We start from the raw sequence: 228,623 nt of genomic DNA on the forward strand, positions 1-228,623 counted from the left end.
GATCGGCGGCGCTACCACCTCGAAGGTCCATACCGCGCTGCGCATCGCGCCCGCTTATGACGGGCCGGTCGTGCATGTGCTCGACGCGAGCCGCGCGGTCGGGGTCGCCTCGACGCTCGTCAGCGACACGATCCGCGACGATTTCGTCCAGAAGACCGCCGACGAATATGAAGCGGTGCGGATCGCGCGCGCCAATAAGGGGCAGAGCGAGTTGATCCCGATCGAGGCGGCGCGCGCCAATGCGTTCCCGGCCGACATGGCGCTCAAGCCCGAAGCACCAAAGCAGCCGGGCGTGCATGTGTTCGAGGATTGGGATCTCGCCGATCTGCGCGAGCTGATCGACTGGACGCCGTTCTTCCGCGCGTGGGAGCTGGCGGGGAATTACCCGGCGATCCTGACCGATGCGGTGGTTGGGGAGAGTGCGACGTCGCTGTTCGCCGATGCGCAGAAGATGCTCGACCAGATCATCGCCGAGAAATGGCTGACCGCCAAGGGTGTCGCCGGCTTGTGGCCGTGCCACCGCGATGGCGATGACGTCTTCATCTATACCAGCCATGCCGACGCGCAGCGCAGCCCCGACGGCGCGACCTTCCCGGCCGACCTCCACACGCCCAACCTGGATCGCACGCACGAGGCGAGCGTCCGCATACCCTTCCTGCGCCAGCAGATCGCCAAGCGCGAGGGGCGCGCCAATATGTGCCTCGCCGATTTCATCGATCCGGCAGGCGACTGGATCGGCGGCTTCGCGGTCACGGCCGGGCACGGCATCGATGCGCACCTCGCGCGCTTCAAGGCCGATAATGACGACTATTCCGACATCCTACTGAAGGCGCTTGCCGACCGTCTTGCCGAGGCGTTCGCCGAGCGGCTTCACCAGCATGTCCGCACCGAATTGTGGGGCTATGCCGAGGGCGAGCAACTCACCAACGAGGCGCTGATCCGCGAGCAGTATCGCGGCATCCGCCCGGCGCCGGGCTATCCGGCCTGTCCCGATCACAGCGAGAAGCCGATGCTGTTCGAGCTGCTCGGCGCAACCGACGCGACGGGCATCACGCTGACCGAGAGCTTTGCGATGTTGCCGACCGCGGCGGTCTCCGGTTTCTACTTCGGCCATCCGCAGGCAGAATATTTTGGCGTAGCGCGCGTCGGGCCCGACCAGCTCGAGGAATATGCGACGCGTCGCGGGGTCGATCTCGCGACCGCGACACGCTGGTTGCGTCCCAATCTGGACTGACGAGCGCGGAGGGTTAACCCTCAATTAGCCTTCCCCCCTGGCCTTTGCGCGGGCATCGTGCTGCGCAAAGGAGCCAGCCCAATGCGTCGCATTCTACCCCTGCTCGCCATCGCGATCGCCGCCCCTGCCGCCGCGCAGCAGCGCGCGCCCTTCACCATTGAGGGCACGGGCCAAGGCTTTCAGACGATCGACGAGGCGGTCCAGTCGATCCGCATGCGGACCGCGACGATCCTGATCGCGCCCGGCGTCTACCACCAGTGCACGATCCAGTCGGGCGGTCACATCACCTTTAAGGCGGTAACGCCGGGCACCGCGATCTTCGAGGGCACGGCGTGCGAGGACAAGGCGGCATTCGTCCTGCGCGGGCAAAGCTCGGTGGTCGATGGCATCGTCTTCCGCAAGATCGCGGTCGGCGACGGCAATGGTGCGGGGATTCGTAGCGAGGTCGGCGATCTCGTCGTGCGCAATTCGATGTTCATCGACAATCAGGAGGGCATCCTGGGAGGTCAGCTCAACGGCCAGAAAATCACGATCGACCATTCGACCTTTGCCGGGCTCGGCCAGTGCGACATCACGCCGAGCTGCTCGCACAGCATCTATCTCGCCAATCTCGGATCGGTGACGGTGACCAATTCGCGCTTCGAGCGCGGCACCGGCGGGCATTACGTCAAGCTGCGCACGCCGCACGTGACGATCACCGACAACAGCTTCGACGACACCAAGGGTAGCAAGACCAACTATATGATCGACCTGTCGCAGGGCGCCACCGGGCTGATCGCGCGCAACACCTTCGTGCAAGGGGCGCACAAGGAGAACCATAGCGGGCTGATCGTCGTTTCGGCCGAAGCCAAGACCTACAGCGCTGCCGGCCTGCGGATCGAGGATAACGATGCGAGCCTGGCGCCCGGCGCGCCGACCAATCCGGCGTTCGTCGCCAATATGAGCGGCGACCAGCTCGCGATCGGCGCCAACCGGCTGGGACCGGGTATCCGGTCGTACGAGGTGCGCTAGGCGCGGTTCGAGATCTGGATGCGGTTGCCGTCCGGGTCCGCCCCGTCGCAAAGCTGCAGTGCGCCGTCGCTGCCGAGCGCCTTCATGGGGACCCCGCGCGCGAGCAAAGCGGCGCGGGCAGCCGCTACGTCGGCGGCAAAGAACACCAGCTTGTGCGGCGCGTTGGCGCCCGCGCCGGTCTTGCCCGGCGTACCGGCGGCGTGAAGCGCGATGTTGCACCCACCGGCGGCGAAATCGACCCAGCCCTCGTCTTCCTCGAGGATGGTCAAGCCGATTACGTCGCGATAGAAATCGCGCATCACCGCGATGTTGTGCGTGAACAGGATCACGCGACGCAGCGCGAGGTTTAGCGACATGGCGCGCCGGCCTGCGTCAGATCGAGACACCGCCCATCCACCTTCGGCGCGGTCAGCGGCAGGCCGATCTGGTGCGCGAGCGTGGGCGCGATATCGACCGTCTCGACGCCGCCTGTATGTTCGAACCCGCTCATCCCCTTGCGCCAGAACAGGATCGGGACGCGGCGATCATAGTCATACGGGCTGCCGTGCGTCGCGATATAGCCGCTCGCCGCGCTCGGGATCGGGGTCACGCGCGGCTGGAGAAAGACGAGCAGGTCGCCCGAACGCCCGGTACGGAATGAGGCACGCGCGCGCTCGAGCATGGTCCATTTCTCCGGCGGTCCCTTGGGGCTCGGCGTCGCGCGGATTTGGGCAGCGGTGAACACATCGGCGACTTGCGGCGCCGCCTTGTAATAAGCGATTGCCGCAGCCTCGACCGCCTTGTGCTGGGCGGGCGTCAGGTCCTTGGCGATATAGACGTCGCCATTGGGGATGTCGCCGAACAGCACGGGCTTGGCGATGCCGAGCTTGGTCGCGATCTCTTTACCAGCGATCGCGGGGGCGAGCGTTATCTTGGCGCGCTGCGCCGCAGGGAGCCCGGCATCGACTTCGCGTTCGGGAATGTCGTTGCCGCCATGATCGGCGGTGAGGACGACCTCATAATCGACGCCGGTCGAATCGAGCACCTGGAAGAACGAGCCGAGCGTCGCGTCGAGTTGCTGGAGCTGGATGCACATCTCGGCACCCTCGGTGCCATAAGTGTGGCCGATATAATCGGTCGCCGAGGCGCCGACGTCGATGATGTCGGTGGTCGGCCCTTGCCCGAGCTTCATATCCTGGACGAGCCCCGCGGCCAGCGCGACGATCGCGCCGTCGAAGGCGGGCGAGGCGCGGAAGCCCGTGGCGCTGCCCGCGGCGCGCTCGAAATGCCCTGCGCCGACCGTCTTGCCGCCACCGAGTTGCACGGCGCGGTCGTGCGGCTTGCAGACCTCGGGCACGTCGAGCGCGGCTTGCGGCGCGGCGATGTTCGCGGCGGTCGCGGCATTGGCGCGCGCGACGACGGCGGGGGTGGCGCGGCCGGCATAGCTGACGAACGCCTTGCCGTTCCACCACCAGAGCTCGTCGACGTTATGGCCGCCCATCATCACCGCGGCGCGATCCTTGCCTGCGACCGAGACGACGCGGATCGCCGGATTGGCGGCCTTCATCCGCTCGCCGAGCGTGGGGACGAGGAGGTGCTTGTCGGACACGGTGTACTGGCCGTCATGGGTGGTGCCGGGGACGGTCTCGTCCTCGGCGCAATAGACCACCTTGTCGGCGCGGGCGACGCCGAGGTCGGTCCAGTTGTTGGCGATGATGCCGGTATGTTCGGGGCGGAAGCCGGTCAGGATCGTCGAATGACCGGGGCAGGTCTCGGTCGCGGCGTGGCTCTGATAGCCGCTCGGGAAGACGCCGCCCTGCTGCAGCCGTGCGAACCCGCCGGTGAAGCTCTTGCGATATTCGGCGAACAGATCGGCGGAGAATTGGTCGACCGAGATGACGACGATCAGTTTCGGCGCGGTCGCGGGCGGGGTGAACGGCGCAGCCTCTTTCGCCGAAAGCGGGGCCGACAGCAGCGCGAGCGCCATCGCCAAGAGGGAAGCCTGTCGTTTCATCGGTGATCTCCGCGCCATATACTTGACCCCGCGCGAGCTATGCCCTTGGTGCGCGCGACCTACAAGGATGTGCGGATGCGCTGGTTTCATTTCGGCTTGATGACGGTTCTGGCGTTGCTGACGGCAAGCGTCGTGCAAGCTGACGGTGGCCCGATCGGCGCGCCGGGCGCGCATCACCTGGCGATCACGCTGGTGGCGGAGAGCACGACGCCGGCGGCCGGGTCGACCGTCACGGTCGCGCTGGCGACGGTGCCCGAGGCGGGCTGGCACGGCTATTGGGAGAACCCGGGTGACGCGGGCTTCTCGGCCAAGCTCGAATGGAAACTGCCCAAGGGCGTGACCGCGAGCGAGCCGGTCTATCCGGTGCCGGGGCGGCTCGTCGTCGCCGATCTGATGAACTATGTGTTCGAAAAGCCCTATGCGCCGCTCGTCACGCTCAAGGTGCCGGCGGGTCTTGCTGCCGGGACCGCGCTGCCGATCACACTGCATACGACCTATCTCGTCTGCTCCGCGACGGTGTGCGTGCCCGAAGCGGCCGATCTGTCGCTTACGCTGACCGTTGGCGACGGCGCGATCGCGCCCGACACGCAGGCGCGTTTCGACGCATGGCGCCGCGCGGTGCCCAAGCCGCTTGATGCGAATGGCACCTTCCAGGCGAGCAACGGCCGAATCCGGATCGCGATTCCCTATCCGGCCGGCGCCGTGCCCAGGGATGCCTATTTCTACCCGGTCACCACCGGTTTGCTTGATTATAACGCGCCGCAGAGCGTGACGCAGGATGGCGATCGGCTGATCGTCGAGACCAAGGCCGGCGCGGCCGGCGGGGCAGGGCCGCTCGTCGGCGTGCTGCAGATCGGCGCGCAGCAGGGGCTGCGCGTGACCGCCAATGCCGGCACCGTCGCCGCGACGGTGGCCACGTCGACCGGGCCCGCCGGCGGCGTATTGACGGCAACGCTGATTGCCTTTGCTGGTGCGATGCTTGGCGGGTTGATCCTCAACATCATGCCGTGCGTCTTCCCGATTCTCAGCCTCAAGGCGCTGAGCCTCGCGCGCGGCCATCTCGACGAGGGCGCGGCGCGCCGCGAGGCGCTGGCCTACACCGGCGGCGTCGTCGCGGTGTGCGTCGGGCTTGGCGCGGCGATCCTTGCTTTGCGCGCTGGCGGCACCGCGGTCGGCTGGGCATTCCAGCTACAGGATCCGCGCGCGATCGTCGTGCTGCTGCTGCTGACGGTGGCGCTGTCGCTCAACCTTGGCGGGCTGTTCGAGATCCCGACGCCGCAATTCGTCAACCGCTCGGGCGGGGCGGGCGGCGCGTTCGCGACCGGTGCGCTCGCGGCGTTCATCGCGACGCCGTGCACCGGGCCGTTCATGGGCGCAGCGCTGGGGGCCGCACTGGTGCTGCCATGGCCGGCGGCGCTCGCGGTGTTCGCGGGGCTGGGGCTCGGGCTTGCGATCCCGTTCCTCGCGCTCGGCTTCGTGCCGGCGTTGCGCAAGCGGCTGCCCAAGCCCGGTGCGTGGATGGAGACCTTCCGCCACATCCTGTCGGTGCCGATGTGGCTGACCGCGCTTGCGCTCGCGTGGGTGCTCGGGCGGCAGGCGGGGGTCAACGGCCTGATACTCGGGCTCGGCGCGGCGCTGTTTGCAGGCTTTGCGCTGTGGATCGGCGGGCGGCGCCAGGCACGCGGGCTGGCGTTCGGCTGGGGCGCGTTGCTCGCGCTGCTGATCGTGACGGTCGGCGGCGCGGCGCTCGTGTCGCGCGCGCCGGCGCAGGCGGCGGTGGCGGAAGCCGGCAGCGAGCCCTTCACCGAAGCGCGGCTCGAGGCGTTGCGCAAGGCGGGTCGGCCGGTGTTCGTCTATTTCACTGCCGACTGGTGCCTGACGTGCAAGGTCAACGAAAAGGCCGCGATCGAGACCGATGCGACGCGCAAAAGCTTCGCCGATCACAAGGTCGCGGTGCTGCTCGGCGACTGGACCAATGGCGATGCGACGATGGGCCGCTTCATCGAGGCACATAACCGTGCGGGGGTGCCGCTGTACCTCTATTACGCGCCGGGCGCGGCCGAACCGCGCGTCTTGCCGCAGGTGCTGACATCGGGGATGCTGGCGGCACTATGATCGCGCGCTTGCTCGCCTGCCTGGCGGTCCTGCTGTTCGGGAGCGGGGCGGCGCTTGCGCAGTCGCCGCCCGATTGGTCGCAAGCGACCCCACCGTTCCATATTGCCGGGCCGGTCTGGTATGTCGGAACGAAGGGGCTCGGCGTCTATGCGATCGTTACGCGCGACGGCACGATCCTGGTGAGCGGGCCGCTGGCGCAGAGCGCCGGGCTGGTCGAACGCAATCTCGCGACGATCGGCGTGCGGCCGCAGCAGATCCGATGGATCCTCAATTCGCATGCACATTTCGACCATGCCGCGGCGTTTGCTGAACTGCGCCGCTGGAGCGGCGCCAAGCTCGTCGCCTCGGCTGGAGATGCGCCAGCGCTGCGCCGCGGCCGGCACGAGGCCGACAATGAGAACGGCCATACCCGCTTCGCACCGGTCCCGGTCGACCGGATCGTGCGCGATGGCGAACAGGTCCGCGTCGGTCGCGTGGCGCTCACCGCGGTGCTGACACCGGGGCATACGCCGGGCTGCACGACCTGGACGATGCCGGTGGTCGAGCGCGGACGGCGGTTGACCGTGGTGTTCCCGTGCAGCGTGACGGTCGCGGGCAATCGCCTGATCGGCAATCGCGCCTATCCCGGCATCGTCGGCGATTATCGCCGCAGCCTGGATCGGCTGGCGGCGCTGCCCGCCGACATCGTCCTGCCGATGCACCCCGACCAGGTCGGTTTGCTCGGCCAGGCCAGGCGTCGGGATGCGGGGGCGGCGGACGCGTTCGTCGATCCAGCGATGCTCCCGCATCTGGTGGCGGAGGCGCGGCGCGCCTTTGCCAGCGCGTTGGCGCGGGACCGCACGCGCTAGACAGCAGATTTCTTTTCAGCGGCGCTTGTGCGGCGCAACAATCCATCGCAGCATGGAACCCAAGAGGTATTTGGGGGCTTTACCGTTCGATGGGGACACGACCGGCGTTTGACGAGATTATGGGGCAGGCGGGCTCGACCACGCCGCGCGATGAGCTCGCCGCGCTGGGCGCGTGGATCGAAGGCACGCCCGACGCCGAGCTGCGCCGCCGGCAACAGTCGGCAGAGGCGACCTTCCGGCAGCTCGGCATCACTTTTGCGGTCTATGGCGACAGCGATGCGAGCGAGCGGATCATTCCCTTCGACATCGTCCCGCGCATCTTCCTGGCGGACGAGTGGGAACGGCTGTCGGCCGGTCTCGTCCAACGCGTCGAGGCGATCAACGCCTTCCTCCACGACATTTACGGCGAACGTCGAATCCTCGCCGAAGGCGTGCTGCCGCCCGACCTGATCTTCGGCAATCCGCAGTTCCGCCCCGAGATCGCCGGCATCCGCCCGCCGCACGACATCTGGGCGCATATCTGCGGCATCGATCTGGTGCGCACCGGGCCCGACGATTTCTTCGTGCTCGAGGACAATGCGCGCACGCCCTCGGGGGTGAGCTACATGCTCGAAAATCGCGAGGCGATGCTGCGGCTGTGTCCCGAACTGTTCCGCGATTTCCGCGTCGCGGCGGTCGACAGCTATCCCGATCGCCTGCTCGAGACGATGAAATCGGTCGCGCCGGTAGGGGTCGCCGCCCCGGTCTGCGTCGTGCTGACGCCGGGTCATTTCAATTCGGCTTATTACGAACACAGTTTCCTTGCCGATTCGATGGGAATCGAGCTGGTCGAGGCGGCCGATCTCGTCGTCGACGACGATATTGTGTGGATGCGGACGATCGCCGGTCGCGTGAAGGTCGACGTGATCTACCGCCGGATCGACGACGATTATCTCGACCCCCTGGTGTTCCGGGCGGATTCGATGCTCGGCGTTCCCGGGCTTATCGCGGCCTATGCGGCGGGGAATGTCGCGCTGATCAACGCGCCGGGTAATGGCATCGCCGACGACAAGGCGATCTATTCCTACATGCCCGAGATCGTGAAATTCTATTCGGGCGGCGAGGCCAAGTTGCCAAACGTCGAGACGTGGCGCTGCCGTGAACCGCAGGCGCTGAAGTATGTGCTCGACAATCTCGCGGACGTCGTCGTCAAGCTGGTCGACGGGTCGGGCGGGTACGGAATGCTGGTCGGGCCGACCGCGACCAAGGCCGAGATCGAAACCTTCCGCGCCGCGCTGATCGCCGAGCCACACCGCTACATCGCGCAGCCGACGCTCGCGCTGTCCACGGTGCCGACGCTGGCCAATACCGGGCTGGCGCCGCGCCATGTCGATTTCCGGCCGTTCGTCCTCACCGGATCGAAGGGTGTGCAGGTCGTTCCCGGCGGATTGACGCGCGTGGCACTCAAGGAGGGATCGCTGGTGGTGAATTCCTCGCAGGGGGGCGGGACGAAGGACAGCTTCGTGCTGATGGACAATGGTGCTGGCGGCGGCGAGGCACCGCTCCGGTCGCAGACCCAGACGCAGGAGCAGGGGGCGTGAGCGCCGCTCTTAGATCCTCCCCTGCACGGGGGGCGGAACCATTTTGCCTCTTTCGGGAAAATGGAGGAGGGGGCGTCCCGCAAACGTTCCCCCTGCGGCGGTCCCCCTCCACCACCAGCCTGAAGAAGGCTGGCGGTCCCCCTCCCCGTGCCGGGGAGGATTTTGGATGCTGAGCCGTACTGCTTCCTCGCTCTATTGGCTCGGCCGCTATGTAGAGCGGACCGACTTCATTGCGCGGCTGGTCGAGGCCACCGTGAGGCTCGACGTGCTCTCGCCGCGCCCGGCGGGCGAGGCGGCGTGGGCGTCGGCGCTCGCCGTGACCGAAACCGACAAGGCCTTCGCCGCGACCGGCCAGAGCATCTCGCAAGGCCCGGTCGCGCGCTTCCTGACGGTCGATTCGAGCCATGCCGGGTCGATCGTGCGGTCGCTCGACATGGCGCGCAACAATGCGCGTGCGGTCCGCACCGCGCTGACCAAAGAGGCCTGGACCGGGATCAATCGCGCCTGGCTGATCTTCGACAATCGCGCGAGCCCGGGCGGCGCGATGGCGACACTCAACCTGGTCGAGCAGGTCAAGGCCGAGACACGCGGCTTCGAAGGCGCGATCCACCGCATGCTGCGCAACCAGACGACCTGGTTCATCCGGCTGGGGCAGGCGATCGAACGCGCGGACAACACCGCGCGGCTGCTCGACGTCAAATATCATATCCTGCTGCCCAAGGGCGAGTCGGTCGGCGGCGTTGTCGATCGCGACCAGTGGACGACGATCCTCCAGACCGTGTCGGCCGTCACGGCCTATCGCTGGCTCTATTCCGAAGGATTGAAGCCCGCCAACGTGATCGACTTGCTGATCGCGCGGTCGGAGCTGCCGCGCAGCCTCGCGGCGTCGGTCGAGGAAGCGGTCGACATTCTCAACCTGCTTGCCAAGCGCACCGGGCTGCACGGCGAGGCTGACCGCATGGCGCGCAATCGCCACCAGCGGCTGGCGCGGACGCGCTCGGGCGAGGTGATCGCGCGTGGCCTGCACCAATATCTGCAGAGTTTCATCGCCGAAAATGATAATCTGCACATGGCGGTCGGTCGCCAGTTCAAGTTTACCTGATGGACGGGGCCTGAGCATGAGATTGGCGGTCGATCATCGCACGACGTATCGCTTCACCAGCCCGCAGGCGCGGCTGACCCAATTGCTCCGATTGACGCCCGAAGACACGCACGACCAATCGGTCGCGACGTGGAACCTTCACGTCGATTGCGACGCGCGGCTGCGCGTCGGGCGCGACGGCTTCGGCAATCGCACGACGATGCTGTATGTCGAAGGACCGATCGAAAGCATCGAGATCGCGGTGTCAGGCGAGGTGCTGACCAACCGTTCGAACGGGATCGTCCACGGTGGCCACGAACCGCTGCCGCCGGCGCTGTTTCTGCGCACGACACCGTTGACGACCGCGGATGCCGAGATCACCGACTTCGCGCAGGCGCTGAGCGAGATCGATCCGGTCGCGCGGCTGCATGCGCTCAACGGCGCATTGCACCGCCGCTTCAAGCTCGATCGCGGGCGCCCGGTTGCCGGGCGGACTGCGATCGAGGCGTTTGCGGAAGGTTCGGTCAGTTCGCGCGACCTGGCGCAATTGTTCGTCGCCGCCGCGCGCGCGATCGCGGTGCCGGCGCGCTACGTCTCCGGCTACAGCCCGGCCTGCATCGATGTCGAGGACGGACGCCCCGCGCCGCATGGCTGGGCCGAGGCGCATGTGTCCGGTCTTGGCTGGGTGGCCTTCGATCCGTGCACCGGCCTGTGTGCCGACGAGGCGTATGTGCGGGTAGCGGTGGCGCTCGATTCGGCCGGGGCGGCGCCGGTGGCGGGATCACGGCTCGGCGAGGGCGAGGAGTTGCTCGACGTCGACCTCCACGTCGATCGGGCGAATGGCCAATAGCGGCGGGCAATAGCCGCAGGCACTAGAGCTCAGGGTGTGGCGACCAGCTGTTCAGCCATGATCGCATATTTCTCCGCCGGTGGCGCATAGACCGCATCCTCGTCGATCAGCACGCTCCAGCCCCGCGGGCCGAGCACCTCGATCGGGCGGTAGCGGATCTTGTAGGCCATGCGGGGCGATCCCTTCACCCAGTACCCGAGATAGACGTAGGGTAGGCCGGCGGCGCGCGCGCGCAGGATATGATCCATGATGATCAGGTTGCCGAGGCCGGGGCGATCGACGGCGTCGGCGTCGAAGAAGCTGTAGATCATCGACAGGCCATCGGCCTGCTGGTCGGTCAGGCAGGCGCCGATCAGCTTGCCGCGTTCGCCATGCAGCGACGGCTCGCGATATTCTACGATGAAGCTGTTGACCGGCGAATGCTCGACCATGTCGGCATAATCGCCCTCGTCCATCTCGGCCATCCCGCCGCCGGGGTGGCGCGACGCGAGGTAGCGCCGCAGCAGCTGGAACTGTTCGTCGGTCGCCCACGGACGGCACGCCGAAACCTCGACATCGGCATTTTTGCGGATCTGCTTGCGTTGCGTCGCATTGGGCTCGAACTCGGACGCAACGACGCGGACAGAAACGCAGGCGGTGCAGCCCGAGCAGCTCGGGCGATAGGCAACCGACTGGCTGCGGCGAAAGCCGATGCGGCCAAGGGCATCGTTGAGATCGCCCGCTTGCTCGCCACGCAACTCGGTGAACACCTTACGTTCCTGGCGACCGGGCAAATAGGGGCAGGGGGACGGGCTGGTGACGAAAAATCTCGGAAATCGGAATGGCGCAGTCACCGCGATATCGTCCCTATTGATCGTTTTCGCCGTGATCGCCGCGGCCGCGCGCCGCCGTTATGAATCGTCCGAAACGTGATGAAAAGCGGATTTACCAACAAAGGTGGTTAACACGTAACCGACCGCCAGCTTTTGCGCTGTGGACGTCAAAATGCACCTATAAGGGTCCCCGCGCTAGAGTCGCGGGACTCGGCCTGCCGCACGCCAGATTCGCTTCGTCACGCGAGTTCGACGGTGCTCACGACATAGCCGGCGACGCCGAGCGCCTCGATCAGGCGATCGAGATGCGCGCGATCGCGCGTTTCGCACTCGACGTCGAGAAACAGCCCCTTCGCCGGCAATTTAGTGAAGATGCGCTGGTGCGACAGTTCGAGGATGTTGACGCGCTGCGCATCGAAGATCCGCGCGACGTTGAACAACGCGCCGGGCTGGTCCTGCAACCGGATCCGCAACCGTGCGAGCCGCCCCGAACGCGCAAGATCGCGCAGCAGCACGTTGGCGAGCAGCCGCGTGTCGATGTTGCCGCCGCACAGCACGATGCCGACGGTCTTGCCCGAAAAGCGCTCGGGATGCTGCAGCAGCGCGGCGAGCCCGGCGGCACCGGCACCCTCGACCACGGTCTTCTCGATCTGCAGCAGCAGGCTGACCGCGCGCTCGAGATTGCGTTCGCTGACCAAAACGATGTCGTCGACCAGCGCCTTGACCAGCACCGCGGTGATCGCCCCCGGCTCCTTGACGGCGATGCCCTCGGCCAGCGTATCGCCCGCGCACGGCATGTCGGTGCCGTTGAGGCGGTTGTACATCGAGGGGTAGAGCTCGGCCTCGACGCCGATCACTTCGATCGGATGATCGGCCGCTGCCGCCACCACCGACATGCCCGAGATGAGGCCGCCGCCGCCGATCGGGGTGAGGAAGGTGTCGATGCTCGGCACGTCCTGCAGCATCTCGATCGCGACGGTGCCTTGCCCGGCGATGACGCGGACGTCGTCGAACGGGTGGACGAAGGTCAGCCCGCACTCGGCCTCGAGCTCGCGCGCATGCGCGTAGGCGGCGTCGAACGTGTCGCCGTGCAGCACGACGGTGGCGCCATGCCCCTCGGTCTGCGTGACCTTCACGATCGGCGTGTTGGTCGGCATCACGATCGTCGCAGGGATGCCGAGCCGATTCGCGTGATACGCCAGGCCCTGCGCATGGTTGCCGGCCGAGGCGGCGATCACGCCGGTGGTACCCGCGGGCAGCTGCAGCAGCGTGTTGAGCGCGCCGCGCTCCTTATACGCCGCGGTGAACTGGAGGTTTTCGAACTTCAGATAGACCGTCGCGCCGGTCAGCTCGGACAGCGTCTTGGAAATGAAGGTCGGCGTCCGCACGATCTGATCGGCAATGCGGCCGTGCGCCGCCTGGACGTCGGCAAGCGTGACGGAAAGGGTGTCGGGCGCGGAGCGGAGATGGGTAGCCATAGCGTGGTCGCCTAGACCATCTGGCGCGGCGAAGGAACATTGCTTATCGCGAGGAGCAAATCTGGGACGTTCGATGCCATGACCGTAGCTTACCTTCTTCGTCGCGCCGGAATTTCGGCGGCCGTGCTGCTCTCCGTGGGGCTGAGCGCACCCGCGGCGCACGCCGATGCGCTGATCGACAACGTCAACGGCGTCACGCTCGACAAGGATGGCAAGGTCGTGCGCTTCACCGGCCTGCTGATCACGCCCGACGGCAAGGTGGCGAGACTGCTCTCCGACAGCGACAAGCGCCCCGCCAAGCTCGACTGGCGCGCCGACGAGAAGGGCAAGGTGCTGCTGCCGGGCTTCATCGATGCGCACGGCCATGTGATGGAACTGGGCTTCCGCGCGATCGAGCTCGATCTGTCGGGCGCGAAGTCGCTCGACGAGGCGAAGGCGCGGATCGCGGCCTATGCCGCGGCCAACCCCGAGAAGAAGTGGATCGTCGGCGGCGGCTGGAACCAGGAAGTGTGGGGGCTCGGCCGCTTCCCGACCGCGGCTGATCTCGACGGCGTGGTGAGCGATCGGCCGGTCTGGCTGTCGCGCGCCGACGGCCATGCCAGCTGGGGCAACAGCGCCGCGCTCAAGGCCGCTGGCATCACCGCCAAATCGGTGTCGCCGGCGGGCGGGCGGATCGAGAAGACCGGCGTGCAGCCGAGCGGGGTGTTCGTCGATGCGGCGCAGGCGCTGGTCGCCAAGGTCGTGCCGCAACCGCTCCCCAAGGAGCGCGACTTCGCCTTCCTCAAGGCGCAGGAGATCCTGCTCAGCTACGGCATCACCGCGACCGCCGACATGGGCACCGAGATGGACGACTGGCTGTCGTTCCGTCGCACCGGCGACGTCGGCAATCTGCGCGTGCGGATCATGAGCTATGCGATGGGCGTCGATACCGCGGTGCGGATCGGCGGCGCCGGGCCGACGCCGTGGCTGTACGACGACAAGCTGCGGATGGGCGGGGTCAAGCTCTATGCCGACGGCGCGCTCGGGTCGCGCGGCGCGTGGCTCAAGAAGCCGTATAGCGATGCGCCGGGCCAGTCGGGCGCGGGCTTCCTGTCGGACGACGTGATCCGCAACTATATGAGCCGCGCCGCGCTCGACCATTATCAGGTCGCCGTGCATGCGATCGGCGACCGCGCCAATGCCGAGGTGCTCGATGCGATCGACGACATGAGCGGTACCTACAAGGGCGATCGGCGCTGGCGGATCGAACATGCGCAGATCGTCGACCCCGCCGACCTGCCGCGGTTCGGCAAGAATGGCGTCATCGCCTCGATGCAGCCGATGCACCAGACCAGCGACCGTGCGATGGCCGAGGCGCGATTGGGCACCGACCGGCTCGCCGGCGCCTATGCCTGGGCGTCGATGCTGCGCAATGGCGCGACGCTGGCGTTCGGGTCGGATTATCCGGTCGAGAAGCCCGATCCATTCGCCGGCTGGGCAGCGGCGTTCACGCGGCAGGATGCCGACGGGCAGCCGTTCGGCGGCTGGCGCCCGGACGAGCGCGTCTCGCGCGAACAGGCGTGGTGGGCGTACACGGGGGCTGCGGCCTATGCCGGTTTTGCCGAGGACAAATTCGGGCGGCTGGGCGTGGGCCAGCGCGCCGACTTCATCCTCGTCGACCGCGACCCGCTGCTCGCCAGCCCGACCGAATTGCGCGCGACCAAGGTCGAGCAGACCTGGGTCGGTGGTGCGCGGGTGTGGAGCCGGAAGTAACTGACAGTAAAAGGGCCGCGACACCCCCCGATGTCGCGGCCCGGACCCCGGCGCGCCGGGGTAGGGAAACGGAGTGGATCAGGCGACTTCGGCGATAGCCGTGCCAACTTCGTCGGATTCGCGCAAAACATAGCCGCGGCCCCAGACGGTCTCGATATAATTTTCACCGTTACATGCCATCGACAGCTTCTTGCGCAGCTTGCAGATGAACACGTCGATGATCTTGAGCTCGGGCTCGTCCATCCCGCCGTAGAGGTGGTTGAGGAACATTTCCTTGGTCAGTGTGGTGCCCTTGCGCAGCGAGAGCAGCTCGAGCATCGCATATTCCTTGCCGGTCAGATGCACGCGCGCGCCATCGACTTCGACCGTCTTGGCGTCGAGATTGACCGCAAGCTTGCCGGTGCGGATGACCGACTGGCTGTGCCCCTTCGAGCGGCGGACGACGGCGTGGATGCGCGCGGTGAGCTCTTCGCGGTGGAACGGCTTGGTGACGTAATCGTCAGCGCCGAAGCCGAAGCTGCGGACCTTGCTGTCCATCTCGTTGATGCCCGACAGGATCAGCACCGGTGTCTGGACGCGCGCGACGCGCAATTTCTTGAGCACGTCATAGCCGTGCATGTCGGGCAAATTGAGGTCGAGCAGGATGATGTCGTAATCGTACAGCTTGCCCAGATCGAGGCCTTCTTCGCCGAGATCGGTCTTGTAGACGTTGAACCCTTCGGTCGTCAGCATGAGCTCGATCGCCTTCGCGGTCGTCGGCTCGTCCTCGATCAGCAATACGCGCATCTGGGCGGTCCCCGTTTTTCGTCAGCCGATCGGTGCTCCCTGCGGCCCGACTTGCCTGACATAAACCATTAACCTGATCAGTGATGAAGGCAAAAGGTTAATTTCATATTAAGCGGCCTGTATCCGCGAGTCGCGTACTATGGCAGCGGAGACTCCGGATCGCTCAGGTCTTCGCCCAGGACGTCGCGGAGATAGAGGCTGCGCACCAGCGTGTAGATCACGACCAGCAAGGCGGCCGAGAAGAACAGGCCGAACAGCCCGAAGACGAAGCCGATCGCGATGATCGCAAACACGGTGATTGCCGGCGGGATGTCGGTCACCCGGCTTTGCACGACCGGCGTGATGAAGTTGGTCTGGATCATCCGCACCACCGCATAGGTGACCAGCGTGCCGATCAGCGGCCCGGTCCCCGCGGTCGCGGCGATGCCGAGCGCCGGGAGCATCGCCGCGGTCGGCCCGACATAGGGCACGAACTCGCTCAAACCGGCGAGCAGGCCGAGCGCAGCGGCCGAGGGCACGCCCGCGATCCACAGCCCGCCGCCGACCAGCACGCCCATCGAGGTCATTCCGATCAACTCGGCGCGCAGCCACAGCCGAAGCGTGGTGCCGACGTCGTCGAGCGCATCGGCAAAGGCGGGGCGGACCGAGGGCGGCACCAGCAGCAAGGCGCCGCGACGATAGACGGCGGGATCTGCGGCGAAGAACAGCGCGCCGACCAGCAACAGGATGCAGTTGAGCACCAGCTCGGCACCGCCGCTGAGTAACCCGCCGATGTCGCGCGCGACGCGCGACCCGGCGAAGGCGGCCTTGACCGCCTCGACGATCTTCGCGCCGACCGGCGACTGCGACAGCCAGGCCGAGAGCTGCTAGAGCAGATCGGGCAGTTGCGTGACGAGCGCGTTGATCTGCTGTGCGAACTGCACGCCGAACAGCCAGCCGAGAAAGCCGATCACCGCCAGCACGGTGAACACCGCGAGCGGCATCGCGGCGCGCTTGGTCACGCGCGTGCCGTACAGATCGGCCAGCGCGCGGATCGCGACTGCGCCGAGCATCGAGCCGAAGGCGAGGATCAGCAGGTCGCTCGCGCGCCAGACCGCAGCGGCGATCGCCGCGATGACGATGACGATCAGGACTCGGCGGATGAAGCGGGCGTCGTCGGCGTCGGGAGCGAGCCGCTTCACGCCGCAGCCGCGCAGAGCGGTCGCAGCCGTTCGGTCAGGAAGTCCATCAACGCTTCGACCCGCGCCGGCCGCAGCGGGCTCGGCGGCGTCATCAGGTGCAGCGCGACGGGCGGACCGTGCCAGTCGGTCAGCACCGCCTCGAGCGTGCCCGCGGCAAGATCGGCGCCGACGATGAAATCGGGCAGCAAGGCAATGCCGAGCCCCGCGCGCAGCGCCGGCAGCAGTGCGTCGCCGTTGTTCGACGATAGCGGTCCCTGCGGACGCAGCGCCGCTTCGGCGCCATCGGGACCAAAGAAACGCCATGGCGCATTGACGTTGGTGTAGCCGAAACAGGGATGCTCGCCGAGCTGCGCGGGGTGCGTCGGGCGGCCGGCGCGGTCGAAATAGGCGGGCGAGGCGACGACATGAACGGAGATCGGGCCGAGCCGGCGCGCGCGCAGCGAGCTGTCGGGCAGCGCGGCGATCCGCAAGGCGATGTCGAAGCCCTCGGCAACGATGTCGACCTTGGCGTCGGACAGGTTGAGCTCGATCTCGAGCCCCGGGTTGCTCGCCAGGAACTCGGCGACGAGCGGTGCGATCCACGCTAGCCCCAGCGTCATCGGCGCGCTGAGCTTGACCAGCCCGGTCGGCGCGGTGGCGGCATCGTGCGCGGCTTCCTCGGCCGCGACCGCTTCGGCGAGGATGCGCGCGGCATGCTCGGCGAGGCCCTTGCCATTCTCGGTAAGCGTCAGCCGGCGCGAGGTGCGGTGGAACAGCGATTGGCCGAGATGCGCCTCGAGCCGGGTCACCGCCTTGGAGACGGTCGCCTTCGAAACGCCGATCGCGTCGGCCGCCCCGCTGAACGAACGGTGTTCGACGACGCTGGCGAAAATCGCCCAGGCTTCGAGATCGGGCAGACGCATGCCGGCTTCCTCACGGAAATGCGGTGGCGCTGTCAACGGAAACCGCACGGGTGCGCGCGCTGCTGCGCTGCTTATCCGGTGGTTTCGAAACGATCCGTTTCAGCTGTTTCCATTTACCGCGTGACGCACCGGCTTATCTAGGGAGCCAACAGATCGCCGGAGACACGTGATGATCGAGAAACGCCCGTTCGAAAGTCTTGGCCATGCCGAGCATGGCTGGCTGAATGCCCGCCACCATTTTTCGTTTGCCAATTATTACGAGCCCGCCCGCATGGGGTGGGGTGCGATCCGCGTGTGGAACGACGACGAGATCGCCGCCAACAGCGGCTTCCCGCCGCATCCGCACCGCGACATGGAGATCGTCACCTATGTCCGCGAGGGTGCGATCACGCACAAGGATTCGCTGGGCAACGAAGGCCGCACCGAGGCCGGCGACGTGCAGGTGATGAGCGCCGGCAGCGGCGTGCGGCATGCCGAATATAATCTCGAAGCGCAGAAGACGACGATCTTCCAGATCTGGATCGAACCGAGCCGCAAGGGCGGCGCGCCGAGCTGGGGCGCCAAGCCTTTCCCGAAGGACGATCGCTCGGGTCAGTTCGTGACGTTGGCGAGCGGCTTTGCCGAGGATGGCGACGCGCTGCCGATCCGCGCCGAGGCGCGCGTGCTCGCCGCGATGGTGCGCGCCGGCGAGACGATCACGCACGAGGTCGGTGTCGGGCGGCATGCCTATCTGGTGCCGGCGACCGGATCGATCGAGATTGGCGGCGAGACGTTCAAGGCACGCGACGGCGCGGCGATGGACGGCGGCCAGACGGTAACCATTACCGCGCTCGAGGATTCCGAACTGGTGCTGGTCGACAGCCAGTAACGGCGTTTCGCCCTCCCGCTTGCGGGAGGGGTTAGGGGAGGGGCGTGCAGCGAGCGCTACCCTCTCCTTTAGAGTTCCCTCCCCCAGCCCCTCCCGCAGGCGGGAGGGGAGCAAGCAGAAGCCCAACCCCTCCCGGAAGCGGGAGGGGAGTCAGAAGAAGAAGGACCATGACTATGACCAAAGTTCTCGTGCTCTATTACTCGTCCTACGGCCATATCGAGCAGATGGCCGATGCCGTCGCCGAAGGCGCGCGCTCGGCCGGTGCCGAAGTCGACATCCGCCGCGTCGCCGAAACCGCGCCGCAAGAGGTCATCGAGGCCGCGCATTTCAAGACCGATACCAAGCATGAGCTGATTTCGGGCCCGGATGCGCTTGCCGATTACGACGCGATCATCGTCGGTGCTCCGACCCGCTTCGGCCGCATGCCGAGCCAGATGGCATCGTTCTGGGACACCACCGGCGGTCTGTGGTTCACCGGCAAGCTGATCGGCAAGGTTGGCGGCGCGTTCACCGCGACCGCGAGCCAGCATGGCGGGCAGGAGACGACGTTGTTCTCGATCCTCACCAACCTGCTGCATCACGGCATGACGATCGTCGGGCTCGACTACGGCTTCCAGGACCAGATGGGCGTCGACAAGATCCGCGGCGGCTCGCCCTACGGCGCGACGACGATCGCGGGTGGCGACGGCAGCCGCCAGCCTGAGGAAGAAGAACTGGCCGGCGCCCGCTACCAGGGCAAGCGGATCGCCGAGACTGCCGCCAAGCTCAGCGCCTGACCTTGCGCCCCCGCCGGCTCGCCGGATCGATCAGCGGCGGGGGCCGCAACACCGGTGCGATGAAGACCGGCGTCGGTGCATAGGCGGTCAGCCAGGCGTCGGACACGTCGCCAATCGACGGGGCGGCCGGGAAGGTGGTGCGCGCGCGGGCGAAGGTGAGCCGCGCGCGCGCCGCGCCAATCCCGTTGATCGACGCGCCGACCCAGCGCCAATGCCAAGGCTCCCACGTCACGCCCTGCGCATTGCCGAGCGGGAACGACATTTCGAAACCATATTCGGGCGCGTGGGCGATCAGCCAGCGCCCGGCCGGCACGCTGGCGATGCAGGCATCGACATCGGCACAGCCGGACGACGGGCGGACGCCGAAGTCGATCGCATAGCCGGTGGCGTGCTCGCTATAGCCCGGCGGGGCGACGTAGCGCGACCGCTCGACCGGATCGCCGCATGTCCCGGGCCGGGCGCTGCGGCAGAACACCGCGCGTTGATGCGCGATCGCGCGGAAGCAGGACACGCCGCGCAGCGTCGTGCCGACGCCGGGCATACGGCCGGCCGCGACGAGCATGCGCGCGAGATCGGCCGCCATGTCGCGGTGGACGAGGCATGGCTGGCCTTGCGCGAACCCCAACGGAGCGCTCGTCAGGTCGCTGCGGGACACTTCGGCATAGGGCAGGTGCCCGATCATGCGGCCATCGGCCATCGGCGCGGGCAGATCGCCCGGAAAGACGCCCGACGGCAGCGGGGTGCGCACGGGGGCGTTGCGCACGGGGCCTTGCAGCGGCGGCGCAGCCGCGGCGGCCGGCTCGGACGGAGCCAGCCCGGCAAGCATCATCGCGATCCCGATCGCCGATCTTGTGCTGCCCATCACGGCGCGCGCTCTGGCATGTCGGCGCTTGCGGTGGCAAGGGGACACGATGCTGGCAAATCATGTTCTCTTTCTCGACGGCGAGGCGCTCGTCATCGACAAGCCCGCCGGGCTCCCGGTCGACCGTCCGCGTGACGGATCGCTGTCCCTGGAAAACCATCTCGACGGGCTGACCTTCGCGTTCAAGCGTTGGCCGGTGCCGGTGCACCGGCTCGACCGCGACACGTCGGGCTGCCTGCTGCTGTCGCGCAACCCCAAGGCGCACGCGCGGCTGCAACAGGCGTTCGAGCAGGGGCTGGTGCGCAAGCGCTATCTCGCGGTGCTCGACGGTGTGGTCGAGGGTGAGAGCGGCCTTATCGACTTGGCGCTCGCCAAGGTCAGCACCGCGGAGGACGGCTGGCGGATGGTCGGCGATCCGCTCGGGGCCAAGGGCAGCAAGGCGTCGCGCACCGCGTGGCGCGTGCTCGAGATCAAGGACGGGCGCAGCTTCGTCGAGTTCATCCCCGAGACCGGTCGCACGCACCAGATCCGCGTCCACGCCGCCGAGGCGCTCGGCGCAGCGGTGGTCGGCGACCCGATCTACGGCAACGGCACCAAAGCGAACGGCAGTGCGACGTTGCTCCACGCCGCCGAACTGACCGTGCCGCGCGCGGGCAAGGAGCCGATCATCGCCAAGGCGCCCTTGCCCGAGCGCTTCATCGCGGCGGGGTTCAGCGAGGGCTGATCGGGCGCGAATGGCGCTCGGCGCGACGCCGACACCAGGTTGAGGCCGCTGTCCTCAGTCGGTGACCTTGCCGCGCAGCGATTTCACGGTCGAGCGCTTGGTCTTGCCCTCCATCCGCTTCGCCTTGGCGGCCTTCGACGGCTTGGTCGGGCGGCGGCGCTTGGGGACGACGGTGGCTTCGCGGATCATTTCGACCAGCCGTTCGCGCACTTCGGCGCGGTTGAGCAATTGCGAGCGGGCGCCTTCGCTGCGCAGCACCAGCACGCCCTCGCGCGTCAGCCGCGATCCCGCCAGCACGGCGAGGCGGTTCTTCACCGCGAGCGGCAGCGATGGCGAGTTGCCGACGTCGAAGCGCAGCAGCACCGCGCTGTCGGTGGTGTTGACGTGCTGCCCGCCCGGCCCGCCGGCGCGGGTGAACGATTCCTGCAGTTCGTCGCTGTCGATGCTGATCGAGCGGGTGACGGGGATGGCGGCCATCGCCGCTCCTTAAAACATGTCCGCCGCCGGGTCGATTGCGGCGACGGGGTTTCGCGCGCGGCGCCGAGCCGATAGGGAAGCGCGATGTACGACTTCACGATCGACCAAGGGTCGAAAGCCACCCTCTACCGCGACGTGCTGGCAGCGCTCGACGCGCTGACCGCCGGCGAGAGCGACGCCGTCGCCAACATGGCAAACAGCGCGGCATTGCTGTGGCAATATCTGCCCGATCTCAATTGGGCGGGATTCTACCGGATGGTGGCGGGCGAGCTGGTCGTCGGGCCGTTCCTCGGCAAGCCGGCGTGCATCCGCATCAAGGTCGGCGACGGCGTGTGCGGAGCGGCGGCGGCGACGCGCGAGACGCAGCTGGTCGAGGACGTCCATGCCTTCCCCGGCCACATCGCCTGCGACGCGGCGAGCCGATCCGAACTGGTCGTGCCGATCGTCCATGACGGGCGGCTGCTCGGCGTGCTCGATCTCGACAGCCCGCTGCCGGCGCGCTTCGACGCGGTCGATGCCGCCGGGTGCGAGGCGCTGGTCGCGCTGCTGGCGCCGCGGATCGCGGGCTGATCCGTTTCGGGACTCATCGCGATATGGCGAAAAACCGGGGGAAATGGTAGCTGCGGGGTTAATGATAATGATGCGGCGCCCTGCAAACGCGCCGATTTCGGAGGTTTACCCATGCGAACCCTAGCCGTTGCGGCCCTCACGATGGTTACTGCGTTCAGCGCGAGCGGCGCCGAGGCGCAGCGACTCGGGCATGGTGGAAGCTATCCGGGCACGACCTATCCGGCACCGGGCGCCGGCGGACAGATGCTGCCGCCGCCGCAGATGCCGCAGCCGGCGCCCAACATGCCGCGTCCGACGATGCAGCGGCCGCCGATGGCGCAGGGCGGCCAGACCTATCCCGGGTCGCGGCCGGGCCAGCGGCCCGATCATCACCGGTGGGGCGGCATGGCGGGCGGGCGCTGGCAGGGCGGCAGCAATGCGCCGGGCGGCTGGAACGCCTATCGCCGCCCGTCGCGCGGCTACCACGTGCCACGCTACTGGAATTCGCCGAGCTTCTACCTCGGCGACTATGCCGGCTACGGGCTCGGCGCGCCGCCGCAGGGCTATGGCTGGTACCGCTATTATGACGACGCCGTGCTGCTCGATTCGCGCGGGCAGGTCTTCGACTCGGTCAACGGCGTCGATTGGGACGGCGGCTATGACGATGGCTATGGCTATGGCGCGGAGAGCTATGGTTCGGCCTATGCGCAGGGTGGCGGCTATGCGCGCGGCTATCCGCCCCAATATGCACCCCAGTATCCGGCGCTGCCGCCGGTCGTGCAGAATGGCAACGTGACGACCTACACCACCAGCTCGGGATATGTTCCGGGCGGCTATTATGGCGGCGCGACGACGACGGTGGTGACGATCCAGGCGCCGCCCACGATCACGACGACGACCACCGAATATATCGAGGAAAGCACGCGCACCGTCGTGCCACGCCGGATCTATCGCGCGAAGAAGCGCTATTATCGCCCGGTGCGCCGCAAATGCGCCTGCCAGGTCGAGCGGCCGGTTCTCGGCAGCTGACCCGGTCGCTTCCCCGGCGCAGGCCGGGGAAGCGCACGGCCGCTCAGCGTGCGCGCGGTTCGGGCCCGGCGAAGGTCACCACGCTCTCCGACCCGTCGGCCGCCACCGCCGCGACACCGACGAAATGATCGTCGACGCTGATATCTTTAAGCACCGTGCTCGCCGCGCTGCCGGTGACGTCGACCGATTTCTGCCAGTCCTGCGTGTCGTTGCGGCGCCAGTGGACACGGTATGCGGTCGCCCCGGCGACCGGCTGCCATTTGACCGTCGTGTCGAAGCTCAGCGCGCCCGCGATCGTCACGCCCTCGGGCGCGGCCGGCGCGGCGGCGAGGCGGCGGATCGTCGCGACGTTGATCGCGGTGACCTTGGCGAGATAGGGGAAGTCCATCTTGTCGATCGTGTCGCCGTAGGGAATGCCGTTCTCGACGCGCAGGTCCTGGTGCTGCTGCGTCCAATTCTCGGCGCCGACCGAGAAGCGCACCGCGGGATAGCCGAGTTTGAGGAACGGCTCATGGTCGCCGCCGCGGCCGAAGCGATCGGGACGGCGGTCTAGGAAGACGTCGAGCCCGCCGGGGATCGTGCCCGCGACGCCGTCGATCGTCTTGGCGAGGCTGCGCGAGGGCCCGTCATCCTCACCGCCGTTGCCGCGCCGGGCAAGCTGCGCGGGAACATCCTCGGACGCGCGGATCCCTTCGGAAAAGACGCGGACGCGGTCGGCGACGCGGACGCCATTCTGCCCCATCGTGTTGCCGACGATGTCGTTGTTGAGCATCGCCGAGACGGTCCAGCCGCGCTGCTTGGCGGTGTCGGCGAGCAGGGTGCCGCCGAACAGCCCCTGCTCCTCGCCCGAGAAGATCGCGTAGACGATCGTCGCGCGGAATTTTTCTTTCGACAGGATCCGTGCCGCCTCGAGCACGAGCGCCACGCCCGAGGCGTCGTCATTGGCGCCCGGCGCATCCTTGGTGATGTCCATCACGTCGGTGACGCGGCTGTCGATATGCGCGCCGACGATGATCACGCGCTTGGGGTCGAGCCCCTGCTGGAAGCCGAGCACGTCGACGACGTTGACGCCGCTCGGCGCGCGCGCGTTCGTGAAGGTGCGCGCGACATTGGCGACGGTGATGCAACCGCCGCACGCATCGGCCAGCCGCGTCAGTTCGCCACCGGCCCAGCTGCGCGCGGCGCCGATGCCGCGGACGGGGTCTTCGGGCGACGACAGCGTGTGGCGGGTGCCGAAGCTGACGAGCTTCTCGACCGTCGCCTTGAGGCGTGCCGGGTCGGGCGCGGGGTTCGGCGCGTCCTTGGCGAAGGCGGGGGTGGCGAGGATCGCGAGCATTGCCGCGGCGGTTGGGAAAGTGCGCATTGCGATATGGTGGCGGGATATCAGGAGCGACGCAAGTTGCCTCCCCGCCCTGGAAGGGAGGGCTGGGGGGTGGGTCGGCCGAGGGCGGAGGTCGGACGTCACAACGGGCCGACCCACCCCCAGCCCCTCCCTTCCAGGGAGGGGAGGCAACTTAGCTCAGCCGGTCGATCGCGTCGCGGTCGAGCGAGCCGGGGATGATCATCAGCGGGATCGACAGCGCGCCGGCTTCGGCACCGGCGAAATGCGCGACGAGCGGGCCGGGCACGCCGCTCGGCGCGGCGGCGAGCACGAGGGCTGCGATCTCGGGATTGGCGGCGATCATGTCGCGGATCACCTTGGGGCCTTCGCCCTGCTGGACGGTGATCGTCGGCCGCAGCCCCGATTCCTGGATCAGCGCGCCCGCCGCGGCGGTGACGAGCCCCTCGGCATGCTGGCGCGCCTCATCCTCGATCGTCGCCTGGATGCCGGCGAAGGCGGTAAATTCGGCCGGGGGGATCATCGCCAGGATCTGTACGCCACCGCCGGTCTTGACCGCGCGGCGCGCGGCGAAGCGTAGCGCGATGCTGCTCTCTGGCGTTTCGTCGATCACGACCAGATAGGTCCGCATGCTTTTCGCCCCCCAAAAGCGCTTTGTCTGCGCGTTAGGTGGGCCTGACGGCACGTTCGTGCAAGCCACGGCCTTGACCCGCCGCGCATCGGGCGCGAGAGACGACCCCTACGGATTCGGTTAGATGAGGACGCGTTGATGCCGGTCGAAATCAAGATGCCCGCTCTTTCTCCAACGATGGAGGAAGGCACGCTGGCGAAATGGCTGGTCAAGGAAGGCGACACCGTGAAGTCGGGCGACCTGATGGCCGAAATCGAAACCGACAAGGCGACGATGGAATTCGAAGCTGTCGACGAAGGCACGATCGGCAAGATTCTGGTGGCCGAGGGGACCGACAATGTGAAGGTCGGCACGGTGATTGCGACGCTGCTCGCCGAAGGCGAGAGCGCGGGCGACACCACGCCTGCGCCTGCTGCCAAGGAGTCCGAGGCGAAGCCGTCGGCGGAAGACCCGAACAAGACCGGCAGCGAAGCCAAGCCGGTCGAGCGGACGGTCGAGCAGGCCGAGGACCATGGCAACCCGAACGGCGGCGCCGCGCCGAAGGCCGCTCCGGCGCAGCCCGCCGCGCCGCGTCAGGATGGCGAGCGCGTCAAGGCGAGCCCGCTCGCGCGTCGCATCGCCGCCGAGAAGAGCATCGACCTTGCCGCGCTGCAGGGTTCGGGACCGAACGGCCGGATCGTCCGCGCCGATCTCGAAGGCGCCAAGGCCGGCGCGGCAGCCCCGGTGCAGGCCAGCGCCCCCGCCGCCACGCCGTCGGCGGCAGCGCCGGTTGCGGCAGCCAAGCCGGCGGTCATCCCGGACATTCCGCACAGCGCCGAGAAGCTGTCGAACGTCCGCAAGACGATCGCGCGTCGCCTGACCGAATCGAAGCAGACCGTTCCGCATATCTACCTCACGGTCGACATCCGGCTCGACGCGCTGCTCAAGTTGCGCGGCGAGCTCAACAAGGGCCTCGAAGCGCGCGGCGTGAAGCTGTCGGTCAACGACCTGCTGATCAAGGCGCTCGCCGCCAGCCTGATCCAGGTGCCCAAGTGCAACGTGATGTTCACCCCCGACCAGCTGATCAGCTTCAGCCGCGCCGACATTTCGGTCGCGGTGTCGACGCCGTCGGGCCTGATCACGCCGATCATCGTCGGTGCGGACACCAAGGGCGTGTCGATCATCTCGACCGAGATGAAGGATCTCGCGGCGCGCGCACGCGACAACAAGCTCAAGCCCGAGGAATATCAGGGCGGCACCGCCAGCCTGTCGAACATGGGCATGTACGGCATCAAGCAGTTCGAGGCGGTGATCAATCCGCCGCAGGGCATGATCATGGCGATCGGTTCGGGCGAGAAGCGGCCGTACATCATCGACGACGCGCTCGGCGTGGCGACGGTGATGTCGGCGACGGGCAGCTTCGATCACCGTGCGATCGACGGGGCCGACGGCGCCGAGCTGATGCAGGCGTTCAAGACGCTGGTCGAAGCGCCGCTGGCGATGCTGGCCTGACATGATCGGGCGGCGCACCCTGATCGAGCTGCTGCACATCGCCGCGGGCGTGCTCGGCGCGGCGGTGATCGCCTATGGCGCGGCCTGGTCGCTGCCGCACGAAGCGGCGACGATCTGGGGCGTGAGCTTCGGCATGATGGCGGTCGTCGTCCTGATGGGCGTGCGGCCGTTGCGGCTGGCGTGGCGGGCGGACCGGGCACGGCGCGAGACCGCCGGCGGCCATCGGGCATCGTGAGCGGTCGGGCCGTCGCATGAGCGCCGCTGGCCTGCCGCCCGCCGGGATGCCCGCGATCCGCGCCACGGCGATGGCGTGCGACGCCAACCCGTACGGCAAGATCTTCGTCGGCTGGCTGATGGGGCAGATGGCGCTTGCCGCCGGTTCGGTCGCGTCGCGGCATTGCGGCGGGCGGGCCCCGGTGGTCGCGGCCGACGGGTTCAGCTTTACCGCGCCCGTCGAGATTGGCGACGAAGTCTCGTTCCATGCCGAGATCGTCAAGACCGGGCGCAGCTCGATGACGGTCGACGTCGACGTGTGGCGGCGCGAACGCCACGGCGAAGGCACTCAACGCGCCGCTCGCGGCACCTATATTCTTGTTTCGATGGGCGAGGACGACCGGCCGCGCCCGCTAGTGATAGAGGAATCCTCCCTTGGCTGACCAATTCGACCTCATCATCCTCGGTTCGGGCCCCGGCGGTTACGTCGCGGCGATCCGCGCGGCCCAGCTCGGTCTCAAGACCGCGATCGTCGAGCGCGAGCGCTTGGGCGGCATCTGCCTCAACTGGGGCTGCATCCCGACCAAGGCGCTGCTGCGCACCTCGGAAATCTATCACTACATGCAGAATGCCGAGAGCTACGGGCTCAAGGCCGACAACGTCTCGTTCGATTTGAACAAGGTGGTCGAGCGCAGCCGCAAGGTGGCGGGGCAGCTCAATGCCGGCGTCAGGGGGCTGATGAAGAAGAACAAGGTCACGGTGTATGAAGGCTTCGGCACGATCACCGCGAAGGGCAAGCTCTCGGTCAAGCAAGGTGACAAGACGAGCGAGCTCGAAGCCAAGCACATCATCATCGCGACCGGCGCGCGCGCGCGCGACCTGCCGTTCGCCAAGGCCGATGGCGAGCGGATCTGGACCTATCGCCACGCGATGGTGCCGCCCGAAATGCCGACCAAGCTGCTGGTGATCGGCTCGGGCGCGATCGGCGTCGAGTTTGCGAGCTTCTACAACGACATGGGCGCCGACGTGACGATCGTCGAGATGCTCCCGCGCATCCTCCCCGTCGAGGACGAGGAAGTCAGCGCGTTCATGGACAAGGCGCTGACCAAGCAGGGCATCAAGCTGCTCGTCGGCACCGGGCTCGAGGGTATCGAGACGTCTGCCAAGGGCGTCACCGCCAAGATCAAGGGCAAGGACGGCACAGTTACTTCGGAAGAGTATAGCCATGTCATCGTCGCGATCGGCATCGTGCCCAACACCGAGAATATCGGAATCGAGGGCCTCGGCGTGAAGACTGACCGCGGCCATATCGACGTCGACGGCTATGCGCGCACCAATGTCGAGGGGATCTATGCGATCGGCGACGTAACCGGCGCGCCGTGGCTGGCGCACAAGGCGAGCCACGAGGGCGTGGTCTGCGTCGAGGCGATTGCGGGGTTGAAGCCGCATCCGTTCGAGAAGTGGAACATCCCGGGCTGCACCTATTCGCGTCCGCAGGTCGCGTCGGTCGGTTTCACCGAGGCCAAGGCCAAGGAAGCCGGCTACGAGCTCAAGGTCGGCAAATTCCCGTTCATCGGCAACGGCAAGGCGATCGCGCTCGGCGAGGCAGAGGGCTTCGTCAAGACCGTGTTCGACGCCAAGACCGGCGAATTGCTCGGCGCGCACATGGTCGGCGCCGAAGTGACCGAGCTGATCCAGGGCTATGTCGTCGCGCGCCAGCTCGAGACGACCGAGGCCGAGCTGATGGAAACGGTGTTCGCGCATCCGACGCTCAGCGAGATGATGCATGAGAGCGTGCTCGGTGCATACGGTCGGGCGATCCATATCTGACGTCGAGCCGCTCACGCGGCGCTTTACATCCTTGCTGCAGTGCATCATTCCAGCGGCGAATGACGCGCGAGATCGAGCCCAAGGCCCCATCGCTGCAAAGCGCCACCGTCGCGCGAGCGGCGGTGGCGGGGGCGGCACTCGCGCTGTTAGTGGGCTCGCTCGGCCTGTTCTGGCCCGGCGTGGTGATGTTCGACAGCGTCGGGCAGTTCGCCCAGGCGCAATCGGGACAGTATGAGGATTGGCATCCGCCGGTGATGGCGCTGCTGTGGCACGCGCTGCTTGCCCTGTTTGGCGGCGGCGCGGGCTCGATGCTGGCGTTGCAGCTTTCGCTGTATTGGCTGGGGTTCGGCCTGGTCGCGGCCAGCGTGGTGCGCGGCGGGCGGGTTCTGGCCGCGGTCGCGGTGCTGGTGATCGCCGCGCTGCCGCTGTTTGCCGGGTGGCAGGGGGTGGTGCTCAAGGACACGCAGATGCTCGGCGCGACGCTGGCGGCGGTCGGCCTGATCGCCTGGTGGCGCGTGCGTGGTGCACGGTTGCCGATCGGGGCGCTGGCGGCGGTGGTCGTGCTGCTCGGCTATGCGACGCTGGTGCGGGCCAATGCGGTGCTCGCGATCGTGCCGCTGGCGGTGCTGCTGTTCGGCCCGGCGCGCTGGTGGGCGTGCGGCGTGATCGCGCTGGTCGGGATCGTCGTGGCGCTCGCGTTGGCGCAGGTCATCAACCACAGGGTGATCGGCGCGGCGCCGAGCGGGGTCGAGCGGACCGAGGCGCTTTACGACCTGGCGGGGATCGCGGTACGCGATCCCGACGGCGCGGTGGGGCTGACGCCTGCCGAGGCGCGCGTCGTGCTTGCCAAGCACTGCGTCAAGCCGCTGTTCTGGGATCCGCTCGGCACGGAGGATCGCTGCGCGCCCGAACTCGCGCGGCTGCACGGCTTCCCCGCGGGCGACCTCTACCGGATGCTGGCCGAGGCGGTCGTGCGGCATCCGCTGGAGTATGCAGCGCACCGGCTCGGGCACTGGAATTCGAGCGAGCGCTGGCTCGTTGCGGCGAACTGGCCGGCGGCGGCACCGCCTGCCGCGAGCGAGCCCAACGCGCTGCGGCTCGGCAGCCCGGGCAAGGCGGCGGCGGCGTGGCAAGCCGCGGCCCGCTGGATCGCCGCGACGCCGCTCGGCTGGCCGATCGCGTGGCTGACGCTCGCAGTGGCGGGGCTGTGCGTCACGCTGCGCCGCCCGGCGACCGCGCTGTGCGCCTTGGCGCAGGCGCTGCTGGTGTCGGCGATCGCGCTCGAGGCGAGCTTCCTGCTGCTGAGCATCGCGTCCGACCTGCGCTATCATCTCTGGCCGATGATCGCGACCGCGCTGGCGACCGTGCTGCTCTGCGCCGATGCCCGCTGGTCGCGCCGCGCGCTGCTGGCGACGGGCGGTGCGCTCGCGGTGGTGATCGCGGCGGGAACCGTCGCGCGGGTCATGCTGCCCGCCCCGCCGATCTCGTATCAGGCGTTGCTGCTCTAGTCCGCGACGGGATCGATCAGGCCAGGCGCACGGTCGCGACATTGTCGTTGGCGGCCGGACACAGCATCGCGCGCGCCTGGAGAATCGTTGCGACGAGCAGCATCACGCCGCCAAGCGCGGCGGCGGTCGCGCCGCCGATGCTGGCGATCGCGGTGCCCGCACCGATCAGCGCCGCACGCCACCACCGCGCGACGCCGGGTTCATCGAGCGCACGCACCGTCGCGATTCCGGCGGCGAGCAGGAAGGCGTGGCCATCGCGCGCAGGGGCGACGCCGGGCAGGATCAGCGCACAGAGCAAGGCCGCATCGAGCACCGCCCCGCGTGCGAGCGGCCGCGCCGAGAAGCTGGCAAGATAGCAGGCGCCGGCCCCGAGCGTCAGGGTGAGCGCAAGCCCGGTCAGCGGCAGGTCGCCGATCCACGGCATCGCACCAAGGATCGCCCACAGGTTTGGCGCGCCGTGCGACACGGCGATGTCCTGCGGCAACGGCAGCGCCGGCGTGCTATCGGGGCCGCGCGCCAGCAGCATGGCGAGCGCGAGCACGGGCGCGATCGGGAGCAGACGCCAGGGCGCTCGGCCGCCGATGAGGATCGCGCCGATGAAGGGAGCGAGCAGCAGCGCCTGCGCATCGAAGCCGACGGCGAGGCCGTACCAGACGAGCATCGCGACCGGCTGTCGGTCCCGCGCGGCGAGGATCGCGACGAGGCACGCCGCCGGCGCGAACAGCATTCCGTCCCCGATCACGCAGAGCGGGAGCAGCAGCGCCGCGCTTCGGCCGGTGTGGACCGGCGGCGGGGGAGGGACGGACGGCAGCATCGCGTCGGCTGTGGACCCAGCGGTGTTGCAACGGCGTTAAGCGCACCAGGCTCTTGCCCCGCGCGCGCCGCGGGTTCACCATCGAGCGATCGGCGCGAAGACGCCAGAATGAGGAAAGGAACCGCCGCATGACCGACAAGATCAGGGACGCCTTCACCGAAACCGTCGTCGACCCGGCGCGCAAGGTGAGCGAGGCGATGCGCGATGCCGGCGGCAAGATTGCCGAGAGCGGCTCGAACGTCGGCATCAAGATGCTCGACCAGGCCGAGGCCAACGCCCGCGAGGCCTTCGCCGCGATGCGCGCCGCGGCAAGTGCCAAGGATCTATCGGAAGTGATGAAGATCCAGGGCGATTTCCTGCGCGACCAGGGCTCGCGCAGTGTCGGCCAGGTGCGCGAGATCGGCGAGCTGATCCTGCAGTTCGGTCGCGACGCGGTCGGCGCGGTGCGCGGCGAGAAATAGCGGCGGCGGGCCCTTTCGGCTGAGGCCCCTCCGCCGACGCGGCGGGGCCGTCGCCTCAGTCGGCGGGCACGGACCGCGTGAGATCGTGGCTCAGCACCGCGAGGTCATAGGTGCTGCCCGCCCGATCGCGTACCTGGTCGCGCAGCAGCGCCTCGGCGCGGAAGCCGAGGCTTTCGAACAGCATCACCGAACCGATCTGGTCGGGCGTCATCTGCGCGACGAGCTTTTCGAGCTTGCGCTCGAGCGCGATCGAATAGAGCCCTTCGAGCAGGTCGCGGCCCAGGCCCGCCCCGCGCTTGGTGGTCGAGACGAGCAGCCGCACCTCGCCGACATGCGCGCTCCAGCCGAGCGGATCGCGCACGAGCGCGGCGGTCCCGACGAACTTTCCGCCATCCTCGGCGACGAGGCTGTCGATCCAGCCTTCCCCAATAGCCTCGACCCATGCCGCGATCACGCGCGGATGCCGCAGGTCACGGCCGAGGAAGAGCAGGTCATGTTCGGGCAGGCCTTCGGCAAAGGCCTGCATCGCGGCCTGATCCTTTGCCTCGAACCGGCGAATGTGATGCCCCATGTCGATCGATCCCCCAAGCCTGTCGATCGAACGCCAAACGCCGCCAACGCGCAAAAGCTGCCACGCGCGCCGGGACTTGTCACCTCTTCGTTGCTGCAGGCGCGAACGCGCGGCTGAGCGTCGTCAGGGCTGCTGCGGGCGGGGGCCGGCCGGGCCGACGTCGAGCGTCGCGTCGCCCCCCAGCGTGCGGTAGAGCGTGACGAGGTTGGTCGCGGCGGTCAGCTGGGTCGAGATCAGGCTGCGACGCGACGAATAGAGCGAGCGTTGCGCATCGAGGCTCTGCAGGAAGGTGTCGATCCCGCCGCGGTAGCGCGCGTCCGACAGCGTGTAATTGTCGCTCGAAGCGGCGGTCAGCGCGCGTTGCGCATTGAGCTGCGCGGTGATCGTGCCGCGCCGCGCGAGTGCGTCGGCGACTTCGCTGAACGCCGTCTGGATCGTCTTTTCATAGGTCGCCAGTGCCGAATCGAACTGCGCGCGCGATTGCACGACTCCGGCGCGACCGGCACCGGCACGGAAGATCGGGTAGCTGGCGCTCGGCGCGACCGAATAGTTGAACGCGCCGCCGGTGAACAGATTGCCGAGCGAGCTGCTGGCGAGGCCCGCCAGCGCGGTCAGCGAGATCGTCGGGAACAAAGCGGCGCGCGCGGCGCCGATTTCGGCATTGGCCGCGCGCAGCTCATATTCGGCCTGCACGACGTCGGGGCGGCGCAGCAGGATGCCGGAGTCGAGCCCGGCGGGGAGTTCGGCGATGGTCGGCGCGGCCTCCTCGATCGTTGCGGGGAGCAGGCTCGGATCGACCGGCGCGCCGACCAGCAATTGCAGTGCGTTGACGTCCTGCGCGACCGCGGTGGTCTGCGCCGCGAGATCGGACAGCGCGGTCTGCTGGATGATCTGCGCCTGCGCGAGATCGGTGCGCGGCGCGACGCCGCCGTCGAGCCGCGCCTTGGTCAGCGTGACGCTGCGCTGTGCGCTTGCCGCGGTATCCCGCGCGATCTTGAGCAGGCTCTGGTCCGAGGCATAGGTAAGCCATGCCGTCGCGATGTCGCCGACCAGCGTGAGGCGCGTGGCCCGCGCGGTGGCTTCGGTGCCGAAATAGCGGTTCTGCGCGGCGGTGGTCAGGGAGCGGACCCGGCCGAACAGGTCGATCTCGAAGGCGGTGATGCCGAGACTTGCGGAGAAGTTGTTGGTGGCGCCGCCACCTGTCGTGCCGACCGTGGTTCCGGTTCCGGTTCCTGTTCCGGGGTTGGTGCCGGTGCCGGTGCCGAAATTCGTCCCGCGGCTCCCCGAGTCGCGATGGGTGAAGCTCGTCGAAGCGTTGACCTCAGGCAGCAGCTCGGCGCGCTGGATGCGGTATTGCGCGCGGGCGATCGCGATGTTGGCCGCGGCGACGCGCAGGTCGCGATTGTTGTCCAGCGCCTGCTCGATGATCTTCTGCAGCCGCGCATCGCGGAGGATGTCGCGATAGTTGACGCTCGCCAATGTCGACTCGCTGCGCGCGAGATAGGCGTCGCCGACCGGCCAGCTCGGCGGCACCGGCAGCTCGGGCCGGACATATTTGGGCGCGAGCGAGCAGGCCGACAGCGCGGCGAGCGAGACGAGCGTGACGGTCTTGCGGATCATGCGGTCGGCTCCGGATGGCCGGAGGGTTGGGCGGGCGGCTGCTCGTCGTGCGGCTTGTCGTGATGGAATTTCTTCAACACGTCGCGCGTGCCGCGGCGGACGAGCACGAAGAACAGCGGGATGTAGAAGATCGCGAGGATCGTCGCGGTCAGCATCCCGCCGATCACCGCGGTGCCGATCGCGACGCGACTGTTCGCCCCGGCGCCGGTCGAGATCGCCAGCGGCAGCACGCCGAAGATGAAGGCGAACGAGGTCATCAGGATCGGGCGCAGTCGGATCCGCGCAGCCTCGAGCGCGGCGTCGATCACGCGCTTGCCTTGTTTCTCGGCTTGCTCGGCGAACTCGATCATCAGGATCGCGTTCTTGGCGGCGAGGCCCATCGTGGTGAGCAGGCCGATCTGCAGGTAAACGTCGTTCTGCAGGCCGCGCAGCGTCACCGCGAAGATCGCGCCGACCAGGCCGAGCGGGATGACCAACAGCACCGCTATCGGGATCGTCCAGCTCTCGTACAGCGCGGCGAGGCATAGGAAGACGACGAGCAGCGAGATGGCATAGAGGAACGGCGCCTGGCCCGAGGACAGCCGCTCCTGATAGGACAGACCGCTCCACGCCACGCTCGTGCCGGGATATTTCGCGGCGAGCTCGGCCATCTTGTCCATCGCCGTGCCCGAGCTCTGGCCGGGGGCGGCCTGACCCGAGAATTCGTACGACGACACACCCGAGAAGCGCGCCAGCGTCGGTGCGGCCTTGCTCCAGTTCGTCGTCGCGAAGGCCGAGAAGGGGGTCATCGCGCCGGTAGATCCGCGCACGTACCACAAGGCGAGATTATCGGGCGACGCGCGATAGGGCGCATCGCCTTGGACATACACGCGCTTCACGCGGCCACGATCGTTGAAATCGTTGACGTAGGAGCCGCCCCACGCGGTCGAGAGCGTTGAATTGACGTTGGCCTGGGTGAGGCCGAGCGTGCTCAGCTTCTGCGCATCGAGGCTGACCTGGAGCGTCGGCTGGTCGTCGAGATCGGTCGGGCGCACCGCGGCGAGCGTCTTGTCGGCGCGGGCTTCGGCGAGCAGCGAATCGCGTGCCGCCTTGAACTTCTCGCGGCTGAGCCCGCCCGAATTGAGCAGCTCCATCGTGAAGCCGTTCGACTGGCCGAGGCCGCGCACCGCCGACGGGACGGTCGCGTAGAATTCGACGTCGCGCAGGCCGCTCAAGGCCTTGGTCGCGCGCTGGGTGATCGCGTCGGCGCCGTTCTCGACGCCCTTGCGATCGGCCCAGTCCTTGAAGGCGACGAAGCCGCGTCCGGCATTCTGCCCGCCGCCGCCGTTGCCGCCGCCCGCGACGGTCAGATAGCCGGCGACGTTCTTCGACTCGGGGCCGGCGAAATATTTCTCGATCTGGAGCTGTGCCTGGCGCGTCTGGTTGAGCGTCGCACCGGGCGCGAGATTGTACTGGATCTGCGCGATGCCCTGGTCCTCGGTCGGCAGGAAGCCGGTCGGGAGCCGCACGAACATGAGCGCGAGGAGCGCGACGACGCCGGCGTAGATCAGCAGGAAGAGCCACTTGCGGTCGACCACCTTGGCCACCGCATTGCCGTAGCGATCGACCATCCGCTCGAAGCCGTTGTTGAACCAGTCCTTGGCGGGCTGGGTCTTGCGGGCGACCCAACCGCCCTGCTTCATGTCCTGCTTGCGCTTCAACAGCGTCGCGGTGAGGGCAGGGGTGAGAACGAGGGCGACGACCACCGAGAGCACCATCGCCGAGACGATCGTGATCGAGAACTGGCGGTAGATCACGCCGGTCGAGCCGCCGAAGAACGCCATCGGGAGGAACACCGCCGACAGGACGAGCGCGATCGCGATCAGCGCGACGGTGATCTCGTCCATCGACTGGATCGTCGCGTCGCGCGGGCTCATGTCGGGATTTTCCTCCATGAGACGCTCGACATTCTCGACCACGACGATCGCATCGTCGACCAGCAGGCCGATCGCGAGCACGAGCCCGAACAGCGTCAGCGTGTTGATCGAGAAGCCGGCGAGCGAGAAGATGCCGAAGGTGCCGAGCAGCACGACCGGCACCGCGATCGTCGGGATCAGCGTGGCGCGCCAGTTCTGCAGGAAGACGAACATGACGATGACGACGAGGATGATCGCCTCGATCAGCGTCTTTTCGACCTCCTCGACCGACAGCTTGATGAACGAGGTCGAATCCTGTGGGAAGCTGTAGGCATAGCCGGTCGGGAAGTTCTTCGATGCGCTTTCGATCTCGGCCTTGACCAGTTCGGCGGTGCTGAGCGCGTCGGCGCCGGGGGCGAGGCTGACCGCGATGCCCGCGCCGGGATGGCCGTTGACGCGGCTGGTGACATTGTAGCTTTCGGCGCCGAGCTCAATCCGCGCGACGTCCGACAGGTGGACCGCCGACCCGTCGGGCTGCGTCTTGAGAACGATGGCGCGGAACTGTTCGGGGGTCGACAGGCGCGACTGCGCGGTGACGGTGGCGTCGAGCACCTGGTCGGGGTTGTTGGGTACGCCGCCGATCTCGCCTGCGGCGACCTCGGCATTCTGTGCGGTGATCGCGGTGGTGACGTCGCTCGGGATCAGGCTGTAGCTGGCGAGCTTGTTGGGATCGAGCCAGATGCGCATGGCATATTGCGCGCCGAACACGTTGATGTCGCCGACGCCCTTGATGCGGCCGATCGTGTCCTGCAGGTTCGAGACGAGATAGTCCGACACGTCCTGGTTGGTGGTGCGATCCGTCGTGTCGTAGATCGCGGCGATCAGCAGGAAGTCGGGGTTCGACTTGGTGACGGTCAGGCCCTGCTGCTGCACCTGCTGCGGCAGGCGGGACAGGGCCTGCTGGACCTTGTTCTGGACCTGGACCTGCGCGATGTCGGGGTCGGTGCCCTTGGCGAAGGTCGCCGAGATCGTCACCGATCCCTTCGACGAGGAACTGGTGCTGAAATAGAGCAGGCCGTCGATGCCGGTCAGCTGCTGCTCGATCACCTGCGCGACCGAATTTTCGAGCGTCTCGGCCGATGCGCCGGGATAGTTGGCGCGGATGTTGACGTTGGGCGGCGCGATATCGGGGAACTGCTCGACCGGCAGCGTGTAGATCGCGCCGACCCCCGCCAGCATGATGATGATGGCGATGACCCAGGCGAAGATCGGCCGGTCGATGAAGATACGCGAGATCACGGGGGCGGACTCAGTTCTTCTTTGAGGTCGTGTCGCCGGACTTGGGCGACTTGATCGTCTGCGGCGTGTCGGCGGAGACGGGCTTGATCGTCTGGTTGACCTTCACCTTGCCAACGCCCTGCGTGATGATCTTGTCGCCGGGGTTGAGGCCGGCGGTGACGATCCAGCTGGTGCCCTGCGTGGTGGTCGCGGTGACCGACTTCTGCGTCGCCTTGTAGCCCCCCTTGCCATCGGGGGCGACGACATAGACCGTCGCATTGCCCTTGGCGTCGCGCGACACCGCCTGCTGCGGCACGAGGAAGGCGTTGGGGTTGATCGACTGGGCGAAGCGCGCGCGGACGAACATGCCCGGCAGCAACAGCCCCTGCGGATTGGGGAAGCGCGCGCGCAGCGTGACTGTGCCGGTCGCGGTGTCGACGACGACCTCGGAGAAGGCGACATCGCCGACCAGGCCATAGTCGGTACCGTCCTCGAGCTTCAGCCGGACGTCGGCGCGCGTCGCCACCGCGCCGCCCGAGGCGAGCGCACGGCGCAGGCGCAGCAGGTCGGCGCTCGCTTCCTGGATGTCGACATAGATCGGATCGAGTCGCTGGATCGTTGCCAGCGGATCGGTCTGGCTCGCGGTCACCAGCGCGCCTTCGGTGAACAGCGTCCGCCCGATCCGCCCGGTGATCGGCGCGGGGACGGTGGTGAAGCGCAGGTTGATCTGCGCGGTATCGAGCGCGGCCTTGCTCTGGCGGACGGCGGCAGCGGCCTGGCGTGCGGCGGCGGCGGCGTCGGTATAATCCTGCTTGGCGACGGCCTGCATCTCGGCGAGCGGCTTGTAGCGCTCGGCCTTGACGCGGGTCGCTTCGGCATTGGCGGCGGCGCTGGCGACGTTGGCGCTCGCCTCGTTGGCGGACGCGCGATAGAGGCGCGGGTCGATCTGGTAGAGCGGCTGGCCCTTTTGGACGAGCGAGCCTTCGGTGAAGAAGCGGCGGCGGATCAGTCCAGACACCTGCGGGCGGACTTCCGAGCTCTGATAGGCGGCGGTGCGGCCGGCGAGTTCGGTGACGATCGGCACGCTGCTCGGCTGGATGACGATGTAGCCGACTTCGGGCGGGCCCTTGTCGGCGCCGCGCCCGCTCTTCGTCTTGGTGCTCGCGCCGCACCCACCGAGCACTAGCGCCGCGCTGCCGAGAAGGCCGACTGCGCGCAGGGGAAGAAACCGAACCACCATGTACGTCCACCGCTTCGAGGGAGGTTGGCGCACGGTGGATACCTTGCGCAACCGACGCCAAACGCCGCCTAGTAGCGATTGTTCCGCAGGCTTATCAACTGTCTCGGAACGGCCATATCACGGCAAATGCCGCGATGCAGCATTCAGCGCAGCTTGGCGATCGTCAGTCCATCGGCCTTCGCGCGATCCTTGGTCGATTCCTCGCTGCGCTTCAGCGCCTTGGAAATCGCTTTCAACGCCATGCCCTTCTTGGCCAGCGTGTGGAGCTTCTGGATCTCGTCGGTCGTCCAGGGTTGGCGGTGGCGTTCGAATCGGTCTTCGCTCATGCGCAATCCGTACGCGCGCCGCCGGGCAAGCGCCAGCATCCTGGTTTCGGCATACTCTTGCGACAGACGGAGGTTAGCCGGGACTGCAAAACAGAATGTGGGAAGATAATGATTCGAACGACGACCCTGCTGACGCTCGCGCTCGCGGCGACCCCAGCGCTGGCCATGGCGCAGCAGGCTACCCCCGCGCCCAAGCCGACCACGCCCGCGCCGGCGAGCGTTCCTGCCAGCGACGAAGGCGAGGACGGCCCCGACATCGTCGTGCAGGGCACCAAGCCGCAGGGCTCGGTAATTGGCGACATCCCGCCCGAACAGACCTTCGGGCCGGCCGACGTGCGCTCCTACGGGGTCAGCTCGATCACCGAATTGCTCACCGAACTCGCGCCGCAGATCCGCAGCGATCGCGGCAGTGGCGGCGCGCCGGTCGTGCTGCTCGACGGCAAGCGCATTTCGGGCTTCTCGGAAATCCGCGATCTGCCGACCGAAGCGATCGCGCGGGTCGAGATCCTGCCCGAGGAAGTCGCGCTGAAATATGGCTATGCCGCCGACCAGAAGGTCGTGAACATCGTGCTGCGCCGCCGCTTCCGCGCGGCGACGGTCGAATTGTCGGATCGGCTCGCGACCGAGGGCGGGCGCAACTCGCCGCAGGCCGAGCTCGACCTGCTCAAGATCGCCAACAAGGGGCGCGTCAACCTCCACCTCGAATATCAGGCGTCGAGCGCGTTGACCGAGAATGAGCGCGGGATCGTCTCGACGCCGCGCACCGGCACCGCGACGACCGTCGCGACCGATCCGACCGACCAGACGCCATATCGCACGCTGCTGCCGTCGGGGCGGACGTTCAACGCCAACACGACCTATGCGCGCAGCTTCGGCAACATCTCGGGCACGCTCAACGCGACGCTGTCGGCGAGCGACACGACCGGCATGCAGGGCCTGCCGACGACGACGCTGACGGTGCCGGCGGGCAACCCGTTTGCGACGTCGCTCGACACGACCACCGTCCGCCGCACGCTCGACGGTGATTTCCGTCCGATCCAGCAGACCAATTCGGCGATCGCGGCGCATCTCGGCACGACCTTCAACGGGGCGCTCGGCAAGTGGCAATGGTCGCTCACAGGAGCGTACGATCATAGCGAGTCGGAGACCTTCACCGATGGCGGGCTCGATCCGCGTGGCTTCCAGGGTCGGCTCAACGCCAACGATCCGACCGCGAATCCTTACGGCGCGCTGGGTGTCTCGCAGATCGGGACGCTGTCGGGCAATCGCGGCTCTTCGACCTCGGACGTCGGGCAGGTCGATGCGCTGGTCAACGGCAGCCTGTTCATGCTGCCCGCAGGCGACATTTCGACCAGCGTGCATGTCGGCGGTACGGTCAGCGACTTCACCAGCCGGTCGTATCGTGCCGGGCTGACCAGCACGGGCGCGGTCTCGCGCCAGATCGCCAACGGGCAGCTCAACGTCGACGTGCCGTTGACCAGCCGCGCCAAGGACGTGCTCGCCGCAGTCGGCACGCTGTCGGTCAACGGTAACGTCGCGGTCAACCATCTCTCCGATTTCGGTACGCTGACGACGGTCGGCTACGGCCTCAACTGGTCGCCGATCGTGCCGCTGCGGATCATCGCCTCGGTCACCGACCAGGACAATGCGCCGAGTGCGACGCAGCTCGGAAACCCGCAGATCGTCACGCCCAACGTGCCGGTGTTCGATTACGTCCTCGGGCAGAATGCGCTGGTGACGACGATCTCGGGCGGCAACCCCAATTTGATCGCGAGCAGCAGCCACACGCGCAAGATCAGCTTCAACCTCAAGCCGTGGAGCACCAAGGAGCTGACCTTCTCGGGCAGCTACATCAATGCACGGACCGAGAATCCGATCGTCGGCTTCCCGACCGCGAGCGCGGCGATCGAGCGGGCGTTTCCAACGCGCTTCCTACGCGATGCCGGCGGCAATCTTCTGCAGATCGATTCGCGGCCGATAAACTTTGCCGAGAGCAGTCGGTCCGAACTGCGCTGGGGCGTCAATTTCTCGATGGCGCTCAAGTCCAAGCTGCAGAAGCAGATCGAGGCATGGCGCGCCGGCACCGGGCCCAATCCGTTCGCCGGGCTCAAGGTGCCCGCCGGGATGGCGCGGCAAATCGCGCAGGCGCGTGCCGAGCGTGGCGGTGGCGGTGCTCCCGGTGGGCCGGGCGGTGGCGGGCCGGGCGGTGACGGGCCGGGTCGTGGGCCCGGTGCCGGTCCGGGCGGGCCCGGCGGCGGGGGCGGCGGTGGTCGCGGCTTCGGCGGTTTCGGCGGCGGGCGTGGCGGTGGCGGCGGCCGCCTGCAGTTCGCGCTGTACCACACGTGGCACTTCACCGATCGCGTGCTCGTCCAGCAGGGCGGGCCGGCGCTCGACCTGCTCAACGGCGATGCGGTCGGATCGAGCGGCGGATCGCCGCGGCACGAGCTCGAGGGCCAGGCGGGCTACAGCAACAACGGCATCGGCGTGCGCATGTCGGCCAATTGGCAGAGCGCGACGACCGTCAATGGCGGGACGGTCGGCAACCCGCAGACGCTGCGCTTCTCCGATCTCGGCACGGTCGGCGTGCGGCTGTTCGGCGACCTCGGGCAGCGGCTCGAGCTGGTCAAGAAGCATCCGTGGATGACGGGGATGCGCGTCGCGGTGTCGGTCGACAATCTGTTCGATTCGCGCCAGCGCGTGACCGACGCGACCGGGACGACGCCGATCGCCTACCAGCCGGGCTATCTCAATCCGCTCGGCCGCACGGTGCGCCTCTCGATCCGCAAGTTGTTCCTCTAGCCCGGCGCTTGCCTAACCGCGTCGCAGCGTAGAACGTCGGGGGATGTCTTCCCCCGACTTCTCGCTGCTGGCGACGCGCCGTTTCGGCCCGCTTTTCGTCGTCCAGTTTCTGGGCGCGTTCAACGACAATGTGCTGAAGTTCGCGCTGCTGTTCCTCGCCAATTTCGGGGCGAACCAGAGCGCGCTCAGCGGCGAGATGCTGGCGACGGTGTCGACCGGCATCTTCATCCTGCCCTATTTCCTCTTCTCGGCGCTCGCCGGGCAGATTGCCGACGCGATCGACAAGCGCATCCTGATCCGCTGGGTCAAGACCGCCGAGATCGCGATCATGGCGCTCGGGCTGTTGGGCTTCTGGATCGATTCGATCGCGATCCTGCTCGGTTGCCTGTTCCTGATGGGGCTGCATTCGACGCTGTTCGGGCCGGTCAAATATTCGATCCTGCCGCAGCATCTGGGCGCGCACGAGATGATGGGCGGCACCGCGCTAATCGAGGCGGGGACGTTCCTCGCGATCCTCGGCGGGCAGTTGCTGGCGGGGCTGGTGCCGCCGTGGGAGGCAGGGCTCGCGGCGACCGTGCTGGCGGGGGTCGGGCTCGGCGCCAGCCTGTTGATCCCGTCGGCGCCGCCGTCGGGCCGCGGGCATCACATCGACTGGAACGTGATCAAGGGCACGCGCGACATCCTGCGCACCGCGAGCCGTGCGCCGGGCGTATGGCTCGCGATCCTCGGGATCAGCTGGTTCTTTGCGGCGGGCGCGGTGCTGGTGTCCGAATTCGCGCCCCTGGTGAGCGGCAAGCTTGGCGGGACGCAGGGTGTGGTGACGCTGTTCCTGCTGGTCTTCTCGATCTCGATCGCGATCGGATCGATTGCGGTCAACCGGCTGCTCAAGGGCGAGGTTTCGGCGCGCTACGTGCCGCTGTCGGCGGCGCTGATGGGGGCGTGCCTGATCGACCTGTGGCTGTCGACCAGCGCGTTTCGCAGCCACGCCGTCGGGCTCGACATCGCGCGCTTCGTTCAGGCGCCGGGCAGCTGGCATGTGCTGGTCGGGCTGGCGGGCATATCCTTTGCCGGCGGGATGTTCATCGTCCCGCTCTACGCGATCCTCTCGACCGCGACGGTCGCGGCGGAGCGCTCGCGCGTGATCGCGGCCAACAACATCGTCAATTCGCTCGTCACCGTCGCGGTGGTGCTCGTCGCGACGGTGATGATCGCGCTCGGCAGCGACGTGCCGGGCGTGATCGGGATGATGGGCGTGGCGACGCTCGGGGTCGCGCTGGTGATGCGGCGGATGCCGTCGCTGGTTGACCCGTCGCTTGGTCGTCTTAAGGCAGGCGCGACAGATTCGAGGAGTGAAGTCCCATGAAAACCCGCGCCGCCGTCGCCTTCGCCGCCAAGCAGCCGCTCGAGATCGTCGAGCTCGATCTCGAAGGGCCCAAGGCGGGCGAAGTCCTGGTCGAGATCATGGCGACGGGCATCTGCCACACCGACGCCTACACGCTCGACGGGCTCGACAGCGAGGGGCTGTTCCCGAGCGTGCTGGGGCATGAGGGCGCCGGCATCGTGCGCGAGGTCGGGCCGGGCGTGACCTCGGTCAAGCCGGGCGACCATGTCATCCCGCTCTACACCCCCGAGTGCCGCCAGTGTAAGTCGTGCCTCAGCGGCAAGACCAACCTGTGCACCGCGATCCGCGCGACGCAAGGCAAGGGGCTGATGCCCGACGGCACTTCGCGCTTCTCGTACAAGGGCGAGACGATCTTTCATTACATGGGCTGCTCGACCTTCTCGAACTTCACCGTCCTGCCCGAGATCGCGGTCGCGAAGATCCGCGAGGACGCGCCGTTCAAGACGAGCTGCTACATTGGCTGCGGCGTCACGACTGGCGTCGGCGCGGTCGTGAACACCGCCAAGGTTCAGGTCGGCGACAACATCATCGTGTTCGGATTGGGCGGGATCGGGCTCAACGTGCTGCAGGGCGCGCGGATGGCGGGCGCCAACATGATAGTCGGTGTCGACATCAACCCCGACCGCGAGGAATGGGGCCGCAAGTTCGGCATGACGCACTTCGTCAACCCGAAGGACGTCGGCGACCTCGTCGCGCATCTCGTCGCGCTGACCGATGGCGGGGCCGACTACACCTTCGATTGCACCGGCAACACGACCGTGATGCGCCAGGCATTGGAAGCGTGCCACCGTGGGTGGGGGACGTCGATCATCATCGGCGTGGCCGAGGCGGGCAAGGAAATCTCGACGCGGCCGTTCCAGCTCGTCACCGGGCGCAACTGGCGCGGCACCGCGTTCGGCGGCGCGAAGGGGCGGACCGACGTGCCGAAGATCGTCGACTGGTACATGAACGGCAAGATCGAGATCGACCCGATGATCACGCACGTGCTGTCGCTCGAAGAGATCAACAAGGGCTTCGACCTGATGCATGCCGGCGAGAGCATCCGCAGCGTGGTCGTGTACTGATCGTCCTGCTCAGATGTGCGCCCGTAGCGTGACGCCGATCACGCGCGGGTCGCTCGGCGTGGCGAGGATCAGGCCGGAATTGCCCGCCTGGATCGTCAGATTCTGGATGTAGTTCGCATCGAACAGGTTGCGCACGAACAGTGCGACCTCGAGCCCGCTTTTGCTGCGCAATGCGAGGCTGGCGTTGGTGACATTGTAGCCGTCGATCAGCGTGTATTTGGACAGCGTCGGGTCGCCATAATAATGGGTGCGCCAGCTCGAATCGGCATGCAGGATCAGCGCGGCGGTGCCGATCGGCAGCGTGTAGTCGCCGCCGATCGTGGTCGACCATTTCGGCAGGCCGGCGAGCGGGCGCCCGGTCAGGTTGCACGCGGTGGTCGCGGCGGTCTGTACTTCGAGCGGGCAGGGGCCGGCGGGGTAGTCGGAATAGGTGCCGTGCGCGTAGGCGACGTTGCCGCGCAGCTGGAAATGCTGCGTGACGGTCGCGGTGACGTCGGCCTCGAAGCCCTTCACCGTGACCTTGGGGATGTTCGACAGATAACCGCGCAGCGCGACGGTCTGCGAACTGTCGACCAAAGTCGCCTGGAAATCGCGCACGTCGGTGTAGAATCCCGCCAGGTTGAACACCAGCCGGCGGTCGAACAGCGCGCTCTTGAGGCCGACCTCGTAGGTCGTGTCCAACTCGGGCCGGATCACCGCGGTGGTCAGCATTGGCTGGTTGGCGGTGTCGAGCGGCAGGCCCGACAGGTTGATCCCGCCCGATTTGAAGCCGCGGGCATAGCTCGCATAGGCAAGCAGATGGTCGTTCGCCTGCCAGGCGAGGTTGGCGCGGCCCGACAGGTTGCTCTCGCTGTCGTGCGCGGTGTAGCTCTGTCCGCGCAGCACGCCGAGTTGCGCGCTGAGCAGGGCGGCGTTGGTCACGGTCGGCCCGCCGAAGGTGAAGCTGCGATAGGCGCCGTCCTTCACCTCATAGGTGTAGCGCAGCCCCCCGGTGAGCGTGAGCCGCGGGAAGATCTTGAAGTTGAGCTCGGCGAAGGCGGCGTAGCTGTCTTCCTTCAGCCGCGTCCTGCCGTCGGTGCCATAGCCGTCGAGCAGGTTGGTGGGCACCGCGACTGCGGCGGCGCCCGTGCCGGTGGTGGTGCCGATCAGATAGCGCGCGGCGGCGGGGCCGTAGATGCTGATCGGCTCGCCGCTGATCGTCTGGTCGAAGACATACAGGCCGGCGACATAGCCGAGACGATGCTCGCCATTCGAGGCGAGGCGCAGTTCCTGGCTGAACTGGTCCTGCCGCGAGGGGATGTGCTGGGTGATCTGCACCGGGATGCCGGTATAGTCGCGGTCGTTCGCCGCATCCCAGTTCCAGAAGCGCCACGCACTGACCGAGGTCAGCGTGGCGAAGCCGAGGTTCCAGTCGGCGATCGCCGAGACGCCGCCTTCGTTGGTGTCGACGCCGAGCGGCGCGTCGATGTCGGTCAGCCGGTCATAGGCGTTGGTGCTGGGCGGGGTGTAATTGAACTGCGCCGCCAGCGCGGGATATTGCCGCGACGCCGCGCGCAGGCTCTGGCCGACGCGGAGATAGACCTGCGTGCAACACTCGCTCGCGAAAGTGGTGAAGTCGGCGGTCAGGCGCAGCTGGAAATCGGCGGTCGGCTGGAACAGCAATTGCCCACGCACCGCTTGGTTGCCGATCGCATTCTGCCTGGCGCCGGTGCGGACATTGGCGATCACGCCGTCGCGGCGCGTGGTCAGGGCGGAGAGGCGGAAGGCGACGGTGTCGCCGATCAGCGCGCCGGTCGCGGAGGCCTTGGCCTGGACGAGATTGTCGCTGCCGACCGACACCTCGGCCTCCATCGCGCGGGTGAAGCTCGGCGGCTTGGTGGCGATGCTGATCGCGCCCGCGGTCGTGTTCTTGCCGAACAGCGTGCCCTGCGGCCCGCGCAGCACCTCGATCCGGTCGATGTCGGAAAAGTCGAACGCGGCGGTGGCGGGGCGGGCGTGATAGACCTGGTCGACATAGAAGCCGACGCCGGGCTCGAGCCCGTCATTCGCCTGGCTCACCGCGACGACGCTGCTGCCGAGCCCGCGGATCGTGAAGGCGGTGTTGCGCGGATTGGCCGAGCTGTAGTTGAGCGCGGGGACGAGCAGGCTCAGCTGGCTGGTGTTGACGGTGTAGGACCGGTCGATCAGCGCGCTGCCGACGACCGAGATGGCGAGCGGGACTTTCTCGAGATCCTCGGTGCGGCGGCGTGCGGTAACCACGATCTCGGGCGCGGACGCGGCGGCGTCATCGACCGGCGCAGCAAAAGCGCTGGCCGGGATTCCAGCGGCGATCGCCGCCGCGCAAACCGAAGCCTGAAGAGACAAGAATTGCACGCTGCGCCCCCCTTCGCCCGCGAAGCGCGCAGGCGTCGGACTGCCATATACAAAGGAATATAGCGCGCGCCAGTGCTACCCGTCAGCGGAGGCGATGCGGGTGGCGCCAACGATGAGCCTGGCGTGACGCGGCAAGCGGTGCGCGGGACGATCACCCCGCCAGTCCTCATTGCGGGATCTGCGCCTCGATCATCTCGGCCATCATGTCGACGAGATAGGCGACGTCGAGCGCGGGGTTGGCGATCGCGCGCTGGCTGATCCCGCCGATGAACACAAAGAACAGATCGGCCACGCGCGACAGGTGCTGGCGTTCCGCCGTCGGGCCGGCAAAGCCAACGAACGCCTCGATCAAGGCAGGGCGGACACGCAGTTCGATGTCCTGCAGGATCGCGGCGATGCGCGCGTTTCGCGATGCTTCGGCGAAAATCTCGAGAAACAGCGGGGATTGGTCCCCGGCGACCACGCCCGTCAGCGTCTGCTCGATCCAGGCGCGCAGCGCCGCGCGACCCCCTTGCGTCCGGCTGCCGATCCGCGGGATTTCATCGAACAGCGTGCCCGCGTCGCGTTCGACGATTGCCGCGACGATCCCCTCCTTGTTGGCGAAATCGCGGTAGATTTGCTGGACCTTGATCCCCGACATCTCGGCGATCTGCGCGATGCCGGTGGCATGGAAGCCACGCCGGATGAACAGCTCGCGCGCGGCCTGCTCGACCTTCTCGCGCCGAATGTCGACCCGCGGCCGCGATTCTTCGTTCATGCTGCGTTGCACCATTGAGGGTTGACCAAGTTCACGCGGCGTCCTATCTACGTGTAAGTGAATGATCACTAACATATCCAACGCGATCGGGATACCCCCCAATGTTTCTTCTCCGGACGCCGGCGCTTGGCGCCATTCTGCTGGTCGCGGGCTGTGGGCAGAGTGCGCCGCCGCCGCCGCCGACTCCCGAGGTCGGCACGCTGGTCGTGCGGCCCGAGACGGTCACGCTGAAGACAGAATTGCCAGGGCGGACATCGGCGTACGAGACGTCGGACGTTCGGCCGCAGGTCAGCGGCTTGCTGCTGAAGCGCTTCTTCCAGGAGGGCGACAGCGTCCGTGCCGGGCAGACCTTGTATCAGGTCGACCCGGTCGCGTACCAGGCGCAGGTCGCCAATGCGAAGGCCGCGGTCGGCCGCGCCCGCGCATCGATCGCATCGACCCGCGCCCTGGCGACTCGCTATGGCAACCTCGTCAAGATCAACGCGATCGCCAAGCAGGACTATGAGAATGCGGTGACGGCCGCCGATCAGGCCGGTGCCGACGTCGCCGCCGCGCAAGCGACGCTGAAGACCGCGCAGATCGATCTTGCCCGCACGCGCATCACCGCGCCGATCTCGGGGCGGATCGGCCGGTCGGTCTCGACCGTCGGCGCGCTCGTCACCGCCAGCCAGACGACCGCGCTGACGACGATCCAGCGGCTCGACCCGATCTATGTCGACATCAACCAGTCGAGCGCCAACGTGCTCAAGCTGCGCCAGGCAATGATGACGGGCAAGCTGACCAGCGACGGCTCGGCCGGTGCGCAGGTGCGCCTCAAGCTTGAGGATGGCAGCTATTATCCGCTGACCGGCAAGCTGCAATTCTCCGACGTCACGGTCGATCCGACCACCGGCTCGATCACGCTGCGCGCACTGTTCGCCAATCCAAAAGGCTTGCTGCTGCCCGGCATGTATGTCCGCGCCGAACTGGTCGAAGGCGTCCAGCAGCAGGCGATCCTCGTCTCGCAGCAGGCGGTGTCGCGCGACGAGAAGGGCAATCCGACCGTGCTGGTCGTCGGCGCCGGCGACAAGGTCGAGCTGCGCCAGATCACCGCGCCGCGGACGATCGGCACCGACTGGCTGGTGACCGGCGGGCTCAAGGTCGGCGACCGGGTGATCATGGACGGCACGTCGATGCTGCGGCCAGGCGCGACGATCAAGCCGGTCCGCTGGACTCCCAAACCGGCTGCCGCCGCTCCAGCGCAAGGCCAATAACGCCATGGCTCGTTATTTCATCGATCGCCCGATCTTTGCCTGGGTGATCGCGATCATCCTGATGCTCGCCGGTGGGCTGGCGATCCGGTCGCTGTCGATCTCGCAATTTCCCGCGATCGCGCCGCCTGCGGTCGCGATCACCGCGACCTATCCCGGCGCCGACGCGCAGACGCTCGAAAACACCACGACGCAGGTGATCGAGCAGCAGATGAAGGGCATCGACCATCTGCGCTACATGTCGTCGACGAGCAGTTCGGCCGGTACCGTGTCGATCACGCTGACCTTCGAGCAGGGCACCGACCCCGACATCGCGCAGGTGCAGGTGCAGAACAAGCTGCAGGCGGCGACACCGTTGCTGCCGCAGGAAGTCCAGCAGCAGGGCGTGCTCGTCAACAAGGCGGCGGCGAACTTCCTGCTGATCATCGGCCTTTATTCGCAGGACGGGTCGCACAGCTCGGGCGATCTCAGCGACATCATCGCTTCCAAGATCCAGGATCCGCTCAGCCGCGTCTCGGGCGTCGGCGACACGCAGGTGTTCGGCGCGCAATATGCGATGCGCATCTGGGTCGATCCGCTCAAGCTCAACAGCTATGCGTTGACCATCGGCGACGTAAAGGCCGCCGTCACCGCGCAGAATGCGCAAGTCTCGGCCGGGCAGCTCGGCGCGTCGCCGGCGCCCAAGGACCAGTTGCTCAACGCCACGGTCTCGGCGCAGTCGCGGCTGACCAGCCCCGACGAGTTCGGCGCGATCCGCCTCAAGGCGGGGACCGACGGATCGGTCGTCCGGCTGCGCGACGTCGCGCGGCTCGAGATCGGGCCGCAGGATTATTCGCTTTCGACCAAATATAACGGCAAGCCGGCATCGGGCTTCGCGATCAAGCTCGCGCCGGGTGCCAACGCGCTTGCCACGGTGACCGCGGTCAAGGCGCGGATGGCCGAGCTCAGCAAGACGCTGCCGACCGACGTCAAGGTCGCCTATCCCTATGACACGACGCCGTTCGTCAAACTGTCGATCGAGCAGGTCATCCACACGCTGATCGAGGCGGTGGTGCTCGTCTTCCTCGTCATGTTCCTGTTCCTGCAGAACTGGCGCGCGACGCTGATCCCGACGATCGCGGTGCCGGTGGTGCTGCTCGGCACCTTCGCGATCCTGCAGCTGGCGGGCTATTCGATCAATACGCTGACGCTGTTCGGGATGGTGCTGGCGATCGGCCTGCTGGTCGACGATGCGATTGTCGTGGTGGAGAATGTCGAGCGCCTGATCACCACCGAGGGGCTCAGCCCCAAGGAGGCGGCGCGCAAATCGATGGACGAGATCACCAGCGCGCTGATCGGCATCGCGCTTGTGCTGGCCGCGGTGTTCCTGCCGATGGCGTTCTTCGGCGGATCGACCGGTGTGATCTATCGCCAGTTCTCGATCACCATCGTCTCGGCGATGGCGCTGTCGGTGCTCGTCGCGCTGACGCTGACGCCGGCGCTGTGCGCGACTTTGCTCAAACCGCACGACAAGGACAAGCCGCAGGGCAACGGCCTGTTCGGGCGCTTCTTCGCCTGGTTCAACCGCACCTTCGATCGCGGTACCGAGAAATACGGCAAGGGCGTCGGCCGGGTCGGTCGCAGCTGGGGTCGCTCGCTGCTGGTCTATGCCGGGATTGTCGCGGTGATGGCGTTCCTGTTCATCCGGCTGCCCTCGGGCTTTCTGCCCGACGAGGATCAGGGTTATGCGATCGTGCTCGTCCAGTTGCCGACCGGTGCGACCGTCAACCGGACGGAGGCGGCGCTCGACGTCGTGCGCAACCACTTCCAGGGCGCCGAGAAAGCCAATGTCGCCTCGACCTTCACCGTCTCGGGCTTCAGCTTCAACGGGCAGTCGCAAAATGCCGGCCTGGCGTTCATCGCGCTCAAGCCGTGGTCCGAGCGGTCGGGCAGCGACAACCGTGCGCAGGCGATCGCCGGGCGTGCGATGGGCGCCTTCTCGAAATATCGCGACGGGCTGATTTACGCGGTCATCCCGCCGGCGGTGCAGGAGCTCGGCAACGCCACCGGCTTCGACTTCCAGCTGACCGACACGGGCGGCATCGGGCATGAGAAACTGCTCGCCGCGCGCAACCAGATGCTCGGCATGGCGGCGCAGGACAAGCGGCTCAGCCAGGTGCGTCCGCAGGCGCTCGAGGATGCGCCGCAGCTCAAGGTCGATATCGACCAGGACAAGATGGGTGCGCTCGGCGTCAGCTTGGCCGACGCCAACCAGACGATCAGCTCGGCATGGGGGGCGTCCTACGTCAACGACTTCATCGATCGCGGGCGCGTCAAGAAGGTGTTCCTGCAGGCCGATGCGCCCTACCGCATGACGCCCGAAAACCTCGGCGACTTCTATGTGCGCGGGAGCAGCGGGACGATGGCGCCGTTCTCGGCCTTCGCCACCTCGCGCTGGATCGTCGCGCCGAGCCAGCTCAACCGCTACAATGGCGCGTCGTCGATGGAATTGCTCGGCGCGCCGGCACCGGGACAGAGCTCGGGCGCGGCGATCAAGGCGATGGAGGAAATCCACGCCAAGCTGCCGCCGGGGACGGGCTATGAATGGACCGGCCTGTCGTATGAGGAGCAGCTGTCGGGCGGGCAGGCGCCGGCGCTCTATGCGCTGTCGCTGCTGATCGTCTTCCTCTGCCTTGCCGCGCTGTACGAGAGCTGGTCGGTGCCGATCTCGGTGTTGCTGGTGGTGCCGCTCGGCGTGCTCGGCGCGTTGCTTGCGGCGACGCTGACCGGGTTGAACAACGACATCTATCTGCAGGTCGGGCTGATCACCACGATCGGCGTGTCGGCGAAGAATGCCATCCTGATCGTCGAATTCGCCGAGGAACGGATGCGCGAAGGGATGAGCGCGTTCGATGCCGCGGTGGCCGCCGCCAAGCTGCGGCTGCGACCGATCCTGATGACGTCGTTCGCGTTCATCTTCGGCGTGCTGCCGCTGGCGATTTCGACCGGCGCGGGTGCTGGCGGGCAGAATGCGATCGGCCGCGCGGTGGTCGGCGGCATGCTGTCGGCGACGATCCTCGCGATCTTCTTCGTGCCGATGTTCTTCATCGTCGTGCGTCGGCTGTTCGGCCAGCACGAGGCGACGCCTGTCGAAGAAACCGAAAACAACTCCGGTGCCGGCACGCCCGCACCGCAGGGAGTTTGAATGATGAAGCGTTCGATCCTCTCGCTCGCGCTCGGCGCGACGCTGCTCAGCGGGTGCAGCTTTGCCCCGACCTATGTCCGCCCGGGGCTCGCCGCGCCGGCGACGCTGCCGCAGGGCGGGGTCTATCCCGCCGGTGGCACGCCGAGTGTCGCGGTGCCCGATATTGCGTGGCGTGATTTCTTCACCGACGCGTCGCTGCGCGCGGTGATCGCGCAGGGGCTGGAAAATAATCGCGACCTGCGCGTCGCGGTCGCCAACATCGCGCAGGCACGCGCGCAATATCGCGTCCAACGCGCCGATCGGCTGCCGACGCTCAACGCGACCGCCGGGGCGACCTATCAGCACGGTTCGGGCGTTGGGCAGGCGGCCGGTTCTGGAGCCGGGACCGGGGCGGGTGGCGCGGCGGCGACGGGTGCGACCGGCGTCACCACGCAATTCTTCAATACCGGGATCGGCATCTCGTCGTTCGAGCTCGATCTGTTCGGGCGCATCCGCAACCTGAGCCAGGCTGCGCTGCAGACCTATCTCGCCAGCGAGGAAGCGCAGCGCACCGTGCGCATCAGCCTGATTGCCGAAATCGCCACCGCTTATGCGACGATGGCGGCCGACCAGGACCTGTTGCGCATCTCGACCGAGACGCTCGCCACCTACAAGCAGACCGTCGACCTGACGCGCGCGCAGTTCGACCAAGGCGTGTCGTCCGAGCTCGAGGTGCAGCAGGCGCAGACCACCTACGACCAGGCGCGCTACGACATCGCCGCCGCACGGACGCAGATCGCGCAGGATCAGAATGCGCTCAACCTGCTGGTCGGCGATACGGTGCCGACGACGCTGCTCCCCAACGGCCTAGGCGATCGCCAGTTCACGATTGCCAATCTCCCCGCCGGGGTCAGTTCGGACGTGTTGCTGCGCCGCCCCGACGTGCTGCAGGCGGAGCATCAGCTGATCGCGCAGAACGCCAACATCGGCGCGGCGCGCGCGGCCTTCTTCCCGACGATCTCGCTGACCGGTGCGCTCGGCGTGCTCAGCGGCGGGCTGTCGCATCTGTTCGGCAACGGCACCGAGACGTGGAGCGCGGCGCCAGCGGTGTCGTTGCCGCTGTTCGACGGCGGGCGCAATCGCGGCAACCTCGCTTATGCCCAAGCTAGCCGCGATGCTGCGGTGGCGACCTACGAGAAGACGGTGCAGACCGCCTTCCGCGAAGTCGCCGATGCGCTGGCGACGCGCGGCACGATCGAGGAACAGGTCGCCGCCCGCACGAACCGCGCCGCCTCCGCGCGCGGTGCGTACACGATCTCGAACGCGCGCTATCGCGCCGGGGTGGACGGCTTCCTGACCAGCCTCGACGCGCAGCGGACATCCTATGCGGCCGACCAGGATCTGGTCACGACGCGGCTGGCGCGGGTCAGCAACCTGGTTGCGCTCTACCGCGTGCTCGGCGGCGGGCTGTCCTGATCGCGCCGCCGCGCTTGCGCCTTTTTGTGCGCGCGGCGGGCGGATTCGGCGCGGTCGCGTCGTCTATTGGACGATGGCATATCGTTTCAGTCCCCATTATGCGCGTGTCCGGCTCAGCGCGGCGAATGATGATATCGCGGGCTTGTGGGATCGTGACGGCGACGACCGCCGCTACGCCCCGCCGGTCGCCGCCAAGTTGCTCGCGCGGATCGAGCGCGCGCGCCGCCAGCTCGTGCAGCAAACCGCGCTCGACGATCCGAGCTGGTCGTCCGACCAGATCCTGACCGTGCTGGAGGCGCTCAACGAGGGGCATTGCCCGCGCGATGCCGCCGCGATCGCCAACGGCGCCGCGGTGGTCGAGCCCGACGGTCGCGTCAATTACGACCCCGGCTGCACCTGGATCGACTCGATGCTCGGCCGGCGCGAACGCATGCTGCGCGCCTGCGAGCGCATTCTCGCCCGCTGGGAATCGCGCCAACCCGCCTGAGCGCCGCGATCCCCCCGCGCGGCTTCAGATCCGTTCGACCGCCACCGCGGTGGCTTCGCCGCCGCCAATGCACAGCGCCGCGACGCCGCGCTTGAGCCCGCGCGCCTTGAGTGCGGCGACCAGCGTCGCGATGATCCGCGCGCCCGACGCGCCGATCGGGTGGCCGAGCGCGGTCGCGCCGCCATTCACGTTGAGCTTCTCGTGCGGGATCGACAGGTCGCGCATCGCGATCATCGCCACCGCCGCGAAGGCTTCGTTGACTTCGAACAGGTCGACATCCTCGACCGACCAGCCCGCCGTCGCCAGCACCTTGCGGATCGCCGAGACGGGGGCGACGGTGAAGTGTGCGGGGGCGGTGGCGTGCGCCGCGGTCGCGACGATCCGTGCTTCCTGCGCCAGGCCGAGCTTCTCGGCGACGCTCGCGCGCGTCAGCACCAGCGCGGCTGCACCGTCGGAGATCGACGCCGAGGTCGCCGCGGTGATCGTGCCGTCCTTGGCGAAGGCGGGCCTGAGGCCGGGGATCTTCTCGGGCTTGGCCTTGCCGGGCTGCTCGTCCTCGCTGATCGCGACGTCGCCGCCGCGCGTCTTGACGGTGACCGGCACGATCTCCTCGCTGAAGTGCCCGCCGCTGACCGCGACTTTGGCGCGGCGCAGGCCCTCGAGCGCGTAGGCATCCTGCTCGGCGCGGCTGAACTGATAGTCGCGCGCGGTATCCTCGGCGAACGCGCCCATCGGCTTGCCTTTGTCATAGGCGTCCTCGAGGCCGTCCATCATCATCGAATCGACGATCGTGTCATGGCCGATCCGCGCGCCGCCGCGATGCTTTTGCAGCAGGAAGGGGGCGTTGGTCATGCTCTCCATGCCCCCGGCGACGACCACGTCGACAGTGCCGGCGGCGAGCGCCTCATAGCCCATGATCGCGGCCTGCATGCCCGATCCGCACATCTTGTTGATCGTCGTCGCCTCGACCGAATCGGGCAGGCCGGCGCCGAGTGCCGCCTGGCGCGCAGGCGCCTGGCCGAGCCCGGCGGGGAGCACGCAGCCCATGTAGATCCGGTCGATCGCCGCGGGATCGACGCCCGAGCGCTCGACCGCCGCCTTGACCGCGGCGACCCCGAGATCGACCGCGGTCGCGCCCGACAGCGCCCCCTGGAAGCCGCCCATCGGGGTGCGCGCATAGCTGGCGATGATGATGGGGTCGGTCACGGCAGAGCTCCAGATCGGGTAGGGCAGCAGAGTCCGGCCGGATCCGCTGCCCGCTTGGGATAGGCCAAAGGGCTGATGCCCCGCGCGCTATCATATCGACGCGGGGTACGCCACTCGCCGCACCGCCATCCGCCGGGTTACAGCGCGAGGTCGGGGTGACGATCGACCTTCACGCGCCGCGCGGCGGGGCGCGGTGTGTTCGACACCTGCACTGTGGGCGAGGGGGTGGCGAGCTGGAGCGTCTCGGCGGTGGCGGCCCAATGCGCGGCGAGCAGATCGGTATGATCGTTGAGCGCGATGCCATAGGTCGGCACGATCGCGCGGATCTTGGCCTGCCAGGCAGGCGTCGCCAGCCGCTTGCCGAACACCTTCTTGAGCAGGTCGAGCATGATCGACGGCGCGGTCGAGGCGCCCGGCGACGCGCCGAGCAGCGCTGCGATCGAGCCGTCCTTCGACGCGACGATCTCGGTGCCGAGCTTGAGCACGCCGCCCTTCTTGGGATCGCGCTTGATGATCTGGACGCGCTGCCCTGCCTGCCACAGCTTCCAGTCGCCCTCGACCGCATCGGGGAAATATTCGCGCAGCGCCTTGAGGCGATCGGCGTCGGACATGATCAGCTGCCCGGCGAGATATTCGACCAGGTCGAAATCGTCCCAGCCAACCGCGACCATCGGGCGGAAATTCTCGAGCGTGATCGACGCGGGCAGATCGAAATAGGAGCCCTGCTTGAGGAATTTGGTCGAGAAGGTCGCAAACGGCCCGAACAGCAACGCCTGCTTGCCGCCGAGATAGCGCGTGTCGAGATGCGGCACCGACATCGGCGGGGATCCGGTCGCGGCCTTGCCGTAGACCTTCGCGCCGTGGCGCTTGGCGATCGCGGGGTTCTCGGTGACCAGGAACGATCCGCCGACCGGGAAGCCGGCATAATCATCGGCCTCGGGAATCCCCGACTTCTGCAGGATCGGCAGCGCGCCGCCACCGGCGCCGGCGAACACGAAGCGCGCCGTGACGACCTGCTTGGCGCCGCCCTTCATCGCGCGATAGGTCACGCGCCACGTGCCATCGGGGTTGCGCTCGAGATCGCGCACTTCCTGGCCCGTGCGGAGCGCAAAGCCGGGCTGCTGGACTAGCGCACCGATATATTGCCGCGTCACTTCGCCCCAGTCGCAATCGGTGCCGAGCGGCGAGCGCGTCGCGGCGAGCTTGGTCGCGCGGTCGCGGCCCTGCGTCATCAGCGGCACCCAGCCCGAGATTTCGTTGAAATCGGTGCTGAACTGCATGCCCGAAAAAAGCGGGCTAGCGCCGAGCGCCGCATGCCGCTTGCGCAGGAAGGCGATGTTGGCGTCGCCCCACACCAGGTTCATGTGCGGCGTCGAGTTGATGAAGGCGCGCGGCTGGGTGAGGATGCCGGCCTTGACCTGATGGCTCAGGAACTGGCGGGTGACCTGGAACTGCTCGTTAATCTCGATCGCCTTGGCGATCTCGACGCGGCCGTCGGCGGCGTTGACCGGGGTGTAGTTGAGCTCGCACAGCGCCGAGTGGCCGGTGCCGGCATTGTTCCAGCCGTTAGAGCTCTCCGCCGCGACATCGTCGAGCCGCTCGACCATCTCGATCGTCCACGACGGCTCCAACTCGCGCAGCAGCACCGCGAGCGTCGCGCTCATGATGCCGCCCCCGATCACCAGTACGTCGACCGTGCGCTCGGGCGGCGCGGCCTCGGCGTTCGCCAGCGGGAGCAGCGCCACGCTGCCGGTCGCGATCGCCGAACCGAGCAGGCCGCGGCGGGTGACCCCCGGGGTCTGCGCGGCGGCGAGGTCGGGGGAGGTGGGGGGAGTGGACACGATCATTCCTTCGGTGGGGAGGGGGGCGTCAGAAGCGGAAACTCAGCCAGCCGGCGAGGAAGTCCGAGCTGCGATAGCCCGCCTTGGTGAGTGCAGGCCCTGCCGCGAGATGTTCGTATCGCCCGGTGAACGACAGCCGCGACGCGATCGACCACACCGCCTGCACCTGCGTGACATTGCCGATCTTGCGGTCGACGACGTTTTGCGTGCCCGCAAACGGCTGCCCGTTGGCACGGTAGACCGCGTCGCGCACATCGTCGCGCCAAGTGAACTGATAGGCGGCGCTGATGCGCACCTTCTTGACTGGCGTGAAGCTCAGCGTCGGCGCGATGGCGACGAGGTTCGATGGCGTCAGCGAGAGTTGGTAGCTGTAATAGATGTTGTTGCCGAACGGCGAATAGGCGTTCCGCAACGTCTTGCCGCCATAGCCGCCGCCACCGCTCGCATAATCGGCGTGGAAGCCGATCCGCGGCGCGGCAGAGGTCTTGCCGACGCGGTAGCTCTGCGCGAACAGCGCCTGCCACGCGGCGATCTTCTGGTCGATGAAGCTGCCCCATTGCCGATTGACCGTCCAGTCGATCGTCACCGGCCCGGCATCGCCCCACAGATGGACGCCGCCATAATAACGGCGCGCCGGCCCGATCCGCCCGCCCCAGGTTCCGACCTCGTTGCGGCGGCGCCACAGATAGGGGTCGAAATAGAGCTTCGATCCGCCGAACCAGCGCGTCGGCACCACAACGCCGACCGTGACGCCCGAGAAGCGCCGCGCCGGATCGTTGACGTCGTCGTCGATGCCGAGATCGCCATACGCGGTCGGTTTGAGGTCGAACAGGTCGATCCGCACCGTGCCGGTATGCGCCCAGGCGCGGATGCCGTTGAGCGTGTAGCGGATCGTATTGTTGTCGCGCTGCGACACGAGCAAATTGGGGCCGTCGGTAAATTCCTGCCGGCCATAGCGCGCGCCGACTGCCACGCCGCCGATCGTCGCGGTCGCCTCCGCGAAATATTGCTGGAGGACGAGCGCGTTGCGCAGCGTCGCCGCGGGCGCGCCGAGCTCGCGCCCGCTGATCCCGCCATGCGCGACCTCGCCATAGAGCCGGAAGTGCGGCCCGATATGCAGGTCGGCGCCGGCGGTGAGGCGGCGGATGTCCTGCCGCTGGTGCCGCGTCTCGCGCAAATTCGGGTTGCTCGTCATGTTGACGCGAAACCGCGCCTCGCCCGACAGCGTCAGATAGACGTCGCCATTGCTGTCGATCGGCAGATATTTGAGGCGGTCGATCGGATCGTCGCGCTTGGCGGGATCGCGCATCACGCGCCAATCCTCGGCCCAGCGCGACAGATTGTAGCCGTTGGTGGTCGCCCCGTCGCCGAGTGCTGCGGCGGGATATTCGGCGGCGGCGGGGCTCGCGGTCGCCTCGGTCTCGGCCTTGGCGGGCGCGGCCTGCGCATAAGCGCTCGTCGCGAACAGAAGCGCGATCGGCGTCGCGGCGGAAAGCGGGTACACGCGGGCCATCTTATTCGGCCGGCACGGCGTCGGCCGCCATCTGGTCGACGCGCGGGCTCTGCCCGGCAATCGCACGGCGGAACTGCTCGATGTCGAGCTTACCTTCCCAGCGCGACACCACGACCGTCGCGACCGCATTGCCGATGAAGTTGGTCAGGCTGCGGCACTCGCTCATGAAGCGATCGACCCCGAGGATCAGCGCCATACCTGCGATCGGTACGCTCGGCACGATCGAGAGCGTCGCCGCCAGCGTGATGAAGCCTGCGCCGGTCACCCCGGCCGCGCCCTTCGACGATAGCATCGCGACGCCGAGCAGCAGCACTTGCTGGCCGAGCGAGAGATCGACGTTGCACGCCTGCGCTATGAACAGCGCGGCCAACGTCATGTAGATGTTGGTGCCGTCGAGATTGAACGAGTAACCGGTCGGGACGACCAGCCCGACGATCGACTTGGGGCAGCCGGCGCGCTCCATCTTCTCGATCAGGCTCGGCAGCGCGCTTTCCGAACTCGACGTGCCGAGCACCAGCAGCAGTTCCGCCTTGAGATAGCCGATCAGCTTGAAGATCGAGAAGCCCGCCCAGCGCGCGACCAGGCCGAGCACGACGAGCACGAACAGCAGCGAGGTGAAATAGAAGGTGCCGACCAGCATCGCGAGATTGGCGAGCGTGCCGACGCCATATTTGCCGATGGTGAACGCCATCGCGCCGAACGCGCCGATCGGCGCGGCCTTCATCACGATCGCGACGACCTTGAACACCGCGACCGAGATATCCTCGAGCGCGCCGAGCAGCTTGGTCCCGCGATCGCCGATCATGGCGAGGCCGATCCCGAACAGCACCGCGACGAACAGCGTCTGCAGGATGTTGCCCTCGGTCAGCGCAGACAGGAAGGTGTTGGGGATGATGCTGGTGAGGAAGCCGACCAGCGTCGTCGCATGCGCCTTGCTGGCATATTCGGCGACTTTGGTCGTATCGAGCGTCGACGGATCGATGTTGAGCCCGGCGCCGGGGCGGACGACATTGGCGACGATCAGCCCGACGATCAACGCGAGCGTCGAGAAGAAGAAGAAATAGGCAAACGCCTTGCCGGCGACGCGCCCGACCGAAGCGAGGTCGCGCATCCCGGCAATGCCGGTGACGATCGTCAGGAAGATGACCGGCGCGATGATCATCTTGACCAGCTTGATGAAGGCATCCGCCAGCGGCTGCAGCGACTCACCGACCGTCGGGTAGAAGTGGCCGAGCAGCACGCCCGCCGCGATCGCGACCAGTACCTGCGCGTACATGTGGCGGTACCACGGCCGATCGGGCGCCGGGGCGCTTTCGGGGGAAACATGCTCTGCTATCGGGGTCATGGCCTTGCGTCCTCGTCCGTGGGGGAAGCGCCTCTGGCGGGCGTCTGATCGGAGCGTGGGGTTTGCGCGAAGGGCGCGTGCGGCCAATCGCGAAATCGGCAATCGGCATAAGTATCTGAAAATTATGCAGTCATGTCCGGTCCTGGCGGAAAATTCCCGGCGGGCTTGTGCAACTTTTGGGGTACGCCACCGGCCAATGTGCCGAAACCTGCACTCTTCGGGCGATTCCTGCGGCGCGCCGCTATGCTTTGCGGGCGTCGCTATGGCATAAGCGCGGGCGATGTCGCGTCCCGCCTCCTGCCGTTTCGATCGAGCCGCCGCGGGCAGTGACGGCGGATGACCATCGGACGTGCGATGATCGCGACCGCTTGGCGGTCACGCGGATGGCGCTGGCTGGTCGCGCTCGTCATCGTCGCGGTGGCGGCGGCGCTGCTGGCCGCACGGCTGGCCGAGCATCGCGTCATTGCCGGCTTGCGCGCTCAGGTCGCAACCGATGCGCGGTTGCGCGCCGCGCTGCTCAACAGCGAGCTGGCGCGCTTCCGCTTGCTGCCGCTCGCGCTGGCCGACGATCGCGACGTGACCGCGGCGCTCAGCGGCGACGCGTCGGGCACGATGGCGCTCAACATCAAGCTCGAGACGCTGTCGCGCGCGACCGGAGCGCCGGTCCTGTATGTGATCGGACCCGCTGGCATCGCGATCGCGTCGAGCAACTGGCGCTCCCGGCAAAGCTTCGTCGGCGCCGATTATCGCTTCCGCCCCTATCTTCGCGAGGCGCTGGCGCGCGGCGAGGGCAGCCAATATGCCCTTGGTACCGTCAGCGGTCGCCCCGGCCTGTATCTGGCGCGGCGCATCGCCAGGCAGGGCGTCATCGTGATCAAGCTCGAGTTCGACCGGATCGAACAGCTGTGGGCGCGTGCCGGCGGGATCACGCTCGTCCGCAATCCGCTCGGCATCGTGCTGGTCACCAGCCGCCCGGCCTGGCGCTTCGCGGCGACCCGGCCACTGTCGCCCGTACACGAGGCGACCTTTCGCGGCGAGACGCGCGTTCCGGCAAGCGCGCTCGCGCCGCTGCCGCTCGCGCCGGCGGGCAGCGACGGTCGCTTCACCGGGCTCGGTGGCAGCTTCATCGCGCACGGTGCGGCGACGGACCAGCCCGGCTGGCGGTTGATCCTGCTGCAGCCGGTCGACGACGCGGTGATGTCGGCGCGGCGCGCGGCGGCGCTGAGCGCGCTGCTGGCGACGCTCGCGCTAGCCGCGCTCGGCTGGACGTGGCGCCAGCGGACAACGTCGGCGCGGCGACGGACGGCGGAGCTCGAGGCAGCGGTGGCGCAGCGCACCGCCGACTTGCGCCGCGAAATGGACGAACGCACCGAGAGCGAAGCGCGCGCCGCCGATCTGCGCGAGGCGCTGCGACAGGCGAACCGGCTCGCGGCGCTCGGCCAGATCACCGCCAGCGTCGCGCACGAGACCGCGCAACCGGTCGCCGCGATTCGGACCTATGCGGCGTCGGGCTGCACGCTGCTCGATCGCGGCGCGATCGACGAGGCGCGCGGTAATCTGGTCAAGATCGGCGGGCTGGCGGATCGGATCGGCGCGGTCACGGCACATCTGCGCGGGTTTGCGCGGCGCCAGCCCGGCGAGCTGCGGCCGATCGCGATCGCCGAGATGATCGCCGGTGCGTTGCTGATCCTCAAGGAGCAGTTGCGCGGCGTCACGCTCGACTTGCCGCGCGACGTGGACGGTCTGGTCGTGATCGGCGGGAAGGTGCGGCTCGAGCAGGTCCTGGTGATCCTGCTGCAGAATGCCGCCGAGGCGATCGCGGCGGCGCCCGAGCGGCGCATCAGCCTGCGGGTGACGGGCGACGCCGACCATGTCCGGCTGGCCGTCGCCGATACCGGCCCCGGCGTCGCCGGCGATGTCGCGGCGCGTCTGTTCACGCCGTTCGTCACCACGCGCGCGCAGGGGCTCGGGCTGGGGCTGGTGATCGCGCACGATATCATGCTCGAGCTGGGGGGATGGCTGCGGCTGATGCCGAGCGACGCGGGTGCCTGCTTCGAAATCGGGATGCGGCGGGCATGACTCGCACCGATCCGGCTTGGCACGTCGCGTTGATCGACGACGATGACGATCTGCGCGCCGCGACGGCCCAGCTGTTCGCGCTCGACGGGTTCGAGGTCCACGCCTTCGCCGACCCGGAAAGCGCGCTCGGCGCGATCGGCGCGGCATTTCCCGGCGTCGTCATCACCGACGTGCGGATGCCGCACCTGTCGGGGATCGAGCTCTTCGCCATCCTGCAGGACCGCGATCCCGAGCTGCCGGTCGTGTTGATCACCGGCCACGGCGACGTCGCGATGGCGGTGGACGCGATCAAGGCGGGCGCGTGGGATTTCCTGACCAAGCCGTTCGATCCCGACGCCCTGCTCGCCGCGGCGAAGCGCGCGGCGCGCGCCCGCGCGCTGACGCTCGAGAACCGGCAGTTGCGCGCCGCAGTGGATGCCGCGGCGGGGGACGCCTTGATTGGCGACACGCCCGCGATCCGCCGGCTGCGCGGCCTGATCCCGGTGCTGGGCGATGCCGCGCTCGACGTGGTGATCGAGGGCGAGCTCGGCACCGGCAAGGAACATTTCGCACGGCTCGTCCACCGCGCCGGGCGCCGCGCGCGGCATCGGTTCCTGCGGATCGACTGCGCGACGGTGCCGCAGCCGCTGGTCGAACGCGAGCTGTTCGCCCGCAACGGCACGATCGCGCGCGCCGACCGCGGCACGCTGTTCCTCGACAACCTCGAGCGCGCGAGCGACGATCTGCAGAGCCGGCTCATCCATCTCGCCGAGACGCGCACGATCGCGCCCGATGCCCGCGATCCCGATCCGGTCGATATCCGGATCATCGCCGCGGTCGAGGAAGGCGCGCGGGCGGGGCTTTCACCGGCTTTGTATCATCTGCTCGCCGGTGTCCCGCTGCGCATGCCGCCGCTGGCCGAGCGCACCTCGGACATTCCGTTGCTGTTCGCGCATCTCGTCGCCCGCGCGGCGCGTACGCATGGCTGCGCCGTGCCGCCCTTGGCCGACCATGCGCATCGCCTCGCGCTGCGCGCCTGGCCCGGCAACGTGCTTGAACTGGAGAAGACCGCCGAGCGGATCTGCCTCGGGCTGGAAGAGGAAGGGGCGGGCGGCGACGTCGGTCTGGCGCCCTTGGCCGCGCGGCTCGATGCGTTCGAGCGTGCTGCGATCCTAGACGCGGTGGCCGCCGCCGACGGGCAGATCGCGGTCGCGATCGAGCGCCTGCAGCTGCCGCGCAAGACCTTCTATTACCGCGTCAAGCGGCTGGGGGTCGATTTGCGCGCGGCACGCCGAAAGGCGGGCGCGTGACGCAACCGGCGCCGTTCACATTTATTGTCATCGCGCGGGCTCGATGGCGCCCGCCCATCGTTCATCGCCTTCAAGAAAAGACCCTGATCCCATGACCCGACGTACCGCCATCGTGATCGGCTCCGGCATCGGCGGCATCGCCTGCGCGATCCGCTTGCAGAGCCTCGGCTTAGACACCCGCATCGTCGAGCAGCTCGACGATGTCGGCGGGCGCGCCTACGTCCGGCGCGCCGAGGGGTTCACCTTCGACATGGGGCCGACGGTGCTGACCGTCCCGCATTTCATCGAGGAACTGTTCTCGCTCGAGCGCGACGTGGCGATGCTGACCGCGCCCGATTTTCCCGCCGACGTGCTGGGCGATGGCCAGCGGATCGTGTCGGGCATCAGCGGCGGGCCCAATACCAGCCGCTATCTCGACATCGTCCCGGTGCTGCCCTTCTACCGCATCTATTTCGATGACGGCAGCGTCTTCGATTACGACGCCGACCCGGTGAACGTCCGCGCGCAGATCGCGCGGCTCGCGCCCGAGGACCTCGACGGCTACGACCGCTTCCACGAGGCGGCGCGCGCGATCTTCCAGCGCGGGTTCCTCGAGCTTGGCTATACCTATTTCGGCAGCCTCGGCTCGATGCTGAAGGTCGTGCCCGACCTGTTGAAGCTCGGTGCCGTCCAGCCGCTCTTCTCGCTCATCAAGACCTATTTCAAGAGCGACAAGATGCGGCAGGTGTTCAGCTTCGAGCCGCTGCTGATCGGCGGCAATCCGCTCAAGGTGCCGGCGATCTATGCGATGATCCATTTCGTCGAGAAAACCTGGGGCGTGCATTATGCGATGGGCGGCACCGGCGCGCTGGTGAAGGCGCTGGTCGTCAAGTTCGAGGAACTGGGCGGCACGCTGCAGCTCGGCGCGAAAGTCGCGCGGATCGATGTCGAGAAGCGCGGGCGTCAGCGCGTCGCGACCGGCGTGACGCTCGCGTCGGGTGAGACGCTGAAAGCCGATCTGGTCGTGTCGAACGGCGATTATGCGACCACCTATCTCAAGCTGATCGACAAGGCGCACCGCCGGATCAATCGCGATGCCGTGGTCAAGTTCCGCAAGCAGAGCATGTCGCTGATGGTCATCTACTTCGGCTATCAGAAGCGCGAGGGCGACCCCGACGTCCGGCACCACAACATCATCCTCGGGCCGCGCTACGAGGAATTGCTGACCGACATTTTCGAACGCAAGTTCCTCGCCGAGGACTTCTCGCAATATCTGCATGTCCCGACGCTGACCGACCCGAGCCTGGCCCCTGAAGGGTATCACGCCGCCTATACGCTGATCCCGGTGCCCAACACGCTGGGCGATATCGACTGGGATGCGGTGGGCGAGGGGTTCGCCGAGAAGGTGCTCAATTTCCTCGACGACCGCGGCTACATCCCGGGCCTGCGCGAGCGGCTGGTCTATCGCAGCTTCGTCACCCCCGATTATTTCGAGCAGACGCTCGGCGCCTATGCCGGCAACGGCTTCGGGGTCGAGCCGCGACTGACGCAGACCGCCTTCTTCCGTCCGCACAACCGCAGCGAGGATATCACCAACCTGTACCTCGTCGGGCAGGGGACGCAGCCGGGCGGGGGGACGCCGTCAGTGATGATGTCGGCCAAGATGACCGCCCGCGAGATCGCGCGCGATTATGCCGTCGATCCGCGGATCGTCGCGGGGATGCCCGCTTAGGAGGTCGTGAACTCGGCGACCAGGCCGTCGAACACGGCGCGGCATCGCGGGCTGTTGCCGAGATCCTCGTGTATCACGATCCAGACACCGAGATCGATCGCGAAGCCATCCGGCAGCACGCGGACGATCCGCGGGTCGCGTGCGGCGACCGGGACCTGGCAGATGCCGATCCCGAACCCCGCCCGGATCGCGGCGAGCTGCGCGACGTCGCTATCGACCCGCAGCGCGAAGGCCGCGCGGTTCAATGCGGGGTAATTCGCGGCAATTGCCCGGATGGCGGGCGTTTCCGTGTCGAAGCCGATGAGATCATGGTCAACCAGATCGGCCAGGGTCGAGGGTGTGCCGCGGCGCGCGAGATAGTCGGCATGGGCATGCAGGCCGAGTGGGATCGGCGAAACCTTGCGCGCGATCAGGGCCTGCTGGGTAGGCTGGACCATCCGCACCGCAATATCGGCTTGGCGCTGCAGCAGATCGTCGACGCTGTTCGACGCCGACAGCTCGAACGTGAGCGCGGGGTGCCGCTGCCGCAGGCGGCCCAGCATTGCCGGCAGATGCTCGGCGCTGACCACTTCGCTTGCGCTGATCCGCACGGTTCCGGCGACCGTGCCGGCGCCGCCATCCGCCGTGCGCAACAACGCTGCGGTGGTCGAGGCGAGCAACGCGGCATAAGGCCGAAGCTCGATCGCAGCGGTAGTCGGCGTCAGGCCGCGCTGCGATCGCACGAACAGATCGCGCCCGATCGTCTGTTCGAGCGCGTCGATGTGGCGCGCGACACTGGGCTGCGTCAGCCCCAGGCTGCGCGCGGCGCCGGACAGGGAGCCCGTCCGCACGACCGCGTCGAACGTTCGGTACAGATCCCAGCTCGGTTCGCTCATCTGTATGCGTATAACCGATCCACGAATTTCGGCAATTTCGTTCAACCGCGATCGGCTGCATCGCTTCGCCACACACAGCGGAGACGAAGCATGGAACGCAAGATCGCATTGGTATTGGGCGCAACGGGCGGGATCGGCGGCGCCGTCGCGCACCGCCTGAGGACGAGCGGCTGGCACGTTCGGGCGCTGCATCGCGCGCCGGACCGAGTGGCGGCACGGCATGATTTCGAATGGCGGGCCGGAGACGCGATGGTCGCGGGCGACGTCGCCGCCGCCGCCGAGGGCGCAGCGCTGATCGTCCATGCGGTGAACCCGCCGGGCTATCGCCACTGGGACCGGTTGGTGCTGCCGATGCTCGACAATACGATCGCGGCGGCACGCGCCAATGGTGCGCGGATCCTGTTTCCGGGCACCGTCTATAATTATGGTCGCGACGGCTTTCCGGACATTGCCGAGGACGCGCCGCAGCATCCCGATACCCGCAAGGGCGCGATCCGGGTCGAAATGGAGCGCCGATTGCGCGCCTTTGCCGACACCGCGGCGGGGAGCGTGCTGATCGTGCGCGCGGGCGACTTTTTCGGTCCCGACGCCGCGAACAACTGGTTTGCGCAACTGGCTCCGGCGGGAAGACGCCCCGCTGCGATCCGCTATCCCGGTCGCCGGGGCATTGGCCATCAATGGGCCTATCTGCCCGACGTCGCCGAAACGATGGTGCGGCTGCTCGAAACCGACGGTCTCGCCTCTTTCGCCAGCTTCCACATGGAAGGTTTGTGGGACGCCGACGGTACGCAAATGACCGATGCGATCTGCCGTGCGCTCGGTGATCCCGCGGTCCCGGTGCGGAAGATGCCGTGGTGGACGATGCGGCTGCTGTCATCGTTCGTACCGACGCTCCGCGAAGTGCTGGAGATGAAATATCTGTGGGATCGCCCGGTCCGAATGGGGAATGAGCGTCTCGTGGCCGTGCTCGGGGGCGAGCCGCGCACGCCTTTGCGCGACGCAGTGAGCGCAACGCTCCGGAGCATGGGATGCCTGTAGCCGCTGCTCCGGTCACGGCGGCCAGGTGGTGATGGCACCCGGCCCGTCAGCCTGTATCGTCGCATCCGCGCCGGGGATCATCGCAGGCGGCGAACAGCGCGACTGATCTCCGGATCGGCCGCGCTGTTCGGGTCAGCAACCGTTGCGATAATTCTGCGAGCGGTCGTGATTCTGGTCGAGACTCTTCCCGAGCAGGCCGCCGCCGACCGCGCCGAGGATCGTGCCGAGCGTTCCGCCTCCGAGCACCGAACCCAGCACCGCACCACCTGCGCCGCCGGCGATCAGACCGGTCGTGCCGCTCGACCGGCGGCAATCCTGATAATTGCGGCGGGCATAGCTGCGATAGACCGGACGGTCCGTATAGCCACCGTTGTAGCTGCGCTGATACTGACCGCGATCGTAATCATAGCTGCGCTCGTATTGCGCGCGGTCCTGATAGCCATAGTGCTGTGCCTGTGCTGGCGCCGCCATAGTCATCGGTAGGATCGCTGCGGTTGCAAGCGCGGCGAAGGCGAACTTTTGCTTCAACATGGTACGTCTCCTGTCGGTTGATGAAGACGGTCTAGCGAGTCGCGTCCGAACCGACCCTGAACTGGTCTTGCAACCTCCATTCAGCTTGCCGGACGACATCGACCGGCGCGCCATCGGCGCAAGGTCGTCGCGTCGGGCCGGCCGGCGCACGGTCAGCGGCGGGCGCCCGCGCAAGCGACGGCCTAGGCGTGCTGGCCGCGCATCCTGGTGAAGCCGGCGTGGGCGAGGACGATCGCGCCGCCTACCAGCAGGCCGACCAGCGCAGCGAAGAGGGCCCCCGCGGCCCATCCCGTCGCCGCTCCGATCGCCGGCAACCGGCCCGCCGCCTTGCTGAATGCATGGCTGACGTGCGCCGGTCCGCTCAGCCCGAAGCTCTCTAGGCCGTGCACCAAGATCCCGCCGCCCACCCAGATCATCGCCGCCGTCCCGACGATCGACAGGACACGCATCAGGATCGGCATGCCGGTCACCAGGCCGCGACCGAGCGCGCGCGGGATGGCGCCGGTTCGCTGTGCGAGGACTAAGCCGATATCGTCCATCTTCACGATCAGCGCGACGACGCCGTAGACACCCACCGTGATGGCAACACTGACCAGCGCCAGCACCACCGCCTGCGTCACGATCGGAGATCCGGCCACTTCGGCCAGCGCGATCGCCATGATCTCCGCCGACAGGATCAGGTCGGTGCGGATCGCGCTCGATACTTTTGCCGCTTCCAGCGCCGTCGCGTCGCCCTCCGTCGGCGCCGCCTCGGCCGCATGCCCGCCGAAGATCGCCTCGACCACCTTTTCGGTGCCCTCGAAGCAGAGGTAGGCGCCGCCGAGCATCAGCAGCGGCGTGACCAGCCACGGCGTGAACGCACTCATGAGCAAAGCCGCCGGGAGCAGGATGAGCAGCTTGTTGCGCAGCGACCCGAGCGCGATCTTGCCGATGATCGGCAATTCGCGCGCCGCGGTGAAACCGACGACGTAGCGCGGAGTGACCGCGGCATCATCGACGATCACGCCCAGCGCCTTGCTACCCGCCTTTCCGGTCGCGGCGGCAACATCGTCGAGCGAGGCGGCAGCGACCTTGGTGATGGCTGCGACATCATCAAGCAGCGCGACGAGTCCTGACGGCATGGTGATCCTCGTGTGTCGGCCGCAGCGGCATGATGGGTTGAGAATCGCTTTAATTCCCGAGCGTGTCCGGGTTTCGGGCGACGATAAGACGGTGCGAGATACTGACGATAGCAATTTCAGGTAGGGTGCCAAGCCGTCGCGGCAAGCATCGGCATAGTGCAGCCATGCAATGTGACGGTCTGGCAACACGCCAGCAATAGTGGATGTCCCGCCACCCGGGTAAACAGGCCTGCCGTGAGACGCGCACGGTGGGGGGGCGGCCGATGCTGCGACCGGATCGAGCCCACCGCTTTTGCTTCGTCGTTCGGCTGCGATTAATATGGGCCCGGGAATACTTTAAGAGCGTTCGAACGCTACGCTATTGGAGGTCTCGATGTTCATCGCCGTCCTGCTCGCTATCGCAGCTCCCGCCGTCGGCGCGCCGCCGCCCTCGGAGGCGCAAGTCGAAGCCCGTTATACGAAGGCCTATCACGCCTGTTTCAAGACTGGCGATGCGGCACGTGGGGTCACCTCCGCGATGCTGGACTGCAACAGCCTTGAGATCGATCGGCAGGACGGCGTGCTCAATCGCACGTATCGCGCCACCATGGCACGCTTGCCCAAGGCGCGACAGACGCAGCTTCGCACTTCGGAACGGGCCTGGATCAAGCGGAGCGATGCGCACTGCGTGGCGGTCGGCAATGAGGCAGGCGGGGGCAGTGCCGCAGGGCTGGCCTCCAACAGCTGCACGTTGTCCGAAATCGTGAAGCGGACGATGTGGCTGGAACGCTATCGCTAAGCTCCTCCGCCACCCGCACTGCCGCTCACGATAGGCGCTCCGGCTAACGAATGGCCGTCTCGAGGCCGTATTCGGGCGCGAACCGCGCACGCGCTTGATCGATGCCGTTCGCGCGACGCTCAAGAACCTGGGGTGTTCATAGAGCTCCCCGGCAGGTCTCCGGTCACGCGCGGCTGCCACCATAAGGCCACAGCATCGTGGACGCTTGCGAGGACACCCGGCGCATCCTACTCCCGCACCGTCGCAAACGAAGGAACGCCTGGTGTCCGTCAAACTGATGATTGCCGCTCTCTTGATCACCACGCTTCCCGCAGCGGCAGCATCCGCGCAGGCGCTGCCGCCGCCGACCGCGCTACCGGGCGAGAGCGCGGACGACGCGCGTCTCAAACGGCTGTTCTACGACAGCGACGAGGCGAGCCTGAAGCGCAATCCGGTCGAGGGCATCTTCCGCGGCGACCTGCGCTATGCCGACCATCTCGGCGACTATCTCACCGATGCTTATCGCACGGCGGAGCAGGCTGCGATCGAGCAGGATCTCGCCGCGCTCAAGGCGATCGACCGGACCAAGCTGACCGCGACCAACCAGATCGCCTATGACGTGTTCAAGACCCGCAACGAAACCGACCTTGCGGGCTACGCCCCCGCGATCGTCAAGGTCGAGCGCGACCTGCCGATCGACCATTTCCAGGGCTTCCAGACCTTCTATCCCGACTTCGCGTCGGGCAAGGGAGCCGCGCCGTTCAAGACGGTTGCCGACTATGAGAACAACCTCAAGCGTAACGCGCAATATGCCGTGGTGCTCGACCGGGCGATCGGGCTGTTCCGCCGGGGCATGACGGACCGGATCGTCCAGCCCAAGCTGGTCGTCACCAACATGATCCAGGAATTCGACAACCTGATCGCCGAAGGGATCGAGGGATCGACCTTCTACGGCCCGGTGAAGACCTTCCCGGCGACGATCTCCGCGGCCGACCAGACGCGGTTGAAGGCGGCCTATGCGGCGCAGATCCGCGATGTCATCACGCCGGCACACCAGCGGATGCGCGACTTCCTCGCCAAGACCTATCTGCCGGTCGCGCGCGACAGCGTCGGGCTGTCCGCACTGCCCGGCGGCGACGCCTATTACGCCTATCTGATCCGGCAACGCACGACGCTGCCGATGACCGCCGAGCAGGTCCACCAGCTCGGCCTGTCCGAGGTCGCGCGGATCCTGAAGGGGATGGAGGCGCAGAAACAGGCGGTCGGGTTCAAGGGCGATCTGCCGGCCTTCTTCACCTTCCTGCGCACCGACAAACAGTTCCAGCCGAGCTCGGTGGACCAGTTGCGCGACGGCTATCAGGCGATCGAAAAGCGGATCTATCAGCGGATTCCCGAGCAATTCTCGCTGACGCCGAAGACGCGGCTCGAAATCCGCCCGGTCCCGGCGTTCAAGGAGAAGACGTCGGCGGGGGGCTCGTACGAGGGCGGCACGCCCGACGGGTCGCGGCCGGGCACCTTCTATTACAACAGCTACGACCTGCCCTCGCGCTACATGTGGGAGATGGAGACGCTGTTCCTGCATGAAGGCGTGCCGGGGCATCATTTCCAGATCAGCCTCGCGCAGGAAAACACCGCGCTGCCGGCGTTCATGCGCTTCGGCGGCAACACCGCTTATGTCGAGGGCTGGGCGCTCTATGCCGAAAGCCTGTGGAAGGAGCTCGGCATGGAGACCGACCCGTATCAACGGATGGGCGGGCTGAACGACGAGATGCTGCGCGCGATGCGGCTGGTCGTCGACAGCGGCATCCACGCCAAGGGTTGGACGCGCGACCAGGCGATCGCCTACATGCTCGCCAATTCGCCGATGGCGCGGACCGACGCGACCGCCGAGGTCGAACGCTATATCGCGATGCCGGGGCAGGCGCTGGCCTATAAGATCGGCCAGCTGACGATCGCGCGGACCAAGGCGAAGGCGCAGGCTGCGCTCGGGGCCAAGTTCGATCCCCGCGACTTCCATGCGCAGGTGCTCGATACGGGATCTCTGCCGATGCCGGTGCTCGAAGCCAAGATCGACGCGTGGATCGCGGCCGGCGGCGGGGTGGCGAAGTGATCGTGCGCGTCTTTGCCGCGCTGGCCGCCGCCAGCCTGATCGCCGCCCCGATCGCCGCGCAGGACAAGAAGGAGACCTCGACCGTCGAGAAGAAGGTCGACGACGAGATCAAGCTCCCGCCGCTGCCCGCCGACAAGACGGTGCGCCAGTCGGCGACGATCGGCGGGCGGACGATCGCCTATGACGCGACGATCGGCACGATCGCAGTGCGCGACGAGAAGGGCAAGGAGATCGGGCAGGTCGTCTATACCGCCTATATCGCGGCCGGGGGTGCCCCCAATCGACCGGTGACCTTCGCCTTCAACGGCGGGCCCGGCGCGTCGTCGGTGTATCTCAATCTCGGCGCGGTCGGCCCGAAGCGCGTCCAGTTCGGCGCGCAGGGCAATGCCCCGTCGGATGCGCCGATCACCACCGACAATGCCAACAGCTGGCTCGACTTCACCGACCTGGTCTTCATCGATCCGATCGGCACCGGCTTCAGCCGCAGCCTGATCGATGCCGACAAGACCAAGAAGGCGTTCTACGCCAACGATCCCGACATCAAATATCTGTCGAAGGTGGTCTACGACTGGCTGGTCAAGGCCGGACGGTTGCGCTCGCCCAAATATGTGATGGGCGAGAGCTATGGCGGCTACCGCGCACCACGGATCGCCTATGAACTGCAGTCGCAGATCGGCGTCGGGGTCAACGGGATCGTGATGGTGTCGCCCTATCTCGACCCCGCATCGGGCGACGGCGCGACTGCTCTGTCGCCGTTGCCGTGGATGATCGACCTGCCGTCGATGGCGGCAGCGCATCTCGAGCAGCAACATCAGCTGACCCCGGCGGCGATGGCCGATGTCGAGGCCTATACGCGCGGCGCCTTCGCCACCGACCTGCTGCGCGGGCGGAGCGACCCGCAGGCGGTGTCGCGGCTCGTCGAGAATGTCAGCCGGCTGACCGGGCTCGATCCGGCGCTGGTGCAGAAGCTGGGCGGGCGCGTCGATTCGGGCACGTTCCTGCGCGAGATCCACCGCGCCGACGGGACGATCGGCAGCGTCTACGATTCGAACGTGACCGCGTTCGACCCGTTCCCCTGGTCCGCTTCGCGCCAGTCGGCCGATCCGATCCTCGACGCGCTGATCGCGCCGACGACCAGCGCGATGGTCGATTTCGTCACCCGCGTGGTCGGGTGGAAGACCGACGCGCGCTACCATGCGCTGTCGTTCGAGGTGAACAGCGCGTGGGATCGCGGCAAGCCCGACGACACGCCGGTGACCGACCTGCGCAAGGCGATCGCCAACGATCCGCGAATGGCGGTGCTGATCGTGCACGGGTGGGACGACCTGTCGTGCCCGTTCTTCGCCTCGCGGCTGATCGTCGACCAGATGCCGAGCTTCGGCGCGGCCGAGCGGGTGAAGCTCACCGTCTATCCGGGCGGGCACATGTTCTACAGCCGCGAGGACAGCGGTGCCGCGTTCAAGCGCGATGCCCGCGCGATCTATGGCGGTGGGGCAGAGGCCCCTCAGGCGCACGCGAAACGCGCGGTCGGGTCGGGTTCGTAAGGTCGGGCCTAACCCGACCAGCCTCGACCCGACCGACCTGCGTGACGGCGCGGCGCGCCGGGTGCGGCGCGCCTAGCCGGGAAGGTGCGCAGCGCCCGGCGTGACGAGGCGCAGGGTCGTCGGGTCGGGGATATCCTCGCTCGGCAGGTCTCGATGTGGCGGGCGCGTCGGCCAGGCCAGCGCGATGCCCGAAGTCCCCGTGTCCTCCACCGTGTTGAGCGTCATTCCGGTCGGCACCGCGATCATCGGTGCGAGGCGTTCGGCCAGCAGGCTGCCCGGTTGCTCGGAAATGCGGTGCAGCGTCGTCGCGTCGAGCAGGAAGTCGATCGGCTTGCCGTCGCGCGTGACCGATACCCGGATACGGTCCTTGCCGACCGGCACCGGCCCCTTCACGAACAGGCGGCTGTCGAGCGACCCGCCGCCGCGGAAGTCCCAGCGGAAGCCGCGCCAGTCGCTGACCTGCGCGATATGCCAGCCCTGCTTTTCACGGCGCGCGACGAAGATCTGCGTGTTTCCGGCGGCATCGAACTTGTGGAAGGTGATCATCACCGCGCCGGCGGGATCGAAACCGATCACGGTGTTGTTGTTGATCATGCCGCCCTCGACCGGCACGCGATCGACGATCTCGCCGCTCTTCAGCGTGATCGGCAGGCGCAGCGGCGTTCCGTCGGAGCGCTCCCAATGCACCAGATCGCGGCTGCGCGCGTAGGTGAGGTCGTGGTTGGTCTCCGCCATCGGCGACTCGCGCCAGACCCAGGCGATATGAAACAGCTTGTCCGGCCCGAGCACGGGGCCGACGAAATAGGCGTTGCGATGCCCCTCGCCGTCGGTCAGCGGCACGTCGAGCAGATGGCGCCAGGTCCGCGCCGCGCTGTCGTAGACGTTGTAGATCTCGTTGCCGTTGCCGCTGCTGCCGTCGCGATATTTGTAGACCAGCCGCCCGGCGCCATCGCGCAGGAAGATCGGATAGGTCATGTGATGTTCGAGCTTCGCCTCGACCATCACCGGCACCCGTTCGAGGCTGCGGACGTCCCCGGCGACCCGGCTGCGATAATAGACCATCGGATCGCCGTGCATGTTGCCCGCGACGTGGATCCCACCGGCATCGTCGATCGCCAGCGCGATGTAATTGTGGCTGTCCCACCCGACCCAGCTGTCGAGCTTGTGATAGACCCAGTAGCTGCCGGCACGCGGCCGCGAGGCGACGGTCAGCTGCCGGTTGGCGTCGTAATAGGCGACGATGATCGTCGTGTCGGTCACGGCCAGGGCAAAGCGCGAACTCTGCCCTGACCAGACCCGATCGATCGCGCTGAACTGCGGTGGCGCGGGGGTGGCCGGCCCCTGCGCGGTGGCTGGCGCGGCCAGCGCCAGTGTGAGCGCCAGCCCGATGCGCATGCGTGTCATCACCATAGTCCTTCGTATCGATCAGAACGTGCCGCGGAAGCTCAGCGTGAAGGTCCGGCCGTCATAATCCGCCTGGCGCGGGATGGCGGGCGTCACCTGATATTGGATGCGCTTGGCATCGAGCAGGTTGAACGCATCGAGCGACAGCGAATAGCGCGGCGAGAATTTGAGCGCCAGCGAGGAGTCGATCTGCCCGCGCGGCGCGACGAAGCTGCTGCCCCCGGTGAAACTGTTCCCGCCGACCAGCGAATATTGGTCGCGCCAGGAATAGATCACGCGCAGGCCGATGAACGGGCTTTCGTAATAGCCGATCAAATTGACGTTGTTCTTCGACACGCCGGGCAGGACCGCCTTGGTGCCGTCGGCATTGGTGCCCGAGATGTTGGTGAACGAATAATTGATCTGGCCGCCGAGGTTGCGCAGCAGGCCGGGCAGGAAATCGAAATTCTGCTGCGCGGTCACTTCGAGTCCGGTGACGGTGATCGGATTGGGCTGGTTGAAGCTGCCGCTCGCGGTGACGATCGCGGGCTGCCCGTTGACGAGCTGGTTGCTGTAGCAGGTCGTGCCGATCGTGGTGAGCTGCCCCAGGCCGAACGCGCTGGCATCCGCCGGGCACAGCCGCGACAGGCGGGTCTCGGGCGAGATCAGGTTGCGGATGACCTTGCGATACGCCGCGATCGCGAACAGGCCGCCGGGGCGGTTGTACCATTCGAGCGAGATGTCCTGCGACGTCGCCGAATAGGGCTTCAGGTCGAACCCGCCATATTGGATCGCATAGCCGGTCGAGTTGGTGCTGACCGTGGTCGACGGCGTCAGGTTGCGCGGTTGCGGCCGGACGAACGCCTTGTAGTAAGCGCCGCGCAGGACGAGCGTATCGGTGAGGCTCGCCGACAGATAGGCCGAGGGCAGCCAATTGCCGTAGCTCTGGCGGAACTGCTGCGGGACGTAGACGATGCTGCCGTTTGGGCCGACCTGCTTCGACTGCGCGTTGATCAGCTGGTTGGTATGCTCGTAATGGACGCCGGCATAGCCGCTGACCGGGATGCCGGCGACGGTGAAAGCCAGATTGGCCTGGCCGTAGCCGACCGAGGCGGTGTTGCGCACCGAGAAATTGTAGAGCGCAAACGCCGCGTTGGTGGGATCGTTGATCCACCCCGTCGGCGTCACGACGTCACCCGGCGCGGCGGTCACCGGCTGCAGGCGCGAGACGATGTGACCATAATCGAGCTGCGGCCAGTTCGACAGGAAGCCGGCGACGCTGCCCCCGAAGAAATTGCCCGCGTAAGGGTTGGCAGTCAGGAAGCCCGAGTCGATGTTCTGCGTCTGCACGCCCTTCGCGCTCGTGCGATAGCCGCGCGAGGTGTAGGTCGTCCGTTCGTAGCGACCGCCGACGACGATCGACTTGAGGATCGGAATTTCGAAGCTGCGCTCGAGCTCGCCCTGTGCGGCGGTGACCTGGTTGAGGCCGTAGCCCGAACTGCCTGCGACGATCAGCTGGTCGCCATTCGCCGCGATCTGCGTCGGCTGGTTGCCGGCGCTCCAGCTGTAGGGACCGGCCGGAATGACGATCGCGGGATTGCGGTTGAGCGAGAGCTGGTAATCGTCGATCGACGCGCCGCCCGAATTGAACGTGCCGTTGACGCCGTTGCCACCCGCGCGCGGCAGGTTGCGCAAATCGATCTGCGTCTGCACCGAATTGTTCTCGCCGCGCGACTTGGTCAGCGTGCCCGACGCGCGCCAGCCGTCGCTCTTCCATTCGGCGGTGGCGATGCCGTCCCACATCTGCTCGAGCAGCGGCTCGGAGCGGATGGAATCGTTGACCTGCGCATTGGCGTAGCTGAGGCCCTGGACATAGGCGTTCCCGTCGCCCTGGATCACCGGAGCGCTCGTCGGCGTGATGCTGGCGATGTTCGAGCGCATGTCGACCTCGAACAGGTTGGTCATGTTGTTCTGCAGGTTGCGCCGCGTGTAGAAGCCGGTCAGGCCGAGCCGCAGCGTCGGCGTCGCCTGCCATTCGGCACCGCCCGCGGCGGTGAACAGATTGCCGTCGTTATATTTGACCGACTGGCGCTGGTCGGACGCGAACAGCACCCCAGTCGAGCTCTTGGCCCCGGTGCCGCCCGCCGCGCAGACCTTGCCCGAGGCGCATTTGCCGGCGCTGTCGAAGGGCGCGTAATAATCGAGATATTGCCCGAAATTGGGCGCGTTGGCCGCCGACAGGGGCGAATAGGCATTGAAGAAGATCGTGTCGCGGCGGAACTTCTCCTTCTTGTAGGCGACGACGCCGAACACCGCGAGGTTGGGGGTGATATGCGCGTTATAGCCTGCGGTGAGCGATGGGCTCGCATATTTGCCGAGCGTATTATACTCGCCGGCCACCTTGAAGAACCCGCCGTCCTTGCGACCGAGCGCCGGGGCGATCTGCAGATCGATGATGCCCGACAGGCCGCCGGCCTGGTCGGTCGGCGCGATCGTCTTCTTGACCGCGATCGCCGAGAAGACGTCGGCGTTGAACGCGCCGAGCGGGGTCGATCCGTCGAGCACCGGATCGGCGAAGGCCTGCCCGTTGATCGTGTAGCGCGCGTAATTGCCCGGCAGGCCGCGCAGGTTGACGGTCGCGTCGCGTGATCCCGCCTCGCGGTTGATCTGGACGCCGGGCACGCGCTGGAGCGCTTCGCCGACGTTGAGGTCCGGGAAACGCCCGAGCCCGTCGGACGAGATGCTGTCGGAAATGCCCGCGTCGTTCCGCTTCATGCGCAGCGCGTCGATGTACGATTTGCGGAAGCCGGTGACGACGATGTCGGCGGGCGCCGCCTGGTCGTCGGGGGTAGCCGGCGGCGCGACAGCCTCGGGCGCTGGCGCGGTCTGCGCGAGTGCCGGCGTCAGGCTCAGCGTCGAAGCGCCGAGCATCAGCGCGGCCTGCAAAGTCACCTTCATCAAATATCCTCCCCCTTATGTCCCATTGCGGTCTGCGTCGCGCTTCGGCGGCGTCTCACGCTGTGGCAACTTATATCACGATCTGAGAGATGCACAATATGTAATACAAATTCGAGCGGCGGCGCTGAGCGCTTGCGTTTCGGCGGCGGGAGCGGCACTCGGGTGGCGATGCAGGCCGAGACCGATCTGGAAACCCTTCTGCTGGGGCCGGTGCTGGCGGATCGCGAATGCGGTGCGTGCACGGCGTGCTGCACCGTGCTGACGGTCGATACGCCCGATTTCAAGAAACCGGCCGAGACGCCCTGCGTCCACCTCGGCGCGCAGGGATGCGGGATCCACGCCGTCCGCCCGCGCATCTGCCGGACATGGTTCTGCGCGTGGCGCAGGATCGCGCGCCTGCCCGATGCTGCGCGGCCGGATCGCTCCGGGCTGCTGGTGTCGCTCAATTTCGTCAACGCGCCGCAGAATTGCCTGGAGGGCGTGTCGATCAACGTGCGCGCGCTCCCCGGCAGCACGGCGATCGCGGATGGCATGGCGGCCACGGTGCTCGACAGCGTGTGCGATCAAACGGTTCCCGTCTGGTTCAGCGACGGCACGCGCAAGATGTTGATGCACCCCGAAAACGCGGTGGCGAGTCTGGTCATCTCGGGGGAGCCTGCGCCCGCCCATCTCGCGGACGAGGTGCGTGCCTGGCGCGAGCGTTACGGCATGTTCGCCTAGACGGCGGGCGCTGGCCCGTGCCGCGCGGCGGCGTTGGTCGCGCCGAAGCGCGCGACGAGATCGTAGCTGCTGCCGACGAAGAGCTGGCGCACATAGGTGATGCGATCGGTGCCGCGCCAGGTGCGGCGCTCGACGCACAGGCACGCCGCGCGGGGCGCAATGCCCAGCAGGCGCGCTTCGTCGGGAGTCGCCGCGAGGGCGGAAATGCGCGTTTCCGCCTCGGTCCACGGCACGTGCCTGAGCAGCCAGCTGCCCGGCGAGACGGCCTCGATATCGGCGGCGTCGGCGATGTCGGGCACCGCCAGCACGCTGATCAGGCGGAACTCGAGCGCCAGCGCGACGCCGTCGGCAAGGTGCAGTCCTTCGAGCTCGAACAGGTCGCCATCCCCCGCGAGCAGCACCTCCTCGGCCATGTCGGCCGCCGGCGGGCGCAGACGATGGCCGATCGGCGCATAGGCATAGGCCTGTCCGCGCTCGCGGATCTGCGCCGGCAGGTCGGGCACGTCGAGCACCATCGAATGCATCCGCGGGCGCGCGACGAAGGTGCCGGCCCGCTTGCGCCGGTCGATCAGCCCCGCCGACAGCAGCGCCGACAGCGCCTTGTTTACCGTCATCCGCGCGCAGCCATACTGCTGCATCAATGCCTGCTCGATCGGCAGCCGATCGCCGGGCGCAAGCTCGCCCGACAGGATCCGCGCTTCGAAGTCGGACCGGATCCGTTCGTGCAGCGGCAGTTTCATCCGAAAAGGCGTCTCCAGCACGATACGATGGCGCGCACTCGCGGCGTCGCGCATCCTGGCCTTGCGCTAACCCGCTTCGGTCCGCATCGCCAGACGCGATCGACCGCGTGCTTTTTGTCTATACATTAATCGGGAAGGGTGCAATCAGCCCGCTGCCGGACGGTCCTGTGCAGCCACGGGCGGGGGGCGACCGTCTGCCGCAGCCGATCGCAGCCGCCGGGCGTGTCGCTGCGTTCGATGCGGTCCGAACTGGTTTCCCGCATGGGGTTCAATCCGCCCCATGCCCGTGTCTGGAGTGGTCTATGAACCCGATCCTGCTCAACCCCGGCGCCGTGACGGTCGCCCAGTGGTGCGCCGTATATCGTGGCGCGCCGGCCAGGCTCGATCCGCGGTGCGCGCCGCAGATCGCCGAGAGCGCCGCCGCCGTCGCGCGGATCCTCGCCCGGCGTGCGCCGGTCTATGGCATCAATACCGGCTTCGGAAAGCTGGCGAGCGTGCGGATCGACGATGCCGATCTCGCGACGCTCCAGCGCAACATCGTGCTGAGCCATGCCGCCGGCACCGGCGCACCGTCGCCCGTGCCGATCATCCGGTTGATGATGGCGCTCAAGCTGGCGAGCCTGGGGCAGGGGGCCTCGGGTGTGCGACCCGCGACGATCGCCCTGCTCGAAGCGATGCTCGAGCAGGGGCTGACCCCGGTCGTGCCGTGCCAGGGCTCGGTCGGCGCGAGCGGCGATCTGGCGCCGCTCTCGCACATGGCGGCGACGATGATCGGCGTTGGCGAGATCTGGGTCGACGGCGTGCGCGTACCCGCGACCGAGGCGCTGGAAAGTGCGGGGCTGGCGGTGATCGAACTCGGCCCGAAGGAAGGTCTGGCGCTGCTCAACGGCACGCAATTCTCCAACGCCAATGCGCTCGCCGGGCTGTTCGAGGCGGAACTGCTGTTCAAGTCGGCGCTGATGACCGGCGCGCTGTCGACCGAGGCGGCGAAGGGATCGGACACGCCGTTCGATCCGCGGATCCACGCGCTGCGCCGACATGCCGGACAGATCGAGACCGCCGCCGCCTTGCGCCGCCTGATGGACGGCTCGGCGATCCGCGCGAGCCATCTCGAAAACGACGCGCGCGTGCAGGACCCCTATTGCCTGCGCTGCCAGCCGCAGGTGATGGGCGCGGTGCTCGACATCCTGCGCCAGGCGGCGACCACGCTCGCGATCGAGGCGAACGGGGTGTCGGACAATCCGCTGATCTTCGCCGAGACCGACGAGGCGCTGTCGGGCGGCAACTTCCACGCCGAGCCGGTCGCCTTCGCCGCCGACATGATCGCGCTCGCGATCTGCGAGATCGGGTCGATCTCCGAGCGCCGGATCGCGATGCTGGTCGATCCCGCGCTGTCGGGCCTGCCGGCATTCCTCACGCCCAAGCCCGGGCTCAACTCGGGCTTCATGATCCCACAGGTGACCGCCGCGGCGCTGGTCTCGGAGAACAAGCAGCGCGCCTATCCGGCGAGCGTCGATTCGATCCCGACCTCGGCCAATCAGGAGGACCACGTCTCGATGGCGGCGCACGGCGCCCGGCGTCTGCTCGACATGGCGGAGAATGCGAGCGCCGTGATCGCGATCGAATATCTCGCCGCCGCGCAGGCGATCGATTTTCACGCACCGCTGCCGAGCAGCATCGTGCTGCAGGCGGCGCATGCCTGCCTGCGCGCGGACGTGCCGCATCTGAGCGACGACCGGTACTTCCACCCCGACATGGAAGCGGCCAACCGCCTGGTGCGCTCGGGCGCGTTGATCGCCGTCGCTGGCGACCTGCTGCCGGGGATCGGGATCGTCGCCGACGGCACGCCCGAAGCCGCAGCCGGGCCGGAGCAGGTCCGAACGAACGACCCGGCGACGGGCTGACGCGTGATGCCGGCCGGGGTCCGCCCGGTCCGGGTTCAGCTCCGCCGCAGCCGCGCGCGCGCCAGGCGCCGGTCCTCGAGCGAGTAATACAGCCAGACCTCGCCATCGCGACTGGTGACCGAAGCGGCGAACGCAATGTCGCTCGCCGTCCGGTCGGGGACCGGTGGCGGGGTGATCAGCGGCTCGATGCAGCGGTCGATCACGCGGGTCAGTTCGCGATCGAACGCCACCCAGCCGATCCGCCAGCGCGCATCGTGCGTCGCGCCATTGTAGAACATCACCGGCATCTCGGGATCGTCGAGCAGCATCGGGCCGGTCGACAGATGCCAATTGTCCCACCCGTCCTCGCGCGGCATGAACGGGGTCGGCTGCTCGGCCCACGGCCCGTCGACTTTGGGGCCGATCGCCAAGCCGACGCGGCTCGCCTCGTCGGCGGCATATTCGTAGAACAGGCTCCAGCGCCCGTCCTTCTCGCGATCGACCGTCGCTTCCTTGGTGTTGCCGAGCGACTTGGTCGAGGCCAGCGCGACACCGGCCTTGACCAGCGCGTCGACGCTTGGCCCGACGGCGTAGAACATCTCGCCATGCGCCATGTCGGCCTCGACGCCGGTGTAATAGACGACGTAGCTGCCGTCCTCCATCCTCACCACGGTCGGGTCTTCCACCCCGCCCGCATCCTGTTCGCCGGTGCCGCCGGGGAGGATCGAAGGCTGGTCGAGCATTGCGAAATGGACGCCGTCGTCGCTCCACCCGGCCCAGATGATGCCGGTGTCGGTCATCGGCTCGCCGGGCCGCGTCACCGCGCGGACCATGATGCCGAACCTGCCATCGGGCTCCAGCCAGACGAACGGGCTCATCAGGTCGCGCGCCATCAGCCGCGGCGGTCCCGCTAGCTGAAGGTCCTGAAGCTCCTGCACGTTGAAATCGACCGAACCCGACGAGCGATAGACCAGCACCTTGCGGTCGCCGGTCACGCTGTCGGCGGGCAGGCGCGACCGCACGATCGGCACGCCGGGCGCAATCTCCGCCTGATTGGTGGCGGCGGCGGCAGACGACGGCGTTGCGCGCGTGCCCGCGATCATGCGCCGAGCGCCTGCATCAGCGACAGGCCTCCGTCGATCACGATCCGCGCGCCGGTGATGTAGGACGCCTTGTCCGAGGCGAGGAACACCGCGAGATCGCCCACTTCCTCGGGCCGGCCGGCGCGGTCCATCGGGATGTTCCGTTCGAGCGACGCGCGATAGGCGGGATCGGTGCTGGCCCGCGCGTTCATCGGCGTGAGGATCATGCCCGGCTCGATCGCGTTCACGCGGATGCCGTTGGGCGCTTCCTCGATCGCGAGCGTCTCGATCAGATTGGTCAGGCCGCCCTTGGCCGCGCAATAATCCGCACCGCCGGCCCGCACCGCATAAGCGTGGATCGACGAGATGTGGATGATGGCGCCGGGCGTGTTGGCGGGCCGGTCGCGGACGAAGCGGCGCGACGTGAGGAACGCGCCGGTCAGATCGGTGTCGAGCATGCGCTGCCATTGCGGTAGCGTCATCTGCCGCACCGGCACGCCCGCCATGTTGATACCGGCCGAATTGACCAGCACGGTGACCCGTCCGAAGGCCTGCTCGGCGGCCGCGAATGCCGCCTCGACCGATGCCTCGTCGCCGACGTCGCACTGGACCGCGATCGCTTCGCCGCCTGCCGCCTTCACTTTTGCGACGGTGTCGCTGCCGTCGTTATGGGCATCGTGGAACAGCACGACGACCTTGTCCCCCAGCGCGCCGAACGCGATCGCGCAGGCCGCGCCGATCCCGCTCTCCGCGCCGCTTACCAACACGCACCTGCCGTCTGCCACCACATTGCCCTTTTCAAGTCTGTCCGATCGTATCGGCGCGCGCCTTGTCGCGAGCAATTCTCATTTTTGTCATGTTGCGGCCGGCGTCGATGCCGCGCCCCGCTGCACCCTGCAGCGCGTTCCGAGATCAGGAATCGCGCGGCCCGGATCGGGCCATTCATTCAATCTCCAGAATTTGGATGGATAGGGCGAAAGAGGATTTCGCGCACGCCGCGTGGCGACCGCCAAGGCGGGCCTGGTTCGGCGCCGTGCAGATGGGGGCAGTCATGCGCAAGGGTATCATATTGGCCGGCGGCAGCGGGACACGGCTCTATCCCCTGACCAAGGGCGTCTCGAAGCAATTGATGCCGGTCTATAACAAGCCGCTGATCTATTATCCGCTGTCGACGCTGCTGCTCGCCGGGGTGCGCGAGATCCTGATCATCACCACACCGGACGATCAGCCGGCGTTCAAAGCGTTGCTGGGCGATGGCAGCGATTGGGGTATCCGGCTCGACTACGCGGTCCAGCCCGAGCCGGCCGGGCTTGCGCAAGCCTATCATATCGGTGGCGACTTCGTCGGGGACTCGCCATCGATGCTCGTGCTGGGCGACAATATCTTCTACGGCCACGGCCTGGTCGACCTGCTGGCGAGCGCCGACGACCGCACCGAGGGGGCGACGGTGTTCGGCTACTTCGTGCAGGATCCCCAATCCTACGGTGTCGTATCGTTCGACAAAGCCGGCCGCGCCGAAACGATCGAAGAGAAACCGCTGGTTCCGAAATCCAATTACGCCGTCACGGGGCTCTATTTCTATGACCAGGACGCGGTCCGGCTGGCGCGCGACCTGAAGCCCAGCGCGCGCGGCGAACTGGAGATTACCGACCTGAACCGCCGCTATCTCGACGCCGGCAAACTCACGGTCGAGATCATGGGGCGGGGCTATGCCTGGCTCGATACCGGAACCCATGCGTCGTTGCTCGACGCCGCGCTGTATGTCCGCATTACCGAAGAGCGCCAGGGGCTCAAGATCTGCTGTCCCGAAGAAATCTGCTGGCGCCTCGGTTTCATCGACGACGCCCAATTGGAGAAAGTCGCGGCGCCGCTCCGCAAGAGTGGCTATGGCGAATATCTGATGGGTCTTCTGCAGGGCAAGGCGGCGCTTTCCGCGTGATCGGTCGCGCACCCGAGCGGCGGCCGGCAGCTGTGTCGGAAGGCGCTGCCGCCGCGTCTGGCGCGCCGGCAGTCTGCCCTGCTCGGCGCGCTATTTCCCCCGGGCGCGTTGCCCGGCAAACGGTGATCGGCGAGATCGGCATCCATGGCTAATGTGATCGTGACCGGCGGCGCCGGCTTCATCGGCGCAAATTTCGTGCATCACTGGCGGCAGGTCGCGCCTGCCGACGGCATCGTCGTGCTCGACATCCTCACCTATGCGGGCAATCCTGCCAATCTCGACGGCCTCGATGGCGTCACGCTGGTCGAGGGCGATATCTGCGATACGCCGCTCGTCAGCCGGCTGATTGCCGATCACGCGATCGACACGATCGTCCACTTCGCGGCCGAAAGCCATGTCGATCGCTCGATCACGGGCCCCGACGCCTTCGTCACCACCAACGTCGTCGGCACGCACAGTCTGCTCAAGGCGGCCAAGACGGCGTGGCTCGACCATGGGACGGGAAAACCGCACCGGTTCCACCATGTCTCGACCGACGAAGTGTATGGCACGCTCGGGCCCGACGACCCCGCGTTCAGCGAAACGACGCCCTATGCGCCCAATTCGCCTTACTCGGCGTCGAAGGCGGGCTCGGACCATCTCGTGCGCGCCTATCACCACACCTATGGGCTGGAGACGACGACCAGCAACTGCTCGAACAATTACGGGCCGTTCCAGTTTCCCGAAAAGCTCATCCCGCTCTTCATTCTCAACGCGCTGTCGGGCAAGCCTTTGCCGATCTACGGCGACGGCAAGAACGTGCGCGACTGGTTGCATGTCGCGGATCATTGCAGCGGAATCGAACGGATCCTGCGCCACGGCCGCATCGGCGAGACCTACAATGTCGGTGGCGGCCAGGAATTGCCCAATTTCCGGGTCGTCGACGAGATCTGCCGTGGTGTCGATGCGGCCTTTGCGGCCGATCCCGAGCTGGCGCGGCGGTTTCCCGGTGCGCCCGCCGCGCGCGGGCGCCCGACCGCCAGCCTCAAGACCTATGTCGAGGATCGCAAGGGTCACGACCGGCGCTATGCGATCGACGAGACGAAGATCCGCGGGGAATTGGGCTACGCCCCGGCCCGCGATTTCCCGCAGGGGTTTGCGGAAACGCTCGCCTGGTATCTGGCGCGCGAGGCGTGGTGGCAGCCCTTGATCGCACGCGCCGCGCTCGCGCGCTGAAATGCCGGAGGTCGAAGCGGCGACCGGCCCATGCGCTGTCGGCGTCGCGCGCGCGCGCCATCGCCTGGCCGCACGCGCGCGCGACGCAACGGGCGAGATGCCGAAGCGTGCGTCGAGCGTGGCCGGGCCTAGCGTCGCACGGCTTGCGAATCGGTCTGGGCGCTCAGCCGTCCTTCTCTGCGCGCTTCCGATCGGCCTTGCGGGCGCGGCGGACGGCGGCAGCGTGCTGCCGCGCCCGCTTCTCGGACGGCTTTTCGTAATGCTTCCGCAGCTTGAGCTCGCGGTAGACGCCTTCGCGCTGAAGCTTCTTCTTCAGGACGCGCAGGGCCTGATCGACATTGTTATCGCGTACGATGATCTGCATGCGAGACGTTCCGATATGTCATGTGACTATTAGGGGCTGCGTCCTCTCTATGGCGTGGTGGCCCGCGCGCCAAGTCTCGATCTGTCGAACAGATCGCACTTAGCTGCGCAATGCCGCCGCGCCCGGCAGGACATCGTGCGTCGTCAGGCGTTCGCACCGGACCCCATGACCACGCGCGCACCGTAGCGAGGGCTCCCCAGCGAGCGCAGCGGTCGCTCGACCGGCAGCGATTTTGCCCGTGACGGGGGAGAAGAGTCTCAGCCTTGGTTTTCGGCGCTAGGGCGTCGCGTCATAAAAAACGCCGCCCCGCTGAAGCAGGGCGGCGCCTTTTCGAGCGAAGTGCCTGGCGATTACGCCAGCGCGAGCTTGCCGCGCGAGCGACGCGACGAGCGCAGGCCCATGCCAGCGAAGCCGAAGCCGAGGATCATCATCGCCCAGGTGGCGGGCTCAGGCGCCGCGCTGACGATGTTGTCGATCTCGAACGAGTTCGTGGTCGACTTGAACAGCGCCGAGGTGATCACCTGCGACGACGAGCCGGTATCGAAGGTCAGGCGTACGTCGGTGGAGCCATTGGTGTTGCCGAACTGCGAACCCGTGAACAGTTGCGTGATCGTCGTGTTGGTCGACAGGTTCAGGATCGACAACGTGACCGAATTGTACGTGTCGATCGAGCCCGCGATGAACGACAGGACCGGTGCGAATGTCGGAAGCGTGTAGGTATATTCGCCGCCACCGAGCACCGCCAGATAATTGCCGGTCGAACCACTGGGGCGCTTGCCGACGTTAGCGACGGACGCATCCAGGACCTGGACGTTGGGCGCGAGGAACGAATTTGCTGCGAAACCGCTGAAATCCTGGACCGTGCCGGCGTTGTTGACGGTGGAATTCACCGATCCGACCGTGACCGTGGCTGCCGAAGCAGGCGCCGCGGCGATGGTGGCGGCGAGTGCCGCTGCGAATGTAAGTCCAAGCTTGCGCATTTTCGCTCCCCTTTACGGGACGACCAATCGCCCCATTTCCTTGTTTCTTAACAAAAGCCCCTGTTAAGGCCTGTCGATCCGTGAGGTTCAGTATTTCTTAATACATCGTTTTGCAACACCGATTCCTGTTGGCGTGGGGTGTGTAGCATTTCGGGACAATTGGCCGAGCGGTTATGCATCGCATCGCCGTAGCCCGGCAGTACATTTGCACAATCGCAGTCGCGTAAACCGCGAAGAGACTCCTGGTTCGATCTGAAATACGCCAGCACACGCTAATACAGCGCCAATACGGTGATCGCGGTGTGCGGAACTGTGAACGTTCCCGGGGGCGGCTACTCGACTGCGGGTATTCGGCGGATCGACCGACTGTCGCCGATGAGCACGGGCCGTGTCTCTCGACGTGCAGAGTCTGCCACGCGAGATCTGCGGCTGGCGAGAAAAACTGTATGGAGGATCATAAAAATATGTCGTATGATCGAAGATCGGAAAAACAAAATGTTTTTAATTGGAAGTAAGGTATCCCAATAAACAATGATCGATCGCCTAGGTTGTTCGCACCAATCTTGGTCTGTAGGTGGATCACGCAAGGAGATTGGTTCGAAATGGAGCATTTCCTAATTGATCTAGTTAAGAAACGTCATTGATCGCAATCCCGTTAAGGCCGCTCTGTTAACTAAGGATTAAGCCTATCATGGCATCACCTTATGAAACAGGAGATATGTGTGTCCGTTGCCGTAAAGATGATCCGCTCCGGGCGCCATGGTCGCAGGCTTGAGGTCGGCATGGCGGCCACTCTGCGAGACGGGGATCTCAATCCCGTCGACGTCGATATCGAGGATATCTCGGTCTCGGGGTTTCGGATGCTTACCGCCTTACCGTTTGATCTCGGCGAGCGCTTTACCATCGGCATTACCGGGCTCGGCATGCAATCTGCCGTGATCGCACGGCAGTTTGCAGAAGGGTATGGGTGCGAATTCACCGAGTCGGTCTCGCAAAGCTATATCGATCGCCTGCAGGAGTTCGGAAACCCCGAGAACATCGCGCAGTTCAGCGTGGGGGAAAGTCTTCAGGACGAGCAGGACGACAGCGCTGCCGGCGACCAGCGCTATCCCGCCAAGGTCCGGGTGGCGATGATTGTCGGCTCGGCAACGATCTGCTGGGTTCTCGTGCTGCTCGCGGCGAAAAGCGTGCTCTGACCGCGTTGCGTTCGGCCCGCGCGAGACACCCATATCCACTCGCCTTCGCGGTCTCGTCAAATCCAAGCGGAACCGCGTAATTTTAGGTGCGTTTAAGATCTGAAACGTCCATACTGTCCCGGAATGGGGCAGCCGCAATCCACAACATGGATGCGGATACGTAGGAGGTTAGGATGATCGAAGTACGCCCGAAAATCGTCAAAGGCCGGGTTCGTGGCAATTTCCGCCTGGTCCGCGCGCCCTTCCGCACCATGATGACCCCCGACGCCGTCGACCAGCTCGACATTGCGCGGGGCGTGCTGGTCGGGCTTGGCATCAGCGCGGCGCTCTGGGCGGTCATCCTGCATTCCATCATCTAGCCACGCTCACGCGCGCGATTAATGCAGAACGAACGCGATCTATTGCCTCAATAGGAGCCCTTGGCCAGCAAGACACTGGGGATTGTGTAGGCAAGGATCTTGAGGTTGAGCTTGAACGAGACCGACCGGCTGTAGGCCACGTCGAACGCCACCCGCCGGCGATATGACACGTTATTGCGTCCGCTGATCTGCCAAAGCCCGGTAATGCCCGGCTTTGTCAGGCAGTAATGCGCGAAATAGCGGCCATATCGCGAGACTTCCGCATCGACGATCGGGCGCGGGCCGACCAGGCTCATCTCGCCTTTGAGGACGTTGATGAGCTGGGGCAGCTCGTCCATGCTGCTTTTGCGCAGGAAACCGCCGATCCCGGTAATCCGCGGGTCGCGCTTGAGCTTGTGATCGCGCTGCCATTCCTCGCGGGCGGCGAGGTCGGTCTGGAGCACGTGCTGGAGCCGCTCTTCGGCGTTGGTCGCCATCGACCGGAACTTGAAACAGCGAAAATGGACGCCGTGTTGCCCGATGCGGCGTTGCGCAAAAAAGATCGGCCCCGGGTCGAAGGCGAACACCAGTATCGCAACGAGCACGAGCAGCGGGAACAGAAAGGCGAGTGCAGCGAGCGCGACGGTCAAATCGAGCGCACGAATCGCTGACGCACGTGAAAGCAACACTGTTTCCTTCGATGTGGGCGCACGTCGAGCCTCTTGAATCACGATCGGCCTACGCTTCGACTTGGTCACTGCTCAAAACACCTTGATCACTCGATGCTGCGGCGCACCATACCATGCATATCCACGTCGTGCATGCCTCGTTCGAAGACGTTTTCAGGTTTTTGGGAACCGTTCAGGCGTGTATTTTTCACGTGCGCAGGTAAAAGTCGGAGTATTGGAACATGCCCAGGGCACGAATCGACACACTCCGAATATTCAAGCGTATCCTTAATATCAAATTATGCCAATGGCGGCCGGTTATTCCGAAATGTTGTCGGTTTCGCCAAACATTTTCCTCCTGCTTCGCTAGGGACGATCCACGCGGGTGGATCGATCCGAGATCCGCCGCTGTTTTCGCCGCGCGTCAGGAAGCGTGCGCTGGTCGCAGCGTGGCCGTCCGCGTCTAAGTCCTGCACCGTCATGCTACGGCGTCCTCGGCGACGTCATGAACGAATATCGGTAAAGAAGTGCTTTACGCAGTGTGTTCGGTCGGGGAACGCCTCTCGAGCCAGGCACGGCGTCGCGAACTGCCGCGATACGACGCTGCGCCAGACGGCTGTCTTCTGCCCGGGATGATCCGCTCCCGATCATTCCTTCGCTATTTCGACCGCGTGCGGTAAGGGCACGCTCCGTTTCCGCTGAGGAGCCGTTAGTGCCGTCGTCTTCGCATGTCGTCAGGTCTGCTCCCGTGCCTGGTGCAGCATCCCCCGGTCTTATCCTCAAGGCGGTCGTTGTCGCGATCGCGATCCTGGCGATCGTCGTTCCGACGCTGCTCCTGCGCGTCGCGCCACCGCTGGTGCGCCTCCATGCCCCGCGCGCCGCGCCGGCGCGCGTCATACCGGCGGCCGAACTGCCGGCGGTCGAACCGGTCGCGTATCAGGATCTCTATCCCAGCGAAGCGCGCACCTTCAATGCATCGGTGCCGTTCGTCGACGGGCCCAATCCGCCCGCGCGCCCGTTCAAGCTCGCCGGTGACGACGCGCAGCGCGCCCGCGCGATCGACTGCATGGCCGCAGCCGTGCTGTACGAAGCCGGCGATGATCCGCGTGGCCAGCGCGCAGTCGCGCAAGTCGTGATCAACCGGGTTCGTCACCCCGCTTTCCCCAAGACGATCTGCGGCGTGGTGTTCCAAGGCGCCGAGCGCACGACCGGATGCCAGTTCACGTTCACGTGCGATGGCGCGCTGGTGCGGCACCACTGGCTCGACGTGCAATGGGCGCGGGCGCGCCAGGTCGCGACGGCGGCGCTGTCCGGCGACGTGTTCGCCCCCGTCGGCTATGCCACGCACTATCATACCGACTGGGTCGTGCCGTATTGGCAATCGAGCCTCGACAAGATCGCCGCGGTCGACACGCATCTGTTCTTCCGCTGGACCGGCTGGTGGGGCACGCCCGCCGCCTTCCATCGCGAGGTTTCGCCAGACGAGCCCGTCATTGCCCAGCTTGCGGCATATTCCCCGGCGCACCGGATGGCCGCAGGGTCGATCGAGGCGCCGGGCGAAACGACCGATCCGGCGTCGATCGCGACCAGTGGATCTCCGGCCGTCGCGATGCTGCCGCTCGCCAGCGACCCAAATCTCTATTTGATCACGCTCGACGTCCACGGGGCGCCTGACGAGTTTGCGGCACTGGCGCTCAGGCTCTGCGGCGACAGGCCGCTCTGCAAGGTGATGGGCTGGAGTGACCGGGCCAAGACCCCCACCGCATGGCCGCTTCAGCCGCTGCAGATGGCGGCGATGGGGTTCAGCTATTTGCGCGATCTGCGCGACCGGGCGCATCCCTTCGATCGCACGCAATGGAACTGCGCCGAGTTTCCCCGCCCCGATCCCAAGCAGTGCATGCGGGTTCAAGCGGTGTTCCCACTGTCCCATGCGGCAGAAACCGCCAAGGCGGAGGGGGCAGGGGCGGCCTCGGCCGAACCGCCCGTCGCCGATGGATCGCCGGCCACCCGGCACAAGGACGAGGCATCCACGGTCAAGCCCGCGCCGGCGGTCAAAGCGACACCGGCAGTACTCCCCGCGCCCGTAAGGGCGGGGCGCTAGGCGTCGCTTGCCGCGATGCGCTGCGGCGGTGGTCGCGCCAGTCCGCGTGGCCGAGCTATACTAGCGCTTCCTTAACCGCTTGTCCTTGATACGGCATTGCGCGACAAGGCCACCCGTTTCGCCGCGCAAGACACAGGCGCGAAGCTTGTTCTTTTCCCGAGGTGCCGAGGTCCTGTCTATGCGAAGTTCTGCCGCGCCCGGTTTGCTCGCTTCCGACGTCTGGCGCGGCCAAGGCTGGCAATCTTGGCTGTGGTTGATTCCGCTGGCGATCGGAGTCGCGGCGCTGGTCGTGCCGACCATGATCGGTATCGCGGCAGTCTCCTGGTCGACGGAACAGGGCGCACACGGGCCGATCGTGCTCGCGATCGGCGTGTGGCTGATCGCCCGGCGCTGGAAAGCCATTACGGCGGAGGCGGAACCGGGCAATGTCTGGATCGGCGGCCCGGTCCTCCTTGCCGCGCTCGTCGGCTATCTGGCAGCGCGGGTGATCGGCAGTATCGTGATCGAAAGCGCGATGATGTATCTCGCGCTCGTCACCGCTCTGTATCTCTTCGTCGGTTTCAGGTCGCTGCGCGAAAACTGGTTTCCGATTGCCTATCTTCTTTTCGTGCTGCCCCCTCCCGGCAGTTGGGTGGCGGTCACCACGCAACCGTTGCGGCTGGAAATCTCGCAGCGCGCCGTCGATGTGCTCGCATTCCTGCACTATCCGGTCGCTCGCTCCGGTTTGTTGATCTACGTCGATCAATATATCCTCGAGGTCAAAGCGGCATGCGGCGGCTTGAATTCGATCATCAGCCTCACCGCGATCGGGCTGTTTTACGGGTACGTCCTGCATAATGTGAACGTGCGCTACACGATTCTCCTGTTCTTCGTGACGATCGCGATGGCGGTTGCGGCCAACTTCGTCCGGGTTCTCGCCCTGGTTCTGATCACCTATTATCTTGGCGACCGCGCCGCGCAGGGCTTCCTCCATGAATTTGCCGGGCTGACGATGTTCGCTGTGGCGATGGGCGGGGTGTTGCTGTTCGATCGGGTCGCTGGCCCGATCCGGCGTGCGTTGTCGTCGGAGGCAGCGGCATGAGTCCCCCCACCATGCTCGATCGTCGCCAGCTCCTCGGACGCTCGCTCGTCGTCGGCGGGGCGCTCGCGCTGACGTCGGCGACCGCCTTTGCGGCAATGCCGCGCCGCGCCGAACATCGCTTGGCGCATGCGAAACTGGGAAAGCTCATCCCCACGCAAATCGGGCCGTGGCGTTTCGCCACCAGCGACGGTGTCGTCGTGCCAGGCGAAGAGGGGCCGGTCGACGGCTATGATCAGGTGGTCACGCGCGTCTACGAAGCCAGCGGCCTGCCGTCGGTGATGCTGCTGATGGCCTATGGCAGCACGCAGGGGGGCAGCCTGCAGCTGCATCGCCCCGAAACCTGTTATCCCGGCCAGGGGTTCAAGCTTACGAGCTTTTCCGACGTGGACCTTCATCCCGCGCCCGACGAATCGATCGCCGCGCGGACATTCACCGCCTCGCGCGATGATCGGATCGAGCGGCTGATCTATTGGACGCGCATCGCCGAGTCGTTTCCGCGGAGCACGGCACAGGAATATCGGGCGATCATCGGCAGCGTGCTGCACGGGATTGTGCCCGACGGTATTCTCGTGCGCCTCTCGTCGGTCGGTACGAACATCCGCGCGTCGGACGAAGCGCTGGCGAAGTTCGCGGCGGCGATGATCGATGGCGCCGCGGCTGGCCGGGCGATCCTGGTTGGCAATTCTATGGCTGCGGCGATCGCCCGAAGGGACGCAACACGTAGAATATAAAGGCAAGCGTCCCGACGATGACGACCGCCGCCAGAATGCCATAGCCATTATTGCCGAGATAATTGGAAACGGCACATCCGACCGCAGCGACGAGATATTGCCACATCGCGTCCTTGGGTTCCGAGTCGCTGAGCGAGCGTTGCAGGAACAACACGATCAGACCTGCAAAGATCATCATCGCCAGGACGTCGAATACGGTGTTCATGGATGGGGCCTTACTCGTTCGGGGCGCAATGGCATGATTGGCATAGAGCAAGCTGTTCGTCGAAGCGAGTTCGAGATAGATTCGCGAGAAAATTGTTTTACCGCACAGCTTTACGCCTCGGGTGTGCGGAACTGGCACATAATCGGCCCGCGCCGGGCGCGAATCGCGTTGCTCTCTGCAGACTTAACATTTAGTAAACCTTTCAAGCAGTGGTCATCCGTCTCCCCAAAACTTGTGGGCGCGTACTGGTTATCGTAATATTTCAATGGGATACGGGCGAATCGGTCGTCCTGCGAAAAGGGAGCAAGAAAATGCGCAAGTTCGGCGTTCTACTGACAGCAGCTTTTATGGCGACCGTCGCGGCCGCACCGGCTTCGGCCGTCACGGTGCAGTTCGCGCCCGGTGTCACCACCACCGTCAACAACGGCACGGTGCTCCAGAACTTCAACGGGTTTACGCCGGGGTCGTCGGTTACCTCGTCGTCGAACACGGCCGCCTACCAGGTGCTGGCGCTCAATTCGGACGTCGTCAACGTCGGCAAGACCCCGAATGGTTCGGGCGGCGCTGGCGACAACTATGCGGCGATCCTCGGCGGCGGTTTCTACTCGATCGTGCTGCCGTCGTTCGCGCCGGTTCTGTCGTTCCTCGCGGGCTCGCTCGATCCGTATAACTCGGTGACGCTCTCGTTGGTCGATACCAAGACCGGGACGACCACGTCGCAGATGTTCAGCGCGTTCGGTAACGGCGATGGTCGCATCACCTTCGACACCGGTTCGAACACCACGCTGATCACCGCGGCGCTGTTCCAGTCGGGCCAGAACTCGTTCGAGATCGACAACATCGTCAGCGCGGCGCCCGAGCCGGCGACCTGGGCGATGATGATCCTCGGCTTCGGTTTCGCAGGCATGGGCCTGCGCTCCTCGCGCCGTTCGCGTGGGAAGCTCGCGCTGGCCTAATCGCCACACGACGACCTACGAAAAACACCGCCTTGCTCTGCAAGGCGGTGTTTTTTTGTGTTGGGGATGGTGTGCGTCGTGGGCGGCGAGGGCGCCGCGGCTACGGCGCCGCGGTCAGGCTAGTACAGCCAGTTGGTCCACTGCGCGACCGGCGACCATCCGGCAGCCTGCTTGTGGAACGCGTAGGTCGTTCCCCAATGCCCGGCGGTGACCGATACGAAAGCGACGTTTTTTGCGACGACCGGGTTGGAGGCCGTATAGATTGGCGAGCACGCCGTATCGACCCTGTTGCGGATCCACCACCGCGACTTCGCCAAGGGCGCGGCGGCCGTCTCGCTGATCGTGACGCGCGTCTCGTCCTGGTCGAGCGAGAGTTGCGCGGCGGCGCTATTGAGCTGGCCCTGCAACGCGTTCGACAGCGTCCGCGCCGCTTGCTGCGGCTTGTTCAGGACGATGTGATCGGCGCGGATCTGATCGTCGAACAATTGCTGCGCCGACAGCATGCCTTCCGGTCGTAGGGGTTGCGGCGCAAACCACTCAAGCCTCCCCCGCGCTGGATCGGGCGCGACCATCATCGTCCGAAAAATGGCGAGGGGCTTGCCGCGCGTGCGGCCGTCGATGCAGACCGGCTTGCCGTCCGCGGTCAGGAGCACGAGCAAGGATTGCATCACCTGTCCCGTGTCATCGGCCTGCACCGGGCTTCCGCCTGCGCATCCGCTCAGTATCGCGCTGCCTGCAAGTGCCAATAACGACGCGATTTTACTTGTACGCTGCAAGCTATGTTGCCTCCTGATGCGCCAACCATAAGCGGCGATTCGGCAATAGCAAGGCAGTGTCGTCCTGTTGTCACAGCCGTCCCATAATGAATGAAGATTTCCCTAACCACCTCCGCATTTTTGCTGGTACACCGGAAGAATGGCCGATTTCTCAACCCTCTATTTAAGCAATCATCGCAATCAGCGATACATGCTGGTGGGCAGCGCTGCCCTGGCGTTAGTGTGCGGCCTCGCGCCGCGCAACGAGCGGGCGTTGTTCGTGATCGGCGATCGCCCGGCGACAAAGGCATTCGCAGCAATTGCGCCGCCTGCCTTCAACGGCTTTTTTGACAATGGCGGGCAGGGCGGCGGGCGCTCGTACCGGTTCCGGGCGCCTGTCCGCCCACAAGGGCGCGGCGTGCAGGTTCCGAACGGGCTCGAGCCGGGCGGTCCAGCCGCTGCGGTTCCGGGTGGGCCGGGTGGGCCGGGTGTGCCCAATGTCGGGGGATCGCCAGTCCAGCTCGCGTCGCTCGATCCCGGCGGCCCCGGGATCCCAGGGGCGCCGCTTGCCGGATCGGTACCGCAGACATTCGGAGCAGCAGGACCACCAAATGGCGGGGGCGGTCCGACAAATCCGACTGGCCCGGGCAATCCGACTGGGCCCGGCAATCCGACCGGGCCGGGTTCTCCGGTAGGGCCGGGCACACCGACCACCCCGATAACGCCGGTAGCAGCGCTGCCTGAACCTGCGACTTGGGCGATGATGATCTTCGGGTTTTTCGGGATCGGTGCCGTCTTGCGTCGTCGGGTCAGGCTGATCAATTCAACTCGAGGCGATCGCCTTCGAATTTGAGCGATTGCAGGCGCGACAAGGCGCTTTGTCCGAGCAACGAGACGGTCAGGCCGCTATCGACGGTTATCGCATCGACATCGTCGAGCGACTGGCCTGCCACGATCAACCGATCGACATAGCCTCGCCTGCCCGGCGCAGAGCCGCCGACGGTCTGCAGCGCATCGTTACCTGCGGGCGCGTTCGCCATGCCGATCCGCGCCGCATCCACCTTGGTGAGCACTACGACATTGGATCCGGTGTCTATGATGAAACGGACGGCTTTGCCGTTGACGATAGCGCTTGTGTAAAAAAGGCCATCCGGCGCGCGATGAATCGTGCGACCGACCGCTTCTGGGGGCCCCGCGCTCGAAGTTGCGGCGACTGACGCCGGGGCAACGGTCAGTGCGAACGTCTTGCTGGACGGAGACGAAGCGCCGATCGCCCCGAAGGGCACGCTCGTCGAGGCCAGCAACAGCGCTCCCGAAATGGCGATCGTTTTGAACATGGTCCCGGTTTAACGGGACCTTGCTCCACAAGCGTTTGCGGATACGGTTAAGCTTCCGTTAGGGGCGGTTCGGGAGGCGCCAGGGCTTTCTCAAACCATCGTACTCGGCGATGCTGCCAAGCGCCGAACACCAAGAAAACCAGCGCGCCGATCCCAAGCTCTATGGCGAGCTCGATATACGGCCAGCGCATCTCGTGGTCGCTTGCGAACAACACATAATAGGGCGGTTCGACGGTAAAACCGGCGTAGCGATACAGGCGGACGATTTCGCCAGGCAGCCCATCGCGCTTGAGCACTCCCGTCATAGAGGTCGTGCCGGTGGCGCGCGGCGCCGTCTCGGGCGGAAGCTCGACGAAGAATTGTAGCGTCGTGCTCGATGAACCGGGTGCCACGATCGGAGCATAGCGCACGTTATGATGCGCGACGATCACGTCTTCGTTGAACGCGGCGACTCGGTCATACAGGATGGCGCCATCGATGGTGCTCGGCCCTTCGCTCGGCAAGCTGATCACAGGCCGGGCGAGATCGATGCGTTGGGGCGGTCCGACACTCGTGGGAAGGGTGAGGATCAGCAACAGCGTTGCCGCCGCCGCCGCCAGGCACGCGGCGCCGGTCCCCAGCAAGACGCGGCGAAAAACGATCGCCGATCGCAGCGTCGCCAGGCCGAGGCGTTGATCCGATTCCCGCTTGCGCACGCGCAAGAAGAGCAGAAGGCCCGGAGAGGCCAGCAAAGCGATGAGGACCAGATAGGTCGCGCTGGGGTAGAAGCTTCCAAAGACATTGAACTGCCACTCGGCCAACAATGCCATCGCGCCGCTGTAGTTGACGCTCTCCCATAGGAAAAAGAGCGAGATCAGGATGGCCCAGGCGATGATGCCACCTGTGACGAGTTGCCGTTGATCTCGTTTGCGCTGTGTCGTCGCCACTGGCTTCCCCTCTGGCCTGCACCCTATGCGCAGACAGCATTGAACACCAGTAATCGATCAGATGATACAATGGTTGCCAATCCATAAGGAATTCGGCCTAGGAGGAATGCGACTCGCGATCCCGGAGACCTGATGCCGCAGCCGTCCAGCCTTTTGATCGTTGTGCCCTGCCTAGACGAAGAAGCCGCACTGCCCGATTTGCTCGCGTGGTTGGTGCAGGAAGCTGGCCCCGATGCGCTGATCGTGGTGGCCGATGGCGGCAGTCGCGATTCGAGCGTCGCGATCGTCGAGCATTTCGCACTGCAGCATCCGATGGTGCGCCTGATGGACAACCCGCACCGTGTTCAGAGCGCTGCCGTCAATCTCGCGGCGAAGCGCTTTGGCGCGGACCGGGACTGGCTGGTCCGGATCGATGCGCATTGTGGCTACCCGGTGGGCTATATCGATCGGCTGCTCGACTCGGCCAGGCTGCACGAAGCGACCAGCGTCGTGGTGCCGATGGTGACCCAAGGTGGCGCCTGTTTCCAAAGCGCGGCGGCTGCAGCCCAGAATTCGGTCATGGGAACGGGCGGCTCACCCCATCGTCATCTCGTGAGCGGTCGCTATGTCGACCATGGCCATCACGCGCTGTTCAACCTCGCTGCGTTCCTCGCGGTTGGCGGCTATGACGAGACCTTTTCGCATAATGAGGATGCCGAGCTCGACCATCGACTCGGCCTGGCCGGCGGACGGATATGGCTCGAGCCGAAGGCAAGCCTGATCTATCATCCGCGCAAGACGGCCGGGCGCCTGTTGCGGCAATATTGGAATTACGGCCGTGGGCGTGCCCGGACGGTCGCCAAGCACCAGTTGACGCTCAAGCTGCGACAGGCCGCGCCGCTCGTCACTGCACCGAGCATTGTGCTGGCGTTGCTGGGACTTGTCCTCGCCACCGTCGACAGCAGGTTTGCGCTGCTTGCGCTCCCGGCTTTGGCCTGGGCGCTGTTGTGCCAGGCCTTCGCGGTGATGCTGGCGCTCCGCGCGCGTTCGGTCTGCGTGCTCGCCTCGGGGCTTGCCGCGATGGTCATGCATGCGGGCTGGTCCGCAGGGTATTGGTCGTGGCTGTTCTCGGCGCGTCGAGTTGTCCCCGCCCAGGCGATCCGCTAGGGGCAGGGCAGTACATAAGGCTGGAAAATAGACGTGTTGGCGGTGCGCCACGCGGGGGGGATCACAGAATGACCACTTCGAAACAGGGGCGTTCGGCCCGTCGGCTCGGTATCGCGGTCGCGTTGCCGTTGACTCTCGCTATGCTGGGCGCCTGCTCGAAACAGGTCGGCGGGCAGGTCGTGGCCGTGGTCAATAACGAGGAAGTAACCCGCCAGGAGCTTCAGGCCGAAGCCGAGGCGGCCCGTGTGCCGGCAACCGCGGACAAGCACACAGCAACGGTCGCGCTGCTCCAGCGCGTCGTCGATCGGACGTTGCTCGCCGACTACGCCCATCAACAAGGGCTGGATCGTGGTCCGGAATTCGTGGCGCGACGCCGCTTCCTCGAGCAGACGTTGCTCGCGGAACTCGCGTTGCGCAAGCTTGCCGGGACGCAACCAGAGCCCACTCAGGCCGAAGTGCAGGCCTTCATCGCGGCGCATCCGACGATGTTTTCCCAGCGCCAGCAGCTGACACTCGACCAGGTGCAATTCCCGGTTCTCGCGGACACCAAGCAATTTCAGAGCATCGCCAAGCTCCCGACGATGGACGCGGTCGTTCAGCAGCTCAAGGCTGCGGGTATCGCCTATAAGCGCGGGACGCCGGTGGTCGACACCGGAGCGCTCGAGCCGTCTGTCGCAAGCCAGATCATCAATCTGCGCAACGGTGAGGTTTTTGATATCTCGACCGGAGGCGTGAGCTTCATCAGCGTCATCACCGCCCGCAGCACCGCGGCCACGCAACCGGCCGCATGGGCTGCGACTGCGACCGAAGCGATCCGGCGCGAACGATCGGGAAAGACGCTCGAGGCGTCGATGGCGAAGCTGCGCAAGGACGCCAAGATCGAATATGATCCGGCGCTGAAACCGAAGGGGGCGTAAATCTTGTCGTCCGTGATCCGGTCGGGCGCGCCGCGCCTGGCCTATTTCGTCCACGATGTCGCCGATGCCGCGGTGGCGCGCCGGGTCGGGATGCTTCACGCGGCGGGCGTCGTGGTCACGGTGATCGGTTTTCGTCGCCGTGCGGTCCCGCTCGACACGATCGATGGCGCGCGTGTCGTCGATCTCGGGCAGACCGGCGACGGGCGCTTCGTTCAACGCATCTGGGCCGTGCTGCGCAATTTGGCAGCGTTTGACACCGTCCGCCGCGCCGTGTCCGACGCGGACGTGCTGATGGCACGCAATCTCGAGACGCTCGTGCTCGCGGCGCGTGCGGCGAAGGGGCGACGGCTGGTCTATGAATGTCTCGACATTCACCGGATGCTGCTCACCGATGGCCTTCTGCCGGGGCTCGTCCAGCGTGTCGAACGAGCAGCGCTGCGCAAGGTCGCGCTGATCGTGACGAGTTCACCACGGTTTGCCGATGCCTACTTCCGTGATCGGCGTGGGGTCGCAACGCCGGTCCTATTGGTCGAGAACAAGCTCCCGATGCTGACGGACCCGCCGGCTGCGCGGTCGGCGGTCGGGGCGGTGGCAGGCCCGCCCTGGGTGGTCGGCTGGTTCGGTATGCTCCGGTGCAAGCGCAGCCTCGCGATCCTGGCGGAGCTCGCCGCGGCATCCAACGGCCGCGTCGAAGTGCTCATCGCCGGTATTCCCTCCGACGCGGAATTCAGCGACTTCGCCGAGACCGTCGCGGCTATGCCGGGTGTGACGTTCGTCGGCCGCTATCAGGCAGGCGACCTTGCCGCTCTCTACGGACGCGTGCATTTCGCGTGGGCGATCGACTTTTTCGAAGAAGGGCTCAACTCGACCTGGCTGTTGCCGAATCGTCTGTACGAGTCGCTTGGCTATGGCGCGGTGCCAATCGCCTTGGCGACCGTCGAAACCGGGGCGTGGCTCAAGCGCAACCACGTTGGACTGGTGATCGACACCGCGGAGGAAGCGGCGGCCCATCTGCAGAGCATGTCGATCCCGAAATATGGGGAGCTTGCCGCTGCCGTCGCCGCATTGCCGCGCGCGACGATCGAGCTGACCGCCGAGGAGAATGCCGCGATCGTCGCGACAATCGTCGGGAACTGACCGCGGCGCTTCCTCTGCCGCCCTGCCTGGAATGGCGCATCAGGAAATCGCGCTAAGCTGGGCGGCGCCTACGCCTCACTGGTAGACGGAGATGGTGTCGAGCGTCATGTCGTTATGCCAGTTCGCGTCCGCAGCCGCACTCGGGGGGGCGCCTGACAGCAATCCCACGGCGGTGTTCACGATGATGTACATCGGCTGATGGAACAGATTGCGGCGGCGATGCACTTCCTTGCCGTCGACCAACGTGATCAACCAATCCGGCGTCCAGTCCAGACCATAGGTGTGCCACTGGCCATCCGAACTAAAGCTCGTCGCGACACCTTCCGCCGAGCCTTTGGGATCGTTCTTGAAGTGCAGCGAGCTGCTGAGCGGTCCGCCATTGAAGAATTCGAAGATGTCGATTTCCGGCGGCCACTCGCCGGATGCGGGCAACAACCAGAATGCCGGTGTTACACCCATTTCCGGTCTCACCTTGGCGCGCAGCTCGATGTAGCCGTATTGGAAACTGTACCACCCTTGCGTCGAGAGCATTGACGCCGAATAGGCGAATGTGCGGCTGCCATCCTTCGTTGACACCTTTTCGGTCCGCAAGGTCCGATAGCCATCGACAATCGGATGCGGGTTCGTCCCCGGATCGGTCGTAGCGTCGGTATAGGGCGCCAGTTCGTTGTTGCCCGACTGCCACCGGCCCCAGTTGAAGCGCGTGCGCCAAACACCGGTTCCTCCGACCGGACTGACCGGGCCGCGGAAGTCCGAGGTGAACACCTGGCGACGACCCGTTTCGCCAGCGGCCGGTAGCAGGGTATACGTGGGCTGCAGGGTATCCGCGCTCGCGGTCGGGATGCCGCTCGCAATCTTTCCGCTGGCGCCGCCGACGGGCGGGTTATTCAGCGTCCAAGACACGCTCAGCGTGAACGCGAGCCCCGAAGACATCGCGCGCACCGGGATCGACACAATCTTGTCGCGCTCCCCCGGCCGGAAGGTCAAGGTGCCTTGGGTGCGCGTGAAGTTCGCGCCTTCACGCGCCGTTCCATTGGTGGTGAGATATTTGAAGGCAAGCTGGCGGTCCACCGCTCGCGACAGCGTGACGTGAACGTTGGCGGCGGTGGCGTCGCTCGAGATCACGGTGTCGGGGATTACCAGGGCGACATCGGCAAGCAGCGCGGGGGTGGGGAGGGTCGCCACCGGCGTCGGAGTGACCGTTGGTACCGGAGTAGGGGCTGGCGCGGGCGCGGACGCCACTGGCGCTGGTATGGCGACCACGCTCAAGCTCGCGCTGGTCGCCACGCCGCCGCCATCGGCACCGCCGCATCCGTTCATCAACAGGGCAACAGCAATCATCGCTGTCCTTTTCGTCGCGATGGTAAATAAGGTGTTTGCCATGACGCGGTGATACCGGCGCGGCGCTAACGAACTGTGAAGTCAGGTATCAGGGTATTTAGGTAGGTTGCGACAGGACGAGCGAAGCTGATCTCTCTTCGGCGGGCGGCGAGCCCGGCAGTCGACGAGTCGGTGCCGGCACACCGCTCGCGAGGATCGACGTGTTCGAACCCCTCAGGCCGTCAGAAGTGCCGTTCCCTGATCCGGATCGTATCGCCAGCGCGGATCACAACCGAGGGGGTCTTGCGCAGGTCGATCGCTTGCTCGCTCGTCTCGGTCGCACGCTTCACAAGGATGCGGCGGGTATTGGCACGGTAGGTGTACCCGCCCGCGGACGCGACCGCCTGCTGCAGCGTCAAGCCGGTGGAGACCGGATATTCACCGGGCTTGTTCACTTCGCCGAGGATGTAGAACGGCCGGAAAGAGATGACCTGCATGCTGACGCGCGGATTCTTGACGTAGCCGTCGGCCAGCGCAGTGGCGAGGGCAGCCTGCAACTGCTCGACGGTCTTGTCGGTCGCGGGGATATTGCCGACCAGCGGGAAGCTGAGATTGCCGGCGCTGGTCAGGACATAGTCGCCGGTCAGTGTCTCCTCGCCGAAGACGATGATATGCATCTTGTCGCCGGGAGCGAGGCGGTACTCAGCATCGTCAGCGCCGATCGGCGCGGCGGTGGCAACCGGTGCGCCAGTCTTGCCGGCCGTCGCGACCTGGGCCAAGCTGGCGGTACCCAGCGGCGCGAGTGCTGCAGCCATCGCGAAAACCGTCAGAAATTTGCGCTGCATGTAGTTCTTCCTCGTGGCACACCTGCATCAGCATAAGCACGGCGATTGGAACGCCGCAAGTTTACCGCGTGTCAAAGCGCCCAGCGATAGTGGAATTGTTAGGGATGTCGGGTAAAGGCGGCTTGAGCAGGGCTGCTCGAGGGGACGTAATGCCTAACGAGATTCAGAGCGTTTCGGTCATCATCGCAGCCTGGAACGCCGAAGCTACGATCGGGCGCGCGATTGCATCCGCCTTGATCCAGCAGGAAGTGTGCGAAGTCCTGGTGATCGACGATCGCTCGACCGATGCCACGGTCGCCACGGCGCGTGCGGCCGATGACGGCACCGATCGCGTTCGCGTCGTGTCGCTCGACCGCAACAGCGGTCCCGCCGCTGCGCGCAACGCAGGCCTGTCGCTCAGCAGGGCCCCGTTCGTCGCCGTGCTCGATGCCGACGATTTCTTGTTACCGGATCGTTTCGCTGCGCTTTTCGCGATACCTGACTGGGACGCGATCGCGGACAATATTGCGTTCATCACGAGTGATGAGCTTCCCGATTTCAAGACTTCGGACATTCGTGAATTCGAAACGGAGCCACAGGTTCTTACCTTCGCGTCCTTCGTCGAGCGTAACATTTCCCGGCGCGGCGCGGCGCGGCGTGAACTCGGTTTCGCCAAGCCGGTGATGCGCCGTGCGTTCCTCGAGAAAGCCGCGCTTCGCTACGACGAGGCGTTGCGCCTTGGGGAAGACTATGCGCTCTACACCAGCATGATGCTTCGAGGCGCGAGATTTCTGACGACCCGTCGCTGCGGCTATGTCGCGGTCGAGCGCAGTACGTCGCTGAGCGCGCAGCACCGCACGCATGATCTGGCCGCGCTGTTTGCCTATGACAAGCGGCTGGAGGTTGAGGCCGAAGGGCTGCCCGCGCCCGCGAAGGCCAGCGTCAAGCGGCATAGCACGCAGCTCGCAGGAATGGTCCGCCACCGCACCTTCCTCGATATCAAGCGGGAGCGCGGCGCCCTCGCTGCGTTAGCCTATGCGGCGGCAGAGCCGCTGATGCTTCCCCGGCTGGTCGGCGCGATTGCGGCCGACAAGCTTCTCGCCACGCCGGTCCGCGCCAAGGGGGTGGCCTATCTCCTCTGATCCTTCGCTGAACGAGCCGACGGCGGCGCGGGCGCCCGCCGCACGGCCGCGCGTGTCCGTCGCCATTGCCACCTACAATGCGCAAGACCACCTCCGGGCCGCGGTCGCATCCGCGCTCGCGCAGACGCTCGCCGACATCGAGGTGATCATCGTCGATGATTGCTCGCAGGACGGCACCTGGGACCTCGTACAGCAACTGGCGCAATCCGACCCGCGGATCGTGATCGATCGCCTGGCGCGCAACGGCGGACCGGCCGCTGCGCGCAATCGCGCGCTGGCGTTGGCGCGCGGCGCGTGGTTCGCGGTGCTCGACAGCGACGATCTGTTCGTGCGCGATCGGCTTGCGCGGCTGGTCGCGGCAGGCGACGCGGTCGACGCGGACATTGTTGCCGACAATCTGGTGGTGTTCGACGATGCCGATCCGACACAGGCAACCTTTTTCCTGGCGAGCGACACTAAGTCGGATTGGATCTCCAACACCCAGTATCTGCGCCGCACCATGATGTACGCAAGTGGCCCCAACCTGGGCTACTTGAAGCCGATGATCCGGGTCGACCGGCTCCGCGCGCTCGATCTGCGCTATGACGAACAGCTGCGGATCTCCGAGGATGACGACTTCGTCCTGCGCATGCTCGCCGCGGGGTTGCGCTACTGGCTCGAGCCGGTGCCGGGCTATGCCTATCGCCGGCATGGCAACTCCATTTCGCATCGTCTGTCGGCGCGCAACGCTGCGGCGATCGTGATCGCATCCGCACAGCTCACGCGCGCCGCCGCTGCCGAGCCGGACGACGTGCGCGCTCTGCTTGCGGCGCGCCACGCGGCCTTCGCGCGCTCGGAAGCGTTCGCGCGGCTGATCGATGCGCTGAAGGCGCGCCGGGCCGGGCGCGCGCTCGCGATCGCCCTCAAGACGCCGGCGATCGTCCCGATGCTGCGCATGCCGATCGAAGCTGCGCTGCGCCGGATCACCAAACGGCCGGTGGCATCGATGGTCGAGCGACCCGAGCCTGCGGCAGCGGCGATCGTCGTGCCCCTGCTCGCGAGCGTGGCGGCACCCGCATGACAGCGGACTGCCGCCTTGGCCGCTCCAGACGTTGCAGCTAAGGTAGCTCGATGGCGCGACCTATGACCGATTCCGTGCTGCGACGGACAAGCCCGCTCGGCGCGCCACGCGGGCAGCTGCCCGGGCGCACGGCGCAAGTGCGACTGGGGCAGCTCGAAGTGATGCTGGGCGTCGTCGCGGTTCTGGCCGTTGCGGTGACGCTGGTCGCCGGTACGATCGGCGCCGCGATCTTCCTCGTTGCGACCGTTGCGCTGATCGGCGTCCGCCCGGCCGCGTCCGCGCGCGACCTCGCGCGGTTCGCGCCCTTACTGGCGCTCCCCCTGCTCGCGATGGTCTCGACGATCTGGTCGGATGCGCCCGAGCGCACGCTGCGCGCCGGCATTCAGTTGATGGTGACGATCATGGCGGCGATCATCGTCTGCCGGCGCGTGCCCAGCACGACGCTGATCGCGGTGCTGCTCGCCGCAACGCTGGCGATGTGCCTCGGGTCGCTCGCCAAATTGCCCGCGGCATTGAGCAGCGGACACCCGCTGGTCGGGCTGTTCGGCAGCAAGAACGAGCTCGCGCTGGTCGCGCATCTGCAATTCGCGCTCGATCTCGCGATCATCTTCGATCGTCGCCAGCATCCGCTGCTCCGGATCGGCGCGTTGCTCGCCGTTCCGCTCGCTGTCCTGCTCGTCATCCTGGCGCAATCGGCCGGCGTGAAAACGTCGCTGATCGTGACGCTGCTGACGTTCCCGGCCTTCCTCTTGATCGGTCGCGTGTCCCCCGCGCTGCGGATCGTGATCATCGTGCTCACCGCGGTGGCGTTGGCGCTCGCGCTGGTCTTCATGTCGGACATCCTCGCGGCATGGACCGACTATCAGGTGAACGTGCTCAAGAAGGACACGACGCTGACCGGCCGCACGTATCTCTGGGACTTTGCCGCGCGGCTTGTCGCCGAGCGTCCTTTGCTCGGGCATGGCTATTACGCATTCTGGCGGGTCGGCAATGTCGATGCGGAGGGGCTGTGGCGATGGGGCGGGATCGCCAGTCGAAGCGGCTTCAATTTTCATAACGAGCTTGTCGAAATGAAAGTTGATCTCGGCTGGGTCGGGGCGATCGTATTCTTGGTCACGAGCGCCGGCATCGCGGCAGCGACCCTTCTCCGCCAGTTCACCAAGGGCGATGTCATCATAGCGGCTTTGATGTCGCTGCTGACCGTGCTGTATATCCGCAGCTTGGCGGAAAGTAGCTTGATCGGCCCATTCAACATCATGACGTTCTTGTGGATTGGCGCGGCAGTTTATGCCCGCACCGAGTCTAAACCGCTGCGAGACAAAAGCAGTATCCCCCAGACGCACCAAGGTAGGGCAGCGCGCCAGTTTCCGGCGCGCGTGCCCTGAACGCCGACACCAGGACTTTGCGGTGAGTTCTGCACGGAGCTAAAATAGTCATTTCATGCCGGACGGGATTCCATCAAATCTCTGACGAATTCGGCGTAATCCGATTGAGCGCAGTTTTTTAAGATCCACTCCCGATTACGAGCACCGGCCGCATCGTTCTCCGCCTGCGAGCGCGTATTGAAATTCTTGAACACTTCAATCGCGTAATCGACGTCATTTGGTTTAAGAAGAAGCGTTGGCTCGATTGCATCGAGATATCCCTCGATGCCTGTGGTTTTCGTGACGATCACGGTCTTGCCGCAAGCCATGGCCTCGACCAATCCGGTGACACCCGCCGCATAGTCGACATCGTTCAACGGCAGCACGACCGCGCGTGAGCGATTGTAGGCATGGGCCAGCTCTGGAAAGGAAACACGCGGCATGCTCGCAAAGTTCGGAGGTGAGCCTGCATCGGAGTTGTCCGATCGATCGCCGAAAAAACCGTGCCCGTATATTTCGAACTTCGTATCTAGCGCGCGCGCGGCCTCCCGTAGCAGAGCGTAGTCGCGATTCTCTGCGCCACAGGCCATGACTGCCGAATCTGGGCCGCTTTGCGATGATGCGTTCGATATCGGTTTGAAGAAGGTGTCGTCGACGCAATTATACCGGAGGAAGACCTTTTCCGATGGGATATTGCACTGCTCTACAAGTAATGAGCGCTGGCGCTTGCTGACGACGATAAACCCTCCGAACATTTTATGTCCGATTCTGCGAAACAAGAATGCCTTTTTTGGTGTTATGTTGTGAACGACGCAATATAGCTTCCCACGCCAAGCGCGTGCTTTCAAAATGATAGCTGCGGGAATTCCCAAATCTTCACCGGTAACGTAGCAGGCATCGATATCCTTTGCGGAAGCCGCGAACTTCAAGGCAGAGCCATAATTGGGTCGCTTCGAAAACATGGTTCTTATGCTGTTATTGAAGGTGCCGTCGGACGAGGCGAGCGAAAATACCCGTGCATCTGATAATTTTGCTATCGCAATAAATTCTTTTTCTGGTTGGTCCTCTGCAGAAAATCCCTTTATCTCATCGGAATATTTTCCCGATCCTAGCAAAATAGCATGCCGCATCGATGTTTCTCTTTGGCTGGAATGATCGTGAAAAATTGTATGTGATTACCGGGATTTCGGCTTACGCGATGCGTTGCCCAATAAAACCAAAACGTTTCATTCTGACGATCCGGATTGATGTCAGATCGGTGCATATGAATTCGTCCAGCTTCGGTATATCGTCGATCTAGGAGGTCACCCGATAAAGGCTCGTGCGACGTAGGGGGCAACGTCTCCACCGGGGCATCGCAACCCAGCGCAATCCCACCCGGCCTGATCGCTTTCTGGAGGTCGCCGCACTCGGAGCCCGGCGCCGGCGTATCTCTACAACGCGCGTTCGAGGCAAATCGACCCCCCGCCGCTTCACTCGCGGCGCTTGAACCAGAAGGCAATCGCAGGAAGATCCGTGTGATCGACGTTTGCATTATCGATTTGGCTTTGGGCGAAGAGAAGGATTATGCGGACGCCTCTCACTTCAAAAAAGCCGTTCGTCGCAGATCCCCTTGCTCAAGTGTGATATTTCGAAAACGAAGGGAAGCACGTTGAGCCGGCGATCATCCGTCACTGCGATGCACGTGCTTCACATCCGAAATACGAGATAGCCCATAGAGCGCACGAGCGCTAGCGGCTCAGCTCCGTTGGGAGCGCGTAATGACGCATTCGGCGAATCGGGTGTCGTGTATCGAGACGCGAATATGTCGAAAGGTTGTTTCGGTCTCGCGCAGGCTATAGACTTGTTATTATGCAAGTTAATCCGGCTGCCGTTGCTTTGTGGCGGGCAAACAGAAGGGTGGCCGTCAATCATCTTAGCAACGGCACCTGTGGTGAGCGGCAATCTTGGGGTTGCACATTCGTGCCGCGCCGCACAATGAGGTTTGCATGAGGGGTACTTGGCGCATCAGGCAATTTTTTGCGAAGCGGCGTTTGGCGCGTCGCGCTCGTGAGGCCGTAACGGCGGTGCAACGATTTCCCCGCATAGCACGCCGGGAATCGCATGGATTGCCAACCGAGCTTATTGTTACGCTGACATCTTATCCCGGCAGATTCGCGACGTTAGCTGCCACAATCAAGAGCTTGTTGGATCAGCAAATCCTGCCCGACCGAACGGTATTGTGGCTCGGCCATGACGATGTGGCGAAGCTGCCTGAAGACGTCTTGGAACTTGCCTCACATGGCCTGGAGATCCGCGGCTGTGAGGATATTCGTTCTTTTACGAAGCTGATCCCTGCGATGACCGAGTGGCCGGGTGCTACGTTGGTGACAGCCGATGACGATGTGTATTATCCGCCGAACTGGTTAGGAGGGCTCGTTGAAGCCCATCGTGCCGATCCCGATAATATTATCGCTTGGCGCGCACATGTTGCACGTGCGGATCCCGAGGGCCGTCTTGCCCGCTATGTCGACTGGGAATTTGCAACGTCTCGAACGCATGTCGATGAGCCGTTTGCTGCGTTGTTTCCGACGGGGGTAGGGGGGGTACTGTATCCTTCCGGCAGCTTGCACCCGGATGTCTTTGATCAAGACGCGTTCACGACTTTGTGTCCTCGCAATGATGATGTCTGGTTTTACTGGATGGCCAAACGCGCCGGGACCCGCCATTCTCGAGTTGATGGTTGGATAGACCTCATTGAATGGCCGAGCTCGCAGCAGATCGGTCTGCGAGTGGATAATGTCGAAGGTGACGGCAACGACCGACAGATTCGTGCAGTGGAAGGCGCGTATGGCGCGTTTCCTTTCTAATAATCGTTTTTAGTGCGGCGCTATTGCCGCCGAATTTGAAAACTGGGCGCTTCCGGGGCGATTGTTTGAACTAAATTAGGATGACTGCTCTGGTACGGATCTCGTTCTTGTTGCCGACGTTCAATCGGGCCAAGTTTATCACTGAAGCTATCGGCGCAGTTATCGCCCAAATGACAGCCGACGACGAATTATTGGTGATCGACGATGGGTCAACTGATGGAACTCCCGACATCGTCGCGGCGATGGGCGAAAGAGTTCGGTATGTTCGGCAAGATAATTCCGGAAAATCGGCGGCGCTCAATCTTGGCCTGTCGATGACGACCGGTGCGTTTGTCATGATTTGTGACGACGATGATGTGCTTCGTGCCGATACCGTTGCGGCGTTGATGACCCAGCTGGACGAGACGCAAGCGGATTTCGTCTTCGGTCGTTATTCGCGATTCCGTTCGGATGAAAACGGCGCGCCGATCGACATGGGCACCGGATACTGGCCCAATCTCTCCAGCGGCCTTCTGGTGCGCCATATCTTGGAGGACGCGTTCGTGATGCAGAACGCGGCGATCGTCCGACGCAGTGCATATGATCGGGTTGGACCATTTGACGTGACCATGCTGCGCTCGCTCGACTATGAGATGTTCGTGCGTCTGGCCCTTTCATGCACCTCGGCATATTGCGATCGTTACATTTTCGACCAGCGCAAGCATGAAGGTGTGCGGGGCCCTGCACAGGCGCTCCATGCCGCGACCAAATCCGATAGTGTTTGGCGCGGCTATGATCAGCGCATTTTCACGAAATTGTATGATCAGCTCACTCTTTCGGACTACGCAGCAATGTACGTCTCGGAAGATCCGCGAAGATTGCAGCGGGCTGCGCTTTTGCAGCGCGCTTGTATCTATGCGCGGCATGACCTGTGGCAAATCGCACTGCGCGATCTGCAGGCCGCTGCCGATATCATGACACAGGCTCTCGATGCCGGCGAAATCGATATCTGTGCCAGAAGCCTTAACGGTAAACATGGCATCTCCGGCGCCACTGACGTCGCTGTCGTCGAAGCGTTGCGGGCCCTTCTTCGCCATTCCCTGGTCGGCGGAGAGATCGTTCGAGCTATGCTTGATGGGGCATTGTGGCGCTTGCGCGCAGGCACCGAGAACGATGCAGTTGAGATGCGCAAGCTGATCTTATCCCTCGTCGGCCGTCTAGGACTCGTTCGGGCGCTGATAAGGAAGAAGCGAAATCGGACTAAAAGGCAGCCTGCGCTACTGAGCGAGAGCAAGACTTGGGCTGCGCGGGCAGATCACCCATTGCTATTATCATAGGGTTCGCGTGGTCTAGCTTGTAGCGTTGCCGCCAAATAGCATCACCCTTCCATGCTGCACCGCGCAAATCCGCTATCGCCATCGCGCAGGGCCGCAGCTATCCCGGCTGCCATGAGCACCCCAGATCCTGCCGCGCCGCCGCGCGTCGCTTCGTTCGGCAAGACGGCTGCGAGCGGCGCCGTGTGGCTCGGGTCGGCGCAGATCGTACGGATCGCGCTCACCTTCGCCTCGACCGCGATCATCGCGCGCGTACTCGCACCCGACGATTATGGCGTGATCGCGATGGTCGGGCCGATCCTCGCGCTGATCATGATGTTCCAGGATCTCGGGCTCGGCACCGCGGCGATCCAGGCCGATGCGATCAGCCGGCAGCAATCCAATGCCTTGTTCTGGCTCAACATGCTGGCTTCGGGCGGGCTCGCCGCCTTTCTCGTGCTGGTCTCCCCCGCGATCGGCTGGTTCTATCACGATGCGCGCGCTGGGCACGTCGCGGCGGTGCTCGGGCTGGGGCTGCTGATTTCGGGGAGCGGCCTGCAGCATTCCGCGCTGCTCAATCGCGAGTTGCGCTTCGCCTGGCTTGGCATCGTCGATATCACCGGGTTGATCGTGACCTATGGCATGTCGATCGTGCTCGCGATCGAGTTGCGCAGTTATTGGGCCCTGGTGATCGGGACGCTTGCCGGCAGCCTCGCGCAGAACCTGCTCTATTGGTACGCCTCGCCCTTCCGCCCGGCGCGACCGAGCCTTCGCGGGATCGGCGCGATGGCGCGGTTCGGCGGGCATATCACGGGCTTCGGCCTGCTCAATTTCTGCGTGCGCAACCTCGACGACGTGCTGGTCGCGCGTTTTGCCGGGGCGAGCGCGGCCGGTTTGTACGATCGCAGCTATCGCCTGATGATGATGCCGCTGCAGAACATCAACGGCCCGATCAGCCGGATTCTGCAGCCGATCCTGGCGCGGCTGCGCTCGGAGCCGGCGCGCTATCGGCGTATCTTCGGGCTGGCGATGCGCGGAACGATGCTGGCCGTCGCGCCGGGCGTGGCGGTGGCGGCGCTGCTGAGCGAGCGGCTGATGCCGTGGCTGCTCGGCGGGCAGTGGAAGGATGCCGGACCGATCTTCTTCTGGCTCGGGCTAGCCGGGTTGATCCAGCCCATCGCCAATCTGACCGGCTTGCTGTTCATCACGACCGGTCGCGGCGCAGCGATGATGCGGTGGGGTTTCATCTCGGCGGTCGTCACCATCGTCTCCTTTGCGATCGGCATCCAATGGGGTGCGGTCGGGGTCGCGCAGGCGCTGTTCGTGAGCTTGTTGGTACGCCTTCCGTTCCTTTATCATTGGAGTGCGGCCGACACCCCCGTGCCGGTGCGCGATATGTATGGCGCACAGATCGAGCCGCTCATCGGCGCGTGTGTGGTCGGGGCGCTGTTTCGCGCATTTGGCGGCACCTTGCCCTTCTTCCCGATGTTCGCGGCGGCTGTCGCGTTGGCCTACCCGGCGGCGTTTCTGACCAGCTTCATTTCCCGTAGCGGGCGTGGATACACGAAGGAACTCATGCGATTCGCGATCGGTCATTCCATGGGAATGACTCAGCATTTTTCAAAGCTAGTGCGGCGCAACGCGACTTCGACGGACCTGTCGTCGCCTCGCTAGAACACAGAGCCGGCCTCTGGTCTCCACGCGTTAAGCAGCGGCGCTCTCGCCGATCCGGGGCAAGGTCTCGCTCTCCGCATCCGCAGTCCCGGTCGAGAACCCTTGGGGTGGCTCTGGCCGACCTTGCCTCCGGTTTCTTGCGATTCGCGTTTCCGGTCGTGACCGGGTTCTTCTCCGGAGGTTGCACGAGGTGCGGTCGATCCATTTACCGGCAGTGTCCGTCGGGCCGCTCGCTCCGCTGCTCGTCCCCCTTGCGAGCGCGGTCTTGTTCCGCGTGGTACCTGCAAGGATCGCGGGCAAACGCGGCGATGGCCACGCAGGCACGGCGCGGCGCGCCGAGGGATCAACATCCCGGGGATGGTATAAGCGACGACGAAGCGCGTGGATCCCGGCACTGGTGCACAACCTGCAACGCGCAATTCGCTTGTCGTGTGGCGCAGCATGTCGCATGCCAGAGTGTGGTTAAGAGGGGAATGTTTGTGAAGCCAGCGGGTACCTACGGAATCGCCTTGGCGATGGTATTGCTCGCGAGCGGGCCAGCAATGGCGCAGACTGCGGACCGTGGCATCGGCGTTGCTGATCGCGCGCGGCCTGATTACGACGCGGTGGGGCAGGGGCTCGGTTCGTTTCTGGTCTATCCGTCGCTCACCGTGCGCGCGGACGCGACCGACAATTACCGGGCCACCGACACCAATCGGCTGGCAGACCAGTATCTGACGTTGCAACCGGAAGTTCGGGTCGCCAGCAACTGGAACCGCAATAGTCTCAAAGGGCGGGCCTTCTTCGATCAAAGCTTTCACGCCGAATTGCCGAGAGAGAATTACTCGCAATATGGCGCGACGGCCGATGGCGTGCTCGACATCACACGCCAGTCCGTGCTGAATGCGAATGTTTCCGCTGGGCATTATGTCGAGAGCCGTTCCAGCCTGGGCAGCTTTCGCAACTCGCGTGAGCCGGTTCAGTACGAGAGATATAACGCGGCGATCGGCGCGGCGCACGCGTTCAATCGGCTCATCCTAAATGCCTCAGTCGGCGCCACTTATACCAATTTTCACGATGTGGCAGCGCTCGACGGAACGACGATCGATCAGGATTACCGTGATTTTACCGTGCTGATCGGCACAGCGAGCGCAAAATATGATATTGGCGGCGGGCTGGGGCTCATCGTCAGCGGCGAGGCCAACAAGAGCACCTACAGCTATCACCCCGGCAGTCCCGGCTTCAACACACTGACGACGTTGGATCGCCAGTCGTCGGGCGCTACGGCGCAGGGTGGGCTGACCTTCGAACTGAGTTCGCTGGTTTCCGGCAGCGCGCAGATCGGCATTCTCAATCGCAACTATCGCGATCCTCGGCTGAAGGATTTCACCGGCCTGTCGTACAGCGCCTATATCCTGTGGAACGTGACCCCGCTCACCTCGCTGCGGTTCCAAGCGGCGCGCTCAGTCGAGGATACGAGTTCGACGACGGTGGCGGGGAACGTCCGAAGCGACTTCTCGGTCGGCGTCGATCATGAACTGTATCGCTATATCATTCTGGCGGGTAATCTCCACTACGGCAGTTTCGTGCCGAATGGACCCGGCATCGGCGGCAAAGAATATGGCGCCGACGCCAACGTACGATATCTGATCGATCGCCATTGGTCGACGACGCTAAGCGCGGGCTACAATCGTCGCGATTCGGCCAGCACGTTTTTGCGCTATCACGCGGCGACGGTCGGGCTGGCTGCGAAATACGCATATTAGGACGTGCGCTGATTCCAGCGACATCCGCCGAGGGCGACCCCTCGGGCAAGCTACGCGCATCCCTGTTTAGCGCTTCCGCCGCTCTTATGGGGATGGAGCGAACCGATACGATCCGATCGCCACTCAGCGCGCTCTCGACGAAGCCACCCCGGCTTCACGATCCGGCAACCTAGGCGCGGGGGATCGGCATGCTTGGCGCCACCTATTCTATTTAGGGGGGCGACGAGCTCCGCCCCCGACGCCCTAGTTGACGTAATAGCCCTTGAACTTCTTATGGTAGCCGTAAAGATCCTCATGGCCAGTACTGGCATACTTGCGAATATCGACCTGAGTGAGAGCAACGCCAACCACTTTGGCTTTCGAGGCCAGCAGCAGGTCTAGCGCGGAATCGGCGGCGCGAAGCGAGGTGCTGCGCCAGCGCGCGAGCAGAATGACCGCATCGGCCTGGCTCGCGACGGCGCGGGCATCGGCGATGCCGAGGACTGGCGCGGTATCAATGACGACAAACTCGAAACGCGCGCGAAGCTCTGCGAGCAATCGGCTGACTCGCTCCGGATCAAGCAGATCCCGGCCGTCGCCGGGCGCTTCGCTGATTCCCAGAATTTGCAGATCGGTAGCAGTGTCCCGAAGCAGAGCGGTTTCTACGTCGGTTTTGCCGCCAAGTACGTCCGCGAGCAGGCCGGGACGTCCGTCGAGCAGAAGATCGCTGGCGGAATGGCGACGGAGATCGCAATCGACCAGCACGGTCGACGCGCCCGAGAGCGCGAGGGTGCGCGCGAGGGAGACTGCGGTGGTCGTTTTGCCTTCGCGCGGCAATGCTGAAGTCAGCGCGATGATCTTGGGACGGCGATTGCCCCGCAGGGTTACCGCCGCCCGAAGGCTGCGCAGCGATTCAGCGAAGGTCGAGAGCGGATGCGAGACGACATAGTCCTGCGGTGACTCCGTCAGCCGCAACCCGCCCAGCGTCGATTCCACGTCCGGAACGGCGCCGAGATAGCGTGCGCCGAGCCGCTTTTCGACATCAAGCTTGGTGCGAATGCCGCCATCGAGGAACTCGCTGACCGCGACCGCGAGCAGGCCGGCCAGCACGGCAAACACCGAACCCAGCAGATAGGCCAGGCGCGTGTTGGGCGACGACGGACTGGTGGGCTCGACCGCGGGCGCAGAAACGCTGGCGATTGGGTCACTGATACCGTCACGCGCAGCGGTGCCCTTCGAGCGCGCGAGGAAAGCCTCGTAAATTGTCTTGGCAGCGGTCGCCTTGCGGTCGAGTTCCATGTAGCCGACCTGCGCTTGAGCATTCCCGGCGAGCTGCGCACGGGACTGCCCCTGGCTTGCAAGCAGGGATTGCAGCCCCGATTGCGCGACGTTCACCTCAGCTTCGAGGCTCGAGAGGATGCGATCGATTTCAAGCTGGATCTGCCGGCGAATGTCGGCGAGGCGCCCTTCTTCCTGCGCGATCGCCGGATGGCGCTCGCCATATCGCGCGCGCAGCTGAGCCAAGGTCCGGCTGCTGTCGGCCTCCTGAGCACGCAGTGCGCCGATCGTGCCCGAATTCAGCGCAGAGGCGACGTTGCTGCCACCACCGCCCTGCGTGACCTGGCGCCGTGCCGCGGCCAGTCGACCCTGACGTTCGGCAAGCGCGGAACGGGCGACCGCAATCTGCTGGTTGAGCGAAGACGTTTCCTGCTCGGCCATCGTCGCGCCTTCGGCGCTCATCAGGCCGTGGGCAATCTTGTAGCGCTGCAGATCCGAATCGGCCCGCTCGGCGTCTTTGCGCAACTGCGTAAGCCGGCTATCAATCTGGGCGCTGGATTGTTGCTCGGTGGCGCGTTTCGCCGCTTCAATCCCAGCCAGATACTGGTTGCTATATTCGTTGGCGATCCGCGCCGCCTGGCCCGCCGAGAGCGAAGTCGCCGTAATCTCGATCAGCGCCGTTTGTCCGGCGCGACGCACCGTGACGGCGTTCCGCAAGCGCTGGCCGACTTCGAAGACACGCGCCGCCTGCCGTTCCGCGTCGCTTTGCCCGATCGTCTGCGGCACCGTGACGCCCGTCGCGAATTCAGGGTCTTCGGTCAGTTTCAACGCGCGAACGACCGCGCTGGCATTCTGTGGCGAATCGATCACGAGAATTTGCGTGTCGATGAAGTCCGATGTCGGTGCCTGATCGGCGGGCGCGGTCTCGCGCGCCTGGATCGGATCGCCCTTGCGAGGTTCGATGAGGACGGTTGCACTCGCTGAGTAACGCTTCGGAGTGAGCATGGTATACGCTAAGACAGCAGCGATCACCGCGGCCACGACAAACAGGAAGATCCAGATGCGCCGCCACAGAATCAGCAGGAGCTGTCTTGGATCGGGCAATAGCGAACTGTTGCCGACCGCTACTTCTGCAGCTTCGGCTTCGCTCGCATCGATTGCGTGTCCGTCCTGGTTCTCAACACCGTACGCCAACCGCTTATCCTTTGTTCAACCCAGAATCAGTCTCATCGAACGATCCACGCGCTGATGTCTTAGGGTCGCAAAGGTTACCGAGCCCCCCACGATTACCCAAGCGCATCGCATCCGCCGTGCCCGCATTCAAGGCCAAATCGCCGATGTGCGGTCCGTTGGCGATCTCGTGCCGAAGAATTGCCGGTCAGATTGCATTGCGCGCACGGTAAAAGCGGGTATCGGTCGATCCTTCGTTGAAGAGAGCAGGGGATCGATGACCATCGACACGAGGGTGTCACGTCAACGCGCGACGTTGCGCAGCGTCTATGCGGTACGCGGGTTTCTCGTTCTGGTGCTGGTCGCGTTCCAAAGCTTGGAGGTCAGCGATAGCTTCGTCCGCGTTGCTGGCACGGGCTTGTGGGTCATGCCGGTCTGGAGCGTTGCCGCGTTATTTGCACTCGCCGGGTTTACCGCGATGCGGGGCGTCGAACGGCGTGGCATCAGTGGCATAACAATGCGCGCGGTGACCCGCTACCTGCCGGCATTGGTGCTCGTCGTGGTGGTGACAGCGTACGCTATCGGTGTTGCCGTTACGACCGAGCCGCGACAATCCTATCTCATCGACGGCAATGTCGTCAGCTATTTGCTCAATATCTTCGGCATCGTGCGGTTCACGCTGCCCGGCGTGTTTGAATTCAACGCCTCTGCCGGCGAAGTGAACCCGACCCTTTGGCTCGTGCCGGTCGGCTATGCAGCGGCTGTGATCCTAGTGGTAACCACGCTTCGAGCGCGATGGACGACCGTTCTTCTCGCCGCGATCGGTCTTGTCTTGGCCGCCGCAGGCGTAGGCCTCGATCTGGCGGATGTGGATCTGGGCAATGCGGACGGCGTGTTGTCCCTGTTGCTGGTCGGGAAGGGGCTGTGCGCACTGGTGAGCTTCATCGCCGGCGCCTTCATGTACCGTGTGCGACGCTCGGTCCCGATCGATTGGCGCGCGGCCGTCGTGTTCGCCTTGCTTGCGTTGGTAGTCGCCGCAGTCTCCGACCCATCGTGGTCTTCTGTGCCGCTGTTGAATGCGGGTATTGCCATCCCGCTTGCCTATTTGGCGATCTACGCCAGTTCGTGGCCGTGGCCGTTCCGCCGGTTGGCGCCGCGCATTGCCCCGTTGCTGTGGCGCATCCTGCTGCTGTCGTATCCAATTCAGCAGCTGGTTATCGCGCTCGGCCCCGATCGTCAGAACGTCGTGGTGAACCTGTCGCTATCGCTTCCCATCATTCTGGCGTTGTCGGGCGCGGAGTGGTTTCTGCTCGAGCGGCCATTGCTTCGGCGCTTTTTCCCGGCCCTGCTTCCGGCAGATCCCGAGAGTGCGCCGGGCCGATGGCCAGATGCCCGTGGATATGTTCAGCAGGCGCGAGCGACACTTCCACTGCTCGTCGGCGCTGTGCTGGTGATCTTCCTGATGCTCGCTGCACTCGCGATCACGATGTTCGCGATGCAACGCGACGCCGGCGGCGTGTGAAGCAGATCCATTCGCGGGCTTGAGATTGCTCGGTCTCAGCCTCGCGCTGGTCAGAGCGCCAGTCGGGCCTCAGCGCCGGCAACACGAGCAGATCCCTCGCCGCTGGCGCGGGTGTCCCTCATTCGGCTACACATGAGGGTAATGCTTTTCGACACGGCCCTTCGGCGGAAGCCCCTCAGCCAGTTGATGCCGGCGGATGAGCGCATCTACGCTATCGGCGACGTTCACGGCCGGCTAGACTTGCTCCATCAATTGCTGGGCAAGATCGAAGACGATATTGCGCAGCGTTCACCCGCGCGCAATCGTATCATCGTGCTTGGCGACTTCATCGATCGCGGGCCCGATTCGGCGCGCATCGCAAGCATATTCGCCTCTCGTCAGACGCGTCCGGGCCTGATTGTCCTGAAAGGCAATCATGAAGCCGCCTTGGTCGATGGTATCCGCGGTGACCGCGCCGCGCTTGATCTCTGGATCGAACATGGTGGCGATGCGACGCTGCGCAGCTTCGGTGCGAGTGAAGATGAGATCTACCCAGCGGACTCGCGGGTTCTGCTGGAGACGGTGCGGCGGATCATCCCGAAGACATTGGTAAAATGGATGGCGCGTCTGCCACTGATGTACCGATGTGGCGGGTATCTATTCGTGCATGCCGGCATCAGGCCAGGGGTTTCGTTGCACAAACAGACGGCCGACGACCTTTTGTGGATTCGCGACGCCTTCATCCACAGCCAGGCGAATCATGGCGCGATCATCGTGCATGGTCACACGGTTTTTGAAACCGGGGTGTCGCTCAATGCCAATCGCATCGGGGTCGATACCGGGGCGTGTCGCACCGGGCGCCTTTCGGCGGTCGGCCTTGAGGGCAACGCGCGATGGGTGCTTGATACCGGCTTCGCGACCGAAGACGCGCTTTAACGCGACGTTGAAAGGTTTCGCTACAGTAGGATGGAATTGCCAAACGCTGCGGAATCTCATGCATGAAGCTGTCCTGCCTTTTCAATCAGCATCGTCGGTCGGCCTCTCGAGCGTGGATCGACGGCGGCAGTTGCCGTAGCGTTTGCAAGGAGTGTGGAACCCCGTTGGTCCGCATCGCGCCGCGCCGTTGGATCGAAGCACGCCCTCGGGCGGGAATGATATTCAACTGAGGTCGGGCGCAGACAATTGCATCCAAGCGCGGGCTGTAGCCTTAGTTCGTTGCCATTTGCATGATTGATCTTAATACGCTGTTTGCCGCGACACGCGAAAATCTCTGGGGTGATTGACGCTCCTGCGAAGTTGTTCGAGAAGTTGGCCGTATTGGTCGGTGCTGGCGATCGGTAGTCAAGCCGAGCGCGTTAATTCATGCGCGGTGCACAGTGCGTTTTTTCAAAGAAAGCTCGACCATATTTACCGGGACTATCCTATAACCGGGTAAGTACACGAAAAACTCGTTATTCGCGACGATATATCAGTTTGTTAACTGAGATTTTCGATAGTCATGAGGCAATTGTTCGCGCGCACGTTCCGAAGGACGTGGATTTCGCCGAGGCGATGATGCCAGAGATCACCCGCAGCGGCGACGATGACGCGTACGGCTCGATTGAACGGTAGGCACGGCACGCGCAAACGGGCCCACCGCGCCAAAACTCCTGCAACCTATTGAGATGGATGCGTCGGGTGTACCTAAATCTCTGACGGCTTCGCCACGCTTAGCCGGGCGTTCACTTCATATTTTACGTGCTTGTACACTAGGCTCCTTACCTAAATATACTCAAAGTCTTCGTAGGATTGGTGCTCCGTTAAACAGCCCCCCAAGGTCCTATGAAACAGCAAATTGGCGTCCTCGCTGGTGCATCCGTATTCGTGCTCGCCATAGCCGCGAGCGCGACGGTCTTAGGCCCCGTCGCCAGTCCTGTGGCCTCGAAATCGACAATCGTGGTTGTTGCCGCGGCTACTCCGACGCCCACACCCGCGCCAGCCGTTGCGGTTGTCGCAAAGGCCAGTACCGTCGCGGTATCGGCGACACCCGTGGTGGTCCCGTCCACGGCCCCGGTCGCCGCAGTTCCAGCCCTACCACCGCTGAATCTGAGCGACATGGCACTGTGGAACTGGAACGGCAAATGGACCGCGTCGGAATGGGGGAATGGGAATTCTCCTTTGCCTTGGCGGTATAATCACATCCGGCAGGTTAATCGCGGCGATACGACGTTCACGCTCGACGCCAGCGGGGCGCCGCAGCTGCAGGCGCAGAACGGGACGGCCGCCGCGGCGAATGGCCTGTGGGAAACCGAGGTGACGCTGCCCAAGCTGAAGGACGGCCTGATCGTCGCGCCGCTGTGGGTGTATGACCCGGCGAGCAGGGACGAGATCGATTTCGAATTTGCCGGCCGCAAGGGGCTCGACGTTTCGCTGCACGCGGCGGTGCAGGGCGTGATGAAGGTCAGTACCGTGCGCCTCTATCCCGGCGTCGACATGTCGGGCCAGCGCAAACGCTTCGGGATCAAGGTCGACCAGACGTCGGGCTTCGTCGAAATGTATGTCGACCGTGTCCTGGTCTATCGCTGGAACCGGAGCACGATGAGCTTCTTCGTCTCGAAGCCGCTCAAACCGTGGATCGAGATGTGGCCCGCCATCACGAGCAATGCCGGGTTCGTGTCGTGGGCCGGCAAGTGGCAGGGGCTGGCCGCGAACGAGACGCTGTCGATGGTCGTCCACGGCTACGGCTATACGCCGCTGCGCTGACGGCGATCAGGTATCGCCAGCGCGCGCCCGAGCGGGCTGCGCGCTGGCGTCCAGCCAACGGGTGAACGATCCGTAGCACGCCGCGGCCGAGAAGTGGTTGCGCGCGACCGCGAGGGCCGCGGCGGCGAGATCGGCGCGAACCGTGTCGTCGCCGTTCAAGGCAAGGATGGCATTCGCAAAATCGCGCGGATCGTCGGCTGCCAGGACAGCATCGGCGCACTCGGCCTCGACACCCTGGAGCGTGATCGACGTCGCGACGACCGCCTTGCCGCGCGCGAGCGCTTCGATCAGCTTGATCTTGAGCCCCGAGCCGAAGGTCAGCGGTGAAATGACGATCCCGGCGCTATCATAGAGCGCCCCCAGATCCTCGACCAAGCCGTGAAAAACCGTGCCATGCGGCCCGCCGTCCGGGAACGCACGCCGGACGGTCCCGGCGATGTCGAGCCGCGCGTCTGGAAACCGCGCCAGCACCAACGGCCAGACCTCGGCAAAAAACCATTGCAGGCCGACGACGTTGGGCGGCGTGTTGCTGCCGACGAACAGGAAACGATCGCGCGCGCCGGCGGCCGGCAACGGGCTTGGATCTGCTGCCATCGGCGCGAGGATCGTGACACGGTGCGGAAGGGCTGCCGTCACGAAGCCTGCCTCGCTGGACTGGATGCAGATGACGGCGTCGGCCTGGTCCAGCAGAGCAATCTCCTGGTCACGCGTGATCGGCGTTATCGAATCGGCCCCCATCCCGTCACGCGCGTGATGAAGATCGTGCATGACGATCGCGGTCGGGACCGCGGGGTCGGCGAGATCGGCCAATCCGGTCGCGCAGAAGATATAGTCGGCGATCGCGATGTCGGAGATACCGGCGCTCGCGCGGCGCACATAGGACCGGTCCGCCGCCGTCCATGGCAGCAGGATGCTGTGGGGCAGGGGAACATCCTGCGCCCACGCGCCGCGCGCGCCAACCTTTCGGGCGAGCGCGCGCATCGCCGCCAGCCCGAGCGCGGCATAAACCTTGGGACGGACCGAAACCAATCGCCGGCCGAAGCGCATGAGGCCCCGCACCTGATGGGTTTCGAACACGGCCATTTCCGGGAGCAGCGTGAGGACCGGCATCCGGCCCGTAATCGTGGGCGATGGCTGCACCAGATGCGGAATATAGCCCGCAGCGCGCGCCGCGGTGGCAAGATCCAAAAGGTAGGTGGAACTTCCGTTGGTAGCCCCGACCAAGCGTTGCCGACTGATGAACAAAATGTTTCGTGCCACCTGCCGCTCATGTCATCGCGGCGGTAAGGGCGCAATCCTTATGTCTCTGGTCACAATTGCGGGCGAGCGTCCGTGTTGAGGCGATCCGTCGCCAACGGCCGCAAGGTCCGTTGGAAAGGCGATCTATCCTGGATGCGGATGGCAAATTTGTCACGTCGCCGACAAACGATTGCGCGGCTGAAGAATGGTCGCTATTCGGCCCTATCGATGCCGCAGTGCTCCGCCGGACGCTGCGATATGTCGAGAAAAGACTTGGCTCCGGGGGGGGCTTTTGCGATCGGCTCACCAACGATGGTGGGCCGAGGCGGATCGTCAGCGGCGGTTCGCTTCATAGGATATTAGCCCCAAGCACAACGCGCGGGATGAGCGTTACGTGTTGGGGATGACTGCATGACCGATCCGCACCCCGAAACCCGCCTGATCAGCAGCGGGCCAGCAATCGCGAGCAGGAAGGGCAAAACGATCAGCCCGGCGCTGCGCATGGCGATCCTATCGATTTCGAACGGCGTGCGTCTGGTCAGTCAGATCGTCGTCCTTCCGGTTCTCGCGCGGCTGCTGTCGCCAAGCGACTTCGGTGCAATCGGCCTGGTCGTGCCGTTTCTGCTCGTCATCAATATCATCAGCGAGATGGGCTTGGGATCGGCGCTGGTCCGCGGCGAATTTGCGCAGAAGGAGCTCGAGAGCACGATTTGGTGGATCTCGGTGGCGCTCGGGCTCACCTTGATGGTCGCCTTCATTCTGGGCGCGGGAAGCCTGCGCGCCTTCCTTGGCAACACGGTGCCGCTTCCGGTGTTCGAATGGCTAGGCGTCGTGCTGTTGCTGAGCTGCCTGTGCACCGTCCCGACCGCTTGCATCCAACGCCGTGGCGATGCGTTGGCGTTTTCCGCCAGCGATCTGCTGACGTCGCTGGCGAGTGCGCTGGTGGCATTCTGGATGGCGTTTCGTGGCTACGGCATCTACGCGCTGGTCGGTCAGCAGCTGACCATCTGGATCGCAAAGACCTGCATCCTGCTCGTCACTGCGCGTTTCGTCCCGCAGTTTTCGTTCAACCTGAAGGGACTGGGCGCCGCCTTTCGCTTCGGGCTTCCGCTCAGTGGTGCCAATCTCGTCGATTATTTTTCGAGAACGATCGACAATCTCATCGTCGGGCGCGTGCTGGGTACGGCCAGCCTGGGCTGGTATTCGCTCGCCTATCAGGTGATGCGGATTCCCGACGCGATTATCGCTGGCCCGATCGCCTTCACGATTTTCCCGGCGATCGACGGCATGCAAAGTGACCGCCGGCGCGTCGGGGCAGCGTATCTTGCGATGATCGAATGCCTTTTGACCCTGGCTGTTCCGATCCTCTTCGGATTGTCGGCAACCGCGGATATCATCGTCGAAATCCTGCTGGGGGCGAAGTGGACCGAGACTGGCCTGCTGCTCGCCATCCTGGCACCGGCCGGAGCGCTCCAGTGCCTTGTTCCCGCGAGTTACGGGATCCTGATGGGCGTCGGCAAGACGCATCTCCAGGCGGTACTCGCGCTGGCGCTTGCAGGGTTCGTTCTCGCCGGGGTCGTCCTGGGACTCCCGGGCGGTCTGCGGTTCGTCGCGATCGGCGTCCTGGTCGGAACCGCGCTGGGCAGCATCACGGTGGTGATCGCAACGACACGCGCCGTCGGGGTTTCCCTGCTCGCCTTGGGCCGCGCGGCGGCGCCGCCCTTGTTGAGCGGGTTCGTGATGTGGGCGTGCGTTGTCACGTTGCGGAGTGAGCTCTCCTTCGAAGAGCGGATCCTGCAATTGTTTCCATCGGTGGTGGCGGGCGCGTTGGTCTACGGGGTCTTGGCGTTGATCTGGGTTCGGCCGCTGCTGCGCCGACTTGCTGCGGTGCGCAACAGTGGGGCGTCAGACTATCACGTGGACGGTTCCAGCATGATCGTCAAAGGCGAGCATCTCGTGCAGGACGTTGGGGCAGGGGCGGTTTCCACCGGCGCCTGACCCGACAGCGCCTTAACCTTCGATGAGACGCGGTCGCCGTTGATGTCAGGCCGTAGCTACGTCTGGCGGTAACGCTGCGCAAGCGGCGTGCGGTGTTCGGCGTCGCGCGCAGCGCGGCCGATCAAGCCTCAGGTCACTTGGCGCGCGGGGCGGACGGCGGCGGCCCGCGGAACTGCCAGGCGCGGATGAAGTCGATCCGCATCGTCGCGGCAAAGTTCGGGTCGGGATCGGGGTAGCCCGGCCAGCCGCCGCCGATCGCCATATTGGCCAGGAGATACATCGGCTGGTTCATGTCCGCCGTCTCGGGCGCGGTCGAGGTCAGCGCACCATCGACGTAGAAATCGATCCGTCCCGGGACCCACAGCGCGCCATAGGTATGGAAATCTGCCTGCGAGATATTGAGCCGCACGGTGTTGGTGACCGTGGGGGTTCGCTTGGAATGGATCGACTGGAAGACGGTGCCTGCCTTGTTGCCATGCGCTTCGAGCACATCGATCTCGGGCGGCCAGCCGCCATCTGCGGGCAGGAGCCAGAAGGCGGGCCAGACGCCCTTGCCCCCGGCCCAGGCCGCGCGAATTTCGAAATAGCCGTAGCGTTGCTTGAAGGTGTCGCGCGTCGTGATCGCACCCGAGCTGTATTCGATGCGCGGGAGGGTCTTGAGGCCCTTGAGCAAGTCGGGATGCCGGGCCAGATCGCCGAACACCGCATCGCGCGCGGCCGTCGGCAAGGGGCGTGCGCTGATCGTCATGACGCCGTTGGCGAAGCTGAAGGGGTCGATGCCCAGTTTCAGATATTTGCGGTCGAAATAGATCTGCGCTTCGCCATTGTTCCACAGGCTGCGCGAGCCGACCGATGGCTCGGCGCTGGTGCGCGCGCCATAGGCCAGGTTCCACTTGCGCGGATCGAGCGGCGCTGAAAACTCCTCGCTGAAACTCGGCGTCATGGCATAGCCGGCCGGAGGGCCGCTTCGCAGCACGGCCGGTGGCACAGGCGCGGGGCTACCGACGATGGCGACCGCCAATCCCGTGGCCGCAACGGCCGCGCTCGTGAACAATGCGCGCATTCTTGCTCCAATGCCGTCGGCCGACGCAGATCGTGCGGCTGGCGGGCGTTATACAGACACCGGTCGAACCGCCAAAGTGAAACGGCGCGGGGCGCCTCTTTACCGGTTGTTAAGGATAATAGGGTCTTAACGGGTGGCAGGATCATCCGGGAGGCGAAGTACGATGCGCGGATTAAAGACATGGGCCGCCGTGGGGTGTCTGCTGGCAACAGTGACGCTCGCTGCGCCGGCACAAGCCGTGACGATCGGCTTCGAAAACGGTACGACGCAAGGGGATGTGATCCAGGGGCAATATGAAAGCAGCGGTGTCACCTTTTCCGGTGCAACGATCCTGCGAATCCCGGATTATAATTTCGGCGATTATCCGACGCACGGCGGAAAGGCCGTCGTTTACAATAGCGACGGGGACATTCGTCTGTTCTTTTCCTCGCTGACCTTCGATGTTTCGGCGTATGCGACGACCGCGACGCCGCTGTTGATGACGGCTTACGGGCTGGACGGCGTGATCCTGGGATCTTCGCTGCTGGCGCCGAATATCGGCAGCACGTCGATGATCGGCTACCGCGGGCAGGGGGTCTCCTCGGTCCTGTTCAGCAGCGGCGCGGTCGGCAATTTCACCCTTGACGACGTGTCGTTCGGGCCGGCGGTTTCGGCGGCTCCCGAGCCGGCGAGCTGGGCGATGATGATCCTGGGCTTCGGGGCGATCGGCGCGGCCTTGCGCCGCCGCGAACGCCGCGCCCCGCGCGTGGCAGTCTGATACCAGAGCGGATCGGCAACACGGCATTGCTCGGCGATGGGCTGGTCTTGCCCGATCACGGCACTGCGGCCACGGCGTTCGCGGACCATCCGCCGCCCAGCGCCCGGATTAGCCGGATGCTCGCTTGCAGCCGGCGCGTTTCGAGGTCGAGCGCAGCGCGACGGGTGCGCAGCGCGGTCGTCTGCGCGGTGAACACCTCGAGATAGGTGACCGCGCCCTTGTCGTAGCGGTTGAGCGAGAGGCGCTCGGTCGCCGCCGCTTGGCGCACCGCCTCATTTTCCGCCGCGGCCTCGTCGCCGAGATGGTGGAGCTGCGCGAGATAGTCCTCGACCTGCTGGAACGCGCCGAGCACGGTCGCGCGATAGTCGGCACCGGCGCTCGCCCAGCGGGCGCGTGCGATGGCGAGCTCGGCGCGACGACGGCCGCCGTCGAACAGGCTCAGCACCGCACTCGGCCCGATCGACCAGATCGTGTTCGAGGCCGAGAGGAGACCCGGCAGGCCGGTCCCCTGGAAACCCGCGCTGCCGCCGAGCCGGATCGCGGGGAAGAAGGCCGCCTTGGCGATGCCGATCGCGGCATTGGCCGCGAACACGCGGCGTTCGGCGGCCGCGATGGCGGGACGACGCTCGACCAGCGTCGACGGCAAGCCGAGCGGCACTACGGGAATGGCGAACGGCGTCGTCGCCGGCGCGATGCTGAAGGTCGAGGCGGGCGTTCCGACCAGGCTGGCGATGGCATGTTCGGTCAGCGCGCGCGCGGCCGCGACGTCGGCAAGCTGCGCGCGCGCCTCGGCGAGCTGTGCGCCCGAGCGGCTGGTCTCGATCCCGCTGACGATCCCGGCCTGGAAGCGTCGCGCGATCAGATGGTCGGCCTTGGCGAAGGCGTCGACGGTCTGGACGAGCAGCTCGGACTGCCGGTCAAACCCGCGCAGCGCCATATAGTCCGAGGCGAGCTCGGCCTGCAGGCTCAGCTGGATCGCGGCGAGGTCGTCGCCCGAGGCCTGCACCTCGGCCTTGCCCGCGGCGACGCTGTTGCGCACGCGGCCCCACAGGTCGAGCTCGTAGCCGAAGCTCGCCTCGATCGTATCGGCGCCGTAAACGTCGGGTTGGTTGCTGCCGCGCAGCGGGCGATCGTCGGATTGGCGGTTGCGCGTGACGCTGGCATCCGCACCGATCTGCGGGAACAGCCCGGCGCGCGCCTGGCCGAGATAGGCGCGCGCGCCGTCATAGCGCGCCAGCGCGCCGGCGAGCGTCGGATTGTCGCGCGCGACGTGCTGTTCGAGATCGTCGAGCTGTGGGTCGCCGAACACGCGCCACCAAGCGTCGGGCACGATCGCGGCGGGGGCAGCAGCCGGCTGCCATGGCCCGGCCTCCTTGAAGGCGGGGGGCGTCGGCGTCACCGCCGGATGGTATGGCGGGGCGAACGAGCAGCCGGCGAGGCTCGCCAGCGCGATCGCCGCGATCGCCGCGCGCAATCGCTCAACCACGCGCGCCTCCCTCGACGCGGACCAATTCGCCGTCGACGATCGAGTCCGGCGGGTTGTCGACGATCTTCTGCGTCGAGGAGAGGCCCGACAGCACCTCGACCGTCTGGCCGAGATCGCGCCCGAGCGCGACGCGCTGGAGGCGGATGTGGTGCGACGCATCGACCGTCGCGACCTGCGTGCCCTGCGCGCGGAACAGCAGCGTCGTCGACGGGATCTGCACCGTGCTGGCTTGCCCGCGCACGGCGAAGCGGACTTGCGCGAAGCCGCCGGGGCGCAGCGCATTCTCGGGATTGTCGGCGACGAGCTGGACCTGGAAGGTGCCGCTCTGCGGGGTGATCGCGCCCGAATTGCCGACGACATGCGCGGGGAAGCTGCGGCCGGGATAATCGGGCACGCTCAACGTCGCGGGCAGCCCCGGCGTCATCGTTGCCGAGTAGCTTTGGGGCACGCTGACATAGATGCGGATCCGCTGCGTATCGGCGACGACGAACATCGGCTGCTGCACCGACGCGCCCGGCCCGACGAGATCGCCGATATCGGCCGAGCGCACCGTCACCGTCCCGGCGAACGGCGCGCGCACCGTCGCGAAGGTCTTCAGCGCGAGCAACCGCCCGAGATCGGCGCGCGCCGCCAGCACTGCGGCGTTGCGCACCGCGAGATCGCCATTCTTCTCGTCCACCTCCTGCTTCGACACCGAATTGTCGGTGAGCAGGTCGTTCCAGCGCGCCGCGGTGCTGCGCGCGAGCCCGGCATGCGCCTGCGCGCTGACCAGAGCGGCGCGGGCGGCGATGATCTGCTGGTCGAGCTCGGGCGTGTCGATCCGGCCGAGCGGCGCGCCGGCGGCGACCGGGGCGCCGATATCCTTGTACCAGGCGCTGACATAGCCACCGACGCGGGCATAGAGCTTGGCCATGTTCCACGCCTGCATCGTGCCCGACAGGTCGAGCGCGTCGCTGGCCGCCGCGGATTTGATCGGCACGAGATGGACCGTCGGGACCGATCGCGCATCGGACCAGGTCTGCGCCTCGCTGGTATCGTGGAAGCGGACGAACGTGCCGGCGGCGACCACTCCCGCGGCGACGACGAGCGCGACGATCCCGGCGCTTTTGAGACCCTTGGGCGGGGGGGCGGCGAGGGCGTCATCCATGAGCGAGCTGTCCGATTGTCGAAGGGTTGGAGGTAGGCCGGCGTTCGCGGCGATGCGCGAGCGCGAAGACGACGGGCACGAAGACCAGCGTGGCGAGCGTCGCGCAGATCAGGCCGCCGATCACCGCGCGGCCGAGCGGCGCATTCTGCTCGCCGCCTTCGCCGAGGCCGAGCGCCATCGGCGCCATGCCGATGATCATCGCGAGCGCGGTCATCAGCACCGGGCGGAAGCGCGTCGCGCCCGCCTCGGCGGCGGCGCGCAGCGCGTCGCCGGTCTCGGCCAGGCGTTCGCGCGCGAAGCTGACGACGAGCACCGAATTGGCGGTGGCGACGCCCATGCACATGATCGCACCGGTGAGCGCCGGCACCGACAGCGGCGTATGGGTCGCGAACAGCATCCAGACGATCCCGGCGAGCGCGGCGGGGAGTGCCGAGACGATCACCGCAGGATCCACCCAGCTCTGGAAATTGACGACGATCAGCAGGTAGATCAGCGCGATCGCCCCGATCAGACCGAAGATGAGCCCTGAGAAAGCCGCGTTCATCGTCTGCACCTGGCCGCGCAGCGCAACCGCCGATCCGGTCGGCAACGCCGGCTTGGCGCCGTCGATCACTTTCTGGATGTCGCCCGCCACCGCGCCGAGATCGCGGCCCTGCGTCGTCGCATAGACGTCGAACGACTGTTGCAGCGCATAGTGGGTGACCACCGCAGGCGATGGCTCGCGGTGGAGCGTGCCGAGCCCGCCGAGGATCTGATAGGCGCCGGCGCCCGATCCGGTGATCGGGATGTTCTGCAGGTCCGACAGCGAATCGGTGCGATATTGCGGGGTCTGGACGACGATCGGGTAGGACACGCCGTTCTTCGGGTTGAGCCAGAAGGCGGGGGCGATCTGCGAGCTGCCCGCGAGATTGACCGCGAGGCTGCGTGTCACGTCATTCTCGGTAATCCCGACGCGGTCGGCCTGCGCGCGGTCGACGTCGAAGCCGAGTTCGGGCGCGGCCTCGGTCTGCTGGACGCGAACGTCGGCGATGCCGGGGATGTGGCGCATCCGCTCGGCGAGGAGGTGCGCATAGGCCTCGCTATGCTTGGTGTCGCTGCCGGTCACCATGACGTCGATCGGGGCGGGGGCGCCGAAATTGAGGATCTGGCTGATGATGTCGGCGGGCAGGAACGAGAAGACCGAGCCGGGGAAGGCATCGGGCAACGCCTTGCGCAGCGTGTGGACATAGCCGGCGGTCGGCTTGTGGCTCTCGGCGAGCGTCACCAATATGTCGCCATCCTGCGAGCCGACGCCGCCGGTGTTCGAGTAAGCGCGGTTGATGCCCGACACCGGCATGCCGATATTGTCGACGATCGAGACCAGCTCGTCGGCGGGGATCGTCGCGCGGATACGGTCCTCGACGCGGTCGAACATCGCCGCGGTCTCCTCGATCCGCGTGCCGATCGGTGCGCGGACGTGGAGGTTGATCTGCCCGGCGTCGATCGTCGGGAAGAAGTTGCGCCCCAGCATCGGGATCAGCGCGAACGACAGCAGCACGACGGCCATGAAGGCGGGCACGAAGACGCGCCGCCGCGCCAGGGCGAAGGCAAGGATCGCGACATAATAAGCGCGCACGCGTTCGAAGCGCTGCTCGAACGCGCTCTGGACGCGGATGAAGACGTTGCGCGTCCCCGCCCGACCCGTCCGAGAATCGTGCGACACCATGATCTCTGCGGTGTGCGGCGTGGGATGATCGCGCAGCAGGAAGTTGCCCATCGTCGGCACCAGCGTGCGCGAGAGGATGAACGACGCGATCATCGCGAACACCACCGCCATCGCCATCGGCGCGAACAGGAAGCCGGCGATCCCGGGGAGGAAGAACATCGGCAGGAAGGCGATGCAGATGCACAGCAGCGAAACCAGCGCCGGCTGGACGATCTGCTGCGCGCCGTCGAGGATCGCGTCGCGCACCGACTTGCCCTGCTCGAGATGCCAGTTGATGTTCTCGATCGTCACCGTCGCATCGTCGACCAGGATGCCGACCGCGAGCGCGAGCCCGCCGAGCGTCATGATGTTGAGCGTCTGCCCGACCACCGCCAGTCCGGCGACCGCGGCGAGGATGGCGAGCGGGATCGAGGCGGCGATGATCACCGTCGAGCGCCACGAGCCGAGGAACAGCAGGATCATCAGGCTGGTCAGCGCCGCCGCGATCGCCCCTTCCTTGATCACGCCCGACACCGCCGCCTTGACGAACAGCGACTGGTCGGAGAGCGGCTGGACCTTGAGCGACGGTGGCAGCGTCGCCTTGAGGCCGGGCAGCAGCGCCTTGGCCTGGTCGACGATCGCGATCGTCGAGGCGGCGCCGGATTTGAGGATCGTCATCAGCACCGCACGGCCGCCATCGACGCGCACGACGTTGCGCTGCGGCGGCGAGCCGTCGCGGACATGCGCGACGTCGCGCATGAAGACGGTCGTCCCATCGACGGTCTTGATCGGCAGATCGTTGAGCTGGTCGACCAGCTCGGGCGAATTGTTGAGCCGGACGTTATATTCGTATTGGCCGATCTTGGCGGTGCCCGCGGGGACGATCTGGTTCTGCGCCGCGAGTGCCGCGCCGACATCGCTCGCCGAGAGGTGCCGCGCCTGGAGCGCCGCAGGATCGAGATCGATCTGGATCTGGCGTTCCTTGCCGCCATAGGGCGAGGGGATCGCGGCGCCCTGCACCGCGGCGAGCGCGGGGCGGATGAAGTTCTGGCCGAGATCGTAGATCTTCTGCTCGCTCAGATCCTTCGACGACAAAGCGAGCTGGAGGATCGGGACGGTCGAGGCGTTGTAGTTGAGGATCTGCGGCGGGGTGATGCCCGGCGGCATCTGCTTCAGCACCGTCTGCGAGGCGGCGGTGACCTGTGCCGAGGCGGTGCGGATGTCGACGCCGGGCTGGAAGAAGATCTTCACGATGCCGACGCCGTTGAGCGACTGGCTCTCGATATGGTCGATATCGTTGACCGTGGTCGAGAGCGAGCGTTCGTAATAATAGACGACGCGGCCCGACATGTCCTTGGGCGGCAGGCCGCGATAGGTCCACACCGCGGCGATCACCGGGATCTTGATGTCGGGGAAGATGTCGGTGGCGGTTTCGACCCAGGCGATCGACCCCGACAGGACGATCAGGATCGCCAGGACGACGAAGGTGTAGGGCTTGCTGAGGGCAAGTTTGACGAGCTGCAGCACGGTGGACCCGATGTTTCCAGAGGAAAGACGGGGCTCCATTTATGCGGGTTGCGGTGCAGCGCTAATTAAATGAATTTCACCTCGGGGGCTCGGCCGGCGCGTGGATGCGCACGATCAGGCCGGGGGCGGCATCGCCGAGCTCGAGGCTGAAGCCGTGGAGGTGGACGATCGCCGCGACGATGCTCAGCCCCAGCCCGCTGCCGGGGATTCCCGCCGCGTCGACCCCGCGATAGAAGCGCCGCAACGCCGCCTCGCGCTCGTGCGGGGCGAGGCCGCGACCGGTGTCGCGGACGGTGAGGGTGAGCCCTTCGCCGTCGCGCGTCGCCCCGAGCACCACCGCGCCACCCGCGGGGCTGAACTTGATCGCATTGTCGAGCAGGTTGCTGATCGCCTCGAACAGCAATTGCGGGTCGCAGCGGATCGTCGCGGCGGGGATTGGCCCGAGCCGCAGGGTGAGGCCGGCATCCTCGGCGAGCGGCTCGTACAGCTCGCACAGGCTCTCCAGGAACGGCGCGAGCGGCACGGTCGCAAAGCCGGCATGGCGGCCGCTCGCCTCGAGCTGCGAGATCCGCAGCAAGGCGCCGAAGCGCTCGAGCACGAGGTCGAGATCACCCAGCGCGGCGCGGCTGATCGCGACCGAGCGGGGATCGGCATCGGGCAGCGCGATCGCGCGCTCGAGCTGCCCGCGGACGTGCGCCAGCGGCGTGCGCAGATCGTGCGCGACGGCATCGGTCACGCCCTTGACCTGCGCCACCACGCGCTCGACCTCCTCGATCATCGTGTTGACCGTGCCCGCGAACAGATCGAGCTCGTCGCCGCGCGCGGTGACCGGCATCCGCAGGTCGAAGCGTCCCGCCGCGATCGCCCGGCTGGCGGCCTCGAGGTCGCGCACGCGGCGCAGCGGCGCGCGGCTGAGCAGTACGCCGGCGCCGAGTACCAGCACGACGATCGCCACGCCGCTGCCGATCAGGATTTCGAGGATGCGGCGGCGCAGATCGACGATCGGCGCGATGTCGCGCCCGATCAGGACGGTCTCGCCGGTCGGCACCGCGATCGCCAGCACGCGCAGCGGCCCGTGTGCACCCGGCCTGGCGGCGATGTTGACGGGATGGTCGAAGCGGAAGTCGCGAACGATCGCGAGATTGCCCGCGATCGGCTCGCCACTGCGCGATTGCAGCGCGTAATAGTTGAGGCCGCTGGTGCTGTGCGCCAGCGCGCTGGTGATCCGGTCGGGCAGCGTATCGGGCGAGCTCGCGCGCAGCCTGGTCGCTTCGATCCGCAGGATGTGATCGGTCCGCCGCGTCAGTTCGCGCGCCGACAGCCCGTAGATCAACGCGAGCAAGGCGACGACGCCGAGCGCGAACACCAGCCCGAGCAGCGAAGTCAGCCGGAAGGTGCTGGTCCGGCGGATCTGCCCGAAATGCAGCCGTTCAATCGGCATCGAAGCGATAGCCTTCGCCCTTGACGGTGACGATCGCCGACGGCCGGTCGGGCCGGTCGAGCTTCTTGCGCAGCCGCGCGATATGGACGTTGATGAGGTTGGCGCCGGGGTCGAAATAATAGCCCCAGACCTGCTCGAAGATGATCCGGCGGCTCAGCGTGTCGCCCGCATGGCGCACGAGGAACTCGAGCAGGCGGAACTCCATGTGGAGCAGGCGCACCGGTTGCCCGGCGACCGTCACCTCGCGGCGGATGAGATCGATCACGAGATCGCCCGCCTGGAGCGTCGCGGCGTTGGCCGAATCCTCGCGGCGGCGCAGCAGCACCTCGATCCGCATCGCCATCTCCTCGGGCGCGAACGGCTTGACGAGATAATCGTCGCCACCCGCGCGCAAGCCCGCGATGCGCTCGTCGACATCGCCCAGCGCGCTGATCATCAACACGGGAAGCACGATGCGCCGGGCGCGCAACGCCGCCACGACCGACAGGCCATCACGGCCCGGTAGCATGCGATCGAGCGTCGCGGCGTCGAACGGCTCGCGCGTCGCGCGCTCCAACCCCAGGTCACCGTCCGCGACGTGCGTCGTGACATGGCCGTGCGCGTGGAGCGCCGCGACGATCTGGTCCGCGGTGGCTGGATCGTCTTCGATGACAAGGATGCGGGCCATGACGGTTCCAATGTGCGTCAAACCCGCAGGCGCCACGCGATTGCGCCAGCGAGGCGAATGGTGGTGACCCCTGCGGGAGGCGTCGTTTCAACAAAAATGCACGGAATTCCGAGGGTCTCTGATCGGCTCTGCCCATCTGTCTGTACACACGGCCTGTATCCGCATGCATCATCAATCCAACTTGGTCCAGGCGTGTCAAGCGGCGTCGAGGCGGGAACTTCTGCTGCGGCTGGGTTGGACCGTCGCGCGGCGCGAGAAGCCCTTTTTCGGGAGGTGGTACCGACGATGTCGAAGTGATGCGGACGGCGGTTGCCTCGGCAAGCGGCGCGACCGCGAGCGTACGCTGATCGCGCGCTTCTTCTCCACGCTGAAGGCCTTCCGCTGCGTCGCCCCGGTACGACACGTTCGCGCTACCTTCGGCGCCTTGGTCCCGCTTGCCGCACTGCGGCTCAAACGCTTTGCGGGACCAGAAGGGACGTCCACGCACGCGGCACCCGATGTTCTTAAAAATCAGGAAAAAATAATCGCGCTTCTCATCGGTTCAGCGGCCGCCGGCCTATAATTTCAATATTATTCCAGACGTTCACTGAAATCATCACCGAAATCCGCGTCGGCATCACCGCTCGATATTACCAAAATATTTAGCGCAATATAGGGCATATTCCTTGAAAACTCCATTTCATGCCGGCGTTGCAATTGCAGCGCTCATCTTCGCGACTCCTGCTCTTGCGCAAAGTGTTTCACCCGATCAGGCCGAACTGGCTGCGCTGGTCCGCGCGCAGGCCAACGAAATCGCCGCGCTGCGTAACCGCCTCGACAAGATCGAGGGTGGCGCGCCCACGACTGCAGCGCATGCGCCAACCGCCGCACCGATGCGGCAGGTCCCCGTCGCAACCCGTCTGCAGACCGCCAACGACGACAGCGCGGTAGAATCGTTCGCACCGCAAATCCTTCCGCCCGGCCTCGCGGACCAGACGGTCGATCAGGCCCGCGCCGCGGCCCTGAACAGTGCCGGCGTCAAGACGGAATGGCGCGGCGGGCTGCCGATCTTCCGGTCTGCGGACGGCACCTTCCTGTTCAAGATGCGCGGCCGTATCATCAACCACGCCAATTCGACCTTCGGATCCCGCTATGATGCGCGCAACATCACGACGACGGGCGCGCGTGCTCTGCGGATCGGGATCGAAGGGGCGGTCGGTCCGCACTTCTTCTACCAGTTTGAAAATGACTTCGCCGACAACCTGTCCGATGTCGGCACCATGTTCGTCGGGTGGCGCGACGATATCGGCAAGATGTCGTACGACGTTCGCGCCGGCAACATGTTCAACGATCGCAGCTTCGAGGGATCGGGTGGATCGGACGCGCCGCCTTTCCTCGAGCGCAACGTCGTTGCAACGGCGATCATCCCGCAGCGCGGCTTCTACGGCATGGGCATCATGCCGCGGCTGTTCTGGAGCACCGGACACGCCTCGGTCACGGTCAGCGGCGATTCGGTCGATGCAAGCCAGTTGGTCGGCGATAGCCGCACCGTGCTGGCCCGCGCCCACTGGAACCCGATCAAGACCGATCGCGCGATCCTGCATCTCGGCCTCTGGGGCTTCGACGAAAAGCTCGCCGCCGGCCCCGGTTCGCTCACGCGCAACACGGTCATCGGCGGCCGTTTCAATGGCACCCTGCGGGTCTCCAGCGGCACGCTCGTCGGTGGTACGGGGACGACCGGCTACGGCGCCGAAGTCGGTGGTTATGTCGGGCCGCTGTGGGTCATGGCCGAAGCCGGCCAGCGCCACGCCCGGCTCAACGCGGATCGTCCTGATTTCGTGAGCAAGGCGTGGAGCCTGTCGACCGGGTTTTTCCTGACGGGCGAATTGCCGCCGTACAATCCGCGGCTCGGAACCTTTGCGCAGCCCAAGGTGCTACGGCCGGTCTTCAACGGCGGCCCCGGCGCGATCGAGCTTACCGCCCGCTACGAGAATATCGACTATGCCAGTCTGGCGACGGGCGGCAAGGGCTGGGCGGCAACGGCGGGCACCAACTGGTATCTGGACAGCGTGATCCGGCTCCAGTTCAACGTCATCCGCTGGCACACCGACAATCGCGCCGGTGCATATATCGGCAACGATTCCGGAGAAACGGTCACCGGCGGAGTCGGCGTGACGTTCTAGGCCCAGCCGCGCGACGTGAGCCGCGGACCGCATTCGTGAGCGGACGGACATTTCCGATCCGTCCGCTCATGAACGGCCAAACCGTGGTGGCAAACAGAAGCGTCCGTGACGCAGGGTATCGCAATCGGCCTGGATATCGCCTGGAGTGTGCGGGTTGCGCTCGAAGCGCGCGGCGGCGCGCATCGATGGGCGCGCGCGTTGCAGGCGATGGGACACGCGGTTCGGCTGATCCCGCGAGGGTATGGCACAACGCTCGGCGAGACGGGGTCTCAAGCCTCGAGATCGCTATCGTTCGCGGCTGTGAGCGTATTCGCAACCGCGTGGTTTGGTAAAACCGGAACTGGACGATTACCGAACTCACCACAAAAGACTGTAAAAATCCAGTGATTTGAAGGTGGTGACCCCTACGGGAATCGAACCCGTGCTTCAGCCGTGAAAGGGCCGCGTCCTAACCGCTAGACGAAGGGGCCATGCCGGCGTGGCCGGTTGGTTGGAGGCGGTTAGGGAAAGTGGTCGCGCGGGTCAAGCCATGTGTTGCAGGAAATCGTCTCAATCGGCCCAGGCGGCGTCGTCGAGGTGCAATTCGGCCGCCGGTCGCGCGCCCCAATCGTCGATTTTCGCGCGGCCGGCGAGCCAGAGCCGGCGGTGCGGCGCGGCGCCGAGCAGCGCCTGGCCGAGCGCGGTGTCGGCGGCGCGGAAGGCGACCGCCTTGAGCGACCCGCCGCCATCGCCCGCGACGATCGCGCGGACGTGGCCGTTGCCGACCACGTCGGCCTTGATGATCCGCACCGGCCCGGCGACGACGCGCGGCTGTGGCCAGCCCATTCCGTAGGGGCCGCCGGCCTCCATCGCGGCGACGAGGGCAGGGGTGACACCGCCCGCGGTCAGCACCGCATCGAGCAGCAGCGCACGGTCGCCCATCGCGCGCGTCACCGCTGCCTCAAGTCGCTCGCTCAGGAACGCCGCGAACGCGTCGACCTGGTCCTCGGCGATCGTCAGGCCCGCAGCCATCGCGTGGCCGCCGCCTGCGACGAGCAGGCCGTTTTCCTTCGCCGCCAGCACGGCCGCGCCGAGATCGACGCCCGAGATCGAGCGGCCCGATCCCTTGCCGACACCGGCGTCGTCGAGCGCGATGACGAGCGCGGGGCGGCCGTATTTTTCCTTCAATCGCCCGGCGACGATGCCGATCACGCCGGGGTGCCAGCCATGCCCGGCGACGACGAGCACCGCGCGGTTGCTCTGGTTGAGCGCGATCAGTTCGGCCGCTTCCTGGACGATGCCCTCGATCGCGCGGCGCTCCTCGTTCAGGCGATCGAGCTCGACTGCGATTCGTTCGGCCTCGGCGGGATCGCGTGTGGTGAGCAGGCGGACGCCGAGGTCGGACTTGCCGACGCGGCCGCCGGCGTTGATCCGCGGGCCGAGCGCGAAGCCGAGATCGGTGCTGGTCGGTGCGCGCGTCAGGCGCGAGGCGGTGATCAGCGCGTTGAGCCCGATGTTGCGGCGCTGTGCCATCACCTTGAGCCCTTGGGCCACGAACGCGCGGTTGAGCCCGCGCAGCGCGGCGACGTCGGCGACGGTGCCGAGCGCGACGAGATCGAGCAGGTCGAGCAGCTTCGGCTCAGGGCGCTCGGCGAAATAGCCGCGGCCTCGCAGCGTGCGGATCAGCGCCGCGCCGAGCAGGAAGGCGACGCCGACCGCGGCGAGATGGCCGTGCTCGGCGCCGTCGGTCTCGTCGAGCCGGTTGGGATTTACCAAGGCGTGCGCATGCGGGAGCGCGGCGGCGCATTTGTGATGATCGACCACCACGACGTCGACACCGGCGTCGCGCGCGGCGGCGAGCGCGTCGAACGCCTGCGCGCCGCAATCGACGGTGACGATCAGGCTGGCGCCTTCGTCCTTGAGGCGCACCAGCGCCGCGCCCGTCGGGCCATAGCCTTCTAGCATCCGGTCGGGGATGTAGGGGCGCGCTTCGAGCCCGAGATCGCGCAGCAGCAGGATCATCAGCGCGGCCGAGGTCGCGCCGTCGACGTCGTAATCGCCGAAGATGGCGAGCTGCTCGCCCGATTGCACCGCATCGGCGAGGCGGTCGGCGGCGCGGTCCATGTCGCGGAAGATCGACGGGTCGGGCATGAAGCCGCGGATGCTCGGCGTCTTGTGCGCCTCGATCGCGTCGCGCGGGCAGCCGCGCGCGAGCAGCAATTGCGTGACGAGGTCGTCGGGCGCGAAGCCGGGGTCGCGCGCATCGGTTTCGAGCATGCGCCAGCGCCATGGTTGGCCAAGGATCGAGTGGGAGATGTTGAGGACGCTGTTCATTGCCGCCCTCCTACGCGCTTGGCGGGGGAGCGCAAATCTGGGGGGGCTTCGCTGCGGGGGGCAGGGGAGTCCTGGCGGGCGTTGCGCGCGCGGCCCCCCTCCACCGTTCGCTATGCTCACGGTCCCCCTCCCCCGGTTCCCGGGGGAGGATTTAGGTAGCGGCTGGTGTGCTTGCCGACGACGGTTGGGCCATGCACAGTGTGGCAAAACAGGGGAGAGCGATGATGCGGAGACTTGGACGCTATCTGGCGGGGGGCGCGGCGCTTTTGCTGTTGGGTGCTGCGAGCGGGGCGGGGGCGAAGGCACCGCACTTTGCGGCGACGATCACGCGGACGACCTACGGCATCCCGCACATCCGTGCGGCCGATTGGGGTGGGCTCGGCTATGGCGTCGCTTATGCTTACGGCCAAGACAATCTGTGCCTGCTCGCCGAGGAATTCGCGACCGTCGCGGGCGAGCGTTCGCGCTGGTTCGGGCCGAAGGAGGGCGCGGTGCTCGGCTTCGACAGGATCGACAATCTGTCGTCGGACCTGTTCTTCCGGTCGATGATCGACGTGCCGGCGCTGCGCGGCAGCTATGCGAGCGTCAGCGCGCCGGTGCAGGCGCTGACGCGCGGCTATGTCGCGGGCTATAACAAGCTGCTGCGCGATCTCGGGCCGGCGGGGGTTCCCGAGGCGTGTCGCGGCAAGGGCTGGGTGCGGCCGATCACGACCGACGACATGCTGCGGTTGACCGAGAAGCAGATGCTGCTGGCGAGCTCGCTCGCGCTCGCGCCGTTCGTCGTCCACGCCGCACCCCCGGGCGCCGCACAGGCGCAGGTGCTGCCGGGCGAGGATCCGCTGCGCCCGCGCGACATCGGTTTCGGCAGCAATGGCTGGGCGTTCGGGGGCGACGCGACGAGCGACCGGCGCGGGCTGGTGGTCGGCAACCCGCACTTTCCGTGGAACGGCCCGAGCCGCTTCTACGAGATGCATCTTACCGTGCCGGGCAAATATGACGTCATGGGGGTAACGCTGGCGGGCGGGCCGATCGTCACGCTCGGTTTCAACAAGGATGTCGCCTGGACGCACACCGTGACCGCGGCACAGCATTTCACGGTGTTTCAGCTCAAGCTCGATCCGGCCGACCCGACGCGCTATCTGGTCGACGGCAAGAGCGAGCCGATGCGGCGCCAGACGGTGACCATCCCGATGGCCGACGGCACCGCGCCGGTGGTGCGGACGATGTATGCGACACGCTATGGGCCGGTGGTCTACAATCCGCTCGCCGGCTTCACCTGGACCAAGGCGCAGGCGTTCAGCCTGCGGGACGCAAATCATGCGAACCAGCGCGGCATCGCGACGTGGCTGGCGATGGGGCAGGCGCGCAGCGTCGGCGAGGTGCGCGCGGCAGTCGAGCGCACGCTCGGCATCCCGTGGGTCAACACGATCGCCGCCGATCGCGCGGGCAATGCGCTGCATGCCGACGTGACCGCGGTGCCCAATGTCTCGGCGGCGAAGATCGCGGACTGCGCGACGCCCTTGTCGAAGGTGCTCGCCGGGCGGCTGGTGCTGCTCGATGGCAGTCGGGCGGCGTGCGACTGGGATCGCGCGCCGGGGACGGCAGTCGCCGGGCTGATGCCGGCGCGCGACCAGGCGGTGCTCGAGCGGCGCGATTATGTCGCCAACAGCAACGACTCCTACTGGCTGAGCAACGCCAAGGTGCCGGCGGTGATCCGCTCGCCGATCCTGGGAAGCGCGGGGACGGTGCGGACGCTGCGGACGCGATCGGGGCTGGTCGAGATCGACCGGCGCTTTGCCGGCAGCGACGGCCTGCCGGGGACCAAGCTCGATCATGCCAATGCCGAGGCGATGATCTTCGCCAACAAGAGCCTCGCCGCCGAACTGGCGCTCGCGCCGCTGCTGGCCTTGTGTCGCGGCGAGGCATCGGTGGCGGCGGCGTGCGCGGCGCTCGGCAAGTGGGACGGGCGGTACGAGCTCGACAGCCGCGGCGCCTATCTGTTCGCGACCTTCTGGGAGACTGTCCGGAATATGCCGGGGCTGTGGTCGACGCCGTTCGACGTCGCCGACCCGGTGCATACGCCGCGCGACCTGGCGACGGGCGGTGCGCAGGGTGCAAAGCTAATAGCAGCGCTCAAGACCGCGCAGGAACAGCTTGGAAAGGAAGGCATTGCGCTCGACGCGCGCTGGGGCGACGTCCAGTTCGCGGTGCGCGGGGCCGAGCATATCCCGATCCACGGCGCCTCGGGGCAGTTGGGCGTGCTCAACGTCCAGCAATCCGATGCGGTGGCGGGCGGGATCGTGCCCAAGCACGGGTCGAGCTATGTCCAGGTGGTCGGCTTCGATGCGACCGGGCCGGTGGCGGACGCGCTGCTGAGCTATTCGCAGTCGACCGATCCGGCATCGCCGCATTATGCCGACCAGACGCGCGCTTTCTCGGTCAAGCGCTGGCATCGCTTGCCGTTCACGCCGGCGCAGATCGCCGCGGATGGCGCGAGCAAGGCGGTGCGGATCAGCGAGTGAGCCGCGGGTGCGGGACCGGATTTGGGGGAGTGCGCCTCAGCGCCACTTCCCCGTTTCCATCCAGCCGAGCATCCGGCGCAGTGGCAGGATCCAGATCCAAGCGACGCCGGCGACGAGATAGAAGAGCGCCTGCAGCAACGGGTGCCACTGCCCGACGACGCCCGACAGGCTCGCGGCGAGGATGCACCACACAGCGATCAGCGCGAGGATCGCGAGCATTCCGACGGGTTTGCGCCAGCTTGGTGTCATGATCGCTCGATCCATCCGTGCTCGGTGATGACGGCGTGGAGCGGCATGTCCCACGCGTCGACCGGGAGCGTTTCGACCTGTTGCACGCTCCATGCAATGCCGATGCGGTGCGCGTGCGGAAATTGCGCGAAGGCACGATCGTAATAGCCGGCGCCCTGACCCAGGCGATCGAGCTTGGCGTCGAAGGCGAGCAGCGGCGTAAGGATGATGTCGGGCACGAGCGCGGCGGCGTCGGCGGACGGCTGGTGCAGGCCGAATGGGCCGGCGACAAGCGCGGCCTCGGTCGCCCAGGCGAGGAAGCGCATCGGCGCAGCGCGCGTCGTGACGTGGGGGAGGGCGATGGTGCAGCCGGCTTCGACCGCGGCGCGGGCGAGCGACGAGGGGTCGGCTTCGCTGCCGAGCGGGACGTAGGAGGTGACGGTCAGGCCGGGGCGCAGGAGGGCGAGAAGCTGCGCGGGCGGTTCGATCGCCGGGGGCTGTGCTGCGAAGAAGGCATCGCGCTCTGCGCGGATGCGGGCTCGCAGCGCGCGCTTGTCGATCATCGAGCGTCGCCCCGGCGCAGGCCGGGGCCGGCCAGCGATGTGCGCTGTGCCAGGTTCCGTATCCCAACGGGCCGGCCCCGGCCTGCGCCGGGGCGACGGGTGGGGCTTGCGCAAATAGAAGCGGTGGCGGGACCGCCGTGGCCGTGTGCCGGGTTATCCTCTGACGCGCGGTACGTCAGGTGGGGATCATGTGCTTCGGGCCAAGACCCTAGCAGGGACAACCCCCTTGGATGATGAATAGCCTCAGGGATAATAAAGGCTCGTACCGGGCAGTGCCCGCCACCGACCGATATAGGCGCTCGGCGGCTATTGCTCAAGGGAGGAGGCGAGCGATTCGAGCCGCTCGGCGATCGTCGCCAGCAACACCTCGTCCTTGATCTCGGCCGGGCGGCGATTGGCCTCCTCGAGCGAGTCGGCGAGCATCAGCGCGACGAACATCATCGAGCGTTCGCCGCTGAGCCCGCCCGATGCGCGCACCGCGGTCGCCCAATGCGCGTCGAGCATCGCGCCGAGCCGGAGCAACTGGTCCTCCTGCCCGTCGGGGCAGGCGACGACGTGGCGGCGATCGCCGATCGAAAGCGTGACGTCGGCCATCAGCCGTCGCTCTCGCGCGCGATCACGGCGTCGAGCGCGCCGACCGCCTCGGCCATGCGCGTGCGCAAGGTTTCATGGCGTCGCACCAAGGCGGCATGGTTGGCGGTGCGCGCGGCGGCGGCGGCTTCGATCCGCGCGAGCGCGTGATCGATACGGTCGAGGATCGGTGCGGGGTTGGGGTCTGCCATCCGCTTTGAGATAGCATGGCGCAACGCGCGAACAAGGCGCGTTCGTGACAGTCGCGTGTCACTCGCCGCGCGTTCCGGGCGGTTGACGTGTCCGCCCGCCGCCCGCAAAGACGCGCGCACAACGCAGAGTCGGCGGAGCGCCGCCGATCGACCTTAGCGCTTGAAGGAGCCAGGACGATGACGATCAAGGTAGCGATCAACGGATTTGGGCGGATCGGTCGGCTCGTCGCCCGCGCCATCCTCGAACGCGCCGACAGCGGGCTCAAGCTCGTCGCGATCAACGACCTCGCCGATGCCAAGTCGAACGCTTGGCTGTTCAGCCGCGATTCGGTCCACGGCAAATATCCCGGCGACGTCTCGGCCGACGGCAACGACCTCGTCGTCGACGGCAAGCGCATCCGCGTCACCGCCGAGCGCGACCCCGCCAACCTGCCGCACAAGGAATTGGGCGTCGACATCGTGCTCGAATGCACCGGCTTCTTCACCGATCGCGAGAGCTGCCAGAAGCATCTCGATGCCGGCGCCAAGAAGGTGCTGATCTCAGCCCCGGGCAAGGGCGTCGACCTGACCGTCGTGTTCGGCGTCAACCACGACAAGCTGACCGCCGAGCATACGATCGTCTCGAACGCGTCGTGCACGACCAACTGCCTCGCGCCCGTCGCCAAGGTGCTGAACGATGCGATCGGTATCGAGCGCGGGCTGATGACTACGGTCCATGCCTATACCAACGACCAGAAGATCCTCGACCAGATCCACCCCGACCTGCGCCGCGCGCGCTCGGCGGCGATGTCGATGATCCCGACCACCACCGGTGCCGCGCGCGCCGTCGGCGAGGTTCTGCCCGAGCTCAAGGGCAAGCTCGACGGCTCGGCGATCCGCGTTCCCGTTCCCGACGGCAGCCTGATCGACCTGACCTTCATGCCGTCGCGCGAGACGACCAAGGACGAGGTCAACGCGATCCTCAAGGCAGCGTCGGAGAGCGGTCCGCTCAAGGGCGTGCTGGTCTATTCGGACGAGCCGCTCGTCTCGATCGACATCGTCCACACGCCGGCGTCGTCGACGATCGACAGCCTCGAGACCGCGGTGATGGACGGCAAGCTCGTCCGCGTGGTCAGCTGGTACGACAATGAGTGGGGCTTCTCGAACCGGATGATCGATACCGCCGGGGCGATGGGGAAGTTCCTCTGATGCCAGACGCCGTCGCCCCGGCGCAGGCCGGGGCCGCTTTGTTGTCATGCGATGCGCTCGATGACGCAGCGGCCCCTGCCTTCGCCGGGGCGACGGGTGTTTTGGCGGGCATCGCGCGACATGGCCGTCCCAAGGGGCCGATGGAGACGATCGACCATGTCGAGGTCAGCCTCGACGGCGGGCTCCACGGCGACTTCCGCGGGGTCGTCAAGCCGGGCGGCAGAGGGCGGCGGCAAGTGACTCTGCTGGAGCGAGCCGACTGGGATGCTGCGATGGCCGAGGTCGGACACAGCCTGCCGTGGTTCGAACGGCGTTCGAACCTGCTGGTCGAAGGGCTTGATCTGCCACAGATTTCCGGCACCAAGCTGCGCATCGGCGACGACGTCGTCCTCAGCATCACGCGCGAGACTGATCCGTGCGAGCGGATGGAAGCGCTCGCGCCGGGATTGAAGGCGGCGCTGCTGCCCGACTGGCGCGGTGGCGCCTGTTCGCGTGTATTGGCCGGCGGGATCATCCGCGTCGGCGATCTTATCAGGGTGGAACCATGACGGACTCTTCAGTGACGCGGGCTTTTAAGACCCTCGACGACATGGGCGACGTGCGCGGCAAGCGCGTGCTGGTCCGCGAAGACCTCAACGTGCCGATGATCGACGGAAAAGTCAGCGATGACACACGCTTCCGGGCGACTTTGCCGACAGTGAGCGAGCTGTCCGACAAGGGCGCGATCGTGCTGATCCTGGCGCATTTCGGTCGCCCCAAGGGGATGCGTAACCCCGACATGTCGCTCGCCCTGCTGACCAAGCCGTATGAAAGCGTGCTCGGGCGGCCGGTCCAGTTCGTAGATTATGACGGCGCGAGTGACGCCATGGCAAACCTCCAGCCAGGCGACGTTGCGATCCTCGAAAATACGCGCTTCGATGCGGGTGAAGAGAAGAACGATCCGGTGTTCGCGGCGAAGCTTGCCGCGCTCGGTGACCTTTACGTCAACGATGCCTTCTCGGCAGCCCACCGCGCGCATGCTTCGACCGAGGGGCTCGCGCACCTGCTCCCGGCTTTCGCTGGCCGCGCGATGGAGGCCGAACTCGACGCGCTCGACAAGGCGCTCGGCAACCCCGAGCATCCCGTCGCGGCCGTCGTCGGTGGCGCCAAGGTGTCGACCAAGCTCGACGTGCTCAAGCATCTCGTCGCACGCGTCGATCATCTGATCATCGGTGGCGGGATGGCCAACACCTTCCTCGCGGCGCGTGGCGTCAATGTGGGCAAAAGCCTGTGCGAGCATGAGCTTACCGGTACTGCCGAAGAGATTTTCGCAGCCGCCGAGCAGGCCAGTTGCACGATCCATCTGCCGTATGACGTCGTGGTGGCGAAGGAATTCCGCGCGAACCCGCCGGTGCGCACCGTCAACGTCCATGAGGTTGCCGCCGACGAGATGATCCTCGATGTCGGTCCGGCAGCGACCGAGGCGCTTGCGGACGTGCTCAAGAACTGCCGCACGCTGGTGTGGAACGGCCCGCTCGGCGCGTTCGAGACGCCGCCGTTCGATACCGCGACGGTTGCCTTGGCGAAGACTGCCGCGGCACTGACCAAGAGCGGATCGCTGGTGTCGGTGGCGGGCGGCGGTGATACCGTCGCGGCGCTCAACCAGGCGGGCGCGGCCGACGACTTCACCTTCGTCTCGACCGCGGGCGGTGCGTTCCTGGAATGGATGGAAGGCAAGGACTTGCCGGGGGTTGCTGCGCTTTCGCGGTAAGGTGCGCGGCCAGGAGGCCGTTGCCCTCGCGCTGACCCATTTTCCGTTCGTGCTGAGCGTGTCGAAGCACTGTTCTTTCTTTCGATCGTCGAGAAGAAGAACAGCCCTTCGACAAGCTCAGGGCGAACGGAAGGGGAGCGGAGTGGGGAAGCAACCCGCCCCAACCGCGCTTACCCCGCCGGCGTCGGCTCCTGCAGCATCGGGACGAGCAGCGTGTTGAGCGCGTCGAGATCGAACGCATTGGCCTTGGCGTAGCGCAGCCGGCCGGCGCGATCGATGATGAAGTTGGTCGGCACGCCCGTCATCGCGGCGTAGGGGCCTTTGATCTTTCGTGCCGATGGCATGTGCATTGCCGCAAACAGCTTCTTGAGCTGGTACGGCGGGAGCGAATCCTCGGTCGCGATCGCGAAGACCTTGAGGCCGTGGCCCTTCTGCGCGTCGTAATAGGCGTCGAGCAGCGGGAGCTCCGCCTTGCACGGCCCGCACCACGTCGCCCAGAAGTTGAGCACGACAACCTGGCCGCGCAGCTGCTCGGACGATATCTTGCTGCCGTCGATCAGCGTCAGTTCGTACCGCGGCGCGACCTCGCCGACCTTCGGCGCCGCGCTTGCGCCCGACATCGCGATGGCGCTGACCAGCAGCGCCAGACTCGCTGAAAATTTCGTGAAAACCCGCATGCTTAGTCCCCCCCAGATCGGCAGAACAGTGTCGCGGATCGCACCGAGCGTCAATCGTCGCGCGGCGTGGCGCGCGTCGTCGCCGGGCGGCGGTCGAACAGCAGGTAGAGCAGCAACGCGGCCGCGCCGATCGCCGCGCCGATCAGGCTCGACAGCGACCAGCCGCCCGCGGCGAAGCTCGCGCTGCCGATCAGCGATCCGCTCGCGCCGAAGACGAAGACGATCGTCATGTAGGCGGCGTTGATCCGCCCGCCGGCGGCGCTGTCGAGCCCGAAGATGATGCGCTGGCCCGATATCTGGTTGAGCTGGACCGCAGCGTCGATCAGCACCGCCGTCACCGCGAACGCGATCAAGGCGCCTGCTGCGACGACGAGGTCGGCGGCGATGAACGACAGCGTCAGCAGCACGAGCGCGACCAGCGTGGTGGCGCGCGCGCGGCCCTTGTCGGCGAAATAGCCGGCGATCGGCGCGGCGAGCGCACCGCCTGCACCGGCGAGCGCGAACAAGGCGATGCCGTTGGCGCCCAGCCCGAAGCGCTGTGTCAGCACCAGCGGTGCCGCGGTCCAGAACAGGTTGAAGGCGATGAACAGCAGCGCCTGATACGCCGCGCGCAGCCGCAACGCCGGATGCCGCCGCAGCAGATCGAGCGACGAGGCGAGCAGGGCGGTATAGCGCAACGTGCTCGTGGGGCGGCGTGCGGGCAGCATTGTGAGCAAGGCGATGCCGACCAGCGCGGTGACCCCGGCCGATCCGAAGAACAGCGCGCGCCAGCCGAACGCCCCCGCGACGAAGCTCGCGACCGGTCGTGCCAGCATGATGCCCGTGAGCAAGCCGCTCATCACCAGCCCGATCGTCCGACCCTGGCGCGCCTTGCTGCTGAGAATTGCGGCGAGCGGGACCAGGACCTGCGCGCCGACCGAGCAGATGCCGGTGACCGATGCGGCAACGAGGAAGGTGCGCGGCCCTTCCGCCAGCGCGATGCCGATGCAGCCGAGTGCGGCGCCCGCCGTGGCGATGACGATCAGCCGCTTGTTCTCGATCAGATCGGACAGCGGCACGATGAAGGCGAGGCCGAGCCCGTAGCCGAGCTGCGTCAGCGTGACGATCCCGCCCGCCGCCGAGGACGACAAGCCGATGTCGGGCGCGATCATGCCGATCAGCGTCTGCGCATAATAGAGGTTGGCGACCATCGCCCCGCAGGCGATCGCCATCAGCGCGGTCACGGTGGGGGACAGGTCGTGCGTATCGGGATCGCTCATCCCGGTCCGAAAGCTTGCCGGGGAACAAAAGGCAAGTGCGCAGGGCACAATCGCCGTGCGCGAGATTGCTGCGTTGCAGTCAAGAGCCGGGCTGACTATCAGCCGCTGAAAGAGTCCCAACTGGAGAGCTGTCAATGACGCCCGTGGTCCAAGCCATTCTCGACAAGTATGAATCGGATAGCCCTGCGACGAAGGCGAATCTTGCGCGCATCCTGATGCACGGCAAGCTTGGCGGCACCGGCAAATTGGTGATTCTGCCGGTCGATCAGGGCTTCGAACACGGCCCGGCGCGCAGCTTCTCGGTCAACCCGGCGGCGTATGACCCGCATTATCACTGGCAGCTCGCGGTCGACGCCGGGCTGTCGGCGTTCGCTGCACCGCTCGGCATGATCGAGGCGGGCGCGCAGACCTTCGCCGGTCAGGTGCCGACGATCCTCAAGGTCAACAGCTCGAACAGCTGGGCGCAGGGCGCCAACCAGGCGGTGACCGGTTCGGTCGAGGACGCGGTGCGGCTCGGCTGCGCGGCGATCGGCTTCACCATCTATCCGGGGTCGGACGACCTGTTCGAGATGCTCGGCCAGATCCGCGAAATGTCGGCCGAGGCCAAGTCGGTCGGCATCGCCACGGTAATCTGGTCGTATCCGCGCGGCGGCGTGCTGCCCAAGTCGGGCGAGCTCGCGCTCGACGTCGGCGCCTATGCCGCGCACATGGCGGCGCTGCTCGGTGCGCACATCATCAAGGTCAAGCTGCCGAGCGATCATATCGAGCAGAAGGAGGCCAAGCCGATGTACGAGGGCACCGACTGGTCGAACCAGGCGGACCGCGTGAAGCATGTCGTCCAGGCGAGCTTTGCCGGGCGACGCGTGGTGGTCTTCTCGGGCGGCGCGGCGAAGGGCGCCGACGCGGTCTATCAGGACGCGCGCGACATTCGCGACGGCGGCGGCAACGGTTCGATCATCGGTCGCAACACCTTCCAGCGTCCGCGCGAAGAGGCGCTCGAGATGCTCGCCAAGATCATCGCGATCTACCAGAACGCGGAATAAGCCGTGGAATTCGCCTATCATCGGAGTTTGGCTCCGATGATAGGCGTTCTGCTCGGCATCGCGATCGTCGAGATGCTGGTGGTGCATCTCGTCGTCGTCGCCTGGCTCGGCTGGTGGGCGGCGCTGATCGCGGGCGTGATCGATGCGTCGCTGGTGATCGCGCTGATCGGCCTGATCCGATCGTTCCGGCGTCTGCCGGTCACGCTGGTCGATGGCGTGCTGACGATGCGCGCCGGGTCGCTGAAGACCGTGACGATCCCCGTCGCGCACATCGCCGGATTGCGTGCCAGCTGGGATGCCGCGGCGCTCAAGGAGCGCGGTGTCCTCAACCTCGCGCTGGCGAGCTGGCCGAGCGTTGTCGTCGATCTCGATCCGCCGATCATGCTCCGCCGCGGCCGCCAGCTCAACGCGGTCGCGCACAAGCTCGATGATCCGGTGGCTTTCCATGCCGCGATCGCGGCGCTATCGCCGCGCGATGGACATTGAAGACGTACGCGGCGAAGACCCGCTCGGCCCGCTCGACCCCAATTTCGCGGCGCGCTTCACGCGCGATATCCGCCGGCCGCCGTGCCAACTTTATCTCGTCTCGCCGCTCGACGTCACCGGCGGCTTTGCCGATCGGTTGAGGCGCGCACTCGACGCGGGGCCGGTCGCGGCGTTCCAGTTCCGCGTCAAGGATGTCGACCAGCATGTCGCGGCCGCGCTTGCCGATCCGCTGCAGCGGATCTGCGCCGATGCCGACGTCGCCTTCATCGTCAACGACAGCATCGCGCTCGCAAAGCGGCTCGGCGCCGATGGCGTGCATCTCGGGCAGGGCGATGGCGATCCGCGCGAGGCGCGCGCCGAGCTCGGGCCAACGGCGCAGATCGGCGTGACCTGTCACGACAGCCGTCACCTCGCGATGGAAGCAGGCGAGGCGGGGGCGGATTATGTCGCGTTCGGCGCTTTCTATCCGACGACGACCAAGACGACCGAGCATGTCGCCGATCCGGTACTGCTGAGCTGGTGGACGACGGTGTTCGAAATCCCCTGTGTGGCGATAGGCGGAATCACGCCGGCCAACACGCCGCCGCTCGTTGCGGCGGGCGCGGACTTCGTCGCGGTGTCGAATGCGGTGTGGGGCGGGGACGAGGCGGCGGCGATTCAGGCCTTCGCAGCGGTGCTCGCCGGCTAGAGAATAGCGCCGATTCGTGTTATGTTGGCGGTATGGCCAAGCTGTCTCCGATCGAGTCCGAATTCGCCACCACCGAGGAGGCCGAGGCGTACGACGTCTGGTTTCGCGCGAAGGTGCAGGAAGCGCTGGATTCGACGCGGCCTAAGATCGCTCATGACGAAGCGATGCGGCGGGTGCGCGGAACGATAGCCGAGTCGAAGCGTGCTGCCGGTCGTCTGGACCGCTGAAGCGCTCGACTCGCTGGACCAGATTGCGGCGTTCATCGCCGCGCGCAACCCGCTCGCCGCGGATCACCTTCAATCGCTGTTCGAGCAGGCCGCGGAGAGGCTGCCGCTCCATCCCTACATGTATCGGTCCGGCCGGGTGAGTGGGACGCGCGAAGCGGTCGTGCACCCAAACTATATCCTGGTCTATCGAGTGAGCGAGACCGCAATCGACATTCTTGCCGTCCTGCACACCCGGCAAGACTATCCCTGATCTACCAGTGCCGGACGCGCCCGGTATCCACATGCACGAAGCCGTCGCGCGGATAGTAACCGACACCGCCGCCGCCGAGCGCGAGCGCGGCGCCGTGGAGCCGGTCGAGCCGCACGCCGGCGACCTTGATGTCGGTCGCCTTGCCCAGCATGTGCTGGCTCTGGCTCGCGACGCCGGTGTGCGAACCGCCCCGGGCGCGGAGCGAGGCGTTGGTGGCGGGCGATCGGTAGCCCGAGATCAGGTCGATCTTGGTGCGGCCGCTCAATTCCAATTTGTCCCGCAGCCGCACGAGCAGGGCGAGCAGCCGGCGGTCCATCGCGGTCGCCTGGCCGGTGCGCCAGTCGCGCAGGCCGTGGTTGAGCTCGGCCAGTCCCTGCGGCACGAACGATCCGTTGCGCGCGAACATCGCATCGACGCTTTCGCCGGTGTGGACGTTGCGGATCGCGAGGCGCCATTCGGTGCCGACGGCGACCGCGGGAAGCGGGAAGGCGAGCGCTGCGCCGCCGGCAAAAACGCCGCCGATCAGCGCGCGGCGCGACAGTTTCATTTCGGTGGCGCCCGTTTCACCGGACACAAGCGTGTCGTCCATCGTTGTCTGCATACGTTGGAATGTAGGAAGTCGATGTTATGCGTAAAATGGTTTCAGGCTCAGCCTGTCTGGCGATTGCCTCCATTGGTCTGATCGCCGCCGCCGCTCCGGGAACCAAATCCGCGACGCCTGCAAAGCCTGCCAAGACCGCCACGCTCGACGCTTCGACGCTCCACGTTCAGGTGATCCTCGATCATCTCGGCTTCTCGCCCGGCGTGCTCGACGGGCGGCAGGGCAAGTCGCTCGCCGCAGCGCTCAAGGGCTTCCAAGAGACGCGCGGCCTGAAGGAAAGCGGGGAAATGGACCCGGCGACGTTGCGCGCGCTCTATCCCAGCCGCGCCTGGCGCCCGACGGTGACGATCGCGCTGACCCCCGAGATGCTCGCTGGCCCGTACGTCAATCCGCTGCCGAAGGACCCCGCGCTGCAGGCCAAGCTGCCGGCGCTCGGCTATCGCAACGCGATGGAGAAGCTCGGCGAGATGTTCCACACCACGCCCGCGGTGCTGATGGAGCTGAACAGCCCCGAGACGCGGCTCAAGGCCGGCACGAAGATCGTCGTGCCCAACGCGATCGCGGCCGCGACCGCCTACAATCCGAAATTGCCCGAGGCGTGGCGCCAGACGCTTGCCTCGCTCAACATCGACTCGACCCAGCCGGCGGGCGCCAAGATCGTCGTCGACAAGTCGGATCAGGTGCTGCGCGTGCTCGACAAGGACGGCAAGCTCGTCGCGCAGTTCATGGCGACGATGGGCAGCGAGCATGATCCGCTGCCGATCGGCACGTGGAAGATCAACGGCCCGTCGTACAACCCGCCGTTCCATTACAATCCCAAGCTGTTCTGGGACGCGAAGGGCAGCGCCAAGGCCGCCTTGCTGCCGCCGGGGCCGAACGGTCCGGTCGGCGTGGTGTGGCTCGATCTCTCCAAGGAGCATTACGGCATCCACGGTACCCCGTCGCCCGAGACGATCGGTCGCGCCGAAAGCCATGGCTGCATCCGCCTGACCAACTGGGACGCGGCGCGGTTGTCGATGATGGTCAAGCCGGGCACGCCGGCCGTTTTCCAGGAGTGACGGCTTGAGCCGCGTCGCGCGTTTCGTGCTGATCTCGCTGGCGGTGATGGCGGCAGCGTGGATCGCGCTGCTGGTCATGTTGCCGGATGCGGCGCGTCGCGTTGGCAGCCGACCCGCGCCGGCGCCGGAAGCGGCGCCGGTCCCGCGCCCCACTGGCGGCAGCGCGCTGCTGTCGCTCCCGATCGCCGGACTTCGGCGGCAGGACGTCCGCGAGTCGTGGGGCGATCCGCGCGACAATGGGCTGCGCGAGCATCACGGCACCGATCTGGCGGCACTCGCCAACACGCCCGTCGTCGCGGCGGCGCCGGGCACGGTCGAGAAATTGTGGACCAGCGCGGCGGGCGGCACGACGGTCTACGTCCGGTCGCCGGCGCGCACGTGGAGCTATTATTACGCGCATCTCAGTGGCTATGCGCCCGGGCTGCACGAAGGGCAGGCGATCCGGACGGGCGACGTGCTGGGCTATGTCGGCGATACCGGCAACGCCGGGGCGGGCAATTTCCATCTGCATTTCGGTCTCACTCGCACCACGCCGGAGCAGCATTGGTACGAAGGGGTAGACGTCGATCCCTACCCCTATCTTGCCGGAAAGCCCTTGCCCGGCTAAGGCGCACGTCCGCGCGGTTCGCTGCGCGCTTGGCTCTTTCCAACTACAGGCTCCCCCATGAAGATCAACGCGGTCGAAATTCGTCCCGGCAATATCCTGGAATATGAAGGCGGTATCTGGAAGACCGTCAAGATCCAGCACACCCAGCCGGGCAAGGGCGGGGCCTATATGCAGGTCGAGATGAAGAACCTCATCGACGGCCGCAAGACCAATGTCCGCTTCCGCTCGGCCGAAAGCGTCGAGAAGGTCCGGATGGACACGGTCGACTTCCAGTATCTGTTCCGCGAGGGCGACACGCTGACCTTCATGGACAAGATCAATTACGAGCAGATCACGCTCGATGCGGGCATCCTCGGCGATGCCGCCGCCTTCCTGCAGGACGGCATGGATGTGGTGATGGAGTTGTGGGACGAGCGTCCGATCTCGGTCCAGCTGCCCGACACGATCGAGGCGACGATCGTCGAGGCCGACGCCGTGGTGAAGGGGCAGACCGCCTCGTCGTCGTACAAGCCTGCGATCCTCGAGAATGGCGTGCGCGTGATGGTACCGCCGCATATCGGTGCGGGCACGCGGATCGTCGTCGACGTGTACGAGCAGACCTACGTCCGCCGCGCGGACTGATCCTTCGCTTCTTAGCCCTCTCCCGCTTGCGGGAGAGGGTTGGGTGAGGGGCTTCTTCTTCATCGACGCTCCAGACGAAGAAGGCCCTCACCGACTACGACTAGGCCCGCCCGAAGAGGGCGGGCCAAGTCTCCGTAGCCTCTCCCGCATGCGGGAGAGGGCAAGAGTCTCTATCGAGTATAGCCAATGCCCTCCCATTCCGGCCTCATGACGATCATCGACCGCGCCGTCCGCAAGGCCGGTCCGCGGCTTCGTCGCGATTTCAACGAAGTCCAGCAGCTCCAGGTCAGCCGCAAGGGCCCGGCCGACTTCGTGTCGATCGCCGACCAGCGCGCCGAGCAGACGATCTATGAGGAACTGTCGCGCGCCCGCCCCGATTGGGGTTTCCTGATGGAGGAGCGCGGCGAAGTCGCCGGCGACCCCAACAAGCCGCGCTTCATCGTCGATCCGCTCGATGGCACGACCAACTTCCTCCACGGCATCCCGCATTTCGCGATCTCGATCGGCGTCGAGGAGCCGCTGCCCAACGGCAAGCGCGAGATCACCTCGGCGATGGTCTATCAGCCGATCACCGACGAAGCCTTCTGGGCCGAGAAGGGCCGTGGCGCCTGGGTGCAGGAGCAGCGGTTGCGCGTCTCGGCCCGCCGCGACCTCGCCGACTCGCTGATCGCGACGGGTATTCCCTTCCTCGGTCATGGCAATTTCACCGAGTGGAGCCGCATCTTCGGTGCGATCGCGCCCGAAGTCGCTGGCATCCGCCGGATGGGCTCGGCTGCGCTCGATCTCGCGTGGGTCGCTGCGGGGCGGTACGACGGCTATTGGGAAAGCGGCCTCAAGCCGTGGGACGTCGCGGCGGGCATGCTGCTGGTCAAGGAAGCTGGCGGCTTCGTCAGCGATTTCCGTGGCAGCGACCAGATGGTGCAGCGCAGCGAAATCCTCGCGGCGAACGATGCGCTGCAGTCGCGGTTGCACAAGCTGCTGGCGAACGCGCTGCGGTAACCGGAAAAAAGCCCCTCTCCTGAAGGGGAGGGGCATAGACTATCGGCTGCCTCGCCCGTCGGTCAGGCCATGCGCGGCGCGGTAGCGGTCGACGGCGATCAGCAGTCCCGCAATCTCGGCCGCAGCGAAGCCTTCGTCCCGCTCCGCCCCGGTCTTCGCCTTGAGGCGATATTTCCACACCGCGACCCGGCCCGGCACATAGCGCGCCGCCAGCGCGCGCAGCAGCGCCTCGTCGACCGGGAAGGCGACGGTTTCGAGAAACGCGCACCCGGCATAGGCTCGGCACGGGCCGCGGTAGCGCCCGATCCGGATGAGCGGCACCGCCACTGGCCCGGCGGGCGTCTCGTAATTCACGATCTCGAACCTCGCGCGGCGCGGCTGGGTGTAGTGCACCATATGATAGACCTGGAAATGGGTGTCGCCGGTCGCCTTGTCGACGAACGCCCGGAAGAAGCCGTCGTCGTTCACCATGCCGAGCAGGCCGTCATGCTGTTGCCAGCCGTGCATCGTGGAAATCGTCGCCATCGTCTCGAGCGCGTCGTCCTTGACCTCGGCGGTGGTAGCGAACTGGTCGGGCGTCATCGCGAAAAGCTGCCGCGCCTGGCGGGGGAGGGGGTCTGCGGGGATCGGCGCGGATGCCGCGACCGACGCCAGAAATGCCAGCCCAAACACGATATGCCGCGCGCGCATTGCCATTCCCCCGCTGTTCGTCCCCGCTAAGAGTTTGAAGCATAGGGGTTACAGGTCAAGCGCCGCGCATCGCCGGGCTTGTTGCGATTCATTCTCACGCCTCAAAGCCTTGCCCGCCTCGGGGCATCGTCCTAAAGCCCCGGGCATCCGTTCGCACATGCGAGAAGCACCTTGGTCGACCTGTCGCAATATCTCCCGATTCTGCTGTTCCTGGGCGTAGCCCTGGTGCTGTCGAGCGCCTTCGTGTTCCTGCCGATCCTGGCTGCACGCTTCACCGGGGCGCACAAGCCCACGGCCGAGAAGCTCAGCGAATATGAGTGCGGTTTCCCCGCATTCGAGGATCCGCGCAGCCAGTTCGACGTGCGCTTCTACCTCGTCGCCATCCTGTTCATCATCTTCGATCTGGAAGCGGCGTTTCTCTATCCCTGGGCCGTATCGGTCTTCAAACTCGGCTGGGTCGCCTGGGGCTCGATGATGCTGTTCATCGTCGAACTCGCGCTCGGCCTCGTCTATGCATGGAAGAAGGGAGCGCTCGAATGGGAGTAGCACCAAGCCTGCCCGGTCACTCGGGCCCCGTCGAACTGTTGCGTGATGCCGGGCCGAACCCGATCGTGCAGCCCGATCACGCGTTCTTCAACGATCTCAACGGCGAGCTCGGCGACAAGGGTTTCCTCGTCACCTCGACCGAGGACCTGTTCCACTGGGCGCGCACCGGCTCGCTGTGGTGGATGACCTTTGGTCTGGCGTGCTGCGCGGTCGAGATGATCCACGTCAACATGCCGCGCTACGATCTCGAGCGCTTCGGCGCCGCGCCGCGCGCGTCGCCGCGCCAGTCGGACGTGATGATCGTCGCGGGCACGCTGTGCAACAAGATGGCCCCGGCGCTGCGCAAGGTCTACGACCAGATGTCGGAGCCGAAATACGTCATCTCGATGGGCTCGTGCGCCAATGGCGGCGGCTATTATCACTATAGCTACAGCGTCGTGCGGGGTTGCGACCGGATCGTTCCGGTCGATATCTACGTGCCGGGCTGCCCGCCGACCGCCGAAGCTTTGCTCTACGGCATCATGCAGCTCCAGCGGAAGATCCGCCGCGTCGGGACGATTGAACGGTGAGGGCGCCTGCACCTGCCTATGTCGCCAATGACGGCGTGATCGACGCGGCTTCGGCCGCGCTCGGTGGCCGTCTGCTGCACTCGCTCGACGCCGTCGGCGAAGTCGCGCTGCACGTCGATCGCGCCTCGCTGGTCGAGACGATGGTCGCGCTGCGCGATACGCCCGGCCTCGAATATCAGCAGCTGATGGAGATCGCTGGCGTCGACTATCCCGATCGCGGGGTCGACCGCTTCGAAGTCGTCTATTGCCTGCTCTCGCTGACGCGCAACCATCGCATCCGCGTGCATGTGCAGACCGATGACGAGAAGCCGGTACCGTCGGTTACGGGCATCTGGCCGGTCGCGGGTTGGCTCGAGCGCGAAGTGTACGACATGTATGGCGTGCTCTTCTCGGGCAATGCCGATCTGCGGCGCATCCTGACCGATTACGGCTTCCGCGGTCATCCACAGCGCAAGGACTTCCCGCTGAGCGGCTATGTCGAGCTGCGCTATTCGGAAGAAGCCAAGCGCGTCGTGTACGAGCCCGTCCAGCTCGCGCAGGATTTCCGCACGTTTGACTTCATGAGCCCATGGGAAGGTGCCGAATACGTCCTCCCGGGCGACGAGAAGGCAAAGCTGCCCGAAGAGAAGGGTGCTCCGACGCCACTCAAGGCCGACGAGATCGTCAAGGCCGACGCCAACGTGTCGGCAAAGGCCGCGCCGAGCGACCCGAAGACGACCGAGAGCACCGCGCAATCGGGCGCCGGCAAGCCCGGTCCGGGTGCCGGCGAGAAGCCCGCCGATCCCGACGTCGTTCCCTCCCCCAAGGGGCAGAACCAGTGACAGAGTATCTCGACCAGCTCGAAAAGCGTTTCGACGGCGAAGACCCCGAGGTCGGCGACGTCGAGATCCAGAACTACACGATCAACTTCGGTCCGCAGCATCCGGCCGCGCACGGCGTGTTGCGCCTGGTGATGGAGCTCGACGGCGAGATCATCGAGCGGGTCGATCCGCACGTCGGCCTGCTGCACCGCGGCACCGAGAAGCTGATCGAATACAAGACCTACATGCAGGCGCTGCCGTATTTCGACCGGCTCGATTACTGCTCGCCGCTGTGCATGGAGCATAGCTATGTGCTCGCGGTCGAGAAGCTGCTCGATCTCGAAGTGCCGCTGCGCGCGCAGTACCTCCGCGTGCTGTTCGCCGAGCTGACGCGCATCTCGAACCACATGCTCAACCTCGGGTCGCACGTCATGGACGTTGGCGCGATGACGCCGAACCTGTGGCTGTTCGAGATCCGCGAAGATTGCATGAACTTCTTCGAGCGCGTCTCGGGCGCACGCATGCACAGCGCCTATTTCCGTCCGGGCGGCGTCCATCAGGATGCGCCGCTCAAGCTGCTGACCGACATCGCCGACTGGCTCGACACGCGCCTGCCGCGGCTGTTCGAAGACGCGATTTCGCTCGTCGCCGACAACCGCATCTTCAAGCAGCGCAACGTCGACATCGCCACGGTCAGCCGCGACGATGCGATCAAGTGGGGCTTCTCGGGCCCGATGATCCGCGGCTCGGGTATCGCCTGGGATCTGCGCAAGTCGCAGCCCTACGATGTGTACGACCGGATGGACTTCGACGTGCCGGTCGGCACGCGCGGCGATTGCTATGACCGGTTCATGGTGCGCGTCGAGGAAGTCCGCCAGTCGGCGCGGATCATGAAGCAGTGCCTCAACGAGATGCCCGAAGGGCCGATCGCGTCGCTCGACCGCAAGGTCGTGCCGCCCAAGCGCGCCGAGATGAAGCGCTCGATGGAAGCGCTGATCCACCACTTCAAGCTCTACACCGAGGGCTTCCACGTGCCGGCCGGCGACGTCTATGTCGCGACCGAAAGCCCCAAGGGCGAGTTCGGCGTGTATCTCGTCGCCGACGGCACCAACAAGCCGTACCGCTGCAAGATCCGCCCGACGGCCTTCTCGCACCTGCAGGCGATGGACTTCATGTCGAAGGGCCACATGCTTGCGGACACCACCGCGATCCTGGGGGCGATGGATATCGTGTTCGGCGAGTGCGACCGGTGACCGGCAAGCTCGAGACCGCGCATCGCATGATCGCGCTGTACAATGCGCAGGATGCCGACGGCTATGTCGAGCTGATGACCGACGCCGCGTGCGAGGCGACCTATCGCGGCGCCGTCGTCCGCGAAGGGCGTGAAGGCGTGCGTTCGGGGCTCAAGGCGATGTTCGCGCAGTTCCCGCACAACCATGCCGGGATCCTGTCGTCCTACGTGCTCGGCGACACCGTCGTCCTGCACGAGAATGTTTCGCGCGCACCCGGCGGCGAAGCGTTCGAAGTCATGTCCATCTATTCGTTCGTCGGCGACAAAGTCGACCGCGTGGAGTTCATCCGCTAATGGCCGAAGCGCCCAAAATTCCTGACGAGGCCGAGACCCGCGCGCGCTGGGGCGCGTTCGCCTGGACCGAAGAGAATCAGAAGAAAGCGAACGAGATCCTCGGCCGCTATCCCAAGGGTCGCGAGCAATCGGCGTCGCTGCCGCTGCTCGATCTCGCGCAGCGCCAGGTCGGCGCCGAGACGCAGACGCAAGGGTGGCTGCCGGTTCCGGTGATCGAGTTCGTCGCGCGCCAGATCGGCGTGCCGTACATGCGCGTCTATGAAGTCGTCAGCTTCTACACGATGTTCAACATGGCGCCGGTCGGCCGCTATCACGTCCAGGTTTGCGGCACGACGCCGTGCCTGCTCGGCGGCAGCGACGACGTGCTGTCGGCATGCAAGAACAAGGGTCTGATCAAGGGCCGCACGACGCCCGACGGCATGTTCACGCTGACCGAGGTCGAGTGCCTGGGGGCGTGCGCCAACGCTCCGATGGTCCAGATCAACGACGATAATTTCGAAGACCTCGATTACGACAAGACCACCGCGATCCTCGAGGCGCTCGCCACGGGCGGGACGGTGACGCCTGGCTCGCAGACCGGGCGTCGCGACAGCTGCGCCGCGGGTGGCCCGACCAACCTCGTCGCGATGGTCGACGAGAATCACGATTATCGCGGGGAGTGGGGCTGATGCTCGCCGATAAGGATCGCATTTTCACCAACGTCTACGGCTTCCAGCCGTGGAACCTCGACGCCGCGATCAAGCGCGGTGACTGGGACGACACCAAGGGCCTGATGGCGCGCGGTCAGGATGCGCTGATCGATGCGGTCAAGGCGTCGGGCCTGCGCGGTCGTGGCGGCGCTGGCTTCCCGACCGGCACCAAATGGTCGTTCATGCCCAAGGAGCCGAAGGCGGATCGCCCGAACTTCCTGGTGATCAACGCCGACGAGTCCGAGCCGGGTTCGTGCAAGGATCGCGAGATCATCCGGCATGATCCGCACAAGCTGATCGAGGGCGCGCTGATCGCGGGTTTCGCGATGCGCGCGCGCGCGGCGTACATCTACATTCGCGGCGAATATATCCGCGAGGCCGAAGTGCTCTTCGCGGCGATCGCCGAGGCGTATGACAAGGGTCTGATCGGCAAGAACGCTTGCGGGTCGGGCTATGATTTCGACGTGTTCTGCCATCGCGGCGCTGGCGCCTATATCTGCGGCGAAGAGACCGCGATGCTCGAGAGCCTCGAGGGCAAGAAGGGCCAGCCGCGCCTGAAGCCGCCGTTCCCGGCAGGGGCGGGGCTCTATGGCTGCCCGACGACGGTCAACAACGTCGAGTCGATCGCGGTCGTCCCGACGATCCTGCGCCGTAGCCCCGAGTGGTTCGCCAGCTTCGGCGCCGAGAACAACCGCGGCACCAAGCTGTTCCAGATCAGCGGCCATGTGAACAAGCCGTGCGTGGTCGAAGAGGCGATGTCGATCACCTTCCGCGAACTGATCGAGACGCATTGCGGCGGCATTCGCGGCGGGTGGGACAACCTCCTCGCGGTCATCCCCGGCGGCTCCTCGGTGCCGCTCGTTCCGGCGGCCGAGATCATGGACTGCCCGATGGACTTCGACGGCCTCAAGAAGGTCGGCTCGGGGCTCGGCACCGCGGCGATCATCGTGATGGACAAGTCGACCGACATCGTCCGCGCAATCTCGCGGCTGTCCTATTTCTACAAGCATGAGAGCTGCGGCCAGTGCACGCCGTGCCGCGAGGGCACCGGCTGGATGTGGCGCGTGATGGAGCGGATGCGCACCGGCGACGCCGACATCTCCGAGATCGACACGCTGTACCAGGTGACCAAGCAGGTCGAAGGCCACACGATCTGCGCGCTCGGCGATGCCGCGGCCTGGCCGATCCAGGGCCTGATCAAGCACTTCCGCCCAGAAATGGAGCGGCGGATTACGGAAAAGCGCGGTGGTGGTCTCTCGCCGATGATGGAAGCGGCTGAATAATGCCTATTGTCAAAGTCGATGGCGTCGAAGTCGAAGTGCCCGCTGGTGCCACCGTGCTCCAGGCGTGCGAGATCGCCGGCAAGGAAATTCCGCGCTTCTGTTATCACGAGCGCCTGAGCATCGCCGGCAATTGCCGGATGTGCCTGGTCGAGGTGAAGCCTGGCCCTCCCAAGCCGCAGGCGTCGTGCGCGCTGCCGGCGGCGGACAAGCAGGAGATCTTCACCAACTCGCCGATGGTCAAGCAGGCGCGCGAAGGGGTGATGGAGTTCCTCCTCATCAACCACCCGCTCGATTGCCCGATCTGCGATCAGGGTGGCGAATGCGACCTGCAGGACCAGAGCCTCGCTTATGGCCGCGGCCACTCGCGCTATGACGAGAACAAGCGCGCGGTCACCGAGAAATATATGGGCCCGATCGTCAAGACGGTGATGACGCGCTGCATCCAGTGCACGCGCTGCATCCGTTTTGCCGAGGAAGTCGCCGGCGTCGAGGAAATCGGCGCGATCGGTCGCGGCGAGGACATGCAGATCGTGTCGTACCTCGAAGGCGCGGTCACGAGCGAGCTTTCGGGCAACGTCGTCGATCTCTGCCCGGTCGGTGCGCTGACCTCGAAGCCCTACGCTTTCGAGGCGCGTCCGTGGGAATTGAAGAAAACGCTGACGATCGACGTGATGGACGCGGTCGGCACCAACATCCGGCTCGACAGCCGCGGTCGCCAGGTGCTGCGCGCCGTGCCGCGGATCAACGAGGACGTGAACGAGGAGTGGGCGAGCGACAAGACTCGCCACGCCGTCGACGGCCTGGTGCGCAAGCGCCTCGACACGCCGTACATCCGCAAGGACGGGCGCCTGACCAAGGCGACGTGGGACGAAGCGTTCGCTGCCATCGCGGCGGTCGATGCGGGTTCGAGCGTTGCTGCGGTCGCGGGTGACCTGGTCGATGCCGAGACGATGTATGCCGCCAAGGCGCTGCTCGCGAGCATGGGGTCGACCTTGCTCGAAGGCCGCCAGACCGGCATGGATTACGACACGTCGAGCCTCGCCGCGGTTAATTTCAACACGACGATCGCCGGCACCGAAAAGGCCGACGTGATCCTGCTCGTCGGCAGCAACCTGCGCTGGGAAGCGCCGCTGGTGAACACGCGGATCCGCAAGGCGATCAAGAAGGGCGCCAAGGTCTTCGCGATCGGGCCGGAAACCGAGCTGACCTACAAGGTCGAGTGGCTCGGCGCCGATCTGGCGCTGCTCGGCAACCTGCCGGAAGCCGTCACCGAGGCGTTCGCTTCGGCCGAGCGTCCGATGGTGATCGTCGGCGGGGCAGGGCTCAAGGCGCTCGGCGCAGCACTCGCGCTGGTTTCGCCGCTTGGCCTCCTCAAGGATGCGTGGAACGGCTTCAACGTCGTCCATATGGCGGCGAGCCGGATGGGCGGATTGATGCTCGGATTCGCGCAGAAGGGCGGCATCGCCGATCTCGTCGCGGCCGCGCCTAAGCTCGCTTTCTTCCTCGGCGCCGACGAAGTCGATTTCAGCAAGTTCGCTGGCAGCTTCAAGGTCTATGTCGGCCATCATGGCGACAAGGGTGCGGCGGCTGCCGACGTGATCCTGCCGGGCGCGAGCTATGCCGAGAAGTCGGGCACCTACGTCAACCTCGAAGGTCGCGTGCAGCGCGGAGAGCGGGCAGTGTTCCCACCGGGCGACGCGCGTGACGACTGGACGATCCTGCGGGCGCTCTCGGCGGTGCTCGGCAAGACGCTGCCGTTCGACACGATCGAGGAACTGCGCGCGAACATGGCGAGCGATACGCCTGCTTTGGCGACGCTCGGCCTCGCCAGCTTCGACTGGGCACCGCCCGCGCTCGACGCGAGCGTGACCGGCGAGATCACCGGCTATCCGATCCAGGACTTCTACTTGACCAACGCCATCTGCCGCGCGAGCCCGACGATGCAGCGCTGCTCGTCCGAACTCGTCCACGGTGTCGACTTTGCGGAGGCGGCGGAATGACCTCCTTCTTCACCTATCGCTTCGGCTGGGACTATGGCTGGGCGTGGTTCGCCGCCACGCTGATGGACATCCTGCTCGTCGCGCTGCCGCTGATGCTGTCGGTCGCGATGATCATCTATGCCGATCGCAAGATCTGGGCGTCGATGGCGCTGCGCCGCGGCCCCAACGTCGTCGGGCCGTTCGGCCTGCTCCAGTCGTTCGCCGACGGTCTGAAGGTGTTCCTGCAGGAAACCATCATCCCGTCCGCGTCGAACAAGGTGCTTTTCCTGCTCGCGCCGATCATCACCTTCACGGTGGCGTTGATCGTTTGGGCGGTGGTGCCGTTCGATGCGCGCGCCGCGATCGCCGACATCAACGTCGGTCTGCTCTACGTGCTCGCGGCGTCGTCGCTCGGCGTGTACGGCATCATCCTCGCCGGCTGGTCGTCCAACTCGAAATATCCGTTCTACTCGGCGATCCGCGCCGCAGCGCAGATGGTGTCGTATGAAGTCGCGATCGGCTTCGTGCTGATCTCGATCGTGCTGTGGACCGGCAGCTTCAACCTGACGAACATCGTCCAGGCGCAGAAGGGCATGGGCTTCGGCCTGATCAACGGCTTCTTCATCAACCCGTTGCTGTTCCCGATGGCGGTGGTGTTCTTCATCTCGTCGCTCGCCGAGACGCAGCGCGCACCGTTCGATCTGACCGAGGCGGAGAGCGAGCTCGTTGCCGGCTATCAGACCGAATATTCGTCGATGTCGTTCGCGCTCTACTGGCTCGGCGAATATGCCAACGTCATCCTGATGTGCACGCTCAACGCGACGCTGTTCTGGGGTGGCTACCTGCCGCCGCTCGACATCCCGATCCTGTACATGGTGCCGGGGATCATCTGGCTCTTCATCAAGATGCTGGTGTTCTTCTTCCTGTTCAGCTGGGTGAAGGCGACCGTGCCGCGCTATCGCTACGACCAGCTGATGCGGCTGGGCTGGAAGATCTTCCTGCCTTTGTCGCTGTTCTGGGTGTTCCTCGTCTCGGGTGTGCTGATGCTCACCCGCGTCGGCACCGAGTGCGCGCCGCAGGACCGGGTCTATTCCAAGCAATATCTCTATGACGACGGTCGTCAGCGCTATCCCACCGATGGCGTGTGCCAGGCCGCGTCCGCGAACCAGACGGAGAAGCGCTCGTGAACATCGGGCAGATCATCAAGTCGTACACGCTCTGGGAATTTCTCAAGGCGCACACGCTGACCTTGAAATATTTCTTCAAGGCCAAGGCGACGATCAACTATCCGTTCGAGAAGAACCCGATCTCGCCGCGCTTCCGCGGTGAGCATGTGCTGCGGCGCTATCCGAACGGCGAGGAACGCTGCATCGCGTGCAAGCTGTGCGAGGCCGTATGCCCGGCGCAGGCGATCACGATCGAGGCCGAACCGCGCGACGACGGCAGCCGCCGCACGACGCGCTACGACATCGACATGACCAAGTGCATCTTCTGCGGCCTGTGCCAGGAAGCCTGCCCGGTCGACGCCGTCGTCGAAGGCCCGAACTTCGAATATGCGACCGAAACGCGCGAAGAGCTGATCTATGACAAGGCGAAACTGCTCGCGAACGGCGACCGCTGGGAAAGCGCCATCGCGGCGAACCTTGCCGCCGATGCACCGTACCGTTAAGCGCCACGCGACTTAGAGGGGCCCACTGATTCCGTGATCCAAGCAATCGCCTTTTACCTGTTCGCGTTCATGGTCATCGCGTCCGCCGCGCTGACCATCACCGCGCGCAATCCGGTGCACGCCGTGCTGTGGCTGATCCTGGCCTTCTTCAACGCCGCAGGGCTGATGGTGCTGGTCGGCGCCGAGTTCATCGCGATGCTGCTCGTCATCGTGTATGTCGGCGCGGTCGCGGTGCTGTTCCTGTTCGTCGTGATGATGCTCAACATCGACTTTGCCGAGCTGCGCGCTGGTTTTGCCAAATATGCGGCGATCGGCGCGGTGTTCGCGGTCGGCCTCGCGGCCGAGATCATGGTTGCGTTCGGCGCTTGGAGCGCCGGCAAGATCGAGCTCGCGCGCCGTGCCGCGCCGACGCCCGACACTGTGCCCAACATCGAGGCGCTCGGGATGCTGCTCTACACGCGCTACCTGTTCGTGTTCGAAGGCGCGGGGCTCGTGCTGCTCGTCGCGATGATCGGCGCGATCGTGCTGACGCACCGCGAGCGCAAGGGTGCGCGCGCGCAGAATGTCAGCCGCCAGAACGCACGGCGTCCGCAGGATGCCACGCGCAACACCCAACCTACCGTCGGCAAGGGAATTGAGCTGTGATTGGTCTCGGCCATTATCTCGTGGTCGGCGCGATCCTGTTCGCGCTCGGCGTGCTCGGCATCATCGCCAACCGCAAGAACCTCATCGTCATGCTGATGGCGGTCGAGTTGATCCTGCTCGCGGTGAACCTCAACTTCGTCGCCTTCTCGGGGTATCTCCACGATCTCGTCGGCCAGGTGTTCGCGATGTTCGTGCTGACCGTCGCGGCGGGTGAGGCCGCGATCGGGCTCGCCATTCTCGTCATCTATTTCCGTAGCCGCGGGACGATCTCGGTCGACGACGCCAACCGGATGCAGGGGTAAATTTCGTGATCCTCTTCATCGTCTTCCTGCCGCTGCTCGCGGCGATCGTCGCGGGCTTCGCGAACAAGAGCTTCGGCGCGATCTTGCCGAAGGTCGTGACGACCGGTGCGCTGTTCGCGTCGTGCGCTTTGAGCTGGCCGATCTTCATCCATTACCTCGGTGGTGGCGAAGCGACGGTCACGCCGGTGCTCGACTGGATCCATTCGGGCGATATGCGGATCGACTGGTCGCTGCGCGTCGACGCGCTGACCGCGGTGATGCTCGTCGTCATCACGTCGGTGTCGGCGCTCGTCCATCTGTATAGCTGGGGCTATATGGAGGAAGATCCCGACCAGCCGCGCTTCTTCGCCTATCTGTCGCTGTTCACCTTCGCGATGCTGATGCTCGTGACCGCCGACAACCTCGTCCAGATGTTCTTTGGCTGGGAAGGCGTGGGTCTCGCATCCTACCTCCTGATTGGTTTCTGGTTCCGCAAGCCCAGCGCCAACGCTGCCGCGATCAAGGCGTTCGTCGTCAACCGCGTCGGCGATCTCGGCTTCATGCTCGGCATCTTCGGCACCTATCTGGTGTTCAACACCGTCTCGATCCCCGAGATCCTGCGGCTCGCGCCGGGGATGGCCGGATCGACGATCGGCTTCTTCGGTGGCCGCTTCGATACGATGACGGTGCTGTGCCTGCTGCTGTTCGTCGGCGCGATGGGCAAGTCGGCGCAGCTCGGGCTCCACACCTGGTTGCCCGACGCGATGGAAGGCCCGACCCCTGTGTCGGCGCTGATCCACGCGGCGACGATGGTCACCGCTGGCGTGTTCATGGTGTGCCGCCTGTCGCCGATGTTCGAGACCTCGCCTTTCGCGCTGACCGTGGTGATGACGGTGGGTGCCGCGACCTGCCTGTTCGCGGCGACCGTCGGGCTGGTGCAGACCGACATCAAGCGCGTGATCGCCTATTCGACCTGCTCGCAGCTCGGCTACATGTTCTTCGCCGCTGGCTGTGGTGCGTATGGCGCCGCGATGTTCCACCTCTTCACGCACGCTTTCTTCAAGGCCTTGCTGTTCCTCGGCGCCGGTTCGGTGATCCACTCGATGCATCACGAGCAGGACATGCGCTATTATGGCGGCCTGCGGAAATCGATCCCGATCACCTTCTGGGGCATGATGATGGGGACGCTGGCGATCACCGGCGTCGGCATCCCCGCCGTGTTCGGCAACCCGCTCGCGATCGGTTTCGCCGGCTTCCATTCGAAGGATGCGATCATCGAGGCGGCGTGGGCTTCGGGCCAGCATGGCGCATCGATCGTCGGGATCATCGTCGCGCTGCTGACGAGCTTCTACTCGTGGCGCCTGATGTTCCTGACCTTCTGGGGCAAGCCGCGCTGGGAGCAGTCCGAGCATATCCAGCACGCGATCCACGACGCGCATGGCCACGGCCATGACGCCGTGCATGCTGGCCATGACGATCATGGCACGACGGCAGCGCATGCCCACCACGGCGAAGCCGCCGAGGAAGGGCAGGGCAGCGAGCCGCATGATCACGGCCACGACCATGGGCATGTCGTCCAGGCGCATCCGGTGTTCACGACGCATGGCGACGGCACGGGCGGCTATCATCCGCACGAGAGCCCGTTCCCGATCCTGCTGCCGCTGATCATCCTGTCGATCGGTGCGATTGCGGCGGGCTTCGTGTTCCACGGCTATTTCATCGAGCCGACCGCGGGCGAGGAATATTGGCACGGCGCGATCGCGTTCCGCGAGCATCTGATGCACGCGATGCACGAGGTGCCGCTGGGTGTGAAACTGTCGGCGTCGATCGCGATGCTGACCGGGTTGCTCGGTGCCTACATCTTCTACATCCGCTCGCCGCACGCGCCGCGGAAGCTCGCCGAGACCTATGCTCCGGTCTACGACTTCCTGCTCAACAAATGGTATTTCGACGAGCTGTACAATCTGCTGTTCGTCAAACCCGCTTTCGCCATCGGCCGCTTCTTCTGGCACCGGGGTGACGAGAAGACGATCGACCGGCTCGGCCCCAACGGCTCGGCCTGGGTCGTGTCGCAAGGCTCGCGCGTCGCCGGAAAGCTGCAAACTGGATATGTCTACACTTATGCCTTTGTCATGCTGCTCGGTCTGACCGGCGCCGTCACCTGGGCGATCACGCGATGAGCGCGCGCCTCTTTTTCGTCGCCCCGGCGCAGGCCGGGGCCGGCCAGCCGAATGGGGCTGACGCCGGACACACCAACGTAGCGACCCCGGCCTTCGCCGGGGTGACGGGGATACAATGACCGGCTTCCCCATCCTCTCCGTGATGCTCGCCATCCCCGCGCTTGCGGCGGTCGCGTGCCTCTTCGTCAGTGCACAGGGCGCACGCTGGATCGCGCTGATCGCGACGCTGATCGATTTCGTGCTCGGGATCGTGCTGTGGTCGACCTTCGACATCGGCGGGGCGCAGTGGCAGTTCGTCGAGAATGCCGTCAGCCTCGGCGTGTTCAGCTGGAAGCTCGGCCTCGACGGCTTCGCGCTGCTGCTGGTCATGCTCAGCGTCTTCCTGATGCCGATCTGCATCGGCGCGAGCTGGGTCGCGATCGAGAAGCGCGTCCAGGAATATATGGCGGCGTTCCTGATCACCGAAGTGCTGATGATCGGCACCTTCGCGGCGCAGGACCTGTTCCTGTTCTACATCTTCTTCGAAGCCGGCCTGATCCCGATGTACCTGATCATCGGCATCTGGGGCGGTGCGAACCGGATCTACGCGTCGTACAAATTCTTCCTCTACACGCTGCTCGGCTCGCTGCTGATGCTCGTGGCGATGCTGTGGATGGTGAATTTCGCCGGCACCTCGGACATCCCGACGCTGCTCAACACCGATTTCCCGGTGCAGGTGCAGACCTGGTTGTGGCTCGCCTTCTTCGCCTCGTTCGCGGTGAAGATGCCGATGTGGCCGTTCCACACATGGCTTCCCGACGCGCACGTGCAGGCGCCGACCGCAGGGTCGGTGATCCTGGCGGGCGTGCTGCTGAAGCTCGGCGGATACGGCTTCCTGCGCTTCTCGTTGCCGATGTTCCCCGAGGCCTCGGCACAGCTGACCTGGCTGATCCTAGCGCTGTCGGCGGTGGCGGTGATCTACACCTCGCTCGTCGCGTTGGTGCAGTCCGACATGAAGAAGCTGATCGCTTATTCGTCGGTCGCGCATATGGCGATCGTGACGATCGGCCTGTTCGCCTTCAATCGGCAGGGCATCGAGGGCGCGATGATCGTCATGCTGTCGCATGGCCTCGTCTCGGCGGCTTTGTTCCTGTGCGTCGGCGTGATCTACGACCGGCTCCATACCCGCGAGATCTCGCGCTATGGCGGTCTGGCGATCAACATGCCGCGTTATGCGCTGCTGTTCCTGTTCTTCACGATGGCCTCGATCGGCCTGCCGGGGACCAGCGGCTTCGTCGGCGAGTTCCTCTCGCTCGCCGGGACCTATCGCGTCTCCACCACTGCAACCTTGCTCTGCACGACGGGCATCATCCTGGGTGCCGCTTACATGCTCTACCTCTACCGCCGTGTCGTTTTCGGCGAGATCGTTCATGACGACGTCCGTGCGATGAAGGACATCAGCCTGCGCGAGATGGCATTGCTCGCACCGATCGCTGCGGTCGCTCTGTGGATGGGCGTCTATCCCGAGAGCTTCCTCGCCCCGATGCGCAGCGATGTCGCGACGCTCGAGGCACGGATCGCACGCGCGACGCCCAAGGGTGACTCGCTGCCGACGCCGGGCAAGTCTCCGGCCACGCCCGCGGCCCATGCGGAGGCACGGCCATGAACGCTTCGCTGTTGATGACGCTGCCCGAGCTTGTGCTCGCGGCAGGGGCGATCGCTTTGATGCTGGTGTCCGCCTGGGGCGGGCAGGGCTCGACCCGGCTGGTGTCCTGGGCCTCGGTTGCGGTGCTGATCGGCGCCGGGCTGGCGTTGCTCGGGCCGGCGTCCAAGGGTGGCGCCGCCTTCGAAGGGCTGTACCGCGCCGATGCCTTTGCGGCTTACGCCAAGGTGCTGATCTATGTCGCCTCGGCGGTTGCGATCCTGATCGCGCCGCGCTTCTTCGCGCAGGGTCGCGGTGACGATCTCCGTCCCGAATATCCGGTGCTGATCCTGCTGTCGGCAGCGGGCATGGGCATGATGGTGTCGGCGGGCGATCTGCTGACGCTCTATGTCGGTCTCGAACTGCAGAGCCTTGCGGCGTACGTGCTGGCAAGCTTCATGCGGCGCGATACGCGTTCGGCGGAAGCGGGCCTCAAATATTTCGTGCTCGGCGCACTGGCGAGCGGCATCCTGCTCTACGGTATCAGCCTTGTGTACGGTTTCAGCGGCACGACGCTCTTCTCGTCGATCGCGACGGCCTATGGCGCAGGCCATTCGCTCGGGCTGACCTTCGGCTTGGTGTTCGTGTTCGCAGGCCTCGCCTTCAAGATGAGCGCAGTGCCGTTCCACATGTGGACCCCCGACGTGTATGAAGGCGCGCCGACCCCGGTGACGACCTTCTTCGCCTCGGCGCCGAAGGTCGCGGCGGTCGCGCTCGCGGTGCGCGTCGCGATCGAGGCGATGGGTCCGGCGACCGACCAGTGGCGCCAGATCGTGATCTTCGCGTCGCTCGCGTCGATCATCTTCGGGGCGGTCGCGGCGATCGGTCAGACCAACGTCAAGCGGCTGCTGGCTTACTCGTCGATCAACAATGTCGGCTTCCTGCTCGTCGGCCTTGCCGCCGGTACGCAGGAGGGCGTCGCGTCGGTGCTGTTCTACCTCACCGTCTATGTCGTCATGACGCTCGGCAGCTTTGTCGTCGTCCTGCAGATGAAAGATGCCGAGGGCCAGCCGGTCGAGACGCTGGCGAGCCTGGCGGGCCTGTCGCGCTCGCGGCCGGGTCTGGCGCTGGCGATGGCGATCTTCATGTTCTCGCTCGCGGGCATTCCGCCGTTGCTCGGCTTCAACGCCAAGCTGGCGGTGTTCACCGCGGCGGTGAATGCGGGGCTCTATCCGCTCGCTGTGGTCGGCTTCGTCGCCTCGGTGATCGGCGCCTATTACTACCTGCGCGTCATCAAGGTTATGTACTTCGACGATCCGGCCGAGGCCTATTCGGGCCGTGCGACCCCGGTCGAGAGCGCGGTGATCGCGGTGTCGGCGGTGTTCGTGTCGCCGATCGGCTGGCTCCTGCTCGCACCGCTCGGCGTGGCGACGATGTTCGCGGCGAAAGCGCTGTTCTGACGGCGATGATCCGTACCGTCGCCGAGACGGGGTCTACCAACGCCGATATGCTCCTCCTCGCCGCCTCGGGCGCCGAGGAAGGGCTTTGGCTTCGGGCCGAGCGGCAGAGTGGCGGGCGTGGACGGCAGGGGCGGGTGTGGGCCTCGCCGGTCGGGAATTTCTACGGATCGACCGTGGTGCGGGTGCGCGCTGGGGATCCGGCGGCTGCTACGCTGGCTTTGGTTGCTGCAATTGCCTTGGAAGAGGTGGTTCGCGTCTATCTGAAGGAGACCGTCGCCCCGGCGAAGGCTGGGGCCGCTGCCTTGGAACGGGCGCCGGCCGGTGCGCGCGATACTCCAGCGGCCCCGGCCTCCGCCGCGGCGACGATGTGGATCAAGTGGCCCAACGATCTTCTCCTCGGCGGGGCTAAGCTTTCCGGCATCCTGCTCGAACGCGCAGGCGATGCGGTGATCGTCGGGATCGGCGTCAACCTCGCGCATCACCCTGACGACACCGATCGGCTCGCCACCAGCCTCGCCAAACACGGCACGACACCCGACCCAACCGACTTCGCCGAAACGCTCGCCGAAGCGTTCGCCCGCTGGCTCGCCATCTGGCGCGGGCAGGGCCTTGCCCCGATCCGCACACGCTGGCTCGAGCGCTCGCACCCGGTCGGTACCGCGCTCACCGCGCGGCTGCCCGACGGGCAGGCGATCGACGGACTGTTCGGCGGGCTCGACGGCGATGGGGCGCTCATCCTGCGCTTGGCGGACGGCGGCAGCCGTGTCATTCACGCCGGCGACGTGTTTCTGATCTAGCGTCCCATCCGTTCGTATAAGGCCACCCCCCATGCTGCTCGCGATCGATGCCGGCAACACCAACATCGTCTTCGCGCTCGTCGAGGACAAAGCCATCAAGGCGCGCTGGCGCATCGCCACCGACCCGCGCCGGACCGCCGACGAATATGCCGTCTGGCTGCACCAGTTGCTCAACCTCGAAGGCTATGACCGCGCGGCGGTAAACGGCGTGATCATCGCCACTGTCGTCCCGCGCGCGCTCCACAACCTCCAGACGCTCGCGCGGAAATATTTCAACACCGAGCCGCTCGTCGCGGGCGAACCGTCGGTCGAATGGGGCATGGCGCTCGACGTGCTCGAGCCCAAGAGCGTCGGCGCCGATCGCGCGGTGACGATGATCGCGGCGCACGCGCTCCACCCCGGCGACCTGATCGTGATCGACTTCGGCACCGCGACGACGCTCGACGTGGTCGATTACACCGGCGCCTACAAAGGCGGGATCATCGCGCCGGGCATCAACCTGTCGCTCGACGCGCTGGTCACCGCCGCCGCCAAGCTGCCGCGCATCGCGATCGAGGCGCCGGCAACGCCCAGCGTGATCGGCCGGGACACCGTCAGCCAGATGCAGATCGGCATCTTCTGGGGCTATGTCGCGATGATCGAGGGGCTCGTCGCGCGGATGAAGGCCGAGGTCGGGCGCCCGATCAAGGTCGTCGCGACCGGCGGCCTCGCCATCCTGTTCGAACAGCATACCGCGATGTTCGACGTGGTCGAACCCGACCTGACAATTCAGGGGCTGGCGATTCTGTGGGATCGCGCCCATATAGGAGCTTAGAGTCAGCGAGTGTGCGCCGTGTTCCGGAGCCCCGCTTCCCCAAACTCTTACGAAATTCCGCGCTTGACCGCGCAAACCTGAAGGCACGCGCTTGGCGCGGCCGAAATGAAAGTACCGATTCTACGTGACGAAACCAAAGAACGAGCTTCTCTTCCTGGCCCTTGGCGGGTCGGGCGAAATCGGCATGAACGTCAATCTCTACGGCTGCGAAGGCAAGTGGCTGATGGTCGATTGCGGCATCACCTTTGCCGATCCGCAATATCCCGGCATCGACGTGATCCTGCCCGACCTGCAGTTCATCGAGGAACGCCTCGACGATCTGGTCGGCATCGTGCTGACGCACGGCCATGAGGATCACATCGGCGCGCTGCCGTATCTCGCCGAGGATCTCGGCGTGCCGCTGTACGCGACGCCGTTCACGGCTGGCCTGATCCGCGGCAAGCTCGAGGAAGAGGGCAACGCCAACCGCGTCAAGCTGCGCGTGATCCAGCCCAACGCGCCGTTCGACCTCGGGCCGTTCGGCGTTACCTTCGTGCCGATGTCGCACTCGATCCCCGAGGCGAGTGCGCTGCTGATCGACACGCCTTACGGCCGGATCTTCCACACCGGCGACTGGAAGCTCGATGCGGCGCCCGTCATCGGCCATCCGTCGAGCCCGGCCGAACTCGCTGCGATCGGCGAGGAAGGCATCCTCGCATTGGTCTGCGACTCGACCAACATCTTCAACAACGAGGCTTCGGGCTCGGAGAGCGACGTGTTCTCGGGGCTGATGGACGTGATCAGCAAGGCCAAGGGCCGCGTGATGGTCACCTCGTTCGCGTCGAACGCCGCGCGCCTGCACACGCTCGGCAAGGTCGCGATCGAGACGGGCCGTTCGCTCTGCGTCCAGGGTCGCTCGCTCGACCGAATCCTCAAGGTCGCGCGTGCGACGGGCTATCTCAAGGACTTCCCCGAGACGGTCGACGCCGAGGCCGCGATGCGGCTGCCGCGCGACAAGGTGCTCGTCGTCGCGACGGGCGGGCAGGGCGAGGAGCGCGCTGCGCTCGCCCGCGTCGCCAACGGCCAGCATCCGATCGCGCTCGCGACCGGTGACACCGTCGTCTTCTCGTCGAAGCAGATCCCCGGCAACGAAGTCGCGATCGGTCGCATCCAGAACCAGCTGGCGGCCAAGGGCGTGATCATGATCACCGACCGCCAGGCGCATGTCCATGTGTCGGGCCATCCAGGTCGCCCCGAGTTGCTCCAGATGTACCGCTGGATGAAGCCCGAGATCCTGATGCCGGTGCACGGCGAGATGCGCCATCTGATGGAGCATGCGCGCTTCGGCCTGTCCGAGAGCGTGCCGCGCGCGCTGGTGCAGACCAATGGCGACATCGTGCGGCTCGCGCCGGGCGCGCCGACCAAGATCGGCAATGCGCCGGTCGGCCGGCTCGTGCTCGACGGCGACGTGATCCTGCCGGGTGACGGCCAGACGATCAACGAGCGTCGCAAGCTTGCGCTCAACGGGCAGATTTCGGTTGCGGTCGCGATCGGGTCGCGCGGGCTGATCGGCACGCCGCAAGTGCGCATCCAGGGTATCCCGGTCGAGGAGGATCGCGAGCCGTTCCTCGAAGAGACCGTCAGCGCGGTGATCGCGGCGACCAAGCAGGGCGGGCGCGACCGCGACAAGCTGCGCGAGCAGATCCGCCTCGCCACGCGCAAGGTCGCGACGCGCTGGACCGGCAAGAAGCCGAATGTGGATGTGTTGCTGATCGAGGCATAATTTCCCACCGTCACCCCGGCCTCGTGCCGGGGCCCACCGTGCCACATATCCTGCGGCCCTTGGTCCTGGATTGACGGTGGACCTCGGCACAAGGCCGGGGTGACGGTGGAGCTAGATAGGAAACGACGATGCGGTGGACTTCGGCGCTGGCGATCTACTTCCTGTTCTGGGCCTTCTCGGTCTTCTTCGTGCTGCCGTTCGGCGTGAAGACCAGCGACGAGGCGGGGGTCGAGCGTGTCCCCGGCCAGGCCGAGAGCGCGCCGCATGAATTCCACCCCGGGCGCATCGCCAAGCGCGTCACGATCGTCGCGACGATCCTGTGGGCGCTCTACATGCTCAACTTCCATTACGGCTGGCTGACGCCGCAGATGCTCGACGTGTTCGGGACGTGGGACGGCGTCGAGTAAGCGCGGCGGCCGGCGGCGCTAAGCACCGCCGACCCCACTCGCTGAGCCCTCGTCGTCTGCCGGCTTGCTCTGCAGCTGGACGTAATTCTCCATCCCCATCCGTGCGATCATCTCGAACTGGCGCTCGAGCGTGTCGACATGCTCTTCCTCGCTGTCGAGGATGCGGCGGAACAGGTCGCGGCTGACATAGTCGCGCACCTTCTCGCTATGCTCGATCGCGTCGCGCAGCAGCGGCAGCGCTTCCATCTCGAGCGCGAGGTCGGCCTTGAGCACTTCCTCGACCGTCTCTCCGATGCGCAGGCGACCGAGCATCTGGAAGTTGGGCAGGCCATCGAGGAACAGGATGCGCTCGGCCAGCCAGTCGGCGTGCTTCATCTCGTCGATCGATTCTTCGCGCTCGAACTTGGCGAGGCGGCGCACGCCCCAATGATCGTAGAGGCGGTAGTGCAGCCAATATTGGTTGATCGCGGTCAGCTCGTTCTTGAGCGCCTCGTTCAGATATTCGATGACTTTGAGGTCGCCCTGCATGTTCTATCTCCGCTTGCGGAGACCCGAATAGGCCAAAAGCGGGAAAGTGAATAGCTGGAAAGTGGCGGAAATCCGCGGGTTGGAACGGTTGCGACTGCTACGCAGCCGCGCGTTCGGCATCGATGATCGCGCGCGCGAAGGGCACGCACTGGCCGCATTTGGGCTGGCAGCCAAGCGCGCGATAGGCCTGGCACGCCGTGGTCGACCCTTGGCGGGCAGCGTCGCGAACGTCGCGCTCGCGGATAGCATTGCAGATGCAGACGACCATGTGCGGCTCCCTTGCTCGCACAGGATCTAGCGCTACTGCGACTGACTCGCAAGGTCTATTGCGTGTCAGTCGCAAAAACTTCGGTCAGGCGATGACGGCGGTATCGCCCATCAGCTTCGGGAAGAAGCCTTCGTGCGCGGTGCGCAGGGCATCAAGCGTCACGACATGATCGTCGTCGGGCAGTTCGAAGATCAGCCGACCGGCGATGGTGCGGCCGATTCGCTCGATTTCGACCCCGGCGGCGTCGGCGGCGGTCAGCGTTTCGAGCAGCAGGTGATCGGCGATCGTCGCGACGTAGAGGCCCTGGTCCTCGCCGAACAGCGAGCATGCCACGCCGCACGGCAGCGGCGCGTGGAGCATCGCGCCGACATTGCCGGCAAGCGCCATCTCGGCGATCGTCACCGCAACGCCGCCGTCGGACACGTCATGCACCGCGGTCAGCGCGCCGGTGGCGATGTGGGCGCGGACGAATTCGCCGTTGCGGCGCTCGGCGTCGAGATCGACCGGCGGGGGCGGGCCTTCCTCGCGGCCATGGACTTCGCGCAGCCACAGCGACTGGCCGAGATGCCCGCGGCGGTCGCCGATCAGGACGATGACGTCGCCGGTGCCCTTGAAGGCGATCGTCGCCGACTTGGACCAGTCGGCGAGCAGGCCGACGCCGCCGATCGCGGGGGTCGGCAGGATCGCCGAGCCGCCGCCGGTCGCCTTGCTCTCATTGTAGAGCGAGACGTTGCCCGAGACGATCGGGAAGTCGAGCGCGCGGCACGCCTCGCTCATGCCGTCGAGGCAGCCGGTGATCTGCGCCATGATCTCTGGGCGCTGCGGGTTGGCGAAGTTAAGGCAGTTGGTAACCGCGAGCGGCGTCGCGCCCACCGCGGAGAGGTTCCGATAGCATTCGGCGATCGCCTGTTTGCCGCCCTCATACGGATCGGCATAGCAATAGCGCGGGGTGCAGTCGGTGCTCATCGCGAGCCCCTTTTGCGTGCCGTGGACACGGACCACCGCGGCGTCGCCGCCGGGGCGCTGGACGGTGTCGGCGCCGACCTGGGTGTCATACTGCTCCCAGATCCAGCGCCGCGAGGCGATATCAGGCGAGGCCATCAGCTTGAGCAGGTCGGCGGCGATGTCGCTCGCCTCTGGCGTGGCGCCGAGCGGGGGTACCTTGGCCCAGGCCTGATACTCTTCCTTGCTCGCGGCGGGGCGGTCGTACAGCGGGGCCTCGTCGGCGAGCGGGGCGAGCGGGATGTCGCAGACGGTCTCGCCGTTGAACTTCAGCACCATGTGGCCGGTCTCGGTGACCTTGCCGATCACCGCGAAATCGAGCTCCCACTTCTTGAAGATCGCCTCGGCGAAATCCTCGCGGCCGGGCTTCAACACCATCAGCATGCGCTCCTGGCTCTCGCTCAGCATCATCTCGTACGGCGTCATGCCGGTCTCGCGTTGCGGCACGGCGTTCATGTCGAGTTCGATGCCGACGCCGCCCTTCGACGCCATCTCGACCGCCGAGGAAGTGAGCCCGGCGGCGCCCATGTCCTGGATCGCGACGATCGCGTCCGACGCCATCAGTTCGAGGCACGCCTCGATCAGCAGCTTTTCGGTGAAGGGGTCGCCGACCTGGACGGTCGGGCGCTTCGATTCCGAATCCTCGCCGAAATCGGCCGAGGCCATCGTCGCGCCGTGGATGCCGTCGCGGCCGGTCTTGGAACCGACATAGACGATCGAATTGCCGATGCCGGACGCGGCCGAGTAGAAGATCTTGTCCTGCTGCGCGATGCCGACGGTCATCGCGTTGACGAGGATGTTGCCGTCATAGGCCGGGTGGAAATTGACCTCGCCACCGACCGTCGGAACGCCGACGCAATTGCCGTAGCCGCCGATGCCGTGGACGACGCCCGCGATCAGGTGGCGCATCTTGGGATGGTCGGGCCGGCCGAAGCGCAGCGCGTTGAGGTTGGCGATCGGGCGGGCGCCCATCGTGAAGACGTCGCGCAGGATGCCGCCGACGCCGGTCGCCGCACCCTGGTAGGGCTCGATGTAGGACGGGTGGTTGTGGCTCTCCATCTTGAAGATCGCCGCCTGGCCGTCGCCGATGTCGATCACGCCGGCATTCTCGCCGGGGCCGCAGATGACCTGCGGGCCGGTGGTGGGGAGCTTCTTCAGGTGGATGCGTGAGGATTTGTACGAACAATGCTCGGACCACATCACCGAGAAGATGCCGAGCTCGGTGATGTTGGGCTCACGCCCCATCGCGACGAGCACGCGCTCATATTCTTCGGCGGAAAGCCCGTGCTGGGCGACGATCTCGGGGGTGATGTCGGTCATGCCTGTGCCTTTAGCGACGCCGTGCGGGTCCGTCACCCTCACTATACGCGGCCCGCCGAAATCCGGCGCGGGCGCGGATCGCTGCATCGGGTCTCCGGAGGTCGGAGATCCGTTCGCATGCTGTTTTCGCTTCGACCCGATCGACGTCGAACAGCGGACGGCGCGCCAAAGCGAGGGTTGCTGCGTGTCAGCCGAACATGCGTCGATCGGCACCGAGCTGAAGCGCGAGGGTCTGCCGGATCTCGTTGCGCTTTTCGCGGATCATGCCGGGGATCAAGAACGCGTCGATCAGCAGCCAGACAAATCCGATCAGGAAGAAATAGGAAAGAATCTGCAAAATCGCCGTCCCCGGGCGGCCAAGATAGAAGCGGTGGGCACTGACGAACCATAGAAACAGCCAGAAAAGATAGGCGACGCCCGTGCTGGGGCCATCATTCGTCACACGCTGTTCGATCAGCGTCAGTCCCGCCGTGCTGAGTCCCAAGTTCTTGCCCCCTAAAGATGTCCCGGGAGCATAGCGGTGCCTATGGTTCGGAACAGGAAAATCTGTAGCTTCGATTGCGCCCGGTGTGCGGCGCGAACGTCCTGCTCGATCAACGCGATCGACCCGGCAGGCCTGCGATAAAGCGCTCGACATCGGCCGCGCTGCGGTCGGGGCGTTCCTCCATCACGAGATGGCCGGTCGCGGGGTAGAGGATCAGCGTGCTGCCGGGGATGTGGGCGTGGAGCCAGTGCGCCGATGCGACGGGGATCATCAGGTCGTCTGCGCCCCACAGGATCAGCACCGGCATCTTCAGCGCGGCGAGATCGGCCGGGCTGGCCACGTCGGGCGCGAGCGCGAAGCGGTCGATCGTCGCGAGGCGATTGCCGGGGTAGCGCAGCAATTCCCAATAGCGGTCGATCATCGCCGCATCGACCAGCTGCGGATTGGCGAACGCGCTCGGAAGACTGTCGGCGATCAGGCTGCGCGGGGTGATCGCGGCCGCGATCGATCGGAGCACCGGCATGCGCGCGATTCGGAAGGCGAGCGGCGGGCTCGTGTTGCCGGGCTCGGGCTGGCCGACCGAATCGATCAGCACGAGCGCGCGGACGTGCTCCGGATGGGCGAGAGCATAATGCCACGCGACTCCGCCGCCCATCGAATTGCCCGCAAGAACGACGCTGTCGAGTCCGAGCTGTGCGCGGATGCGCTCGACGATCGCGACGAAGGCGGCGGGGCTGTAATCCTGGGTCGGGCTGGCGCCGGTCAGCCCGTGGCCTGGCAAGTCCATGCGGATGATCCGGTAGCGCCCGCCGAGCCGTTCCGCCCACGGTTCCCACGTGTGCAGCGACGCGTTCGACCCGTGGATCAGCAGCAGGACCGGCGCATCGCGCGGCCCGGTATCGCGCAGATGCACCGTCAGCCCGCCGCCGAGATCGACGAATTTCGAGGTCGGCCCGCCATATTTCGCGCGCATCGCTGCGGGATCGGTGTCGGGGGTGCGGAAATAAAGGAAGGCAACGAACAAAGCGGCGAGGATGCTGCCTGCAATCGCCCCGAAGATCCGCCAGCGCATCGCTTCCCCCCCGTTATGCCCGCGCTGCGACCGACGCTGCGCGCGCCGTATCATCGCTGGTTCGCGTGGGATAACAAGGGGGTTGCCGTCAATCAGTCGGCCGTGCGCGCGAGCCACTCCTCGAGCCACTTGATCGTGTAATCCCCCGCCTGGAACTCGGGATCCTCGATCAGCGCCTGGTGCAGCGGGATCGTCGTGGTCGGGCCGTCGATCACGAACTCTTCGAGCGCGCGGCGCAGGCGGCGGATCGCCCCGGCGCGGGTGGTGCCGTAGACGATCAGCTTGGCGATCATCGAATCGTAATAAGGCGGAACGCGGTAGCCGGCGTAGAGCCCGCTATCGACGCGGACGTTCATGCCGCCCGGCGCGTGGAACTGCTTGATGAGCCCCGGGGACGGCGCGAAGGTGCGCGGGTCCTCGGCGTTGATGCGGCATTCGATCGCATGGCCGCGGAACTGGACGTCTTCCTGGCGCAGCGTCAGGCCGTGGCCCTCGGCGATGCGGATCTGTTCGCGCACCAGGTCGAGCCCGGTGATCGCCTCGGTGACGGGATGCTCGACCTGCAGGCGCGTGTTCATTTCGATGAAATAGAACTCGCCATTTTCCCACAGGAATTCGATCGTGCCGGCGCCGCGATAGCCCATGTCGGCCATCGCCTTGGCACAGACGCCGCCCATCCGGGCGCGGTCTTCCTCGCCGAGCACGGGGGAGGGGGCCTCTTCGAGCACCTTCTGGTGGCGGCGCTGGAGCGAGCAGTCGCGCTCGCCCAAGTGGATCGCATTGCCTTCGCCGTCGCCGAACACCTGGAATTCGATGTGGCGCGGGTTGCCGAGATATTTCTCGAGATAGACCGTCGCATCGCCGAACGCGGCCTTCGCCTCGCTGCCGGCCTGCTGCATCAGCGTCTCGAGCTGGTCCTCGGAGGTGCAAACCTTCATCCCGCGACCACCGCCGCCGGACGCGGCCTTGATGATCACCGGATAGCCTGCCTGCGCGGCGATTTCCTTGGCCTCGGCGAGATCGCTGATCGGCCCGGGCGAGCCGGGGACGAGCGGCAGGCCGAGCGCGCCGGCGGTGCGCTTGGCCTCGATCTTGTCGCCCATCGTGCGGATATGCTCGGGCTTGGGACCGACGAAGATGATGTCGTGCGCTTCGACGATCTCGGCGAACTTGGCATTCTCCGAGAGGAAGCCATAGCCCGGGTGGATCGCATCGGCGCCCGAGATTTCGGCGGCCGAGATGATGTTGGGGATGTTGAGATAGCTCTCGGTCGCAGACGGCGGCCCGATGCAGATCGCCTGGTCGGCGAGTCGCACGTGCATCGCGTCGGCGTCGGCGGTCGAATGCACCGCGACGGTCTGGATGCCCATTTCGTGGCAGGCGCGGTGAATGCGCAGCGCAATCTCGCCGCGATTGGCGATCAGGAGTTTCTTGATCTCGGCCACGTGCTTACTCGACCACCACGAGCGGCTGGTCGAATTCGACCGGCTGGCCGCTCGTCACCAGCACCGCGGTGACGCAGCCCGCGCTCGGCGCGAGGATCGGGTTCATCACCTTCATCGCCTCGACGATCAGCAGCGTGTCGCCGGCCGCGACCGTGTCACCGACGCTGACGAACGGCTTCGCCTCGGGGTTGGGCGAGAGATAGGCGGTGCCGACCATCGGCGACTTGACGGCATTGAATGCCGCCGCCGGCGAGGCGACGATCTCGGCCGGTGCGGCCGCCGACGGCGCGGCGGCGGCAGGCGCGGGCGCATAGTGCACCGCACCGGCGACGGCCGCGGCCTTGCGCGCGATGCGGATCTTGCGACCGCCATCCTCGACTTCGATTTCGGTCAGCTGCGTGTCATCGAGCAACTGGGCAAGCTGGCGCACGAGATCGACGTCGATCCGCATTGCGTCTGTCTGTGTATCTTCGGCCATGCGACCTTTGTCTCCCTTATTGGCGACGCTCCTGTCAGAGACGCGCGGCGGCTTCAAGAGCCAGCAGATAGGAAAGCGCGCCGAAACCCGCGATCGTTCCGCGCGCGGCCTGCCCGACCAAGCTTCTGTGGCGGAAGGCTTCGCGCGTGTGCGGATTGGACAGATGTACTTCGATCACCGGCGTGCGGATCGCCTTGATCGCATCGTGCAGCGCGATCGAGCTGTGGGTGAAGGCGCCGGCGTTGAGCAGTACGGCCTTCGCCGGAAGCGCCTGCGCCTCGTGCAGCCAATCGACCAGATGGCCCTCGTGGTTCGACTGGCGCAGGTCGATAGAAAGGCCGAGCTCGCGCGAGCGGTCCTCGAGCTGGCCGGCGATGTCGTCGAGCGTGTCGTGCCCGTAGATCTGGGGCTCGCGCGTGCCGAGCAGATTGAGGTTGGGGCCGTTGAGGACGAAGATCGTTTCGGGCATCGCGTATCGCTTCCGGCTGCTGTGGACGGTTGAATGCTGGCAGGCCTCGGCCTAGGGGAACGGCACCACATAGCCCGTTCGCCCCGCGCTTGTCGAAGGGCTGTTCTTCCGCTGCGCGGACTCGGGAGAACAGGGCTGCGACATGCTCCGCCCGAACGGAAGTTGGACAATCGTGCAAGCCCATACCGATGGAACCGTCAGCATCCAGGTCAATGGCGAGCATCGCCGCGTACGCTCGGGGCTCAGCCTCGCCGAGCTGGCGCAGGATCTCGGACTGATGCCCGAAAAGGTCGCGATCGAGCGCAATCTGGAAGTCGTGCCGCGTTCGACGCTCGCCGAGGTGCTGGTCGAGGATGGCGACGAGCTCGAGATCGTGCACTTCGTCGGCGGCGGGGATCACGTGCCCGCGATCGGCACCGACAGCTGGACCGTTGCGGGCCGCACCTTCCGCTCGCGCCTCATCGTCGGCACCGGCAAGTATAAGGATTTCGCGCAGAACGCCGCCGCGCTCGAAGCGTCGGGGGCCGAGATCGTTACGGTTGCGGTACGACGCGTCAACGTGTCGGATCGCAACGCGCCGATGCTGACCGACTTCATCGATCCCAAGAAGGTCACCTACCTGCCCAACACGGCGGGCTGCTTCGATGCCGAATCGGCGATCCGCACGCTGCGCCTGGCGCGCGAGGCGGGCGGCTGGGATCTGGTGAAGCTCGAGGTGCTGGGCGAGGCGCGGACGCTCTACCCCGACATGGTCGAGACGCTGCGCGCGACCGAGATCCTGGCGAAGGAAGGCTTCCTGCCGATGGTCTATTGCGTCGACGATCCGATCGCGGCGAAGCGGCTCGAGGATGTCGGCGCGGTGGCGATCATGCCGCTGGGCGCGCCGATCGGATCGGGACTGGGCATCCAGAATCGCGTGACGATCAGGCTGATCGTCGAGGGTGCGAAGGTGCCGGTGCTGGTCGATGCCGGGGTCGGCACGGCGTCGGAAGCGGCGCAGGCGATGGAGCTCGGTTGCGACGGCGTGCTGATGAATACCGCGATTGCGGAGGCAAAGGACCCGGTGATGATGGCGGCGGCGATGAAGGCCGGGGTCGAGGCGGGGCGGCTCGCCTATCTCGCCGGGCGGATGGGGCGGCGGATGTATGCCGATCCGTCGAGCCCGCTGGCGGGTCTCATTTAGCCGATCCGGCCACAGAATGACACATAAGTCATGGAACCAGTGTGCGACCGATCCGTTTTATTACCAGGTGCAACGAAGTCGGGTCGCCGACTTCATAGACTGGAAGGATAGTATCATGGGCGAGTTCGTCGATAAGATCAAAGGCAACGTCAATGAAGCCATTGGCAAGGTCAAGCAGCAGAGCGACAATCCCGACACGCAGGCCGAAGGTGCCGCGCAGGAACTGAAGGGCAAGGCCCAGCAGACTGCCGGCAAGGTCAAGGGCGCGCTCGGCGACGATATCTGATCTTCGGATCATTTGCGTAAAGCGTGATGGAAGGCCGCTCCGGTTACGGAGCGGCCTTTTTCATGCGTGCTTTCATGGCGGTCAGCGTCGTCGCGGCGGTGATCGTCTCAACGTCGGTTTTCAGATGAAGCAGGCGGACACCGGTCTCCGCCTGCGCGCGCGCCAGAGCTGGGGCGAACGCCGCGGTCGACTCGATCGTCTCGGCCCAGCAGCCATACGCGCGGGCGAGCGCCGCAAAATCCGGGTTGCGCAGCGCGGTGCCCGAGATGCGGTCGGGATATTCGCGCTCCTGGTGCATGCGGATCGTGCCGTAGGTGCTGTTGTCGATCACCAGCACCAGCATGTCGGCGCCATGCGCGACCGCGGTGGCGAGTTCCTGGCCGTTCATCAGGAAGCAGCCGTCGCCGGCGAGCGCGACGACGGTGCGATCGGGATGGCGCAAGGCGGCGGCGGTGGCGGCCGGGACGCCGTAGCCCATCGCGCCGGCGGTGGGGGCGAGTTGCGTGCCGGGGCCGGCATAGCGCCAGTAGCGGTGCCACCAGCCGCTATAATTGCCCGCGCCGTTGCAGATGATCGCGTCGCCGGGGAGTTGCGCGCGCATTTCGGCGACGCACGCGCCGAGATCGAGCACGACGCTGTCGCGCGGGGCAGGGCTGGACCAGGCGCGATAGTCGGTATGCGCTGCCGCGCCAGCATCGATCGGCGGCAGGTCGATCGTCAGCAGCGCAGCGGCGAAGGACGTCATGTCGGCGCACAGCGCGAGATCGCTGCGATAGCTCTGGTCGAGCGCATTGGGATCGGGATGGACGTGGACCAGCGTCTGCCCGGGATGATCGGGCGTCACCAACGTATAGCCGTCGGTGGTCGCTTCCCCCAGGCGTGGTCCGACGACGAGCAGCAGGTCAGCCTGCCGGATCCGCTCGACCAGCCTGGGGTTGGGGCCATAGCCGAGATTGCCCGCCCAGACCGGCGACTCGTTCGCGATCGCGTCCTGCCGCCGGAACGCCGCGGCGACGGGAACCCCCGACCGCTCGGCCCAGGCAGTGAAATCGCGTGCGGCGGCGGCGGTCCAGCCGGCCCCGCCGACGATCGCGACGGGGCGCTCGGCCTCGCCCAGCATGGCGCCGAGTGCGCAGAGCTGGTTCGGGTCGGCGGCTTGCACGACGCGATCGAGGCGCGGCCGGTCGATCGTCTCGACGGTATCGAGCAGCATGTCTTCGGGTAGTGCGAGGACCACGGGTCCGGGCCGCCCTGACATCGCTACGTTCCACGCGCGCGCGACATATTCGGGTATGCGGCGCGCGTCGTCGATCTTGGCTGCCCATTTGGCGATGGGCGTAAACATCGCGGGAAAATCGATCTCCTGAAACGCCTCGCGGTCCTTCGTCGCGCGATCGACGTCGCCGATGAACAGCACCATCGGCTGCGAATCCTGCATCGCGACATGGACGCCGATCGAGGCGTTGGTCGCACCGGGCCCGCGCGTGACGAAGGCGACGCCGGGCCGCCCGGTGAGCGCGCCGTCGGCGCACGCCATGAAGCCGACCCCGCCTTCCTGCCGACACACGACCAGATCGATCTGCGGCGTGTCGTGGAGCGCGTCGAGCACCGCGAGGAAGCTCTCACCGGGGACGGTGAAGATACGGTCGCAGCCCTGCGCCAGCAGTTGATCGACGAGGATGCGGCCGCCAGTGCGGGGGGTGGGGGAGGTGGTCATCGCCATTTTGTAGCGAGGGCGGGGCGGCTTGGGTAGCTCTGCGGGCCAAAGCGGCTGCCGCCTGAGCCACCCCGATAGCCGTCGCCGGGGACGCAGATCGCGGGCGGCGGCGCCCGTCGAATGTCGAGAAATCTTACAGCTGCGGCACTGCGGGAAAGCTGTTAACTACTTGAATGGTAGGGAAACCGTGCTTTGCACAAACTGGCACGCGCGATGCAACGCGGGTGCCATGCCGAGCGATCATCGCTTCAGCAGGGCGGGCCAGCGCTATAAAGCGCGGCCCGCCCGACCCGGCATCCTCATTTTTCGGTCGAGACGCCCTGTTCCTCGAGCAAGGCGGCGAGTTCGCCGCTCTCGTACATCTCCATCATGATGTCCGAGCCGCCGACGAATTCGCCCTTCACATAAAGCTGCGGGATCGTCGGCCAGTCCGAGAACTGCTTGATGCCCTGGCGCACGCCCTGGTCCTGCAGCACGTCGACGCTTTCGAACTCGGCGCCGAGATGGTTGAGGATCGCGATCGCCCGGCTCGAGAAGCCGCACTGCGGGAAGAGCGGGCTGCCCTTCATGAACAGGACGACGTCGCTCTTCTTGACGAGTTCGGCGATGCGAATCTGGTCGGGATCGGTGCTCATGATGCTTACTCCTGGACTGGGACGGCGGTGGTGAGTTGCAGCGCGTGGAGCACGCCGCCCATCTTGTCGCCGAGCGCGGCATAGACCGCGCGCTGTTGCTTGAGGCGGGGCAGGCCGCGGAAACTCTCCGACACGACGCGCGCCGCCCAATGATTGTTGTCGCCCGCCAGATCGGTCATCTCGACTGTCGCGTCGGGAATCCCTGCAACGATCAGCGACACGATCTCGTCGGCGGCCATCGGCATTATTCGGACCCCATCAGCTGCCGGCGCGCCTCGATCGTCTTTTCCTCGATCGCGCGGCGGATCGCGGGTTCGTCGATCTCGACATTGGCGGCGGTCAGGTCGCTGACCAGCTTGCGGATCACGTCCTCGTCGCCGGCTTCCTCGAAATCGGCCTGGACCACGGCGGTGGCATAGGCGTCCGATTCTTCCTTGGTCAGCTTCATCTGGGTCGCCGCCCATTGCCCGAGCAAGCGATTGCGACGGGCCACGATCCGGAAGGCAACTTCCTCGTCGCGGGCATATTTTGTCTCGAAAGCGCGCTCGCGATCGTCGAAAGTGGTCATGGTCGGTCCCCTTGGGCCTGTCGAATTAGCCGCCTTGAGATAAGCGCGCCGCCGGGCATGCGCAACGCTTGCTGATGCGCGCGAAAAGGAAAGCACCTTTGTGTGCGCCCAAACGCTTGCTTGGCCGTAGCTGAAACGGTCGCGCGCGGTATAGACCAATGGCGGTCGACTTGTGCCGACATCCCCTGCTTTCGAGATCTGGACCCAATAAACCGATGGCCACGTTGCCCGACCGACCAACGCAGCCCGATTTCGCGCACTCCTTGCCCGAGGCGCATCGCACGGTGAAGGTGTGGGAGACGGGCGATGCGCAGCGACCGGGATGGCGCAAGTGGCTGGGCTTTGCCGGGCCGGGGTTCCTGGTGTCGGTCGGCTATATGGACCCCGGAAATTGGGGCACCGATCTCGCCGGCGGAAGCCAGTTCGGCTATGCATTGCTGTGGGTGATCCTCGCATCGAACCTGATGGCGATCTTCCTGCAGATCCTCTGCGCGCGGCTCGGCATCGTCACCGGGCGCGATCTCGCGCAATCGTGCCGCGATTACTATGCCAAGCCCGTTGCCGTCGCCTTGTGGCTGCTGTGCGAGATCGCGATCATCGCCTGTGACCTGGCCGAGGTGGTCGGGTCGGCGGTGGCGCTCAACCTGCTGCTCGGCCTGCCGCTCGTCTGGGGGGTGCTGGTTACCGGGCTCGACGTGCTGTTGCTGCTGCTGCTGATCAACCTGGGCTTTCGCAAGATCGAGGCGGTGGTGATGGTGCTGATCGCGACGATCGCTTTGTGCTTCGTCTATACGATCGTACTGGCGAAGCCCGACTGGAGCGCGGTGGCGCTCGGCGCGGTGACGCCGACGATTCCCAATACCGCCGCGTTGCTGATCGCCCTTGGGATCTTGGGCGCGACCGTGATGCCGCACAATCTCTACCTGCACAGTTCGGTCGTGCAGACGCGCGCGTTCGGCGCGGGCGAGGGGGACGTCCGGGCGGCGTTGCGCTTCAACACGATCGATACCGTACTCGCGCTGGGCGCGGCGTTCTTCGTCAACGCCGCGATCCTGGTGCTGGCGGCGGCGGTGTTCTGGCGCAGCGGGATCGTCGTCGACGATCTGCGGCAGGCGTTCGAGCTGCTGCGCCCGGCGCTCGGCGGGGTGGCGGCGACCGCCTTTGCGCTCGCTTTGCTCGCTTCGGGCCAGTCGAGCACGATCACGGGCACGCTCGCCGGGCAGATCGTGATGGAGGGGTTCCTGCGGATCCGGATCAAGCCGTGGATCCGGCGGCTGGTGACGCGCGGGCTGGCGATCGTGCCCGCGCTCATCGTGATCTCGGCGACCGGCGGAAAGGATACCGTTGAACTGCTGGTGGTGTCGCAGGTCGTGCTGTCGATGCAGCTGCCGTTCGCGATCTTCCCGCTGATGATGGTGACGAGCAGCCGCAAGCGGATGGGCGCCTATGCCAATCCGTTGTGGGTGAAGGTGCTGGGCTATGCGATCTGCAGCGTGATCGCGGCGCTCAACGTCTACCTGCTGTGGGAGACGATCGGGCCGCTGTGGGTCGGCGTGATGCTCGCGGTGATGCTGGCGTTCGCGGCCTATGTGCGCTTCGGCTGGAAGGCCCCGGCGGAGCGTGCGCCGGCTGCCTGATCAGCGGCGCGGATAGCCGAAGCGGCTGCTCTCGAACGACACGATCGCGCCGGCATTGTCGCCGAGCGGGATCGCCGCAGTGCCGTAGATCGCGCGCGCGCCACCCGTGCCGATCATCGCGCCGACTTCGCCGTGGATACCGCGCCCTAGCCGTTCCGCGCCCGGATCCTCGCCACGCGCCAGAGCGGCGCTTTCGGGCGTGGCCGACTCGAGGATCGCGGCGCGTTCGGCATCGCTGATCCGGCGGACACCGGGTTCGGCATCGGGTGTGGCGGGAGCTTGCGTCGTCGGCGCCGGCTGGGCCGATTGCGCTGAGGAAGCCGTCGAGCCCACCGCCGCCGCCATGCAGGCCAGGACGAGCGGAGCGGCGCCGAAGCGCGAGGGCAGCGAGCGGATCATGCCGCCATATAGGCGCAATCCGCCTGACCGCACAATGAACGGCATGGCGAACGGCTCAGCCACGGCTATGCCGCCACCGTCACCACAAGTTTTCCGATCGCGCCGCGCGCCGCCATCTTGGCGATCGCCTTGCCGCCGTCCTCGAACGCGAAGGTTTCGGTCACGCGGGGGGCGATCTTGCCGTCCTTCCACAGCTGGAACAGCCGCGCGATATGTGCGGCGTTGGCCTTGGGGTCGCGCGCGGCGAAGGCGCCCCAGAAGACGCCGCAGACGTCGCAGCTCTTGAGCAGCGTCAGGTTGAGCGGGAGCCTGGGGATGCCGGCGGGGAAGCCGACGACGAGGTAGCGCCCCTCCCAACCGATCGAACGCAGCGCGGGCTCGGCATAATCTCCGCCGACCGGATCGTAGATCACGTCATAGCCGGCCTTGCCGCCGAGCGCCTTGAACTGTTCGGCGAGCGCCTTCGACTGGTCCTTGTCGAACGGCGCGCGGGCGTAGATCAGCGTCTCGTCAGCGCCCGCATCGCGCGCGGCCTGCGCCTTTTCCTCGGACGACACCGCCGCGACGACGCGCGCGCCGAACGCTTTGCCGAGCTCGATCGCGGCCAGGCCGACGCCGCCCGCCGCGCCGAGCACGAGCAGGGTCTGGCCTTCGGCGATATGCCCGCGGTCGAGCAAGGCGTGGATCGTCGTCGCGTAAGTGAGGAGAAGCGCCGCGCCCTCGGCGAAATCGCGCTCGGGCGGGAGCGGGTAGAGCGAGCCCGCCGGCACCGCGACCTTCTCGACCAGCCCGCCGTGCCCGGTCATTCCGATCACGCGATCGCCAACGTTCCAGCCGGTGACGCCCTCGCCGATGCTCTCGATCACGCCGGCAATCTCGCCGCCCGGCGCGAACGGGCGCTGCGGCTTGAACTGATACTTATCCTCGATGATCAGCACGTCGGGATAGTTGATCGCGCACGCCTTGACCGCGACCACGACCTGGCCCGCAGCCGCCACGGGATCGGGCATTTCGTCGAGAACTAGAGTTTCAGGTCCGCCCGCCGCTTTCGACAGAAGTGCTCGCATGTGCCCGGTCTCCGCTCATCCACGGCCGGTGTTCTTTTACCCCGGCTTCGTATTTCGAAATCTGGGTATCTCTTGCCAGTGTCAGGCCGATCTCGTCCAGCCCTTCCATCAGGCACTGGCGACGAAACGCGTCGAGTTCGAAGCCGAAGCGATCCTGGTACGGGGTGGTGACGGTCATCGTCTCGAGATCGACGGTGATCGGCTGGTCCTGCGCGACCTCGATCAAGCGGTCGATCGCGTCCTGCGGCAGCACGACCGCGACGATCCCGTTCTTGAACGCGTTGCCCGAGAAGATGTCGGAGAAGCTCGGCGCGAGCACGACGCGGATGCCCATGTCGGCGAGCGCCCAGGCGGCATGTTCGCGGCTCGACCCGCAGCCGAAATTGTCGCCCGCGATCAGCATCGGCGAGCCGGCATAGCGCGGATCATCGAAGATGTTGCCGGGGACCGCGCGCACCGTTTCGAACGCACCCTTGCCGAGCCCCTCGCGGGTGATCGTCTTGAGCCAGTGCGCGGGGATTATGACGTCGGTGTCGACGTTCTTCTGCCCCCATGGATAGGCCTTGCCCGAAACGCGCGTCACCGGCTCCATCGGTTAGCGCTTGGTCGGGACCGACGGCGTGCCGACGGGATTGGTCTTCGCGGTGGCGACATAGGCGGCCATCCCGCTGAGAATGGTGCCCATCACGAGCAGAACCAGAACGCGCTTCATACTATGCCCCTCAAGAAGTCGTAACCAGGTTACGAACATCGCTCAATCGCCCGGTGACCGCGGCAGCGGCCGCCATTGCCGGCGAAACCAGATGCGTGCGCGCACCAGGTCCCTGGCGTCCTACGAAATTGCGGTTCGAAGTGGAAGCGCAGCGTTGCCCCGGCGGCACCTTGTCGGGGTTCATCGCCAAGCACATCGAGCACCCCGGCTCGCGCCACTCGAACCCGGCGCTGAGGAAGATGCGATCGAGCCCCTCGGCCTCGGCCTGTGCCTTGACCAGCCCCGAGCCGGGAACGACGAGCGCGGTGACGCCATCGGCGACGTGGCGGCCGTCGGCGACCTTCGCGGCGGCGCGGAGATCCTCGATCCGGCTATTGGTGCAGCTGCCGATGAAGACGTAATCCACGCCGACGTCCTGCATCGCGGTGCCCGCGGTCAGGCCCATATAGGCCAGCGATTTGCGCGCGGCGTCGCGCTTGGCGGGGTCGGCGAAGCTGTCGGGATCGGGGACGACGCCAGTGATCGGCACTACGTCCTCAGGCGAGGTGCCCCAAGTCAGCAGCGGGGCGATCTCGGCGGCGTCGATCGTTACGACAGCGTCGTAGACCGCGCCGGGGTCGCTCGGCAGCGTGCGCCAATAGGCGACGGCTTCGTCCCAATCGGCGCCTTTGGGGGCCATCGGGCGGCCCTTTAAATAGGCGAAGGTCGTCTCGTCGGGCGCGACCAGGCCCGCACGTGCGCCGGCCTCGATCGACATGTTGGCGATCGTCAGGCGGCCCTCGATCGACATCTCGCGGATCGACGAGCCGGTATATTCGAGGACATAGCCCGTGCCGCCGGCGGCACCGAGCTTGCCGATGATCGCCAGCGCGACGTCCTTGGCCGAGACGCCGAAGCCGAGCGTGCCATCGACGCGGACTTCCATCGTCTTCGACTGGCCGAGGAGCAGCGTCTGCGTGGCGAGGACATGCTCGACCTCGCTCGTGCCGATGCCGAACGCCAGCGCACCGAGCGCACCATGCGCCGAGGTGTGGCTGTCGCCGCAGACGAGCGTCGTGCCGGGCAGCGTGAAGCCCTGCTCCGGGCCGACGACATGGACGATGCCCTGTGCGGGGGCGAGCGCGTCGATATAGTCGATGCCGAAATCGGCGGTGTTGCGCGTCAGCGCGTCGAGCTGCGCCGCACTTTCGGGATCGGCGATCGGCAGCGGGCGCCCCGCGGCATCGCGGCGCGCGGTGGTCGGGAGGTTATGGTCGGGCACCGCGAGCGTCAGGTCGGGGCGGCGGACGGTGCGGCCATTGGCGCGGAGGCCGGAGAAGGCCTGCGGGCTGGTCACTTCGTGGACGAGGTGACGATCGATATAGATCAGGCAGGTGCCGTCGTCGCGTTGTTCGACGACGTGGTCGGCCCAGATTTTTTCGTACAGGGTGCGGGGTTTGCTGGCCATGATGCGCGCGCAGTAGCCGAAAGATGCGCGGGCGGGAAGCTTAACGTGGCGGTTATTGCGTGAGGATCGGCGAGATATAGTCCGAATCGTGCTCGAACGGTAACGGGAGGACGTTGTCGAGCGCGTGCAGGATCGCGGCGAAATCGGTCTGTGCGCGGAAACCGAGGACGCGCTCGGCGAGGCCGGCATCGTAGACGCGATCTATCGTCTGCGGCAGGCGCCAGCCGCGTTTCGCGTAGAGCGCGGCCGCCTCCGGGTAATGCTGCACGATGACCGCGGCGGCATCGTGCCTGAGCGCTTCGGCCTCGTTGCGCGCGAAGGGCGTCGGCGCCGAGACGATGAAGGTGCCCGAGCCGATCTCGGCCATGCGTTCGAGCGCTACGATGTGCGCGGCGGCGGCATCTTCGACCGTCAGGCGGCGGTGGAGGAACTCGTTCGCCTTCATGTTCTCGCCGTCGAGGCTGCGATGCGTATCGTCATCCTCGGGAAAGAAGCGCGACGTGCGCAGCGCCAGCACCGGCAGGCCGTGCTCGGCGTTAAACAGGCGGCAGAGATGTTCGGCGGCGAGCTTGGTCACGCCATAGATGTTGCGCGGTTCGAGCGGCGCCATCGCCTCGTCGATCCACGCCGCTTCCGACCCGCGCGCTTCGCGGATCGCGGTCGAGATCATCAGCGAGGTGGTCGAGGTGAACACCAGTCCCTGCGCCCGGTGCGCCACCGCCGCTTCGAGCAGGTTGAGCGTGCCGGTCACGTTGACGTCGACGAACGCCTGGGTCGGGTAGCGCACGATGTCGGGCTTGTGGAGCGCGCCGCTGTGGATCACCGCGTCGATGCCGTGCTCGGCGAACAGTCGATCGATCAGTGGGCGGTCGGCGACGCTGCCGATCGTGTCGGTGAACGCCCCCGGTGCGACATCGAGCCCGGTGACGCTGTGCCCGGCATGGCGCAGCATCGGCGCCAGGAAGCGCCCGAGCCAACCCGACGATCCGGTCAGCAGGACGCGCATCTTTATGGCTTCCCGAGATGCGCGCGGAGGAAGGCGACGCTGTCGGCGAGCACCGGGCCTTTCCCCCGGAACGGTGCCGACAACGCCATTGCAACGTTCTCGTGCGTGATGCCGGGATAGTTGCGGAATTCTACTGCGCCACCGTGCGCCTTCAGCGCCGCGGTCAGATGGATCGCATTACGCGGGCGGACTTCGGTGTCCTCGGTCGAGGTAACGAGCAGCATCGGCGCGGCGTCCCCGCGCGCGAAGTGGATCGGCTGGGTCATCAGCGGATCCTTCGCGCCCCGCATCGCATCGATCGAGCGCTTCTTGTCGAACGGGTAGAAGTCGTAGGGGCCCGACAGCCCGATCGCGGCCTTGATGATCTTAGGGTCGACCTGCTCGGCCGCGAGCCAGCGCGGGTCGAGCGTCAGCATCGCGACGGTGTACGCGCCTGCCGAATGGCCCGCGACGCCGATCCGGCTAGGGTCGCCGCCAAATTCGGCGATGTGGTCGCGCGTCCATTTGACCGCCTGCGCGCCGTCCTGGAGCATCGCGGGGAAGCGGATCTGCGGCACCTTGCGGTAATCGGGCACCACGACGACGAAGCCATTGCGCGCAAAGGCACGCGCGGCGAAGGCATAGCCCTGGCGCGTGCCCGATACCCAGCCGCCGCCATACCAGAAGATCAGCACCGGGCGCTTGGTCACCGGTCCGGCGGGGCGCCACACGTCGAGCGTCTGGCCTTCGCTGCCGAACGCGATCGCGGTGCCGGGCCGTTCGACGCCCGAGCCACCGCCCATCGCAGCGTCGAGCAAGCTGAGCTGGCCGGGCGGCGAGACCAGTGCGTAGATCAATCCACCCGCGAGGACGACCAGCAGCGCGATTCCCGCCAGCGCCCAGCGGATCATGCGCGATAGTCTGCGGTGAGGCTTCCGGCGGCGGCGAGTTCGGCCTCATGCTCGGCCTCGCGCCAGCTTTCGGCGAGCGCGGCGCTTTCCCATTCGCGCATCGCGGGATGCTCGAGCATGCGCGCGACCCATTCGTCGCCCGCCGTGCCGACGTCGAGGCCGTAGGTCCGCACGCGATATGCAACCGGCGCGTAGAAGGCGTCGACCGCGGTGAAATCGGCGCCCGCGAGCCACGGGCCGCTGAAGCGCGACAGCCCCTCGGCCCACAGCTCGCCCAGCCGCTCGATCTGGCGTGCCAGCGGCGGGGAGGGGGGCGGCGGCGTCACGCGGACGCCGACGTTCATCAAATAGGCATTCCGCACCGCGCCGAAGCCGCTGTGCATCTCGGCGGTGGCGCACTGCGCCCAGGCGCGTGCCGCTTGGTCCGCCGGCCAGACGCCGGCGTGGCGTTCGGCGAGATACAGCACGATGCCGAGCGAATCCCACACCGTGCGCTCGCCATCGAGCAGCACGGGGACTTGCCCGCTTGGCGAGAAGGCGCGGAACGCCGCGTAATTGTCGGCCTCAGCGAACGGTTCGATCCGGTCCTCGAACGCAATGCCGAGCGCACGCATCAACACCCAGGGTCGCAGCGACCAGCTCGAATAGTTCCGGTTCGCGGTGATCAGGGTGTAAGGCATTGCGATCAATCCAAATAGTGCGCCGTCGTTTTAGTCGCGATTTCCTCGGCGGTCACCCCCGGCGCCATCTCGATCAGCTTGAACGGCGACTGATGGTCGGGCCGCTGGAACACCGCGAGATCGGTGATGATGATGTCGACGACGTTCTTGCCGGTCAGCGGCAGCGTGCACGCCGGGATGAACTTGGGGTCGCCATTCTTCGAGCTGTGCTCCATCACGACGATGATCTTCTTGACGCCTGCGACGAGATCCATCGCGCCGCCCATGCCCTTGATCATCTTGCCCGGGATCATCCAGTTGGCGATGTCGCCATTCTCGGCGACTTCCATCGCGCCGAGCACGGTCAGGTCGATATGCCCGCCGCGGATCATCGCGAAGCTCTGGTCCGAGCCGAAATAGGCCGACTGCGGCAGCTCGCTGATCGTCTGCTTGCCGGCGTTGATGAGGTCGGCGTCTTCCTCGCCCGCGAGCGGGAAGGGGCCGATGCCGAGCATGCCGTTTTCGGACTGGAGCGTGACGGTGACGCCCTCGGGGATATGGTTGGCGACGAGCGTCGGGATGCCGATGCCGAGGTTGACGTAGAAGCCGTCCTGCAATTCGCGCGCGGCGCGGGCTGCCATTTCGTCACGAGTCCAGGCCATTCTATTTCTCTCCAGATGCAGTGGGCGTCCAGCGCTTGTCGGCGGGGAAGACGTCGTCGATCTCCCCTTTCAGCGCGGTGCCGTAAACGGGGTTGGGCAGGACGAACCAGAAGCGGCCCCACATGCCGTGGATGGCGGGCGACGAGGCCACCGCGCGGCGCTGCTGCGGCGTGCCGGTGAACAGGTCGGAAAAGTCGCCGAGCTGGTCGCCGCCCATCGCGACGACGCAATAGCGCGCGGCGATCGCCTGGCGGCGGGTGTCCTTGCCCGAGCCGCTGCCGAGGTCGCCCTTGAGCCACAGCGTCTCGCCGTGTTTGGCGGTGCCGAGGCCGGCATGCGCGATTGCCTGTTCGGTGAAGGCGGCGGTCGCGGTCGAGCGATTGGTGTTGAAGACGACCGTCACGCCCATCGCGCGGAGCTCGTTGACCGCGGCGATCGCGCCGGGGACGGCCTCGACGCGGTCGACGCCGGCTTGCTCCCATTGCTGCCACAGCGCTGCGTCGTACGGGCGCCCGGGGTGCAGCGCGTCGTCATATTCGAAGCCGAGATTGAGCAGCAGCGTCTCGTCGACGTCGAATACGACCGCGCGGGGGCGGTCGCCGCAGGGGATGGTGGCGGGCTGGTCGAGCATGGTGCCGGGCTGGAGGACCGCCGAGGTGCGGTCGGTCATCGCCTTGGGATCGGCTTTTTCGCTCGCGATGCGGCGGCGGACGGCGTCGACCAGGACGTTGTAGGCCTGGTGGTCGAGCGCTGCGGCTTCGCCCGAGCCGTAGAGGAACTGCATGCCGGGGGGGATGGTGGGGGCGGCTGACACGGGCGCGACGGGTGCCTGCGGCACGGTCGTACACGCGGACAGCATCAAAGCGAGCGCTGCCGCTATCCCCCTCCCGCTTGCGGGAGGGGTTAGGGGAGGGAATGGCCTGGAAGCTTGGGCGACGTTCGCGACAGGCCCTCCCCCAGCCCCTCCCGCGAGCGGGAGGGGGGCAAGAAGGAGAGCGGAAGACGCGTGGCTCACGCCGCCTCGCGCACAGTGCGGAATTCGATGCGCTTGTCGTACGGGCTGCCGATGATCATCCGCTTCACATAGATTCCCGGCAGATGGATGCAGTCGGGATCGAGGCTGCCGACGGGCACGATCTCCTCGACCTCGGCGACGCAGATCTTGCCCGCGGTGGCCATCGGCGCGTTGAAGTTGCGCGCGGTCTTGCGGAAGATGAGGTTGCCGCTCTCGTCGGCCTTCCAGCCCTTGATGATCGACAGATCGGCGCGGATGCCGCGCTCGAGGATAAATTCCTCTCCCTCGAACACCTTCACTTCCTTGCCCTCGGCGACGAGCGTGCCGACGCCGGTCTTGGTGTAGAAGCCGGGAATGCCAGCACCACCAGCGCGGCAGCGCTCGGCGAGCGTGCCTTGCGGGCAGAATTCGACCTCGAGCTCACCGCTCAGATACTGCCGCTCGAATTCCTTATTCTCGCCGACGTACGAGCTGATCATCTTCTTGACCTGGCGCGTGCGGAGCAGCTTGCCGAGGCCTTCGCCGTCGATCCCGGCATTGTTGCTGGCGATCGTCAGATCCTTCGTGCCCGCGTCGCGAATCGCGTCGATCAGCCGCTCGGGGATGCCGCACAGGCCGAACCCGCCGGCACAGATCGTCATGCCATCATGGAGCAGCCCATCGAGCGCGGCGGCGGCGGTTGGGAATAGCTTGTTCATGACGGTCTCCGAATGCCCCGGGGCGTGCGGTGCTTAAGCATCCCCGCGAAAAGCGGTCAACGCCCCCGTCCGAGATCAGGACCGCGGATCCACCGTTACGGCGCGGCGACCGTCAGCGCCCGCGCGATGTCGCGGTTCCACACGCCGCCCGCACCGCCGCCGCCGCGCGCTTCGCCGTAGGTGATCAGGCAGGACATATAATTGGGGTGGAACTGCTTGGCGCCGGCCGCGCTGTCCAGCTGGCTCCACGCGTCGCAGGTCTTGCCGCGGAACAGATGCTCGCGCGGCGGTGGCGCGCCGTTCGCCAGGCCCTCGGTGCTGATATAGGCCATCAACAGCCCGCCATTGGCGATGCCGAACGCTTCGGCGCGCGCGACCGAGAAGCGGTAGACCTGATTCTCGAGCATATCGACCGCGCGCAAGGCGAGCGTCAGCGCCGACCATTTCTGGACGCGTTCGCCCTTTTCGAGCCACGGCCCCTGATAGAGCACGCCGTTGACGATCACCGTGACCTTCGTGCCTGTGGCGCGCGCAGCGAGACCCGACAGCGCTTCCTGGACGAAGACGCCATCGCGCGTGCCGCCATCGACGAACATGTCGGGCGCGGCCGGATCCTTGCCGGCGAGGTGCAGCGACACCGGCGGCACGCCCGGCGGCACCGACGACGAAGCCAGCAACGCATCGATGTAGCAGCCCTGGATCCGGGTGATGTCGGCGCCCGGCGACAGCACGCGGTGCGCCAGCCGGGTCATGTCGATCGCATAGCCGACCCCGTCATCGACATCGCCGACACCGATGAACAAAGATCGCCCGGCATCATATTGCGCTGCGACCTCGCCCAGCAGCTTCGGCGTGATCGCCGCCTCGAGCCGGGCGCGCAACGGCGCAAACGTGTCGGTCGAGCCGTGGCGCAGCGCGGCGAGCAGCCCGCCGCCGCCGGTCGGCTTGAGCAGGTCGCGCTCGGCGGCGATCGAATAAGCGAGCACGAGATCGCCGGGATTGCTCTGGCCCGGCGTGACGACGCCAGCCATCGGCCCGTCGACCCACGCATAGCTGCCGCCGCCGGTCGGCTGGTTGGCGAGGAACAGGAAGGTGCTCTGCAGCGCGCCGGTGCTGACTCCGGTGACGATCTTGTAGGTCGGGATGCCGCTGCGTTTCGCCATGCCGTAGAAAAAGCCCGCACCGAATGCGCCATGCTGGCTGCCGCCGCTGAGGATGAGATACTGATCGGGGCCGGGGGCGGGGCCGGGACTCGCTTCTAGTATCGGCAGCGTCGGGCGGCGTTCGGCCGCGGCGCGCATGACCTCGGCGAAGCTTCCCGGCGCAACCTCGGGTCCGGCGCCCGGGCGCGGCGCGAGCAGCATCGGCTGGGAGTCTGTCTCGGAGATCCGGATCGGGGTCGCAGCGAAGTCGCACCCGGCGCGCGCGACGGGGCGGGGTATCGAACAGGCGCCCAGACATGCCGCCATGACGATGACGGCCCACACCGATGCCAGCTTCTTCATGATCCGCCCCCGAATCCGCGTAGCCCGAAGTCAGGCTGCAACGCTGTCGAAGGGTGTACACGGAAAACCAGAAGGTCGCTACATCCGCCTGATCCCGAGGGACAAACGGGAAGGCCTTCCGGGGACAGATCGATCCGAAACGGCGCAGCTATCCGTAAGCGAGCCGCAACCCTGGCCGCGGCCATTCCATGCTGACGAGCTGCCCGGTGCCCGACAGCGTGATGTAGGCGGTGCGCATGTCGGGGCCGCCCCAGCAGATGTTGGTGGTGAACGGGTCGGGGGTCGGCACGAAATCGACCAGCTCGCCGGCAGGAGAGATCACCGAAATGCCGCTCTCGCCGATCGTCGCGACGCAGATGTTGCCGCATTCCTCGACGCCGAGCGAATCGAAGAATTTGTAGCCGGCGGGGCGGTAGAGCGGGATGCCGGGGCCGCCGAGGCCCGCGGTGAGATCGACTTCGCCCGGCGCGGTGATGTCGAACGCCATCAGCCGGCAGGTATAGGTCTCGGCGGCGTAGAGCCGCTTGCCGTCGGGCGACAGGCCGATGCCGTTGGGGTTCTCGCTGGGGAAGATCACCTCGGCGAGGTGGCGGCCATCGGCGTGCGAATAAAAGATGCCGGTCACGTCGCGCTCGCGCTCACGCGTCTTGCCGTGATCAGTGAACCAGAAGCCGCCGGCATCGTCGAACACGATGTCGTTGGGGCCGCGCAGGCTGCAGTGGAAGTCGCCGTCCTTGTAGAGCACCTCGACTTCGCCCGTTTCGATGTCGATCCGCTCGATCCGTCCGCCCGAATAATCGGCGGGCTGGCCGTGCGGCACGAGCAGGCCGCTCGGCGTCTCGACATAGTGGAAGCCGCCATTGTTGCAGCAATAGAGCTTGCCGTCGGGCCCGATCGCCAGGCCGTTGGGGCCGCCGCCGGGTTCGGCCACCGTCGTCTTGGTGCCGTCGGGATGGACGCGCGTGATGCGGCCGGCTTCGATCTCGACCAGGATGACGCTGCCGTCGGGCATCGCCACCGGGCCTTCGGGAAAGCGCAGGCCGGTCGCCAGGGTGGTGAAAGTCATCGCTCCGCTCCTGTTTTTTCGGGCAGCCTATTCCTCCTGCCGGGGCGGGCAAGTGAGCACTTGACTACAGGCGTAAACGATACGATTACATCCGTAGTCATTACGGAGAGCGACTCGTGGCCGAACGCATCAGCGATGCCGAACATGCAGTGATGGAAGTGTTGTGGGACGAAAGCCCGCTGACCGCGCAAGACGTGGCCGAGCGAATCCCCGATACGCGCGACTGGAGTGCCAACACCGTCAAGACGCTGCTGGGCCGGTTGCTCGCCAAGAGCATCATCGCGCACGAACAGGATGGACGGCGCTATCTGTATCGTCCGCTCGTGAAGCGCGAGGACTATGTCGCGGGCGAATCACGCAAGTTGATGGACCGGCTGTTCGGTGGCAAGCTCAGCCCGCTGGTCGCCCACCTCGCCGACCGCGATGCGCTGACCGCGCAGGACATTGCCGAGATCGAAGCGCTGCTCAAGGAGCTGAAGGCATGACCGACTGGATTTCGCCGAGCTGGCTGGTCGAGACGCTGGTCGCCTCGACCGTGTTGATGGTCATCGTGCTGCTGCTGCGCCGCCCGGTGCGCAAGGCGTTCGGCGCGGACGTCGCCTATGCGCTGTGGCTGCTGCCGGTGCTGCGGCTCGCGCTGCCGCCGCTGCCCGCCGCCTGGCGCGAAGCCACCGTCGCGCCGATGCTGCGCGCAACCGAGCAGATGACCGTGCTGTTCGTCGCGCCGACCGACGCCGGCGCCGCCGCGGCGGCCACGATCGCCGGCGTTCCGGCGCAGGCGTGGCTGGTGCCGGCGCTGGCGGGACTGTGGATCGCGGGGGCAGGGCTGTTCGTCGCCTGGCACACGCTCGTTCATCACCGCTTCTGTCGGCGCATGCTCGATCAGGCGGCGTCGAGCGAGGAGCATGGCGGCATCCAGGTGATCGAGACCGGCGCGGCCAGCGGCCCGCTCGCCTTCGGCATCTGGCGTCGCTACGTCGCTTTCCCGCGCGATTTCGCCGAGCGCTTCGAGGCCGAGGAGCGCGATCTCGCGCTGGCGCACGAGCTTGGCCATCATGCGCGCGGCGATCTGATCGCCAATTGGGTCGCCTTGATCGTGCTCGGGCTGCACTGGTTCAATCCGATCGCCTGGCGTGCCTTCCGCGCGTTTCGCGCCGACCAGGAAATCGCCAACGATGCGCGCGTGCTCGCTGGCATGAACCCGATGCGCCGCCACACCTATGCCTGCGCGATCCTCAAGGCGGCGCATCCGAGCTTCCTCGGCGGCACGGTGTCGGCGACCTGCCATTTGCACACGATCGACGATCTGAAAGGGAGACTGAAGATGTTGACCACGACCAGGACGTCGCGCACCCGGCTGATGGCAGGGGCTGGGATGCTCGCGCTGCTCACCGCGGGCGGACTTGGCCTCACCGCCTCGGGCACCGCTGCCGCCGCCAAGATGCGCAGCACCGTTGAGGCAGCGACCGGGGTCGATCTCGCGAGCCTCGACCAGGCGGTTGCGGCCCCGCCGGCGCCTGCCGCCGTACCTGCGGCGCCCGCTATCCCCGCTGCGCCACGCCCGGCGCCCCCGATGCGCCAGCATGTTGTGGCGTCGGACATGCCCGGCCCGGGCTTGCCGCCCGCGCCCGAGCCGCCACTGCCGCCGTCGGCCGTCGCCGATGCCGTTCCGCCCGAGCCGCCTGCACCGCCGGTGCGCGCGACTGGCAAATCCGGCTCTGGCATGACGACGACGATGGTCACGGTGACCAAGGACGGCAAGCGCATCGTCCGCTACGGCCGCTACGTGAAGCTCAACCGCGACGGCAGCTCGACGCTGGTCGGGGAGATCGGGGCGATGCCGGCGATCCCCGCGATGCCAGCGATGGAGTCGATGCCCGCGATGCCGCCGGTCCCGCCGATGCCGCAAGTCTCCTCGCGGAGTTGCGGTCCGCGCGGCAAGGACGGAACGATGGTAATCAAGGAGCAGCGCGCCGGCCAGAAGCGCATCATCATCTGCACCGATCGCATCGCCGCCGCCGCTGCCAAGGGCGCCGCGATGGCCGCGAACAGCAAGGACATGGAGCGCAACGCGTACAGCCATGCGCTCGACGGGCTCCACCGCTCGCGTGCGCACGTCATGGCGTCAGCGGCGATGACCGCAGCGCAGCGCAAGGAAGCGCTCGCCGGGATCGATACCGCGATCGCCGAGCTCGAAGCGGATCTCGCGCACGCCCAATAAGACCTGGCGGTAATGGCGGACAGTAAGCTCCGACGGGTCGCGCCCTTGCCTTCGCCGGCGCGACCCGCCATCTCGGCGATATGAGCGAGCAACTTCCCGGCGTGCCCGAGCAGCTCGAGCCTCTCGTCGCCCGCCTGCTCGCGCCCAATCCGTCGCCCTTCACGCATACCGGCACGCAGGTGCATCTCGTCGGCACGACCGATCTCGCGGTGATCGATCCCGGGCCCGACGATCCCGCGCATATCGACGCGATCGTCCAGGCGATCGCCGGGCGGCGGGTGCGGGCGATCGTCATCACCCACACCCACCGCGACCACAGCCCCGGATCGCGCCCGCTGGCCGCAGCGACCGGCGCGCCGATCGTCGGCTGCGCACCGCTCGCGATCGACGATGCCGGCATCCGCGCCGATGCGTCGTTCGATCGCGACTATGCGCCCGACCGCGTGCTCGCCGAGGGCGACAGCGTCGAAGGCGAGGGGTGGACGCTCACCGCGATCGCCACGCCGGGCCACACCTCGAACCACCTCGCCTTCGCTTTGCCGGAAAGCCGGGCGCTGTTCAGCGGCGATCATGTGATGGGCTGGTCGACCAGCATCGTCTCGCCGCCCGACGGCAACATGACCGCCTATATGGCGAGCCTCGACAAGCTGCTCGGTCGCGAAGAGCGGATCTATTACCCTGCGCATGGCGACCCGATCGAGAACCCGCAGCGGCTCGTCCGCGGCATGCTCGGCCACCGCAAGCAGCGCGAGGGGCAGATCCTGCGCGCGCTGCGGGCTGCGCCGGCGACGATCCCCGAGATGGTGGCGCGGATGTATGTCGGGATCGATCCGCGGCTGTTCCCCGCCGCCGAACGCTCGGTGCTGGCGCATCTGATCGATCTGCGCGGGCGCGATCTCGTTACCGCAGCCGGAGACAGTTGGAGCGTGCCCGCATGAGCTTCGTCGCCAAATTCGCCGCCGCGCTGGCGCTGATCGCCCTGTTCGTCCTGGGGCTGGTGTGGGGGATCGGGGCGATGGTCGAGCACAAGCTCGCCGGGCCCGACCCGGTGACGATCGCCAGCGGATCGCTCCAGGGTCTGCGCGAGCAGAATCGGCTGTCGGCCTTCGCCGCGCGCTTCGTCGCGGTGTCGACCTCGACCCAGTCGCAATATGGGCTGCAGGCGAAGAAGACGCTGATCATGCCGGGGCTGGTCGACTATCATGTCGACATGGCCAAGCTGACCGCGCGAGACGTGACGTGGGACGCCAAGACGCGCACGCTCGGCGTCGTGCTGCCACCGGTGCAGGCCTCGGCACCGCAGATCGACCTGACGCAGATCCGCGAATATGGCGCGGGCGGGCTGCTCTCGGCGCTGACCGACGCCGACGCCAAGCTCGAGACCGCCAACCGCGCCGCGGGACAGGCTGAATTGGTCCGCCAGGCGCATGAGCCGGTGCCGATGCGCCTCGCTCGCGATGCGACGCGCCGCGCGGTCGAGCGCAGTTTCGCGCTGCCGTTGCAGGCCGCTGGGCTCGACGCGACCGTCAAGGTCCGCTTCGCCGACGAAGCGCGCGACACGAGCGAAGTGTGGGACACGACCAAGTCGATCGCCGAAGTGCTCGCCAATCGATCCTGATCGTAGCGCGCAATAGCGGACCTGATTTCAGCGGCGGATGCCGTGTGTTGTTGGCCAGATTGTGCTACCGACGCCCCGACGAGTCGTTTTCATCGGGGGATGGGCATGGCAACTATCGCGGCGCCGCAGACGATCGCGCGAGGTGACGATCGTTTCTTTCTTGTCATGGCCTATGTGATGGCGCTGGTCGTCTTCACCGGCTTTTCGTTCGCGCTTGCGATGGGGCGGTCGAGCTTTGCCGCGCCGCCGATCGTCCATGCCCATGCGCTGGTCTTCATGGGCTGGGTGGTGCTTTATGTCACACAGAACATGTTGGTCGCGCGCGGAGCGACCGCGTTGCATCGGCGGCTCGGTTGGATCGCGGCGGGTTGGGTGGTCGCGATGGTCGTGCTCGGCACGCTTGTCACGATCCGGCTGGTGCAGCTCGGGCATGCGCCGTTCTTTTTCCTGCCAGTCCAGTTCCTCGTCTTCGATCCGCTGCTTCTGTTCACCTTCGCGGGGCTGACCGCGGCGGCGATCGTGCTGCGGCGCGCAACGCAGTGGCATCGGCGGCTGCACTATTCCGGCATGGCGCTGCTGTTGGGACCGGCACTGGGGCGGTTGTTGCCGATGCCGTTGCTGGCGCCTTATGCCTATGAGGTCGATTTCCTGGCGGTGATGGTGTTCCCGCTGATCGGCATCGTTGCCGACATCCGCCGGTCGGGAAAGGTGCATCCGGCCTGGTGGTGGGGCACCGGGGCGATCGTCGGCTCGACGCTGCTGGTTGAACTGATCACCTTCAGCGCGCTTGGCGCGTCGCTCTACGCGATGGTCGTCGCCGGCACGCCGGGCGCGGCGGTTGCCGGCTATGCCTTCCCGCCGCCGCCGGTAATGCCTTGATCCGGCACGCGCGCGCGTCCATCTGACAGCCTCCACGACGAGGAACTGACTATGGACGCGCGCAACGGGATTGGCGGAAGCCTGACCGGCCTGGATCTCCGGGCCGAGATCGACCGGCTGCGGACCGAGCGCAACGCCGTCATCCTCGCGCATTATTATCAGAAGCCCGAGATCCAGGATCTCGCGGACTTCGTCGGCGACAGCCTCGACCTGTCGAAGAAGGCCGCGGCGACCGACGCCGACGTCATCGCTTTCTGCGGCGTGCGCTTCATGGCCGAGACCGCCAAGATCCTCAGCCCCGACAAGATCGTCGTGCTGCCTGACATGGATGCCGGCTGCAGCCTCGAGGACAGCTGCCCGCCCGACAAGTTTGCGGCGTTCCGCGCGGCACACCCCGATCACATCGCCCTGACTTACATCAACTGCTCGACCGAGGTGAAGGCGCTCAGCGACGTCATCGTGACGAGCTCGTCGGCCGAGAAGATCCTCAGCCAGATTCCGCTCGACCAGAAGATCATCTTCGGCCCCGACAAGAATCTCGGCGGCTATCTCGCGCGCAAGACGGGGCGCGAGATGCTGCTGTGGCCGGGCGTGTGCATCGTCCACGAGGCGTTCAGCGAGACCGAACTGCTCAAGCTCCAGCTGCAATATCCCGGGGCGCCGATCGCCGCGCACCCCGAATGCCCGCCCTATATCCTCGACCATGCCGATTATGTCGGCTCGACCAGCGGGATCCTCGCCTTCGCCGATACGATGCCCGGCGACACGCTGATCGTCGCGACCGAGCCGCACATCATCCACCAGATGCAGAAGGCGGCGCCGCTCAAGACTTTCATCGGCGCGCCCGGTGCCGACGGCAATTGTAACTGCAATATCTGCCCGTACATGGCGCTCAACACGATGGAGAAACTCTACCTCGCGCTGCGCGATCTCACGCCGCGCGTCGAAATCGAGGAGGGGCTTCGTCTGCGCGCAAAGAAGAGCCTCGACGCGATGTTGGCGATGGCAAGTGGTACCGTCGGCATGGGCGACCTTGGCCCGCTGCGCATCACGGATGCATAATCCATATTATTTCGGGATGAGGGCGTTTCTGCCATCATGACGGCATGGCACGATATTATTTTCATATCCTGAACCAGTCCTCCTACGTCCGCGACGAGGTCGGGTTGGAGCTCGCCTCGATCGAGAGCGCGCGCGACCAGGCATCGGACGCGGCTGGAGAAATTCTCACGACGGACCTGCGGGAGGGCAAGACCGATGTGATGTTCGACGTCCAGGTCGAGGATGGCAGCGGCGTGCGGCTGCTGACCTTCCACATTGCCGGCACGATCGAGCCTGGCCAGCGCGCTGATCCCGGCTGATCGCGCGCGCTGCCGGACCGTCAGCCCTTGGCGAGATGCAGGTACCGCGGGTTGAAGTCGCTCACGTCGCGCAACGCGTCCCAGTCGAGGATCGCGACCTGCCGCCGGTCGCGCGAGATCAGGCCACGCTGCGTCAGCGAGCGCAGCACGCGGTTGACGTGCACCGGGGTGAGGCCGACGGCGTCGCCGAGCTGTTCCTGCGTCATCGGCAAGTCGTAGCGACGGCCACTGGTGTCGTTGGCGGTGTCGAGCCGCATTGCAAATTCGCAAAGCAGATGCCCGACGCGGCAATGCGCGTCACGCCGACCGACATTGACGATCCACTCGCGGAAGATCGAGGCGCCGATCAGCGTCTCCATCCACAACGCCGTGCCGACGGCCGGCCGCGTCAGCGCGAGTGTCCGCAAGGCCGCCGAATCGATCTCGGCGATCGAGGCGCGGGTCAGTGCCTGGACGTTGTGATCCGATTCCTCGAGGAAAAGCTGCTGCAGGTCGACGAAATCGCCCGGGATCTCGATCGAGATGATCTGGCGCGATCCCTCGCTGGTGAGTTTCTGGCGATAGCAGAACCCCGAGAGGATGAAGGCACAGCGCGTCTGATGCGCGCCCTCCCGGACCAGATAGGACGAAGGTTCGACCTCCCGCTGCACATAGGGCAGCGCGCGGATTGCCTGGCGGTCTTCATCGGACAGGGTTGCCCGGGTTTCAAGCCGGGCAATAATGACTTCTAAAACAGGATCTTCGCGCATTACGTCTCCGCCAGGGCGGGAGCACCGCATCTCTCATTCGCCTAGGGTCATCTAGCGTTCCGGCGAGGGGCGTGCGCTAGCACAGATCGGTTTCTGCGATCAGATCAAATGTATGCGATGAGGATAGTGATCCTTGTTATTGTGCTGCGATTTCAACGAGTCCGGTCGTCGGCGCCCTGGCTGATCGCCGGTGCGCCGGGTCAGCGCCGAAATCCTGCCCGGCGTCGACCTTATTGCTGTTCTTCGCCCGGTCGCCTGTGGCAGGGGCAGCGCGAGATTTTGTGGAGGACAGGATGGCATTCGCGCTTGATCGCTTCGACCTCGACGCATTCGTCGCGGCGACGCTGGCCGAGGATCTCGGGCCGGGGGGCGACATAACGTCGGCCGCGGTGATCCCCGCCGATGCGCTCTTCAGTGGCGTGATGGACAGCCGCGACGCGATCGTCGTGGCGGGCCTGCCGATCGCCGAAGCCTTCTTCCGCGCGCTCGACCCCGCGGTGCGGATCGAGCGCCTGGTCGAGGATGGTCAGAGCGTTGCCGCTGGCACCGAATTGTTGCGGCTGAACGGGCTGGCACGCGCGATGCTGACCGCGGAGCGCGCGGCGCTCAACACCGTGCAGCACCTGTCGGGGATCGCGACGATGACGCAGGCTTATGTCGCGCAACTGCGCGGCACCGGCGCGACGCTGCTCGATACGCGCAAGACGATCCCCGGCCTGCGCGCGCTCGAGAAATATGCCACGCGGATGGGCGGCGCGACCAACCACCGCATGGGGTTGTGGGACGCGGCGATGATCAAGGACAATCATGTCGCGGTCGCGGGCGGAATCACCGCGGCGGTCGCGCGCGCCAAGGCGGCGGGGATCGCGCGGATCATCGTCGAGGTCGATTCGGTCGATCAGATCGAGCCGGCGCTGGCGGCGGGGGCGACGCACCTGCTGCTCGACAATATGGATCCGGCGACGCTACGCGGGGCGGTGACGCTGGTCGGCGGGCGCGTGCCGACCGAGGCTTCGGGCGGGGTGCGGCTCGACACGATCCGCGCGATCGGCGAGACCGGGGTGACCTTCGTGAGTGTCGGGCGGCTGACCCAATCGGCGCCTGCCGCGGATGTCGGGCTCGATTTCACGCCGGCGTGACACGGCGTTGCGCGCGGCTCAATCCGCGCTAGTCTGGCGGCTAAGAGCTTAAAAGGGGGAACGAATCATGCAACGTCCGATCTCGATCGTCTGGTTCGAACGCTGTTATCTGGGGAGCCTTGCGGTCAGCCTGCTCAACATGGCGGTGCAGTGGCCGGGGCTGATCGCCAAGATGTCGGTGCAAATGGAATCCAACCCCGCGGCGGCGCAGCTCGGATCGTCCTTCATTCCGGCAGCGCTGGGGATCGGCGCGGTGCTGGTGATCGCGGTCTCGCTGGTGCTGTGGTATTTCACCGCACGGCAGCGCTCGGCGGTGACCAAGTGGATCGTCACGGTGCTGTTCGGCTACAATCTGCTCATGTTCCTGCTGGGACTGTCCTCGGGTACCGTCCCGACGGGGTTCGGCGCTGTGTTGGGGGTCGCCGCGCTGGTGCTCAACGGTCTTGCCGTGTGGCAGCTGTTCAAGCCCGACACCAAGGCCTGGTTCGGTGAGGTTGCGGCGTGATCCGGGGGCGCCTCCTGGTCGCTGCGGTGGTGCTCGGCCTGCCGGGCGTGGCGGGGGCACAGGCGCTACGATGCAGCGTTCCTGCCGCCGTTCCGCGCCCGCATCCCGATCTCGCCTCGGCAAGCCAGCCGCAGCGCGTGTTGCCGATCGGCAGCTACACGCTCGCGCTGACCTGGGCGCCCGAATATTGTCATGGCAAGCTGCGCGATGCCGCGGCGCAATTCCAGTGCCAGAGCGGCAATCGCTTCGGTTTCACGCTGCATGGCCTGTGGCCGGACGGGGTCGGCAAGGAGTGGCCGCAATATTGCACCTCCACGGCGCTGCTGCCCGAAGCGCTGATCCGGCAGCATGTCTGCGCCACCCCGTCGCCGCAACTGCTGCAGCACGAGTGGGCCAAGCATGGCACCTGCATGGGGACGACGCCGCAGGCCTATTTCGCGCGATCGACCGGGCTTTATGCCAAGCTCGGCTATCCCGACATGACCGCGCTGTCGCGCCGCCCGCTCACTGCGGGACAACTGGCCGCGGCGTTTGCCAAGGCCAATCCGGGCGTTCCGGCAGACGCGGTGCGGGTGACTGCCAACAAGAAGGGCTGGCTCGACGAGCTGTGGATGTGCCTCGACAAAAGCTTGGCCTATAGGCGCTGCGAGGCGAATTCGGGCGGGCTGGACGCGAACGCTAGCGTGAAGGTCTGGCGGGGGCGGCGCTGAACCGGGGGCCTGTTCGCCAGGACTGGGCCCCGCGCTTAGTTCGCCCTGAGCCCGGCGAAGGGCGCCTCTCAACCAGAAATCGACCTGCGTGTTGAGGGCAGGCTTCGACAAGCTCAGCCCGAACGGCTATTAGCGGATCACACCATTCCGAAGCCCCATGCGCGCATCACACGCCCTGGATGATCGCCGTCGCCGGATAATGTTTGTCGAGGTGCCGCTTGATGATCCGCAGGTTGCGCGAGTTCGAGCGGAACAGCATGTCGGGCACGATGCCGATCACGGGCACGAGCCCGAGGAGGAAATCGACCCCGACATTGCCGAACATCCGCGCCATCTGCATCTTGGTCATGCCGAGATTGCGCGCTTCCCATACCATCCAAGCGCCCATCGCCGCGCCGACCGCATCGCCGCCGATCGGGATGACGTCGAGGATCACGTCGAGGCCGACCTTGCGATTGATGCCGGGAATCGTGAACAGACCCTCGAGCAGTCGCTCCATCGCCTCGATCCGTTTGCGCACGGCGGCGGGGTCGCGCCCGGCGTAGCTGGAAGCGAATTCGCCCAACGGCGGGGAGCTCATTCTGGTTGTGTTGGCCATGTCATCTCAATTGGGGTCGTTGCGCAGGTGATTCAACGGGTGCCACGCACGCGAGTTCCCGGTCCACGCCTTGAGCCGCAGACTGACCAGCGACCAGCGCAGCGGCCGGGCGAGCGGAATGAAGGCGACATCGCTCGCCAGCGCCGCGTCGGCCAGCGCGATCTGCTGCGATCGCAGCCGCGGCGAGGCGGCTTCGCGCGCCGCCTCGATCGCGTTGGTCGCCGTCTCGCCGCACGGCTGGCAAGCCGTCGCGACGTACCAGCGGCCGCTGTCGTAGGGCGCCACCGCGTCGATCAGCCGCAGGTCGGCGGGCGCGTCGGCGGCCACGCGGACGGGCTGGATGCCGAGGGAGGCCAGGGCACCACCGACATAGCCGTACAGAACGGTCGCCCCCGGACCGTCGGGCAGCGCGATCCGCAGCGTGATCGGACCGGGGTTTAGCGCGTTCCAGCGCGCGATGCGGTCGCGCGGAGTCGGTTCGCCGTCGGCCAGCGGTTGTGTCCAGGCCGGCACCGCGGGCGGCGCGGCCGAATCGAATTGCTCGGGGAGCAACTGCGTCATCGGCTCCCAATCAGGCGTGATCGCGGCAACGAAGCCGGCACGGTCGATCGTCCGCGCGATCGCGGCGCGATTGGCAGGATCGGAAAGCACCCCGTCGCGCGTCGCGACGGAGAGGCCGAACATCCCCACCGTCGGATCGAAGCGGCGATTCACCGGGGCGATCTGGGTCAGCAGGACGAGCGGCCAGTCGGCGAAGGTGCCGCCGCTGACGAGGTCGGATTCGCGCCGGTCGAAGCGGACGATCGCGCGCGCGGCGCGCTCGCCGATCAGCCGGACGGTGGCCGCGGCGGGCGGCTCGGCGACGTCGTCGTCGGGGCTGCGGGCCGGGTCGAAGGCCGGCCGCAGCGTCACCTGCCGGCGGCGCTGCGCGGTGATGCGGAACGGTCCACTCCCCGCCGGCGGGCGCAGTCGGAAGATCGCCAGTTCGGGCTGGGCGAACAGCTTGAGCAGGTCGGGACGCGGGCGCTTGAGGCGGATCTCGATCACCTCGGGCGTCATCTCGACGATTTCGTCGATCGCGCTGAGATACGGCCGCAGCGGGTTGCGCGAACCGGCGGCGATCTGGCGGCGGAGGATCCGCACGACGTCGGCCGCGGTGACGCGCTCGCCATCGGTCCATTCGCTCTCGCGCAGCCGGAAGATGTAGCTGGTGCCCTGATCGATCACGCTCCAGCGCTCGGCGATGCCGGGCTCGATCTGTCCGCTCGCGTCGAAACGTACGAGGCCCTGCGCGGTCGAATCGAGCATCAGGCGGGCGGGGGTGTCGAGCGTCTCGCGCGCAGGATCGCGCAGCTCGGGCGCGCCGCCGATCGCGCTGACCACTACCGGGCCGTCGTCGGGGCGGGGGGCGCACCCGGCGAGCAGGAGGCCGGCAGTGACGGCGAGGGCGCGGTTCATGCGGCGGCTGGGCGAGAATAAGCGGCGGGACATCGCGATCATCTTGCCACCCGCGCACCGCCCACGCCACCCGCCACGCGCCGGTCGGCGCGATCAGCCGCGGATCGAGCGGCTGAGATAGCGCGATTCGGCGATGCCGAAGCGGCGCGGGGCCTCGGTGGCCTTGGTGATGCCGATCCGCTGGCCGACGACCACCGCCGGCGGCTCTGCCGGCAGGGACAGCGCGAAGGGCGCGGCATCGAGCGCGAGGCCGTTGCAGCGCGCGTCGATGCCGAGCGCCTGCGCGAGCCGCCCGGGACCGCTGCAGAGCAGGCGCGGATCGCCGATCCCGCGCCTTTGCTCCATCATCGCCAACCCGATGAGCGGCTCGATGGCGCGCAGCAGCACCGCGCTGCCCGGCTGGGTGTGCCAGCAGACCAGGTTGAGGCACCAGTGCAGACCATAGCTGCGGTAGACATAGGCCCGGCCCGGCGGCCCGAACATCGGGGCATTGCGCGGCGTCATGCCGGCAAAACTGTGCGATGCCGGGTCGGTCGCGTCATAGGCCTCGGTCTCGACGATCGTCCCGCCGACACCGTCGACCGTCAGGTGCACGCCGAGCAGCGCGCGCGCGACCGTGTCGACGTCGCGCTCGAAGAAACCCGGTGGAAGCGGGGCGGGTAGGTTCGGTGTGGCGGCATCACGCATCGCCGGTAAACGCCCCGATCGCCGTTACGCTGCCACGCGGTGGTGCAGCGATCGTTCGCTGGCCGGGGAAGGGCGTGCCGTTTCCCCGGCCACGCGGCGTCAGGCCAGCTGGCAGATGTCGAGTACGTTCATGTCGGTATAATCCTGATTCTCGCCCGCCATCGCCCAGATGAAGGCATAGGCCTTGGTCCCCGAGCCCATGTGGATCGACCAGGGCGGGCTGATCACCGCTTCTTCGTTCGCCATCACGATGTGGCGCGTCGCTTCGCCTTCGCCCATGTAATGGAACACGCGATCCTTCTCGAGATCGTCGAGCTCGAAGTAGAAATAGATCTCGCTGCGGCGCTCGTGGATGTGCGGCGGCATCGTGTTCCACACCGAGCCCGGCTTGAGCACGGTCAGGCCCATCACCAGCTGCGCGCTGTCGCAAATGCCGGGGATGACCATCTGGAAGATCGTCCGCTCGTTCGATTCGGCGAGGGTCCCGCGTTCGAGCGCGGTCGCGTCCTTGGTCGAGATCAGCTTGGTCGCGAACGCCTTGTGCGCCGGGCACGACGCCAGATAGAAGCGCGCGCCGTCGCCCGAGAATTGAACGTCCTTGGCGCCCATCGTCACGTACAGGCAGTCCTTGTTGCCGAGCGTGAACGCCTCGCCATCGACGGTGACGGTGCCCGCGGCCTTGCCGACATTGACGATCGCCAGTTCGCGCCGCTCGAGGAACGGATGACCCGCCGCCGAGGCCGGCTCGGTCTGGTCGGGCAGCTTGACCGATCCCGTGGCGACAGCGACGCCGCCGATCACGAAGCGCTCGGCGTGGGTGTAGTTGAGCACGCACTCGCCCGCGCGGAACAGGTCCTGGATCAGGTAGCGGTCGCGCAGCTCGTCATTGGAGACGCACTCCATCATGTCTGGATGCGTCGCGTAATAGGTCCGGTCGAACATATGAAACTCCGTTTCAGAAATCGGTCCGACTGCGCCGCCAACGCGCTCAGGTCAAGCCGCTAAGCGCCTGCTCCGCTGCGCCGCGCGCCGGAATGTCCCAGCACGGTGCCAACTGCGGCAGCGGTCTGCCGCACCCACGGCGCGAGCTCCGCCATGCGAGCGTCGCCGAGATAGGGCGCGGCGGCGGCAACGTTGATCGCCGCGACGATACGACCGGTCGCATCACGCACCGGGGCGGCGACCGAGCAGATCGAATCCGGCGGCGGCCCGCGCTGCAGCACCACGCCGCTCGCCGCCGCAGCTTCGAGCGCCGGCAGCAACGCGTCGGGGCGATGTTCCGCACCGATCAGCGCTTGCAGCCGCGCCCATTCGGCGGGCGTGTCGTCGAGCATCAGCGCCTTGCCCATGCCGGTCTCGGGCAACAGCCGCCGCGTGCCGGGCTGGGTCGTCACGGCCACCCGCTCACTGCCCTGCGAGCGCAGCAGATGGACCGAATAGTCGCCGTCGCGCCGGCCGAGAAACGCGCTCAGCCCGGTCCGCTCGGACAGCGCGTCGAGGTGCGGGCGCGCGATCGTGGCGATGTCGGTCTGCTCGCCGGCGCGGTGGCTCAACCGCAACAGACTGGGACCGCCGCGGAAGCGGCCATTGCCCGATTGTGCGAGAAACTCGCGTCCGGCAAGCGCGGTGACCAGGCGATAGGCGACGCCGCGCGGCAGGCCCGAGCGGGTCGTCAGTTCGGCGAGCGTCAGCGACTCGTTGACCGCTAGCTCGAGCAGTTCCAGCCCGCGTTCGAGCGTTTGCGTGCCGGTCTTGCGGGCATCATCGCCATCCGCGGTCGCCAATTTTTCGCTCATGCGGGAAGACCAAGAGGACGGGCGGGGGCGGGGAGAAGCGCGGACATGCGCTTCCATAGCAGAAGTGCGGCGGCGCTTGCCAGCGGCTCGATGGCCCGGAGCAAGCCATGCCGCACGCCGATCCTAGCGCGGCGCGCGGCGACCGGTCGCGTCACGCCGCGCTGGCGCGGGTCGCCCGCGCGACGCGACGCGCCGCTGTGAACCGCGGATGCTCCGCCACCGCTTCCGCCGACTACAGCTTGAAGTTCACACCGAGGGTGAACGTGCGGCCGATGCGGGTCTGGAACAGCGTGTCCTGGCGGATGCTGTCGGTATAGAGCCGGTTCTGCTCGTCGGTCAGGTTGGTGGCTTCGACGATCAGCTTGATGTTGTCGTTGACGTTGTACGAGGCCGAGGCGTCGACGAACAACGTCTCCGAATTGCCCTGCAGGTCGCTGCCGGGCGACGCCGGGATGCCGCGGATGAAGCCGTCGCGCCAGTTGGCCGTGCTGCGGATGCTGAACTTGCGATCCTCATAATAGAGCGTGCCCGACGCGGTGTTCTTCGACAGGCCGACCAGATCGGCGGTGGTGGTCACGGTCGGCACGCCGTTCACGCTCGCGAGGATATATTGGATACGCGAGGTGACGTGCGTGTAGTTCGCCAGCGCCCCGAAATTCTTGAGGAAACCGGGGAGGAAGGTGAAGGGCAACTGCACGTTCGCCTCGACCCCCTTGAGCTTGCCGCCCGGGGTGTTGGTCGGCCGCGAGATCGTGAAGATCTCGGTCGGTGCGGTGTTGGTGCCGTTGAGCAAGGCAGCGGGCAGGCCGAGCGTATTGAACGCTTCCTGCGTGTTGACGCTCTGCACATAGGACTTGATGTCCTTGTAGAAGAACGCCGCCGACAGCAGGGCACCCGGCCGGAAATACCATTCGACCGCGGCATCGAGCGTGTTTGCGCGGATCGGGTCGAGCTGCGGGTTCTGGAAGCTGCCGACGCGCGTCGTCGCGGTGATCCCGCTGGTCGGGGTCAGCTGCGCCAGCTCGGGCCGTGCGAGCACCTTGGCGCCCGAGAAGCGGAACAGCAGGTCGCGGACCGGCTCGATCACCACGTTCGCCGACGGGAGCCAGTCGGTGTAGCGCTTGGTCGCGGTCTTGAAGCTGCCGGTCACGCCGGTCGGCGAGGAGGGCAGCGCGACCGAGATATAGCCCGACGAATTCTGCTCGGTATGGACGTAGCGTACGCCGGCATCGCCGCGCACGCCGATGCCGCCGAGTTGCTGGCCGAGGTCGAATGCCGCCATCGCATAGCCCGACGTCACCTCTTCGAGCACGCGGCTCGACTGCGCGCCGCACTCGATGCCGCAATAGCGCACGGCGTCGAGGTTGAAGGTCGAGAACAGCTTGTCGGGATCGAGCGCCGCCCAGCTTGCCGGCGCGCCGTTGCCCCATAGCGTATCGACCCCGGTGATCTGCGTGGTCAGGCTGGCGAGCGTAGTGCCGGTGGGCAGGGCGCGCGTTACGGTGTCGGCGGTGTAGGGCACGAGGTTGCGCACGCGGAAGTCCGCGCGGCGATACTGGCCGCCGGCCTTGAGCGTCAGCTCGTCGGTGACCTTCCAGTGAAAATTGAGCTCGCCGGTCGTGCCGTTGTTGGTGTTGACCGACGGCTTGCCCTGGAAATTATAGCCGCCGCGCACCGTGCCGTCGGCGAGCGCTGGCCCGTAGGCGAAAGCGTTGGGATCGGCGACGTTGAAGCCGAAGCCGAGCAGCGGCGTGTCCTTGCCCTTGCGATAATCGACCGAGAAGTTGGGCGTGTCGATCGCATCCATGAACGACTGGAAGCGCTGCTTGTTGTCGAACCGCGTTTCGTTGATGCCGAACAGGCCAGTGACGCCGAAGCGATCGGTGAAGTCGTGCTTCAGGTTGAGGTTGGCCTGCTTGAAGGTCGAGACGAAGCGATCGACCAGCCCTTCCGAGCGGACGTCGACGCCGTCGAACAGGCCGTAGACGAGGCTGCCCTGCTGGCTCAGCTGGACGTCCTTGACCGACGTGACCGGCTGGCCGTTGTTGGTCGCCGAGCGGCCGAACGACAGGCCGGCGATGTAATTGTCGCGACGGACGACGTCGAAGCGCGAGTAGAGCAGGTCGAGCGAGATGTCGGTGGCGCTGTCGGGCTGCCACTGGAAGGTCAGCGTGCCGCCGATCCGCTTCTGCTCCTGCGTCGAGTTCAGGTAGCGCGGGATGCGCGGGAGGAAGGCGCCGCTGCCCGGCGTGTTGGGCAGGTCGGCGCGGCGCGCGTTGACGATCGTGTTGTAGGCCGCCGCGGTGCTGGTGCGCGGTACGCCGGGATAGCATTCGGTCGCCGACGCGCCCTTGCTGCCGACCGCCGGGTTGACCGGCGTGACGCCGACCGGTGAGCAGAAGCCGCCATTGGTGTTGGACGACAGGATGTCGACCGCCGAATAGCCGACTTCGCGAATGTCACGCTGCTGATAGGCGACCGAAGCGAGCACGCCGAAGGTGCCGTCGGCAAACTTCTTGGCGACGAGCAAGGAGGCACGCGGATTCACCTTCTTGGCCAGGTCGCTGTAGGTGCCGCGGGCAGTGGCGCTGAGCGTGAAATCGCGCTTGCCGGCGAGTGGTTTGGGCGCGGTGAGATCGACCGTGGCGCCGAGCGAGCCTTCCTCGACATCGGCCGACGGCGTCTTGCGCACGGCCAGCGCCGAGAAGATCTCGGTCGGGAAGACGTTGAAGTCGAAGCTGCGGCCGCTGTTGCCGGCGCCGTAAATGTCCGACGATCCGGTCTGCGCGGTGCCTTCCATGCCGTTGATGCGGACGCGCGTGAAGGCGGCGCCGAGACCGCGGACCGAGATGTTGCGACCCTCGCCGCCATCGCCGCGCGCCAGCGCGACGCCGGGAATGCGCTGCATCGATTCGGCGAGGTTGGCGTCCGGGAACTTGCCGATGTCCTCGGCGACGATGCTGTCGACCGCAGCCGTCTCGCGGCGCTTCTGGTTGATCGCGGTGTTGAGCGAGGCGCGAAAGCCGGTGACGACGATGTCGGCGGCCTGCGCGTCATCGGCCGGAGCGGCGGCGGTTTCGGGCGGGGTGGCTTGGGGGTCGCTCGCCTGCTGCGCCCAGGACGGGGTCGCGGCCACCATAAGGGCCAGCGTGGAAACTTGAACGGCTGCGAGCGCGACGCGACGATAGGTCATGAAATCCTCCCCGAAAATCACCCGGGATCCGTCGTTGCGGATCCCAATATGTGAAGTGCAGTATCTATATACGGCTAACAGGGTGCCATATGGAAGGATAAATGTGCGGAATGTGAAATACTTTATCGCGTACGCCACACTCTCGCAAATATCTTTGCAAGCGTTCGCCCTGTCGCTTCAGGACGTTAGCGGGGTCACCAGTCGGATAACATGGAGGAAGCGCGGGCCATGTGCGCCGCGGACATAGGTCCCCTCGATGTCGGTGGTGCCGGACACGCCGGTGACCCAGTAATGCGCGCGCGGCTGTGCGCCCGGCAGGATCGCATCCTCGAGATGCGCGACCAGCGTGGGGACGATGACGAGATGATGCAGCGCGAGGAAGTTCGGCAGCATCGGTGCTTCGGCGCTGGTCTCGAACACCAGCGACCCCGTTTCGGCGACGCCGCACCGCGCGATCGCCAACGCCGCGTCTTCATCGGGGGCGGCGGCGGCGTGGAGCGTCACGCCGTGCCAGTCGAGCGCGGTGAGGTGCGGGTCGGGCGGAAGGCACAGCACCGCCGGCAAGCCGTTCGCTGCGCAATAGCGCCGCACGGCGTCGGGCACTTCGCTCCAGTCCGCGATGCGGTCATAGCTTGCGGCGACGCTCGGCAACGCGAGCCGCTCCTCGAAGGTTTCTTCAAGTGCCGCCATAGCGACGGGCGGCCGTTCGGGCGCGATCAGCAAAGCGGCGGCTTCATCCTCGATTTGCGAGGGCGTCATGGTGCCGCCAAGCCGCGACAGGATTGCGTCGCGCGCGGTCACTGGCGCTGCCCTTTCTTATATTGCGCCATGAAGCTCTCCGCCGCCGGCTTGGGCAAGTCGCGATGCCGCGTCCAGCCACCGGCGAGCGGCACGTTGCTCAGCCAGCCGGTCCGTCCCAGCAGCCGCAATGCGGTGAGCGCGGTCGCGGTCGCCGTGCGGTACAGCCGCGGGCGGCGTGCCACCCACGCCCACAGCCCGATCCCGGCGCGGGTCGCTTTGGGTTCGAGCCCCTCGCGCCAGCTCTTCTCGCGCCAGCCGCGCAGCAGCGTGGGGAGCGGGATGCGCACCGGGCACACCTCCTGGCACTTGCCGTTGAGCGTGCAGGCATTGGGCAAGTCGCGGTTCGCCGCAAGGCCGTCGATCGCCGGGGTCAGCACCGCGCCCATCGGGCCGGGATAGGTGCCGCCATAAGCGTGGCCGCCGATCTGCCGGAACACCACGCAATGGTTCATGCACGCGCCGCAGCGGATGCAGCGCAGCATCTCGGCAAGCCCGTCCTTGCGCATCGCGGTACGGCCGTTGTCGACCAGCACGATGTGCATTTCCTCGGGCCCATCGCGGTCGCCGGGGCGCTTGGGGCCGGTGTAGAAGGTCGTATATTGCGTCAGCGGCGCGCCGGTTGCCGAGCGCGCCAGCATCCGCAGCATGTGGACGGCATGGCCCATCGACGGCACGATCTTCTCGATCCCGGCGGTGACGATCTGCATCCGCGGCGGCACCAGCGACAGTTCGGCATTGCCCTCGTTGGTGACGGTGCAGACTGCGCCGGTGTCGGCGATGAGGAAGTTCGCGCCGCAAATGCCGACATCGGCCGCGAGCATGCCCTCGCGCAGATGGCGCCTGGCGCTCTCCGCCATCGCCGCGATCGTCTCTTCGGTGTGCGGGTCGCGGTGGTTGGCCTTGAACAGCACCGAGACCTGCTCGCGCGTCTTGTGCATCGCGGGCCAGATGATGTGCGACGGGCGCTCGCCCGACAATTGGATGATATGTTCGGCAAGATCGGTTTCGACGCGGGTGATGCCCGCTTCGGCCAGTGCGTGCGGCAGGCCGATCTCCTCGCCGAGCATCGATTTCGAGCGCGCGACGCTCTTGGCGCCGGCGGCCTTGCACAGCCCGATGACGATGTCGCACGCCTCCTGCGAGGTGCGCGCCCAGTGGACGACGGCGCCTGCCGCCACGGCGTTCGCCTCGAAGCGCTCGAGGTAGCCGCCGAGATTGGCGATGACATGATCCTTGATCGCCGCCGCGCGATCGCGCGCCGCCTCGAAATCGGCGAACGCGTCGATCGCGAGCGTGCGCTTGGCCTCGGCGGTGCCGGCGGTGCGCTCGACCGCGAGCTTGAGGATCGGATCGGCGAGCGCGGCGTCGACGCGCGTAGCGAACCCGCCGCTCATGCCTCTTCGCCGATCGCCGGGCCGTCACCCATGCCCGCGAGCAGCTCGACGGCGTGAAACGCGCGGACCGGCGAGCCGTCGCGGTGGAGCTTGCCCGCCATGTTCATCAGGCAACCGAGATCGCCCGCGAGCAGCAGGTCGGCGCCGGCGGCATCGATCGCCGCCGTCTTTTCGCCGACGATCGCGTTCGAGATCGCCGGATATTTGACGCAGAAGGTGCCGCCGAAGCCGCAGCAGGTCTCGGCGCCTGCCAGCGGCCTGAGCTCGAGCCCGTCGATCGCGGCGAGCAGGCGGCGCGGCTGGCGCTTGATGCCGAGCTCGCGCAGGCCCGAGCAGCTGTCGTGATAGGTCGCGGTGGTCGGCAGCGCGACGCCCGTGGGCTTCCAGCCACGGACTTCGTCGAGATAGGCGAGGATCTCGAACGTCTTGGCCGCCAGTGCCTGCGCGCGCGGGAACCACGCCGCGTCATGCTCGAGGATCTCGGGATAGTGGACGCGGATCGTCGCCGCGCACGACCCTGACGGGACGACGACCTGGTCGTAGCCCTCGAGCAGCGCGATGTTGCGGCGCGCGAAGTCCTCGGCGGTCTTGCGATCGCCGGAATTGAGCGCGGGCTGGCCGCAGCAGGTTTGCGCCTCGGGCACGACGACCTCGCAGCCCGCCGCCTCGAGCGCGGCGATCGACGCGAAGCCGATGCGCGGGCGGATCAGGTCGACCAGGCAGGTGACGAACAAGGCGACGCGCGGCGTGGTGGTCATACGCCGTGCCGCCCGAGGAAGCCTGTGACCAGCTCGGGCCAGTTCGCCACGGCGGCCTTGGTCGTGCCGAGGCCGAAGCCGTGGCCGCCTGACTCAAGCAAATGCACTTCCACCGCGCCTTTGCGGGCGCGCAGCGCCTCGGCCATCAGCAGGCTGTTCTGATAGGGCACGGCGGGATCGTCGAGCGCGTGGACCAGCACCGCTGGCGGCGGCGTCGCCATGACGTTCTCCTCGAGCGAATAGGCCGCGATCCGCGCGGGAGTTGCATCGGCGCCGAGCAACTGCTCGCGCGAGCCCTTATGCGCGACCGGATCGCGCAGCGTGATCACCGGATAGACGAAGGCGGCGGCGGTGACGCTTGCCGGCAGCCGGTCGATCGCATCGACCGGCGCGGCGATCTCGCGAACGTCGCGCGTCGCGAGCCAGGCGGCGAGATGCCCGCCGGCCGAGAAGCCGACCACGGCGATCCGCTGCGGATCGAAGCCCTCGCTCGGAGCAAGGCTGCGGATCGTGCGGACGGCGCGCTGCGCATCCTGCAACGGTACGTCGGCACCGGCGGACCAGCCATCGGCGGGCAGGCGGTAGAGCAGGATGAAGCAGGTGTACCCCGCCTCGGCAAAACGCCGCGCGACGGGAAAGCCTTCATTGCCCATCGATACGAAGCGATAGCCACCGCCGGGGATCAGCAGAACAGAAGCGCCGTTGGATTTGGTGGGCTTGAGCATCGTCAGCGTCGGCTGGCGGACATGCTCGACGATGTAATTGCCGTCGGCCGTTGCCGGCTGGCGCTCGGTCCGCTTCTCGGTAGCGGTGACGCGCGCGCCGCCGGGCGGCTTGCCAGGCCAGAGCGGCATCGTGCGGAACGCGCCCGCCCCGACATCGGCGGCCTGTGCCGGAGCGTGAACCGCGCTCGCGAAAGACAGCGCGCCAGCGCCCGCAAGCACCGTCCGACGATCCCATAGACTGTCGCGCACCGCAGCATCCTCTCGTTCGCCCGAGTCTGTATTTGACGCGGCTCTTTCCATCAACTAACGACCTATCTCATAAAGTGAGACCATGCAAACGGCCCGGGAGAGGCTGCCAGCTTCGGCGCGGTGCCCCGGAACGTCTGCTTAGTGGAGGACCGCTTCGCATCCGTGAAGCGATGATGAGGAGCAGTGACACGTGGCGATCGTCCAGTTGCCCAAGATCAAGCATGTCCGCGCATTCACCGTGCGCGGCGGCGGGGCTGACTATCACGACCAGGGCGCAGGCCACTGGATCGACGACCATATCGCCACGCCGATGAGCCGCTATCCCGAATATCGCCAGAGCCGGCAGAGCTTCGGGATCAACGTGCTCGGCACGCTGGTGGTCGAGATCGAGGCCGAGGACGGCACTATCGGTTTCGCGGTCACCACCGGCGGCGAGCCGGCGGCGTTCATCGTCGAGAAGCATCTCGCGCGCTTCCTCGAGGGCCGGAGTCCGACCGAATACGAGAAGATCTGGGACCAGATGTACTTCTCGACGCAATATTACGGCCGCAAGGGTCTGGTGGTGAATGCCATCTCGGGCGTCGATCTCGCGTTGTGGGATCTGCTCGGCAAGCTGCGGCAGGAGCCGGTCTATCACTTGCTCGGCGGCGCGGTGCGCGACGAGCTGCAATTCTATGCGACCGGCGCACGCCCTGACATCGCCAAGGAGCTCGGCTTCATCGGCGGCAAGATGCCGTTGCACCATGGGCCTGCCGAGGGGCTCGAAGGCTTCCACAAGAACATCGCCGAGCTGGCCGAGATGCGCGAGCGCGTCGGGCCGGACTTCTGGCTGATGTGGGATTGCTGGATGGCGCTCGACCTCGATTACGCCACGCGGCTCGCGATCGCGGCACACGAGCATGGCCTCAAATGGATCGAGGAGGCGATCAGCCCCGACGATTATTGGGGCTATCAGCAGCTCAAGCGCAACGTCCCCAAGGGCATGCTGGTCACCACCGGCGAGCATGAGGCGACCCGCTGGGGCTTCCGCATGCTGCTCGAGATGGAATGCTGCGACATCATCCAGCCCGACGTCGGCTGGTGCGGCGGTGTGACCGAATTGCTCAAGATCTCGGCGCTCGCCGATGCCGCGGGCAAGATGGTCGTGCCGCACGGATCGTCGGTCTACAGCTATCACTTCGTGATCACGCGCCACAATTCGCCCTTCGCCGAGTTCCTGATGATGCATCCGGGGCCGACCGAAGTGGTGCCGATGTTCCACCCGCAGCTGATCGGCGAGCCGGTGCCCGAAAATGGCCGGCTCAAGGCCAGCGCGCTCGATGCGCCGGGCTTCGGCGTCGAGCTCAATCGCGATATCGCGATGCACCGTCCCTACACGCACTGATAACGAAAGACCGTCTCATGAAGCTCTGCCGCTATGGCCAGCCCGGCCAAGAAAAGCCCGGTATCGTCGACGCCGATGGCATCCTCCGCGACCTGTCGGGCGTGATCGCCGACCTGACCATCGCAACGCTGCCGCAGGCGCTCGCCGCCGATGTCGCGTCCTTGCCGGTGGTCGAGGGAACGCCGCGCTACGGCGTGCCGATCAGCGGGATCAGCAAGATCGTCGCGATCGGCCTCAACTATCGCGACCATGCGATCGAATCCGGCCTGCCGATCCCGACCGAGCCGGTGATGTTCGCCAAGGCGCTGTCAAGCCTCAGCGGCCCGAACGACGACGTCGTGCTGCCCAAGGGCTCGACGCACAGCGACTGGGAAGTCGAGCTCGGCGTGATCATCGGCAAGACCTGCCGTTACGTCGCGAAGGAAGACGCGCTCGACGCGATTGCGGGCTTCACACTCGTCAACGACGTGTCCGAGCGTTTCAACCAGAAGGAGCGCGGCAGCCAGTGGTCGAAGGGCAAGGGCCACGACACCTTCTGCCCAACCGGCCCGTGGCTGGTGACGCCCGATGAAGTCGGCAACGCGCAGGATCTCGACATGACGCTCGACGTGAACGGCGTGCGCATGCAGACCGGCAACACCAAGACGATGATCTTCGATCTCGCCGAGCTGATCTCCTATGCCAGCGAATATGTCACGCTGATGCCGGGCGACCTGGTCATCACCGGCACGCCGCCGGGCGTGGGCGAGGGCAAGAAGCCCGACAAGATCTTCTTGAAGGCCGGCGACGTGATGGAGTTGTCGATCGCCAAGCTCGGCACGCAGACGCAGAAGATCGTCGAGTGGCGCCATCTCGGCGAAGGCAAACTCGCATGAGCGTCTACGAAGGACGCTTTGCGGGGCGCTGCGCGGTCATCACCGGCGGCGCTTCGGGGCTCGGCAAGGATGTCGCCCGGCGGATCATCGCCGAGGGCGGCAAGGCCGTGCTGTGGGATCGCAACGCCGAGGCGCTCGCCGCGACCAGGGACGAGATCGGCGCGACGCATGTTGTCGCGCTCGACGTGTCGGATGCCGATGCCGTCGCCGCTGCTGCCAAGGAAAGCGCTGAGGTGCTCGGCAAGATCGACGTGCTGGTCTGCTCGGCCGGGATCACCGGGGCGACCGTGCCGCTGCACGAATTCCCGATCGAGAGCTGGCTGCAAGTGGTCAACGTCAACCTCAACGGGCTGTTCTACTGCAATCGCGCGGTCGTGCCGTATCTGCTCGAGAACGGCTATGGCCGGATCGTCAACGTCTCCTCGGTTGCGGGCAAGGAAGGCAATCCCAACGCCAGCGCGTATTCGGCGACCAAGGCCGCGGTGATCGGCCTGACCAAGAGCCTCGGCAAGGAATTGGCCGGCAAGGGCGTGATCGCCAATGCGATCACCCCGGCGACCTTCGAGAGCCCGATCCTCGCGCAGCTGCCGCCGAGCCAGGTCGAGTATATGCGCTCGAAGATCCCGATGGGGCGCCTGGGCGAAATCCATGAATCGACCGCGATGGTGTGCTTCGCGGCGTCGGAAGAGTGCAGCTTCACGACCGCGGCGACCTTCGACACGTCGGGCGGTCGCACCACCTTCTGATCGCCCCATGGCCGCGACCGTCCGATAGACGACGGCGCGGCCTTTCCCCATCTGGAGAGGCTTCGTGACCATCCCGTTCGTCGATGCGCACATCCATCTGTGGGAGCTCGGCCGGCTCCGCTATCCGTGGCTGACGCCGCCGTTTGCGGAGGACGGGCCCAACGGCTCGGTCGAAGCGATCGCGACGGACTACACGCTCGCCGACTATCGCGCCGACATGGCACGCTGGAACGTCGTCGGCGCGGTGCATATCGATGCCGGGGCGGACGCGGCGGAGGCGCTCGACGAGACCGAATGGCTCGAAGGCGTCGCCGATGCCGGCGGCTTGCCGAGCGCGATCGTGGCGTTCGCGCGGCTCGACGATCCCGAGGTCGAAGCCTTGCTCGCGCAGCAGGCGGCGCATCCGCGCGTTCGTGGCATCCGCCACATCGTCAACTGGCACGCCGATCCGCTGCGCAGCTACACCCCGCGCGATGTGACGCAGGACGAGCAGTGGCGGGCGGGCTTCGGGCTGCTCGCGAAATACGGCCTGTCGTTCGACCTGCAATGCTATCCCGGGCAGATGGCCGTGCTCGCGCCGCTGATCGCCCGGGATCCCGACGTGCCGGTGATCCTAAACCATCTCGGCATGCCGGTGATCAGCGATCGCGACGGGATCGCGCAGTGGCGCGCCGGGCTCGAGACGCTCGCCGCGCTGCCGCATGTCGCGATCAAGCTGTCGGGGCTCGGCTTCATCGATCGCGACTGGACACTGGAAAGCGTGCGGCCGTTCCTGCTCACGGCGATCGACCTGTTCGGCACCGACCGCTGCCTGTTCGCCAGCGATACTCCGACCGACACGCTCTTCGCGCCGATCGACCGCACGATGACGGCATTCCACGCGATCGCCGCCGACTTCAGCGACGACGAGCAACGCGACCTGTTCGCGCGCAACGCCAACCGCCTCTATCGCCTGGGATTACATCTATGAACCCGTTGCTCGGCGTCCTCTACCATTGGCTTGGCGGCCTCGCTTCGGCGAGCTTCTACGTGCCGTATCGCGGGGTGAAGCGCTGGTCGTGGGAGATTTACTGGCTGACCGGCGGCGTCTTCTCGTGGCTGTTCGCGCCGTGGTTCTTCGCCAGCCTCCAGACCAACGACCTGCTCGGCGTGCTGCACGGCGCCACGCCGACAGCATTTTGGTGGCCGATTGTCTTCGGCGTGCTGTGGGGGTTCGGCGGGCTCGGCTACGGGCTGGTGATGCGCTATCTCGGGCTGTCGCTCGGCATGGCGGTGGTGCTGGGGCTGTGTACTGTGTTCGGCACGCTGATCCCGCCTTTGTTCGCGGGCGAATTCCACGCGAAGCTGCTCGCCAACGCCTCGGGGCGGATCGTTCTGCTCGGCATAGCGCTGACGCTGCTCGGCATCATCGTCGTCGCGATCGCGGGCGCGAAGAAGGATGCGCTGTTGACGCCCGCGCAGAAGGCGGCGGTGGTCGCCGAGTTCGACTTCAAGAAGGGTATCCTCGTCGCGATCTTCGCGGGCATCATGTCGGCCTGCTTCGCCTTCGGCCTCGCCGCGGGCGAGCCGATCAAGGCGCTGTCGGCTGCGGCGGGGACGGGGCCGCTATGGACCGGGCTGCCGGTACTGTGCCTGGTGATGTTCGGCGGGCTGATCACCAACGGAGCGTGGTGCGCGTTCCTGATCACCAAGAACCGCAGCGCCCCCGAATGGCGCGGCGTCACCAAGGCCGATGTCGGCCGGCCGCCCTTGCTGCGCAACTATCTGCTCAGCGCGCTGGCGGGGGTGACGTGGTACTTCCAGTTCTTCTTCTACACGATGGGCGAGAGCCAGATGGGCCGGCTGGGCTTCTCCAGCTGGACGCTGCACATGGCGAGCATCATCATCTTCGGCACGCTGTGGGGTTTCGCCTTCCGCGAGTGGAAGGAAGCCGGCGCGCGGATCAAGGCGACCGTGTGGAGCGGGGTCGGCCTGTTGCTGATCGCCACCGTGGTGATCGGCTATGGCAACAGCATCGCCGTCGCGCCGTGAGGTGGCTGCTCGCCGCCGCCGCGCTGCTCGGACTGGCAGGGGCCGCCCCCGCCGCACCGCAGGCCGATGCGCCGCTGGTGTTGACGGCGATGCATCTGCACGATCCGTGGATCGTCGCCGACGCAGCAAGCAAGACCTATTACCTGTTCACCCGCAACGAGGCGGCGATGAGCGGCGACCAGCGGCTCGGTACGATGGTCTATGCCAGCCGCGACCTGAAGCATTGGACCGAGCCCAAGCTCGCCTTCGTCCTGCCTTCCGGATTGTGGGCCAAGGCGGGCAGCTGGGCGCCCGAAGTGCATCGCTGGCGCGGCAAATGGTATCTGTTCACGACCTTCCACAATCCCGATCTGCCGCTCGGCAAGAACGGCACGCGCGACACCTATCGACGCGGTACGGTGCTGGCGGTTTCCGACACGGTCGACGGGCCGTATCGGCTCGTGCGTGGCGGGGGGCCGATCGTCGATCCCAAACTGATGACGCTCGACGGTTCGCTCTATGTCGATCCGAAGGGTAAGCCGTGGCTCGTCTATGCGCATGAATGGTGGCAGACGACGGTCGGCACGATGGAAGCCGTGCCGCTCACCGACGACCTCGCCGCCGCCGGCCCGCCGCAGACCTTGTTCAAGGCGAACGACGCGCCGTGGGCGGTCGGCCAGAAGCAGCCGAACGGCGATATCGTCTACGTCACCGACGGCCCCGAACTGTATCGATCGAAGACCGGCACGCTGCTGATGCTGTGGTCGAGCTATGGCCAGAAGGGCTATGTCGAGGCGCAGGCGCGCTCGACCTCGGGCACGATCGCCGGGCCGTGGGAGCAGCTCGGCCCGCTGGTGCAGCGCGACAGCGGGCACGGTATGCTGTTCCACGCCTTCGACGGCAGACTGATGATGATCCTACATCGTCCGTTCAATTATGCGCTCGGCAAGCTCTACGAGATGCGCGACGATGGCGACCGGCTGTCGGTGGTGCGCGAGGCGGTCGAGCTCGACGGCGAGGCCTATCCGACGCATCCATGCGTCGCTGGCCACTCGTCGTTCGACGGGGCGCATCCGGGATGCTGATGCTCGGTGCCGATCAGGTGCGCACGCTCGATGGCGCGTCGGTGCGCGCGGATGCGGTGACGTTCGATCCCGCCTTCGCCGATCCCGCGCAAGCGGTGGTGACCGCGGTGTCGCAGCCGGTGCTGCTGAGTTTCGCGCCCGCGCAGCCCAACGGGCGCGCGATGCTGGTGCTGGGCGGCGGCGGGTATGTCCAGCTGATGGCGGGGCGCGAGGGCGTTCAGGTTGCGCGTTGGCTCAATACGCTCGGCTATCACGCGCATGTTTTGATCCATCGCTTCCCCGATGCGGACAACGGGCCGGTCGCGGCGCTTGCCGATGCGTTGGCGGCGATGCGGCTGCTGCGCGAGGATGATAGCGCGCTCGGTGTCGTCGGGCTGTCGTCGGGCGGGCATCTCGCGGCGTGCCTCGCGGCGGCGGTGCCGGAAGAATGGGGCGTGTCCTGTGATGCGACGACGCGCCCCGACGTGCTGGTGATCGGCTATGCGCCGATCTCGACCAATGCCGCAGGCCGCACGATCGTCGTCGACAAGCCGCCGCTGCCGCCGGTCGAGAAGCAGGCGATGTACGATCGGCTGCAGCCCGACGCGCAATTGCTGGACAACCCGCCGCCCGCATTCATCGTCTATTCGGGCAACGATCCGGTCGTCCCGGTCGAGAATGCGCGGCGGCTGCACGCCGCTTGGGAGCAAGCCGGCGGCGCGGCGGAGTGCCACATCTTCGCCGATGCCCCGCACGGCTTCGCGCTCGATACGCACGGTCTGCCGGTCTCGGTGTGGCCGCAGCTGTGTACGGCCTGGTTGCGTCAGGTCGGGTTTCTCTAAGCGCCCGCGTTCAGCGGGGCAGCAAGCGCACGTCGGCCGGCGCGTTGCGATCGACCGTGAGGATGTTGTCGACCTCCTTCAGCTCCGCGATCTGCAGCACGCTGCGGCGGTGCCACTCGCGATCAGACGCGGCCTGTGGCTCCCCCGACTGGTGGACGAAATAGACGAGATAGGCGCGCTCGCCCGCCACGATCACGTCGGGATGCTGCCCCTTGGCGCGATCGGTCGCGGCGGTGCCGGGGGCGGCGAGCAGATAGTCGCTCTGGCGCGTCCAATGCTCGCCATCGGCCGAGCGCATCACCAGCAGCCCCTTCCACGCATCGGACACCAGCCACCAGCGCCCGCGCCAGCGGAACGCCTTGGGCCCTTCGCCGGGCGTGTCGGTGAGCCGGTCCTTGACCGTCCAATCCACCAGATCCCGGCTGTCGGCGGTGCGGATCGCCTTGTTCATCCACTCGTCGTTGAAGAACAGCCGGTATCTGCCGCGCGGCAGCGCGACGACGCTCGCATCGATCACCCGGTCCGAGCCCAGCTCGACCCGCTCGCCGCAGCGCCAGCTTGTGAGGTCGCGGCTGGTCAGGTGGACGAGGAATCGCGGCGCGTTCCAGTCGCGGTAGATGCCGGGGACGACGGTCACCCACATGTGCCATTGCCCCGCGAACCGCTCGACATCGGGCGCCCACAGCGTCGCGCCGGTGCACGTCTCCGGGATCGCCGCGGTGCCGCCGTAGCGCCACTGCGCGCCGTCCTTCGACCGGGCGATGCCGATCGCGGTGCCGTGGACCCAGCGCACGTCCTTGGCATCGTCCATCGGCAGATCGGCGCGTCGGTTGGTGTAGAACATCACCCACTCGCGCGTCGCCGGATCGTAGACCGTCGACGGGTCCGCCGCCCCGTCATGCACGGGATCGCGGAACAGCGGCTTGGGCGCCAGCACCGCCGCCTGCGCTAGCAAGGCCGCGGCGAGCAGCGCGATCACTTGTGCGCGTCCGCCACCGGATTGTTGCCCCACAGCCGGTCATACGACCAGCCCGACAGATCCTCGACCACGGTGGCATGCTCGGGATCGGACGGCGTGCGTGCGCCGCTGCGCAGATGCTCGATCTCCTCGAGCAGGATCGCATGCGTGCGCGGATCGAGCCGGAAGCGCGTCGACACGAACATGCCGAACAGCAGCATCGCGATCGTGCCCGCACCCATCACCCCGACGATGCCGACCAGCGCGCCGGCGCTCTGCGTCTTGGCGCCCGAGACGAAGCCCGATGCCTGCATCACCTGGCCGACGAGGATGATCGCGGCGGCCTGACTCATCTTGCGCACGAAGGTCATCACGCCCGCGAACGCGCCTTCGCGACGCCGCCCGGTGACGATCTCGTCGACATCGGCCATGTAATTGTACGTCGCCCACGGGATGTAGTTGAGCGCGCCGCGGCCGAGCCCGGCGAACAGCACCGGCACCCAGAACAGCATCGCGGTGGCGGTATAGCCGGCAGCATACATCGCGAGGAACAGGATCACGCCGATGCCGAAGCTGACCGCCGCCATGCGGTAGGCGGCGGCGGGGGAGAGTTTCAGCGCGAAGTTGATCGCCAGGATCACCGCGACGAACTGGACGATATAGGTCACGCCGACGAGGTTGGCGACGATCGCCGCCGACCCGGCCAGCGCGAAGATCACGAAATAGGTGAAGGCGGCGTTGTAGATGTCCTGGCTGATATAGCCGCCGAGATACATGCCGAGATGCAGCCGGAAGGCGCGGATCCGCAGCGTCGAGAACAGGTTTCGATAGAGCGCCTTGAACGCCGCGCCGAGCGTCGGCTTGGCGCGCGCATCCTCCTCGGCATCGAGCCCGGGCGGGCGCTGCCGCTCCCAGCTGAACGCATAGAGCAAGCCCGCCGCGCCCATGAAGAGCCCTGAGAAGATGATGCCCATGTAGAGATAGGTGTCGGGCGAGCCCTCGCCGAGATACTGGATCAGCGCCTTGGGCAGGAACGCCGCGCCGATCGCCGAGAGCTGGCCGAGCAGGATGCGCGCGCCGGCGAACTTCGCCTTGGTCTTGTAGTCGGTCGCCATTTCGCTGGCGAGCGTCTCGTACGGGATGATCTCCATCGCATAGACCATCTCGAACAGCACATAGGTGACGAGGTAATACCAGAAGCCTTGCCCCGCGACCCACATGATCGCGAACGACGGCAGCAGCGGGATCGCGGCGAGGATGAAGAAGCGCCGCCGCCCGAACTTGCGCCCGAGCCACGAGCGGCCGAGGCTGTCGGAGAGGTGGCCGATCAGCGGGCTGGTAAAGGCATCGAGCACGCGCGCGATGCCGAAGATCGCGGTCGCCTGCAGCGCCGACAGTCCGCAGAAGGTGGTGTAGAAGAACAGGATCCAGGTGCTGATCACCGCCATCGAGCCTGCGCCGAGCACGTCGTTCGAGCCATAGGCGAGCAGGGTGTACCAGCGCACCGGGCGCGTCGGCGCGATCGGGTTGGCGGGCGCGGCGGCGATAGGGTCGGTGGCCATGGCGGTCAGTCCTTTGCGCCGGCGGGCGGCAAGCTGGCGGGAAGCGGATCGAAACGGAAGCGATCGAGGATCAGCGCGGGATCGGCGAGGCCGACGGTGAAGCGATGGCGGCCTGCCTCGACCGCGGTCGGCAACGCGAGCTCGATCCGATTGTCGAGCACCGCGCGCGCCCAGGCGGCATCGCCGGTGACGCGCGGTGCGGCGAGCGTGACGGGCGCGGCACCGTCGAGCGCGAGCGTCAGGCGCAGCGGATCGCCGTCCCGCGTGGCGTAGCTCGGCAGCAGTTCGGCGACGAGGCGCCAGCGGCCGGGCGGCAGGTCGACCGTGTAGGACAGCTGCGCCGGCAGTGCCGCGCCGACCGCGGCACCGTTGCGGCCGAGCCCGTCGATTACGCGCCAGCCGGTGCGCGGGCCCTCGGCGGCTTCGGCTTCCACGACGGGTGCGGTGGCGGCAGCGGGAGTTTGCGGTCGGGCTACCGTCACCGCCGGGAGGACGGCAGCGGCGGGAAGGATCGGCGGGGTCAGGCGATAGCGCCGCCATTGGCCATCGGCCGGCTCCATCGCGAGCATCCCGCGCCATTTGCCCCCGGCGATCGTCTCATTGTAGCGGCGCGTCAGGCGCGTGAGTTCGGCATCGGCGGCCCGTGCGCGGGCGCCCGCTTGCGCCGCGGCTGCCGGATCGCTGTCGTGCAGGCGATCATAGGCTTCGGCATCGAACAGCCGGACATTGGCGAGCGCGGCGGCGGTGACCGGATAGTCGACCAGCTCGAAGAACGCATCCCGGCGGTCGGCGGGGATGCGCGGCGCGAGCGCGCGGACGCGGGCGGCGAGCGTGTCGAACGCGGCGAGCCGGGTGGCGATCTCGGGCGGCGAAAGCGGGCTGGGGCGCGACAGCTCGCCCGGCAGCCACCATTGCAGATGCTCGGGCCGCCGCGCGAAGTTGAGGCGGTGATGCTCGGCGAGGATCGTCGTGGCGTCCGCCGCGACATCGGCGCCGAGCGTCCTGGCAGCCCACTCGCGCACGACCGCGTCGATCGGCTGCGCGCGTGTCGCCGGAACGTCCCACGCCAGTCGCAGGAAATAGTCGGTGGCGAGTTCGGCCGGCTTGAGATCGCCGACGTTGGCGACCCACATCTGCCGCGCACCGGCATCCCAGGCGCGGCCCAGTTCCTCGCGGATCAGCGCGGGCGGGGTGGTCGACAGCCACAGATACGACAGCGGCGCGCCGAGATAGGAGAGGTGGTAATAGACGCCCGATCCGCCGGGCCGTTCGCGCTCGGCGGCGTCGGGGAGGTGGCGGATATAGCCGAAATTGTCGTCGGGCCACAGCAGCGTGACGTCGCGCGGCACCTTCAGCCCGCTGCGATAGACGTCGAGCACTTCCTTATACGGGGTGAACACCTGCGGCGCGGTCTTGGGCAACATCGCGCGCTGGTCGGCGAAGATGCGCTCGAGCAGCGTCCGGCGACCGGCATCGTCGCTCGGGCCGACCATCCCGCTGTCGTGGATGCCGCGCATGCCGAGCGTCCAGAGGCTCTCGTAGCGCACGTTGGTCGCCACCCGCTCGCGCCAGTAGCGCGCGACACCGGCAGCGTTGGTAGCGTAATTGAAGCGCTCCGCCGGCGCGGTCCATTCGCCGACATTGTTGCGCAGCATCGGCTCGGCATGGCTCGAGCCCATCACGATGGCATAGCGATCGGCGAGCGCAGCATTGCCGGGGTCGGCGTTGAACGGGCGCGTCACCTTGTGCATCGCCGGCCAGACGAGATTGGCCTTGAGCCGCAGCATCAGTTCGAACAGCCTGGCGTAGGTCTTTGGGCCGATCGTGCCCGCCGCGGGCTCGAAGGTGTGCGCCGCCCAGGGTTGCAGCCCCCAATCCTCGTCGTTGAGGAAAACGCCGCGATACTTGACCGAGGGCGGGCCGAAGCGCGCGACGCCTGCGGGCGCGCGCAACAGCGCGTGATGCTCGGGCGTGACGTCCGCCCACCAATGCCACGGCGACACGCCGATCGCGCGCGACAGTTCGTAGGCGCCGAATGCGGTGCCGCGACGGTCGCTGCCGACGATCACCAGCGCCGAGGCGACGCCGGGCGCGGGGCGATCGACCGTGGCGATGATGAAGCTCTCCCACGCGCCGCGCAACTTGCGGACGTCGAGCAAGCCGCGCCGCGCGAGGCCGTCGATCGCGGCGCTGCGGCCGAGCGTACCCAGCCAGATCTGCGTGCCGTTGCCGGTGGCGGTGCCCGACACGCGGGCGAGATCGGTGGTGAGGTCGGCGGCGGCGATCCGCACCACCGCATGGTCGCGCGCGTCGGTCACCACGCGCGCGACGCCGCGCGCATCCGCCAGCACGACGCCCGGCCCGGCATCGAACGCGACCAGCGGCGTCTCCGCCACCGCCGGTCGGGCCACGCCGCCGAGCGCCAGAAGGAGCGCGAGCGCGCCGGCCGGGCGGCGCCAGGCGATCCCACGCGACGCTACGCGGTGGAAGCCGGGAAGCGCCGCCCGCTGCATTAGATGTAGGTACGCAGGAACTCGCCGAGCGCGATCATCGCCAGGCTCTGCCCATAGGGCATCGAGGTCAGCGCGATGTCCTTGTAGAATTGCTGCGTGTCGCCCATCGCCGTGCCGAACGACACCTGCTTGAGCTCGCCCGCCGCGTCGATATTGGCGAGCACGCCCTGCACCGCCTTGATGCCGACCGCCTCATAGTGCCGCGGCAGATAGCCCTTCCGCACACCCTTGAGGATCCCGTAGGCG

The 228,623-nt window shown here is 66.4% G+C and carries 214 protein-coding genes and 1 tRNA gene (2 of these 215 cut by a window edge); 116 read left to right on the forward strand and 99 right to left on the reverse strand.

Annotated elements, in window-relative coordinates:
• Positions 1–1,234 carry the final stretch of a methionine synthase gene (gene metH / locus U1872_RS00255; RefSeq protein WP_332790883.1) on the forward strand. 1,448 nt of this gene lie to the left of the window's left edge, so the window shows 1,234 of its 2,682 coding nt (coding positions 1,449–2,682); its start codon lies beyond the left edge, outside the window; its stop codon occupies positions 1,232–1,234.
• 81 nt (positions 1,235–1,315) lie between these two features.
• On the forward strand, positions 1,316–2,245 hold the full coding sequence (locus U1872_RS00260) for a right-handed parallel beta-helix repeat-containing protein (RefSeq protein ID WP_332790884.1): 930 nt from the start codon (positions 1,316–1,318) through the stop codon (positions 2,243–2,245).
• On the opposite strand, the gene U1872_RS00265 is transcribed toward U1872_RS00260, so the two are convergent.
• Positions 2,242–2,601 (reverse strand): VOC family protein, encoded by a 360-nt coding sequence (locus U1872_RS00265; RefSeq protein ID WP_332790885.1) that lies wholly within the window; start codon positions 2,599–2,601, stop codon positions 2,242–2,244. The genes U1872_RS00260 and U1872_RS00265 overlap by 4 nt on opposite strands.
• Positions 2,592–4,211, reverse strand: coding sequence for an alkaline phosphatase family protein (locus U1872_RS00270; protein ID WP_443025323.1), 1,620 nt, complete (start codon positions 4,209–4,211; stop codon positions 2,592–2,594). The genes U1872_RS00265 and U1872_RS00270 overlap by 10 nt, the downstream gene beginning before the upstream one ends.
• Before the next feature lie 102 nt (positions 4,212–4,313).
• On the opposite strand from U1872_RS00270, the gene U1872_RS00275 reads away from it, so the two are divergent.
• From U1872_RS00275 to U1872_RS00295, 5 genes are all read left to right on the forward strand, one after another.
• Positions 4,314–6,353, forward strand: a complete 2,040-nt coding sequence (locus U1872_RS00275; RefSeq protein WP_332790887.1) for a protein-disulfide reductase DsbD family protein — start codon at positions 4,314–4,316, stop codon at positions 6,351–6,353.
• On the forward strand, positions 6,350–7,201 hold the full coding sequence (gene bla / locus U1872_RS00280) for a subclass B3 metallo-beta-lactamase (RefSeq protein ID WP_332790888.1): 852 nt from the start codon (positions 6,350–6,352) through the stop codon (positions 7,199–7,201). The genes U1872_RS00275 and bla overlap by 4 nt, the downstream gene beginning before the upstream one ends.
• Positions 7,202–7,290: 89 nt before the next feature.
• On the forward strand, positions 7,291–8,781 hold the full coding sequence (locus U1872_RS00285) for a circularly permuted type 2 ATP-grasp protein (RefSeq protein ID WP_332790889.1): 1,491 nt from the start codon (positions 7,291–7,293) through the stop codon (positions 8,779–8,781).
• Positions 8,782–8,947: 166 nt separating this feature from the next.
• Complete coding sequence (locus U1872_RS00290; protein ID WP_332790890.1) at positions 8,948–9,883, forward strand: alpha-E domain-containing protein; 936 nt, start codon at positions 8,948–8,950, stop codon at positions 9,881–9,883.
• Positions 9,884–9,899: 16 nt separating this feature from the next.
• The gene (locus U1872_RS00295; RefSeq protein WP_332790891.1) at positions 9,900–10,712 is read left to right on the forward strand and encodes a transglutaminase family protein; all 813 of its coding nucleotides are present in this window, start codon (positions 9,900–9,902) and stop codon (positions 10,710–10,712) included.
• Positions 10,713–10,741: 29 nt separating this feature from the next.
• Here the strand turns inward: U1872_RS00295 and U1872_RS00300 are convergent, their stop codons facing one another.
• Entirely contained in the window at positions 10,742–11,545 is an 804-nt protein-coding gene (locus U1872_RS00300) for an arginyltransferase (protein ID WP_332790892.1), read from the reverse strand.
• Between the two features lie 218 nt (positions 11,546–11,763).
• On the reverse strand, positions 11,764–13,002 hold the full coding sequence (locus U1872_RS00305) for a threonine ammonia-lyase (protein ID WP_332790893.1): 1,239 nt from the start codon (positions 13,000–13,002) through the stop codon (positions 11,764–11,766).
• A 78-nt stretch (positions 13,003–13,080) separates the two neighbouring features.
• Between U1872_RS00305 and U1872_RS00310 the strand changes: the two genes are divergently transcribed.
• Complete coding sequence (locus U1872_RS00310) at positions 13,081–14,754, forward strand: amidohydrolase (RefSeq protein ID WP_332790894.1); 1,674 nt, start codon at positions 13,081–13,083, stop codon at positions 14,752–14,754.
• Positions 14,755–14,832: 78 nt separating this feature from the next.
• Here the strand turns inward: U1872_RS00310 and ctrA are convergent, their stop codons facing one another.
• Together ctrA and U1872_RS00320 are read right to left on the reverse strand one after the other, a co-directional pair.
• A complete protein-coding gene (gene ctrA / locus U1872_RS00315) occupies positions 14,833–15,540 on the reverse strand; it encodes a response regulator transcription factor CtrA (RefSeq protein ID WP_332790895.1) in 708 nt (235 codons plus the stop codon).
• Between the two features lie 137 nt (positions 15,541–15,677).
• Positions 15,678–16,313: an AI-2E family transporter gene (locus tag U1872_RS00320; protein ID WP_503654081.1), complete on the reverse strand. Its 636-nt coding sequence runs from the start codon at positions 16,311–16,313 to the stop codon at positions 15,678–15,680.
• Between U1872_RS00320 and U1872_RS00325 the strand changes: the two genes are divergently transcribed.
• Positions 16,273–16,410, forward strand: a complete 138-nt coding sequence (locus U1872_RS00325) for a hypothetical protein (RefSeq protein WP_332790897.1) — start codon at positions 16,273–16,275, stop codon at positions 16,408–16,410. The two genes, U1872_RS00320 and U1872_RS00325, sit on opposite strands and share 41 nt — an antisense overlap.
• On the opposite strand, the gene U1872_RS00330 is transcribed toward U1872_RS00325, so the two are convergent.
• The gene (locus tag U1872_RS00330) at positions 16,407–16,721 is read right to left on the reverse strand and encodes a hypothetical protein (protein ID WP_332790898.1); all 315 of its coding nucleotides are present in this window, start codon (positions 16,719–16,721) and stop codon (positions 16,407–16,409) included. The genes U1872_RS00325 and U1872_RS00330 overlap by 4 nt on opposite strands.
• On the reverse strand, positions 16,718–17,623 hold the full coding sequence (locus U1872_RS00335) for a LysR family transcriptional regulator (protein ID WP_332790899.1): 906 nt from the start codon (positions 17,621–17,623) through the stop codon (positions 16,718–16,720). The genes U1872_RS00330 and U1872_RS00335 overlap by 4 nt, the downstream gene beginning before the upstream one ends.
• 169 nt (positions 17,624–17,792) lie before the next feature.
• On the opposite strand from U1872_RS00335, the gene U1872_RS00340 reads away from it, so the two are divergent.
• Complete coding sequence (locus U1872_RS00340; protein ID WP_332790900.1) at positions 17,793–18,491, forward strand: pirin family protein; 699 nt, start codon at positions 17,793–17,795, stop codon at positions 18,489–18,491.
• A 173-nt stretch (positions 18,492–18,664) separates the two neighbouring features.
• Complete coding sequence (wrbA, locus tag U1872_RS00345) at positions 18,665–19,267, forward strand: NAD(P)H:quinone oxidoreductase (protein ID WP_332790901.1); 603 nt, start codon at positions 18,665–18,667, stop codon at positions 19,265–19,267.
• Here wrbA and U1872_RS00350 read toward each other — a convergent pair.
• Positions 19,257–20,129, reverse strand: coding sequence for a M15 family metallopeptidase (locus U1872_RS00350; RefSeq protein WP_332790902.1), 873 nt, complete (start codon positions 20,127–20,129; stop codon positions 19,257–19,259). The genes wrbA and U1872_RS00350 overlap by 11 nt on opposite strands.
• Positions 20,130–20,178: 49 nt before the next feature.
• Between U1872_RS00350 and U1872_RS00355 the strand changes: the two genes are divergently transcribed.
• Entirely contained in the window at positions 20,179–20,853 is a 675-nt protein-coding gene (locus tag U1872_RS00355; RefSeq protein WP_332790903.1) for an RluA family pseudouridine synthase, read from the forward strand.
• A gap of 54 nt (positions 20,854–20,907) precedes the next feature.
• On the opposite strand, the gene arfB is transcribed toward U1872_RS00355, so the two are convergent.
• Positions 20,908–21,330, reverse strand: a complete 423-nt coding sequence (arfB, locus tag U1872_RS00360; RefSeq protein ID WP_332790904.1) for an alternative ribosome rescue aminoacyl-tRNA hydrolase ArfB — start codon at positions 21,328–21,330, stop codon at positions 20,908–20,910.
• An 84-nt stretch (positions 21,331–21,414) separates the two neighbouring features.
• Between arfB and msrC the strand changes: the two genes are divergently transcribed.
• Positions 21,415–21,900, forward strand: a complete 486-nt coding sequence (gene msrC, locus U1872_RS00365; protein WP_332790905.1) for a free L-methionine (R)-S-oxide reductase MsrC — start codon at positions 21,415–21,417, stop codon at positions 21,898–21,900.
• Between the two features lie 111 nt (positions 21,901–22,011).
• The gene (locus U1872_RS00370; protein WP_332790906.1) at positions 22,012–22,908 is read left to right on the forward strand and encodes an RcnB family protein; all 897 of its coding nucleotides are present in this window, start codon (positions 22,012–22,014) and stop codon (positions 22,906–22,908) included.
• Positions 22,909–22,951: 43 nt separating this feature from the next.
• On the opposite strand, the gene U1872_RS00375 is transcribed toward U1872_RS00370, so the two are convergent.
• The gene (locus tag U1872_RS00375; RefSeq protein WP_443025293.1) at positions 22,952–24,271 is read right to left on the reverse strand and encodes a M20/M25/M40 family metallo-hydrolase; all 1,320 of its coding nucleotides are present in this window, start codon (positions 24,269–24,271) and stop codon (positions 22,952–22,954) included.
• A 151-nt stretch (positions 24,272–24,422) separates the two neighbouring features.
• Positions 24,423–24,878, reverse strand: coding sequence for a universal stress protein (locus U1872_RS00380; protein WP_332790907.1), 456 nt, complete (start codon positions 24,876–24,878; stop codon positions 24,423–24,425).
• 138 nt (positions 24,879–25,016) lie between these two features.
• Here U1872_RS00380 and U1872_RS00385 point away from each other — a divergent pair, with 138 nt between their 5' ends.
• The 5 genes from U1872_RS00385 to U1872_RS00405 are packed head-to-tail and all read left to right on the forward strand — an operon-like array spanning position 25,017 to position 29,920.
• The gene (locus tag U1872_RS00385) at positions 25,017–26,369 is read left to right on the forward strand and encodes a pyruvate dehydrogenase complex dihydrolipoamide acetyltransferase (protein WP_332790908.1); all 1,353 of its coding nucleotides are present in this window, start codon (positions 25,017–25,019) and stop codon (positions 26,367–26,369) included.
• 1 nt (position 26,370) lies between these two features.
• A complete protein-coding gene (locus tag U1872_RS00390; protein WP_332790909.1) occupies positions 26,371–26,604 on the forward strand; it encodes a hypothetical protein in 234 nt (77 codons plus the stop codon).
• Positions 26,605–26,620: 16 nt separating this feature from the next.
• Entirely contained in the window at positions 26,621–27,025 is a 405-nt protein-coding gene (locus U1872_RS00395) for an acyl-CoA thioesterase (RefSeq protein ID WP_332790910.1), read from the forward strand.
• Positions 27,018–28,412, forward strand: a complete 1,395-nt coding sequence (gene lpdA, locus U1872_RS00400; RefSeq protein ID WP_332790911.1) for a dihydrolipoyl dehydrogenase — start codon at positions 27,018–27,020, stop codon at positions 28,410–28,412. The genes U1872_RS00395 and lpdA overlap by 8 nt, the downstream gene beginning before the upstream one ends.
• Positions 28,413–28,471: 59 nt before the next feature.
• Entirely contained in the window at positions 28,472–29,920 is a 1,449-nt protein-coding gene (locus U1872_RS00405; RefSeq protein ID WP_332790912.1) for a hypothetical protein, read from the forward strand.
• 16 nt (positions 29,921–29,936) lie between these two features.
• Here the strand turns inward: U1872_RS00405 and U1872_RS00410 are convergent, their stop codons facing one another.
• Positions 29,937–30,734, reverse strand: coding sequence for a hypothetical protein (locus tag U1872_RS00410; RefSeq protein WP_332790913.1), 798 nt, complete (start codon positions 30,732–30,734; stop codon positions 29,937–29,939).
• 128 nt (positions 30,735–30,862) lie between these two features.
• Between U1872_RS00410 and U1872_RS00415 the strand changes: the two genes are divergently transcribed.
• Positions 30,863–31,195, forward strand: a complete 333-nt coding sequence (locus U1872_RS00415; protein ID WP_332790914.1) for a phasin family protein — start codon at positions 30,863–30,865, stop codon at positions 31,193–31,195.
• Positions 31,196–31,250: 55 nt separating this feature from the next.
• On the opposite strand, the gene U1872_RS00420 is transcribed toward U1872_RS00415, so the two are convergent.
• From U1872_RS00420 to U1872_RS00440, 5 genes are all read right to left on the reverse strand, one after another.
• Positions 31,251–31,766: a GNAT family N-acetyltransferase gene (locus U1872_RS00420; protein ID WP_332790915.1), complete on the reverse strand. Its 516-nt coding sequence runs from the start codon at positions 31,764–31,766 to the stop codon at positions 31,251–31,253.
• Between the two features lie 123 nt (positions 31,767–31,889).
• Positions 31,890–33,386 (reverse strand): efflux transporter outer membrane subunit, encoded by a 1,497-nt coding sequence (locus tag U1872_RS00425; RefSeq protein ID WP_332790916.1) that lies wholly within the window; start codon positions 33,384–33,386, stop codon positions 31,890–31,892.
• Positions 33,383–36,580 carry an efflux RND transporter permease subunit gene (locus tag U1872_RS00430; protein ID WP_332790917.1) on the reverse strand — a complete coding sequence of 1,066 codons (3,198 nt, stop codon included), beginning with the start codon at positions 36,578–36,580 and terminating at the stop codon, positions 33,383–33,385. The genes U1872_RS00425 and U1872_RS00430 overlap by 4 nt, the downstream gene beginning before the upstream one ends.
• A 10-nt stretch (positions 36,581–36,590) precedes the next feature.
• On the reverse strand, positions 36,591–37,799 hold the full coding sequence (locus U1872_RS00435) for an efflux RND transporter periplasmic adaptor subunit (RefSeq protein ID WP_332790918.1): 1,209 nt from the start codon (positions 37,797–37,799) through the stop codon (positions 36,591–36,593).
• 143 nt (positions 37,800–37,942) lie between these two features.
• Entirely contained in the window at positions 37,943–38,125 is a 183-nt protein-coding gene (locus tag U1872_RS00440) for a hypothetical protein (protein WP_277970908.1), read from the reverse strand.
• Positions 38,126–38,233: 108 nt separating this feature from the next.
• Here U1872_RS00440 and U1872_RS00445 point away from each other — a divergent pair, with 108 nt between their 5' ends.
• The 3 genes from U1872_RS00445 to U1872_RS00455 are packed head-to-tail and all read left to right on the forward strand — an operon-like array spanning position 38,234 to position 43,390.
• On the forward strand, positions 38,234–40,924 hold the full coding sequence (locus U1872_RS00445) for a TonB-dependent receptor (protein WP_332790919.1): 2,691 nt from the start codon (positions 38,234–38,236) through the stop codon (positions 40,922–40,924).
• 43 nt (positions 40,925–40,967) lie between these two features.
• On the forward strand, positions 40,968–42,287 hold the full coding sequence (locus tag U1872_RS00450) for an MFS transporter (RefSeq protein WP_332790920.1): 1,320 nt from the start codon (positions 40,968–40,970) through the stop codon (positions 42,285–42,287).
• Complete coding sequence (locus tag U1872_RS00455) at positions 42,284–43,390, forward strand: S-(hydroxymethyl)glutathione dehydrogenase/class III alcohol dehydrogenase (RefSeq protein WP_140848795.1); 1,107 nt, start codon at positions 42,284–42,286, stop codon at positions 43,388–43,390. The genes U1872_RS00450 and U1872_RS00455 overlap by 4 nt, the downstream gene beginning before the upstream one ends.
• Before the next feature lie 9 nt (positions 43,391–43,399).
• On the opposite strand, the gene U1872_RS00460 is transcribed toward U1872_RS00455, so the two are convergent.
• On the reverse strand, positions 43,400–45,763 hold the full coding sequence (locus tag U1872_RS00460) for a TonB-dependent receptor (RefSeq protein WP_443025294.1): 2,364 nt from the start codon (positions 45,761–45,763) through the stop codon (positions 43,400–43,402).
• A gap of 166 nt (positions 45,764–45,929) precedes the next feature.
• The gene (locus U1872_RS00465) at positions 45,930–46,520 is read right to left on the reverse strand and encodes a TetR/AcrR family transcriptional regulator (protein WP_332790921.1); all 591 of its coding nucleotides are present in this window, start codon (positions 46,518–46,520) and stop codon (positions 45,930–45,932) included.
• 101 nt (positions 46,521–46,621) lie between these two features.
• On the opposite strand from U1872_RS00465, the gene U1872_RS00470 reads away from it, so the two are divergent.
• The 4 genes from U1872_RS00470 (at position 46,622) to U1872_RS00485 (ending at position 52,896) form a co-directional block, all read left to right on the forward strand.
• Positions 46,622–47,773 (forward strand): efflux RND transporter periplasmic adaptor subunit, encoded by a 1,152-nt coding sequence (locus tag U1872_RS00470; protein WP_332790922.1) that lies wholly within the window; start codon positions 46,622–46,624, stop codon positions 47,771–47,773.
• A gap of 4 nt (positions 47,774–47,777) precedes the next feature.
• Positions 47,778–50,954 carry an efflux RND transporter permease subunit gene (locus tag U1872_RS00475; protein WP_332790923.1) on the forward strand — a complete coding sequence of 1,059 codons (3,177 nt, stop codon included), beginning with the start codon at positions 47,778–47,780 and terminating at the stop codon, positions 50,952–50,954.
• Between the two features lie 3 nt (positions 50,955–50,957).
• Positions 50,958–52,409, forward strand: a complete 1,452-nt coding sequence (locus U1872_RS00480; protein ID WP_332791791.1) for an efflux transporter outer membrane subunit — start codon at positions 50,958–50,960, stop codon at positions 52,407–52,409.
• A gap of 73 nt (positions 52,410–52,482) precedes the next feature.
• Positions 52,483–52,896 (forward strand): hypothetical protein, encoded by a 414-nt coding sequence (locus tag U1872_RS00485; protein WP_332790924.1) that lies wholly within the window; start codon positions 52,483–52,485, stop codon positions 52,894–52,896.
• Positions 52,897–52,920: 24 nt separating this feature from the next.
• On the opposite strand, the gene U1872_RS00490 is transcribed toward U1872_RS00485, so the two are convergent.
• From U1872_RS00490 to U1872_RS00505, 4 genes are all read right to left on the reverse strand, one after another.
• Positions 52,921–54,102 (reverse strand): acetyl-CoA C-acyltransferase, encoded by a 1,182-nt coding sequence (locus tag U1872_RS00490; RefSeq protein ID WP_332790925.1) that lies wholly within the window; start codon positions 54,100–54,102, stop codon positions 52,921–52,923.
• Positions 54,103–54,239: 137 nt separating this feature from the next.
• A complete protein-coding gene (mqo, locus tag U1872_RS00495; RefSeq protein ID WP_332790926.1) occupies positions 54,240–55,943 on the reverse strand; it encodes a malate dehydrogenase (quinone) in 1,704 nt (567 codons plus the stop codon).
• 28 nt (positions 55,944–55,971) lie between these two features.
• Entirely contained in the window at positions 55,972–57,456 is a 1,485-nt protein-coding gene (locus U1872_RS00500) for an alginate export family protein (protein ID WP_332790927.1), read from the reverse strand.
• 1 nt (position 57,457) lies between these two features.
• On the reverse strand, positions 57,458–58,801 hold the full coding sequence (locus tag U1872_RS00505; RefSeq protein WP_332790928.1) for a dicarboxylate/amino acid:cation symporter: 1,344 nt from the start codon (positions 58,799–58,801) through the stop codon (positions 57,458–57,460).
• A gap of 336 nt (positions 58,802–59,137) precedes the next feature.
• Here U1872_RS00505 and U1872_RS00510 point away from each other — a divergent pair, with 336 nt between their 5' ends.
• The 3 genes from U1872_RS00510 to crtI all read left to right on the forward strand — a co-directional run bounded on the left by U1872_RS00510 (position 59,138) and on the right by crtI (position 63,880).
• Positions 59,138–60,880: a sensor histidine kinase gene (locus tag U1872_RS00510; protein WP_332790929.1), complete on the forward strand. Its 1,743-nt coding sequence runs from the start codon at positions 59,138–59,140 to the stop codon at positions 60,878–60,880.
• A complete protein-coding gene (locus U1872_RS00515) occupies positions 60,877–62,169 on the forward strand; it encodes a sigma-54-dependent transcriptional regulator (protein ID WP_332790930.1) in 1,293 nt (430 codons plus the stop codon). The genes U1872_RS00510 and U1872_RS00515 overlap by 4 nt, the downstream gene beginning before the upstream one ends.
• Positions 62,170–62,260: 91 nt before the next feature.
• Complete coding sequence (gene crtI, locus U1872_RS00520; protein WP_332790931.1) at positions 62,261–63,880, forward strand: phytoene desaturase family protein; 1,620 nt, start codon at positions 62,261–62,263, stop codon at positions 63,878–63,880.
• On the opposite strand, the gene U1872_RS00525 is transcribed toward crtI, so the two are convergent.
• Positions 63,877–64,947, reverse strand: a complete 1,071-nt coding sequence (locus tag U1872_RS00525) for a LysR family transcriptional regulator (RefSeq protein WP_332790932.1) — start codon at positions 64,945–64,947, stop codon at positions 63,877–63,879. The two genes, crtI and U1872_RS00525, sit on opposite strands and share 4 nt — an antisense overlap.
• On the opposite strand from U1872_RS00525, the gene U1872_RS00530 reads away from it, so the two are divergent.
• Positions 64,846–65,793: an NAD-dependent epimerase/dehydratase family protein gene (locus tag U1872_RS00530; RefSeq protein WP_332790933.1), complete on the forward strand. Its 948-nt coding sequence runs from the start codon at positions 64,846–64,848 to the stop codon at positions 65,791–65,793. The two genes, U1872_RS00525 and U1872_RS00530, sit on opposite strands and share 102 nt — an antisense overlap.
• A 132-nt stretch (positions 65,794–65,925) precedes the next feature.
• On the opposite strand, the gene U1872_RS00535 is transcribed toward U1872_RS00530, so the two are convergent.
• Both U1872_RS00535 and U1872_RS00540 read right to left on the reverse strand, forming a co-directional pair.
• The gene (locus U1872_RS00535) at positions 65,926–66,324 is read right to left on the reverse strand and encodes a hypothetical protein (protein ID WP_332790934.1); all 399 of its coding nucleotides are present in this window, start codon (positions 66,322–66,324) and stop codon (positions 65,926–65,928) included.
• Positions 66,325–66,506: 182 nt separating this feature from the next.
• The gene (locus U1872_RS00540) at positions 66,507–67,445 is read right to left on the reverse strand and encodes a DUF808 domain-containing protein (protein ID WP_332790935.1); all 939 of its coding nucleotides are present in this window, start codon (positions 67,443–67,445) and stop codon (positions 66,507–66,509) included.
• Between the two features lie 373 nt (positions 67,446–67,818).
• Between U1872_RS00540 and U1872_RS00545 the strand changes: the two genes are divergently transcribed.
• The 3 genes from U1872_RS00545 to U1872_RS00555 all read left to right on the forward strand — a co-directional run bounded on the left by U1872_RS00545 (position 67,819) and on the right by U1872_RS00555 (position 71,856).
• Positions 67,819–68,223 carry a lysozyme inhibitor LprI family protein gene (locus U1872_RS00545; protein ID WP_332790936.1) on the forward strand — a complete coding sequence of 135 codons (405 nt, stop codon included), beginning with the start codon at positions 67,819–67,821 and terminating at the stop codon, positions 68,221–68,223.
• A 277-nt stretch (positions 68,224–68,500) separates the two neighbouring features.
• Entirely contained in the window at positions 68,501–70,312 is a 1,812-nt protein-coding gene (locus U1872_RS00550; protein ID WP_332791792.1) for a DUF885 domain-containing protein, read from the forward strand.
• A 2-nt stretch (positions 70,313–70,314) separates the two neighbouring features.
• The gene (locus U1872_RS00555) at positions 70,315–71,856 is read left to right on the forward strand and encodes a S10 family peptidase (protein ID WP_443025324.1); all 1,542 of its coding nucleotides are present in this window, start codon (positions 70,315–70,317) and stop codon (positions 71,854–71,856) included.
• Between the two features lie 72 nt (positions 71,857–71,928).
• Here the strand turns inward: U1872_RS00555 and U1872_RS00560 are convergent, their stop codons facing one another.
• Together U1872_RS00560 and U1872_RS00565 are read right to left on the reverse strand one after the other, a co-directional pair.
• The gene (locus U1872_RS00560; protein WP_332790938.1) at positions 71,929–73,260 is read right to left on the reverse strand and encodes a BNR repeat-containing protein; all 1,332 of its coding nucleotides are present in this window, start codon (positions 73,258–73,260) and stop codon (positions 71,929–71,931) included.
• A 21-nt stretch (positions 73,261–73,281) separates the two neighbouring features.
• Positions 73,282–76,197 carry a TonB-dependent receptor gene (locus U1872_RS00565; protein ID WP_332790939.1) on the reverse strand — a complete coding sequence of 972 codons (2,916 nt, stop codon included), beginning with the start codon at positions 76,195–76,197 and terminating at the stop codon, positions 73,282–73,284.
• 168 nt (positions 76,198–76,365) lie between these two features.
• Here U1872_RS00565 and U1872_RS00570 point away from each other — a divergent pair, with 168 nt between their 5' ends.
• Complete coding sequence (locus U1872_RS00570) at positions 76,366–76,917, forward strand: YkgJ family cysteine cluster protein (protein ID WP_332791793.1); 552 nt, start codon at positions 76,366–76,368, stop codon at positions 76,915–76,917.
• Here U1872_RS00570 and hutC read toward each other — a convergent pair.
• Positions 76,914–77,657, reverse strand: coding sequence for a histidine utilization transcriptional repressor HutC (gene hutC / locus U1872_RS00575; RefSeq protein ID WP_332790940.1), 744 nt, complete (start codon positions 77,655–77,657; stop codon positions 76,914–76,916). The two genes, U1872_RS00570 and hutC, sit on opposite strands and share 4 nt — an antisense overlap.
• Positions 77,658–77,959: 302 nt before the next feature.
• Here hutC and hutH point away from each other — a divergent pair, with 302 nt between their 5' ends.
• Entirely contained in the window at positions 77,960–79,561 is a 1,602-nt protein-coding gene (hutH, locus tag U1872_RS00580) for a histidine ammonia-lyase (protein ID WP_332790941.1), read from the forward strand.
• A 35-nt stretch (positions 79,562–79,596) separates the two neighbouring features.
• On the opposite strand, the gene U1872_RS00585 is transcribed toward hutH, so the two are convergent.
• Complete coding sequence (locus U1872_RS00585) at positions 79,597–80,643, reverse strand: glycoside hydrolase family 130 protein (RefSeq protein ID WP_332790942.1); 1,047 nt, start codon at positions 80,641–80,643, stop codon at positions 79,597–79,599.
• On the reverse strand, positions 80,640–81,407 hold the full coding sequence (locus U1872_RS00590; RefSeq protein ID WP_332790943.1) for an SDR family NAD(P)-dependent oxidoreductase: 768 nt from the start codon (positions 81,405–81,407) through the stop codon (positions 80,640–80,642). Before U1872_RS00590 ends, U1872_RS00585 begins: the two co-directional genes overlap by 4 nt.
• Before the next feature lie 266 nt (positions 81,408–81,673).
• Between U1872_RS00590 and rfbA the strand changes: the two genes are divergently transcribed.
• On the forward strand, positions 81,674–82,561 hold the full coding sequence (gene rfbA, locus U1872_RS00595; RefSeq protein ID WP_332791794.1) for a glucose-1-phosphate thymidylyltransferase RfbA: 888 nt from the start codon (positions 81,674–81,676) through the stop codon (positions 82,559–82,561).
• 144 nt (positions 82,562–82,705) lie between these two features.
• Positions 82,706–83,776 (forward strand): dTDP-glucose 4,6-dehydratase, encoded by a 1,071-nt coding sequence (rfbB, locus tag U1872_RS00600; RefSeq protein WP_332790944.1) that lies wholly within the window; start codon positions 82,706–82,708, stop codon positions 83,774–83,776.
• A 163-nt stretch (positions 83,777–83,939) separates the two neighbouring features.
• Here the strand turns inward: rfbB and rpsU are convergent, their stop codons facing one another.
• Positions 83,940–84,140, reverse strand: a complete 201-nt coding sequence (gene rpsU, locus U1872_RS00605) for a 30S ribosomal protein S21 (RefSeq protein ID WP_332790945.1) — start codon at positions 84,138–84,140, stop codon at positions 83,940–83,942.
• Between the two features lie 350 nt (positions 84,141–84,490).
• Positions 84,491–85,120, reverse strand: a complete 630-nt coding sequence (locus U1872_RS00610; RefSeq protein ID WP_332790946.1) for a PEPxxWA-CTERM sorting domain-containing protein — start codon at positions 85,118–85,120, stop codon at positions 84,491–84,493.
• A gap of 722 nt (positions 85,121–85,842) precedes the next feature.
• Here U1872_RS00610 and U1872_RS00615 point away from each other — a divergent pair.
• Complete coding sequence (locus tag U1872_RS00615; RefSeq protein ID WP_332790947.1) at positions 85,843–86,316, forward strand: PilZ domain-containing protein; 474 nt, start codon at positions 85,843–85,845, stop codon at positions 86,314–86,316.
• 173 nt (positions 86,317–86,489) lie between these two features.
• A complete protein-coding gene (locus U1872_RS00620) occupies positions 86,490–86,675 on the forward strand; it encodes a hypothetical protein (protein WP_332790948.1) in 186 nt (61 codons plus the stop codon).
• A gap of 47 nt (positions 86,676–86,722) precedes the next feature.
• On the opposite strand, the gene U1872_RS00625 is transcribed toward U1872_RS00620, so the two are convergent.
• The gene (locus U1872_RS00625) at positions 86,723–87,412 is read right to left on the reverse strand and encodes a sugar transferase (protein WP_332790949.1); all 690 of its coding nucleotides are present in this window, start codon (positions 87,410–87,412) and stop codon (positions 86,723–86,725) included.
• 658 nt (positions 87,413–88,070) lie between these two features.
• On the opposite strand from U1872_RS00625, the gene U1872_RS00630 reads away from it, so the two are divergent.
• The 3 genes from U1872_RS00630 (at position 88,071) to U1872_RS00640 (ending at position 91,235) form a co-directional block, all read left to right on the forward strand.
• Complete coding sequence (locus U1872_RS00630) at positions 88,071–89,423, forward strand: cell wall hydrolase (protein ID WP_332790950.1); 1,353 nt, start codon at positions 88,071–88,073, stop codon at positions 89,421–89,423.
• Between the two features lie 202 nt (positions 89,424–89,625).
• Complete coding sequence (xrtV, locus tag U1872_RS00635) at positions 89,626–90,504, forward strand: exosortase V (protein WP_332790951.1); 879 nt, start codon at positions 89,626–89,628, stop codon at positions 90,502–90,504.
• The gene (locus U1872_RS00640) at positions 90,501–91,235 is read left to right on the forward strand and encodes an exosortase C-terminal domain/associated protein EpsI (protein WP_332790952.1); all 735 of its coding nucleotides are present in this window, start codon (positions 90,501–90,503) and stop codon (positions 91,233–91,235) included. The genes xrtV and U1872_RS00640 overlap by 4 nt, the downstream gene beginning before the upstream one ends.
• On the opposite strand, the gene U1872_RS00645 is transcribed toward U1872_RS00640, so the two are convergent.
• Positions 91,189–91,440, reverse strand: coding sequence for an XrtV sorting system accessory protein (locus U1872_RS00645; protein WP_332790953.1), 252 nt, complete (start codon positions 91,438–91,440; stop codon positions 91,189–91,191). The two genes, U1872_RS00640 and U1872_RS00645, sit on opposite strands and share 47 nt — an antisense overlap.
• A 347-nt stretch (positions 91,441–91,787) precedes the next feature.
• On the opposite strand from U1872_RS00645, the gene U1872_RS00650 reads away from it, so the two are divergent.
• A complete protein-coding gene (locus tag U1872_RS00650) occupies positions 91,788–92,396 on the forward strand; it encodes a PEPxxWA-CTERM sorting domain-containing protein (RefSeq protein ID WP_332790954.1) in 609 nt (202 codons plus the stop codon).
• A gap of 119 nt (positions 92,397–92,515) precedes the next feature.
• Here the strand turns inward: U1872_RS00650 and U1872_RS00655 are convergent, their stop codons facing one another.
• On the reverse strand, positions 92,516–93,064 hold the full coding sequence (locus U1872_RS00655) for a hypothetical protein (RefSeq protein WP_332790955.1): 549 nt from the start codon (positions 93,062–93,064) through the stop codon (positions 92,516–92,518).
• Between the two features lie 298 nt (positions 93,065–93,362).
• On the opposite strand from U1872_RS00655, the gene U1872_RS22830 reads away from it, so the two are divergent.
• Entirely contained in the window at positions 93,363–94,004 is a 642-nt protein-coding gene (locus U1872_RS22830) for a PEPxxWA-CTERM sorting domain-containing protein (RefSeq protein WP_443025325.1), read from the forward strand.
• On the opposite strand, the gene U1872_RS00660 is transcribed toward U1872_RS22830, so the two are convergent.
• Both U1872_RS00660 and U1872_RS00665 read right to left on the reverse strand, forming a co-directional pair.
• A complete protein-coding gene (locus U1872_RS00660) occupies positions 93,970–94,455 on the reverse strand; it encodes a retropepsin-like aspartic protease family protein (RefSeq protein ID WP_332790956.1) in 486 nt (161 codons plus the stop codon). The two genes, U1872_RS22830 and U1872_RS00660, sit on opposite strands and share 35 nt — an antisense overlap.
• Before the next feature lie 80 nt (positions 94,456–94,535).
• A complete protein-coding gene (locus tag U1872_RS00665; RefSeq protein ID WP_332790957.1) occupies positions 94,536–95,414 on the reverse strand; it encodes a hypothetical protein in 879 nt (292 codons plus the stop codon).
• 132 nt (positions 95,415–95,546) lie between these two features.
• On the opposite strand from U1872_RS00665, the gene U1872_RS00670 reads away from it, so the two are divergent.
• The 3 genes from U1872_RS00670 (at position 95,547) to U1872_RS00680 (ending at position 98,614) form a co-directional block, all read left to right on the forward strand.
• Positions 95,547–96,560 (forward strand): glycosyltransferase family 2 protein, encoded by a 1,014-nt coding sequence (locus tag U1872_RS00670; RefSeq protein WP_332790958.1) that lies wholly within the window; start codon positions 95,547–95,549, stop codon positions 96,558–96,560.
• Between the two features lie 140 nt (positions 96,561–96,700).
• Positions 96,701–97,477: a peptidyl-prolyl cis-trans isomerase gene (locus tag U1872_RS00675; RefSeq protein WP_332790959.1), complete on the forward strand. Its 777-nt coding sequence runs from the start codon at positions 96,701–96,703 to the stop codon at positions 97,475–97,477.
• Between the two features lie 12 nt (positions 97,478–97,489).
• Entirely contained in the window at positions 97,490–98,614 is a 1,125-nt protein-coding gene (locus U1872_RS00680; protein ID WP_443025326.1) for a glycosyltransferase family protein, read from the forward strand.
• 75 nt (positions 98,615–98,689) lie between these two features.
• Here the strand turns inward: U1872_RS00680 and U1872_RS00685 are convergent, their stop codons facing one another.
• Positions 98,690–99,799, reverse strand: a complete 1,110-nt coding sequence (locus U1872_RS00685) for a family 16 glycosylhydrolase (protein ID WP_332790961.1) — start codon at positions 99,797–99,799, stop codon at positions 98,690–98,692.
• A 67-nt stretch (positions 99,800–99,866) separates the two neighbouring features.
• Here U1872_RS00685 and U1872_RS00690 point away from each other — a divergent pair, with 67 nt between their 5' ends.
• Positions 99,867–100,007 carry a hypothetical protein gene (locus tag U1872_RS00690; RefSeq protein ID WP_332790962.1) on the forward strand — a complete coding sequence of 47 codons (141 nt, stop codon included), beginning with the start codon at positions 99,867–99,869 and terminating at the stop codon, positions 100,005–100,007.
• A 169-nt stretch (positions 100,008–100,176) separates the two neighbouring features.
• Here the strand turns inward: U1872_RS00690 and U1872_RS00695 are convergent, their stop codons facing one another.
• Entirely contained in the window at positions 100,177–100,779 is a 603-nt protein-coding gene (locus tag U1872_RS00695; RefSeq protein ID WP_332790963.1) for a polysaccharide biosynthesis/export family protein, read from the reverse strand.
• Between U1872_RS00695 and U1872_RS00700 the strand changes: the two genes are divergently transcribed.
• The 3 genes from U1872_RS00700 to U1872_RS00710 all read left to right on the forward strand — a co-directional run bounded on the left by U1872_RS00700 (position 100,737) and on the right by U1872_RS00710 (position 104,345).
• The gene (locus U1872_RS00700; RefSeq protein ID WP_332790964.1) at positions 100,737–101,900 is read left to right on the forward strand and encodes a glycosyltransferase family 2 protein; all 1,164 of its coding nucleotides are present in this window, start codon (positions 100,737–100,739) and stop codon (positions 101,898–101,900) included. The genes U1872_RS00695 and U1872_RS00700 overlap by 43 nt on opposite strands.
• Before the next feature lie 52 nt (positions 101,901–101,952).
• Complete coding sequence (locus U1872_RS00705) at positions 101,953–102,960, forward strand: glycosyltransferase family 2 protein (protein ID WP_332790965.1); 1,008 nt, start codon at positions 101,953–101,955, stop codon at positions 102,958–102,960.
• 62 nt (positions 102,961–103,022) lie between these two features.
• Complete coding sequence (locus U1872_RS00710; protein WP_332790966.1) at positions 103,023–104,345, forward strand: O-antigen ligase family protein; 1,323 nt, start codon at positions 103,023–103,025, stop codon at positions 104,343–104,345.
• 53 nt (positions 104,346–104,398) lie between these two features.
• Here U1872_RS00710 and U1872_RS00715 read toward each other — a convergent pair whose 3' ends face one another.
• Positions 104,399–105,454, reverse strand: a complete 1,056-nt coding sequence (locus U1872_RS00715) for a glycosyltransferase (RefSeq protein ID WP_332790967.1) — start codon at positions 105,452–105,454, stop codon at positions 104,399–104,401.
• Between the two features lie 858 nt (positions 105,455–106,312).
• Between U1872_RS00715 and U1872_RS00720 the strand changes: the two genes are divergently transcribed.
• From U1872_RS00720 to U1872_RS00735, 4 genes are all read left to right on the forward strand, one after another.
• Positions 106,313–107,173: a hypothetical protein gene (locus U1872_RS00720; protein ID WP_332790968.1), complete on the forward strand. Its 861-nt coding sequence runs from the start codon at positions 106,313–106,315 to the stop codon at positions 107,171–107,173.
• Positions 107,174–107,280: 107 nt separating this feature from the next.
• On the forward strand, positions 107,281–108,489 hold the full coding sequence (locus U1872_RS00725) for a glycosyltransferase family 2 protein (protein ID WP_332790969.1): 1,209 nt from the start codon (positions 107,281–107,283) through the stop codon (positions 108,487–108,489).
• Positions 108,490–108,600: 111 nt separating this feature from the next.
• A complete protein-coding gene (locus U1872_RS00730; protein ID WP_332790970.1) occupies positions 108,601–110,139 on the forward strand; it encodes a lipopolysaccharide biosynthesis protein in 1,539 nt (512 codons plus the stop codon).
• Positions 110,140–110,447: 308 nt separating this feature from the next.
• Positions 110,448–111,884 carry an outer membrane beta-barrel protein gene (locus U1872_RS00735; protein WP_332790971.1) on the forward strand — a complete coding sequence of 479 codons (1,437 nt, stop codon included), beginning with the start codon at positions 110,448–110,450 and terminating at the stop codon, positions 111,882–111,884.
• A 243-nt stretch (positions 111,885–112,127) separates the two neighbouring features.
• Here the strand turns inward: U1872_RS00735 and U1872_RS00740 are convergent, their stop codons facing one another.
• Positions 112,128–114,335 (reverse strand): GumC family protein, encoded by a 2,208-nt coding sequence (locus U1872_RS00740; RefSeq protein ID WP_332790972.1) that lies wholly within the window; start codon positions 114,333–114,335, stop codon positions 112,128–112,130.
• 253 nt (positions 114,336–114,588) lie between these two features.
• Between U1872_RS00740 and U1872_RS00745 the strand changes: the two genes are divergently transcribed.
• The 3 genes from U1872_RS00745 (at position 114,589) to U1872_RS00755 (ending at position 118,554) form a co-directional block, all read left to right on the forward strand.
• Complete coding sequence (locus tag U1872_RS00745; RefSeq protein ID WP_332790973.1) at positions 114,589–115,833, forward strand: hypothetical protein; 1,245 nt, start codon at positions 114,589–114,591, stop codon at positions 115,831–115,833.
• A 141-nt stretch (positions 115,834–115,974) separates the two neighbouring features.
• On the forward strand, positions 115,975–116,748 hold the full coding sequence (locus U1872_RS00750; RefSeq protein ID WP_332790974.1) for a metallophosphoesterase family protein: 774 nt from the start codon (positions 115,975–115,977) through the stop codon (positions 116,746–116,748).
• Between the two features lie 1,158 nt (positions 116,749–117,906).
• Entirely contained in the window at positions 117,907–118,554 is a 648-nt protein-coding gene (locus U1872_RS00755) for a family 16 glycosylhydrolase (RefSeq protein ID WP_332790975.1), read from the forward strand.
• Positions 118,555–118,560: 6 nt separating this feature from the next.
• Here U1872_RS00755 and U1872_RS00760 read toward each other — a convergent pair whose 3' ends face one another.
• Positions 118,561–119,742, reverse strand: coding sequence for a glycosyltransferase family 4 protein (locus U1872_RS00760; protein ID WP_332790976.1), 1,182 nt, complete (start codon positions 119,740–119,742; stop codon positions 118,561–118,563).
• 462 nt (positions 119,743–120,204) lie between these two features.
• Here U1872_RS00760 and U1872_RS00765 point away from each other — a divergent pair, with 462 nt between their 5' ends.
• Positions 120,205–121,791: a lipopolysaccharide biosynthesis protein gene (locus U1872_RS00765; protein ID WP_332790977.1), complete on the forward strand. Its 1,587-nt coding sequence runs from the start codon at positions 120,205–120,207 to the stop codon at positions 121,789–121,791.
• A gap of 133 nt (positions 121,792–121,924) precedes the next feature.
• Here the strand turns inward: U1872_RS00765 and U1872_RS00770 are convergent, their stop codons facing one another.
• Positions 121,925–122,854: a glycoside hydrolase family 16 protein gene (locus U1872_RS00770; protein ID WP_332790978.1), complete on the reverse strand. Its 930-nt coding sequence runs from the start codon at positions 122,852–122,854 to the stop codon at positions 121,925–121,927.
• 163 nt (positions 122,855–123,017) lie between these two features.
• On the opposite strand from U1872_RS00770, the gene U1872_RS00775 reads away from it, so the two are divergent.
• A complete protein-coding gene (locus U1872_RS00775; RefSeq protein ID WP_332790979.1) occupies positions 123,018–123,611 on the forward strand; it encodes a PEPxxWA-CTERM sorting domain-containing protein in 594 nt (197 codons plus the stop codon).
• A 55-nt stretch (positions 123,612–123,666) separates the two neighbouring features.
• Here the strand turns inward: U1872_RS00775 and U1872_RS00780 are convergent, their stop codons facing one another.
• The 5 genes from U1872_RS00780 to U1872_RS00800 all read right to left on the reverse strand — a co-directional run bounded on the left by U1872_RS00780 (position 123,667) and on the right by U1872_RS00800 (position 131,563).
• Positions 123,667–125,097, reverse strand: a complete 1,431-nt coding sequence (locus U1872_RS00780; protein ID WP_332790980.1) for an efflux transporter outer membrane subunit — start codon at positions 125,095–125,097, stop codon at positions 123,667–123,669.
• Positions 125,090–126,244 (reverse strand): efflux RND transporter periplasmic adaptor subunit, encoded by a 1,155-nt coding sequence (locus tag U1872_RS00785; protein ID WP_332790981.1) that lies wholly within the window; start codon positions 126,242–126,244, stop codon positions 125,090–125,092. The genes U1872_RS00780 and U1872_RS00785 overlap by 8 nt, the downstream gene beginning before the upstream one ends.
• Positions 126,237–129,455, reverse strand: coding sequence for an efflux RND transporter permease subunit (locus U1872_RS00790; RefSeq protein WP_332790982.1), 3,219 nt, complete (start codon positions 129,453–129,455; stop codon positions 126,237–126,239). The genes U1872_RS00785 and U1872_RS00790 overlap by 8 nt, the downstream gene beginning before the upstream one ends.
• 76 nt (positions 129,456–129,531) lie before the next feature.
• A complete protein-coding gene (locus U1872_RS00795) occupies positions 129,532–130,896 on the reverse strand; it encodes a sensor histidine kinase (protein WP_332790983.1) in 1,365 nt (454 codons plus the stop codon).
• Complete coding sequence (locus U1872_RS00800) at positions 130,886–131,563, reverse strand: response regulator transcription factor (protein ID WP_332790984.1); 678 nt, start codon at positions 131,561–131,563, stop codon at positions 130,886–130,888. The genes U1872_RS00795 and U1872_RS00800 overlap by 11 nt, the downstream gene beginning before the upstream one ends.
• Positions 131,564–131,726: 163 nt before the next feature.
• Here U1872_RS00800 and U1872_RS00805 point away from each other — a divergent pair, with 163 nt between their 5' ends.
• Both U1872_RS00805 and U1872_RS00810 read left to right on the forward strand, forming a co-directional pair.
• Positions 131,727–132,125 (forward strand): hypothetical protein, encoded by a 399-nt coding sequence (locus U1872_RS00805; protein WP_332790985.1) that lies wholly within the window; start codon positions 131,727–131,729, stop codon positions 132,123–132,125.
• 103 nt (positions 132,126–132,228) lie between these two features.
• Complete coding sequence (locus U1872_RS00810) at positions 132,229–133,725, forward strand: OprO/OprP family phosphate-selective porin (RefSeq protein WP_332790986.1); 1,497 nt, start codon at positions 132,229–132,231, stop codon at positions 133,723–133,725.
• 395 nt (positions 133,726–134,120) lie between these two features.
• Here the strand turns inward: U1872_RS00810 and U1872_RS00815 are convergent.
• A tRNA-Glu gene (locus tag U1872_RS00815) sits at positions 134,121–134,195 on the reverse strand.
• Between the two features lie 79 nt (positions 134,196–134,274).
• Positions 134,275–136,038 carry a single-stranded-DNA-specific exonuclease RecJ gene (gene recJ / locus U1872_RS00820; protein WP_332790987.1) on the reverse strand — a complete coding sequence of 588 codons (1,764 nt, stop codon included), beginning with the start codon at positions 136,036–136,038 and terminating at the stop codon, positions 134,275–134,277.
• Between the two features lie 221 nt (positions 136,039–136,259).
• Here recJ and U1872_RS00825 point away from each other — a divergent pair, with 221 nt between their 5' ends.
• Complete coding sequence (locus tag U1872_RS00825) at positions 136,260–138,560, forward strand: penicillin acylase family protein (protein WP_332790988.1); 2,301 nt, start codon at positions 136,260–136,262, stop codon at positions 138,558–138,560.
• Positions 138,561–138,596: 36 nt separating this feature from the next.
• Here the strand turns inward: U1872_RS00825 and U1872_RS00830 are convergent, their stop codons facing one another.
• From U1872_RS00830 to U1872_RS00845, 4 genes are all read right to left on the reverse strand, one after another.
• On the reverse strand, positions 138,597–138,809 hold the full coding sequence (locus tag U1872_RS00830) for a DUF2842 domain-containing protein (protein ID WP_332790989.1): 213 nt from the start codon (positions 138,807–138,809) through the stop codon (positions 138,597–138,599).
• A complete protein-coding gene (locus tag U1872_RS00835; protein WP_332790990.1) occupies positions 138,806–139,351 on the reverse strand; it encodes a 5-formyltetrahydrofolate cyclo-ligase in 546 nt (181 codons plus the stop codon). Before U1872_RS00835 ends, U1872_RS00830 begins: the two co-directional genes overlap by 4 nt.
• Before the next feature lie 306 nt (positions 139,352–139,657).
• Positions 139,658–139,945, reverse strand: a complete 288-nt coding sequence (locus tag U1872_RS00840; RefSeq protein WP_332790991.1) for a cell division protein ZapA — start codon at positions 139,943–139,945, stop codon at positions 139,658–139,660.
• Positions 139,945–140,133: a hypothetical protein gene (locus U1872_RS00845; protein ID WP_332790992.1), complete on the reverse strand. Its 189-nt coding sequence runs from the start codon at positions 140,131–140,133 to the stop codon at positions 139,945–139,947. The genes U1872_RS00840 and U1872_RS00845 overlap by 1 nt, the downstream gene beginning before the upstream one ends.
• A 177-nt stretch (positions 140,134–140,310) precedes the next feature.
• Between U1872_RS00845 and gap the strand changes: the two genes are divergently transcribed.
• The 3 genes from gap to U1872_RS00860 all read left to right on the forward strand — a co-directional run bounded on the left by gap (position 140,311) and on the right by U1872_RS00860 (position 143,071).
• On the forward strand, positions 140,311–141,321 hold the full coding sequence (gene gap, locus U1872_RS00850) for a type I glyceraldehyde-3-phosphate dehydrogenase (RefSeq protein WP_332790993.1): 1,011 nt from the start codon (positions 140,311–140,313) through the stop codon (positions 141,319–141,321).
• 140 nt (positions 141,322–141,461) lie between these two features.
• Positions 141,462–141,869: an MOSC domain-containing protein gene (locus tag U1872_RS00855; RefSeq protein WP_332791795.1), complete on the forward strand. Its 408-nt coding sequence runs from the start codon at positions 141,462–141,464 to the stop codon at positions 141,867–141,869.
• Positions 141,870–141,880: 11 nt separating this feature from the next.
• A complete protein-coding gene (locus tag U1872_RS00860; protein WP_332790994.1) occupies positions 141,881–143,071 on the forward strand; it encodes a phosphoglycerate kinase in 1,191 nt (396 codons plus the stop codon).
• A 170-nt stretch (positions 143,072–143,241) separates the two neighbouring features.
• Here the strand turns inward: U1872_RS00860 and U1872_RS00865 are convergent, their stop codons facing one another.
• Both U1872_RS00865 and U1872_RS00870 read right to left on the reverse strand, forming a co-directional pair.
• Positions 143,242–143,748: a TlpA family protein disulfide reductase gene (locus U1872_RS00865; RefSeq protein WP_332790995.1), complete on the reverse strand. Its 507-nt coding sequence runs from the start codon at positions 143,746–143,748 to the stop codon at positions 143,242–143,244.
• A 50-nt stretch (positions 143,749–143,798) separates the two neighbouring features.
• Positions 143,799–145,007: an MFS transporter gene (locus U1872_RS00870; protein ID WP_332790996.1), complete on the reverse strand. Its 1,209-nt coding sequence runs from the start codon at positions 145,005–145,007 to the stop codon at positions 143,799–143,801.
• A gap of 134 nt (positions 145,008–145,141) precedes the next feature.
• Here U1872_RS00870 and U1872_RS00875 point away from each other — a divergent pair, with 134 nt between their 5' ends.
• The 5 genes from U1872_RS00875 to U1872_RS00895 are packed head-to-tail and all read left to right on the forward strand — an operon-like array spanning position 145,142 to position 147,701.
• Positions 145,142–146,050, forward strand: a complete 909-nt coding sequence (locus U1872_RS00875; protein ID WP_332790997.1) for a class I fructose-bisphosphate aldolase — start codon at positions 145,142–145,144, stop codon at positions 146,048–146,050.
• Positions 146,051–146,086: 36 nt separating this feature from the next.
• Positions 146,087–146,536 carry a hypothetical protein gene (locus tag U1872_RS00880; RefSeq protein WP_332790998.1) on the forward strand — a complete coding sequence of 150 codons (450 nt, stop codon included), beginning with the start codon at positions 146,087–146,089 and terminating at the stop codon, positions 146,534–146,536.
• Positions 146,496–147,224 carry a thiamine phosphate synthase gene (thiE, locus tag U1872_RS00885; RefSeq protein ID WP_443025295.1) on the forward strand — a complete coding sequence of 243 codons (729 nt, stop codon included), beginning with the start codon at positions 146,496–146,498 and terminating at the stop codon, positions 147,222–147,224. The genes U1872_RS00880 and thiE overlap by 41 nt, the downstream gene beginning before the upstream one ends.
• A 32-nt stretch (positions 147,225–147,256) precedes the next feature.
• Positions 147,257–147,451: a type II toxin-antitoxin system RelB family antitoxin gene (relB, locus tag U1872_RS00890; RefSeq protein ID WP_332790999.1), complete on the forward strand. Its 195-nt coding sequence runs from the start codon at positions 147,257–147,259 to the stop codon at positions 147,449–147,451.
• On the forward strand, positions 147,426–147,701 hold the full coding sequence (locus U1872_RS00895) for a type II toxin-antitoxin system RelE/ParE family toxin (RefSeq protein WP_332791000.1): 276 nt from the start codon (positions 147,426–147,428) through the stop codon (positions 147,699–147,701). Before relB ends, U1872_RS00895 begins: the two co-directional genes overlap by 26 nt.
• 1 nt (position 147,702) lies before the next feature.
• On the opposite strand, the gene U1872_RS00900 is transcribed toward U1872_RS00895, so the two are convergent.
• A complete protein-coding gene (locus tag U1872_RS00900; protein WP_332791797.1) occupies positions 147,703–148,248 on the reverse strand; it encodes a peptidoglycan L,D-endopeptidase MepK in 546 nt (181 codons plus the stop codon).
• 80 nt (positions 148,249–148,328) lie between these two features.
• Between U1872_RS00900 and U1872_RS00905 the strand changes: the two genes are divergently transcribed.
• From U1872_RS00905 to U1872_RS00920, 4 genes are all read left to right on the forward strand, one after another.
• Positions 148,329–149,360 (forward strand): L,D-transpeptidase family protein, encoded by a 1,032-nt coding sequence (locus U1872_RS00905; protein ID WP_332791001.1) that lies wholly within the window; start codon positions 148,329–148,331, stop codon positions 149,358–149,360.
• A gap of 4 nt (positions 149,361–149,364) precedes the next feature.
• On the forward strand, positions 149,365–149,967 hold the full coding sequence (locus tag U1872_RS00910; RefSeq protein WP_332791002.1) for a M23 family metallopeptidase: 603 nt from the start codon (positions 149,365–149,367) through the stop codon (positions 149,965–149,967).
• Between the two features lie 57 nt (positions 149,968–150,024).
• Positions 150,025–150,588, forward strand: coding sequence for an elongation factor P (gene efp, locus U1872_RS00915; protein ID WP_010187254.1), 564 nt, complete (start codon positions 150,025–150,027; stop codon positions 150,586–150,588).
• 186 nt (positions 150,589–150,774) lie between these two features.
• Positions 150,775–151,587: an inositol monophosphatase family protein gene (locus U1872_RS00920; RefSeq protein WP_332791003.1), complete on the forward strand. Its 813-nt coding sequence runs from the start codon at positions 150,775–150,777 to the stop codon at positions 151,585–151,587.
• A 39-nt stretch (positions 151,588–151,626) separates the two neighbouring features.
• Here the strand turns inward: U1872_RS00920 and U1872_RS00925 are convergent, their stop codons facing one another.
• A complete protein-coding gene (locus U1872_RS00925; protein WP_332791004.1) occupies positions 151,627–152,277 on the reverse strand; it encodes a hypothetical protein in 651 nt (216 codons plus the stop codon).
• A 171-nt stretch (positions 152,278–152,448) separates the two neighbouring features.
• On the opposite strand from U1872_RS00925, the gene ndhC reads away from it, so the two are divergent.
• The 19 genes from ndhC to U1872_RS01020 all read left to right on the forward strand — a co-directional run bounded on the left by ndhC (position 152,449) and on the right by U1872_RS01020 (position 171,364).
• On the forward strand, positions 152,449–152,823 hold the full coding sequence (gene ndhC, locus U1872_RS00930; protein ID WP_332791005.1) for an NADH-quinone oxidoreductase subunit A: 375 nt from the start codon (positions 152,449–152,451) through the stop codon (positions 152,821–152,823).
• Positions 152,814–153,392 carry a NuoB/complex I 20 kDa subunit family protein gene (locus U1872_RS00935; RefSeq protein WP_332791006.1) on the forward strand — a complete coding sequence of 193 codons (579 nt, stop codon included), beginning with the start codon at positions 152,814–152,816 and terminating at the stop codon, positions 153,390–153,392. The genes ndhC and U1872_RS00935 overlap by 10 nt, the downstream gene beginning before the upstream one ends.
• Positions 153,389–154,213 (forward strand): NADH-quinone oxidoreductase subunit C, encoded by an 825-nt coding sequence (locus tag U1872_RS00940; protein ID WP_322162899.1) that lies wholly within the window; start codon positions 153,389–153,391, stop codon positions 154,211–154,213. Before U1872_RS00935 ends, U1872_RS00940 begins: the two co-directional genes overlap by 4 nt.
• Positions 154,210–155,445 carry an NADH-quinone oxidoreductase subunit D gene (locus U1872_RS00945; protein WP_133189376.1) on the forward strand — a complete coding sequence of 412 codons (1,236 nt, stop codon included), beginning with the start codon at positions 154,210–154,212 and terminating at the stop codon, positions 155,443–155,445. The genes U1872_RS00940 and U1872_RS00945 overlap by 4 nt, the downstream gene beginning before the upstream one ends.
• A gap of 26 nt (positions 155,446–155,471) precedes the next feature.
• Complete coding sequence (locus U1872_RS00950; RefSeq protein WP_332791798.1) at positions 155,472–155,777, forward strand: nuclear transport factor 2 family protein; 306 nt, start codon at positions 155,472–155,474, stop codon at positions 155,775–155,777.
• Positions 155,777–156,445, forward strand: a complete 669-nt coding sequence (locus U1872_RS00955; RefSeq protein WP_332791007.1) for a complex I 24 kDa subunit family protein — start codon at positions 155,777–155,779, stop codon at positions 156,443–156,445. The genes U1872_RS00950 and U1872_RS00955 overlap by 1 nt, the downstream gene beginning before the upstream one ends.
• On the forward strand, positions 156,445–157,749 hold the full coding sequence (nuoF, locus tag U1872_RS00960) for an NADH-quinone oxidoreductase subunit NuoF (protein ID WP_140849777.1): 1,305 nt from the start codon (positions 156,445–156,447) through the stop codon (positions 157,747–157,749). The genes U1872_RS00955 and nuoF overlap by 1 nt, the downstream gene beginning before the upstream one ends.
• Positions 157,749–159,749: an NADH-quinone oxidoreductase subunit NuoG gene (gene nuoG / locus U1872_RS00965; protein ID WP_332791008.1), complete on the forward strand. Its 2,001-nt coding sequence runs from the start codon at positions 157,749–157,751 to the stop codon at positions 159,747–159,749. Before nuoF ends, nuoG begins: the two co-directional genes overlap by 1 nt.
• Positions 159,746–160,915, forward strand: coding sequence for an NADH-quinone oxidoreductase subunit NuoH (gene nuoH / locus U1872_RS00970; RefSeq protein WP_332791009.1), 1,170 nt, complete (start codon positions 159,746–159,748; stop codon positions 160,913–160,915). The genes nuoG and nuoH overlap by 4 nt, the downstream gene beginning before the upstream one ends.
• On the forward strand, positions 160,912–161,397 hold the full coding sequence (nuoI, locus tag U1872_RS00975) for an NADH-quinone oxidoreductase subunit NuoI (protein ID WP_133189365.1): 486 nt from the start codon (positions 160,912–160,914) through the stop codon (positions 161,395–161,397). The genes nuoH and nuoI overlap by 4 nt, the downstream gene beginning before the upstream one ends.
• 33 nt (positions 161,398–161,430) lie before the next feature.
• A complete protein-coding gene (locus tag U1872_RS00980; RefSeq protein ID WP_140849773.1) occupies positions 161,431–162,042 on the forward strand; it encodes an NADH-quinone oxidoreductase subunit J in 612 nt (203 codons plus the stop codon).
• Positions 162,039–162,344 carry an NADH-quinone oxidoreductase subunit NuoK gene (nuoK, locus tag U1872_RS00985; protein WP_010187224.1) on the forward strand — a complete coding sequence of 102 codons (306 nt, stop codon included), beginning with the start codon at positions 162,039–162,041 and terminating at the stop codon, positions 162,342–162,344. Before U1872_RS00980 ends, nuoK begins: the two co-directional genes overlap by 4 nt.
• Positions 162,345–162,349: 5 nt before the next feature.
• Complete coding sequence (gene nuoL / locus U1872_RS00990) at positions 162,350–164,503, forward strand: NADH-quinone oxidoreductase subunit L (RefSeq protein ID WP_332791010.1); 2,154 nt, start codon at positions 162,350–162,352, stop codon at positions 164,501–164,503.
• A 115-nt stretch (positions 164,504–164,618) separates the two neighbouring features.
• A complete protein-coding gene (locus U1872_RS00995) occupies positions 164,619–166,148 on the forward strand; it encodes an NADH-quinone oxidoreductase subunit M (RefSeq protein ID WP_332791011.1) in 1,530 nt (509 codons plus the stop codon).
• Positions 166,145–167,584 carry an NADH-quinone oxidoreductase subunit NuoN gene (gene nuoN / locus U1872_RS01000; protein WP_332791012.1) on the forward strand — a complete coding sequence of 480 codons (1,440 nt, stop codon included), beginning with the start codon at positions 166,145–166,147 and terminating at the stop codon, positions 167,582–167,584. Before U1872_RS00995 ends, nuoN begins: the two co-directional genes overlap by 4 nt.
• 5 nt (positions 167,585–167,589) lie before the next feature.
• Complete coding sequence (locus U1872_RS01005; protein ID WP_332791013.1) at positions 167,590–168,381, forward strand: biotin--[acetyl-CoA-carboxylase] ligase; 792 nt, start codon at positions 167,590–167,592, stop codon at positions 168,379–168,381.
• 31 nt (positions 168,382–168,412) lie between these two features.
• On the forward strand, positions 168,413–169,195 hold the full coding sequence (locus U1872_RS01010) for a type III pantothenate kinase (RefSeq protein ID WP_332791014.1): 783 nt from the start codon (positions 168,413–168,415) through the stop codon (positions 169,193–169,195).
• 124 nt (positions 169,196–169,319) lie between these two features.
• Positions 169,320–170,957, forward strand: coding sequence for a ribonuclease J (locus U1872_RS01015; RefSeq protein ID WP_332791015.1), 1,638 nt, complete (start codon positions 169,320–169,322; stop codon positions 170,955–170,957).
• A 128-nt stretch (positions 170,958–171,085) separates the two neighbouring features.
• Positions 171,086–171,364 carry a DUF1467 family protein gene (locus tag U1872_RS01020; RefSeq protein ID WP_332791016.1) on the forward strand — a complete coding sequence of 93 codons (279 nt, stop codon included), beginning with the start codon at positions 171,086–171,088 and terminating at the stop codon, positions 171,362–171,364.
• An 18-nt stretch (positions 171,365–171,382) separates the two neighbouring features.
• On the opposite strand, the gene bfr is transcribed toward U1872_RS01020, so the two are convergent.
• From bfr to aroQ, 8 genes are all read right to left on the reverse strand, one after another.
• Entirely contained in the window at positions 171,383–171,892 is a 510-nt protein-coding gene (gene bfr, locus U1872_RS01025; RefSeq protein ID WP_332791017.1) for a bacterioferritin, read from the reverse strand.
• A gap of 97 nt (positions 171,893–171,989) precedes the next feature.
• Positions 171,990–172,160 carry a (2Fe-2S)-binding protein gene (locus U1872_RS01030; RefSeq protein WP_332791018.1) on the reverse strand — a complete coding sequence of 57 codons (171 nt, stop codon included), beginning with the start codon at positions 172,158–172,160 and terminating at the stop codon, positions 171,990–171,992.
• Positions 172,161–172,244: 84 nt separating this feature from the next.
• A complete protein-coding gene (purL, locus tag U1872_RS01035; protein WP_332791019.1) occupies positions 172,245–174,482 on the reverse strand; it encodes a phosphoribosylformylglycinamidine synthase subunit PurL in 2,238 nt (745 codons plus the stop codon).
• A 187-nt stretch (positions 174,483–174,669) separates the two neighbouring features.
• A complete protein-coding gene (locus tag U1872_RS01040; protein ID WP_332791020.1) occupies positions 174,670–174,966 on the reverse strand; it encodes a TM2 domain-containing protein in 297 nt (98 codons plus the stop codon).
• Positions 174,967–175,075: 109 nt separating this feature from the next.
• On the reverse strand, positions 175,076–176,038 hold the full coding sequence (locus tag U1872_RS01045; protein ID WP_332791021.1) for an alpha/beta fold hydrolase: 963 nt from the start codon (positions 176,036–176,038) through the stop codon (positions 175,076–175,078).
• Between the two features lie 92 nt (positions 176,039–176,130).
• A complete protein-coding gene (gene accC, locus U1872_RS01050; RefSeq protein WP_332791022.1) occupies positions 176,131–177,483 on the reverse strand; it encodes an acetyl-CoA carboxylase biotin carboxylase subunit in 1,353 nt (450 codons plus the stop codon).
• 4 nt (positions 177,484–177,487) lie between these two features.
• Positions 177,488–177,961, reverse strand: a complete 474-nt coding sequence (accB, locus tag U1872_RS01055; RefSeq protein WP_332791023.1) for an acetyl-CoA carboxylase biotin carboxyl carrier protein — start codon at positions 177,959–177,961, stop codon at positions 177,488–177,490.
• Between the two features lie 34 nt (positions 177,962–177,995).
• On the reverse strand, positions 177,996–178,430 hold the full coding sequence (gene aroQ, locus U1872_RS01060) for a type II 3-dehydroquinate dehydratase (protein ID WP_332791024.1): 435 nt from the start codon (positions 178,428–178,430) through the stop codon (positions 177,996–177,998).
• A gap of 142 nt (positions 178,431–178,572) precedes the next feature.
• Here aroQ and thiS point away from each other — a divergent pair, with 142 nt between their 5' ends.
• A complete protein-coding gene (gene thiS / locus U1872_RS01065) occupies positions 178,573–179,613 on the forward strand; it encodes a sulfur carrier protein ThiS (RefSeq protein ID WP_332791025.1) in 1,041 nt (346 codons plus the stop codon).
• A gap of 115 nt (positions 179,614–179,728) precedes the next feature.
• Positions 179,729–179,899: a CsbD family protein gene (locus U1872_RS01070; protein ID WP_332791026.1), complete on the forward strand. Its 171-nt coding sequence runs from the start codon at positions 179,729–179,731 to the stop codon at positions 179,897–179,899.
• A gap of 43 nt (positions 179,900–179,942) precedes the next feature.
• On the opposite strand, the gene U1872_RS01075 is transcribed toward U1872_RS01070, so the two are convergent.
• The 4 genes from U1872_RS01075 to U1872_RS01090 all read right to left on the reverse strand — a co-directional run bounded on the left by U1872_RS01075 (position 179,943) and on the right by U1872_RS01090 (position 182,819).
• Positions 179,943–181,616, reverse strand: coding sequence for a thiamine pyrophosphate-binding protein (locus U1872_RS01075; RefSeq protein ID WP_332791027.1), 1,674 nt, complete (start codon positions 181,614–181,616; stop codon positions 179,943–179,945).
• Between the two features lie 299 nt (positions 181,617–181,915).
• A complete protein-coding gene (gene grxD, locus U1872_RS01080; protein WP_332791028.1) occupies positions 181,916–182,251 on the reverse strand; it encodes a Grx4 family monothiol glutaredoxin in 336 nt (111 codons plus the stop codon).
• Positions 182,252–182,256: 5 nt separating this feature from the next.
• Complete coding sequence (locus U1872_RS01085) at positions 182,257–182,496, reverse strand: BolA/IbaG family iron-sulfur metabolism protein (RefSeq protein WP_332791029.1); 240 nt, start codon at positions 182,494–182,496, stop codon at positions 182,257–182,259.
• Positions 182,496–182,819, reverse strand: coding sequence for a DUF1476 domain-containing protein (locus U1872_RS01090; RefSeq protein ID WP_332791030.1), 324 nt, complete (start codon positions 182,817–182,819; stop codon positions 182,496–182,498). The genes U1872_RS01085 and U1872_RS01090 overlap by 1 nt, the downstream gene beginning before the upstream one ends.
• Before the next feature lie 215 nt (positions 182,820–183,034).
• Here U1872_RS01090 and U1872_RS01095 point away from each other — a divergent pair, with 215 nt between their 5' ends.
• Entirely contained in the window at positions 183,035–184,456 is a 1,422-nt protein-coding gene (locus U1872_RS01095) for an Nramp family divalent metal transporter (RefSeq protein WP_332791031.1), read from the forward strand.
• Here U1872_RS01095 and U1872_RS01100 read toward each other — a convergent pair whose 3' ends face one another.
• From U1872_RS01100 to U1872_RS01155, 12 genes are all read right to left on the reverse strand, one after another.
• Positions 184,457–184,855 carry a hypothetical protein gene (locus U1872_RS01100; RefSeq protein ID WP_332791032.1) on the reverse strand — a complete coding sequence of 133 codons (399 nt, stop codon included), beginning with the start codon at positions 184,853–184,855 and terminating at the stop codon, positions 184,457–184,459.
• A gap of 65 nt (positions 184,856–184,920) precedes the next feature.
• Positions 184,921–185,922 carry an NADPH:quinone oxidoreductase family protein gene (locus tag U1872_RS01105; RefSeq protein WP_332791033.1) on the reverse strand — a complete coding sequence of 334 codons (1,002 nt, stop codon included), beginning with the start codon at positions 185,920–185,922 and terminating at the stop codon, positions 184,921–184,923.
• A complete protein-coding gene (gene leuD, locus U1872_RS01110) occupies positions 185,885–186,514 on the reverse strand; it encodes a 3-isopropylmalate dehydratase small subunit (protein WP_332791034.1) in 630 nt (209 codons plus the stop codon). Before leuD ends, U1872_RS01105 begins: the two co-directional genes overlap by 38 nt.
• A gap of 130 nt (positions 186,515–186,644) precedes the next feature.
• Positions 186,645–188,081, reverse strand: coding sequence for a 3-isopropylmalate dehydratase large subunit (leuC, locus tag U1872_RS01115; RefSeq protein WP_332791035.1), 1,437 nt, complete (start codon positions 188,079–188,081; stop codon positions 186,645–186,647).
• A 52-nt stretch (positions 188,082–188,133) separates the two neighbouring features.
• The gene (locus U1872_RS01120; protein ID WP_332791036.1) at positions 188,134–189,087 is read right to left on the reverse strand and encodes an NAD-dependent epimerase/dehydratase family protein; all 954 of its coding nucleotides are present in this window, start codon (positions 189,085–189,087) and stop codon (positions 188,134–188,136) included.
• A gap of 2 nt (positions 189,088–189,089) precedes the next feature.
• The gene (locus U1872_RS01125; RefSeq protein ID WP_332791037.1) at positions 189,090–189,977 is read right to left on the reverse strand and encodes an alpha/beta hydrolase; all 888 of its coding nucleotides are present in this window, start codon (positions 189,975–189,977) and stop codon (positions 189,090–189,092) included.
• Positions 189,974–190,657, reverse strand: coding sequence for a glutathione S-transferase family protein (locus U1872_RS01130; protein ID WP_332791038.1), 684 nt, complete (start codon positions 190,655–190,657; stop codon positions 189,974–189,976). The genes U1872_RS01125 and U1872_RS01130 overlap by 4 nt, the downstream gene beginning before the upstream one ends.
• A 5-nt stretch (positions 190,658–190,662) precedes the next feature.
• Entirely contained in the window at positions 190,663–191,298 is a 636-nt protein-coding gene (locus tag U1872_RS01135) for a 3-oxoacid CoA-transferase subunit B (protein WP_332791039.1), read from the reverse strand.
• A 1-nt stretch (position 191,299) separates the two neighbouring features.
• Positions 191,300–192,157, reverse strand: coding sequence for an HAD family acid phosphatase (locus tag U1872_RS01140; RefSeq protein WP_332791040.1), 858 nt, complete (start codon positions 192,155–192,157; stop codon positions 191,300–191,302).
• 152 nt (positions 192,158–192,309) lie between these two features.
• Positions 192,310–193,011, reverse strand: a complete 702-nt coding sequence (locus tag U1872_RS01145) for a CoA transferase subunit A (RefSeq protein ID WP_332791041.1) — start codon at positions 193,009–193,011, stop codon at positions 192,310–192,312.
• 95 nt (positions 193,012–193,106) lie between these two features.
• On the reverse strand, positions 193,107–194,516 hold the full coding sequence (locus U1872_RS01150) for a patatin-like phospholipase family protein (protein WP_332791042.1): 1,410 nt from the start codon (positions 194,514–194,516) through the stop codon (positions 193,107–193,109).
• Between the two features lie 148 nt (positions 194,517–194,664).
• Positions 194,665–195,582 (reverse strand): SMP-30/gluconolactonase/LRE family protein, encoded by a 918-nt coding sequence (locus U1872_RS01155; protein WP_332791043.1) that lies wholly within the window; start codon positions 195,580–195,582, stop codon positions 194,665–194,667.
• Positions 195,583–195,698: 116 nt separating this feature from the next.
• Here U1872_RS01155 and U1872_RS01160 point away from each other — a divergent pair, with 116 nt between their 5' ends.
• From U1872_RS01160 to U1872_RS01190, 7 genes are all read left to right on the forward strand, one after another.
• On the forward strand, positions 195,699–196,067 hold the full coding sequence (locus tag U1872_RS01160; protein ID WP_332791044.1) for a BlaI/MecI/CopY family transcriptional regulator: 369 nt from the start codon (positions 195,699–195,701) through the stop codon (positions 196,065–196,067).
• Positions 196,064–197,803 (forward strand): M56 family metallopeptidase, encoded by a 1,740-nt coding sequence (locus U1872_RS01165; RefSeq protein ID WP_332791045.1) that lies wholly within the window; start codon positions 196,064–196,066, stop codon positions 197,801–197,803. Before U1872_RS01160 ends, U1872_RS01165 begins: the two co-directional genes overlap by 4 nt.
• An 80-nt stretch (positions 197,804–197,883) precedes the next feature.
• Positions 197,884–198,741: an MBL fold metallo-hydrolase gene (locus U1872_RS01170; protein ID WP_332791046.1), complete on the forward strand. Its 858-nt coding sequence runs from the start codon at positions 197,884–197,886 to the stop codon at positions 198,739–198,741.
• Positions 198,738–199,421: a DUF4230 domain-containing protein gene (locus U1872_RS01175; RefSeq protein ID WP_332791047.1), complete on the forward strand. Its 684-nt coding sequence runs from the start codon at positions 198,738–198,740 to the stop codon at positions 199,419–199,421. Before U1872_RS01170 ends, U1872_RS01175 begins: the two co-directional genes overlap by 4 nt.
• Before the next feature lie 105 nt (positions 199,422–199,526).
• The gene (locus U1872_RS01180; protein WP_332791048.1) at positions 199,527–200,300 is read left to right on the forward strand and encodes a hypothetical protein; all 774 of its coding nucleotides are present in this window, start codon (positions 199,527–199,529) and stop codon (positions 200,298–200,300) included.
• Positions 200,301–200,351: 51 nt separating this feature from the next.
• Positions 200,352–201,362, forward strand: a complete 1,011-nt coding sequence (nadA, locus tag U1872_RS01185; RefSeq protein ID WP_332791049.1) for a quinolinate synthase NadA — start codon at positions 200,352–200,354, stop codon at positions 201,360–201,362.
• Positions 201,363–201,406: 44 nt separating this feature from the next.
• Positions 201,407–201,661, forward strand: coding sequence for a DUF6894 family protein (locus U1872_RS01190; protein WP_332791050.1), 255 nt, complete (start codon positions 201,407–201,409; stop codon positions 201,659–201,661).
• 20 nt (positions 201,662–201,681) lie between these two features.
• Here U1872_RS01190 and U1872_RS01195 read toward each other — a convergent pair whose 3' ends face one another.
• Positions 201,682–202,410, reverse strand: a complete 729-nt coding sequence (locus U1872_RS01195; RefSeq protein ID WP_332791051.1) for a Crp/Fnr family transcriptional regulator — start codon at positions 202,408–202,410, stop codon at positions 201,682–201,684.
• A gap of 293 nt (positions 202,411–202,703) precedes the next feature.
• Here U1872_RS01195 and nadC point away from each other — a divergent pair, with 293 nt between their 5' ends.
• From nadC to U1872_RS01210, 3 genes are all read left to right on the forward strand, one after another.
• Complete coding sequence (gene nadC / locus U1872_RS01200; protein WP_332791052.1) at positions 202,704–203,549, forward strand: carboxylating nicotinate-nucleotide diphosphorylase; 846 nt, start codon at positions 202,704–202,706, stop codon at positions 203,547–203,549.
• A 67-nt stretch (positions 203,550–203,616) separates the two neighbouring features.
• On the forward strand, positions 203,617–204,054 hold the full coding sequence (locus U1872_RS01205; RefSeq protein WP_332791053.1) for a hypothetical protein: 438 nt from the start codon (positions 203,617–203,619) through the stop codon (positions 204,052–204,054).
• Positions 204,054–204,764 (forward strand): ribonuclease T2 family protein, encoded by a 711-nt coding sequence (locus U1872_RS01210; protein WP_332791799.1) that lies wholly within the window; start codon positions 204,054–204,056, stop codon positions 204,762–204,764. Before U1872_RS01205 ends, U1872_RS01210 begins: the two co-directional genes overlap by 1 nt.
• A gap of 166 nt (positions 204,765–204,930) precedes the next feature.
• Here the strand turns inward: U1872_RS01210 and U1872_RS01215 are convergent, their stop codons facing one another.
• The 5 genes from U1872_RS01215 to U1872_RS01235 all read right to left on the reverse strand — a co-directional run bounded on the left by U1872_RS01215 (position 204,931) and on the right by U1872_RS01235 (position 209,303).
• The gene (locus tag U1872_RS01215; protein WP_332791054.1) at positions 204,931–205,344 is read right to left on the reverse strand and encodes a DUF4112 domain-containing protein; all 414 of its coding nucleotides are present in this window, start codon (positions 205,342–205,344) and stop codon (positions 204,931–204,933) included.
• Positions 205,345–205,368: 24 nt separating this feature from the next.
• A complete protein-coding gene (locus U1872_RS01220; RefSeq protein WP_332791055.1) occupies positions 205,369–206,853 on the reverse strand; it encodes an ABC transporter substrate-binding protein in 1,485 nt (494 codons plus the stop codon).
• 60 nt (positions 206,854–206,913) lie between these two features.
• The gene (locus tag U1872_RS01225) at positions 206,914–207,507 is read right to left on the reverse strand and encodes a DNA-3-methyladenine glycosylase (RefSeq protein WP_332791056.1); all 594 of its coding nucleotides are present in this window, start codon (positions 207,505–207,507) and stop codon (positions 206,914–206,916) included.
• A gap of 99 nt (positions 207,508–207,606) precedes the next feature.
• Positions 207,607–208,449 (reverse strand): 5-dehydro-4-deoxy-D-glucuronate isomerase, encoded by an 843-nt coding sequence (gene kduI / locus U1872_RS01230; protein ID WP_332791057.1) that lies wholly within the window; start codon positions 208,447–208,449, stop codon positions 207,607–207,609.
• Between the two features lie 59 nt (positions 208,450–208,508).
• Positions 208,509–209,303, reverse strand: coding sequence for an IclR family transcriptional regulator (locus U1872_RS01235; protein WP_332791058.1), 795 nt, complete (start codon positions 209,301–209,303; stop codon positions 208,509–208,511).
• A gap of 45 nt (positions 209,304–209,348) precedes the next feature.
• On the opposite strand from U1872_RS01235, the gene U1872_RS01240 reads away from it, so the two are divergent.
• A complete protein-coding gene (locus U1872_RS01240) occupies positions 209,349–209,504 on the forward strand; it encodes a hypothetical protein (protein WP_332791059.1) in 156 nt (51 codons plus the stop codon).
• Between the two features lie 31 nt (positions 209,505–209,535).
• On the opposite strand, the gene U1872_RS01245 is transcribed toward U1872_RS01240, so the two are convergent.
• The 5 genes from U1872_RS01245 to U1872_RS01265 form a co-directional block, all read right to left on the reverse strand.
• The gene (locus U1872_RS01245) at positions 209,536–212,496 is read right to left on the reverse strand and encodes a TonB-dependent receptor (protein ID WP_332791060.1); all 2,961 of its coding nucleotides are present in this window, start codon (positions 212,494–212,496) and stop codon (positions 209,536–209,538) included.
• A 177-nt stretch (positions 212,497–212,673) separates the two neighbouring features.
• A complete protein-coding gene (locus tag U1872_RS01250) occupies positions 212,674–213,297 on the reverse strand; it encodes a LutC/YkgG family protein (protein WP_332791061.1) in 624 nt (207 codons plus the stop codon).
• Positions 213,294–214,691, reverse strand: a complete 1,398-nt coding sequence (locus tag U1872_RS01255; RefSeq protein ID WP_332791062.1) for a lactate utilization protein B — start codon at positions 214,689–214,691, stop codon at positions 213,294–213,296. The genes U1872_RS01250 and U1872_RS01255 overlap by 4 nt, the downstream gene beginning before the upstream one ends.
• Positions 214,688–215,449, reverse strand: coding sequence for a (Fe-S)-binding protein (locus tag U1872_RS01260; protein ID WP_332791063.1), 762 nt, complete (start codon positions 215,447–215,449; stop codon positions 214,688–214,690). Before U1872_RS01260 ends, U1872_RS01255 begins: the two co-directional genes overlap by 4 nt.
• Positions 215,446–216,423: an alpha/beta hydrolase gene (locus U1872_RS01265; protein ID WP_332791064.1), complete on the reverse strand. Its 978-nt coding sequence runs from the start codon at positions 216,421–216,423 to the stop codon at positions 215,446–215,448. The genes U1872_RS01260 and U1872_RS01265 overlap by 4 nt, the downstream gene beginning before the upstream one ends.
• 190 nt (positions 216,424–216,613) lie before the next feature.
• Between U1872_RS01265 and rhmD the strand changes: the two genes are divergently transcribed.
• The 7 genes from rhmD to U1872_RS01300 all read left to right on the forward strand — a co-directional run bounded on the left by rhmD (position 216,614) and on the right by U1872_RS01300 (position 223,344).
• Positions 216,614–217,807, forward strand: coding sequence for an L-rhamnonate dehydratase (gene rhmD / locus U1872_RS01270; RefSeq protein WP_332791065.1), 1,194 nt, complete (start codon positions 216,614–216,616; stop codon positions 217,805–217,807).
• 17 nt (positions 217,808–217,824) lie between these two features.
• Positions 217,825–218,682, forward strand: a complete 858-nt coding sequence (locus U1872_RS01275; RefSeq protein WP_332791066.1) for a 2,4-didehydro-3-deoxy-L-rhamnonate hydrolase — start codon at positions 217,825–217,827, stop codon at positions 218,680–218,682.
• Complete coding sequence (locus tag U1872_RS01280; RefSeq protein WP_332791067.1) at positions 218,679–219,428, forward strand: SDR family NAD(P)-dependent oxidoreductase; 750 nt, start codon at positions 218,679–218,681, stop codon at positions 219,426–219,428. Before U1872_RS01275 ends, U1872_RS01280 begins: the two co-directional genes overlap by 4 nt.
• 64 nt (positions 219,429–219,492) lie before the next feature.
• Positions 219,493–220,398: an amidohydrolase family protein gene (locus U1872_RS01285; RefSeq protein WP_332791068.1), complete on the forward strand. Its 906-nt coding sequence runs from the start codon at positions 219,493–219,495 to the stop codon at positions 220,396–220,398.
• Complete coding sequence (gene rhaT / locus U1872_RS01290; protein ID WP_332791069.1) at positions 220,395–221,459, forward strand: L-rhamnose/proton symporter RhaT; 1,065 nt, start codon at positions 220,395–220,397, stop codon at positions 221,457–221,459. The genes U1872_RS01285 and rhaT overlap by 4 nt, the downstream gene beginning before the upstream one ends.
• A complete protein-coding gene (locus U1872_RS01295) occupies positions 221,456–222,523 on the forward strand; it encodes a glycoside hydrolase family 43 protein (RefSeq protein ID WP_332791070.1) in 1,068 nt (355 codons plus the stop codon). The genes rhaT and U1872_RS01295 overlap by 4 nt, the downstream gene beginning before the upstream one ends.
• Complete coding sequence (locus U1872_RS01300) at positions 222,517–223,344, forward strand: alpha/beta hydrolase (RefSeq protein WP_332791071.1); 828 nt, start codon at positions 222,517–222,519, stop codon at positions 223,342–223,344. The genes U1872_RS01295 and U1872_RS01300 overlap by 7 nt, the downstream gene beginning before the upstream one ends.
• Positions 223,345–223,354: 10 nt before the next feature.
• Here U1872_RS01300 and U1872_RS01305 read toward each other — a convergent pair whose 3' ends face one another.
• The 4 genes in view from U1872_RS01305 to bglB are tightly spaced (at most 5 nt apart) and all read right to left on the reverse strand, a layout consistent with a single transcriptional unit that may run on beyond the window.
• On the reverse strand, positions 223,355–224,323 hold the full coding sequence (locus tag U1872_RS01305; protein WP_332791072.1) for a glycoside hydrolase family protein: 969 nt from the start codon (positions 224,321–224,323) through the stop codon (positions 223,355–223,357).
• Complete coding sequence (locus tag U1872_RS01310) at positions 224,320–225,864, reverse strand: MFS transporter (RefSeq protein ID WP_332791073.1); 1,545 nt, start codon at positions 225,862–225,864, stop codon at positions 224,320–224,322. Before U1872_RS01310 ends, U1872_RS01305 begins: the two co-directional genes overlap by 4 nt.
• A 5-nt stretch (positions 225,865–225,869) precedes the next feature.
• Positions 225,870–228,377, reverse strand: a complete 2,508-nt coding sequence (locus tag U1872_RS01315; protein ID WP_332791074.1) for a glycosyl hydrolase 115 family protein — start codon at positions 228,375–228,377, stop codon at positions 225,870–225,872.
• On the reverse strand, positions 228,377–228,623 hold the 3' end of the coding sequence (gene bglB, locus U1872_RS01320) for a beta-galactosidase BglB (protein ID WP_332791075.1). Its footprint extends 869 nt past the window's final position; the window shows 247 of its 1,116 coding nt (coding positions 870–1,116); its start codon lies beyond the right edge, outside the window; it ends in the stop codon at positions 228,377–228,379. The genes U1872_RS01315 and bglB overlap by 1 nt, the downstream gene beginning before the upstream one ends.

The organism is Parasphingomonas frigoris, from assembly GCF_036663815.1.
In the GTDB taxonomy this organism is placed as follows: domain Bacteria; phylum Pseudomonadota; class Alphaproteobacteria; order Sphingomonadales; family Sphingomonadaceae; genus Sphingomonas.

Excerpts from the sequence above, each read along its gene's own strand:
- U1872_RS00260 (WP_332790884.1), top strand. The coding sequence starts at position 1,316 with ATGCGTCGCATTCTACCCCTGCTCGCCATCGCGATCGCCGCCCCTGCC.
- U1872_RS00265 (WP_332790885.1), bottom strand. The coding sequence starts at position 2,601 with ATGTCGCTAAACCTCGCGCTGCGTCGCGTGATCCTGTTCACGCACAAC.
- U1872_RS00270 (WP_443025323.1), bottom strand. The coding sequence starts at position 4,211 with ATGGCGCTCGCGCTGCTGTCGGCCCCGCTTTCGGCGAAAGAGGCTGCG.
- U1872_RS00275 (WP_332790887.1), top strand. The coding sequence starts at position 4,314 with ATGCGCTGGTTTCATTTCGGCTTGATGACGGTTCTGGCGTTGCTGACG.
- bla (WP_332790888.1), top strand. The coding sequence starts at position 6,350 with ATGATCGCGCGCTTGCTCGCCTGCCTGGCGGTCCTGCTGTTCGGGAGC.
- U1872_RS00285 (WP_332790889.1), top strand. The coding sequence starts at position 7,291 with ATGGGGACACGACCGGCGTTTGACGAGATTATGGGGCAGGCGGGCTCG.
- U1872_RS00290 (WP_332790890.1), top strand. The coding sequence starts at position 8,948 with ATGCTGAGCCGTACTGCTTCCTCGCTCTATTGGCTCGGCCGCTATGTA.
- U1872_RS00295 (WP_332790891.1), top strand. The coding sequence starts at position 9,900 with ATGAGATTGGCGGTCGATCATCGCACGACGTATCGCTTCACCAGCCCG.
- U1872_RS00305 (WP_332790893.1), bottom strand. The coding sequence starts at position 13,002 with ATGGCTACCCATCTCCGCTCCGCGCCCGACACCCTTTCCGTCACGCTT.
- U1872_RS00310 (WP_332790894.1), top strand. The coding sequence starts at position 13,081 with ATGACCGTAGCTTACCTTCTTCGTCGCGCCGGAATTTCGGCGGCCGTG.
- ctrA (WP_332790895.1), bottom strand. The coding sequence starts at position 15,540 with ATGCGCGTATTGCTGATCGAGGACGAGCCGACGACCGCGAAGGCGATC.
- U1872_RS00335 (WP_332790899.1), bottom strand. The coding sequence starts at position 17,623 with ATGCGTCTGCCCGATCTCGAAGCCTGGGCGATTTTCGCCAGCGTCGTC.
- U1872_RS00340 (WP_332790900.1), top strand. The coding sequence starts at position 17,793 with ATGATCGAGAAACGCCCGTTCGAAAGTCTTGGCCATGCCGAGCATGGC.
- wrbA (WP_332790901.1), top strand. The coding sequence starts at position 18,665 with ATGACCAAAGTTCTCGTGCTCTATTACTCGTCCTACGGCCATATCGAG.
- U1872_RS00350 (WP_332790902.1), bottom strand. The coding sequence starts at position 20,129 with ATGGGCAGCACAAGATCGGCGATCGGGATCGCGATGATGCTTGCCGGG.
- U1872_RS00355 (WP_332790903.1), top strand. The coding sequence starts at position 20,179 with ATGCTGGCAAATCATGTTCTCTTTCTCGACGGCGAGGCGCTCGTCATC.
- arfB (WP_332790904.1), bottom strand. The coding sequence starts at position 21,330 with ATGGCCGCCATCCCCGTCACCCGCTCGATCAGCATCGACAGCGACGAA.
- msrC (WP_332790905.1), top strand. The coding sequence starts at position 21,415 with ATGTACGACTTCACGATCGACCAAGGGTCGAAAGCCACCCTCTACCGC.
- U1872_RS00370 (WP_332790906.1), top strand. The coding sequence starts at position 22,012 with ATGCGAACCCTAGCCGTTGCGGCCCTCACGATGGTTACTGCGTTCAGC.
- U1872_RS00375 (WP_443025293.1), bottom strand. The coding sequence starts at position 24,271 with ATGCGCACTTTCCCAACCGCCGCGGCAATGCTCGCGATCCTCGCCACC.
- U1872_RS00380 (WP_332790907.1), bottom strand. The coding sequence starts at position 24,878 with ATGCGGACCTATCTGGTCGTGATCGACGAAACGCCAGAGAGCAGCATC.
- U1872_RS00385 (WP_332790908.1), top strand. The coding sequence starts at position 25,017 with ATGCCGGTCGAAATCAAGATGCCCGCTCTTTCTCCAACGATGGAGGAA.
- U1872_RS00390 (WP_332790909.1), top strand. The coding sequence starts at position 26,371 with ATGATCGGGCGGCGCACCCTGATCGAGCTGCTGCACATCGCCGCGGGC.
- U1872_RS00395 (WP_332790910.1), top strand. The coding sequence starts at position 26,621 with ATGAGCGCCGCTGGCCTGCCGCCCGCCGGGATGCCCGCGATCCGCGCC.
- U1872_RS00405 (WP_332790912.1), top strand. The coding sequence starts at position 28,472 with ATGACGCGCGAGATCGAGCCCAAGGCCCCATCGCTGCAAAGCGCCACC.
- U1872_RS00410 (WP_332790913.1), bottom strand. The coding sequence starts at position 30,734 with ATGCTGCCGTCCGTCCCTCCCCCGCCGCCGGTCCACACCGGCCGAAGC.
- U1872_RS00415 (WP_332790914.1), top strand. The coding sequence starts at position 30,863 with ATGACCGACAAGATCAGGGACGCCTTCACCGAAACCGTCGTCGACCCG.
- U1872_RS00420 (WP_332790915.1), bottom strand. The coding sequence starts at position 31,766 with ATGGGGCATCACATTCGCCGGTTCGAGGCAAAGGATCAGGCCGCGATG.
- U1872_RS00425 (WP_332790916.1), bottom strand. The coding sequence starts at position 33,386 with ATGATCCGCAAGACCGTCACGCTCGTCTCGCTCGCCGCGCTGTCGGCC.
- U1872_RS00435 (WP_332790918.1), bottom strand. The coding sequence starts at position 37,799 with ATGGTGGTTCGGTTTCTTCCCCTGCGCGCAGTCGGCCTTCTCGGCAGC.
- U1872_RS00440 (WP_277970908.1), bottom strand. The coding sequence starts at position 38,125 with ATGAGCGAAGACCGATTCGAACGCCACCGCCAACCCTGGACGACCGAC.
- U1872_RS00445 (WP_332790919.1), top strand. The coding sequence starts at position 38,234 with ATGATTCGAACGACGACCCTGCTGACGCTCGCGCTCGCGGCGACCCCA.
- U1872_RS00450 (WP_332790920.1), top strand. The coding sequence starts at position 40,968 with ATGTCTTCCCCCGACTTCTCGCTGCTGGCGACGCGCCGTTTCGGCCCG.
- U1872_RS00455 (WP_140848795.1), top strand. The coding sequence starts at position 42,284 with ATGAAAACCCGCGCCGCCGTCGCCTTCGCCGCCAAGCAGCCGCTCGAG.
- U1872_RS00465 (WP_332790921.1), bottom strand. The coding sequence starts at position 46,520 with ATGAACGAAGAATCGCGGCCGCGGGTCGACATTCGGCGCGAGAAGGTC.
- U1872_RS00470 (WP_332790922.1), top strand. The coding sequence starts at position 46,622 with ATGTTTCTTCTCCGGACGCCGGCGCTTGGCGCCATTCTGCTGGTCGCG.
- U1872_RS00475 (WP_332790923.1), top strand. The coding sequence starts at position 47,778 with ATGGCTCGTTATTTCATCGATCGCCCGATCTTTGCCTGGGTGATCGCG.
- U1872_RS00480 (WP_332791791.1), top strand. The coding sequence starts at position 50,958 with ATGAAGCGTTCGATCCTCTCGCTCGCGCTCGGCGCGACGCTGCTCAGC.
- U1872_RS00485 (WP_332790924.1), top strand. The coding sequence starts at position 52,483 with ATGGCATATCGTTTCAGTCCCCATTATGCGCGTGTCCGGCTCAGCGCG.
- U1872_RS00500 (WP_332790927.1), bottom strand. The coding sequence starts at position 57,456 with ATGGCCCGCGTGTACCCGCTTTCCGCCGCGACGCCGATCGCGCTTCTG.
- U1872_RS00505 (WP_332790928.1), bottom strand. The coding sequence starts at position 58,801 with ATGACCCCGATAGCAGAGCATGTTTCCCCCGAAAGCGCCCCGGCGCCC.
- U1872_RS00510 (WP_332790929.1), top strand. The coding sequence starts at position 59,138 with ATGACCATCGGACGTGCGATGATCGCGACCGCTTGGCGGTCACGCGGA.
- U1872_RS00515 (WP_332790930.1), top strand. The coding sequence starts at position 60,877 with ATGACTCGCACCGATCCGGCTTGGCACGTCGCGTTGATCGACGACGAT.
- crtI (WP_332790931.1), top strand. The coding sequence starts at position 62,261 with ATGACCCGACGTACCGCCATCGTGATCGGCTCCGGCATCGGCGGCATC.
- U1872_RS00530 (WP_332790933.1), top strand. The coding sequence starts at position 64,846 with ATGGAACGCAAGATCGCATTGGTATTGGGCGCAACGGGCGGGATCGGC.
- U1872_RS00525 (WP_332790932.1), bottom strand. The coding sequence starts at position 64,947 with ATGCAGCGCCCGAACGTGCCAGCCGCTCGTCCTCAGGCGGTGCGCGAC.
- U1872_RS00535 (WP_332790934.1), bottom strand. The coding sequence starts at position 66,324 with ATGTTGAAGCAAAAGTTCGCCTTCGCCGCGCTTGCAACCGCAGCGATC.
- U1872_RS00540 (WP_332790935.1), bottom strand. The coding sequence starts at position 67,445 with ATGCCGTCAGGACTCGTCGCGCTGCTTGATGATGTCGCAGCCATCACC.
- U1872_RS00545 (WP_332790936.1), top strand. The coding sequence starts at position 67,819 with ATGTTCATCGCCGTCCTGCTCGCTATCGCAGCTCCCGCCGTCGGCGCG.
- U1872_RS00550 (WP_332791792.1), top strand. The coding sequence starts at position 68,501 with ATGATTGCCGCTCTCTTGATCACCACGCTTCCCGCAGCGGCAGCATCC.
- U1872_RS00560 (WP_332790938.1), bottom strand. The coding sequence starts at position 73,260 with ATGACACGCATGCGCATCGGGCTGGCGCTCACACTGGCGCTGGCCGCG.
- U1872_RS00565 (WP_332790939.1), bottom strand. The coding sequence starts at position 76,197 with ATGAAGGTGACTTTGCAGGCCGCGCTGATGCTCGGCGCTTCGACGCTG.
- U1872_RS00570 (WP_332791793.1), top strand. The coding sequence starts at position 76,366 with ATGCAGGCCGAGACCGATCTGGAAACCCTTCTGCTGGGGCCGGTGCTG.
- hutC (WP_332790940.1), bottom strand. The coding sequence starts at position 77,657 with ATGAAACTGCCGCTGCACGAACGGATCCGGTCCGACTTCGAAGCGCGG.
- hutH (WP_332790941.1), top strand. The coding sequence starts at position 77,960 with ATGAACCCGATCCTGCTCAACCCCGGCGCCGTGACGGTCGCCCAGTGG.
- U1872_RS00585 (WP_332790942.1), bottom strand. The coding sequence starts at position 80,643 with ATGATCGCGGGCACGCGCGCAACGCCGTCGTCTGCCGCCGCCGCCACC.
- rfbA (WP_332791794.1), top strand. The coding sequence starts at position 81,674 with ATGCGCAAGGGTATCATATTGGCCGGCGGCAGCGGGACACGGCTCTAT.
- rfbB (WP_332790944.1), top strand. The coding sequence starts at position 82,706 with ATGGCTAATGTGATCGTGACCGGCGGCGCCGGCTTCATCGGCGCAAAT.
- rpsU (WP_332790945.1), bottom strand. The coding sequence starts at position 84,140 with ATGCAGATCATCGTACGCGATAACAATGTCGATCAGGCCCTGCGCGTC.
- U1872_RS00610 (WP_332790946.1), bottom strand. The coding sequence starts at position 85,120 with ATGCGCAAGCTTGGACTTACATTCGCAGCGGCACTCGCCGCCACCATC.
- U1872_RS00620 (WP_332790948.1), top strand. The coding sequence starts at position 86,490 with ATGATCGAAGTACGCCCGAAAATCGTCAAAGGCCGGGTTCGTGGCAAT.
- U1872_RS00640 (WP_332790952.1), top strand. The coding sequence starts at position 90,501 with ATGAGTCCCCCCACCATGCTCGATCGTCGCCAGCTCCTCGGACGCTCG.
- U1872_RS00645 (WP_332790953.1), bottom strand. The coding sequence starts at position 91,440 with ATGAACACCGTATTCGACGTCCTGGCGATGATGATCTTTGCAGGTCTG.
- U1872_RS00650 (WP_332790954.1), top strand. The coding sequence starts at position 91,788 with ATGGCGACCGTCGCGGCCGCACCGGCTTCGGCCGTCACGGTGCAGTTC.
- U1872_RS00655 (WP_332790955.1), bottom strand. The coding sequence starts at position 93,064 with ATGCAATCCTTGCTCGTGCTCCTGACCGCGGACGGCAAGCCGGTCTGC.
- U1872_RS22830 (WP_443025325.1), top strand. The coding sequence starts at position 93,363 with ATGCTGGTGGGCAGCGCTGCCCTGGCGTTAGTGTGCGGCCTCGCGCCG.
- U1872_RS00670 (WP_332790958.1), top strand. The coding sequence starts at position 95,547 with ATGCCGCAGCCGTCCAGCCTTTTGATCGTTGTGCCCTGCCTAGACGAA.
- U1872_RS00675 (WP_332790959.1), top strand. The coding sequence starts at position 96,701 with ATGCTGGGCGCCTGCTCGAAACAGGTCGGCGGGCAGGTCGTGGCCGTG.
- U1872_RS00690 (WP_332790962.1), top strand. The coding sequence starts at position 99,867 with ATGGCGACCACGCTCAAGCTCGCGCTGGTCGCCACGCCGCCGCCATCG.
- U1872_RS00695 (WP_332790963.1), bottom strand. The coding sequence starts at position 100,779 with ATGCAGCGCAAATTTCTGACGGTTTTCGCGATGGCTGCAGCACTCGCG.
- U1872_RS00710 (WP_332790966.1), top strand. The coding sequence starts at position 103,023 with ATGACCGATTCCGTGCTGCGACGGACAAGCCCGCTCGGCGCGCCACGC.
- U1872_RS00715 (WP_332790967.1), bottom strand. The coding sequence starts at position 105,454 with ATGCGGCATGCTATTTTGCTAGGATCGGGAAAATATTCCGATGAGATA.
- U1872_RS00720 (WP_332790968.1), top strand. The coding sequence starts at position 106,313 with ATGAGGGGTACTTGGCGCATCAGGCAATTTTTTGCGAAGCGGCGTTTG.
- U1872_RS00730 (WP_332790970.1), top strand. The coding sequence starts at position 108,601 with ATGAGCACCCCAGATCCTGCCGCGCCGCCGCGCGTCGCTTCGTTCGGC.
- U1872_RS00735 (WP_332790971.1), top strand. The coding sequence starts at position 110,448 with ATGGCCACGCAGGCACGGCGCGGCGCGCCGAGGGATCAACATCCCGGG.
- U1872_RS00745 (WP_332790973.1), top strand. The coding sequence starts at position 114,589 with ATGACCATCGACACGAGGGTGTCACGTCAACGCGCGACGTTGCGCAGC.
- U1872_RS00750 (WP_332790974.1), top strand. The coding sequence starts at position 115,975 with ATGCTTTTCGACACGGCCCTTCGGCGGAAGCCCCTCAGCCAGTTGATG.
- U1872_RS00755 (WP_332790975.1), top strand. The coding sequence starts at position 117,907 with ATGGCACTGTGGAACTGGAACGGCAAATGGACCGCGTCGGAATGGGGG.
- U1872_RS00765 (WP_332790977.1), top strand. The coding sequence starts at position 120,205 with ATGACCGATCCGCACCCCGAAACCCGCCTGATCAGCAGCGGGCCAGCA.
- U1872_RS00770 (WP_332790978.1), bottom strand. The coding sequence starts at position 122,854 with ATGCGCGCATTGTTCACGAGCGCGGCCGTTGCGGCCACGGGATTGGCG.
- U1872_RS00775 (WP_332790979.1), top strand. The coding sequence starts at position 123,018 with ATGCGCGGATTAAAGACATGGGCCGCCGTGGGGTGTCTGCTGGCAACA.
- U1872_RS00785 (WP_332790981.1), bottom strand. The coding sequence starts at position 126,244 with ATGGATGACGCCCTCGCCGCCCCCCCGCCCAAGGGTCTCAAAAGCGCC.
- U1872_RS00795 (WP_332790983.1), bottom strand. The coding sequence starts at position 130,896 with ATGCCGATTGAACGGCTGCATTTCGGGCAGATCCGCCGGACCAGCACC.
- U1872_RS00800 (WP_332790984.1), bottom strand. The coding sequence starts at position 131,563 with ATGGCCCGCATCCTTGTCATCGAAGACGATCCAGCCACCGCGGACCAG.
- U1872_RS00805 (WP_332790985.1), top strand. The coding sequence starts at position 131,727 with ATGCATCATCAATCCAACTTGGTCCAGGCGTGTCAAGCGGCGTCGAGG.
- recJ (WP_332790987.1), bottom strand. The coding sequence starts at position 136,038 with ATGAACAGCGTCCTCAACATCTCCCACTCGATCCTTGGCCAACCATGG.
- U1872_RS00825 (WP_332790988.1), top strand. The coding sequence starts at position 136,260 with ATGATGCGGAGACTTGGACGCTATCTGGCGGGGGGCGCGGCGCTTTTG.
- U1872_RS00830 (WP_332790989.1), bottom strand. The coding sequence starts at position 138,809 with ATGACACCAAGCTGGCGCAAACCCGTCGGAATGCTCGCGATCCTCGCG.
- U1872_RS00835 (WP_332790990.1), bottom strand. The coding sequence starts at position 139,351 with ATGATCGACAAGCGCGCGCTGCGAGCCCGCATCCGCGCAGAGCGCGAT.
- U1872_RS00840 (WP_332790991.1), bottom strand. The coding sequence starts at position 139,945 with ATGGCCGACGTCACGCTTTCGATCGGCGATCGCCGCCACGTCGTCGCC.
- U1872_RS00845 (WP_332790992.1), bottom strand. The coding sequence starts at position 140,133 with ATGGCAGACCCCAACCCCGCACCGATCCTCGACCGTATCGATCACGCG.
- gap (WP_332790993.1), top strand. The coding sequence starts at position 140,311 with ATGACGATCAAGGTAGCGATCAACGGATTTGGGCGGATCGGTCGGCTC.
- U1872_RS00855 (WP_332791795.1), top strand. The coding sequence starts at position 141,462 with ATGGAGACGATCGACCATGTCGAGGTCAGCCTCGACGGCGGGCTCCAC.
- U1872_RS00865 (WP_332790995.1), bottom strand. The coding sequence starts at position 143,748 with ATGCGGGTTTTCACGAAATTTTCAGCGAGTCTGGCGCTGCTGGTCAGC.
- U1872_RS00870 (WP_332790996.1), bottom strand. The coding sequence starts at position 145,007 with ATGAGCGATCCCGATACGCACGACCTGTCCCCCACCGTGACCGCGCTG.
- U1872_RS00875 (WP_332790997.1), top strand. The coding sequence starts at position 145,142 with ATGACGCCCGTGGTCCAAGCCATTCTCGACAAGTATGAATCGGATAGC.
- U1872_RS00880 (WP_332790998.1), top strand. The coding sequence starts at position 146,087 with ATGATAGGCGTTCTGCTCGGCATCGCGATCGTCGAGATGCTGGTGGTG.
- thiE (WP_443025295.1), top strand. The coding sequence starts at position 146,496 with ATGCCGCGATCGCGGCGCTATCGCCGCGCGATGGACATTGAAGACGTA.
- relB (WP_332790999.1), top strand. The coding sequence starts at position 147,257 with ATGGCCAAGCTGTCTCCGATCGAGTCCGAATTCGCCACCACCGAGGAG.
- U1872_RS00900 (WP_332791797.1), bottom strand. The coding sequence starts at position 148,248 with ATGAAACTGTCGCGCCGCGCGCTGATCGGCGGCGTTTTTGCCGGCGGC.
- U1872_RS00905 (WP_332791001.1), top strand. The coding sequence starts at position 148,329 with ATGCGTAAAATGGTTTCAGGCTCAGCCTGTCTGGCGATTGCCTCCATT.
- efp (WP_010187254.1), top strand. The coding sequence starts at position 150,025 with ATGAAGATCAACGCGGTCGAAATTCGTCCCGGCAATATCCTGGAATAT.
- U1872_RS00920 (WP_332791003.1), top strand. The coding sequence starts at position 150,775 with ATGCCCTCCCATTCCGGCCTCATGACGATCATCGACCGCGCCGTCCGC.
- U1872_RS00925 (WP_332791004.1), bottom strand. The coding sequence starts at position 152,277 with ATGCGCGCGCGGCATATCGTGTTTGGGCTGGCATTTCTGGCGTCGGTC.
- U1872_RS00935 (WP_332791006.1), top strand. The coding sequence starts at position 152,814 with ATGGGAGTAGCACCAAGCCTGCCCGGTCACTCGGGCCCCGTCGAACTG.
- U1872_RS00950 (WP_332791798.1), top strand. The coding sequence starts at position 155,472 with ATGATCGCGCTGTACAATGCGCAGGATGCCGACGGCTATGTCGAGCTG.
- U1872_RS00955 (WP_332791007.1), top strand. The coding sequence starts at position 155,777 with ATGGCCGAAGCGCCCAAAATTCCTGACGAGGCCGAGACCCGCGCGCGC.
- nuoF (WP_140849777.1), top strand. The coding sequence starts at position 156,445 with ATGCTCGCCGATAAGGATCGCATTTTCACCAACGTCTACGGCTTCCAG.
- nuoG (WP_332791008.1), top strand. The coding sequence starts at position 157,749 with ATGCCTATTGTCAAAGTCGATGGCGTCGAAGTCGAAGTGCCCGCTGGT.
- nuoH (WP_332791009.1), top strand. The coding sequence starts at position 159,746 with ATGACCTCCTTCTTCACCTATCGCTTCGGCTGGGACTATGGCTGGGCG.
- U1872_RS00995 (WP_332791011.1), top strand. The coding sequence starts at position 164,619 with ATGACCGGCTTCCCCATCCTCTCCGTGATGCTCGCCATCCCCGCGCTT.
- nuoN (WP_332791012.1), top strand. The coding sequence starts at position 166,145 with ATGAACGCTTCGCTGTTGATGACGCTGCCCGAGCTTGTGCTCGCGGCA.
- U1872_RS01005 (WP_332791013.1), top strand. The coding sequence starts at position 167,590 with ATGATCCGTACCGTCGCCGAGACGGGGTCTACCAACGCCGATATGCTC.
- U1872_RS01010 (WP_332791014.1), top strand. The coding sequence starts at position 168,413 with ATGCTGCTCGCGATCGATGCCGGCAACACCAACATCGTCTTCGCGCTC.
- U1872_RS01020 (WP_332791016.1), top strand. The coding sequence starts at position 171,086 with ATGCGGTGGACTTCGGCGCTGGCGATCTACTTCCTGTTCTGGGCCTTC.
- bfr (WP_332791017.1), bottom strand. The coding sequence starts at position 171,892 with ATGCAGGGCGACCTCAAAGTCATCGAATATCTGAACGAGGCGCTCAAG.
- U1872_RS01030 (WP_332791018.1), bottom strand. The coding sequence starts at position 172,160 with ATGGTCGTCTGCATCTGCAATGCTATCCGCGAGCGCGACGTTCGCGAC.
- purL (WP_332791019.1), bottom strand. The coding sequence starts at position 174,482 with ATGACCGACATCACCCCCGAGATCGTCGCCCAGCACGGGCTTTCCGCC.
- U1872_RS01045 (WP_332791021.1), bottom strand. The coding sequence starts at position 176,038 with ATGCGCTGGCGGATCTTCGGGGCGATTGCAGGCAGCATCCTCGCCGCT.
- accB (WP_332791023.1), bottom strand. The coding sequence starts at position 177,961 with ATGGCCGAAGATACACAGACAGACGCAATGCGGATCGACGTCGATCTC.
- aroQ (WP_332791024.1), bottom strand. The coding sequence starts at position 178,430 with ATGCCCGAAACGATCTTCGTCCTCAACGGCCCCAACCTCAATCTGCTC.
- thiS (WP_332791025.1), top strand. The coding sequence starts at position 178,573 with ATGCTCCGCCCGAACGGAAGTTGGACAATCGTGCAAGCCCATACCGAT.
- U1872_RS01070 (WP_332791026.1), top strand. The coding sequence starts at position 179,729 with ATGGGCGAGTTCGTCGATAAGATCAAAGGCAACGTCAATGAAGCCATT.
- U1872_RS01075 (WP_332791027.1), bottom strand. The coding sequence starts at position 181,616 with ATGACCACCTCCCCCACCCCCCGCACTGGCGGCCGCATCCTCGTCGAT.
- grxD (WP_332791028.1), bottom strand. The coding sequence starts at position 182,251 with ATGAGCACCGATCCCGACCAGATTCGCATCGCCGAACTCGTCAAGAAG.
- U1872_RS01085 (WP_332791029.1), bottom strand. The coding sequence starts at position 182,496 with ATGCCGATGGCCGCCGACGAGATCGTGTCGCTGATCGTTGCAGGGATT.
- U1872_RS01090 (WP_332791030.1), bottom strand. The coding sequence starts at position 182,819 with ATGACCACTTTCGACGATCGCGAGCGCGCTTTCGAGACAAAATATGCC.
- U1872_RS01095 (WP_332791031.1), top strand. The coding sequence starts at position 183,035 with ATGGCCACGTTGCCCGACCGACCAACGCAGCCCGATTTCGCGCACTCC.
- U1872_RS01100 (WP_332791032.1), bottom strand. The coding sequence starts at position 184,855 with ATGATCCGCTCGCTGCCCTCGCGCTTCGGCGCCGCTCCGCTCGTCCTG.
- U1872_RS01105 (WP_332791033.1), bottom strand. The coding sequence starts at position 185,922 with ATGCGAGCACTTCTGTCGAAAGCGGCGGGCGGACCTGAAACTCTAGTT.
- leuD (WP_332791034.1), bottom strand. The coding sequence starts at position 186,514 with ATGGAGCCGGTGACGCGCGTTTCGGGCAAGGCCTATCCATGGGGGCAG.
- leuC (WP_332791035.1), bottom strand. The coding sequence starts at position 188,081 with ATGGCCAGCAAACCCCGCACCCTGTACGAAAAAATCTGGGCCGACCAC.
- U1872_RS01120 (WP_332791036.1), bottom strand. The coding sequence starts at position 189,087 with ATGCGCGTCCTGCTGACCGGATCGTCGGGTTGGCTCGGGCGCTTCCTG.
- U1872_RS01125 (WP_332791037.1), bottom strand. The coding sequence starts at position 189,977 with ATGATCCGCTGGGCGCTGGCGGGAATCGCGCTGCTGGTCGTCCTCGCG.
- U1872_RS01130 (WP_332791038.1), bottom strand. The coding sequence starts at position 190,657 with ATGCCTTACACCCTGATCACCGCGAACCGGAACTATTCGAGCTGGTCG.
- U1872_RS01135 (WP_332791039.1), bottom strand. The coding sequence starts at position 191,298 with ATGGCCTGGACTCGTGACGAAATGGCAGCCCGCGCCGCGCGCGAATTG.
- U1872_RS01140 (WP_332791040.1), bottom strand. The coding sequence starts at position 192,157 with ATGCTGTCCGCGTGTACGACCGTGCCGCAGGCACCCGTCGCGCCCGTG.
- U1872_RS01145 (WP_332791041.1), bottom strand. The coding sequence starts at position 193,011 with ATGAACAAGCTATTCCCAACCGCCGCCGCCGCGCTCGATGGGCTGCTC.
- U1872_RS01150 (WP_332791042.1), bottom strand. The coding sequence starts at position 194,516 with ATGAAGAAGCTGGCATCGGTGTGGGCCGTCATCGTCATGGCGGCATGT.
- U1872_RS01155 (WP_332791043.1), bottom strand. The coding sequence starts at position 195,582 with ATGACTTTCACCACCCTGGCGACCGGCCTGCGCTTTCCCGAAGGCCCG.
- U1872_RS01165 (WP_332791045.1), top strand. The coding sequence starts at position 196,064 with ATGACCGACTGGATTTCGCCGAGCTGGCTGGTCGAGACGCTGGTCGCC.
- U1872_RS01170 (WP_332791046.1), top strand. The coding sequence starts at position 197,884 with ATGAGCGAGCAACTTCCCGGCGTGCCCGAGCAGCTCGAGCCTCTCGTC.
- U1872_RS01175 (WP_332791047.1), top strand. The coding sequence starts at position 198,738 with ATGAGCTTCGTCGCCAAATTCGCCGCCGCGCTGGCGCTGATCGCCCTG.
- U1872_RS01180 (WP_332791048.1), top strand. The coding sequence starts at position 199,527 with ATGGCAACTATCGCGGCGCCGCAGACGATCGCGCGAGGTGACGATCGT.
- nadA (WP_332791049.1), top strand. The coding sequence starts at position 200,352 with ATGGACGCGCGCAACGGGATTGGCGGAAGCCTGACCGGCCTGGATCTC.
- U1872_RS01190 (WP_332791050.1), top strand. The coding sequence starts at position 201,407 with ATGGCACGATATTATTTTCATATCCTGAACCAGTCCTCCTACGTCCGC.
- U1872_RS01195 (WP_332791051.1), bottom strand. The coding sequence starts at position 202,410 with ATGCGCGAAGATCCTGTTTTAGAAGTCATTATTGCCCGGCTTGAAACC.
- nadC (WP_332791052.1), top strand. The coding sequence starts at position 202,704 with ATGGCATTCGCGCTTGATCGCTTCGACCTCGACGCATTCGTCGCGGCG.
- U1872_RS01205 (WP_332791053.1), top strand. The coding sequence starts at position 203,617 with ATGCAACGTCCGATCTCGATCGTCTGGTTCGAACGCTGTTATCTGGGG.
- U1872_RS01215 (WP_332791054.1), bottom strand. The coding sequence starts at position 205,344 with ATGAGCTCCCCGCCGTTGGGCGAATTCGCTTCCAGCTACGCCGGGCGC.
- U1872_RS01220 (WP_332791055.1), bottom strand. The coding sequence starts at position 206,853 with ATGTCCCGCCGCTTATTCTCGCCCAGCCGCCGCATGAACCGCGCCCTC.
- U1872_RS01225 (WP_332791056.1), bottom strand. The coding sequence starts at position 207,507 with ATGCGTGATGCCGCCACACCGAACCTACCCGCCCCGCTTCCACCGGGT.
- kduI (WP_332791057.1), bottom strand. The coding sequence starts at position 208,449 with ATGTTCGACCGGACCTATTACGCGACGCATCCAGACATGATGGAGTGC.
- U1872_RS01235 (WP_332791058.1), bottom strand. The coding sequence starts at position 209,303 with ATGAGCGAAAAATTGGCGACCGCGGATGGCGATGATGCCCGCAAGACC.
- U1872_RS01240 (WP_332791059.1), top strand. The coding sequence starts at position 209,349 with ATGCGCTTCCATAGCAGAAGTGCGGCGGCGCTTGCCAGCGGCTCGATG.
- U1872_RS01245 (WP_332791060.1), bottom strand. The coding sequence starts at position 212,496 with ATGACCTATCGTCGCGTCGCGCTCGCAGCCGTTCAAGTTTCCACGCTG.
- U1872_RS01255 (WP_332791062.1), bottom strand. The coding sequence starts at position 214,691 with ATGAGCGGCGGGTTCGCTACGCGCGTCGACGCCGCGCTCGCCGATCCG.
- U1872_RS01260 (WP_332791063.1), bottom strand. The coding sequence starts at position 215,449 with ATGACCACCACGCCGCGCGTCGCCTTGTTCGTCACCTGCCTGGTCGAC.
- U1872_RS01275 (WP_332791066.1), top strand. The coding sequence starts at position 217,825 with ATGAAGCTCTGCCGCTATGGCCAGCCCGGCCAAGAAAAGCCCGGTATC.
- U1872_RS01280 (WP_332791067.1), top strand. The coding sequence starts at position 218,679 with ATGAGCGTCTACGAAGGACGCTTTGCGGGGCGCTGCGCGGTCATCACC.
- rhaT (WP_332791069.1), top strand. The coding sequence starts at position 220,395 with ATGAACCCGTTGCTCGGCGTCCTCTACCATTGGCTTGGCGGCCTCGCT.
- U1872_RS01300 (WP_332791071.1), top strand. The coding sequence starts at position 222,517 with ATGCTGATGCTCGGTGCCGATCAGGTGCGCACGCTCGATGGCGCGTCG.
- U1872_RS01310 (WP_332791073.1), bottom strand. The coding sequence starts at position 225,864 with ATGGCCACCGACCCTATCGCCGCCGCGCCCGCCAACCCGATCGCGCCG.
- U1872_RS01315 (WP_332791074.1), bottom strand. The coding sequence starts at position 228,377 with ATGCAGCGGGCGGCGCTTCCCGGCTTCCACCGCGTAGCGTCGCGTGGG.